Here is a 186977-nt window from a genome sequence, read left to right on the forward strand (position 1 = left end):
GCGAGCGAATAGGCGAGGGCCTTGCCAGGTGAACTACGTTTGGCCAGGGCGTTGCCGTCGATGAGCGTCGCCGCAGCCGCCGGCGTCCCCGGGATTCCCAAGATGATCGATGAGATCGACCCGCCATACTCAGCGCCTTGGTAAGCGGCGACAAGCATCAGGATCGCGGCGAGCGGTTCCATGCTGTATGTGAAGGGAAGCAGAAGAACTATCGCCACCGTCGCGCCAAGGCCAGGCAGCGCGCCGATGAGCAGGCCCACGAAGGTGCCGATCGCGATGCCGCTCAGATTCGAGAGCGAGAAGAGCCCGAGAAAGTCAAATTCGAACAGCGTCACGATCGTGTCCTTCGATAGTCAGAACCGAACCTGCATCACCAAGTCGAAGAGAAGGTAGATGCCGACGGTCAGAGCTGCGGTCGCGCCCACGTTGACAGCATGTCTCTTCCAACCGCCGGCCCGTGAGAACAGCGTCATCAGGATCAGACAAAGGGCAAATACGACAGGGTAGAAGATGGCACTCAAATATTGCCACGCGGCGATGAACAGGCCTGCGAGCACGACGCTCAGGGCGACGAGGCCAGCATTTGGAATTGTGACGACCCTCTCGTCGCTCGACCTCAGCGTCTTCAGGAAGGAGGCGGCACAAAGCACCAAGAGAAGCACGCCGAGGACCGTGGGAAAATAGGCGGGTCCGATGGCGTCCCGGGCCCTGGCATCAGTGAGGCCAATGGCATGCCACAAATAGGCGATGCCGACGACGAACAGGATGCCTAGCGCGATATAGCTAGCCCGCTTGTAGGTCATCGGCGACACGCTCCTGTTTCGGCACGCGAAAGACTTTCGCCGTCCCCGCGGCGCCACGCGACGGGGATGGCGAGAATGGCCTCAGTCGATGAGACCGGCACGGCGCAAAAGCTGACCGTTGTGCTCGAAGTCCTCCTTGAGGGTCTCGGCGAATTCCTCGGGTCCCTCATAGGCGATCTCGAAGGATTGGTTGGCAAGCGCCTCGACCACTTCCGGGTCCTCGAGCGCCTGGGTGAAGGCATCGTGCAGCACCTCCACGATTTCGGCGTCGACCCCCTTGGGCGCCACGATGCCGATGAAGGCGTCCTTGTGCGCCTCGTAGCCCGCGTCCCTAAGAGTCGGTATGTCGGGATGCATGCTGCTGCGCGTGCTGGAGAAATTGATGAGCGGACGGACCAAGCTGGGGTCGGCATTGCCTTGGAACGTCGCCACGCCCCCTACATTGCCGCCGAGCACCGCCGCCATGGCGCGGCCCCCGCTATCATAGGGAATGGCCCTAGTCTCGATCTCGGCCGCTTCGTTAAGCACCGCCATGGCGAGATCGGATATGCTGCCATTGCCAGGAGTGGCATAAGTGAAAGCCCCCGGGTTCTCCTTCACGTGAGTTAGCCATTCGTCGAAATCGGCCCATGGCGCATCGGCCTGGACCAGAAGCACCTGTGGGATGTCTACTAGGCGTACGATCGGCTCAAAGCTATCGTAGGAGTAGCTCGCGCCCTGGAAATGTGGCTGGATGGTCACCGGACTGTTGGACGTGAGGCCGATCGTGTAGCCGTCGGCGGGCGCATTCTGGATCGCAGACATGCCCACCGTCGTGGAGCCGCCCGGGCGGTTGACCACCACGACATCGACCTGATTGGGCAGGTATTTCCCCAGCGCCGAGGCGAAGAGACGTGCCGAGGTATCGGTGCTGCCGCCCGGCGCGAAGGGTGTGATCATCTCAATGGTACCGCTGGGATAGTCCTGGGCGACAGTCGTGGAGACGCCCATACCCAGCACCAGCGGTACAATTAGCGAAAACAGGATCTTTCTCATTGAACTCCTCCAATTCCGGATTATTGCCGAGCCCGGCTCTCCTCCGCGCCCCCCCGTCGCCGGAGAATGGCAAGGATTGATGTACCGATCTATTTGGTCAAATATTAAAATGACATCTAAATATGCGTTTGTTGCATACACTTGATAACCGACCGACTCGACGCTCGCATGTCGGAATAACCGCACGGATGATGAATGAGACTGAATCTGAAACAACTGGACGCTTTCCGCGCTGTGATGGTCACTGGTTCCACGTCCGATGCCGCCCTTATGCTGCACCTGTCCCAGCCGGCGGTCAGCCGATCGCTTCAGAACCTCGAGGAAGCGATCGACTATCAGCTCTTCATCCGCAAGAGCGGGCGGCTCTATCCGACTACTGAGGCCGAAAGGTTGTTCGCCGAACTTGACCAACTCTATTCCAGCTTTGACCACATTGCGCATGTTCTCAAGACAATCAGGCCCAGCGGCGATGGGCATTTGCGGATCGTTGCATCCACGCCCATGGCGCAACGTTTTCTGCCGGCAGTCTTTGCTCGTTTCCAAGCAAGTCGCCCGAACGCCAGCCTATCCCTGCGTGTGATTGTCAAGCGGGAAGCGGCCAAATGGCTGGAATCGCAGCAATTCGATCTCGCGCTCCTGACCATGCCGATCGAATATCCAGCCGCGTGCACCCAGCATGTCGCGACAGTGGATGCTGTTTGCATCCTGCCTCCGGCTCATCCCCTCACGGCCCGCAAGTTCGTCGACGCGACCGATCTTGCCGACGAGCATTTCATCTCGATCGTCCCGGGGACGACGCTTCGGGCCCGAATCGATCAGACGTTCACCAGCCTCGGCATCGACCGCAGTAAGTTGCTGCTGGAAACGCAGTCGGGAGCCTCGATCTGCCAGATGGTCGCCGCCGGACTAGGGGTGTCCGTGATCGACTCGCTGAACGCCGAAGCATTCCAGCATCTGGGTGTTGTGATACGCCCCTTTCGACCGCGGTTACATTTCGACTACGGACTTTTCGTGCCTATCCACCGCCAGCTTTCGAGCGAGGCGCGCGCGTTTCGTGATCTGCTCAGAGAGATGACCGAGCCGCTCGGAGGCCCGCGATCCTTCGGCTGAGTCGCAGGGAACACATCGTGCAACCCGCGGCTGCCGCAGTGTTCCCGTTTGTGAGCCGAACAGTTGGCGACTTCGGTAAGTCAGTTCGAGAGATCGAACGCCTCAGCCAAACACGCGCGCAGCCAGAACCCGGCATCATCTAAGCTTGGCCATCAGACCCGAAGTTAGACACGATGATGCAATTCCTGCGGTCGGTATCGACAAGTGCTGGCGCTGCCCCATTGCGAGACTTGTGATCATCATCGCTGCAATGCTTGTTCTTCGGGTGTAGATGCTACTTTGATTACCTGGCTGCCGCCATGACGCCTGCGCTCGACCGGCTGCGACTACGGCCACCGTCAACGACGATATCCGCCCCGGTGATGTAGGCGCCCGCATCCGAGCAAAGGAAGACAGCAGCGTTTGCGATATCCGAGGTCTTGCCGAACTCTCCGAGCGGGATCGACGAGAGCTCTAGTTCTTTACGCCCAGAATCTTCATAGAGTCGTTTCACGCCTTCAGTATCGCCGATGGGACCAGGCGCGATGGTGTTGCAGCGTATGCCGTCCTTGCCCCACTCGCAGCAGAGTGTCCGCATCAGCGACATGATACCGGCCTTCGCAGCGCCTGCATGGGCGCATCCCGGCCAGCCCTCAAGCGCTCGCGTCGTCGAGATCGCCAGGAACCGCCCGCCGAACTTCGATCCCTTAAGCGCCACATAGGCCGCCTTGGCGCAATGGAAGGTCCCGTTCAGGTCGATGTCGACAACTGTCTTCCATGCGTTGGCTGACATCTCCGCTGTGGGCACCACAAAATTGCCCGCCGCGTTGGCTACCACAATGTCCAGCGTGCCGTAAGTATCGATGGCTGCCTGCACCGCGCCGTCTATAGCCTCTGGGTCGCGCACGTCGGCTGCCACGGCTATTGCCTCGGCGCCCATGCCCTTCAGTTCGTTCACCGCCCCTTCCAACCGTTCCGCGTTCCGGCTCGTAAGTACAAGCCGCGCCCCCGTGCTAGCGAAGGCCTTGGCAATGCCAAATCCAATTCCGCTCCCGCCACCGGTTATAAGCGCCACACGCCCCGCCAGCGCGTCAGTCGTGAAGGTCATGTCGTTACTCCCAATTGCTTATATCCACGCAGAACCGTGCGGTATTCTGCTAGCCTCTACTTACAGTTGTAAGACGAATGCCAATCCACATTGTTGTCCAACCCACTCATGCAACTTGGCATGTAGGTTGGGATCGGGACAAGAATTGTTCTCAGCAACACGCAGCCCTGATCACCAAGGAGAGCAATGCTGGGAACGGCGGCGCAAGATTCCGCTTCGCGCCTTCCTCCGCCGCCCGGGTCAGGATCGCTTCGAACTCGGCGTCGGGCATGCGGACGAAGCCGTCGGATTGGCGTGTTGTCATGGGATCCTCCCTCCACCGCTCAACCAATCTTGCAGCCCCAGAAGGACGTGTGGTCGGCCGCGAAGTAGCCGTCCGCGACTCGGAAATATCCCTGCAGCTCTACGGTATCGCCCGCGGTGAGCGGGACCATGGTCTGCAGCCAGATCGCGGTGGCGAGCGAGACGTGGGTGGCGGAGATTTCGCCGAGGGAGCCACGGATTTCGGTGGTGCCGTTCAGCACCAGCCGTCCCCGCATGCGCGCGGTCGTGCTGGCGTTCACCTTGTAGAGGAGCGTCCCGCCGAAGAGGTAGGTGCCGTCCACCGGCGCCACGAAGTGGTTGTTCGCGGCGTCGAACACCCCCTGATCGTTGTAGTCGGTGTTGTTCAGGCCGATCTTGGTCCAGGTGCCGACGCCGACATAGTTGTCGTAGTTCGTGTACGCCTTGAAGCGCGGCAGCCGGGGCTGATCGACGATGCCGTTCGCGTTGTCGATGCTCAGCCCGTCGAAGAAGGTGCTGCCGTCGGCCGAGACTGCGAGGCGGAAGCGGTCCGAGCCGAACAGCCCCACCAGCGCCTTGGTCACGAAGCCAGTCTGGAGGGTCAGACCGAGATCGTCACCCGCAGCCTCCTTGTTCATGGTGTAGAAGAGATCGCCGGTCCCGCCCTCGGCGACGGTCTTCGCCGTCCAGAGTGCGGCGTTCAGCTTGGCCGAGAACGGGTTCGAGGCATCCGCTGTCGTGCCGACACCCAGTAGCGCCATGTTCTGCAGCGCCGTGGGCGTCGTTCCGATCCAGCCGGCGCCATCATAGACCAGCAGCAGGCCCTCATCCTCGACCCATGCCCGCCAACCAGTCCGTGGCGGCAGGCGCAGCCATGCGCCCTCGGTCCAGAGCGCGACGTTCAGGTCCCAGCCCGCCCAGTCGCCAGTCGCGCCCGAGGCGACAATATAGCGGTCACCGTCGATGTGACTCCCGGGCGGTGCCGTCAGGTCGCGGTCGAGGACGGAGAGCTGGACGAGCCCGTCGAGGAGCCGCAGCGCTTCATTGTGGGTGACGTGCTTCTGTGCCTGCGCCGCCAGGATATAGGGCAGCAACAGATGGGTCGTGGCGTCGGACATGGAATGACCTTCAGAACGTGAGCGTGACTGTTTTCGGCCCGCCCCGCCCGACGAGAGCGGAGAGCTGGAAGATGCGGATGTCGAGTGTGTCGCCGGCGGCGAGCGGCGCACCCCAGTCGACGGTCTGGTCTGCGTCGGTGTAGACGGCGCTGGTGGTGGCGGTGCTCAGCACCCGCTTCACAATGGCGCCGTCGAGGATCTCGACCTCATAGGCTTCGAGCTCTTCCCCAAGCGGTACCTCCAGCCCGCCCCAACTGTCCGCCGCGAGCGCGCGGGACCGGCGGGTCCAGCGGATCGTCAGATCGCCGGGCGTACGTGGCGTGCGCCACGGCTGCTCGACATGGGCGACGGAGAACGGCCGCAGTCCCGCGCCCGAGGGGGAAAAGGTCTGCGCCACATAGGTCTCGTCGCTAACCGGACGGCTCGATGGTCCGATGCGCCAGTTCCACGGGAGCCCAAGATCGGCTTCGGCGATGGGCAGCGACCCCAGCGCGGTGTCCAGAACCACCACCCGCGCGCCTGCGGGCGCGGGATTGCTCACCGCGTCCTCGGTGCCGCGCTGGCCACGGAGGAGACGGGTCAAGCGATACCGGCCGGGCGCAAGCAGCTCGGCTGCACTCGCCTGCACGATCTCCCAGGAACCGTGCGAGGTCTCGATGGCGAGCGCATTGGCCCCGCCGAACAGCTTGAGGTCGGTGACGCTTTCCAGAGTGCCGGTAAGCAGATCGACCACCAGCGCATTGCCGAGATCGAATCGCGATGTGGGGCCTGCGTAGAAATCCGAGACGAGCTTGCCGATGCGAGCGCGGCTGCCGAACGTGGTCAGCAGCTCGAAACCATCAGTCGAGGGGCTGCGAAACACCGCGATCTCACCAGGCCAGGGGACGGCGTGCGCTGCAATGAGGGGCCGGTGCGCGGGCTGGCCCTCGGTCAGCTGCGGCAGCTCCATCAGCACCGCCTCGGGCGCGCCGAAGACGACGGCCTGCGAGACAGCTGAGGAACGCGGCGCGCCGGACGGCAAGTCATAGGCCTCTCGATCCTGGCGAATTGCCTCGATGCCGCGTGCCCCTGCATCGGCAATGGAGACGAGCCGCAGATCGACCAACCGCCCGTCATGATTGAGCATCACCACATCGGCCGGATCGAGTGCCAAGCGCGAGGGCGGCAATCGAAACGCTGCCGTCTCGCGCCCGACCCACGCCTCCATCAGCGCGCGGCGGCAGCGGTGCTCGGCCTCCTCTGGCGGCACCGCCATCGGGAAGGTCTCGGAGGCGATGCGCGTCGTATCGACAGTGATACGCCGGGCCTCGACGAGGGCAGCGTCGTAATCCTCGTCGGCTCGGGCAATCTGCCACTTCAGAGCCTGCGGCAGTTCAGTCTCCTGTCCGCGTGTGAGTTCCAGCACGTCGCCCTCGCGGGCGGCGACCAGATCGTCGGGCTCGAGGGTGGCGACGGATGCCCTGCCGCGCATGACAAAGCGGATGACGCCTTCGGTCTCCACAGCGTCGAAGCTAAAGTGACGCGACAATGTGGTGATCGAGGCGCGCGGGCTTTCGAGTGCCGTGATTGCGTAACCCTCGACCGCACCCCAAAGCCCGGAGACGTCAATCCTCGCCCCGGGCATGCCGGAGCGCAGGCAGAGATGCCGGACCAGCGCCGCGAGCGATACTGCACCGAGCCGTCCGGTCAGCCAGTGCCCGAGCCGCCAGTTCGCACCGTCGGACCACACGTTGGTCAGCGCTGGAAAGAACGGATAGGGCCGCGCATCCCAGGTCCAAGCGGCGCATTCAGGCATATGCACCATCCGGTCGCCATAGACCGCGGATACCGGGTTGTTCGCCGGGTTGCCCCACCAGAGATATGTCGCCTCGAGATAGGCGCGCTGGATGGCGTCATCGCGCCAACCGCGGGAAAAATACGGCAGTGCGTTTTCCGATGATTTCGGGTCGGGAAAGACATTCGGCTGGTTGCTGCCGCGATCGACGGCCGGACAGCCGATCTCGGTAAATCGGATCGGTTTTGATTGCGGCGCCCATGCCGTCGGCGTGCCGCTCTCCACCTCACCCAGGCGCTCGTAGTGGAGGTTCGACCACCAGGCGTGAAGATCCTTGTAGCGGAAAACCCATGGCTTGCCGGCGGCTCCGTCCGTGATCGGGGAGCGGACCTGCGCGGCACGGTCTGCGGCGCTGGCATAGAACCAGTCGAAGCCTTCGCCGCCCGCGATGTTTGCCTGCAAATAGGCCCGATCGTAGATCGCGGGCCAGCCCTCGGCAGCGTCGCGATGCTCGAACCCGTCGCGCCAGTCCGACAGCGGCATGTAGTTGTCGATCCCGACAAAATCGATGTTGCCGTCCGCCCAGAGCGGATCGAGATGAAAGAATACGTCGCCGGAACCATCGCCCGGCTGGTGCCCGAAATATTCCGCCCAGTCGGCAGCGTAGCTGATCTTTGTCGCCCGGCCGAGGATGCTGCGCACGTCGGCGGCAAGATCGCGGAAGGCTTCGACCGCCGGATAGCTGCTGGCATCCGAGCGGACCGTTGTAAGTCCACCCATCTCGGTGCCGATAAGGAAGGCGTCAACGCCGCCTGCGGCCGCGCATAGATGGGCGTAGTGCAACACCATGCGTCGCAGACCCCAATCGCCAGGCCCGCCGGTAAAGGCTACGCTCTCGCCGGAAACCGAGAAGTCGGACGGGCTGACACTGCCAAAGAAGGCCGAGACCTGCTGAGCAGCGGAGATCAACTTGTCGACCGTTCCGGCATAGCCTGCGGCCGGCGAACAGGTGATCCGGCCGCGCCAGGGATAGACGGACTGTCCCACCTCCCCGGCATTATCGGAATATGGGTCCGCCAGCGTATTGCCGGGCGACACATCCATCAGGATGAACGGATAGAAGGTGACGCGAAAGCCGCGCGCCTTCATCTCTCTTATCGCCTGCACGACCGCGAAATCTGACGGCGTACCGCCATAGACGGGTCGATCCTCGCCATCCACGCTGACGACATGCGCGTCTTCGCGCCCGACGCCATTGACGATCCACGGCTTCGGAAGTGTCGTCTTGTCTGCGACTTCGACACCGGGACGCAGAACGCATTCGCCGGCGCGGAGGTCGTTGCCGAACCAGGAGACAACAAGGCTGACGCTCTTGACGTTCGGTGCCATCGCCTGCAGCCGGTCGAGCGCCACCACCATGTCGGGAATGTCGGCGCGCGCATTGACGTTCTCGAAATATTGCCCACCGCCCTCCTCCTTGCGGATGGGTTCGGTGGCGTAGATGAACTCGCCCGATGCAGGGATGATGGTGACCGCTTCGATCAGCCCTTCCAGCGTGTCTGGATCGCTCAGAGGACGGAACACTTCGAACGAGAGCTGCGGCAGGCGGTTGCCGAATTTGCCAAGGCCAAGATCCTCGAAGACGACATAGGCCGTGCCACGATACGCGGGTGTCTTCGCAGTACCCATCTTCGCCGCGATAAATGGATCGGGCGACTGTGTATCATCGCCCCGATACCAGCGCCAGGTGATGCCGGTTGGATCGAGTAGTTTGCCGTCTGCCCAGATGCGGCCGATGCCGGTGATCGGACCCTCGCAAAGTGCCACGGCGAAGCTGGCATAGTAGAGATACTCGGTGGTTTCGATGCCGCCACTGTCCTTTCCACCGCCTTGCGTGGTCGTCTCGGTCTCTTCGCGGAAGTCCGTCGCCCATATGATGTTTCCGCCCAACCGCATCCGACCGTAGAGCCGCGGGATCACCGCGCCTTCTGTGGCAGAGGTGATGCGGAGCGTGTCGAGTCGCGCGCCCTCGATGCGCTGCGTCGGCGTGAGCGACGAGATGAGCCAGCTGTCAACTGCCGATCCGATAGTGGAACCGATGACGCCGCCAATGGTCGCGGCGCCGACGCCAAGGATCGCGCCGCCAATCCCGCCGCCAATGGCGGCGCCGGCTGCGCCGAGAATGAGAGTGGTCATGGTTGGGGCTCAGCGTTGCGGAAACAGGAAGGCAAAGGCGATGCGCCGCCGCCACGCTTCGCTCAAGGGCTGCTCGATCACGCCGAGCCGACCATAGGCGTGGATAAAGGTGACGGTGCTGGTGATGAGCCCGACATGTTTGGCGATGGCGCGTGGCTTCATCCGAAAAAGGACCAAGGCGCCGGGGCTGGCCGCCGCGGGCTCTATCTCGATCATTAGCCGGCGCGCGCCTTCGGCCAGTACCTCGCATGGGCCCGTCTCGCCCCAGTCGCGGCTATAGGGCGGCATCGGAAACGGCTCCGGACCCACCACTTCCCGCCAGATCCCCCGGGCGAGACCGAGGCAGTCGCAGCCGACACCTTTGAGGCTCGCCTGATCGTGGTAGGGCGTGCCCAGCCATGAGCGCGCAACCGCGATGATGCAGTCAGAATTGGCGGTTCTCACAGCAGTTCGGGGTGCGCCAAAATCTTGTAATGATGTTCGATTGTGGAACTCCCTATCCGCCTCCCTGGACGAAAGCTGCCGCTTCACGGCCGAGCTTGCCGGCGGATCGTTTTGTTTCGTAGCGAGAGAAATGTCCTGCACTTACAAATTTCCACGGGCCCTTGAGGACCTCAACGGCAGCAGTCGCAGTCTTTCCGTGTGCAACGACCACCTCCGGCATGATGGTCTCGAGCAGAAAGTGGAACGGCGCGATTTCTCGCCGGGAGGGATGGAGGGTCTGCATGTCTGCACTGTCGGCCGAGAAAATGTTCGTCTCCAGTATGCGAACAGGGCTGGCTCCCTCGACAAAGGATTCGATGCGAAGGCGCGTCGGACTGATCGCAAGCCGCCGTGTTTTTCCCGGCTTTGGCACTGAGCGGGTGGCGGCGTAGGATCGCAACCATTCCTGCTTGTCGAAGCCATATCCGGGTCGCCAGAAGTGCCAAAAATCGTTTGCCAGTTCTGTTGCCGGGTTGAAGCCAACCAGAAATATCTTGCAGTCGAGAGGCGAGCCTTCGCACACAAATGGTCGAAGGTCAGTCGGCCTCCCGATCATGTCGGCAAGCTTATTCTCAAATTGGTCAAGCTTCACATCGATCCTCCAGGCACAGCCGGATGCAGGTTAAAAGCCGACACTTGGACAAGTAAACAGCTGAGCGGAAGCAACTGACCAAACCCATACAAAGCGCTCGCAATCAACAATCGTCACAAAATCGCCCCCTCGTGCCCGCCGTCCTTCGTCGCGTAGCGGAGAACTGCGTCCTGGCCGGGGATATGCGGGAAGCCGCGGAAGTTGGCGGTGTTGGCAAATTTCATTCCGCAGGTCTCGATGCGCTTGTCGCAGCCGGCGCGAATTGTGAAACCGTCACCCTCGCCGACTGCGCGCACCGGCGCCTCGAGCAGCGTCAGCACCGCGATGCCATCCGTGACACCGTGGCCCAGCACTTCGGTGCGCCGCCCTGCGTTCGCGCCGCTCGTCCACTTAAGCGTGCCGAAGGTGAACCAGCCGGAGGCATATCCGTCGAGCCCCGAGGCGGTGAAGGCACGGTCTCGCAGGAGATCGATGACGGCGCCCGTGCCCTTGAAGGCCGGGGCCTCGAGATCGACGCCGCAGCGCCCATCGCCGAGTGCAGCGTCACAGCTTGCCTGGAAGGTTCGGCCGACTGTTTGGCCGAGGACATGCGCAAGCGAGCGTACCTCTGCGACGAAAGCCAGCCGCCCGCGCCGGATCTGTCCGATCGCGCCGCGCCGCATCAGCACGCGTTGCGAGACGTCCGCCCAGTTCACCCGCCAGACCTCTATCTCAGCGTTGTCCCAACGGCCATCAAGGATGTCGGTTTCGGTGATCCGGTCGGAAGTCAGCACGCCCTCGGCGTCCTGCGCATCGACCGACAGGTCCGATCCCGAACGCACTTCAGAGGCTGTCAGCCCGCTCTCGGGCTCGAAGTCCGTGCCATCAAAGCCGAGCGTCCGGTCGTGGTCGGTGAAGCCGAAAGTTATGCCATCGGCACGCATGATCCGCCAGCACCAGGCGAGCGTCGTCGTGCCCTCGTCGAGATGGGCCTGCAAGTGTGGAGAGAGCAATTTCATAAACTATCACCGACGATCATCCTCGCCCCGCAAATTGGTTGAGCGCCTGTTTGACCGTGTGCCCGCCCATATAGAGGCCCATGAACCAGGCGGTCAGCGTCATCATCGTGGAAAGGTCGATGTCTGCCGCAATGTCTGAGCCGATCGCGGCATCTAAGGTCGGCACCAGGACCAGCCGGAAGAGAAAGAGGAAGCCGAGGAACCACATCCAGGCCGGCCGCCAAGCCCATGTCCACCAGCTCTCACTCCTGCCCAATTCGGCCAGCATCAGCCTGTTGGCTTCACGCTGCTGCTCGACCCATGCAGCCACAAGCTGGGGTGTCTCCGCCTCGGCCGCGGCGACGGCAATCTCCAGATCTTCAGCGGGCAGCGATGGAAGATCATCGGGGGCAACACCGGCCTTCTTGGCAATGGTGTCGATGATCATGCCGCCCATCTCACCGGCCATGCCGCCAACACGGGTTTCGAGAAGCTGCCTCACGATCGGCGCGCCGACTTTCGCGGCGACCTCAATCAACATGGATGCAAGGACGGGGCTCACAGCATGATCCTTTCCGCCTCGGCGGCATAGGCTGACGCGCGCTGCTTATGGACGATCGCTCGAACGATGAGAATGAAGACAAGGAACGCGCCGGCGGCGACGATCACGCTGAGGACCCAGCCAGCGATCTGGTCGGCGTGCTGCGGATTGATCAGCACATCACCGCCACCCGCCGTCGTCGTGGCGCCGGATGCACCGGCACCCGCGGCCTGATTGCTTGCCTTGGATTTGGCGGCTTTGGCTTGCTTCACCAGTTCCTCGCGCGCCGTCTGCCGCCCGGTCGACTTCGCCAGCGCCCAGGCAACGCCCTTGGCCTCGATGTTTGCGACCCGGCGTGACCACCCCCTGCCGAAAGTCTTCCAGATGGCGAGCGAGCGCATGAAGCCGAGGCGCTTGGCGCAGAGCTTTTGCACCGTCTCATGATCCGGCCCGCCGATCGCGCTCATCAACCATTTGCGAGCGCGAGAGGGCCCGGAATTCACACCGGCATCAAAGGTGGCAAGATCGACGCCGGCAGCGAGCCGGTCGCCGCCAACCGTATCCCAGTACCCAGTGCGATAGATCCGTGCCACATCCTCCTGCGGAATGTTGCGCAGCTGCGTTCGCGTCGCGTTCGGCCGGTAGCGGCGATAGGTGGCGAGCGTGATGCCTTTCATGGTGGCACCGCCCGGGTCGGAGGGATGGTCCGCCCAGCCGCCTTCGTAGCCCAGCGTCACCGCCAGGCAGTTTTCAAAGTTTCCATGCATGGATCACCTCAAGGAAAGAGCGAGCAGGATGATGAGCGCCGCGACGACGCCGACACGCAGTCGATGAGCGAAGGTCTCAAGCGGATCGGGGCTGTCGCGACGAAGTTGGCGGGCAAGATGCAGAAGCTCACGCATTGCCCCCATCTCCCTCGGCGCCTCCTCTTCCTCCTTTGAGCCGCGCGAGCGCGACTTCGATGAAGGCAGGGCCAAAGACGCCGACGAGATAGGCGGCCGAGCCTGCAGCGCTCCCGGCGGGGATTGTTTCGGGCGGCAAGCCCAACCAAAAGGTGACGAGCGCCATCGAAAGGCTTCCCATGCCGGCGGCGATCAACCCGCCGAGAAGGATGTGACGCAGCGCATCGCGCAGACGCATCCTCGTCGTCAGCGCGTTCGTGGCACCGCCGAGCGCACCCCAGGCCGCGAGGATCACCGCCGTCGATGCGGCAAGCTCGCGCAGCACGGCCGCAACGAAACCTTGGTCATCGTTCATCGTCGGATCTCCACGAGCGGGATGGAGGTGATCGAGCCGAGCCGCTCGAGATCGAGCGTCACGTCGAGCTTGTCAGTGTCGAAGCGGACGGGAACGTCAAACTCGAAGCATGCAGTTATGGCGACGCCAGCACCCGGCGCGGCGGTGAAGGTGACGACGCCGGTCGTGGTGTCGGCGGACCAACCGGAGGGCTGTTCAACTCCCGACAGGGCAATGCGGACCGTCTCAGTCACAGGCTTTGCGATCGTCCGGCTCCACGACTGGCCACCCGAGGTGTAGCGCTTCACCAATTGAAAGGCGGTCGTCGTGCCATCGCCATTGCCAATCCCTTGATCGGTTGGCTCCGGTATCTGCGACGGTGGACAGGATTTGTAGTCGGCCCAGTCCTTGAACCGGAAGCCAAACAATCTGCCGTTGCGCGCCTCAAAGAAGGCGACCACCGCGGCAAGATCGTCGACGCGGCGGATGCCATAGGCGACATCATAGCGACGACGGCTGTTCGCCCAGCTGGCATTGCGTTCTTCATTGCCGCTCGCCAGCTCGACAATCTGGGTGCGCCGTTCCGGCCCGCCGCGCGCGCCGCGGCTGACGTCGTCCGGAAACCGAACCTCGTGGAAGGCCATAGCGTATCTCTTGTGAATTCGTGACTGTGATCGAAGGTGAGCTCAGAGCCCACGCCGGCCGAGCGACACGGCACGGGCGATGTCAGCCGCGACCTGCGTGCGAGACTGGCGGAAGCTTTCCGCGTCACGGGTCATGATGGTGATGTTGACAGCCGGCGTGCTACTCGCCGTGCCATAGTCTCTCGTCTCACGCCGAGAAAGCACACGCTCACCGCGTTGCAGGATCGCCGGCACCTCGTCATGGCGGAGCCCGACCGAGCCGCCAGAATGCATCCGCGGCGCCCCGGCAAAGGCCAATGTCGGCACCATGCGCGCTGTGCCATCGCGGCCGGCAATGCCACCTGAATGCATTGTGACGGCACGCAGGCTCGCCCAAGGATCAGCCATACCGCCGAAAATACCACTGACCGCATTGGAGAGCGGAGCGAGGATGAAACGCCGTGCGGCGAGCTTGGCAAGATCGGCAATCAGCGAGGTGACGAGATCACGGACCTTCAGCTTGCCGGACTTGACGAAGTCGGCGACGGCATTTTCGGCACCTTGGAAAGCACCGACCAGGCTCTTGCCGATATCGTCGCCGACAGCACGTGCCCTGCCAGCATAATTGGAAAGCGCCGCTGTGACCGCCTGCCAGCCGGTAGCAGCAGCCTCGGACGTCGGCTTTGCAGCCTCGGCGGCTGCCTTCGTGGCAGTCCCCGCACCCGTTGCGGCGCTGCCAGCATCTCCAAGGGCCGTTTCGAACCGCTCGGTAGCCCGCGTCGCCTCAGTGAGCGCATCTGCACCGATATCATTGCCGCCACGCATCGCATCGCGCAGCGCCTGCATCGCCGGACCGACACCGTCGAAGGCGGAGGCGCGCGTGGCAATCGCCTGCCGGCGGAATACCTCGGCCGAGGCGCCGGCATTGCTGGCCGCATGACCGAGCCTCGAGGCATAGGATTGTGCCCCGAACCAGTCGACCCGCGCATCCGCGCCGATCGTCTGCGCCACCGCGTTGAAGGTCGGCCCGATCTGCCCGAGGAAGTCTGCCCACTTGCGGGAGAGGAATGACATTAGTCGCAGCCAGATCGATTCCACCTCTGCGCGCAGCGCCCGGAAGTCGTCGGCGAAGGATCCGGCCGAGGCCTTGATGCCGTTCCAGACGGCCTTCGCCACGCCGCCCATCAGTTGGAATGCATTGCCCAACCCACCGGCACCGCGAACCAACTGACCGAATTGGTAGATCAGCTCGCCGACACCAATGATCAGCGCACCGATGCCGGTGCGGATGAGAGCGCCGCGCAGGAGAACGAGTGCCGTGGCAAGACCGCGGACGGAGAACGCTGCCGCTGCGAAGCCTGCCACCCAACGCCCGGTGAGATAAGCGACAAAGGTTGCAGCATAGGTGGCGAGCCGATCGAGATTGTCGATCAGCCCATGAAACGCGCTGTGCAGCATCCCGCCTGAGGAGGAAAGTCGAATGAAGGCATTGGACAGCCTGATCATCGCAGGCGCCAATGCCGCACCGATCTGGTTGCGCATGCCCTCGAACACCTGGCCGACACCGATCAGAGCGATCTGTGCCCGGCGCATCGTCTCGATGGTACTGGCATCCATCACTGCGCCGAGATCGCTGGCACGGGCTCCGAGCCGCTGCATCTCCGCCCCGCCATTACGAAGAAGCGGCAGCAATCGGGTGACGTCGCTGGCCATGGCTTCGAGATAAAAGGTCATCTCCTGCTGGGAGAGACCGGCTCTCTCTAGACTATCCACGAAGAGCTTCAGGGCTTCCGGGCCGGAAAGCCGGGCGAACTGATCGGCGGTGACACCGACCTTCGGCGCAACATTCTCGAAAAAGTCCGCCATCGGACCGCCGCCGGTTTGCAGAAAGTCGCCCACACGGTCATTGACGTCCTTCAAAACGTCAGCAAGCTTTTCCTCCTCGATGCCGACAGAACGGGCAGCCCCAGCCCAGCGTTGGAACGCCTCCGGTGTGGCATTTGCCACCTGCGCGAGCTCACGGGTTTCGGCGGCAGCCTGGATCGTTGCCCTGGCGATTGCCCCCATGGCCGGAATAGCGGCCGCGGCAGCCGCGCTCATCGCGACCGTGATCCCACGTGCAAAACCAGCAAGCCGCTTATTCGCTGCCTCCATCTCGCGGGAGAGCCGTCCGAAGCCCCGTGTTCCGGCTTCACCAACTCCTTCCAGTTCGGCGCGCACCTGCCGTCCGCCGACCGCGGCTAGCCGGACACTAACGCGCTTTTCGGCCATTGGCAGGCTCCTTGCTTTCGCCGCATCCGCGTCTTACGTTTCCGCTATCGATCAAACGAGCGTATGACCATGGCCGAGACCGCAACTCTGTCCTCGAAGTTCCAGATCTCGATTCCCAAGGCGATCCGGGCCGCGCAGCAATGGGAGGCCGGGCTGACCTTCGCCTTCATCCCGAAGGGCACGGGCGTCCTGCTGGTGCCAGTGCCGAAGCGGGAGGCGCTGAAAGGCCTGGCACGAGGGGCATCGCCCAAAGACTATCGCGACCGCTCGGACCGGTTCTGATGATCCTCGTCGACACGTCGGCGTGGATCGAATGGCTCATCGACTCGCCAACAGGCGAGAAGCTGTCCAGGCAGTTGCCAGAACAGGCTGAGTGGCTCGTCCCGACCATGGTCCAGCTGGAGCTGGCGAAATGGCTGACCCGCGAGGTCGGCGAGGACAAGGCGGATCAGGTCATCGCCTTCACGCAGGTCTGCACTGTTGTGCCTCTGGACACCGAGATCGCGGTGGCGGCGGCGGAGGCCTGCCGCGAGCACAAGCTTGCGACCGCCGACGCGATCATATTCGCAACAGCTCGCGCACAAGGCGCGACACTCCTGACCTGCGACGCACATTTCGAAGAACTTCCCGCCGTCACCTATATTGAGAAGATCAAGGCCTGACATCCGAAACGCCTTTCGCCGCCAGTTCCTCGTTCAGCTTCCGGACCATCACCGCCTCGATCTCTGGCAGCAGTTCGGCCATGGCGAGCGGCAGCACACCGAGCGCATCACCGAGTGCCAGCGCCGCCGACATGTCCCAGCCGATCACCGCGCCGGGCAACACGCGCAGCTGGCCGCCGAGACGGCCGACCAGGTCCCAGACCTGCCAGCCTTCATGCGTCAGAGGCCGGTTCAGCCGCGCTGGGCAGTCCGGGCAGGCTTGCTCGCGGCCCTTGTAGGATGGGCAGGCTTGGCAGTACCGCTCGCCCCCGCCGAAGGACCATTCGGCGAGAGCGCAGAGGCGTTTTTTTCCTGTTCGAGCAGCAGACCCTTCGAAACGTAGCTCAGCTGGAAGGCTTCGAAGATCGGCCAGACATCGAGCAACGCGTCGATGGCCTCGGGGCTGGGGTCGATGGAATTGCCGTCGGCATCGCCGATGCCCTCCCAGGCGAGCACCGCCCGACGCGCCAGCGCCTTGGCGAAGACCACCGCGCGCTCCTCGTCGGAGGCCTCCTCGGGCACGGCCTCGACGGCCGGGGCGCTGCGTGTCGCCACCATCAGCGCGGTGGTCAGCGGGCGAAGCTGCACCCGAACGCCGGGGGCGAGGTCATGCCAGCGTGGCGCGTTGGTCAGGTCGAGCGTGAGCATCAGTATTCCTCAATGTCGTTGATCAGGGTTGCGGTGCACATCCGGCCGACCACGCTGTCGCGGGCGGCCTGCCAGTCGAAGGTGGCCTGCACGCCCTGCGGACCGGAGATCTCGATCCGGGGTCGCGGCAGGTAGACGGCGTGCACGGTGAAGGTGAAGCTCTCGCCGGACGGCAGGAGGTAGGCGAAGTCCATCTCGCAGGCCTCGCCGTTGATCGCCTGCGTCACGAGCGTCTGGTCGGCGAAGCGCACCTCGATCCGGCCGGTCAGCGCCGCGATAGACGGGTCGGCCCCGTCGATGCGGCCGTCCGAGCGGATGGTTTCGATCCGGTCGAGGTTGTTGGCATAGGTGATATCTGCCGAGACGACATTGCCGAGCGCCGTCCCGTTCCGGGTGATCGCCCCGTTGAAATGACCAAACCGCTTCAACTCTAGCGTGGCCGGTGTACCCGCGCTCGTCGTGGTTCCGACCGTCTCGCCCTGCGCGACCAGCCGCGCGGTTGCCGTCAGCAGGCCCGAGCGCTGCATCTGCCAGGTCAGCTGGTCGAGCACGCAGCCCGGGTACATCGCATAGCGCGGCACCTCCGGCATACCGGTCTCGATCGACATCGAGGGCAGCGTCCAGGACCCTGAGTGGAACTCGTGGCTGTACGGGGCCTCGACGCCTGTGGTCGTTGGCGCGCCGAAGGCCGCCTTCAGCCAGAAGCCTAAGCCTGAAGCATCGAGCGGCACGACGACATCGCCATCGGCCGTGACCGTGTCCTTGATCGGCGCCAGCGGATCGCGGCCGTAGCCGAGAAGCTCGGAGTTCAAGAGCGGCTGCTCGGCACCGAGCGAGGTGGTGGCGAAGGGCATGCGGGTGAAGCCGCTCGCGGGCGGCGTTCCATAGGTCGTCTCGAACGCAAGTGCCATCAGCGCCCGCGCCCCCTGGGCTCGTGCCATGGTGTTCTCCTCGGCTTGTCGTGGTCAGGCCAATTGGTCGGCCGTGGAATAGTGCAGCACCACCGGGACCACTGCGGCCTTCAGGCTCGCCGCGCCCTCGATCGGCAGATCGACCGCGCGCGGGGCTCCGGCCTCGACCCAGTCGCAGAGGCCGCCCAGCGTCCGGTCGGCGGCAAGCGCCGCGGCGATTCTGGCGGTCAACGTGTCGAAGGCGGCGTCACGATCGGTGCCCTGCACAACTGCCTCGATCTCGGCGCGGTGCTGGTAGTGGTACCGCAAGGGCGACAGCGTAACCTCCGGTTCTCCGGGCTCGCCGTCGCGCAGGATCAGCAGGCCCTCGGCTGGCACGCGCTCGGGCAGCCCCTCGCCGCGGAGCGCGGTGGCGGGCAGCGCCGAGAGCCGCGCGTGCAGCGCGGCGAGGATGGTTTCGCGTGAGGTAGGCATCAGGAGTCAGGCGCAGGTGGGCGAACCGTGCAACTTGCACTTAATCCGGTTGAATGTTGAACATCCGAATGAAATGCAAAAACGAAAGATCGGAGCATATTTTTGACCAAGAAGCCTGAAAGCGTTTCTGCCCTCGATGAGTTCGGCCGTATCCGTCTCTCAAAGTCGTTCTTCATGCGCGAGTTCCTCTATAGCGAGGTTGCAAACCTCCACGGTATCCCGAACCTCCCCGAGGATCCTACCCTTGCCGTGGCCGTCGGCAAGCGCCTCTGCGAAGAGCTTCTCGAACCGCTTCATGCTACTTTTGGAAAGGTCGTGATCCGATCAGCGTTCCGGTCTAGTGAGGTGAACGGTTTCTGCAACCAACAACAGCGCGCAAAAAAGAAAGGCTATAGTTGTGCATCGAACGAAGCTAATTTCGCTGGTCATATCTGGGATCGAAGAGACGCCGATGGCTTCAGTGGTGCAACGGCTTGCATTGTCATCCCTTGGTTCGCCGACCGCTACGATAAGGGCGAGGATTGGCGCGCGCTTGCATGGTGGATACATGACCATTTGCCATACTCGAGCCTGTACTTTTTCCCGCGCATGGCTGCATTCAATATCTCATGGCATGAAAACCCCGAACGACGGATCAATAGTTACGCTGAACCAAGGGGCTGCCTGACCAAACCCGGAATGCCGAACCATGAAGGGAATCACCAGGAGTGGTATCATGGCTTCCCGGAACCCGCAGATTCATCGACTTAAAATTGCCCCTCCACCCAATTCGCCACAACCACTCCCGGCACCCTGTCGAGCGCACGCTCGGCGTCCCATTCGAGATCCAGCCGCTTGGGCAGCTTGACCTGCGGCACCAGCAGGAAGATCGGTGCGGTGACCTTGCCACGCCCGGTCTTCGAGCGCGACACCACCGCCTGACCTTTCCTGTTCAGCCGTCCCTCCGCCACCAGGAGGCTCGGCCCCGTGCGGCGATAGACGAAGCGCAGGCGCAACCCGCGGCGGCGCTCCCACTCACCGGGCGTGATCCTTCTGCCTCGCAGGGATTTGCCTGCGGCGGGCAGCGGAATCGCCAGCCAGAACCCGTCTTTCGAGCGGATCAGCGGGCCGGCATCATGCGCGCCCACGATGACCGGCGCCTTCGACCAGACCAGCGCTGCCGCGTCCAGGCTTTCGCCCGACCTCGGGAAGTTCTGGCTTCGGATCGAATTGGCGAGCCGTGTGCCGAGCCCCGCACCGGTGATCTGCAGCCGCCACGCGGTCTTCAGCCCGGTCCCGGCCTCGCGCATGGCAGCGGTGACGGCGCGTTCGCCCGCAGCGATCTCGGCCTGCATCATCGCGACGATGTCAGGATCGATGTCGAGCTTCAGCTTCATCGCGGTCACGCCGGGCGCAGATCGACGGTCCAGACCAGTCGTTCGCGGTCGCGGACGGGCTCGCCCTGGATGAGGAAGGCATCGCCGTCGATTTCCAAGCGATCGCCGGGACGCGGGTTCGCCACCTCGGCCACACGCAGATCGATCCGGGTGGTCTCGGACCAGAGCCGGGCATCGCCGAAGTCCGATATGACGTCAGCGCGCCGGGCGACGGCACGAACCAGCATGGGCGCGCCGCCATCGGCGATGTAGACCGCGTCCCGGCCGATGTTCGGATCGGCGAAGAGCGCGCCGACGGCGGCCGCGAAGGCAGCCATCAGAAGCTGCCGTTGAGCCGCACCCGGCCGTGGGTATCACCGGCCCCACCCGCGACTGCCTCAATGGCGACGCCGATCAGCGTGTTCGAGGTGGCCACGTTGGTGGTGCGCTTGTTGGTGTCGTCCCAATAGATTTTCGCGCCGGCCGTCCAGGCCTGCGAGCCGATCTTGGTGATGTCGAACACGCCGACGAGTGCTGCCTCGACGGGCTCGCCAAGGGTGGCGCCTCCGGTGGCGATGCCGAAGATGGAGCCGACGAGCAGCCCATCGCCCGAAGCGACGGCGTAGGGGGCGGTCAGGGTGATGGTGTTGCCGGGCTGGACGTGGTTTTTCATGACAAAAAATCTTTCCTCAAAAGAGAAAGGGCGGCCGTTTGGCCGCCCAAGATCTGCATTTTTTATGTTTGGGCTTAGTGTGCCGGCATACGCCTGACCAAGTCTTCGAAAAGATCCAAGAATCCCGGATCGTACGTCTCTTCGACGTGGTTGTTGTTCCATAGGCCAGATCGGCGAACCCTTTCTCGTCCGCTATGGTTTCCAAGCCATCCGGCGCTGGGCCGATCTTGCGTCGAGTCTCTAACGCTACTCAGAAGGGCAATGCTGTTCCGTTCGATGATAGCGCGCGCGCTATCAGGACCTGGTTTGTCCGGAACGTCCAGGAACAGCAGGTTCATTTTACCGAGGTATTCACTCACCCTCACCTCATGCTCTCGCTCGTGATCGCGCAGATCTCGCGTGGCCGATGAACCTCGCCCCCAGCTCTCGACGCTTGGCAATCCGGCTGCGTTTAAAAGAGCCTCCCCGACCAACAACCTGAAGATTGAGCCACGATGATTTCCACCAATGGGATTGCTGGTGCCACGGTGTTGGCCGAGCCTCTTCCAGAGCGTCGTGCGTGATCTGGATATGAGCCCATGCGTGCCAACCCGCACCACACGTTGTTGCGACGAAGAAGTTTCCCGGGGTTCATCGGGCTCGAAGAAGAAATAAACCCCCCGCTGGGGCCAGGGCATCCGCCCGTGACAATCACCTAATCGTAGCCGTCCGCCGATTTTGGCTTCGAGTTCATCGAGCAAGGCATAGAACGCGTTGAGGTCAGAGAGCAGCGGCATGGTGCAGCCAGCTCAGCTGTCGGCCAATTGTCAGTCCATCCATCGGCACGGTCACCTTCGTAAAACGCTCGCGTAGATATGGCATAAGGTTCTCGCGATAGCGGTTGCCAGCCATCACAACGACTTCGCCAACCTCGGGGATGGTCTCCTCCATCTGCTCCTGCACTTGCTGCGCCCATGCGCGCCGGTCAGCAACTGACATGGTGTTCAGGGTGCGCTCGTATGGCTCGATCACGCGGTCGGGGGCGAGCAGTCCGTGCTCCGCCGACAAAATGAACCATGGGTCACCACTGGCTTCTACAAGTACACGGGCCTTCACGAACCACGCCGAAGTGTAGAGGTTTGCCGCCAGTGTTGCTCTCGACCTCTTCCCTGCTACGCAGGACACAAGAATAACGCGACTCATTACGATGCCTCTGAATGATTCCCCTCGGAAGTCTAGGTTATGAGCCCGCAATTGAGAAGAAACCCCTTTGCGCCTTACGCACCGGGGTTCTTGTATAGGCCGCGCCAGTCGATGGCCTTGGCGCCGAAGTCGAGGCGACACTTGATCTCCACACCGTCGACGTCGAAGCCGTTGCGAGTCTCGATATAGGCCCCCTGCTGGCCCTCGAGATAGGCGTACTCGATGGTGTCGATTTGGTTCGGGCTCGCGACCAGATACCAGGCGGTCTCGCTGGCGGCGTCGAGGCGCGGCTCGCTGATCGGCGCCAGCGTCCGGATCGACTGCGGCACGACGCTGGCGGTCGCTGCGGGCACGAGGTTCTGGGCCACCAGTTGCTCGGCCTTTAGTTCCAGCGAGGCTGGTACGATGAGAAAGGCGGGCCGAACGTTCAGCACCGACTTCTTGTCGAGGCCGGTCTGCTTGGCCATCGCCGCCCGCGCCGCGCCCACCGCATCCACCGCAAGCGCCGCGCCGGTGCCCGCGAGGTTTTTATGTGTGGTGTGGAACAGCGCATTGCCGTCGGCCATGGCCGGATTGGCGGTGATGATGCCCCAGACGACGTCTGACTCCAGCTGGGCGATGGAGTTGCCATACATCGCCGGGATCCGGGTGAACGCGTCGAGATCGTCGTTGATCAGCGTCTGGCGGGTGATCGCGACCACGCGGCCATAGGTCTTGACCTTGTAGCTCTCCTTGCTCTCGCCGAGCGTCCCACGCTTGAACTCGCCGCTCTCGCCGACCTCGAGCAGCTGCGGGGCCTCGCCGAGCTGCACCCGGTGCATCGCCTTGAAGTCGGTGGCAAGCACCTGACGGCAAAACAGCATGAACGTGCGGGGATAGGCCTCGTAGGCCTGCCGCAGGGTCCTGTTGGTGACCGCCGAGAGGATCTCGGGGAAGTCCGAGCTCGAATGCAGGGCCCGCGTCGCCACCTCGTCGCGCGACAGGCCGCGTGTGTTCACCCCGGCATTGCCGAGGCTTTCGCGGGCCAGTTCCAGCAGCGTCATGCCGCGATACTGGCGCGCGGCATCCTCCAGCTGGAACAGCGTCGGGCTGTAGCGGTGCAGCAGCGCATTCGCCACGGCGTCGCGGCGGGTGACACGCTCATCCCGGCCGCCGAGCGGGACGGAGACATGGGGGAATGTCCGGGTCTCGTCCGATTTCGCGGCGACCTGGTCGAGGATCAGGCGGCGGGTCTCGTCGACGCCGACGCCGCGCTTGACCAGATCCTCGGCGAAGCCGCGCTCGAGATTCAGCCGCCCGGCCAGATCGTAGATGGTGGAGACGCGATCGCGCTCCGCCTCGCGGGCGAGGGTGGCGACAGCCTCGGTGTCGGGCGCGGGAGTTGCTTGCGTCGTCGGCTGGCTGCGCGTCTCACTTGCGTGGACCGTCGGTTCGCTGGCCGCGACCTTCGGGTCGGGCGCAGCCGCTTTCGGCTCGGTCATAATGGCGTCCTCGGTTTCAACCGGCTCGGTCGGCTGGGTGGTGGCGGGGGTTGCGGCGTTGCGCGCCGGGGTCTGGGTCTTGTCCGTCATCGGGATCGGTCCTTTCGTGCTTGAAGGGGCGTCCCGGCGGTGAAGGACGCAGTCGTGAAGGGGATGCTGGGCGCGGAAACCGGCGGCGGGGTCTGCTCCGACCGCGACGGCGGAGACCTCGAACGGCGTCCAGTCCACCGCCCGCCAGAGCTCCCGCCCGCCGTCTGGCTTCGAGATGTCGAAGCGATGGACCTGGTAGCCGATGGAGACCGCGCGGATGTGCCCGGCCTGGATGTCGCGCCAGATCGACTCGACATCGGCGCGCTCGCTGATGCGGACCTGCGCGAAGCCGCGACCGTTCTCGATCCGGGCCGAGCCGGGCACGACCGAGCCGATCACCGCGTCGAGCGTGTCGAGCTCATGCACCTTCAGAAAGGGTGCGCCCGCGTTCAGACGGTCGAGCCGTACATGGGCCGGGTCGAGGCTCAGTTCCTCTTCATAGGGCTCACCAAAAAAGGTGGCGCGGCGGATGCGGGCCCCGGCTGACCAAATGACCTCGACGGTCCGGCTGTCGGCGTCGGCTGTGTTCGGCGCAAGCTCCGCTGACCGACGCATGGCCGGCAGTTCGATCATCGTGTCCATGAAGGTCAGTCCTGTTGGTCGGGCTGCGCCGGATCAGTTTCATCCGCGTCGGCGGCCGGGTCGTCGGCGGTGGTGTCGTCGGCATCCGGTTCACCGGCCGGATCGCTGGTCTGCGCGCTGCCGGTTTTCGTCACTCGACGCGGATCGCTGTCGAGCACCAGCCCCAGCTCGTCGAGCCTGGCATTGGTCGCGGCGATCTCGGCCAGCACCGCGTCCGGGTTGTGGCCCTGCCGGGCGATGGCCTGCGCCAAGGTCATGGTGCCGGAGCGGATCGCCAGCAAATCGGCCATGGCGTCCTTGTAGGGATCGACGGCGTCGAACTTCGGCGGCGACCATTCCACCGGCACCTCCGGTGTCGGGATCTGGCCCGCTGCCCATGCACTTTCCGTGAACCAGCGCCACACGGGCTGACACAACATCGGGATGAACAGCTGCCACTGCACGGCGTCGATCTGGCGGCGGAATTCGACCAGTCCCGCCCGGATCGAGGAATAGTTGACCTGGCTGAGGTCCCCGGTCAGCAACTCATAGGGCACCCGGAATCCGGCCGAGATGGTGTGCAGGTTTGCCCGCTTGTATTCAGCGTAGCCCCCGGTGGCGGCCGGCTGGTTGAAGCGGATGTCCTTGCCGCCGCGGGCATAGGCGATCAGCCCCGGCTCGAACTGCTCGACGCGGTTGCCATCGGCATCGACCACGGCGGGGGCGATGCCCTGTTGCGCCTCGTCATCGCCGAAGACGATGGCGGTGACACAGGCTTCGGTCTTCTTGCGGACCAGTTCCGCCACCTCGTAATCGTCGAGATCGCGCAGGCTGCGGATCACCGGCGCGCCCCAAGGGACGCCGCGCGCCTGCGTGCGCTGTTTTTCATAGACATGGGCGATGTCGGACGCGGAGACCGGGCGGCTGTCGAAGCCGCCACGCAGCGCCCCATGCGCGTCGCCAGGGTGTTCGGCATGCAGCCAATAGGCGCGGCGCTTGCCCAAGGCATCGAACTCGATCCCCTGCACAATGCGCGTGGCCCCGGTGGTGCTGGTCCTGGTGGCGTCGAGGAAATCGGCCTCCAGCACCTGCACCTGCAACTGCAGCGGCACCGGCAGACCGTCGCTTGCCCGCCGCAATCTCCGGCGCACCAGCACCTCGCCCGCTTCGACCATCTCGCGGCAGATCAGCGTCTGCAGACCATAAAAGTCGAGCTGGCCGTCGGCATCGCACTCCGCTGTCCAGCGTTCAAACAGGGCATCGACGCGGCGATCCAGCGCCTCATCGCCACTCGCGGCGCGCGGCATGATGCCGGCGCCGATGATGTTGTTCACCAGCACCGCGACGGCCTTCGCCGCATGGGGGTTGTTGCGCACCAGATCACGCATCCGGTCGCGCAGCAGCGCCCCGGCCATGCCGATCTCGCTGTCGGCGGAGGATGCCGGCGCGCGCCAGCCTTCCGTCCGTCGCCCGCGCGCAGCGCCGTCGTAGCCCCGCGTCAGCGTCTCGAACGCCTGACGGGCCATCACGCGGCGAGCGGCCATGCGCGGGGCCACCGATGCGATGGCGTGGTCCATCCAGTTCGCGGGCATCAGCGGTCCCCGCGCGAAAAGCCCGCCAGCCCGGCGACCGGCAGCAGTCGACCGACACCCGCGATGGCCCGCTCGATGGTGCGGATGCGGGCGAGTAGATCCTCGGCCGAGCCGTAGTCGACGGATTTTCCGTCATAGCTGACCCGGGTCGTGCCGCTGGCATAGGCCCGGCGCAGCGCCGAGAGCTCGGTTTCCGTCCAGTCCGTCATTGCTGCTTTCCTTGCCGGGCCTCGTGGCCGTCACGCCACCGGCCTAAAACCACCCCTCCCGCCGCCCGAGCCAGTCGGAACGGCGCTTGCCCTGCGGGGCCTGTCCCTGCCGGTTGATCTGCCCGGCGGGATCGCTGTCGGTCAGCACCGCCCCGAGCTGATCCTCGAGGTCGCGCCATTTCTCGTCCGGCCAGCGATCCGCGCCCGCGATCCAGGCGGCGGCGCGGGCATAGACCCGGCAATCCAGCGCCTCGTTGCGCTCGCGGAGCTTCTGCCATTCCAGCCGGGCGAAGCCACGTTTCGTGCGCACCGTCACCAGTTGCTCGGCCACGAACTGCTTCAGCCATTCATTCTCGACCCAATGCGGCAGGTGGATCGAACCGGGCGGGAACGCCGCCCCGTCGGCCATGTCCTCCTCGGTCGGGCGCGCCAGCCGCAGGAAGCGGTAGGTTTCGGCCTTGAAGGTCGAGACCGCCACCGTCCAGAGCCGCGCCCCGCGCCGCAGGCGGCGGCCGCCTTCGGTCGCGTCCACGAAGGTCGGGCCCGACACCGGGCTCGAGCGGTTGAACCCCTCGACACCTTTCACCGGCGCCACCTGCGCGAAGCCCACCTGGCGCGACCAGGCATAGACCGCCGGGGCCTCGTAGCCGGTGTCGATGGCGAGACGCGCGATCCGAAGATGCGCGCCGCCTTCATGCGGCCACGATCGATCCAGCAGCGCGGTTAGGTCGGACCATGCGTCGTGGCGATCCGGCCCGCCTTCGATGACGACGTGATCGACGAGCCAGCTTTCCAGCGAGCGCCCCCAGGCCCAGACATCGACCTCGATCCGGTCCTTCTGCACGTCGGCCCCAGCGGTCAGGAACAACCCGCCCGCGGGCACAGTGCCGGATGTCCAGCGCTCGCGCCGGTCGTAAAGCCGCTGCCAGTCCGGGGCTTCGCCGCTCTCGACCCATGTCTCGCCCAGGATCGTATTGCGGAACGCCTTGATCGCCTCGTCCGACCCTTGGGCCGCCTCCCAGCCGCGGGCGATGCGCGGCCAGCTGAGCCAGCCCACCGGCGAATAGAGCGCCGAGAGGTGGTAGCCGACCGTGGTCGGATCGGCGGCGATGGCCGTCGCCCGCCATTCGCCGCCCTCCAGCATCGCCGTCTTGTGGTGTTCGGCGATGGGCTGCTCGCAGCCTTCGCAGATGTATTCCGCCGTCTCCGGCTTGCCCTTCTGCCAGCGCAGCCGGTCGAACTTCAGCCACTGCATTGCCCCGCAATGCGCGCACGGCACGAAGTACCGCCGCTGGTCGCTCGCCTCGTATTCGCGCTCGATCCGGCTCAGCCCCCGGATCGTCGGGGTCGAGACCAGCAGCACCTTGCGCCGATGCGCGAAGGTCAGCGACCGGGCTTCGGCCAGCGTGACCGGATCGCCTTCCTCGTCAGCGGACGCCGGATAGGCGTCGACCTCGTCGAGAAAGATGTAGCGCGCCGGGGTCGAGCGCAGGCCGACGGCCGAGTTGGCCCCGGTCATGATCAGGATCCCGCCCGCGAATTCCTTGGACAGCATGGTGTTGCCTGCGTCGCGGGACCGCGCGGGCTTCACCCGCTCGCGCAGCTCAGGGCTTTCGTCGATCAGCGGGTAGATGCGCTGGCGCGAGTTGCGTTTCGCCAGTTCCACGGTCGGCTGGACGGCCAGCATTGGCCCCGGCGCCTGGTGGATGGCGAACCCGATCCAGTTGTTCCCCGCCTCGGTCGCGCCGACCTGCGCCGCCTTCATGAACACGATCCGTTGCGCCGGATCGCCGGGCGAGAGCCGATCCATGATCTCGCGCATGTAGGGCGTGCGCATCGTGCGGTATCGCCCCGGCTCGGCCGAGGCGCGGCCCGAGAGCATCCGGTGCCGGTCCGCCCATTCCGAGACGGTCAGGTCCGGGTCGGGCCGCAGCCCGCTGCCCCAGGCGCGCAGGATCTCGCCCGCGCCGTCGAAGTCCGTCAGGCCATCGCCGCTCTCACCGGAAGTCGGGCCGGACCTCGGCGAGTTCGTCGAGGTGGGCGCGTACATGTTTTTCCAGGACCTTCTGCATCGCGGCAGGCTCGACGCCCAGATCGGCCGCCATCAGCGCCGCCGCGCGCGCAGGCCAGTTCACCCATGAATCCCTTTCCTCCCGCGCCAGCCGGAACACCAGCGTGAGCGCGCGGGCCCGCTCGACCAGTTCCCCCTTCAGCCTCTGGAGCCGGATGCGCCGCTCCTGCGCCTTCAGAACCTCGTTGGCGGTCTTGGCCTGCAGGAAGGTCGTGCCACCGCCCACTGGCGGGACGGCCAGTCCCTGTTCGCGGAGCGTGTCGCCAACTGCAGCGACCGCCGCCTCGGGGACCGGCTTCAGCTTTGGCGCGGGCGCCTTCCTCGTCTTGGACGGGTCAGTCGTCTCGGCACGCCGGGCGTCGCTGGCGGCCGCATTGATGCTGCCGTCGGGATTGAGAACCAGCCGCTCGGCGGTCTTTGCCTTCTGGATTGCGCCTCGCGACAGCCCGACGTGCGCGGCGTACTGGCGCTCGCTCATGCCCTGCATTAACGGCCCAGATTATCATTTAGAATCATTTGCTTATCAAATTTGCAGGCGTCGCGACCGGAGCGAACGTCCCCATCTTCAGGTTTTGCGCCAGCATCGTGTGCAGCCCGAAGACTGGGAAGATGAGGATCTGCGTCACGACCGCGACGCCGTAGCCGACAATCACGTTGGCGACGGACTCGACCAGAGACATGAGGCGTGACTGCTTCATGCGGCGGACTTGCGCATTCGCGCGGGTTCGGGGGCTGCGTCCTTTGCCGAGGCATCGGCCGGGGCTTCGGCATCGTCGCCCAGCCGCTCGGTCCTCACCTGCGCGAAGGTCCGACCGTCACCGTCGAGGATCGCGTCGCGGCCGGTCTCGGCCTGCCAGCGCTCCACGGCGACATCGACGTAAGCCGGGCTGATTTCCATCGCGAAGACGCGGCGGCCGTTGGCTTCGCCCGCTATGATTTGCGAGCCGGAGCCAGAGAATGGCTCGTAGCAAAGCCCACCGCGCGCAACATGCTGGCGCATCGGGATGCCGAAGGCGTCGAGCGGTTTCGGCGTCGGGTGGTCGGGCCGGTCATCCTTGGCGAAACTCGGCAGCGCCCATGTCGAGGGCAGCGTTTCCTCGGCCACCTTCGGCGGGCGGTTCGTTCGGCGCCAACCCATGAAGCAGGGTTCGTGCTTCCAGAGGTAGTGCGATCGGGTCAGGACCCCCCGGTCCTTCACCCAGATGATCTGCTGATGGACGAAGGCGCCCGCCTTTTCCCAGCAGGCTTCCAGCATCGCCTGTCGGCGGGAGGCGTGCCAGCAATACCAGGCCGCATCCTCGGTGATCGCCTCGGCGACTGCCGCGGCGATGAAGCTGTCGTAAAGCTCGGCCCCCTGCGAACTGTCGTCCCACGTCGTGCCGTAGGACGCCGACCAGTCCTTATTCCGCGTCGGATGGTTCGAACCATCGTAGTCGACGAGGTATGGCGGGTCGGTCGCGAACAGGATAGCCCGCTCGCTATTCATCAAACGGCGCACATCGGCCGCGCTTGTGCTGTCACCACACAGCAGACGATGGTCGCCGAGGATCCAGAGATCGCCCGTCCGTGAGGCCGGATTGCGCGGCGGCTCCGGGATAGTCACCGGCGGCAGGGAGCCCCCGGCGCCCTCTTCTTCACTTTCGTCTTCCGCAACGTAGGCCAGCAGCTTGTCCAACTCGCCGTCGGAGAACCCGACCAGCGACAGGTCGAAATCCTCTGCCAGCAGGTCGTTCAGTTCCGCCGAAAGCAGGGTCTCGTCCCAGGTGCCAAGCTCCGTCAGCTTGTTATCCGCGATGCGGTACGCCCGGCGCTGCGCGTGGGTAAGGTGCCCGAGCACGATCACCGGCGCCTCGGTCAGCCCGAGCTGCTCAGCCGCCAGCACGCGGCCGTGACCCGCGATCAACTCGCCGTCCTCGCCGACGAGGCAAGGCACAGTCCAGCCGAACTCGGCCATGCTCGCAGCGATCTTCGCGACCTGGTCGGCCCCGTGCACCTTTGCGTTCTTCGCATAGGGCTGCAGGCGCGCAAGCGCCCAGGTCTCGATCCGCTCGGGTGCGAAGGCGAGGGTCATGCTGTTCCTATCGACGATCGGTTTCTTACGGAGGTTGGGGCTCACGACCGGAGTAAAATCCGGCGAGACAACTTGGCTTCATGGTCGATGAGAATTCTCGCCCGTCTTTCCCAAGACAATTGCATGTCACCCGCGCGCCGCAGTAGTCGTATCCGCAAAATGCGAACCACAAGGAAAGCCAGCATGACGTTGAAGGTCTATCTCTCCGGCGAGATTCACACAGATTGGCGCGACCAGATCATCGAAGGCGCAAGCGATCTCGATGTCAGCTTTGAGGGTCCGGTAACCGATCACGCTGCCAGCGATGATTGTGGTGTCCAGATTCTGGGACAGGAAGACAAAAAATTCTGGCATGACCACAAGGGTGCCCAAATCAATGCAATACGCACCCGGCGCGGGATCAGCCAGGCTGACGTGGTGGTGGTCCGTTTCGGCGAGAAATACCGACAATGGAATGCCGCATTCGATGCAGGTATTGCATCCGCATTGGGAAAATCTCTCATTGTGCTGCACGGGCCTGAGCATCAGCATGCTCTGAAGGAGATTGATGCTGCAGCCCTTGCTGTTGCGGAACGTCCCGAACAGGTGGTCCAGGTCCTGCGTTATGTTCTGACCGGCACGCTGCCCTAGTATTTCATTCCCTTGGCTAAGATGGTTTCCAACGGGATTCCGGTCTCCAGGAATCCGCCCCGGCATCCGCCCGGCAAGCCACTGTTACTTAATACGTATTCGCACCACTAAAGTGGATCGGACTCCGGTGGCTTCCCAAAAATCTGGCCCTGTCGCTGGCGATGTTCCGCGCTTCGCCCGCCAGCATACAATTGTCGCCAGGAAGGACCCGCGAAATCCAAAACCTGGCCGTTAACGCAGTCGGTCCGGAGCGGGTATTCGCTTATCAACGACCGGTCGCAAGCCGTCGCCATCGTCCGTGCGCGCTTCTCCTCAGCCTATCGAGTTCATACCGCAATCGATCCGGATTTGTCCGGCCAGGAAATGTCCGGCGGACATTTGGATGCAAGACCGCCATGTCAGGCGAAGTAGACCCATGCCGCCAACGCGTTCATCACGCAGGCGGCCAACATTTGCGGTGTCGTCGGCCGGTAGAACGCCAGTCCGGCCGAGGCGAGGGCAAGTGCCGAGAGCGCGACAGTCATCGTCCGCACCAGACATTCCCCTGATTGGGCCAAGGTTGCGCCAATTGCTCGGAGATCAACACTTCGCCTGCATAGCGCCCATCGGCAAGCTCAATGGTCACGAGCGCGCGTCCGTAGGATCCCTCATCGCCGCTCCAGTTGATCGTGTAGCTGTCGCCCATCAGCTCTCGCAACCGGTCGCGCGACTGGACAGCCATCTGTGCTTCTGCATCGCATTCCGCGTGGCCAGGCATTTCCGGCGTGTCGATGCTGTCATAGCGCCACTTCACGCCGTTCTCCCATCCCGTGTCGCCGTCCACGATGCAGGTGAGCATGCGTGCCGCACGATCGCCTCCTTCACAAACCGGCAGTGGGGCCGCCGACGTGACAGGCGCAAGCATGAGCGTGAATACCAGCGCGCAAGCGAGCCTGATGGATTCCCGTAACATCATCATTCTTGCCCCCTTCTTGCGTTGCAGACCATCGCGAAATCCCGATTGGTCGTCAACGGTATGACTGGCGCCTCAGGCACGTGGGCAACTGGCGATGTCCCGCATGCGATCGATGACATAGCGGCGCGAGCGGTTCGGCGGCACGGGTTGTCGATTGAGCCTCATGGCGATGAGGCAAAGCGCATAGTGCCAGTGTTCATGGGCGGCGGATCGCTGCAACCCGACCGCCCAGCAGATCGTTTTCCACGACGCCCCGTGCACCCGCATCCAGACGATCTTGCCGTCGATCGCTTCGAGACCGACCGTCCAGGTGAGCGTTTCGTCCATACGGGCGATTGCCGCTGGATGGGGCGGCGGCCGCTTCATCGGTTCGGCTTCGCGGCCGACCAGATCGGAGAACTCCACCATGATCTCCGGCCAGGTATTGAAGAAGCCGCGAATGCGTTCGCCTGGCAGCCGCTTCAGCACGTCGGCAGCTTCAATGAGACGTTCCTCGACCAGCTTGGGTGTCCAGTCACTCATTGCGCACCGCCTTTGTCTGAGGACGCGCGCCATAGAGCTTTTCGCCGAGTTGACGGATGAGTTCGCGCTCGGGCCAGTTGAGCCGCTCATCGTCGACTGCGACGGCAAGCAAGCCCTGTTCACGCCAGCCGTCCCGCTTGACTTCCTCTGGCGAGCGTCGCTCCCCGCCATAACCTTTCTGGTGCCACCTCATCGCGTCACCTCCTTCAGGACCGCGACGTACCCGGCGACATCCACGAGTGAGTCATGATGTCCGGGATCATGCGCCAGCCGAGCAAGCTTCAAATCGACGAGGCAGAGCGCCACCTCAGCCGGCGTCACCGGACGACGAAGGGTGATCGACCAACGCTTCGCAACCATGTCCATCGAGACTGACGGATCGCCATATGTGCGTCGGCGCTCGATGACGACGTTCGCGGCTTCTCGCAGCATCGTTTCGCCATTCATCGCACACCTCCATCTGTCTCAATCGCCCAAAGCAGGATGGCGATGGCATCGGCCTCGTTGTCATCGACGGGCGAGAAGCCGCGGGCGCGCATGGAGGCGATCATCGCAGCCTTGTCGGCGTTGCCCTTGCCGGCGGCATGACGTTTGATCGTACCGACCGGTACACCCTCGTATGGAACGCCGTGGAGTTCCGCCCACCCGGTGAGCGTTGCCATCAGTCCGCCATAGACGTGAGCGGCATCGGTGCCAGCATGACGGCGAACTTCCTCGAACCAGACGGCCGCGATCGGTCCGGACAGCCGCTCGATCTCGGCCAGCCAGTTCGTGAAGCGGAGATACCGCATACCGCCGCCATCGAAACGCCTTGGCCGGAACGAAACAGTTCCAGAGGCGATCAGCCCATCTGCGTCACGCAGAGCCCAACCGGTAAGAGTACCGAGGTCGAGAGCGAGGATGGGGCGGTGGCTCCGCGCCACATTGGGCTGCGGGGGGATTGCCCTGTGGCTCGCGATCATCAGAGTAGGATCAGCCATGAGTGGTCTCCTTCTTGGGTTGGCTGCTCGGGTGGAAGACGACGGTGGCCTGGTGCTTGGCGGTACGGGGCTGCCGTCGTCTGATTTTTGGCGGCGTCGATCGAACGCGGGAAACGGTGGTGGTGAGATTAGAACGGCAGTTCATCGCCGTTCTCCCACCACCATGAGTCTGCGGTGATGGTGCGAGTCGGAACGACCTTTGCGCCGGGCCATTCATCCTTGATCGCTATCACGGTTGGCACGGCGTCTATCAGTCTTGCGATCTCCGACAGCAGGTAGACCCGCACGCTGCGATCCTGCGGATCGACGGCGGCAGCCACATCCTCGTCCTTGACGATCGCCGCCACGGTTCCATCGCCGAGCGCCACCTCCCACACGCCGGGATGGATCGGTTCGGCGCCGAGCCGATCGGCTTCACCGTCGAGATAGCGCCATGCATTGACCATGCGGTCGATCTCATGAAGCGCGTCCTGGTCGCGCCCCTCGCGCAGCGCCATGGCGAGTTTGCGGTGCTGCGAATAGAAGCGTTTGGACAGTTCGTCGGGGACGAGCGACGGCAGCCGGCAGGCGCCCCATTTGCGTTCCATCTCGCGGGCCAGAGCGTCGAGCTTGTGCAGCGCGGCCATCATGTCGACGACGATCTGGGATCTGCTTCGGGTCGTCAGCTGAGCGGTGTCGAAGTCAAAGCCCATGTCGAACCCTCACCTCGAGCCGTTTGTCACCATTTGGCCTTGCGTGCGCGAGAGAGATAAACCTGTCGCCAAAGTCCGAAGGACCGGAAGCTTTGTCTGTGTCTCTGTGCGCGAGGCCAAATGGTGACAAAAACCCGTCGCGAATGGTGACAGCTGCCGTTTGTAGCTGTCGCGAATGGTGACATCCGGCCGTTCCGGCAGGGTGTCGCGAATGGTGACGACTGATCATTGGTCTCTCCCAAAAATCTGGTTGGCGACATCCCGCAGCCCCTGCCTGCGCCGCGTCTCGTCGACGGCACGATTTGCAAAGAGATCGTGGACGCGGGGATTAATTGCCCATCTGAGGGTGACGGAGTTCTTCGGTGGGGCGATCGGCTCGACCCAGCCAAGACTTTCCATCTGCTCCATCACGCGCTGAATTTGCTGGCGGGTCATGGCACGCATGACCCGTGAGCCGCGCTGGCAGTCGCGGACGGTCATCACGTCGGGGCGGTTTGTGAGGATGTAGCTGGCTGTGCTTTGAAGCTCGTCCTGGTCGTCCGACATGCCGATAATACCGCTGTAGAACGATGCCGCATGGGGCAGCAGGAATTGATGCAGGAAGGCAGCCACCCGCTCAGCCGTGCCGACTGACACCTCCGGCGGGATCACCCCGCAATTGATGTTGAGAATTGCGTGCCAGATCACTGAGAGCCGGGCGAAGATGCCGTCATACTTGCCGACATGCGAGGCGAGCTTGCGATTGATGCCCTCGATGTCCATCAGGGCAAGATGCCGTTCTTCCAGCTCCTCGCGGATGCGCAGCGCATCGTCGGAGAAGTAAAGCGTGAGGCATTCGGCATCGGCGCGACTGGCACCAAAGGACGCGGTGCCGGAGATGCTGATCGCGTTCAGTTTCTCAACCAGAGTCTCGTAATGATCGGTCACACCGGGAAGAGGTGCATCCTTGCCGACCGATGCGCGCTTAAGGACGACCGGCAGCAAGCGCTGCAGCAGCCCGTCATCGACCGTTTCCCTCGCAACAGTAGCGATCGCTTCCGGCTGGATGCCGCCGAGGATCGAGACCGACAGATTGTCGATCATCGTGACGCCGCGCGTGACGCGGTCGACGACATATTGGCCACCATTGAAGGATTGCAGCCAGAAGGCTCGGTCCTTCGCCGCACCCCGTCCACCGCTGTTGTACTTGTCCATCGCGCCGAACCAGCCGGAGAGCTCGTCCTGGACGAGCAACACGCCGTCCGGGCTGTCGGCCAGCACGATCTGGGCGGCCTCGATGGTGGTGTCCTCGATGCGCAGGCGTTTGTGTTCCGGCGGTTCTTCTTCCTTGCGATCGTCCTTCGTCAGGCTGTCATAGCGGTCTTTATTGGCGAGATAGCTGCGCACCAACCGGCCATCAAGACGGGTGATCGGACGCACAGCCTGGTTGATGATCGGGCTCTTCTTGGTGCTGGGCGTTCCGATCAGCGCGGTCCAGAGCCGGGCGTTTTCGTACCAGTGACCGTGCCGCTTGACCTTGATCCGAACGCGATCGGGGATCGCCGCCGCACAAACGGCAAGTGCGGCCATGGCAAGCCCGGCCGGATCGGCGCCCATCTGCTCGGCCTGACCAAAGGCGAACGCCTCGATCTGGCGCGGCAGTATGCCGGTCGGTAGCGGCGGCGGCGCGAGTTTCGCCCAGAGGTCGACAGGATCATCAATATGGGCTGGCGTCGCGATTACCGCGGTACCGTCGTTGGCGGCGCGTCCCGCACTCTTCGCCTTCGCCGCCGTCGCAACCTTGCTGTCCCATTGCCGCATGGCGTACGCCCATTTGGCCTTGAAGGCGGTAAGCCCGCGCCCTTCGGCTTCCAGCGTGTTTGCACCATCCTGCGGGCGCACTTTGCGCTCATAGACAGCGTAGCTCTCGAGCATCTTCCGCTCGATCTCGCACTCCGAGGGCGGGATCGGGCATTCGCGATACCAGTCGACAATTGCTGCCCAGACGATGTCGCGCATATAGGCATCACGCCCGTCGACGATGTGGCCCCAGGCATCGGTTATCTGTTCCGACGGCGACGATTCCGTGGTTGCGCGCGTCGCAGCCGGCATCGGTTTTTCCGAGGCGCCGACCCTCTCCAACAGCCATTCTGGCGCGTCGGCCAGTTCGGTCTCGAAGGGCGAGAACAGCCATCGGTACGGCTTGCCACTTTGATGAAGCGATGGTGGCGCGACGACGAAGCCGCCCTCGGCCCGCACATCGATGCCGGCGATGGTTTTCTGTGTATTCCTGATGGCGAGATGAGCAGGATAACGGAAGTAGATGTGCTGTCCTCCACCGCCGGTTCTGGCCCGCCAGGTTTCCAGATCGCAGCCGAGCTCGTTGTCGGCAATCCAGCTGTCCCAGGTCAAAGAGCCGGAGGCGCTGCCCTTTTCATCAAGGTCGATGACCAGAAGCTTGCAGCCATTGCCGAGCGAGGCCGCGCCGGTCAAAAATCCCATGCGGTAGTTTCTGAGGTGTTCCCCCTGATTGCCGTACCAGCGGTCATGGACGGCTTGCGGAATGCCGCTCTGGAATTCGCGCCATTTGCCGAGTGGGATCTTCTCCTGGTTTTCGGCAGGTATCACCGCCAGATTAAGCGAGCGATAGCTGTTCGCCCATTTCGCCGCGCTTGCAAAATCATCCGGGGGATCTATCGCCATCGCCCGCGTCCTCACGTCCAAGGCTAAAATCGAATGTTTGGCGCGCAGGGATCGGGAGGTTGTTCCCTCCCGATCCCCTTCGGTGTTCAGCCGAAGTCCGGCACCGAGGTACGGGACGTTTCCGGTTTCGGTGGCGTCATCTGAGTGGAACCGGTCATGGCGGGACGGCTCGAACTGCCAGAAGCCGGCATGGCCGCGCGGGGCCTCGGCGAGGCCCGGTGTTCTTCCAGCTCCGCGGGGCGATCCTTCCAGGCGACAATCTCGAACACTGGAACGGCGCGGTTGCCGTGCTTGGTCTTTTCCCTCACGAACTCGGTGAGGCGGACCACCGGCACCTCGCCGTTCTTCCACTCTTCAGTGGCGATCGCCGTGTCATAGACCGTCTCCAGCGCCGCCACGACGCCGATGGCGGTCGAGCAGAGCTCATGGCAGCCGAGGCCACCGGGGAGCTGCACGACAAGCTGAATACCCTGCTTGTGCTTCTCGGAAGGTCGGTCTGGCAGCGGATCACCAATTGCGACGAGGCGCTTGTCGGGACCTCTGTCGGTAAACTCGATCCAGCCAACCTTCAGGGTGGCGAAGTCGAACAGCGCCACGAAATCGTCGATCACCTCGAGACCGCGTTCGGTGCCATCCCAGGTGGAGCGCTCGACGCCGCCGTCCTTGCCGTTGATGCGGATCGACGGCAGGAAATCGCCGCCTCCACCAATGCTCAGTCCAAAGCCCATATCATCGTTCCTTTGCGTTGCGTGCATTGTGCCGGCATCAGGCCGCCGGCTGGCCGGTCCGGTCCGCCCGGACAGTCAGACGCCGAACACATCGAATGCGTGCTGTCTGGCGCGCGGATCGCTGAGGTAGAAGCTGTCGGTGTCGACGGTGACGAGACTCGCCAGCTCGTGGCTGTCGGCACTGATGGCGAGGAAGTTCTGCAGCGAATGCGCCATGCGCGTCAGTGCGGCGACGTGCGCCGCTGCGTTCTCCAGCCGGTAGAGCGCGTTCTTTTTCGCGGTCACGTAGGCGACGCCGCCACCCATATTGGCGCCGGCACCAAGATAGGAGGCGACCTGCCGGGCATGGCTGGTGCGAATCTGCGAGGCCAGTGCGTGTGCGGTCTTCAGATCGACGATCAGGCCGTGCGCGTCATATTCGAGATCCGAGAAGCCGAGGACAGGAACGACGATGCCGTCCATCCGCCACTCTTTTCGTACCTGTATCCGATCAGGCCTGCCCCAGGGCGAAAGAAGACGAATGCCTTGCTCGACCATGCCTGCGAGGCTGCCCTTTTCCTTGTCGAGGCGCGGGTCGGACGATAGTGCAGTCTTTTCCGTGAAAACGGCGTTGGCGATATCGGTAGCGGCACTGACGGCCTCGCCCATCAAACCGGCGATTACGCCCGCTTCGACGGCCGTGCCCCGATGTGCGGCCGCGCCAACCGGAGCCTTTAGCCCCAGCAGCCGCTCCATCACGTAAACGCCCGGTGCCGCAGCCCAAAGATTGAGCTGGCTGACAGAAATATGTGTGATGCCGTGACGCTCGAACGGATTCATGCCGCACCTTTGAATGCTGCTGGAACCGAGAGCCGCCGCTTACGGCACTTGACGGCGATGTAAGCCCATTCTCCGACGAGGCCGGTCCGCTGCTGGACAAGGTGGACGACACCATCCTCGGCCAGCGAGAGCGCTCGGCCGGCAAGAGTGGAAAGCCGCCTGCGGGCAATGTCGGTATGGACCTTGGCACTCTTCGTCCGGTCGTGGCTCAGATGACCTCGGTAGTAGACGACGAAGTCGCCAGGCGCGGCCGCCGCGACCCAGGCGCAAAATTCCACTTCACTCATCATACCGGATGACGGCCGATCGAAGTCTGGAACGCCGACTGCCATGTCGTTGAATGAGTACCGCTGCGGAATCGGTGTGCTTGTTGTGGGACTGACGGCTGATGCGTGCATGGAGATCGATCCTGGGGTCTGGGGGCTGCAGGTTATCTACCGAGGGGAGAGCTCGTTCTTCTCATCGGGGGCGAGGCCGGCCGCGAGAAACTGCATGCGCAGGTCATGCATCCGGCGATAGAAGGTGGCGGGCGAGAGGGCGCTCTTTCTTTGAGCGGCCGCCACGCTGCCGGTCTCGGCAAGAAGATCAATGAGGTGCGCAAGTGCCGGCGGCAACCGAGCCATGGCATCTCGGATGTCGACGCGAAGGTCCTGATCTGGAGCCGATGGATCGGCAATTGCGTACTCAGCGCCATCGAGCGGTTCGAGGACGGGAGCGCGATGCGTTCGACGCGCCAGATCGGCTGCCGCATGCCGCGCAATCAGTGCGATGAAGGTTGGCCAGGACGATTTGGTGTCGTCGAACCGTCTTGCCTTGCCCATGACGACCAAGACGATGGTCTGTCGCAGATCATCCCTGTCCGCCTCGGGCATGGAAAGTGTTCTGACAAGTCGTTGCGCCTGAAAGGCGGCCGTGCGCAGGGCCGCATCGAGTTGCGGTCCGTTCATCTGTTGGTCAGTTGGCTGTTGACGGATCATGTCGGTGTCCGGCCTCGTCGCGTTGCGTTTCGATGGCCAAAGAAGACCACGAGACGACTGCCAGCGATGAGGACGAATGGGGTGTAAAGGGGCGTTCTTGAATGCCGCCGTTTTATTCTACCAATTCAGATCAATGACTTAACCAGTCATCGCCAACGGCTTCGGAGATCGCTGGCTCTTCACATTAGGATTTATTCCCCAGCGTGTGACAGCGCGACTCGACTCGGGAAAGTTGAGAACATAATGTGAACATAACTGTTAACTGAACGCGCAACAGGAGGCGTCATGACCATCGCCGTTCACTATCCCGAAGACCCCACGACAGGCGCGCCACGGATGACGTCCGCGCCGGCGATCTGGATGGTCGCCGCGCAGGTGCGTCGGCAGCTCGTTGGTGGCACCCCGAACGCGATCAATGCCGAGTTGCTGATGGATGCCATCGACGGCGTGGCGATCAACGGCTACCGGTTTGACGTCGTTTGGGATAGCGATCATCCCGTTCATGACGATGCCGGCCAGCCCGTTTTCGGGGTGTGTGAAACAGATCACGACACTCCGGGCCAAGCCTATGTCTCGGTCAACGGTCCCCTGCTTGCTGGCCGACCCGATCTTCTGGTCAGCACCGCGGCCCACGAACTCGGCCATGTCATTTTCGACGTACCGGCTGGCTATCGACGCTACCGCGCCGTGACGTCCTCGGCGGGTGCATTGCTGGCAAACGAGCGCGTCTCGGAATGGCGCGCCAATGAATTCATGGGGGCGCTGCTTGCGCCCGCGTTTCAGTTGCATCGCGAACTGCTACGGTTGGCGCAGTCGGAGAGATTGCGACTAGTCCGCGCCCCCAATCATGGCCGGCCCGGTTGTCCCGTCGTTTGTGTTGGCGACCGGCCGGATGCCTTTGCGGGGGTGGTTGCAGCGCTCGCCGAGCGCTTCAATGTTTCCGACAGCTTCGTTGATGTGCGGCTGCGGCGCTACGGCCTCGTGGCCGACCAACAGGGAGCCAGGTCATGAGCTTCGGATCCATCGTCAGGAGCCGCCGCAATGATCTGGCGATCGGGCTCAACGACTTCGCTGAGCGGATCGGCGTGTCGCCGGCGTACTGGTCGCGGATTGAACGTGATCGCGAGAAGCCCCCGCGCGACGAACTGATTGAACGCACGGCTGCAATTCTCGGGGTGCGTCTTGACGAGTTGTTCATCGAGGCAGAGCGCCTGCCGCCTGACATGCAACGCGATATTGGCAGCGTCGTCCAGGTCTACAGGCGCATGCGCGCCGTCCATCGCTAACCGGGGAATGCGTCATGGCGATACTCACCAAGCCGTTCTACGATCTCGATGAAGTCTGCACGCAATGGGGTCTTAACGAGCGAGACCTGACGGCGTTCGTGCTTTCCGGGGATCTGACCCTATCAGCCACGGTAGCGGGGCTGCGTGTCGTCTACGGCTATTTTGAGTGTATCGACGTCGATGAGGTGATCCGAATTCCGGAAGGACGCCGGGTCATCATTGGTACGGCCAATCTCGAACGTGATGACGCATGGACTGTGTTGCGCAAGGGGAACCATGGCATTACTCAACTCCAGGCTCCCGACGACAAGTTCATCGAGATCGACAACCATGCCTCGGGAGGCGTGCACGTGGTTGACCGCGACGATCTCGTGGTGCGCCGCGAGGAGATGGAACGGTTCGCAGCCGTTCATCTGGCCGGCGCAGCGGCGCGAGAAGAGTATGCTCCCCGCCGCGGTGCGCCCCAGAAATACGATTGGGACCGGTTCTGGACGGAGGTCTGCCGCCGGGTTCACGAAGAAGGTGTGCCGGCAACGCAAGGCGAGTTTGTTCGCCTGATGCTCGACTGGTTTGGCAAGAATGACATGGCTGAGCCGGATCAAAGCACGGTCAAGAAGAAGCTGAGCCCGCTTTGGCGGCAGATCGCTCCGCGCGAGATCGAGGCGCCGATCGTCCGGAGCAAGCGCGCTTGAGATTCATGCCATGTGAGAGGAGATCAGTTGGCGACCGGTAAATGACAGGCGAACGACACAATGCTGGAGCCTTCATGAACCCACTCCATCCCAACCATATGACGCCTGCCGAACGTCGTGCTCAGATCTGCGCGATTCTCGCCCTTGGGCTGATCCGGCTGCGCCTGCGACAGCGCGATGAATTCTCCAGTGAACGTGGAGACATTTGCCTACACTACCGGCCCGATCCATGCCGTCATGCAACCGCAATGGAGCGGAAAGTTACATGACGAACCATGATCCCATCCCCGCGCGTCTTACGGCGCTGAAGACGACGCCGACGCTCGAACTAAAGGCGCAGTGGCGCGATCTCTTCGACAGCGAGCCGCCGGCGTTCAATCGCCGCTATCTGGAGAGCAGGCTGGCCTACCGGATCCAAGAGCTGGCCTATGGCGGGCTGAAGCCCGAGACAATCCGACGGCTGGAACGGATGGGAGAGGAACTCGATGGCGGCGATCGCAAAAAGAGCCGCATCCGCGCCGACCTGAAGCCCATCACCGGCACGCGACTCATCCGCGAATGGCAGGGCGTCGAGCACGTCGCCACGGTAACGGCCGACGGTTTCGAATGGGAGGGGCGTCCCTACAGATCGCTCTCTGCCATTGCCCGCGCGATTACCGGTACGCGGTGGAACGGGTGGTTGTTCTTCGGTCTCAAAAACCACCGGAGGAGCGTATGACCAAGCCGCCGGAGACATCGAAAATCGTGCGGAAACTCCGCTGTGCGGTCTACACCCGCAAATCCTCCGAGGAAGGTCTGAGCCAGGAGTTCAATTCGCTCCACGCGCAACGCGAAGCCTGCGAGGCGTACATTGCCAGCCAACGTTCCGAGGGCTGGGTGCTCGTTCGCGATCAGTATGATGACGGCGGCATCTCCGGCGGTACGCTGGAACGGCCCGCGCTGCAGCGGCTACTCTGCGACGTAGAGGACGGTCTGGTCGATGTGGTCGTGGTCTACAAGATCGATCGGCTATCGCGCTCGCTGATGGATTTCGCCAAGCTGGTGGACGTCTTCGACAGGAACGGCGTTACCTTCGTGTCGGTGACCCAGTCCTTCAACACTACGACGTCGATGGGGCGACTGACCCTGAACGTCCTCCTGTCCTTCGCGCAGTTCGAACGGGAGGTGACGGCCGAGCGCATTCGCGACAAGGTCCGCGCAAGCCGAATGAAGGGCATGTGGATGGGTGGGTGGACGCCGCTCGGCTATGACGTGACGGACAGGAAGCTGGTCCTCAACGAGTCCGAGGCGGATCATGTCCGCTTCATCTTCAACCGCTTCATCGAGATCGGCTCCGCCACCGCCATGCTGAAGGAGCTGAGCGCTCGTGGCATCACCACCAAGACCGGCAACGTAATCACCAAGGGATATCTTTACCGGATCCTAAATAACCGGGTCTATATCGGCGAGGCGGTGCACAAGGGCGAGAGTTTTGCCGGCGAGCACGCAGCGATCGTTGATCGTGCCACATGGGACAAGGTCCACATCATCCTGTCAGAGAGCCCAAGGAAGCGCGCCGCGCGCACCCGGGCTGGGACGCCGGCGCTGCTCAAAGGGCTGCTTTATGGTCCGGACGGCGCTGTTTTCTCGCCGACCCATACGCGCAAGGGCGGCAAGCTTTATCGGTATTATGTTAGCCAGACCGTGCTTAAGCACGGCGCTGGATCATGTCCGATCGGCCGCGTGCCTGCGGGAGATATCGAAGCGGCAGTCATCGATCAGCTCCGCACCGTGTTACGCCAACCCGAGATCATCGTCGGCACGTCGAAGACGGCACAGGCACGCGATAGCGATGTCACTGAAGCCGATGCGCGGACGGCGCTACAGCAACTCGATCCGCTGTGGGACGAGCTGTTTCCGCCCGAGCAGACGCGTATCGTCACGCTGCTAGTCGAGCGGGTCGACATCGGTAGGGAAGGATTCGATATCCGCCTCAGGATCGATGGCCTCGCCGGGCTAGCACGCGAGATGATGGCCGGTGAGATTGAGCGCGCGGCATGACCTGCGCGACGCCAGTTCCCGAGACGGTAACGGTCCACGTTGCCTTCCGCGTCGTGAAGCGTGGCGGGCGCAAGGAGATGCGACTTCCCGATGGCGCCGCGCAGCCACGACGGACCGACGATGCGCTGGTCAAGGCGCTGGCGCGCGCCTTCCGCTGGAAGCGGATGCTGGAGTCGGGCGAGTTTTCCACCATCAAGGAACTGGCCGAGCACGAACGGCTGGCGTTCTCCTATATGACCCGCGTCCTGCGCCTGACGCTGCTTGCACCCGACATCGTGGAGGCAATCCTGGATGGTCGGCAGGCGCTTGAGATAACGCTGGCGAAAGTGACCAGTCCGTTTCCGGTGGAGTGGAAGAGACAGCATCACTGGCATTCAGAGGCGAAGTAAACACCAGTATCCGAACAACCCGCGTCGGAAGAGCACAGCTCTTTAGCGAATACGTTCACATACCCATAACCATGCATCTTCACCACCTGTTTCAACTGACGCGTGATACTGGTCGAACCTTAACGACGACAAAGGATGATGATGCGACATTCGCTTTGGGGGGCGCCGAAACAATGGGGTCGTTTGAACGACAGTCGCGAGCGGCGCACGCAAGACCTAAAGCGACGGTTCCAAGCTGTCAGCGCGCGGATTGAGCGCCCTGCGCAAATGCGGTGGCTGGCAAAGCAAGTCGGCATTGTCGCTATGATAGCCGTCAGCTCCTTTACCCTGACCTACATCGTTCTGGAGAGGAGCTCGTGGCCGCTTGGCATAACACTAAGGCACATCGCGTCGGCTCCGAACTGTGACGCTGCGCGCAACTTTGGTCTCGCGCCGTCGAGCCGGGGGCAGCCTGGCTACTACGATCGACATGACAGAGACGACGACGGGATCGCATGCGAGCCGTGGCCGCCCCACGATCAGTGACATCTCTTCCTCGGGACGCATCCTCAAGGTCCCGGAACCGCGCCGCCCGCACACGCGCCGACCCGTCCGCGATGCTGAAGGGGCTGCTTTAGGGTCCGAACGGCGCCTTTTTCTCACCGACCCACACCCGCAAGGGGCGGCAAGCTTTATCGGTACGAGGTCAGCCAAACTATTCTCAAACACGGCGCAGGATCATGCCCGGTCGGCCGCATGCCTGCGGGAGATTTCGAAGCGGCGGTCATCGATCAGCTCCGCTTCGTGTTCCGCCAGCCCGAGATTATCGTCGGCACGTGGAAGGCGGCGCGTCTTCATGCCGATGGCATCAGCGAAGCTGACGCTCACGCTGCCTTGCGGACGCTTGATCCACTGTGGGGCCGAATTGCCCCTCCGGAGCAGCAGGCCGCATGACCCGCAGCACGCCGATTCTGTACACTGTGACGTTGCACATCCCGTTTTGCATCATGAGGCACGGCGGACGAAAGGAGATACAGCTTTCCGAGAGTGCCGCGCAATCGCGGCGGACCTAACACGCCTTGGTCACGGCGCTGGCACGCGCGTTCTGCTGAAAGCGGATGCTGGAGTCCAGAGAGTTCGCAACCATCTCAGAACTGGCCGTGCGCGAAGGCATCGCACCCTCCTACACGACGCGCGTTCTACAACTGACCCTCATTGCTCCCGACATCGTCGAGGCGAACTTGGGAGGGGAGCAGGGGCCCGAGCTGACATTGGCGCGGGTGCTCGAGCCGTTCCCGCTGGAGTGGGAACACCAGGCGATGCACTTCGGCTCAGCGCCGTCTTCGCACCAACGCGCGTGACGAAATACTTTCATGCGTTGTCGCTTAGGCCTTGAAAGCTCTTTTCTGAGGAGGTCGTCCATGAAAAGCTGCATAGACGTGGCTGCGTCCCGGTACGGGCGTAGGGCGAGCAAAATTGATTGGCCGGTTGAGTTCATGGAAAGCCTTCTGCAAGGTCGCCTTCGTAATACCTACCTCGGTGCCTCGAAGGGGATAATCCCCTTGTACGAGGCGGTGGTCAACTCGATCCAAGCGATCGAGGACGATGCCGCCGCAGGTGCGGGGTCCGTCCGATCACACAACATCACGGTCAAGGTGATCCGATCACCGCAGAGCTCGCTTCAAATTGAAGGGCGAGGCGGTGCGCGCGAAAAGATTATGGGGTTCGAGGTCACGGACGACGGCATCGGCTTCACGGACGATAACTGGAAGTCCTTTCAAACGCTGGACAGTTTGTGGAAGGTTCAGCGAGGCTGCCGCGGTATCGGGCGCTTGATGTGGCTGAAGGCATTCAAACGCGTGCGGGTCGACTCAGTGTTCACGGAAGACGACGAGCTCAAGTGCCGACGGTTTCGCTTCGATGTCGCGCACGGTGTGAAGCCGGAAGGGGACGTTGGGGCTGCTTCCGGTCCCAAGCGGACCGTACTTTGGCTTGAAGGCTTCGAACCCCGCTTTGCCGAGCAGGCACCGAAAACAGCACGGATGATCGCCGTGGGTCTCCTAGAGCATTGCCTTTGGTACTTCGTCCGAGAGCAGGGCACGCCTGAGATTTTAGTCGAGGACGGGACCGATCGCCTGGTTTTGGATGAACTGTATGATGAGCACATGCACTCCGCCGCTCACGCGGAACCAATCGAAATCAAAGGCGAGCGTTTCGAGATCACGCACGTAAAGTTTCGCGCTGCCGTCAACAAAACTCACGGGTTAAACTACTGCGCAGCAGGGAGACTCGTGAAAGAAGAGGCTATCCAAGGGAAGATCCGCGGGCTGGCCGGGGCCGTGACGGACGATCGAGGACAGTTCACCTATGCCGCGTACCTTACGAGCCCCTTCCTGGACGATCGCGTCGTTGAGCAGCGAATAGGCTTCAACATTGAGGACGAGGTGGACGGAATGTTTGCCGCCACTGACATTTCTTTCGGGGACATCCGAGAAGCGGTCCTACCACGCGTTCAGGAGTTCCTTTCAGATGCGCTCCAGCAGAACATTGCGGCCGGCAAAGAGCGGGTGGCGACGTTCGTCGCTAAGAAGGCGCCCCGATACCGCCCCATCCTTGCGCATATACCCTCCGACGAACTGGTCGTTGACGCTAACATCTCGGACGCCAACCTGGACGCCTTGCTGCACAAGCACCTGTTCCGAGTGGAGCAGAACCTTCTAAGGGAAGGGCACAAGGTGCTGTCGCCTGGCGACGATGAAACTGAGGAGGCATACGAGAAGCGCCTTGACGACTACTTGCAGAAGGTATCGGACCTGAAGCAGTCCGACTTGGCAAACTATGTCACGCACAGGCGCGTGATCATTGACCTCTTAGCGAAGGCCATCGAACGGGACGCATCGGGTCGATACGTCCGCGAGGACGTTATCCATGAACTAATTGTGCCGATGCGCGTCACGTCGGACGACCTTGCGTTTCGCCGCCAGAGCCTTTGGCTTCTCGATGAACGGCTCGCGTTTCACGACTTCCTCGCATCAGACAAGCCCATTGCGACCATGCCGATAACCGAGAGCGCTTGCGGCAAGGAGCCTGACATTGCCTCCCTGCGCACGTTCGACAACCCGCTTCTCGTATCGGACAAGGTGACCGGACCAGCCGCATCGCTCACGGTCGTGGAGATCAAGCGGCCAATGCGCAGCGGCTTCAAGGCGGGAGAGTCCGAAGAGCACGATCCGATCCTGCAGGCGTTGGGCTACCTAAGGCGGTTACGGGAGGGCGCGAAGGCGAAGAACGGCCGACCGATTCCGAATGCCGACAAGATTCCGGGGTTCGTCTACGTGGTTGCGGACCTGTCCGATCATCTCAGGCGTTGCTGTGAACTCCACCATCTCAAGATCACGGCCGACGGTATGGGCTACTTCGGCTACCACCCGAGCTCCTTTTACAATGCCTATATTCAAGTGATCTCATTCGACGGACTGGTGGCGTCAGCTACCGAGCGCAATCGAGCTTTCTTCGACCGCTTGGGACTGCCAAGCGTCTAGCGACTAGCGCTTTCGTTTTGGAGGGTCCATGCGCAGCTATTGCATCGCGCTGGGTTCACGTACCGTCACATTGGCGCGTAACAGTTCGGCTTGTCGTCCGCTTCAGTCTTCGATCGTAGTCATTCTCTCGCGACCACAGTGTCATACAACCCATAATGCGTCAGTCCTTTGTGGCTTTCGATGCCCGTGTACCGCAATGAGGCGTCCTCGTAGCGTCGGAAAGCGAAGACCGCCTGGTTCATCTGCTCGGTATTGAACACCTTGAGGCGCACGAGCAGATGAAAATCCTTTACCGTCAGTCCTGTGACAATCAGAAACAGGTCGGGCTCAAGCTTGGTGATTACGTCCTGTAAAGTATTCTCGCGAAAATCGGTAAGGTACATAAACGCCGGAATCCGGGTCGCGAACTTTATCAGCTTCTCCTGCACAAGCTTCCGCTTAGATCTGTACTCCTTTTCCTCGGCGGTGAGTTCTTTTCTGTCCTTATCGGTGAGACCGCCATTCTTGGCCTTGTTCTTGAGTTTCTTGACCTTCTCGCTCTTGTTGATGATCGTCTCGATGATGTTGTCACCCAACGTCCGCCACCCCTCGATGCGTTCTACCGCTGCCATTGCCTCGGGGTTGTCTAGGACACGACGCAGGGTTTCATTGTCCACGTTCACCAGCATCGCGCTTTCCCATTTGCGCGCGAGCAGCGTCGCCGAGGTTCCGGCCATCGCGATGTCGAGGATGCCACCAGCATCAATCTGCGTCATGTTCGCGCCGTCGTAGGCCAGCACCGGCAGAAACGACACGAGGTCCTTTACGGCATTCTCGGGGTTGGGCTCATTCGGGGCCAGGCCGATCCCGTACTCGGACAGCTGACGCAGCGCCCGCGTCGGCGCGAAGTCGAACACGAAGCAGATCGGCTTTAGGATCTCCTCCTCGTTGGGATTGTCGCCATTCGGGTTTTTGATGGACCACGGAGACTGAACGCGAAACGCCGCTTGGAAGTAAGTCTCCGGCGATTTCAGGTTGCGGAGCATCATGATCGAGGACCATTGCGGCACGGTCACGCCGGTCGTCAGCTTGCCGCAGGATAGGGTGATCGTCTTTGTGTCGAAGCCGCTCCCGATCGCTTTGCGTACTGGCGGCAGCGCATCTAGGCCGATCCCTGCCGAAGCACCGGCAGAAACAATGACGTCGTAGTCGTGCCAGAAGGTGTTGTGCTTCTCAGCCAGCAGGTTCGCCATCGCGTGACACGCCGCCACATTGGGCAGAAACCAGAACGCGTGCTGTAGGTATGGCAGTAACCGCACATCCGAGTACGGGAATGGCGGCCGAGTGCCCGTCTTGAGACTTTCGACAGCTCGCGGTGCGTATTGGCCGCGGATGATGTCGAGCCACTTCTGTACATCGTCCTTGTACTTGAATTGAGCGCCTGTCCCGATGCCGGTCGCGGAGAAGAACTCGTTCAGATCGAATTCGTCGAACTCCCCGGCGCTTGCGATGGCCAGGAGCTCATCGGGCATCTGATATGTCAGGAGCCTCATCTGTGGCAGTGCGCCATAGGGGTTCCATTTGTCCGGATGCTTGGCAGCGAAGTCCGCTTTGGCGCGTTGCTCCTCCGTGTAGGTCCAGTTGAAGATCTGTTCCTCGATGAACTCGCCAGTTGCGAGCGCCTTGAACGGCGTTCCGGACAGATAAAGGTATGCCCGCGTCGCGATCGGCAGGAACTCGGTCTCGTCGTTGGACAAAACATTGAGGTCTTCGTTCACGCCGTCGAGGCCGGGATCATACTCCAGCTTAGCCTCCTTCTTGGCGACCGCCTCTTCCTCGCCCTCGAACAGTTCTTTCGCGGTCTCCCGCCAGGCACCGAAATGGTACTCGTCGAACACGACGAGGTCCCAGTTCACCTGGTGGAGCCACTCGTTCTTCGCCTTGATGTTCCCTGCCGCATCGCGGCCCAGGAGGTCCTGGAACGACCCGAAATAGACGACGGGCTTGGAACGATCGATCTGGGTTGGGTCGCCGCCGGAGCTCTTCGACAAGTATTGCCAGCCATCGAAATCGACGTGGCTCTCGAGGTCGGTCTGCCACGCATCCTCAACTGCGGGCTTGAAGGTGACCACGAGCACCCGCTTGGCGCCGAGCTTCTTCGCGAGTTGGTAGGTCGTGAAGGTTTTGCCGAATCGCATCTTGGCGTTCCAGAGGAACCGCGGCACCGCGTGCATGTCCTCTGCCCAGCGGGTCATGAAATAGCCGTGCGTCATGTCCACGGCCTCGGCCTGCTCCCGGCGCATCGGGAACGTCAGGTGATGGTTGCCGCTGAACTTCTTGCCAGTCCGCAGCTCGGTCAGGACGGTCTTCACGTCGCTCAGCGTGCAGCGCACCCACTCCAATTCGCTGTCCGCAAACCCTTTGCGGGCAAGGGCGGCTCGGACCTCGTGGTCGGTGAAGACTGGGCCGTCGTCCCGCTCGGCGGGTTCGTCCAACTCGATGCGGTAGTTCTTGATGGCTGCCGTCTTGAGCTGCTCGGCTACGCGCCGCTTCACATCGCGCGTCGTCTGCCCGATCTTGAGAAGGCCGGCGTGCGCATCGTCGGCGATGGAATAGGCGTAGATGCGGGGTCGGGCTTCAGGCTTCGGGGCGAGGATTTCATCGATGCTGGGCTTATGCATCGTCGCCGTCGTCCACCGAGACGTCGCCCAACAGATCGCTCGCCACTTCCATGGGGCGGACGATCTTCTCGACGAAGGCGATCTCGTCTTCCGACAGGCCGTAGTGGGCATACAGAGCTTCGTCGGTCCACGTCCGAGTCCAGTCTTGAACTGGCACGAAGGAATAGACGTAACGGGTCACGTGCTGAGAGGACTTGTGTAGCAGGATTAGGAAGCGCGTAAGGCGGCACGAAAGGTAGGAAAGCGCGCTTTCCGCCTGCTCCTTGGTGTCGAACGGGCCAATGCAAAGGTAGGTCTCGGAAGAGATAGAGTCCGGCTTTCCGATAAACGGCGTGCTGATGATCCGGTGTGGATAGGTGTCCCTATTCCCCGTACCGGGTGCTGCATAACCCACGAAGAGCTTCCATGCGCCGATTAGGCCAAGACCTGTAGTGATTGCACTTCGTGGCGTGTAGCCGATGCCACCATTCTGGTGGACCATCAAATCATCAGCAGACTGCTTCTTCTCTTTGCCTTTGAACTTGGTCTCAAGTCCGAACGGCTTTCGGGAGCTAACGAGCCTCCCAAAGCGCTGAGCTTCTGGCAATGACAAGACCTTGTCCTGCCCAGTTTCTCGCGAAACGACTTTGCGAAGAATGGAAACGCCTTCATTGTAACGAATAAAGATCTCGGCGCCTTCTTCGAGCAAGGGCCGCGTGGCCTCTGAAACCGGCCAATCCTTGAAATGCGTGGCGACCCAGCAAGGGCCGCGGTTGTCCTTGTCCCACAGGAAATAGCAGACACCGCCTTTCAGGCCCACGCCCGGGAATACGTCCGCAGCGCTCAGGAAGTCATCAATCGAGCGAAGGCGATCATCCTTCAGCATCGACTCGCGAAAGTCGTCGAGACCTTTGCCTCCGGAAAACCAGCGGGATGGGATAACCATGGTCAGGTAGCGTGGTTCGAGGTTCTTCGCCTGCTCGACGAACTTCTGGTAAATCGGGGCGGCGCTGGTTCCGTGCCCACCATCGTCCAGCTGATACGGTGGATTTCCGATGATCACGTCGAAGTGCATGTCGCCTCCAAAGAGCTCGGCAACCCGAGTCTTGATGTTGTCGGTATGAATGAATGCATAGGCGTGGGTCTCGAGTCCCTCGCCGCGGTCGAGCGATGCCTGGCTGGCGCCGCAGAACTTGCACTTTCCGTCCGTCCAAGTGTGCTCGGAGCGCTCGAACCAGATGTTTCCAGCGTCACTATTGAAGCGCCTAGTCACGGAGTGCGCGCCATTGGCATGCTTCGAGCAATAGACGCTGCGTCGCGCCAGCATGGCGGTCAGTTGGGTAATGCCGATGCCGAACACCTGCTGCGACAGGATATGGTCAACGCGTTCCCGAAGGTCCGGGATTTCGTCAGCCAGCCCCGCGGTGAGGCGGACGGCGATTTCGCGAAGGAACACGCCAGACTTGGCGAAGGGGTCCAGAAACTTCACATTCCGGTCGGCCCAGATGTTCGCGCCGTCGTGCCCTGCCGCCCAAGCCTCCGCAAGTGTATCAAGCATCCGGTTCGCGAACTCGGGTGGCGTGAAGACCTCGTCGTTCGACAGGTTCGCGATGCAGGTCAGCACGTCGGGATTGCGCCCACGCAGGGCAAAGCCAGCCCGCACGCTCATGCAGCCTCCATCGGCGTGCCACCGCAGCCAGCGGCGAGGTCGCGGACCGTCATCGGCGGGTAGGTCCTGATTGGGGTGAAGAGCTCATGCTTGCCGAGATGCGCGAACAACGATCCTTCCGCGCTGAACCTTGATGAGCCAGTAAGGACGTCTAGGCGGAAGTCGCGCCGCTGGAACTTGCCCCTGCCGATATAGCCCCATTCGGCGAATGTGATCGGCTCACTGTCATGCCTTCGCATCGTGACCGCGTCACCATGGAGGAGATTGCACGACAGCACGAAGGATGCGGCGCGATACAAGTCGTCCGATGTATCCAAACCGAGATAGTCCGAAAATATCTCGATCAGGTTTGCCCGGCACTCAGCGAGGTTGTCTTCGAGCAGTTCAATGCCGTAGATGCACATTAAGCCTAGAAGCGCATAATGCCTCTTCTCGAAATCAGATTTCCCGAATTTGATTTCGACGGCGGCAAGCTTTCGCTGCAGAACTCGAACCAGAAAATTGCCACTCCCGCAGGCCGGTTCGAGAAAACGTGAGTCAATTCTGTCCGTCTCTTCCTTGACAAGGTCGAGCATGGCATCGACCAGCCATGGCGGCGTGAACACTTCGCCATGGTCGGCAACTCGTTTCTTTGATCTTATCAGGCTCATGTTCTAATGATGGCAGCTTGGCTCGACCCGGTAAACATGAGATGAGCGCCTCGCGATATGTTTGCGGCCTATGCGGTCGAGAAGCGTGCAGATCGGAGGACCGCGCGGGTAGAGATACTCCCCGTATTGCTATCTCCCAGACCCGGCAGGTTGCCAAGCGTTCCTCATCGCGTCCACTTCGAGCGGGGTTTGCCCTAGTTCACCACGCCGGGCGTCACGGCGAGCGCAGACTGCTTTGCCTGCCTGACGACTTTGGCTTCCTTTGCTCCGACCCAAAGTTCGATTTCTGTTCCATCACGCCGAACGCCACCGGCGTCGAAGTGTTCAGGGCGACCTCGGAAGAACATCGCAATACCAGTGCCTTGAAAGCTATTCACCAAATCGGCGCAGTCATGAGGTCCGGAGAATATCGGCCTTGAGAGAACGCTTCCGGGCCACCGCGCACCGGGGCCAGTGCTCAGCCCCTCCCGCATAACCCTAGAAAACAACGGAAAAATCCGGCCGCAGCTGAATCGGGAGAACGCTTTAGCGAAGGCAAGTGGCGGAGAGAGAGGGATTCGAACCCTCGAGACGGTTTCCCGCCTACACGCGTTCCAGGCGTGCGCCTTCGACCACTCGGCCACCTCTCCGTCGGCACGGGCTGAAGGGCCCGGCGAGTCGGGCGGCACTATAGTCATGGCGGGCGGGCAGGCAAGAGGGGTCATGCGGATTGTCCGGTGCTCGGACGCCTGAACGTTGGGGACGACGCGCCCCGTGACGGGCGCTGAGAGTTTTTTCGGCTTTCTTCGAGCCGTGCGGCGGCGCTAAACCTTTGCTGCGAAGCGCGGCGAGACGCTTCCTGCTTCGGCGTGCCGCCGGGGCCAATTGAAAGACCGTCGGGGGCATGATGCGACTTCTTTTCCGGTTCCTCAGCCTGATCGCGCTCGTCGTCGCGGTGATCGCGGGCGTCATCGACGCGATCCAGTCGGTTGCGGCGGACCGGCTCGTCCTCACCCCGCTCCGGGCTGCCTGGAGCGATGTCAGCCCGGCGACGCTGGCCGCGCTGGAAGACTGGGTGCTCGCGCATTTGCCGGCGGCGTTCTGGGATCCGGGCCTCAGGCTGATTCTGGGGCAACCGGCGACGGCGGTATTGCTGGCGCTCGCCTTCCTGCTCTATCTCCTCGGCCATCGCCGGCGCCAGCGGGCAAGCCGCTTCTCCTGGCGCCGATAGTTCCTATATTCAGGGTCATGTCCATTCGCCGCGCGAGGGAGAACCGACGATGTTCCTGATCGACATGTTCAACAAGAAGACGACGATGCCCGACCGCGCCAGCGCGCTCAAGGGCCGGGAAACGCCGATCGAGACGGCGACGACCCATTTCGTCAACGGCCACGCGCTGCACCCGCCCTACCCTGACGGCCTCAAACAGGCGATGTTCGCCATGGGATGTTTCTGGGGCGTGGAACGGCTCTTCTGGCAATTGCCGGGGGTCCATGTCACGGCGGCCGGCTATGCCGGCGGCTTCACACCGAACCCGACCTACCACGAGACCGTGACGGGCCAGACCGGTCACGCGGAAGTGGTGCTCGTCGTCTACGATCCGAAGGTGATCGGCTACGACCATCTGCTCAAGGTCTTCTGGGAGGAACACGATCCGACCCAGGGCATGCGGCAGGGCAACGACATCGGCACGACCTATCGTTCGGCGATCTACACGTTCGACGATGCCCAGCAGGAAGCGGCGGAGGCGTCCCGGCGCCGCTATCAGGCCGCTCTGGAAGCGGCCGGACGCTCCGGGCGGATCACGACCGAGATCGCGCCGGCCAGCGCTTTCTACTTCGCCGAGGAATACCATCAGCAGTATCTCGCCAAGAATCCAGGTGGCTATTGCGGATTGCGCGGAACCGGCGTCGCCTGCGCGGGTGAGGCGGCGATCTGACCCGCCCGCGCCTGTGGCGCAAAGTTGTCTGACTGGTCAAATTTTCGCGTGATCTTTCAAAATCGGCATGCAAGGATGCCGCACCGGCGGTCGGCAACGGCCTCCGACGCAATTGCCGTGACGGCCGGCCAACGGCCGCGGGGTGGGACCGAAACCAACGCAACAACAACCACAGGGTGAACACATGAAGCGCACGCTCATCAGTCTTTTTGCGCTCGCCGCCATGTCGACGACGGCATTGGCACAGGACGAGATTTCGCCGGCCATCATCTATGACCTCGGCGGCAAGTTCGATAAATCCTTCAACGAGGCCGCCTATACGGGCGCGCAGCGCTTCTCCGAGGAAACCGGAATCGAATATCGCGAATTCGAGATTCAGAACGACGCCCAGCGCGAGCAGGCGCTGCGCCGCTTCATCCGCGACGGCAACAACCCGATCGTCATGGCCGGCTTCAACTGGGCTGCCGCGCTTGAAAAGATCGCCGCGGAAAACCCGGACACCGATTTCGCCATCATCGACGCGGTCGTCGACCTGCCGAATGTGCGTTCGGTGGTCTTCAAGGAAGAGGAAGGCTCCTACCTCGTCGGCATGCTGGCGGCGCTGAAGTCTGAATCGGGCACCGTCGGGTTTGTCGGCGGGATGGATGTCCCGTTGATCCGCAAATTCGCCTGCGGCTATGTCGGCGGCGTCAAGGCGGCCAATGCCGATGCGACGGTCATCGAAGCGATGACGGGCACGACGCCGGAGGCCTGGAACGATCCGGTGCGCGGCGGTGAGATCACCCGCTCGCAGATCAGCCAGGGCGCCGATGTGGTCTATCACGCGGCCGGCGGCACCGGCGTCGGCGTCTTGCAGGCGGCAGCGGACGAAGGCGTCTTCGGGATCGGCGTCGATTCCAACCAGAACGCGCTGCATCCCGGAAGCGTCCTGACTTCGATGGTCAAGCGCGTCGACGTCGCGGTCGAAGAAGCCTTCACCGATGCGATGAACGGCGAATTCGACTATGGCGTCACCTCGCTCGGACTTGCCGAAGACGGTGTCGCCTACGCCGTGGACGAGAACAACGAGGAACTCATCACCGACGAGATGCAGGCAGCCGTGGAAGAAGCCAAGGCAGCGATCATCGCCGGCGAGATCGAAGTGCACGACTACATGTCGGATGACAGCTGCCCCTATTGAGGGCGGCAATCCGCAAGGAATGCGAAAAAGGGGCCCTCGGCCCCTTTTTCTTTTGCGGACCGGTTCAGAGAAGAAGCTCAGTAATGCGGCGGCCGGGTCACAGCGGGCGCCTCGATGCTCGCCTCCTCAAGCGACAGGAAACGCTCGGTCAGCCGGTCGAGCTTGGCCCTCAGTTGCTCGGTCACCTTCCACTGTTCGGCAAGCTGGTCGGACAATTCCTCGATCGTCAGCGCCTGATGCGCCGCGCGCTCTTCCAGCGCTATCAACCGCTCTTCTGTCGTCGTCAAAGCGCGATCTCCTGAAGTTTCGAGCGCCAGATGCCGTCGAGAGGACGCGGGCGGCGGCTGACGCGGTCGACATACACATGCACGAAACGGCCTTGCGCAGCGGCCCGTTCCTCCGTCGCACGGAAAAGCGCGATGCGATAGCTGACGGACGACGTCCCAATCCGCTCGGTGGCAATTCCCGCCGTCACCTGATCAGGAAACGCCATCTCCGCGAAATAGTGGCACCCGGTCTCGACCACCAGTCCCACCGTCTCTCCCGCCTTGACATCCAGAAGGCCGGCCTCGATCAGCCAGCCGTTGATGGCCGTATCGAACAGCTGGTAATGCACGACGTTGTTCATATGGCCATACTGGTCATTGTCGGCCCAGCGGGTCTGCATCGGCCTGAAGCATCTGAACGCATTTCGCTTGTAAGGCTCGGGACGGGGCATCGCTCACCGGATCGTGACTTGAAACTCGGCGGCCGCCGAATGAGAGGCGGCCCGCATGGCTTCGGGAAACTGGACTTTCTGGGAAGAACTGTCGAGAGTGGAAAACCGATTGTTGCGCTGAAGCTTCGGCTGCGCGAGATTGGCGCAATTCCGACGATCAAAGCGGTTTGGCATGAATGAATTAGCTATCGAGTTGCGCGGCATCAACAAGAGCTTCGGCCCGGTGCAGGCAAACCGCGACATCAGTCTCAAGGTGCGCAAAGGCACGATCCACGGGATCATCGGCGAGAACGGCGCCGGCAAGTCGACGCTGATGTCGATCCTCTACGGCTTCTACCAGGCCGACAGCGGTGAGATCGTGGTGGACGGCAAGCCTGTGCACATCGTCGATCCGAACGGCGCGATCGCGGCCGGTATCGGGATGGTCCATCAGCACTTCATGCTGGTCGACAATTTCACGGTTCTTGAGAACGTGATGCTGGGCGCCGAAGACAGCCAGATCCTGAACAAGGGCATCGCCCGTGCGCGCGAAGAACTGAAACGCCTGGAACGCGATTATGCGCTCGAAGTCGACCCGGATGCGGTGATCGAGGAGATCCCCGTCGGGCTGCAGCAGCGCGTGGAAATCCTCAAGGCGCTTTATCGCGGCGCCGACATCCTGATCCTGGACGAGCCGACAGGGGTCCTGACCCCGCCGGAGGCCGACCACCTGTTCCGTATCCTCGAACAGTTGAAGACGCAGGGAAAGACGATCATCTTCATCACGCACAAGCTGCGCGAGATCATGGCGATCACCGACGAGGTCTCGGTGATGCGTCAGGGCGAGATCGTCGGCACACGCCACACCTCGGAGACATCGGTGGAAGAACTGGCGAGCCTCATGGTTGGCCGGCGGGTTCTTCTGCAGGTGGAGAAGGACGCGGCCACACCCGGCGACGTCAAGCTTTCTGTGCGCAACCTGACGGCCAAGGATTCGCGCGGCGTGACAGTGGTCGACGACGTCTCCCTCGATGTGCGGGCAGGAGAAATCGTCGGCATTGCAGGCGTGGCCGGCAACGGTCAGTCGCAGCTCCTCGAAACCATCGCCGGCATTCGCACCGCGGTTTCGGGCGAGGTCATGCTGAACGGCCGGCCGGTGGACATTTCCGGCAAGGCAGATCCCGGCGAGCTTCGCACACGCGGCCTTGCCCACGTCCCCGAGGATCGCCACCACATGGGGCTGATCCTGGAATTCGAGGAATGCGAGAGCGCCATTCTCGGCTATCACGGTCAGAAGCAATACCTGAACGGTTCATTCCTCGATGCCGCGGCGATCCGTGCCGACGCGGAAGAAAAGATCCGCAAATACGATATCCGCCCGGCCAATGCCCGGTTGAAGACCGCCAACTTTTCCGGCGGCAACCAGCAGAAGATCGTGCTCGCCCGCGAGATGGAACAGGACCCGGACGTCCTCATCATCGGCCAGCCGACGCGCGGCGTCGATGTCGGAGCGATCGAATTCATCCACAAGCGCATCATCGAGATGCGCGACGCGGGCAAGGCCGTGCTGCTGGTCTCGGTGGAGCTCGACGAGATCCGTGCGCTTTCCGATCGCATCCTGGTGATGTTCGCGGGGCGCATCGTCGGTGAACGCGATGGCGATGCGGCAGAAGGCGAACTTGGCCTGCTGATGGCCGGCGTTGAAGAGAAGGAGGCGGCGGAGTAAGGCATGGCGACTCCCTACGCGAAACTGCCCGGCTGGGTGGATTACGGACTGATCCCTCTCTTGAATCTCGTCGTTGCCTTCGCCGTTGCGGGGCTCGTCGTCCTGCTGGTCGGCGAAAGCCCGTTTCGCGCGGCCTATCTGCTGCTCGACGGCGCCTTCGGCTATGGCGAGGGCATCGGCTTCACACTCTACTACGCAACGACCTTCATCTTCACCGGCCTTGCCGTCGCCGTCGCGTTCCATTGCCGGCTGTTCAATATCGGCGGCGAGGGCCAGGCCTATGTCGGCGGCATCGGGGTGGCGCTCGTCTGTCTCACCTTCGACAACATCCTGCCCTGGTACCTGACATTCGTTCTGGCCACGATCGGCGCGGCGATCTGCGGCGCCGCCTGGGCGTTCATCCCTGCCTATTTCCGGGCGACGCGCGGCAGCCACATCGTCATCACGACGATCATGTTCAACTTCATCGCCTCCAGCCTGATGATCTACCTTCTGGTCGAGGTGCTGAAGCCGGCCGGGCAGATGTCGCCGCAGACCCGGACGTTTGCAGAGGGCGGGCAGTTGCCGAAGCTCGACTGGCTGCTCGCCATATTCGGACTCGACATCGGCGGCGCTCCGTTCAACTTCTCGTTCCTGCTGGCGATCGCCGCGTCGATCTTCGTGTGGGTGCTGATCTGGCGCACCAAGCTCGGATACGAGATACGCACCATGGGCTTTTCGGAAAAGGCGGCACGCTATGCCGGCATCAATGAGGTCCGGATCATCGTCATTGCGATGCTGATTTCAGGGGCCCTCGCCGGCATGATGGCCCTCAATCCGATCATGGGCGAGCAGGCGCGCATGCAGCTCGACTTCGTAGCTGGCGCCGGCTTCGTCGGCATCGCGGTCGCGCTCATGGGACGCTCACATCCTGCCGGCATCATCCCGGCGGCCATCCTTTTCGGCATGCTCTACCAGGGCGGCGCGGAGATATCCTTCGAGATGCCGCAGATTTCGCGCGACATGATCGTCATCATCCAGGGGCTGGTGATCCTTTTCGCCGGCGCTCTCGAAAACATGTTCCGCCCGGCGCTCTCCCGCTTCTTCGGTGCGCGCGCCATGCGAACCAAACCGGTCCGCGTTGGGAGTGCCGGCTGATGGACATGCTGCTGTTGACGCTGGAATCCACCCTGCGGCTGTCGGTTCCGCTGCTCCTTGCCGCGTTGGCAGGGCTCTTTTCCGAACGCTCGGGCATCTTCGACATCGGCCTTGAAGGCAAGATGCTGGGCGCGGCGTTCGCCGGCGGCGCGGCGGCGGCCACCTTCTCGTCGGCCCTGATGGGCCTGCTCGCCGCACTTGTCGTGTCGGTGGCATTGTCTCTCGTTCACGGCTTCGCCTCGATCACGCAGAGGGGCAATCAGATCGTATCGGGCGTCGCCATCAACTTCATCGCCATGGGAACGACCGTCATCCTCGGCCAGGCATGGTTTCAGCAGGGAGGGCGTACACCGGCACTTTCATCTGCCGGCCGCCTCAACACGGTGGAATTGCCGTTTGCGCAGGCCGTGGCGGACGTCCCGGTTCTGGGCCCGATCTATTCCGACCTGCTCTCCGGCCATCCGCTCTTGATGTATTTCGCCTTCGCGATGGTGCCGATCTCCTGGTGGGTGCTCTACCGTACAAGGTTCGGCCTGCGTCTGAGGGCGGTCGGCGAGAATCCGGGAGCCGTGGATACCGCCGGCATCTCGGTGACCTGGCTGCGCTACCGCGCGGTCATCTGCTGCGGGATCCTTTGCGGCTTCGCCGGCGCCTATCTCTCCATGGCGCTGACGGCGGGCTTCGTGAAAAACATGACGGCCGGCAAGGGCTACATCGCGCTCGCCGCGCTGATCTTCGCCAAGTGGCGGCCAGTGCCGGTGATGTATGCCTGCCTGCTTTTCGGCTTCCTCGATGCTGTCGGGATCCGCATGCAGGGACGGCCGCTGCCGCTCATCGGTGAAGTGCCCGTGCAACTGATCCAGGCCCTGCCCTATATCCTGACAGTGATCCTTCTGGCAGGTTTCATCGGCAAGGCCGTTCCGCCGAAGGCCGGCGGCGTGCCCTATGTGAAAGAGCGTTGATCCATGGCCGATGACCTGTTCAAGACGGCGCGCGAGGCCATGGGCCGCGCGCACGCGCCCTATTCGAAATTTCCCGTCGGGGCCGCCATTCGCGCCGATGACGGAAAGGTCTATGCCGGCGCGAATATCGAGGTGATTTCCTTTCCGGAAGGCTGGTGCGCGGAGACGACCGCCATCGGCCACATGGTCATGGCAGGCGGCAGGCGCATTGAGGAAGTGGCCGTCATTGCCGAGAAGATGGCGCGATGCACCCCTTGCGGCGGGTGCCGCCAGCGGCTCGCCGAGTTCGGCACGCCTGACACCAGGATTCACCTTTGCGACGCGAGCGGGATCGTCGAGACGGTGACGCTGGCCGAACTCCTGCCGCTGGCCTTCGACAGCGAGGCGCTGAAATGAAATACGCGGCCGAGATCCTCAACGAGAAGCTCGATGGGCTGAAACCTGAAACCGCGATCGTGCTCGGCTCGGGGCTCGGCGGTCTGGTGGACAGCCTGGAGGACGCGGTCTCGGTCCCCTATCAGACGATCGCCGGGTTTCCCGGAAGCGGTGTCTCCGGCCATGCCGGCAAGCTTGTCGGGGGTCGGCTGGCCGGCCGCCCCATCGTCATGCTCGCCGGACGGGTCCACTACTATGAAAAGGGCGAGGCGGCGGCGATGCGTCCGGTGCTGGAGACGGTTCAGGCACTGGGGGTTGCCAACCTGATCCTGACCAACGCGGCCGGCTCGGTGCGCGAGGACATGCCGCCCGGCTCGGTGATGCGAATAACCGACCACATCAACTATTCCGGCATGAACCCGCTGATCGGCGAGGAAAGCGACGCCGGTTTCGTCGGCATGACGAGCGCCTATGATGCCGCGCTCGGCAAGAAGATGAACGAAGCGGCCGGACGTGCCGGGGTTGAACTGCACGAGGGCGTCTACATGTGGTTCTCGGGACCGAGTTTCGAGACGCCGGCGGAAATCCGGATGGCCCGCACGCTTGGTGCCGATGCGGTCGGCATGTCGACGGTGCCCGAGGTCATCATGGCGCGGTTTCTCGGCCTGAAGGTGGCCGCGGCCTCGGTCATCACCAATCTCGGCGCCGGCATGACCGGCAGCGAACTCAGCCACCAGGAAACCAAGGACATGGCCCCCATCGGCGGCGAGCGTCTGGCCCGGGTGCTAACGGATATGATGCGAAACGGAGATGCCTGACATGGCCGATGAGTTGAAGGTGACGGCGGCCAAGGCGCTCTCTCTTCTGGACCTGACCGACCTGACCGACACATGCGACTCCGCGGCGATCGCCAAGCTTTGCGCCGATGCGCGCGGGTCGGATGGCGCGGTCGCGGCAATTTGCATATGGCCACGCTTCGTCGCGGAAGCCCGCTCGATCCTCGGATCGGACAGCGAAGTGAAGATCGCCACGGTGGTCAACTTCCCATCGGGCGACATGGCCGTCTCGGATGTGATCGCGCAGACGGTCCAGGCAATCGCCGACGGTGCCGACGAGATCGATCTGGTCATCCCTTATCGCGCCCTGCTCGCCGGCGAGGAAGAGCCGGTGAAGGCTATGGTCGGCGCAATCCGCAGTGTGTGCACCGATCGGATCCTGCTCAAGGCCATTCTGGAAACGGGCGAACTTCGCGACCGGGCCCTCATCCGCAATGCCGCGCATTTGGCGATCTCGGCCGAAGCAGACTTCATCAAGACGTCGACCGGAAAGGTGCCTGTCAACGCGACGCTCGAATCGGCCGACATCATGCTGACCGCGATCCGCGAAAGCGGCCGGGACGTCGGCTTCAAGGCGGCCGGCGGCGTGCGCACAGTCGAGGACGCGGCGGCCTATCTCGATCTTGCCGAAACTGTCATGGGTCGCGGCTGGCCGACGCCGTCGACCTTCCGGTTCGGAGCGTCGGGGCTGCTCGACGATATCCGGGCAAAGCTCCACGACACCTCGCCCGCCACCCCGTCGGAGAGCGCCTATTGAGCATGCTGCCGCAGGAATTGATCCGGAAGAAGCGCGACGGTGGCCGTCTCGACGCAGGCGATATCGCCGATTTCATCAAGGGCATCACGGACGAGACGATCTCGGAGGGCCAGATCGCCGCTTTCGCCATGGCGGTCTTCTTCCAGGGCCTTCAGTCCGAAGAGGCGGTGGCCCTGACGCTCGCCATGCGCGATTCGGGCGATGTGCTCGAGTGGCCGGGCCTTGACCGACCGGTCACCGACAAGCATTCGACGGGCGGTGTGGGCGACAATGTCTCGCTGATGCTGGCGCCGATCGTGGCAGCCTGCGGCGGCGCCGTGCCGATGATCTCGGGCCGGGGCCTCGGCCATACCGGCGGCACGCTCGACAAGATGGAATCGATCCCCGGCTACAGCGTGATGCCGGACAATGCGCTTTTCAGGCGAACGGTCGAAGAGGTGGGCTGCGCCATTATCGGTCAGACCGGGGCCCTCGCACCGGCCGACAAGCGCTTCTACGGCATCCGGGACGTTACGGCCACGGTGGAATCGATCCCGCTGATCACCGCCTCCATTCTTTCCAAGAAGCTCGCCGCCGGGCTCGGCTCGCTGGTGCTGGACGTCAAATGCGGCAACGGGGCATTCATGGACGATCCAGCCAAGGCCGAGGCATTGGCACGATCGCTCGTCACGGTGGCGAACGGTGCCGGGCTGCCGACGCATGCCCTGATAACCGCCATGGACCAGCCGCTCGCATCGGCGGCAGGCAATGCGGTGGAAGTGCGCAACGCTGTAGACTTCCTCAGCGGACGCCACCGCGATGCGCGGCTGGAAGCTGTCACCATGGCGCTTGCCGCCGAGATGCTCCTGCTGTCGGGCTGTGCTGGCGACCGGCAGGACGCGGACCGGCGCGCCCAAGAGGCTCTTACAAGCGGCAGGGCGGCGGAAATCTTCGGCAAGATGGTCGCCGCCCTCGGCGGACCGGGCGACTTCGTCGAGCGCGCCGAAACGCATCTTCCCGCCGCGCCAATCGTCCGGGACGTCGTGGTCAAGACGGCCGGAACGGTTGAGGCAGTCGACACGCGCGGCATCGGGGTCGCGGTGATCGTCCTTGGTGGCGGACGGCGCCGCGCGGCCGACAGGATCGATCCGAGCGTCGGGATCAGCGGCCTTGCCGCGATCGGCTCCTCATTGGAAAGGGGCGACGCCATCGCCCGCATTCATGCGCGCGACGAGAGCGCAGCGGACGCGGCCGAAAAGGCCGTCAGGGACGCCTACCGTTTCGGCGATCGGCCGACGCCCTTCGACGCCGTGATCCGCAGGATCGATGGGATATAGACCATTCCGCTCGAGCGGAAGCGGTCTCATCACTCAGTCCATCATCAAGAGTTCGCCGTTTTCGACGCGATAGGTTTCAAGACGGCTCATGAAGCTCATGCCGACGAGCGTTATGGCGAGGTTGGCGTCCTCGAGCACGAAGGCCTCGACATCCTCCACGCGGATCGGCCCGATCTCCATGCGGTCGAGCGTGACACGGGCGGCCCGCGTCTCGCCATTGGCCGTGCTGACGCCGAAGGTGAAGGCATCGCCGGCCGGCGCCACACCAAGCTTGCGGGCCGTCGACATGTTCATCGCGACATAGGTCGCGCCGGTGTCGACCAGTCCTTCGACGGTGCGCCCGTTGATGCGGAACTGGCCATTGAAATGCCCCTGGGCATCGGGCGCAATGCGCATGGAGCGTCCGCCGGCATAGCTTGCGCGGTATGCCGGCTGTGCATCCGCCTCCAGCCGCGCCTGCGCCTGTTGCGCCGCCGTTGCGGCGTCCGCCGCTTCCGTTTGGCGCCGGGCCTCCAGCGTCTCCTGCATGCGGGACGCATAGTGCGGCAACGCAGCCAGGAGGCTTGCGCCGAGCACCGTGCAAACGACCAGTCGGATCATGTCAGCCACCGCCCTTTCCCAAGACGGCAAGCTCATCATGCGATCGCTAAGAAGCCCCTAATGCGGCCGGTTCGATCGGGCCGGCGGTTAACGCGGCCCTAACGCACGCTCTATTTCGTGCCGTACATCCGGTCGCCGGCATCGCCGAGGCCGGGAACGATATAGCCCTTTTCGTTCAACCGCTCATCGACGGCGGCCGTGTAGATCGGGACATCCGGGTGCGCGTCACGGAAATTGCGGATGCCTTCCGGCGCCGCCAGCAGGCAGAGAAAGCGGATATTGCGCGCGCCCCGCTCCTTCAGCTTCTCGATGGACGCGATGGAGGAGTTTCCGGTCGCCAGCATCGGGTCGACGACGATCACCAACCGGTTGGACACGTCCTCCGGCGCCTTGAAGTAATACTCGATCGCCTCCAGCGTCTCATGGTCCCGGTAGACGCCGATATGGGCGACGCGCGCCGAGGGCACGAGATCGAGCATGCCTTCCAGAAGGCCGTTGCCGGCGCGCAGTATGGAGGCGAAGACGAGTTTCTTGCCCTCCAGCCTGGGCGCCTGCATTTCCATCAACGGCGTCTCGATCGTCTCCATCGTGAGTTCGAGATCGCGCGTCACCTCGTAGCAGAGCAATGTCGAGATTTCGCGGAGCAGGCGTCTGAAGCTGGCTGTCGACGTGTCCTTCTGGCGCATGATCGACAGTTTGTGCTGAACCAGGGGGTGGTCGATGATCGTGACGCCGTCCATGAATGACCTCTGTCTTTGTTGTTGTGCCTGCCTTGCCTCCTTAAGCCACAGAAGGCGGCAGCGCGACAAGGCGCGAGCAAGACGATTTCAGATCCGCGTCACGAGCGTCCTGCGCGTCTCCTCGTCGACGAAGGCGGCCTCGATCGCGGTGCGTGTCACGGCGCGCAGCGCATCGTCGTTCAGGCCGAAGTGCCGCGATGCGGTCTCGTACTCTCGGGCGAGCGAGGTATGGAAGAACGGCGGATCGTCGGAATTGAGCGTCAGCCGCACGCCGGCTTGAGCGAGCGCCGTGAAAGGATGGCTTTCGAAATCGGGAAAGACCTTCAGCGCGATGTTGGAGCCGGGGCAGACCTCAAGCACCGTGCCGGCCTTGGCGAGACGATCGACCAAAGCGCGATCCTCGATGGCGCGCACACCGTGGCCGATGCGCGCGGGGCGTATGTGATTGAGCGCATCGCGCACGCTGTCGGCACCGCAAAGTTCGCCGGCGTGGATGGTGATGGCGAGGCCGCCGTCGCGGGCAATGTCGAAGGCGTCGGCGAAATCGGCAACGCGGCCGGATCGCTCATCGCCCGCCATGCCGAAGCCGGTGACGAGGCGATGCGGCCTTGTGGCGGCAAAGCGTGCCGCGCCTGCGACGGCGTTAGCGCCGAAATGACGGACACCGACGACGATCATGCGGCTTTCGATGCCATATGCTGCCCGCGCCCGTTCCATGCCCGCGCCGAGGCCGTCGAGATAGGCCTCGGGCGCCAGCCCGGCCGAGCGGGCATGGTCGGGCGAAACGAAGATCTCGCTGTAGATCGCGCCGGCCTCGGCCAGTTCGCGCAGATAGGTCTCGGCGAGCAGCGCATAATCCTCCTCGCAGCGAAACAGCCCGGCAGCTGCATCATAGGCGGCGAGGAAGCTGGTGAAATCGTCCCAGACGTATCGATCGTCGCGAATGAAGGGGCTGATGTCGACACCGTACTTATCCGCTTGAGCACGGGCGAGCGACGGTACGATTGCCCCTTCGATGTGGCAATGAAGCTCGGCCTTCGCGATGGCCGCCGTCACAGGAACGACCGCCCGTGCTTGCCGCGCGGCAGCCTGAGGTGGGCGGCGATGCTTTCACCGATGTCAGCGAACGTGTCGCGAACGCCGATGGAACGGGCGAAGACGCCGGGCCCATAGGCCAGCACCGGGACCCGCTCGCGGGTGTGGTCGCTGCCGCGCCACGTCGGGTCGCAGCCATGATCGGCGGTGATCAGCACGACATCGCCGGGCTTCAGCTTCTCGTCGATCTCAGGCAGGCGGGCGTCGAAGGCTTCCAGCGCGGCGGCGTAGCCCGGCACATCGCGGCGATGGCCGTAGAGCATGTCGAAATCGACGAAATTGGTGAAGACGATATCGCCGTCCTGCGCATCGTCGATCGCTTCCAGCGTCTTGTCGAAAAGCGCCATGTTGCCGGACGCCTTGCGCAGGTCGGTGACGCCCTGATGGGCGAAGATGTCACCGATCTTGCCGACCGCCAGGACGCCACGACCCGCCTCCTTTGCCCGGTCGAGCAATGTCGGCTCGGGCGGCAGCACGGAATAATCGCGACGATTGCCGGTGCGCTCGAAATTGTCCGAGCGGGTGCCGACGAACGGTCGGGCGATGACGCGGCCGATATTGAGCGGATCGACGATCGCGCGCACCGTCTCGCAGAGCGCATAGAGCCGGTCGAGCCCGAAATGCGTTTCGTGGGCGGCGATCTGGAAGACGCTGTCGGACGAGGTGTAGCAGATCGGCTTTCCCGTTCGCACGTGCTCCTCACCGAAGGCTTCGATGATCGCGGTGCCCGATGCGTGGCAATTGCCGAGAATGCCCGGAATGTCGCCCTTCTCGCAAATCTCGGCGACGAGCTCGGCGGAGAAGGCCTCGCCTTCCTGCGGGAAATAGCCCCAGTCGAAGTCGACCGGCACACCGGCGATTTCCCAGTGGCCGGAGGGGGTGTCCTTGCCGCGCGAAACCTCGCTGGCCGCGCCATAGATCGCTTTCGGCCGGTCGCGCGTCTTCAGGCTCTCGGGCGTCGACCCGCGGGCAAGGCGCATGGCGTGTCCGAGGCCGAGCGCGGTGAGGTTGGGCAGTTCAAGCGGCCCTTCGCGAAGGCCCGCCCGGTCGCCGGCGCCGAAGGCACAGAACTCGGCGATGTGACCGAGCGTGTCGGCCCCCTCGTCACCGAAGGCCGGCGCGTCGGGCGCACCGCCAATGCCGACGGAATCAAGAACGAACAGGAACGCGCGTGCCATGGTGCAATGCCTCTCAAGCCTCGAAACCGAGGAAGAAAGACTCTTAAGCGAAGGTCAGCACCCATCGCAAGGCAGGTCCGATCCGAGGCGCGGACGCAAGTGGTAAGTCTTGCCCATGTCGATGGCGGTCATCGTCTTGCCGGTGATCGGAAACGAGGTGATCATGTCGTGGCGATAGGCGATCTCGCTGCGCACGTAGAAGGCGCCGGCGATGCGCAGACTGTCCGGTATCTCCACCTCGTCGCCATTCTCATAGGCGCGGCGCCCGCCCTCGTTGTCGGGCATCCACGACCAATCGATGGTCGCTTCGCCGTCCTCGTCGACGGCGATGCCGGTCAGCTTCAACTGGATCGGATCGACGTCATAGGGCGCCATGATGGACTGGGCGACATTGACCATCGGCGGAAGGTCGGACTTTTCCAGCGTGCTGCGCTGGGTGATCAGGTCGCCGACGGTGCTGGTGGCGCGGGCGAGCTTCTTGTTGACCGACATGGCGACCGACATTTCCACCGCGCCGATGTAGAGCACGATCATGACCGGTGCGATGAAGGCGAACTCGATGGCGCCAACGCCGCGCCGGTCGCGCCATAAGCGCGAAAGAATGCCGCCTGGAGTTTTTCGTGTCTCGCGCATCCGCTCAGCTCCCCGCCGCCGCGACCGCATTGCCGTATTCCTCGTTCTGGAAAGCGGCGGTGCCGACGATGAGATAGTCGGTCGGCATCGACCCATCGGCCGGGCGGATGTTGGTGATGTGAGGGCGGATCAGGTCGGTGATGATCTGCCAGCGGTAATAGGCGCGCACCATGTTGATCTTGCCCGAGCCGAGCGGGGCGAAGTCGAACTCGGTGCGGTCGAGATCGCCATAGGGGCGATCGCCGACGCGCGGAATGGCGACCGGGATCTGCGAGAAATTCTGAAAGCCGCGCACGTCGAGATAAAGCCGGTCTTCCGAACAATCCAGCATGATCTCTATCTCGGCGCAGAAAGCATCGCGGAAGGCGGCTTCGTCCATGTAGGACGACCTTGCCGGATCGTCGAAGGTGATCTGCCCGGTGCGCAGCTGGCGGCCGAGCGTGTCGACGGCGTTGTCGAGCACCTGCTCGGCGGCATAGGCGACACAGGATTCGATGATGGCGAAAAGCAGCAGGAAGAACGGGATCGCCAGCATGGCGAACTCGATCGCCGCGACACCGTCCTGCGAGCGGCGAAACCGGGCGACGAGATCGGCCGGCGATCGCGCCCGCGCCGAACGGCCCTTGCCCATGGTGGCGTTCATCTGATCAAACCCCGCAGCCTTGCTTCATGCAGGCCGCAGAATAGGAAAAACGCCTTTACAATCCGTAATGGCAATGGCTCGCATTGCACCGATTGTCATTTTCGAACGGTGCGGCGGCGAGTGCCGGTTCGAAGCGCTAGTTGACCGGCGCGTTGCGCACGGTGGATTCGCAGCCGGGCGAACAGGTCAGCATCGTGGGATCGGTGTTGCGGTAGACGCGCAGCGTATCGGCATTGTCGCGCGAGACGACGACCCGCTCGTCGACCAGCGCGTTGCCGGCGCCGTCGATGATGACGAGATTGGTCGCACCGAATGAACGGCCGGTCAGGACGATGGTCTGCGGATCGCTGACGGTGACGTCGGCAATCTCGGGATTGCCGATGATGACCTTGCTGACCGAGCGGTCGAGTTTCAGGATGCGCGCGTGATCCATCATGACGCGGATGTCGCTGTCGGCCGCAGCGGGCGCGGCGCCGCAAAGCAACGCGGCGAAAGCGAGCGATGCCGCATATCTCAGCGCGCAACTTGCCAGATGGACCATGTCTTCACCCCTTCGCCATTCGCACGGCGCGCGCGAATTGAGGCTGCGTGCCGCTTGAACGACCATCGCGCAGAATGGTGAATGAAGGCTTAAGGCCATCTCCGCCCGGCCGGCTCCGCCATTGCGTCATCGATCTCTCAATCTGTAAGCAATCAATTCCATTTTGTTTAACCACAAAACGGGACAGCCCCGCACAATACTTCGGTAACCCTGTTTATTAAGCTGTTTTCAAGCGCCCTCGCCTAAATATGGCGCCATCCGATCGACGCATGACAAGACGTCGGCGGCAGGTGCTGAACATCAGTGTTGGAGCAAGGAGCTAAGGACATGAAGACTCTTTTTGCACGGTTCATGAAGGACGAATCCGGTGCGACGGCCATTGAATACGGCCTGATCGCCGCGCTTATTTCGGTTGCGATCATTGGTGGCGCGACGACTCTGGGTGGAAGCTTGAATACCCAGTTTGAAAATATCTCGTCGTTCCTCAGTCAGGAGAAGGCGGCTGGCACGGAGCAATGAAGCTATAGGGGTCGCCCATTGTTGGGCGACCCACCCCTTTGGAGAGTGAATGTTTGTTTGCGGCAACTGTACTCACTATCTTCCCCCTTTGCATGGCCTATGCCGCGCTGTCGGACATGTTCACGATGACGATCCCCAACCGGGTGTCGCTCATCCTGATCGCCGCCTTCGCCGGGCTGGCGCTGGCGACCGGGATGGCAGGTTCGGTGATGGCGATGCATGGCGCGGCGGCGGCGCTGGTCTTTCTCGTCTGCTTCGGCCTTTTCGCGGCCGGCGTGATGGGCGGCGGCGATGCGAAGCTCTTGACCGCCGCTTCGCTCTGGTTCGGGCTGAGCGCCGACCTTCTTTCCTTTCTGTTGACGACCAGCGTTCTCGGCGGGCTCTTGACGATTCTCATACTGTCGCTTCGCACCGACCGGGTGCAGTATCTGGCGACCCGCTTCGATTTCACCCACCGCATCGCCACCCAGCAAAAGGGCATCCCCTACGGGATCGCCATCGGCATCGCCGGGCTGCTCTCCTACCCCGAGACCCCGATGATGCAGCAGCTGATCACCGACCTCGCCGCGCGCTGAGACCGGGCGGCTCGCTCTTGAGCCTGGCGGGCGGAATGCTGCCTTTCTCATAGCAATCGTTCTACGCGTGGAGCCTTGGTCTTGCCCTTCGCTATGGCTGCGGGCGTTCGTCACTGAAATCGCGGTGCGATTTTAGATTTGCGGTCATCGCATGTCGGCCCTTCGCTATGGCTCCGGGCGTTCGTCACTGAAATTGGGGTGTGATTTTAGATTTGCAGTCATCGTTCCTCACCCCCTCACCAGCGATTTCCAAGGACTTGGTCTTCGCCCAAGCCCAGGAAATCGCGTCCTCTCCCACAAAGGGGAGAGGTTGGGTGCTGCGCTCTCCTCGTGTTACCTCTCCCCTTGTGGGAGAGGTTGCAAAATCAGCGCTTGGCGCAAGCCAAGTGCTAGATTTTGCTGGTGAGGGGGCCGCGATGCCGCGGCTTCGCCCGTTCGGGTCCCGCACACGCCTTCTGCCCGGCACGGCCTTGGCCGCCCGGTGGGTGCAACAGGCAATCTGGATACGGAGCGCGAAGACCGTGCCGTGATGCAGATTGGATGGAGATGGCGCGGGTTTCGCGCTCCGTTCAGCGTTCTGCGAGGGGTCTCCCCCTCTCCGGGCAGGTCGAAGCTCTCTGCGTCGACCCGGGTTCATGGCGGGTGTCGGCCCGCGAAAACCCGAGCGACTTGCATGAGCACGCAGTCAAAGCCGGTCATAGTGCCGGCGGGAGCCCTTTTTTGCCCGGCTCCGGGCCGCAGCCACGTTAGCTGTAACCGGAAGCGCCGGTCCTTTCCCGCATCCGAACGTCTCGCGAATACTTCCAGCCGGAAAGGACGGGGTGAGTATGCCACGAGTTCGAGGGGCGGGGAAAAGGAGGGATGAATACAGGCGGCGCGTCTTCCCCCATCGGCTCGGGTGGTTCTGCCGAAGAAGCCTTGCTGCGGGGCGCTTGACGGTATGGATTCCTGTGACAAGCACAGGAATGACGGAGATGGTGGGGCGGTGATGGGCTGATCGAGCGCTCAGGTGCGGCCGGGCCGTTGGCCGGGTCCGAGGAGACCGCCAAGGCTGACTAAGATCCAGCCAGCGATCATCCCCATGCCGCCAGCCGGCGCGGCCATTGGGAAGACACCGGTTCCCACGCGGCTTCTGAGAACGAGGTCCGCGGCAAAAAGCAGAGTTCCAGCGGCAAGGAGCAGCCCGGATGGGAAGGCGAGGCGGAGGCGATCGCTAAGCGCACCGAGCGCCAGCAGCGCGGGCGCATGGGCAAGGCACATGGCCGCGGCGGATGCCATGAGACGTGCGTCGCTGCCATGCGAGGCCGCCGCTGCGAGCGCAACGCCCGCCGCGCCAAGGAGACCGGCAAGGACGGCGATGATGCGCAATTGGCTGGATGTCATGAAGCGAGGTCTCCTGAGCGTTGCATGACATGGCGCCCTTGGGGCGTTGCCGGGTACCACGCCATGGCGCAGACATCAGCCGCTGGCCGGCAGGTCAAGCAGTTTCCTCAGCGCGGCCGGACGGTAGGGTTCCCAGGATGGATCGTCGGCCGGCCCCGCGAGCCGCTTCAGCGTCGTGTCGGAAAGGGCCTGTCTGTCCGACGGCCCCTGGCGCGGGGCGCGCCGGTAGACCTGGCCGAGCCAATTCCGCTTCGTGCGGCCCGTCAGCGGGGCGAAGGGATCGGTTGCGGCGCGAAAGCCGCCGAGCCGCTCGGCATCGAAGCGCAGGCCCATCCGCTCGGCGCCGTCGATGACCCACAAGAGGGCCGCATGCGACAACCCGGAGACATCGCTACCGCCACCGACCGCGCCGTGATCGCCGGGGAACCAGAGCTGCTGGTAGTGGCCGTGATGGCCGGAGGCGGCGTTGAGTTCGTCCAGATTGTCCCAAAGCGCCGGCTCGAAGCTGCGCCTGTCCTCGTCGATCGCGACGGCATGACGGGCCGCCTCGACGATCGAGGACAATTGCGTATCGTGAAACTGATAGCGCCGCGCCGTGTTGACGATCATCTCGAAAAGGGTGTGGCGTGGCACGCCGAGCGCCCCGACCGTGTCCCAGACCCCGACATAGCGTATGGAAAAGAGCGGCCGATCGGCCGCATTGCCCGGATCGCCGCGATCCTCGCGAAAGCTGCGCTCGGCGCTCTTCATCACCGTCTCGGGCGAATGGCGCAGCCTGAACTGCTGCGCCTCGGGGTCGTCGGGATGGATCGCATGGTTCTTGTAGAATGCGAAGGCGGCGGCGATCTGGCTGGCGCGCGCCTTGGGAATGATGCCGCATTTGCGGATGAGGCCGGCGAGCGAGCGGGCGGTGAACGCGCCGCGCGAAAACCCGAAGATGAAGATCTCGTCGCCCGGACGCCAGTTGAAGGCAAGAAAACGATAAGCCTCGGCGATCTTGTCGAAAAGGCCCCAGCCGAAGGCGCCGGCCAGTGCCGTCTCTATCGTGCGGTTGACCAGATAGGTGGTGCCGACCCCCTCTGAATAGAACGCGAGCTGCGTCGTGCCCGTCTCGTCGGCTGGAAGCACCGATTGCGCCGCCAGCACCACATTTGTGGGCTGCTCGGCCGAAAGCCGGTTCCAGGTGCCGTCGCAGAAGATGGCGATGCGCTTCATGCCCGTGTCCCGCCAGACATGCCGCCCCCACTGAAGTCGCATTGTGCGCCGAGGGCGGGGCAAGGGCAATGGGGCAGGATCGGGGGGTAAAGCTAAAGGCGACCCGGCGCCAGACTATCGGACGGATTTAAACAGAAACCATCCGGCCGCTTCCAGCAGCCGGATGGTGTTGTGACCCCTATGCCGTGGCGCGTAAAGGCGCCGTCAACGGTTCAGCTGCACCCGCTCGTCGCGCCGCAGGTGTCGCACTTCTCGCAGGTTCCGTTCCGCACCATGGTGAAGTTCTGGCATTCCGGGCAGGAATTACCGGTGTAGCCCTGCATCATGGATTTGGCGCGGCGGTCGGCGGCCAGCTTCTTGGCGTCGGCCTTGGCCCTGGCGGCCTCCTCCTCGGCGCGGTCGGAGAAGAGCTCGGTCGCCGGGTCGTTTGCGATGACGCCGGCGTTGAGATCGTCGGGCTTTTCCTCGTAGTCGCGCTTGAAGGCGGTGGCCGCGCCCGATGCCATGGTGACGCTGGAGCGGACCGTGCCGGCGGGAGCCGGCTGCTTGCTGCCGGAGAACGCCGTGACGTTGGAAAGGGCAGCCGTTGGCGCGGCTGCGGTCCTTGCCGGGGCAGGGGTGGCCGCGCCCTTGGGATCACCGCTGGTGCGCACCGCGTCGGCCGGCACGATGGTCAGCTTGTGGCCGCGTGTCAGGCCGGTCGAGATGGCCTGCGCCTTGCCTTCCTTGACGCCCTTGCCGAGAGCCGTGTTGCCGAAATCGGACGTATCGACATGGGCAAGGTCGTGGCGGGCGAGATAGGAGACGGCCAGTTCACGGAAGACGTAGTCGAGGATCGACGTCGCGTTCTTGATCGCGTCGTTGCCCTGGACCATGCCGGCCGGCTCGAACTTGGTGAAGGTGAACGCCTCGACATACTCCTCCAGCGGGACGCCGTATTGAAGGCCGAGCGAGATGGCGATGGCGAAATTGTTCATCATGGCGCGGAAGGCGGCGCCTTCCTTGTGCATGTCGATGAAGATCTCGCCGAGGCGCCCATCGTCGAATTCGCCGGTCCTCAGATAGACCTTGTGGCCGCCGACGACAGCTTTCTGGGTGTAGCCCTTGCGGCGGTTCGGCAGCTTCTCGCGGTCGCGGTAAAGCCGCTCGATGACCCGCTCGACGACCTTCTCGGTGATAGCCACGGCGCGCTCGGCGGCCGGCGCCTGGATGATCGCCTCGACGGCATCGTCCTCTTCCGCCTCATCGTCCTCGATCAGCGAGGCGTTGAGCGGCTGGGAGAGCTTGGAGCCGTCACGGTAGAGCGCGTTGGCTTTCAGCGCCAGCTTCCACGAGAGCATGTAGGCGCTCTTGCAGTCCTCGACGGTCGCCTCGTTCGGCATGTTGATCGTCTTGGAGATGGCACCGGAGATGAAGGGCTGGGCCGCCGCCATCATCAGGATGTGGCTTTCGACAGAGAGATAGCGCTTGCCGATCTTGCCGCAGGGATTGGCGCAGTCGAAGACCGGCAGGTGCTCGTCCTTCAGGAACGGCGCGCCTTCCAGCGTCATCGCACCGCAGACATGGATGTTGGCGGCTTCGATGTCTTTCCTCGAAAAGCCGAGATGCTCGAGGAGATTGAACGAGAAATCGTTCATCTGCTCATCACTGACACCGAGCGTTTCCTTAAGGAAATCAGCGCCAAGCGTCCATTGGTTGAACGCGAACTTGATGTCGAATGCGCTTTTCAGCGCGCCATTGAGCGCAGCGATCTTGTCGTCGCCGAAGCCCTTGGCCCTGAGGCTGGTCGGGTTGATCGACGGCGCCTGGTTGAGATTGCCGTGGCCGACCGCATAGGCCTCGATCTCGGCGATCTGCGCTTCGGTGTAGCCGAGCGTGCGCAGCGCCTCGGGCACGGCGCGGTTGATGATCTTGAAATAGCCGCCGCCGGCGAGCTTCTTGAACTTCACAAGAGCGAAGTCGGGCTCGATGCCGGTCGTGTCGCAATCCATGACGAGGCCGATCGTGCCGGTCGGCGCGATGACGGTGGCCTGGGCATTGCGATAGCCGTGCTTCTCGCCGAGCGCGACCGCTTTGTCCCAAGCCGCGGTGGCATGGGCGACGAGCGCGGAATCGGGGCATTCGCCATGGGCGAGCGGCACCGGATTGACCGAGAGGGCCTCGTAGCCCTCGCTCTCGCCATGGGCGGCGCGGCGATGGTTGCGCATGACGCGCAGCATGTGGTCGCGATTGGCCTTGTAGCCCGGGAAGGGGCCGAGCTCGCCCGCCATCTCCGCCGAGGTGGCATAGGCGACGCCCGTCATGATCGCCGTCAGCGCGCCGCAGATCGCGCGGCCCTCCTTGGAATCGTAGGGGATGCCCGAGGTCATCAACAGGCCGCCAATATTGGCGTAGCCGAGGCCGAGCGTGCGGTACTTGTAGGAGAGTTCCGCGATCTGGCGCGAGGGGAACTGCGCCATCATGACCGAGATCTCGAGCACCATGGTCCACAGCCGGACCGCATGCTCATAGGCCGCGATGTCGATGTTCTTGGTTGCCGGGTCCTTGAACTGCAGGAGGTTCAGCGAAGCCAGATTGCAGGCCGTGTCGTCGAGGAACATGTACTCCGAGCACGGGTTGGAGGCCCGGATCGCACCGGCGGAAACGCAGGTGTGCCAGTCGTTCATCGTCGTGTTGAAATGCAGGCCCGGGTCGGCCGACGCCCATGCAGCCTCGCCGATCTTTTCCCAAAGGTCGCGTGCCTTGAGCGTCTTGATCGTGCGGCCGTCCTTGCGCGCCGTCAGGTTCCAGTCGCCATCGGCTTCGACGGCACGCAGGAAATCATCCTTGATGGAAACGGAATTGTTGGAGTTCTGGCCGGAAACGGTGAGATAGGCTTCCGAATCCCAGTCCGTGTCATAGGTCTTGAAGTCGAGGTCGGTGTAGCCCTGCCGCGCGAACTGGATGACGCGCTTGACGTAGTTCTCCGGCACGGCGTCGCGCTTGGCATCCTTGATGGCGCGCTTGAGCGCCGGGTTCACCTTGGGATCGAAGCACTCGCCGTTCTCGGCCTCGCAGTTGATGCATGCCTTCATGATCGTCTTGAGATGCTTGGCGACGATCTTGGAGCCAGTGACGAGGGCGGCGACCTTCTGCTCCTCCTTCACCTTCCAGTCGATATAAGCCTCGATGTCCGGATGGTCGATGTCGACGACGACCATCTTGGCCGCACGGCGCGTCGTGCCGCCGGACTTGATCGCGCCTGCCGCGCGGTCGCCGATCTTGAGGAAGCTCATGAGGCCCGACGACTTGCCGCCGCCCGAAAGCCTCTCGCCTTCGCCCCTGAGATGGGAGAAGTTGGACCCCGTGCCCGAGCCGTATTTGAACAGACGCGCCTCGCGGACCCAAAGGTCCATGATGCCGTTCTCGTTGACGAGATCGTCCTCGACCGACTGGATGAAGCAGGCATGCGGCTGGGGATGCTCATAGGCCGACTGGGACTGCACCAGCTTCTTGGTGAAGGGATCGACATAGTAGTGGCCCTGGCCGGGACCATCGATGCCATAAGCCCAGAAAAGCCCGGTGTTGAACCACTGTGGCGAATTCGGCGCGACGCGCTGGGTGGCCAGCATGTAGGCGAGTTCGTCCATGAAGGCGGCCGCGTCTTCCTCGCTGTCGAAATAGCCGCCCTTCCAGCCCCAATAGGTCCACGTGCCGGCAAGACGCGTGAAGACCTGGCGCGCGTCGGTCTCCGAGCCGTAGCGCTCGTCCTCGGGCAGATCGGCCAGCGCCTTCTCGTCGGCGACGGAGCGCCAGAGGAAGGACGGGACGTCGTTTTCCTCGACCTTTTTCAGGCGCGCCGGCACGCCGGCCTTGCGGAAATATTTCTGTGCCAGGATATCGGCCGCGACCTGGGAAAACTGGGCCGGCACGTCGATGTCGTCCAGCCGGAAAACGACGGAGCCGTCCGGGTTCTTGATCTCGCTCACCGCCTTGCGGAACTCGATCGCCGCATAGGCTGATTGTCCCGCTTCGGTGAACCGCCGCTCGATGCGCATTGCCGTCGTCCTTGTGCGTTGTGCCTGCCTAAAAATGGTCCGCCGCAGGCACGAATTGTGCTCTCCCGGCGGCGCATTGTCATGGCGCAGCCGGCCCTCGAATATCGGTCGTGATTGGAATCGTTATCCCGTCAAACCGTATGTTGTGTCGATGGTCGCTGGCAACACTAAATATAGTGTTAAACCCCGCTTTCCACCAGCCCTTGCCGTATGAAACGGCTACCCCCGTCAAGCCATGGGAAAACCACCATCCGAACGCACGACAAGCGCGCCGCCGGAACGGGTTTGAACGCTTTACTGAATTGATTTTTCGCCGGTTTCACATCCCGGCCGACCGCTCGTCGCGGCCTGTCGATCAATAGACGCCGACTCGCCGATCCGGTCAAGGGGTGGTCTCTGTCAGATTTGTGAATACCAGATGTTGTGGGCGGGAAGGGTGGATAATGGGGATAGAGCAATGGCCTGTCGATTAGGGCTTGCCAGTGATTCAACTGCAAGAATTTGCCCGCAGGAATTCACAGCCCGCCCTTATTGCTCGAATACGAGCCCGTCGGCGTCGGCGCCGAGTTCTTCAAGCTGCGCCTTGATGTCGTCCACCATCGCATCGGGACCGCAAACATAGAACCGCTGGTCGAAATCCTTGACGTGCTTGGCGAGAAAGGCACGGTCGACCTTGCCGTGCTCCAGCCCCTCGACGTCTTCCTTCGTGGTGGTGAACACGCAGGCGAGCCCGCGCATCGATTCGAATTCGGACCGCAGGATGATGTCGCGCTCCCGCTGGTTGGAGAAAATCAGCGTGTGGCCGTCGAGCGCGCCCTTCTTCTCAAGGTCGCGCAGGATGGCGATGAACGGCGTGACGCCGGCCCCTCCCGCGATGAAGACGCCGGGCCCCTTGTAGGTGATCGTGCCCCACGCATCGTCGAGGATGAGGCGATCGCCGGCCTGAAGCTTACCTATCTGATCGGTGACGCCGTCATGGCCGGGATAGATCTTGATGGTGAATTCGAGATCGTCCCAATCGGGCAGGGCGGTGAAGGTGAACGGCCGCTTCTCCTCCCGCCAGCCATCCTTGTCCACGCTGACCTCCGTCGCCTGGCCGGGCTGGAACGTGAAGCCGTCCGGCTTTTCGACCCGCAGGCGCTTGACGTTGTGCGTGACGTCCTGGGTTTCCAGGATGCTGACGGTGGTGGGCATGGTCGCTTCCTTCCATAACGTGCAGGCGACAGCGTGACGGCTGCCCTTGGACCAATCACCTGGTTCAACAGTCTGCCAAATCCACCCCCCGCGCGTCGTTTTCGGCCGTTGGCCCGGCATGCGGGCGGCGATGCCCGCTGTCATCGCTCTGTCATGCGAAAGCGCCATCACGATCAGGTAATTCAGACAATGATCCCAATGGAGGGCTCTCGACATGACATCGAAACTGACGGCCGGAATGCTGGCAGCGACCCTGGTCGGCTGCAGCGTCGCGCAGGCGCAATCCAGCCAAACCTTCAATCGCATCGCTTCCTTTCCCGTTGCCGAAAACAAGACGGAGAACGCCGGCGACCCCACCTCCTCGGAGATCATCACTGCCAGCGACGACGGAATGACGATCATCTATTCCGACAGCCCCGGCGGCGGCATCGGCCTGATCGATATTTCCGATCCGCGCATGCCGAAGCCCGCCGGATATGTTGCCATGGAGGCGGGCGAGCCGACGGCGGTGTCATTCGTTGCCGGAAAAGTGTTGGCAGGGGTCAACACGTCCAAAAGCTTTACCGAGCCATCAGGGCATCTTGCCGTGATCGATGTGGAAAGCCGCAGGATCGAGGCGACGTGCGATCTCGGCGGCCAGCCCGACTCGACCGCCGTCTCGCCCGACGGCTCGCTTGTTGCCATCGCCATCGAGAACGAGCGTGACGAAGACCTGAACGACGGCGAAATTCCCCAGGAGCCGGCGGGATACGTCGCGATTCTGCCGCTCCGGCAGGGAATGCCGGATTGCGACGCGCTGATGCGGGTCGACCTGACCGGTCTGTCTGACGTTGCGCCTGAGGATCCCGAGCCTGAATTCGTCGACTTCAATGAAGCGAATGAACTGGCCGTCACCTTGCAGGAGAACAACCATATCGTCGTCATCAACGGCGAGGATGGGGCGATATTGGCAGATTTCTCCGCCGGAACGGTGAGCCTTGACGGCGTCGACACGGCCGAGGACGGCAAGTTGACTTTCGCCGACAGTCAAACCGACATCCCGCGCGAGCCCGACGCCTTGCAGTGGCTCGATACGGATCGTTTCGCCATCGCCAACGAAGGCGACTACAAGGGCGGATCGCGCAGCTTCACGATCATGAGCGATGCCGGTGAGGTGCTATTCGAATCCGGCAACGGCTTCGAGTACGAACTGATCCGCGCCGGCCACTATCCCGAAGGGCGTTCGGACGCCAAGGGCATCGAGCCCGAGGGCATGGAGGTCGCGGCGTTTGGCGACAGCCAGTACATCTTCGTCATGTCGGAACGCGGCTCCGCCGTCGGCGTTTACCGCGTCACCGATGGCGATCCGCAGTTCGTGCAGCTGTTGCCATCGGGCGTTGGACCGGAATCGGCGGTCGCGATCCCCGCTCGCAACCTTCTCGTCACCGCAAACGAGGAAGACTTCGTCGAGGATGGCGGCGCGCGGTCCCACGTCATGATCTTCGAACTGGGTGAGGGTGATGCCGCCTATCCGACGATCACTTCGTCGACAAACGCGGACGGCGCGCCGCTTGGCTGGGGCGCGATGTCCGGCCTGACCGCAGACCCCGCCAACCCCGGTCAGCTCTTCGCCGTCAACGACTCCTTCTACTCCGCACAGCCGACGATCTTCACGATCGACGCGGCAGTCACCCCCGCCGCGATCACCGGCGCGATCCGCGTGACGCGCGACGGGGAGCCGGCGGAGAACATGGACATGGAAGGCATCGTGGCCGATGGCGAGGGTGGTTTCTGGGTCGCCAATGAAGGCGACGCCGAAGCTGGCATTCCGCATGCGCTCTACCATGTCGATGCCAAGGGAGCGATCCAGCGCGAAGTGACGATGCCCGAAGCGCTGCTCAAGGGCGCGACGCGTTCCGGCGCGGAAGGCATCACGATGATTGACGGCGTGCTCTGGGTCGCCATTCAGCGCGAATGGGGCGATGATCCCGACGGGATGGTCAAGCTGCTGTCCTATGATCCGCAGAGCGAGACGTGGGGCGCGGTGCACTACCCGCTCGAGACACCGGGTGAGGCGGGCTGGGTTGGCCTTTCGGAGATCACGCATTCGGGCGATCACATCTATATCGTCGAGCGTGACAACCAGATCGGCGCGGCTGCCAGATTGAAGAAACTGTACCGCGTTGCGGTCAGCGACATGCAGGCAGCCGAGATCGGTGGCGAACTGCCGGTTGTCGAAAAGGAAGAGGTCCACGACTTCCTCCCGGACCTTGCAGGCTTCAACGGCTATGTCGTCGACAAGGTCGAGGGCTTTGCCGTCGATGCCGCAGGGGAAGGCTATGTCATCACCGACAATGACGGTGTCGAAGAGTCCTCCGGTGAGACGTTCTTCTGGTCGATCGGCAAGATGCAGCAAATGTAGGCGAGGTGGAGCAAACCTTGGACAGGAAGGCCGGGCTCATCCCGGCCTTCCCTACGCCTGATATCAAGGTTCAGGCGTGTTCGGCGCGGGCGGCCACGACACGGTCCGCCTCGCGGCCGTAGACTTCTTCGAGATGATCGAATCGGCTCTCGAACCAGCCGACACCCTGGGTCGCCGATCGCAGCGACTGCGCCAGTTCCTCCAGCGTCGCAGCCGGGAGCTGGGCCCGAAATACGTCCCATCCGCGCGATTGTGGGTCGCGGTCAAAGCCGAGCACCCTGCCGCGCAGTGTGCCGGCAAGCGCGACAAGCGCGCCGCTGAAGACGGAGGGCGCATGAATCGTGATCTCGTGGATCGGCTGCAGCAGCGCCGGCGTGCCCTCCGAAAGCGCCTGCGTCACGGCGGCTCGGCCGGCGGCGCGGAAGGCGAAATCGGAACTGTCGACCGCGTGGTGCTGACCGTCGGTCAGCGTGACGGCGACATCGATCACGGGGAAGCCGAGCGGGCCGCGCGACAGGGCATCGCGCGCGCCTGCTTCGACGGACGGGATGTAATTGCGCGGCACGGCGCCGCCCTTGACGGTCTCCTCGAAGGTGAACCCCGCTCCCCGAGCATTTGGCCTGACCGAGATGCGCACGTCGGCGAACTGGCCCGAGCCGCCGGTCTGTTTCTTGTGGCGGTAGTGGACGGTGGCAGGCTGCGTCATCGTCTCGCGCCAGATACCGTCGGGCGGTCCATCGGTGGCGTTGACGCCGAACTCGTCGGCGAGAGCGGCGATGACGCGGCGAAGATGCATCGGTCCTTGAACCCGCAACAAGGCGGCGCCGCTCGCCTCGTCCTGGGAAACGGCACAGCCCGGATCGTCCTCGGCGATGCGTGCCAGCGCAAGAGACAGCTTGGCGTCGTCTCGGGCGTTCTCGCAGGTTATCCGGCGTGCGAACATGGGCATCGGCGAAAGCGCGAAGGCCGGTGCGTAGGTGCTCTGCGTGGCCAAGAGGAGGCGCGGGGCGGCGAGATGATCCGACTTGAGCGCAACCGCGACGCCGCCCACCGGAAGCGGAGGCGTCACCTTCTTGTCCAGGCCGATGTCGACAAGGGCGCCGATCCCGCCGCCGCCGAGTTGGCTGCCTGCCGCGATTCCCTCGCCAAGCGCGCGAATGAACGTCGCCTTGCCGATATGGCGGCGATGCTGGGCGTGAAAGGACACGCCGAGCGGCGCGACCTTGCCGGCCGACGCTGTTTGCGCAAGTCTTGCGCGCAGGACATCCGGTCCCGGCGTTTCGTGCCGCAGTGCCTTGAAAAGCCGGATGACACCCGCGCCACGAAGCGCCGAACCGATCAGGACCGGAGTCGCGCGGTTTTCACCCAGAACTTTCGCGCAGAGGGAATAAAGCCCGCCGATAGCCGGTGTGCGATCCTCGATGATCTCTTCGAGCAGGCCATCATCGAATTCCGACAAATGCTCCAGCATCTCGGTCCGGGCCTCTTGCTCGCGGGCAAGAGCGCTGTCCGGCACCTCCACGAGGGTGGACGGGCCGCCTTCTCGATAACGCCATGCCCGTTCCGAAACGAGGTCGACCGAGCCGACGATCCGCCCGTCCTCGCGCAGCGGCATCTGACGCAGCACGAGCGGGTGGCCAGAATAGGCCTGCAATGCTGCAACGATGTCGCGCAGCCGGCCGCGTGCCTCGTCGATGCGATTGACGAAGACCAGACATGGGGTGCCGGCCACTTCGAACGCCCTGAGAAATGGCGCCGCCAGAACGGCCGCGTCCGGATCGGGCGGTACGACGACAAGGGCCGCGTCGCAGGCAAGGAGCGCCGCGCGTGCATCGGGAAGGGCTTCGATATCGCCGGGGCAGTCAATGGCGCACCAGGCATCGTCCATGAAGCCGAGCGTGGTGAGGGCGAAGCCATTTCGCGTCTCGGCGCGCTGGCCGGCCCCGTCGATCGCGGCGAGCCGCGCGACAAGCGTTGTCTTTCCGGCCCCGACCGGCCCGAGAACTGCGAAGCACCGCATGGCCCGTTCCTTTCCGCCAGCAGAAAGCCGAGCGCAGGTCATCGCGCACCGGCGCACCGCTTGGGTGACAGAATGTCGCAGAACTTGGCCGCCGTCGACTCCGGCTCTTCAGGCAGGGTTCGCGGCGATGCGCCGTCGCAGCCGGCGGATCAGCCCTTGTGGTCCTTCGCGATCGGCTCGACGTAGGAAAAGCCAAGATCCCATGGGAAATAGATCCAGGTGTCCTGGCTCACCTCGGTGACGAAACTGTCGACGAGCGGACGGCCCTTTGGTTTGGCATAGACGGTGGCGAAGTGCGCCTTGGGCAACATGGCCCGCACGATGGCTGCCGTCTTGCCCGTATCGGTCAGGTCGTCGACGATCAGGATGTCCTCGCCGTCATGCTCGAGCAGATCTTCGTTGACCCGCTTGAGCACCTCCATTTCGCCCTGGCTCGTGTAGTCATGATAGGAGGCGACGCAGACGGTCTCGATCAGCCGGATGCCGAGTTCGCGGGCGATGATGGCGGCCGGCACCAGACCGCCGCGGGTGATGCAGACGATCGCCTTCCATTTCGATCCGTTGTCGGACAGGCGCCAGGCAAGGGCGCGCGCATCGCGGTGGAATTGATCCCAGGATACGGGGAAGGCTTTGTCGGGCAGGGACATCGATGGGCTCTCCGGCTTTTCTGGCGTTGCAGGCGCTTAACCGGATAGTCGCCGGCGTGCAAGGCAAAGCGGGTAGCCTCACCGGGCCGCGATCGCCGCGATCATGGCCTCGACATCGCTCTTCGCCGCCGCGATGGCGCCCTCATCGCGGCTGCGCATGACGATCTCGGTGGAGAATTTGCGCCCGTCGAAGCGTGGATACGACCCGATCACGACATCACGGTGGTTCTTCTGGATTTCGCCGAGCGGCCCGCCGATGTCGCCCTCGCCATGCGGGCAGACGACGCTGTCGGAATGAAGCCGTGCGCCCGTTTTCAGGGTGCCGATGACCTGATTGACCATGGCCTGGAAGACCGACGGAACGCCGGCCATGACATGGACATTGCCGATGATGAAGCCGGGCGCCTTGGAGACAGGATTGTCGATGTGAACCGCGCCGACCGGCATACGGGCCATGCGCTTGCGTGCCTCGGTGAACTCCATGTCGCGGCCCGCATAGTGATCCCCAAGCAATTTCATGGCCTTGGCGTCGTGTTCGCAGGCAACGCCGAAAGCGGTAGCCACCGCATCCGCGGTGATGTCGTCATGGGTCGGACCGATGCCGCCGGAGGTGAAGACATAGGTGTAGCGCGCGCGCAGCGCATTCAGCGCCTCGACGATCGCGGTCTCGTCATCCGCGACGATCCGCACCTCCAGAAGGTCGATGCCGGCGGCGGTCAGCATCTCGGCCAGGAAACCGATGTTGCGATCCTTGGTGCGGCCGGACAGCAGCTCGTCGCCGATGGCGAGCATGCCCGCGGTTACCTGTTGCTCCGTCATTGCCGCTTTCCGATCTCATGGCGCCGGGATTGTGAACAATGCGTAGAGCATCCGTTCTCTTTCCCTGAACGCCGAAACGCCTATCTGTGCGGGCATAGATTGCAAAGGTCGGTTGGCAATTCAAGCAACACGGAGAAATCGCTGATGGCAAAGATACTGGTGCTTTACTATTCGAGCTGGGGACACATCGAAACGATGGCGAAAGCCGTCGCCGAGGGTGCGCGGGGCGCCGGCGCCGAGGTGACCATCAAGCGCGTTCCCGAACTCGTGCCCGATGAGGTGGCCAGGAACGCCCACTACAAGCTCGACCAGGACGCGCCGGTCGCCAAACCTGAAGAATTGGCGGACTATGACGCGGTGATCTTCGGCACGCCGACCCGCTACGGCAACATGGCCTCGCAGATGAAGAACTTTCTGGACCAGACCGGCGCCCTGTGGGCGGAAGACAAGCTGGTCGGCAAGGTCGGCTCTGTGTTCACCTCGACGGCGACCCAGCACGGCGGCCAGGAGACGACGATCACCAGCTTCCATTCGGTTCTGCTGCATCTCGGCCTGGTGATCGTCGGTTTGCCCTATGCGTTCAAGGGTCAGATGGGTGTCGACGAGATGAAAGGTGGCTCGCCCTACGGTGCCAGCACCATTGCGGGCGGGGACGGATCGCGCCAGCCTTCGGCCGTCGAACTGGAGGGGGCGCGCTATCAGGGTGACCACGTCGCCAAGGTCGCCGCGAAATTGGCGGCCTGACCTTTTCGCCCGTCAGGCCGACCGAAAGTCCGGTTGGCTTGGCGGCGTGATCGGGGCATCCTTGCGGCGATGGTTGTGTCGCTGCTCCAGTCAAGCCGGCAACGGCCCCGCATTGCGGCGGGGCTTTTTGCTTTGCTGCTCCTGATCGGGGCTGGCCAGAACGCCGTCGCGGCGCCGCGATGCGCGGGAACGTTGACGCTCGACCAGCGCATTGCCGTGATCGAGCAGCAAAGCGCGATCGGCCGCGCCCGCTATCGCTTCACCATCGAGCAAGGCAAGGGATCGTCCTCCCGGCTCTTTCTGATCATCCGCTCGACCGTCGGATACGAGGCGGCGGCCCTTCTTTATCTCAACGGCTGTGAAGCACCGCTCGACCCTGTCGTGCTCGACCCGGAGGAGACGGCGCAGAAACATTTCGGCATGCCGCTGGCCGCGCTTTTCGCCGAGGAAAGCGAGGTCATGCGCGAGGGAGCGCCGCCCGAAAATGCCTGAAGCGTCAGCGCGCAACCTCTATCGAGCGACCCGAACCATGAGGTCCGCTGCCTTCGTGCCGATCTCGTTGAAGGCCGAGATGAGTTCGGACGCGTTGGCGGCTTCAAAATAGTTTTCCGCCTTCCCGGCGCAGGCGCGGAGCAGGGACTGGCCCTTGGGGGGTGCCTCGAAGGCCACGCTGTAGATGACGACGCCATCCTCGCGCGCGCCCTCGCAGGTGCGCAGCGTCGCCTCATCCTCTCCGTCAAGATTGTTCTCGCCATCCGTCATGAAAAGGATCGCGCGGGCCGGTTCCTGTCCGTTGCGTTCGCGGTGGGCGAATATCTCCTGGTCCCGCATCAGGGCATTGTATGCCTTCGCGAAGGCTTCGGACGAGCCGGTATTGCCGCCGGCGTTCAGGCGCGAGACAAACCCGACGGTGCGCTGCGTGCCCCAGTGCATCGGTTCCATGGCCTTGAAGTCTTCCGCATAGGAGATCGCGCCGGTCCGTACGAACATCTGTTCCGGATCGGCTTCGGTCAATTGCACGCCGAGATTGGCGACCGCCTGCTTCAAGGTCACCATGCGTGTCGGAACGCTGCGCGCGGCGCAGAAGCCCGCATTCTGGACGGTGACGAAGTCGCCGTCCCAACTGCTCCCGAAATAGATGACCAGCATTTCAGACAGGTTCAGATGACCCAATTGGTCGCGATGCAGGGTGCACTGAGCCATGGAGCCGGACTGGTCGAGCGCCAGCGCAAGCGACAACGCGCTGCTGGTCTCGCTGGCGCTCACCGATGAGCGGGCGATCGAATAGTCGAGGCCGCCATTGCCGAGATGCCAGAATGTGGTGGCCACACGCCCGGATGCGGTGAGGCGCACCTCCACGTTTTTTGCGCCGCCTTCCTCATCGACCATGATTTCGACCTTTGGCGGCGCCGCATCGATGGTGTCCTGTGCAATGTCGGGGCTCTGCGAGATCTGGGCAAGAAAGTAGGTCTTGGCGAGTTGGCGCGCTTCCTTGCGTTCGATCTCACCGCGCGCGAGCTGCGAGGCGGCGGCCAGCGTTGCCGCGTCGGCCGCATCCGTTGCGTGGCTCTTCGCCGTCAGCGCACGCGAATAGTCGACGGCAAGCGTGGCGCAGGCGAGCAGCAATGGGACCGCAAGAGCGAAGTGGACCGCGAAATTCCCGCCGCGTGCGCCGGCGAATGCCTTGATCATTTGAAAGCAACGATTCATTCGGCTTGCCCGTTGAACGGGCGCACACTTAAAGATTGTGCTTTAAGCAATCGTTTCGTTACTCGGTGATTTTGGACGAAAGCGTCGAAGACTTGCCGCTATCGATCGAATGAAGGTGCGTGGCACGTTGTCGGCATTGCAGCCGCCGAGGGAAGCAGTGCCGGCCGTCGCAGCGCCAGATGCACAGCAGAGAGCGCTGGGCGTTCCAAGGGATGCCCAGCGCAAAATACCCGGTCAGTGACCGGAGTGATCGTCGGACTGAGCGTCGCCGCCGTCCATTTCGCCGTGGTCGTGTTCCATGCCATGCCCACCATCCGGCGCAGGGGCGCCGACCGGGCCTGCGGCGAACTCGACTTCGACCGATCCGCCCTGCTCGAATTCCAGCGTGACGGGGACCATGTCGCCTTCCGCGATCGGCTGCTTGAGCCCGATCAGCATGATGTGCAGGCCACCTGGGGCAAGATCGACGGTTTCGCCAGCCGGAATTTCGACGCCGTCGGCCAGCTTGCGCATCTTCATGACGCCTCCGTCGATCTCCATCGTATGGATTTCGACCCGTTCGGCCACCGGCGATGAACCGCCGACGAGACGGTCGGTCGTTGCGCCGCCATTGTCCAGCGTCAGATAGCCACCCCCGATGGTCGCCGATGGCGGAGTTGCGCGCGTCCATGGGTGGCCGATGGCGATGTCGCCAACGGTGTAGTCATGCGCGTTGGCCGGAAGGGCAACGATAAGGGACGTGGCAGTGATGGCGCAGGCAGCGACGGCCGCGCGGATGAGCGAAAAAACGTGCATGATGAAAATCTCCGTTTGCATGCAGAAAGCTCGCCGGACCTCGGTGTCGTGGTCCGGTGTTCAGGTGTCATGCAACGAAGAAGGGAGGCGCGCGCGCTTCGGCGTGCAGGATGGGCGAAGGGGGTGGATCTCGCGTCGAATGCGTCCAGAAGACCCGTAAGGCCGGGTCCTGATGAACATGCGTGTAGACAAGCGATTGCGGCGCCAGCGCATGGGCAATGCCCCCGGCTGACTGACAGAGGAGGGCGCAGCAATCGTGGGTGAGATCCTTGAGCGGATGATCCTGCTTGCGATCGCTGGTGCCAAACTTCGAGCAGATGATTTCGGCCAGCTCGTCGCCGGAGGCGGCCATGGCCGTGCGGGCGTGCAGGGACACCGCGCCCTGGAACGCCATGAGATAGGCCAGAAGGACGATGAAGATCGCCTGCCGTGCCCGCTTCTCGAGATGGTTCCAGTCGGTCCGCATCGCCTCCTATCCCTCAGCCGCTCTATGATGTCACTGCGGCGAATTGGCTAGTCATCGGCTTTGCCGCTGCCAAAGGCAAGCGGCGAGGGGCGTGCCGCTCCTACCGGTCAGGCAGAACGAGCGTGACCGCAACACCAAGGACTATGGCGATGATGATCCCGAGGCCAATGTCGTTGAAGACGATGAGGCCGAGGGCAAGGCCGATGGCCGATGCGAAGACGGGTTTCGACATCCTTGGTCTGCTCTGACGGTCGAGCTTCATAAGGCTCAGGCCGGCTTTTCGCGGGCGAGCCGCACGATGGTCACGACATTGGTGGCAAGGACAAGGGTCTCCGCCGCCAGCGCACCCATCGAACCGGCAAGGAAATTCGTTATGGCCCAGCAGGTTGCGGCCGCGGCGAGCCCGAGCCGCATCGGAATCCCCCTCAGCATGAACATGGCGTAAGTGCCGATGAGACCGGCCGTCAACGGGAAGATGTCGATCGGGCTGGACCATGTCAGGGCCGCCACGGCGGCGGTCAGGACGAGGATGGCCCCAGTGGCCGTTCTGCTCCCAGGGAACCGACGCGCAAGCACGATCCGCAGAATGATGACGGCCGATATGGCGGAGGCGACGAAGGCTCCGAACGCTGCGAACTGGACCGCAAAGGCGACGTTGGCCGCGATCAGGATGGTCAGCAAGCGGTCATCGTCCTTGCTGGCAAAGGCCGCGATGCAAAGAAGAAGCGCGATGAGGCCGACGAGTTCGCCGATGGTCTGATGCAAGGGCCGGGTCCAGTTCAGGTGATCGGATGGATACCCGCCTAAAGATCGCCGAGGCAGGGGACAAGATGCGATCGCCGCCAGATGCAAGACGTTCGGCATCGGCGGGCGGGGGTTTCCTCGGCGGCAGCGGCGAGATATTGAGTTTGCGGACGGGCGGGCGTGGTGGAATGGTAGACACACAGGACTTAAAATCCTGAGGCCGCAGGCCGTGCGGGTTCGAGTCCCGCCGCCCGTACCATGTCTTGGCGCTGCATCGGACGCTTGCGACCACGCGATTGCCAACCCGGACAAATGATGACACAGAAAAATGGTGGCTGCGGCCGCTTTTCTTCGTTCGCTTCGCGCTGCCACGATGGCGCGGCTCCAGCCCATCTCGACGGATTTCTGCCATGGCCGGACTGATCACGCTCGCTCTGTCTTATGTCCTCTCGCAGTTCTACCGATCGTTCCTGGCTGTGATGACGCCGACGCTGGCCGACGAACTCGGCATGACCAACGCCCAGTTCTCGCTGGCCTCGGGCATCTGGTTCGTTGCCTTCGCAGCCATGCAGTTCATCGTCGGCATGTCGCTCGACCGGTTCGGCCCGCGTCGCACGGCCTCGATCCTCCTGGCATTCGGCGGCGGGGGCGGGGCGCTGCTTTTTGCTGTCGCCTGGAGGCCAGAGATCATTGTCCTCGCCATGGCCCTGATCGGCATTGGCTGCTCTCCGCTGCTGATGGCCTCGCTGTTCATTTTCGCGCGTACCTATTCGCCGCTGAGGTTTGCTGCGCTCGCCTCCTGGTTCATTGCGTTCGGCAACGCCGGCAACGTGCTGGGCGCAGCGCCACTGGCGGCCTCGGTCGATGCATTTGGCTGGCGCGGATCGATGTTCGGACTGGCACTGGCCAGCCTCGTGGTCGCCGCGGGCATCTTCTTTCTCGTTCGTGATCCCGAACAGCTGGAGGACGGGGCAGGCGCGACGGGGCTTGCCGGCTACATCGAGCTTTTGAAGATGCCGGTTCTCTGGGCGATCATCCCGTTGACCGCGGTGAACTACGCTCCGGCGGCGACGATCCGCGGGCTGTGGGCCGGCCCCTATCTCGCCGACGTCTTCGGGGCCAACGCACTGGCGATCGGCAACGTCACCTTCTTCATGGCGATCGCCATGGTTGTCGGCAGCTTCGCCTATGGCCCGCTCGACACATTCTTCAGGACGCGAAAATGGGTGGCTTTCGGCGGCAGCCTCTTCAGCCTGGCAGCCCTCATGATGCTCTGGCTCGTACCGATGCCGCTATTTGCGATGGCGGTGGCGGCGCTCCTGGTCATCGGGCTGTTCGGAATGGGCTACGGGGTCCTGATGGCGCATGCCCGCGCGTTCTTCCCGGCCCACCTGACAGGGCGTGGCGTGACCTTGATGAACTTCTTTTCGATCGGCGGCGCCGGCGTCATCCAGTTCATCACCGGGCCGGTGTTTCTTGCCGGAAGCGTGCCGTCGGACCCGACAGCGGGCTATTCGACGCTGTTCGGATTTTACGCGCTGCTGCTTGCCATCGGCTTGGCCGTCTATCTGTTCTCCAGGGACGCACGACCGGCGCCGCCCGGTGAGGCGACGGCGCGCAGGTAGTCGACGATCGCGCGCGCCAGAGAGTCTGTCGTCTCCGGGGAAAGCGCATCGCCTGCGATGACGTGATTCGACGCATCGCCATTCTCGCCAACGAGCAATGTCTGCGTGGCAGCGCCCCAGCGCGCAGCGACCGCCTCGGTCCTGTCGGGCCGTACGATCCTGTCCTCGGAAGAATAGACGAAAAGGGCGGGGATCTGGATGTTGTGGATCTCGGCGTCGTTGGCCAGTTCGACGAGGGCGGCCATCGGGAGCAATGCGCGCGTGGGATAGTCGCTCGTCCAGAACCGGGCGTGAAGATCGTTGCGCGGGGTGAAACCGCGCCGGGGCCCGGTCAGCCACTCCGCGATATGTCCGCCCCATGGCTGGGTGAGAATGAACGAGCCGGGCGCCTGGACGCCGAAATTCGGCGAGATGAGCACCGCGCCGACGACATCGGCCATCAACGCCGGCTGGGCCGCGCCCCATGTGACGAGCGAGGCGCCGGTCGATGTGCCAACGAGAACCACGCGGTCACCCAATCGGCGTCCGATTTCAACGGCTTCAGCCAGGTCGTTGATCCATTGGTTGACACTTGCTTCGCCCAGCGCATCGCCGGATCGTCCGTGGCCGGCCAGCCGGGTGAAGAAGAGGTTCGCATCCAACCCCGCGGCGACCTGGTCGGGCAGGGGGCGCAGTTCGCCCGGCGATGCGGAAAAGCCGTGAACGTAGACGATGGAAAGTGCCGTGCGCGCTTTCGTGGCCGGGTCGGCCCAGACGATCTGTTTCTGCAAGCCCGCGCGCAGATCTGCAAATTGCCCCTCACGGCGCTGCAGGTAGGTTTCGACATCCGGTCCGATCGTGGCCGGGTCGAAACGGATGGTCGTATCGGTTTCGATGCGCGGACCCATGATGATGATCGCAGCGACTGCGATGGCGGCGATCACAAGCACCCGTCGGGCGATGCGCCAGCGCCGCGCCATCAGCGGATGGAGCCCGGAGCCCGCACCTCGGCCTCAGCCGCCCGTAACGCTCATATGGCGCGATACGGCAGGTCGGTTGTGCCGGCGATCGATGATGAAATCATGGCCCTTCGGCTTGCGCCCGATCGCCTCGTCTATGGCATTGGAGACCAGTTCGTTGCCTTCCGAGGCGCGCAGCGGCGCGCGCAGATCGGCCGCGTCGTCCTGGCCGAGGCACATGTAGAGCGTGCCCGTGCAGGTCAGGCGAACACGATTGCAGCTTTCGCAGAAATTATGGGTCATCGGCGTGATGAAGCCGAGACGTCCGCCCGTTTCGGATATTTCGACATAGCGTGCCGGTCCGCCAGTCTTGTAGGGAATGTCGACGAGCGTGAACTGCTTCGCAAGTTCAGCCCGCAGCAGCGAGAGCGGCATGTATCGGTCGGTTCGGTCTTCCTCGATCTCGCCCATGGGCATCGTCTCGATCACCGTCATGTCCATCCCGCGCCCGTGGGCCCAGCGAATCATCTCGGGGATTTCGTGATCGTTGAAACCCTTGAGCGCGACGGCGTTGATCTTGACGTGAATGCCCGCGGCCTGCGCGGCCTCGATGCCCTGCATGACGCGGGCAAGATCGCCCCAGCGGGTAATCTCGCGAAACTTGGCGGGATCGAGCGTATCCAGTGAAACGTTGATGCGTCTGACGCCGCAGGCGGCGAGTTCCTCGGCAAAGCGCGGCAGCTGCGAGCCATTGGTCGTCAGCGTCAGTTCGTCCAGCGCACCGGTCTCAAGATGTCGGGAGAGATCGCGGATGAGCTGCATGATGTTCTTGCGAACCAGCGGCTCCCCGCCCGTCAGCCGCAGCTTGCGCACGCCTTTTTCGATGAAGGCGGTGCACAGCCGGTCAAGCTCCTCCAGCGTAAGAAGGTCCTTTTTCGGCAGAAACGTCATGTTCTCGGCCATGCAGTAGGTGCAGCGAAAATCGCACCTGTCCGTCACCGAGACGCGCAGATAGGTGATCGCCCGGCCGAATGGGTCGATCATGGGTTGATCGCCAGGGCCGAGCGCCGCAGCGTTGCCCGGATGTGCCGTCATCTGGTTCAATTGCCTACTCCCTTGCCACCTATGTTGCGATGATTGCCGCCAACGTCAAGAGTGCGGCTTTTCAGGCAAATTCCGCTTTGGAGCAGTTCAACGCGAGACCGGCATGCTCTATGAACGCACAGCGATGAAAGGACGGCGACATGACGAGCGCGAATGAGCGGCCCGGCCCTGTTCCGAGCGAACTGCGCGTGGCCGCGGACAAGAAGAGCCTGACCGTGACGTTCTCCGATGACGAGCGCTATCGTCTGGAGGCCGAGTTGCTGCGCGTTTGCTCGCCGTCCGCAGAGGTGCAGGGCCATGGCCCCGGACAGCGGGTGACGGTCTACGGCAAGCGCAATGTCGAGATCATGAAGGTTGAGCCGGTTGGCAACTACGCCGTGCGCATCACCTTCGACGACATGCACAACACCGGCATCTTCTCGTGGTTTTTCCTGCGTGAGATCGGACGCGAACGCGAAGAGCGCTGGGAGGAATACCTCGCCGACATGCAGGCCAAGGGGCTGTCGCGCGATCCGGCCGGGCGCCGCGGCTGACGACGGGTCAGGCCGATTCCTTGCGATACATCGCGCGCGCATCCGAAAGCGCGCCTTCGACGCCCGCGCCATGCATCGTGACACGGTTTCGCCCGCGGTTCTTGGAGCCGTAGAGCGCGGCGTCGGCCTTGCGGTAGAGGTCTTCCGCGTTGTCGGCGTCCGACGCCATGCAAACGCCGAGGGAAAGGGTGATCGGACCGTAGTTTGCGCCGGTGCGCTGGTTGACGAACGGTGTGGCTTCGACAGATGTGCGGATCCGGTCTGCGATGCGCAGCGTTTCCTCCGCCGTCGTTCCGGCGAGAATGAACGCGAATTCCTCGCCGCCGGTTCGGGCGATGAAGACGTCCTTGCGCAACGCGGCACGGAACAGCATTCCGATCAGCTTGATGACCCTGTCGCCGACCGGATGGCCGAAACTGTCGTTGATCCGCTTGAAATGGTCGATATCGGCGATGACCAGTGCGAAATAGAGGGCGTTCTTCGGGTCGTCGTAGACATGTGCCAGCATGTCGTCGAAGGCGCGTCTGTTCGACAGTTGCGTCAGAACGTCAGTATGGGCCATGCGACGATAATCGTCGAGCTCGGTGCGCACGCGCTCGATCTCGCCCGAGCGCGCGACCATGGCTTTGATGGTGCCGCGCGAATCGGACAGCGATGTATCCGTGGCCGTCGTCAGCACCTCGATGAAATTGCGGATGATGTCGACTTTCAACGCGTCGGTGCGGGCGATGTCACCGCTCGCCTTGTCGAGCACACGGCCGTAATCCTCCAGCCTGCTCTGTCCGTTGCGCAGGAGCGCGAGGCATTCTTCGATGTTGGACTGGATTCTTGCCTGTGCATCCGCGACGATTCCCTCGCCATGGTGATGAACGAGAAACCGGCGACCCAGCGCGTCCATCTGCGCCTGGGTGACGGTGTCGCCAAGTGCCTGGAATGCCTGCTGAAGATCGGCATTCGATCCGGAATAGGCTTCGTAGACCAGCTCGTAATTTCGTGGCAGACCAGGCAGGCCGAGGCGCCGCAACGTGACCGATATGCGCGCCGCCACATCGATCGATGCTGACTTGTGCCCCGTGCCACTCATTTACGTTCCGATCATGTCGAAAGTGATCAATTCGCAAAATCTAGGAGCAAAAGGTTCTCATTTCGTTTAACTTTTGCACTTCCTCATGTACGGCCAGGTCGCGGTGCGGTTGCCTTGGCTATCCCAGGTTGAGTTCCTTGAAGAAGTCGTTGCCCTTGTCGTCGATGACGATGAAGGCGGGGAAGTCCTCGACCTCGATCTTCCAGACCGCTTCCATGCCGAGCTCGGGATATTCCACCACCTCGACATGCTTGATGCAGTCCTGTGCGAGCCGTGCGGCGGGACCGCCGATCGAGCCGAGATAGAAGCCGCCGTGGCGACCGCAGGCATCGCGCACCGCCTTGGAGCGGTTGCCCTTGGCGAGCATGACCATCGAGCCCCCGAACGATTGGAACTGGTCGACATATGAATCCATACGTCCGGCGGTGGTCGGTCCGAATGAGCCCGAAGCAAAACCCTCCGGCGTCTTTGCGGGGCCGGCATAGTAGATCGGGTGATTCTTGAAATAGTCGGGCATCGGCTCGCCGGCCTCAAGCCGCTCGCGGATCTTGGCGTGCGCGATGTCGCGCGCCACAATGATCGGACCGCTCAGCGACAGCCGCGTCTTGACCGGATGGCGCGACAGTTCTGTGAGAATTTCCGACATCGGTTGATTGAGGTCGATCTTCACGACATCGCCGGAAAGCGCATCTTCGCCGATCTCCGGCATGAAGCGTGCCGGATTGGTTTCCAGCGCCTCGATGAAGATGCCGTCCCGACTAATGCGTCCCTTCGCCTGACGGTCGGCCGAGCAGGAAACGCCAAGCCCGATCGGAAGCGAGGCGCCATGGCGCGGCAGTCTGATGACGCGCACGTCATGGCAAAAATACTTGCCGCCGAACTGGGCGCCGACACCCATCTGCTGCGTCAGCTTGTGCACCTCCGCCTCCATCTCGAGGTCGCGGAACGCATGGCCGCTCTGCGAACCGGTCGTCGGCAATTCGTCGAGATAGCGCGTGGAGGCGAGTTTGACGGTCTTGAGGTTCATCTCCGCCGAGGTGCCACCGATCACGATGGCAAGGTGATAGGGCGGGCAGGCCGCGGTGCCGAGCGTCAGGATCTTTTCCTTGAGGAATTCGATCAGGCGGTCGTGCGTCAGCAGCGACGGCGTGCCCTGATAGAGAAACGTCTTGTTGGCCGAACCGCCGCCCTTGGCCACAAAAAGGAAATCGTAGCAGTCTTCCCCTTCCTCATAGATATCGATCTGTGCGGGCAGGTTGTTGCGCGTGTTCTTCTCCTCGAACATGGCGAGGGGAGCAAGTTGCGAATAGCGCAGGTTCTTCTTCTCGTAGGCGTCGAGAACGCCGCGCGCCAGAGCCTCGTAATCGCCGCCTTCCGTCCAGACCCGGCGGCCCTTCTTGGCCATGATGATGGCGGTGCCTGTGTCCTGGCACATCGGCAGCACACCGCCTGCGGCGATATTGGCGTTCTTCATGAGATCGTGGGCAACGAACCGGTCGTTCTCGGTCGCCTCCGGATCCTCGAGGATGTTGGCCAGCTGTTGCAGGTGGCCCGGACGCAGCAAGTGATTGATATCCGCAAAGGCTCGTTCGGAAAGAAGGCGCAGCGCTTCCGGTTCGACGGTCAGGACCTCCTGGCCGCGGAAGCGTTCGACGCCGACATGTGCGTCGCTGACCTTGCGGTAAGGGGTCTTGTCTTCGCCAAGCGGAAAGAGATCGTCTGCCATGCGCGCGGTCCTCGCTGCGGTTCCTCGGGAATGGCGATCGTTTAATGCGGTTGCCGAACCTTTGCAATTCGCGTCGAGGAGGGGTCGGGCAGTGCAAAACTGCCACGGCTGCTTCAAAATCCGCGATCCACGGCCCGCTCCGTTGCCTGCGGCCTTTGCCTGAAACTTCAGCTTGGTTACGATTTGTTTGCCATGACGGGTTTAGGGTCAGGAACCATAAATGCGATCGAAATGGCGTTCGACATGGCGAGAGATGCAATGAGAAGCGCGAAGGGCGGGGCCTTTGCCCCGGTCGAGGGCTTCGACGTTGCAGGTCGACGCCAGATCGAACGTCCTTCGGATCGAACCGATCTGCACGGACTGCGTTGTCGCGGGCATTTGAAAGGCCTCCAGCCTTTCTGCAGGCCCGCTCCGCGCATCCGCACCGATCAGGATCGACCATTTCGATCGTATTGATGGTTCCTGACCCCAGGGTCAGGCCAGTTCGTCGGTCGGCCCGTTGCCGACCCATCCGTGTTCGAGCCCAACGGAATTGACATGAATTCGATCAAGCGAGGATCCGTCGCCGCCCTGGCAACCCTTCTGGCTGCCGGCACCTTCGTCGTGCCGCCCGCACCGGCAGAAGCCCAGACGCTGATGGATCTGTTCCGCGGCGGTCCACGCATCGTGCGCGAACGCCAGAGCCCGCTGATCCGAAGCGAACCTGCGCCGGGTTACGAGCAGCACGTCAGCCCGCAGCGCGAGGCGGTTCGTGCCGAGCCGCAGCCCGTGGTCGCCGGACCCAAATACTATACCTACAAGGCCGAGGGCCTGACGACGGTGGATTTCGCTGCGCTGGCCGCGCCGTTGACGACCGGAGCGGTGGACAGTTCAGCTGCCACGCGCAGCGCTGTCGCCCCGTTCGTGCGCGCATTGCCTTATGTTTCGGACCTGCGCGTCGATGCGCTGGACGAGGTCGCGAGCGCTGTAGAGGCCCATTATGCAAAGGCCGCTGCGTTCATCTGGATCGACGAACGCGGGCCGAACGACCGCGCCCGCGCAGCGCTCAGCGTGCTGGAAGCGGCCGACAGCGTCGGTCTTGACGCCAGCGATTATCGTGTCGCGCCGCTGAAGCGCACGGGCGGGCAGGACGCCCGGATGCGCGATCGCATGCGCTTCGAGATGGACCTCTCGGTCAAGGCGCTGACCTACGTGCTCGACGCCACGCGCGGGCGCATCGATCCGAACAAGATTTCCGGCTATCACGACTTCAAGCGCAAGAGCGTCGATCTTGCAGCCGCAATGCGGGTCATCGCGCGGGTCGGCGATGTCGCGCATTATCTGGAGGCGCGCAGCCCGCGCCACGAGACATTCCAGGCGTTGAGCGCCGAATGGACCCGGCTGGCGGCCGAGGACGAGCGTGACGACCTCATCATCGTCGCCGAGGGCACGTTCATGCGCCCGGGCGGCGAGAGCGAAGAACTGCCGAATGTCGTCGCGGCGATTCGTGCGCGCGGTTCGGACAAGCTGAAGACCGACCATGCGCTGACCTTTGCCGACTACAAGGGCAGCCAGCGTTATGAGGGAGCGCTTGTCGAACTGGTCGAGGCGTTTCAGGAAGAGAACGGCTTGATGAGCGACGGCATCGTCGGTCGCAACACCGTGCTTGCGATGTCGCAGATGACCAACGCCGAGAAGCTGGAGAAGCTGGCCTTTTCCATGGAGCGGTTGCGCTGGCTCAACCGCGACCTTGGCGACCGTCACGTCCTGATCAACGCCGCTTCCTATCGCGTCTCCTATGTCGAGGATAACGAGGAAGCGCTGAACATGCGCGTCGTGGTCGGCACCAAGGCGAATCAGACATATTTCTTTCAGGACCAGATCGAGACGGTCGAATACAATCCCTATTGGGGCGTTCCACGCTCGATCATCGTCAACGAGATGCTTCCGAAACTCAGGCGCGATCCATCCTATCTCGATCGGCTGGGCTACGAGGTCACGACCCGTTCGGGCACGCAGGTCGCATCGAGTTCGGTCAACTGGTACGGCGTCGGCGCGAACGTGCCGTACAATGTGCGCCAACCTCCTGGCGCCTCGAACGCGCTTGGGGAGTTGAAGATCCTGTTTCCCAACTCGCACGCGATCTACATGCACGACACACCGGCCAAGGATCTCTTCGGCCGTGACAGTCGCGCGTACAGCCATGGTTGCGTCCGGCTGGAAGATCCCCGGGCGATGGCCGCCGCTATCCTCGGCTCGACCAAGGAGAATGTCGGCACGGAAATCGCGCAGGGCCGCAACAAGGCCGTCAAGGTCGAGGCGGACATCCCGGTCTATGTCGGCTATTTCACGGCTTGGCCGAACGCCGACGGCGGGATCGACTATTTCGGCGACGTCTACGAGCGAGACATGTATCTCAAGCGCGCCGAAGCAGCGACCGACGCGGCAAGGCACGCCGAAAGCTGAATGGGGGGCTGGAAGGGCGCATGGCGTGCCCTTCCATCATTCAACCGATCAGCAGGCCACCTGCCGGTCGAGGAGCTGCAGCACGAGCTCGGGCGTCAACTGGTCGAAGTGGTCGATGACGTGATCGGGCTTCAAGTCGTGGATTGGGACATCGGTGTAGCCGAACGGCACGCCGATGGAACGCACGCCCGCATCGCGCGCCGCCTCGATATCGTTGATCGAATCACCGATCATCACGGATCGCTCGGCAACGCCGCCGGCCTTTTCCACGGTGCCGAGGATGTGGCGGCCGTCGGGCTTGCGATAGGCGAGGCTGTCGCCGCCGACAATGGCGCGAAACCGCGGTGTAAGGCGGAGCGCATCGAGGAGCTGGCGTGACAGCGCCTCGGTCTTGTTGGTGCAGACCGCCATCGTGAAACCGGCCGCGTCGAAAAGGGCCATCGCATCGATGAGGCCGGGGAAGGGCTTGGACTTGCCGGGCATGCCCGCTTCATAGTGGTCGAGGAAGACCGCCAGGAGCCGGTCGTTCTCGGCTTGCGACAGCGGGGCGGCGCGCAGGGCAAAGGCGCGGCCGATCATCGCCCGCGCACCCTGGCCGACGAGATGGTCGAGATCGGAAAGCGCGATAGGCGCCATGCCGATGGTCCCGATGGTGTGATTGAGGCTGTCGAGCAGATCGTGTCCCGTATCGACCAGCGTTCCGTCGAGATCGAATATGACGAGCGGGTGAGGGTGGCGGAGGGTCATGGGCATCCTTCTTCCACAGACAAGGGCCGTCTTATAGATAACGCCGCCCGTCCGGTCCATCGCGCTTGCCCATGCCATGCTGATGGCCACAGCGGTCTTCACGCAGCGGCTCGACCAGCCTTTGAATGTGGGAACAGGCATGGTAACAGCACAGCCCGTCGCCGCGCCCTATCGAGCGTCGGCGGCCAATGCCGCGGAGCGGGGAGTTTGTGTGACGATGGATGCCAGGCAGATGAAGATCGAGGCGGCGCGTGCCGCCCTTGAGCATGTCGAGCATGGTATGCATCTTGGTATCGGCACGGGATCGACCGCCGAAGAATTCGTCAGGCTTCTCGCCGAAAAGGTTGCCGACGGGCTTGCCGTGAAGGGCGTTCCGACATCGGAGCGCACGGCGCGGCTGTGCGTCGAGCTCGGCGTTCCGCTCTTTTCCCTCGACGAACTGCCCGAGCTCGATCTGACCGTGGATGGCGCCGACGAGATCGATCACGAATTGCGGCTGATCAAGGGCGGCGGCGGGGCGCTTCTGCGCGAGAAGATCGTCGCGGCCGCGTCGACGCGAATGGTGGTCATCGCAGACCGGACCAAGCTGGTGGATGTTCTGGGGGCCTTCCCGCTGCCGATCGAAGTCAATCCGTTCGGTCTGACGGCAACGCGCATCGCCGTGGAGAAGGCGGCGGCGCGCCTCGGTCTGGGCGGCGACATCGCGTTGCGCGCGACCGACGGCGAGGCATTCGAAACCGATGGCGGTCACCACATTCTCGACGCATCTTTTGGCCGCATTCCGGATGCAGAAGCGCTTTCGGCGGCCCTTCACGCCATTCCGGGCGTGGTCGAACACGGATTATTCATCACTATGGCCCAGGTCGCGATCATTGCCGGCAACGGTGGGATCGAGGAACTGAGGCGTCAAGGCAACGAATAGGAGCTAGGTCAGAATGACTTTCGCAAGAAGTCTGAATCGCGCGTTCGGCGCCATCCTCATGTCGTCGGCAGTGCTGGTCGCCTCGTCGGCGCTGGCACAGGAGGAATTGAGCGACTCCCACCGCCAGGCTGCCCGCGAAGCGATCCGTGCTCTCGGCGCGACCGATCAGTTCGACATGATCCTGCCGCGCGCGGCCGACCAGTTGAAGAGCACGCTGATCCAGGCGACGCCGAATTTCGAGGAGGCGATCTCCGCAACCGTCGACGAAGTGGCAATCACGCTTGCAGGCCGCCGTTCGGACCTGGAGCGCGAGGCGGGTGCGATCTACGCACGCAACTTCACCGAGGAAGAACTGACGGCCATCACGGATTTCTACAACTCTCCGGCTGGCCAGAAGCTGCTCGAGAACGGATCCGTCGTCACGCGCGAATTGCTGCGCGCCGCGGAAATCTGGGCAAACGGCATCGCGCGCGATCTGGCTGTCGAAGCCGATTCCGCGCTGGAAGCGCGCCTTGGCGCGGAAGCACCGTCGAGCGCCGATGCGGGCATCGATCCGCAGACCGGCACGGCCGAAGGTGAGGCCCCGGCGGTCGAAGAACCCGCGACGCCTGCGCAGTAGTATCCGATCAGTCGGTTCGAGATGGAAAAGGGGCGGGTCATCGACCGGCCCCTTTTGCTGTCCGGCTCAGGTTTCAGCGATCGACCAGCGGCTGAAACCCGCCATAGATCATGCGCCGGCCATCGAACGGCATCGAGAGGGCGCCGGGCTGCATGCCGGGATCGGCCATGACCTTCTTCCATCCCTCGTCACGCGCGGCCTTGGATGGCCACTGCACCCACGAGAAGACGACGGCCTCGTCGGGTTCAGCCTTCACCGCGCCCTTGAAGTCGGTGATCTTGCCGTCCGGCACGTCGTCGGCCCAGCAATCGACGACGCGCGTGGCACCATGCGACTTGAAGATCGCCGCGGTCTTTCGCGCCATCGCCTCGTAGGCATCCTTGTTCTTCGTCGGTACGGCCAGCAGGGAACCGTCGACATAACCCATGTCTTTGCCATCATCTTCGTCGAGGATGGTGGTGAAGCCCCCATAGATCATGCGTTTGCCGTCAAATGGCATCGTCTCGCCCATGCCCTTCATGCGCGGGTCGTTCATCATCCTTTCGACCGCCTTCGTCCGCGCCTCGCGGGATGGATATTCGAACCAGGAAAAGACGACGACCTCATCGTCCTCAGCTTTCACGGCGCGGCGGAAATCGGTCAGCTTGCCCTCCGGCACATCGTCGCCCCAAGTCTCGACCATTCGGGTAACGCCAAATTCCTCGAACAAGGGCGCAGCCTCTTCCGCATGGCTGCGGTAGCGCTCCTTGTTGGCAGCCGGCACTGCGACCACGAACCCATCCACGTAAGCCATCGATCGTCTCCTCTGTGTGTTCCCAGCAAAAGAGTTGATATCAACATAAAGTGCCGTCGTCAAACGGCTCCAATGGCTGAGGGCATGGTACGGCAGGTTTCCTCCTTAGGCCGAAATGGTTTAAGAGGGCGGCAGTTCATCTCCCAGTCGGATCAGCAGTTCATGGCAAATTTTGACTACGATCTCTTCGTCATCGGCGGCGGATCGGGCGGCGTGCGCGCCGGACGTGTTGCAGCCTCGCTCGGCAAGAAGGTCGCGATCGCAGAGGAATACCGCTACGGCGGCACTTGCGTCATCCGAGGCTGCGTCCCGAAGAAACTGTTCGTCTACGCGTCGCATTTCAGCGAGAGCTTCGAGGATGCAGGAGGTTACGGCTGGACAGTCGACGCGCCGCGTTTCGACTGGCCGACGCTGATCGCCAACAAGGACCGCGAGATCGCGCGGCTCGAGGGCCTCTATAGAAAAGGCCTCGACAATGCCGGTGCGACGATCATCGACAGCCGGGCCGAACTCGTCGATGCCCATACGGTGGAGATCAAGCAGACGGGCGAGCGCGTCACCGCGGAAAGAATCCTTATCGCGGTTGGCGGATTTGCCAATCCCCACGCCGCGCTGCCAGGCCACGAACTGTGCATCACGTCCAACGAGGCGTTCCACCTCGAGACTTTGCCAAAATCGATCCTCATAGCCGGTGGCGGCTATATCGCGGTCGAGTTCGCCAATATTTTCCACGGGCTCGGTGTCGAGACGACCATTATCTACCGGGGCAAGGAGATTCTCGGCCGGTTCGACCACGACATGCGCAGTGGTTTGCACGAAGCCATGGAAGCCAAGGGGATCAAGGTGCTTTGCCAGGACGTCTTCTCAAGCATCGAACGCTCCGATGACGGCCGCCTCTCGGCGCACACCTCATCCGGCAAGGTGCTGAAGGCGGATCAGGTCATGCTGGCGCTTGGCCGCGATCCCAACACCAAGGGGTTGGGGCTGGAAGCCGCCGGGGTGGAGACCAATCACAAGGGGGCGATCGTCGTCGACGACTATTCGCGCACAAACGTCGACAACATCTTTGCCGTCGGCGACGTCACCGATCGGGTCCAACTGACGCCGGTCGCGATTCATGAAGCGATGTGCTTCGTCGAGACTGCTTTCAAGAACAATCCCACGAAACCCGACCATGATCTGATCGCGACAGCGGTGTTCTCGCAGCCGGAGATCGGCACTGTCGGCCTGAGCGAGGACGAGGCCGCCCGCTCGCACAAGGAACTTGAGATCTACCGGGCTCAGTTCCGGCCGATGAAACATACGCTTTCCGGCCGCCAGGAGCGCATGATCATGAAGATCGTGGTCGATGCGAAGGACCGAAAGGTGCTCGGCGTTCACATTCTCGGCCCTGAAGCGGGTGAGATGGCGCAGATCGTCGCGATCGCGCTCAAGGCGGGAGCGACGAAGGACGATTTCGACAGGACCATGGCGGTTCATCCGACCGCGTCGGAAGAGCTCGTGACGATGTATCGGCCAAGCTATCGCGTAAGAGACGGCGAACGGGTTGATCCATGAGCGCCCTGGTCGATAAAGCGCTTAAGGATGACTGGCGCCGCGAACGCGAGCGGCTGGCGACGGGCGGCGATCTCATCGCGTATTTCGGATATGGATCGCTCGTCAATCGCGACACGCTGCGCACCAAGATTGTAGGGGCCAGCGCCGCGCGTGTATCGGGCTGGCGCCGCGAATGGCAACCGCGACCCGATCTCACGCTCGATCCCGAGACGGCAATCCACGCATCGCTCCTGACGGCGCGCCGTGATGCGGCGGCGACGATCGATGGTCTTCTCGTCTTCGACCATATCGAGAATCTGCCGGCCGTCGATTTGCGGGAGAGCGATTATCAGCGATGCCTCGTGCCGCTCGACCGGCTCACACTTGTCGACGACACGGTCCCGGCGGGATGTCCCGTCTATATCTACGAAGCCGATCCGCCGGAGGACCAACAGTCGGTCTATCCGATCCTCCACTCTTATCTCGACGCGGTCCTGCAGGGCTTTTACCGCGAGCACGGAGAGGAGGGACTGCGCGCATTCATCGATGGCACGGCGAATTTCCAAACACCGATCCTGCGCGATCGGGACTGGCCGATCTATCCTCGCGCGGTAAGGCTGGCAGACGAGGAGCGCATTCTGATCGACACCTTGCTCGAAGCGCGCGGCGTGCGCTTCGTCGACCGCTGAGCCGCGCGACGAACACAGCGCTTCCGTAGAAGCCTGAAAGGCTCTATAAGCCCCGCTTCAATCGGATTGCAGAGTGGGAAAGCCCCCGGCACGACAGACAGGTGAACGTTATGGCGCAGACATGGAATCCCGGCAGCTGGAGAGACAAGCCTATCCTTCAGGTGCCCGCCTATCCCGACGCAGACGCGCTGCGGACGGCGGAGGCGCGGCTGGCTTCCTTTCCGCCACTGGTTTTTGCGGGTGAGGCGCGCAAGCTGAAGGCCTCTCTTGCCCGGGTCGCAGAGGGCGAGGCTTTCCTGCTTCAAGGCGGTGATTGCGCCGAGAGCTTTGCCGAACACGGCGCCGACAACATCCGCGATTTCTTCCGGGTGTTCCTGCAGATGGCCGTGGTGCTCACATTCGGCGCACAGCAGCCGGTGGTGAAGGTCGGGCGCATCGCCGGCCAGTTCGCAAAGCCGCGCTCGTCCGACAACGAGACGAAGGACGGTGTCACGCTGCCGTCCTATCGCGGCGACATCATCAACGGCATCGAATTCGATGAAGCCTCGCGCATCCCGAACCCGGAGCGCCAGATCATGGCTTACCGGCAATCGGCTGCGACACTGAACCTGCTGCGCGCTTTCGCGCAGGGCGGCTATGCCAATCTCGATAATGTCCACCAGTGGATGCTCGGTTTCGTCAAGGACAGTCCGCAGGCCGAGCGCTATCGCAAACTGGCCGATCGCATCTCCGAGACGATGGATTTCATGAAAGCGATCGGCATCGAATCGGAAAGCCACCCGTCGCTGCGCGAGACCGATTTCTTCACCAGCCACGAGGCGCTGCTTCTGGGTTACGAGGAGGCGATGACGCGGGTCGATTCCACATCCGGCGACTGGTACGCCACGTCCGGCCACATGATCTGGATCGGCGATCGCACCCGCCAGGCCGATCACGCCCACCTCGAATATTGCCGCGGCATCAAGAACCCGATCGGCCTGAAGTGCGGCCCGAGCCTCCAGCCGGACGATCTGCTTGGGTTGATCGATCTCCTGAACCCGGCCAACGAGCCCGGCCGGCTGACGCTGATCGCGCGCTTCGGTCACGACAAGGTCGCCGATCACCTGCCCAAGCTGATCCGCGCCGTGGAGAAGGAAGGGCGCAAGGTGGTCTGGTCCTGCGATCCGATGCATGGCAACACCATCACGCTCAACAACTACAAGACGCGCCCCTTCGAGCGGGTGCTGTCCGAAGTGGAAAGCTTCTTCCAGATCCACCGCGCCGAAGGCACCCATCCGGGCGGCATCCACATCGAGATGACGGGCAAGAACGTGACGGAGTGCACGGGCGGCGCGCGCGCCGTTTCGGCCGAGGACCTTTCGGATCGCTACCACACGCATTGCGACCCGCGCCTCAATGCCGACCAGGCTCTGGAGCTTGCATTCCTCGTTGCTGAACGCATGAAGGGCGGGCGTGACGATCAGACGAAGAAGGCGGTCAACGGCTGAAGGTTACGGCGGACCTGAAGCCGAGGTGCTTCAGGCCGCCTTTTGTCCCGCGACCTGATGGATCGCGTCCGCAAGGACATCGGCCGGCTGCGCGCCGCTCACAGCATATTTGCCGTCCAGAATGAAACAGGGCACGCCCTGAACGCCCATGCGCTGCGCACTGGCGATTTCCGCTTCGACGGATTGGCGGTCAAGGTCGCCCCTCAGTTTGGTCTCGATGACGGTTCGGTCGAGGCCGGCTTCCTCAGCGGCATCGGCGAGCACATCGTCGTCGCCGATTTGCGCTCCTTCAGTGAAATACCTGCGGAAGAGAATCTCTACGAGCCGATCCTGCGCGACACGGCCGACTTCTCCGGCCCATCGGATCATGCGATGAGCGTCGAGCGTATTGGCGGAAACGGTGATGGCGTCGAAATCGAATGGAATGGCTTCCAGGTCCCCGGCGCGGCGCACATTGGCATAGGCCTCGGCCGCTCGTTCGCTGCCGCCGAATTTGTCCTCCAGATAGCGCCGACGGTCCTTGCCTTCCTTGGGCAAGGTCGCATCGAGCTGAAATGGCCGCCAATTGACCTCGACGGCGACGTCCTCGCCGAGCATCTCGATCGCCTTTTCCAGCCGTCTCTTGCCGATATAGCACCAGGGGCACATGACGTCGGAGACGACGTCGATCCGGATTGTCTTCATGGGGCGCTCCCTTTTGGGCGGGACATTGGCGCTATTCGGCCCGCGCGTCCCACCAGGTCGACAATGTGTAACCGTATATAGGCGTTTCCTCCGGTCTTTGAATGTGCTTCCAGCGCGCCACCCACTGCTCTTCGACATGGTAGAGCGGGATCAGGTAATAGCCCGACAGCAGCACGCGATCGAAGGCCCTGACGGCTGCCTGGAAATCGTCTTCGCTGCGCGCATTTAGCATCGCGTCGATCATCGCGTCGATCGCCGGGTCTGCAGCGCCGGCGAAATTGAACGTGCCCTGCGGATCACGGGCGCGTGAATGCCAGCGCCAGATCTGCTCCGCGCCCGGCGACAGCGAGGAGGGATAGGACTTCATGATCACGTCGTAGTCATAGGCCAGACTGCGCTGCTGATACTGAGCATCGTCCACGGTGCGGATGCGCATGACGATGCCGAGGGATGCCAGCGTGCGCTGATAGGCGAGGGCAAGCTTTTCCTGGCCCTCGTTCTGCGTCATGATTTCGAACGTGAGCTGCCGGCCGTTTTCGTCGACCATGCGCCCGCCCTCGATCCGGTAACCCGCTTCGCGCAGGATATCGAACGCTTCACGCTGGATTTTGCGGTCGCGTCCCGCACCGCTGGTGTGGGGCAACCTGTAGGTGCCATCCATGATGTCGGGCAAGACGGCATCGGGATAGGGCGCGAGAAGTGCGTGTTCCTTCTCCCCGGCCGGGCGGTCGAGGCTGGAGAGCACCGAGCCCTGCCAATAGCTCTGCGTGCGGGTGTATGCCTCGTTGAAAAGGGTCCTGTTGGCCCATTCAAAATCGAACAGCATGGTCAGCGCGCGGCGCACCTGGCGGTCTTCGAAAACGTCCCGGCGCGTGTTGAAGACGAAGCCGAGCATGCCGGATGGTAGCTCTGGCCGGAACTCGTCCTTGATGACGTCGCCCTGATGGACGGCGGGAAAATCATAGGACCGGGCCCATGCCGTCGGGCTGCCCTCCGGAAAGACGTCGAACAGCCCCTTCTTGAACGCTTCGAACTGGGAACTGGCCGAAAGGAAATATTCGACCGTGATCTCGTCGAAATTGTCGTGCCCGCGTTTGACGGGCAGGTCTTTTGCCCAATAATCGGGATCGCGCTCGTAGGTGATACGCTCGCCGGGCCGAATCTCGCCGACGACATAGGGACCCGAGCCGATCGGCGGCTTCAGGCTCGACCGATCGAAGGTTTCCGCATCCGTGGCGTGTTCGGGAAGAATGGGGACGCTGGCGATCAGGAGCGGCAACTCGCGATTGGCATCCTCGGTGAAGGTGAAGCGCACGCTGTCGGCATCGACCTTCTCCATCGTCTCGACCAGGTCGAGGCGGTTGCTGTAGGGCGGGCGACCCTTTTCAGCCAGGAGCTCGAAGGTGAAGACGACGTCATCCGCCGTCACCGGCTCTCCGTCCGAGAACCGCGCATTGGGGTTGATGTTGAACTGGATGTAGCTGCGCTGATCGTCCCATTCGACCGTTTCGGCGAGCAGGCCATAAAGCGTGAACGGCTCGTCGCGTGAACGATGCATCAGCGATTCAAAGACGAGGTTGCCGTATTCCTGATCGATCACGCCGCGTGCCGTCGTTCGCATGGACTGCAGGATGAACGGGTTCAGACTGTCGAACGTGCCGACGACGCCATAGGCGATGCTGCCACCCTTCGGCGCATCCGGATTGACATAGGGAAAATGGTCAAAATCCGGCCCGAGAGCCGGCTTCCCATGCATGGCGATGGCATGTACGGGCTCTGAAGCGGCGGCAAGCGTCGGGTCCACGGCAGCAAGGGCGATGGCAAGGCATAGCGGCATTCGGAACTGGGCGACTTGCATCCGGTCTCGTCTATCAGAAAATGCAGGGATCGATTCGCGCAAACCGTATCATGAGCGTCGCTCCTGCGCGCAGACAATGGCATCAGCCGGGCAGTTGCTGTCAAAATGCCGTGTTGGTGGTGGATATCCGGCGCATTTGCGCGTATGCGAGGGCCATGCGACCGGGCGGGGATCGGTGAGGGCGTTGGGTCATCCTAATGCCGCAATTCGCCGACAGGAGACGCCCAACGCACGAGGGTCCGTGCACGGCGGCATTCATCGCCTCAGGGCCATATGAAGTTTGATCAGGAGACGAACAAGCCAATGACTGACCGTAACGCACATCACCGGACCACCCGCGCCAGCCGTGGCCTGTTCCTGGCGGCGCTGGTGGGCGCGAGCGCCATGGGCGGAGCGGCCTTCGCCCAGCAAGCCGGCGGCCAGCCGTCGGGCGCGCCGGAAGGCTGGTTCAAGGCCTGCACCCAGCAAGCCGACAACGACGTCTGCGTGGTCCAGAACATCGTGGCTGCCTCGAACGGCCAGCTGTTGACCGCGGTCGGCCTGATTTCGGTGGAAGGGTCGACCAATCAGCGCGTGCTGCAGGTCTCGGTGCCCTCCGCACGGATGATTCAGCCCGGCATCAACATGCAGGTCGATGGCGGCCAGGCAACGAAGCTCGACTTCGCCGTCTGCATGCCCGACAAGTGCGTGGCCGAGGTTCCGCTGAACGACCAGATGGTCAGTTCCTTCAAGCGTGGCGGCGAGGTCGTCTTCACCTCCGTCAACTATCAGCGTGCGCCGAACCCGATCAGCATCTCGCTGTCCGGTTTCACCGAAGCCTTCGACGGCGAAGCGATGGCCCAGTCCGAGCTCGAAGAGCGCCAGCGCGTGCTGCAGGAGGAGATGCAGCGCAAGGCCTCCGAGGCCCGCCAGCGTCTGGAAGATGCGCAGGAACGCGCCAAGGCGGAATAGTTTATTCCTGATGGATGATGTCGATCGGGCCCGGCAGCAATGCCGGGCCCGATCGCGTTTCAGACCCGGTCAGTGGCCCATCGGCGCGCGCGGGCGGTAAAGGCCATCTTCCGGACCGCTGAAGACCTGCTTGACCTGCGGATGGCGGATCGGCTGATCGCTGTCGTCCGGCACGAGGTTCTGTTCGGAGACGTAGGCGACGTACTCGGTTTCCGCGTTCTCGGCGAAGAGGTGGTAGAACGGCTGGTCCTTGCTGGGACGCACCGCTTCGGGGATGGCGTTCCACCATTCCTCGGTGTTGTCGAACTCCGGATCGACGTCGAAGATGACACCCCGGAACGGATAGATCCGGTGGCGCACGATCTGGCCGATGCTGAATTTCGCGGCTCTGTGCTTCATGGCGTATTCCCTTTCCTTGCCAAGATGGGCCGGCTGGTGGGTCTCGGCAAGGGCCGTGCGTCTTGACGTTGCGCGAGCGGCCTCATAGGGCATACGGGTTGCATCCTCACGGCCCGCCCTGAAAGCTCGATCCGCGCATGGCTGAAGTTTCCGGTCTCGTCCTGCCATTTTTCGGATTGATTCTGCTTGGCTATGTCACGGCCAGGATCACCAGGCAGCCCGAAGAAGCGCTTGGCTGGCTCAACACCTTCATCATCTACCTCGCGCTGCCCGCGCTGTTCTTCAAGCTGCTGGCACAAACGCCGATGGAGGAATTGACCCGCTGGGACTTCGTGGCAACCAATATCGGCGTCACGTTCTCGATCTTCGCCCTGATCTTCGCGGTCGGCATTGCCGTGCGGCGCGCAGCCATTGCCGAAGCAACGATCCAAGGACTTGCCGGAGCCTATGGCAATATCGGCTATATGGGCCCCGGCCTGGCCATCCTCGCGTTCGGAGAGCGGGCCGCCGTTCCCGTTGCCCTGATCTTCTGCTTCGAGAACATCATGCATTTCACGCTGGCGCCGACGCTGATGGCGATTTCCGGCGGCAGCGGCCAGCGCGTGGGCGGCGTGGTCGTCGACATCGTCCGCAAGATCGTCTTTCATCCCTTCATCATCGCCACGGCGATGGGCGTTCTGGCGGCGTGGGCAACCATCGAACTGCCGCAACCGGCCACACGTCTTGTCGATTACCTGGCGCAGGCCGCCGCGCCCTGCGCGCTTTTTGCCATGGGCGTGACGCTCGCCCTTCGGCCCTTGAAACGCGTGCCGGTGGAGTTGAGCTATATCGTCCCGATCAAGCTGCTGGTTCACCCGTTGGCCATGTACCTGGCGCTGAGCTGGGTGGGCGATTTCTCTGCGTCCTGGGCCTTCACCGCAGTCCTGCTCGCCGCGCTGCCGACGGCGACGAACGTCTTCGTGCTCGCCCAGCAATACGGCGTGTGGATCGAACGCGCCTCGGCGACGATCCTCGTCACCACGTTCCTGTCGGTCCTGACCGTCGCCGCGCTGCTCTACGGCATCACAAGCGGCCACATCCCCGCCGATCTCTTTCCGGGCTGACCAGTCTATCGGCTTGAGCGGTGTCGCTCGCCGCTTTTGCCCCGAACGCTGCGCGCCAGATCGCGCAGGCCGCTGCCTGGTCGCATGCCCTCCCGAATGGCAAAGCCGCGCAAGGGGTTGGACGATGACAGCAGCGACAGACCCGTGGCACGGGCAAGGTGTACGGGAAGGAAATGCGTCAGCAGCGACCGGTTGAGGATGTCGACGGCCGTCGTGCGGGTGCGGATATCGCTTCGTCGCGCCCGGTCGTAGCTCTCGACGGTCCGACGCACCCCATCGGGCGAACCAAGGTCGAGACGAATGTCCAGGAGGGCGATCACGTCGCGCATTCCAAGATTGAGGCCCTGGGCCCCGATCGGCGGGAAGACATGACCCGCTTCGCCGACCAGGACGACCGGCCCACGTCCGAACGCGCTTGCCGCCATGCCGGAGAGCGGGAACTGCTGCAAAGGGCTGTCAACTTCTATGGCGCCGAGCATGGAGTGCATCTGCGCCTCGATCGCGCGGTTGAGTGCCGGGCGATCCAGCATCTCCATGCGATTGGCGGCGTCCGGCGCGAGCACCCAGACGAGGCTTGAGCGGTCGCCGGGAAGGGGAACCTGGGTGAACGGCCCGCTCTCCAGATGAAACTCGTTCGACGTCGCCTCGTGTGGGACGCTGTGCGCAAAGGTCAGGACGATCGCCGACTGCGGATAGGACCAGGTGCGTGCCTTGATGCCGACGGCTTCGCGTGCAAGGGAGCGCCGGCCGTCTGCCGCGACGATCATCGAAGCGGTGATGCTCTGGCCATCTGCAAGGTCGAGCCTGGTGGGGCTCGCCTGCACATCGATGGTGTCGGCGCTCTGCTCGAACAGCGTGATCGCACCATTGGCAGCGACGGCCGAATGAAGGGCCCGCGTCAGTGCGGCGTTGGGAATGTTGTAGCCGAACGCAGCCTCGCCGATCTCGCTGGCGTGGAAAGACACCGTTGGCGAACGGATGAGACGATCGCTGCCGTCGATCAGCCGCATCGTGCGCAAAGGGGCCGATTGCTCGGCGACGGCCTGCCAGACGCCAAGACGGGTCAGCAGTTCGATCGCCGGCAGCATCAGCGCCGTCGTGCGGCCATCTGCCTTGCCCGCCGGTGGCGCGAGAAGGGCAACGGCATGCCCCGAACGGGAAAGCGCGAGCGCCGCCGTGAGACCGGCCAAACCGCCACCGATGACGGCGATATCGAATGTCCGCGATGTCATCGATGCGCGCTCCCGCAATGACGGAACTGCCAAAGCTTGTGTGGTGCATCATCGTGAGCGGGCGATGAAGAGCCGGTGTACCAACAAATCTGTGAAGCCATGTGTCTTTTTCGTCGGTTGTTCTAGGAAAGCAGCGAAAGGTCGGGCAATCGTGGTCCCGCCGCGGGCGCATTGCCTGCATCTTTTCCCTTCGATACCGTCACTTTCATGAACATTCTAAGACCGCTTGGCACCAAACTCTACAGCTATCGCCGGCTTCCCTATGCGGAAATTCGGGCGTTCTCGGTGCACATCCTGACGGCATCGGGTGCCTACCTTGCCTTTCTCGCTGTCGTCGCGGCGGCCGAAGAGCGCTTCGTGGCCATGTTCTGGTGGCTCGGTTTTGCGCTTCTCGTCGATGGCATAGATGGCCCGATCGCTCGGAAGCTCAAGGTCAAGGAAGTCCTGCCGACCTGGTCCGGCGAGCAACTGGACAATGTGATCGACTATGTGACCTACGTCCTGATCCCGGCGTTTGCGCTCTATCAGAGCGGCATGATCGGAGAAATCATGTCATTCGTCTGCGCCGCGCTCATCGTCATATCGAGTGCGATCTACTACGCGAACATGGGGATGAAGACGGCGGAGAACTTCTTCTCCGGCTTTCCGGTGTGTTGGAACATGCTGGTTTTCACGCTCTTTGCCATCAACGCATCCGAGTGGACGGCGATGATCGTCGTATTCCTCGCCGTGTTCTTCACCTTCCTGCCGATATATTTCCTGCACCCGGTGCGCGTCGTGAGGCTGCGGACACTGAACCTGACGGTCTTTTTCGCCTGGTGCATCTTCTCCGGAATCTCGCTGCTGATGAACTTCGATAGCCCCGCATGGCTTGCGGTTCTGATCAGCGTCACCGGCCTGTACCTCGCGGTGATCGGCGGCGTGCTTCAACTGTTTCCAAAGCTTGGCGCAAGAAGAGCTTGAAATCATAGAATAGAAGGAAGGCGGGTTGTATGGCCAAGGCAATCGTTGTTCGCGAGCACGGCGGACCGGAAGTTCTGAAACTTGAAGACGTACAATGCGCCGAACCGGGTCCCGGCGAAGCAAAGGTACGGCAGGCTGCCATTGGCCTTAACTTCATCGACATCTATTTCCGAACCGGCTTCTATCCCGCACCGAACGGGTTGCCGTTGACGCCGGGCGGCGAGGGTGCCGGGGAAATCGTGTCGGTTGGTGAGGGCGTGAAACACCTCAGACCCGGCGATCGCGTCGCTTACGCAATCAATGTCGGCGCCTATGCCGAGGAGAGACTGATCCCGGCCGACAGGCTCGTGAAGGTGCCCGACGAAGTGTCGCTGGAAACCGCCGCGGCGATGATGCTGAAGGGCATGACGGTGGAATATCTTCTGAACCGGACCTTCCCGGTGAAGAAGGGCGATACCGTTCTCTTCCATGCCGCCGCCGGCGGCGTCGGGCTGATCGCCGGGCAGTGGGCCAAGTCGATCGGCGCGACGATCATCGGCACGGTCGGCTCGAAGGAGAAGGCGGGTCTGGCGATAAAGGCCGGCTATGATCACATCATCAACTACCGGGAAAGCGACTTCGTCGACGAGGTGAGGGCGATCACCGGTGGGCGCGGCGTCGACGTCGTTTACGACTCGGTCGGCAAGGACACCTTTCCCGCATCGCTCGATTGCATCCGCCCGCGCGGCATGTGGGTGAGCTTCGGGCAATCCTCCGGACCGGCCGTACCGCTCGACATCAACCTATTGTCGAAGAAGGGCTCGCTCTACGCGACGCGGCCAACGCTTTTTGCCTACGTCGCCGCGCGCGAGGAACTGGAGGCTTCGGCAGCGGCTCTGTTTGACAAAGTGCGCGCCGGCGAAGTGACCATCGCCATCAACCAGCGCTATCGCCTTGCGGATGCTGCGCAGGCCCACCGTGACCTGGAAGCGAGGAAAACAACGGGGACGACGCTGTTGATCCCTTGAATTCAGCGCGCGATTGGTGAACTGATGAGCATGCGCGAAATATGCCTAATGCTTGGTCGCTCTCGCGCCAGTTCGGGTATTCCATTGCGTCATGCCATTTCAGGATAGAGTTCACGTGCAGGCGAGTGCGACGAGTGAAGGCGATCGCCTGCTTGCATTGCAGGAACTGACGAAGACGTTCGGTTCGCTGCGAGCATGCGATGGCGTCGACCTCGATATCCGCCCGGGCGAAATCCATGCGCTGCTTGGCGAGAACGGCGCCGGGAAGTCGACTCTGGTCAAGATGCTGTTCGGCGTTCTGGCCCCGGATGGCGGTGAGATTCGGTGGAAGGGTAGCCCGGTCGCCATAACCAGCCCGTTCGAAGCCAGACAACTCGGCATCGGCATGGTCTTCCAGCATTTTTCGCTGTTCGAGGCGCTGACGGTCGCCGAGAACATCGCGTTATCGCTCGACGAGACGGTGTCGATCGCCCGGATCGCTGACGAGGCCCGGTCCCTGTCGCAGGCCTACGGCCTGCCGCTCGACCCTTTCGCTCATGTCGCGGACCTCTCCGTTGGCGAGCGCCAGCGCATCGAGATCGTGCGCACGCTGCTGCAGAAGCCGGAACTCATCATCCTCGACGAGCCGACCTCGGTGCTGACGCCGCAGGAAGCCGATCGTCTGTTCGAGACGCTGGAGACCCTGCGGGGCGAAGGCAAATCAATCCTCTATATCAGCCACCGGCTCGACGAGGTGCGCCGCATCTGCGACCGCGCGACGGTGCTTCGACATGGCAAGGTCGTCGCTGCCTGCGACCCGCGCGCCGAAACCGTCGCCTCGCTCGCCGGCCTCATGGTGGGTGGGGAGGTCGCGACGGTGACGAATTCTCCCAATGCGGGCACGGACCAGGCTCTGCTTGAGGTGGCGCATTTGTCCCTGCCGTCACGCTCACCCTTCGCTGTCACGCTGCGCGATATCGACCTGACGGTTCGTCGCGGCGAGGTGCTGGCGATCGCGGGTGTCGCGGGGAACGGCCAGAGCGAACTGTTCGACGCTCTGTCGGGCGAGGTACTGGCCGGAACGCCCGATGTCATCCGGATTGGCGGCGCGGCGGTCGGTCAGAAGGGTATCACGCAGCGCCGGCTGCTCGGCGCCGGCTTCGTGCCGGAAGAACGACACGGCCACGGTGCCGTTTCGCAGATGCGGCTTTCCGACAATATGGTTCTCGCCCGGCACCGTTCCGATGCGGGGACGTTCCTTGCCGGTGGGATTCTGAAGGTGCTCAAGCGCGGGGCGATCGCCAAGGCCGCGGCGCGGGTGGTGGACGCCATGGATGTGCGCAAGTCCGGCGACGATCCCCACGCCTCGGCGCTCTCAGGCGGCAATCTGCAGAAATTCATCGTCGGCCGAGAACTCGACAGGAAGCCTGTGCTCCTCGTGGTCAACCAGCCGACCTGGGGTGTCGATGCCGGCGCGGCGAGCCGGATACGTCAGGCGCTCGTTGATCTCGCCCGTTCCGGTTCGGCGGTGCTCGTCATCAGCCAGGATCTCGACGAAATCTTCGAGGTCGCGCATCGAATCGCCGTCATCCATCACGGCCGATTGAGCGCGCCAGAACCGGCCGCATCCATGTCGCGCGAGCGCATCGGACTTTTGATGGGCGGAGCTGCGCCGGATGGCGCGTCGCCGGGGCCAGGGGAGGCTGCGGATGCGCATTGAACTGGAAAAGCGTCCGGAACGCTCCAAGCTGTTTTCGATCCTGTCGCCCTTCATTGCGCTTGGCCTGACATTGATCGCCGGCGCGATCCTGTTTCTTTCGCTCGGCAAGAATCCGGTCGAGGCGCTGTTCTTCTTCTTCATCGATCCGCTGCTCTACGGCTGGTCGTTGCACGAGCTCGCCGTCAAGGCTGCACCGCTCATCCTGATCGCCGTCGGCCTTTCGGTCTGCTTTCGCTCCAACAACTGGAATATCGGAGCGGAGGGCCAGTTCGTCATGGGCGCCGTCGCTGGCTCCGTGATCCCGGTCGTCTTCCACGAGTGGCAGTCGCTACTGGTGCTGCCGCTGATGATGATCTCGGCCATGCTGGGCGGTGCGGCCTATGCCGCCATTCCGGCGCTTCTCAAGGCGCGGCTGAACACCAACGAGATCCTCTCCAGCTTGATGCTGGTCTATGTTGCGCAGCTATTTCTCGACTGGCTGGTGCGTGGACCGTGGCGCAATCCGGAAGGCTTCAACTTCCCCGAGACGCGAAACTTCAACGCCTCGGCCATCCTGCCGGAGATCGTCGACGGCGGGCGTGCCCATTTTGGGCTCGTTTTCGCGATCATCGCCGCGCTGCTTACCTGGTTTATGATGCGTCACACGCTCAAGGGTTTCGAGATCGCGGTGCTTGGACAATCCCAGCGGGCAGGGCGTTTCGCCGGATTTTCGGCCGCGCGCATGGTCATTTTCGCCTTTCTCTTCTCTGGCGCGCTGGCGGGGCTGGCGGGGATATCGGAGGTGTCCGGCGCGATCGGGCAACTTCGTCCCGTCATATCACCCGGCTACGGATTTACGGCCATCATTGTCGCCTTTCTCGGCCGCCTCAATCCGCTCGGCATCGTCGCCGCGGGGCTGGTCCTGGCACTGACATATCTCGGCGGTGAGGCCGCGCAGATTTCCATCGGCGTGTCGGACAAGGTGGCGCGTCTGTTCCAGGGCGCGCTCCTTTTCTTCGTGCTGGCCTGCGACACGCTCATTCACTACCGCATTCGCATTCGAAGACCGGCCGCTGCCGGCTCTGCGATCGCTGATGCGCGGCCCCAGGCGGAGACGAACTGATGGGTCTTTTCGAGGCGATCCTCTTCTCGGTGATGACCGCAGCGACGCCGCTGGTGCTGGCTGCGATAGGCGAACTGGTCGTCGAGCGATCCGGGGTCCTCAATCTCGGCGTCGAGGGCATGATGATCATGGGCGCCGTCGTTGCCTTTGCCGGCGCACAGCTCTCCGGATCGGCCTTCGTCGGCGTCCTTTGCGGTCTCCTCGCCGGTGCGGCGTTCTCGCTGCTCTTCGGTTTCCTGACGCTGACGCTGGTGGCCAATCAGGTTGCCACCGGACTGGCATTGACCATTCTCGGACTCGGGCTTTCTGGGATGATCGGCGAACGGTTCATCGGCCTGCCGGGCGTGCGTCTTCCGGTGCTGAATGTTCCGGGCCTCAGCGATGTCCCGATCGTCGGCCGGGTGCTCTTCGGCCAGGACCTTCTGTTCTATCTGTCCATCGCGCTGGTCGTCGGGGTCGCGTGGTTCCTTTTCCGCACGCGGGCGGGCCTGAAGCTGCGCGCCATCGGCGACAATCACGGCTCGGCCCATGCGCTTGGCGTGCCGGTCATTCGCACCCGCTACCTCGCCGTTCTCTTCGGCGGGGCATGCGCCGGGCTCGCGGGCGCGCATCTGTCTCTCGTCTATACGCCGCAATGGGTGGAGAACATGTCGGCCGGCCGCGGCTGGATCGCGTTGGCGCTCGTGGTCTTTGCATCCTGGCGGCCATGGCGTCTATTGGCCGGCGCCTATCTCTTCGGCGCGGTGTCGATCGGACAGCTCCACGCACAGGCCCTCGGTATCGGCATTCCATCGCAGTTCATGTCGATGCTGCCCTATCTTGCGACGATCCTCGTTCTCGTGCTGATCTCGATGGATCGCCGCCTGACACTCATCAACCGGCCCGCCTCGCTCGCACAGCCATTCGTGCCGGAACGGTGACAATGAAGAACCATGCCCGGATTTCGCTTCAACACATCAAAACGCAAGGGGAAACCATGAAGAAGACCATTCTCGCTCTGGCCGCGACGGCCAGCATGTTCGCCATGGCCGCGCCCGCGCAGGCACAGATGGGTCAGGTGAAGGCCTGCTTCATCTATGTCGGCCCGATCGGGGATTTCGGCTGGTCCTACCAGCACGACCAGGGCCGTCTTTATGTCGAGGAACAGCTCGGCGACAAGGTTGAGACCGCTTACCTGGAAAGCGTGCCGGAAGGTGCTGATGCGGAACGCGCGATCGAGCGCTTCGCCCGCTCAGGCTGCAACATCATCTTCACCACGTCGTTCGGCTACATGGACGCGACCAACGCCGTGGCCGAACGCTATCCGGACATCAAGTTCGAGCATGCAACCGGCTACAAGCGCGAGCATCCGAACGTCGCGACCTACGATTCCCGGTTCTATCAGGGCCGCTACATCATCGGGCAGATCGCCGCGGAGATGTCGGAGACCGGCTCGGCCGGCTACATCGGCTCGTTCCCGATCCCCGAGGTCGTGCAGGGCATCAATGCCTTCCTGCTCGGCGCGCAGTCGATCAACCCCGATTTCGAACTCAAGATCGTCTGGGTCAATTCATGGTTCGATCCTGGCCGGGAAGCAGATGCGGCCCGGGCGCTGATCGACCAGGGCGTCGACATCCTGACACAGCACACCGACTCAACCGGGCCGATGCAGGTGGCTGCCGAGCGCGGCATCTACGCTTTCGGCCAGGCTTCCGACATGGCCGAGTTTGGCCCGGAAACCCAATTGACCTCGATCGTCGATGACTGGGGCCCGTATTATCTGGAGCGCATCCAGGCCGTTCTGGACGGCACCTGGGAACAGACCGAGACCTGGGCCGGACTTGCCGAAGGACATGTCGTGATGGCGGAATACGCCAACATGCCCGACGAGGTGAAGGCCCAGGCCGAAGCGACCGAGGCCAGCATCGAATCCGGCGAGTTCCATCCCTTCACCGGCCCGATCAACAAGCAGGACGGCAGTGAATGGCTGGCCGACGGCGCCGTGGCCGAAGACAGCGAATTGCGCAGTCTCAATTTCTACGTCGAGGGCGTTGACGACGAACTGCCGCAATAAGCGGAGCGCCTGGAAGACAGACATTTCCCATGACTCAAAGAACCCGCCGGATCGCTCCGGCGGGTTCTTTGATTGGGGGGCTGCCGTCCGGCTATTCCGCGGGGGCAGGGGATGTCGCGTCGCCGCCCGGCCGCCCCTTGGCGTGCGCCATGTCCTCCTCGGGCTTGGCGATGAGTGTGTAGAACATCGGCACGACGAAAAGCGTGAACAGCGTACCGATGCAAAGGCCCGAGAAGATGACGAGGCCCATGGCCTGGCGGGCGGCAGCGCCGGCGCCAGACGCGATGATCAGCGGCACCACCGCCAGCGCCATCGCCGCCGTCGTCATCAGGATCGGGCGAAGGCGAACCTTGGCCGAGGCAACGATCGCTTCGCGGATCGTATAGCCTTCCTCGCGCCGCTGGTTGGCGAACTCCACCAGGAGAATACCGTGCTTGGTGATGATCCCGATCAGGGTGATGAGACCCACCTGGGTGTAGATATTCAGCGTCCCCAGCCCGAGATTAAGCGGCAGGATCGCGCCGAAGATCGACAGCGGCACCGACATCATGATGATGAACGGGTCGCGGAAGCTTTCGAACTGGGCGGCGAGCACCAGATAGATCACCAGGATCGCCAATGCGAAGGCGATCAGGATCGTGTTGCCCTGTTCGATTTCCAGTCGCGATTGCCCGGAATATTCGATGAAGAAGCTTTCAGGCAGCAGCGGACGGGCGATGTCAACGATGGTCTGCAGGCCGTCGCCGGTGGTCACGCCGGGCACCGGCAATGCCGAGATGGTCGCCGCGTTCAACTGGTTGAACTGCTCGATCGAGGCAGGCGCCGCGCCCGACGTCACGCTGACGACTGAGGAAAGCGGGATCATTTCGCCTGTGGTCGAGCGAATGAAGAAGTCGGTCAGCGCCTGCGGATTGTTGCGATAGCGCTGCGGCACCTGGGTGATGATGTCGTAGCTGTTGGAATCGCGGTCGAACTGGGCGACGGCGCCACCGCCGACCAGAACGTTCAGCGTGTTGCCGATATCGCTGATCGGCACGTTGAGCGCGGCCGCGCGGTCGCGATCGATGGTCATCGTCACCTGTGGCGAATCATAGGACAGGGAATTCTGAACAACGATGAACTGCCCCGATTCCTGGGCTTTCTGGCGAATTTCCTCCGCCACCTCATAGACCTGGCTCGATTCCCCGGTCGACTGGATGACGATGGAGATCGGCAGGCCGCCGCCGGCGCCGGGGAGGGACGGCGGGGCGAAAACGAGGGCCTGCACGCCGTTGACGCCACTGATGCGCCCCTGGATATCCTGCTGGATCTCGGCCTGCGTGCGCTCTCGGTCGCCCCAATCGTCGAGTGCCCAGACGGCGAAGCCGGTGTTGGTCTCGCCGCCCATGCCAACGATCGAGAACTGGGCTTTCACCTCGTCGATGTCGCGCGTGGCTTGCCCGATCTGCTCGATATAGCTGTTGGTGTAGTCACTGGTCGCGTAGCGCGGCGCCGTGACGAGCGAGAACAGGCCGCCTTCGTCCTCTTCCGGTGCGAGTTCACTCGATGTCTGGAAGAACAGATAGCCGGTCAGCGCGCCGAGCGCGATGACGACCATCATGGTCACGGCCCGATAGTTCAGCGACCCGTCGACCCGGCGCTCATAGAAATTCGCCAGGCGATCGAACGTCCGGTCGACGAAGTTCTGGAACCGGCTGTGGCCGCCGGCCTTGAGCACGCGAGCGCTCATCATGGGCGTGATGGTCAGCGCGACCACACCGGAAATGATGACGGCGCCGGCAAGGGTGAACGCGAATTCGCGGAACAGCGAACCCGTCAGCCCGCCGGTGAAGCCGATCGGTGCGAACACGGCCGCGAGCGTCAGCGTCATGGCGATGACGGCGACGGAGATTTCCTCCATGCTCCTGACCGCGGCATCCTTCGGCGACATGCCTTCCTCAATGTGCCGGTGGATGTTTTCCACCACGATGATGGCGTCGTCGACCACGAGGCCGATCGCCAGGACCATCGCGAGCAGCGAAAGAAGGTTGATCGAGTAGCCAAGCGCCAGAAGGAAGAAGCACACGCCGATCAGCGACAGCGGGATCGTGACGATCGGCATCAGCGTCGAACGGAATGACCCGAGGAAGAGGAGAATGACGACCACGACGATGGCGACGGCCTCGGCGATGGTCTTGAAGACCTCTTCGATCGACGCGCTGATCGTCTCCGTCGCGTTGTAGACCATTTCGATGGTCATGCCGTCGGGCAGCGTCTCGCCGATCGCTGGCAACTCGTCGATCACGGCGCTCGCCGTATCCAGAGGGTTGGCCGATGGCGTCGGGAAGATGCCGATGAAGGTTCCCGGCTCGCCGTTGAAATTCACGATCGTGTCGTCGGATTCGGCAGCCAGTTCGATATTGGCGACATCGCGCAGCCGCACGACGTCGTCGCCATCCGACTTGATCGGAAGCGCTCCGAAGGCCTCCGGCGTCTGCAAGGTGGATTCCAGCGTGATCGCCTGGGCGACGTATTCGTTCTCGGTCTTGCCGGGTGCCGACAGGAAGTTCGAGGCATTGATCGCCTGCGTCACTTCCGAAGCGGTGACACCGCGACCGGCAAGGCGTACAGGGTCGATCCACACGCGCATCGCGTAGTTCGCGGCGCCGAGGATCTGGATTTCGGCGACCCCTTCAATGGTCGACATGCGCGGCCGCACGACGCGCTCGAGATACTCCGTCAACTGTTCGGGAGTCATCTCCGGGTTCTGTACCGCCAGATACATGATCGCGAATTGCTGACCCGTCCCCTTGGTAATGACGGGATCCTCGGACTGCGAGGGCAATTGTCCGCGAACCTGCTGAACCTTCGACATCACCTCGGTAAGCGCGATGTCGGGGTCAGCGCCGAGTTCCATCTGGACGGTGACGGTACTGCTGGACGGACGGCTCTGGGACGTGACGTAGTCGATGTTTTCGGTGGTCGAGACCGCCGAGGCGATCGGCGCGGTAATGAAACCCTGGATCAGTTCCGCGCTCGCGCCGGGATAGACCGTGTTGATGGTGACGACCGTCTCTTCAACCTCTGGATACTGGCGCACCGAGAGATTGAAGAGGCCCTGGAAACCCAGAAGCAGGATCATTGCGCCGAGAACCGTCGAAAGGACCGGCCGCTGGATGAAGGTGCGGGAGATGTTCATCGCGAAACCTGTTCGACCGAGTTGCCTTCAAGGGGGCTTTCGCTGTCATCGAGGGTGACCGGCATCCCATTGGACAACCGGTTCTGACCGGCGGTGACGACCATGTCGCCCTCGCTCAAGCCTTCCGTCACCTCGATCAGCTGGCCGTTGCGCCGTCCCGTCTGAACGAAGACCTGGCGCACCTCGAGCGCTTCGCCCTGCTCATCGTCGGCCGTGGCCGCCTCGTCTGTCTCAGCAGGCGCGGCGGTGTCTGTTTCCGTGTCCTGCGAACCGGTGTCGCTGTCCGCCTGCTCGGCGTCGCTTGCCTGCTCCGCTTCGGACGCATCTTCCGCTTCGGCAGGGCCGACCACATAGACGTAGTCGCCATAAAGACTGGTGACGATCGAGGTCTGGGGGAGGGCGATGATTTCGGGCTCTTCCGGCAATTCAACGCGCACACGCACGAACTGACCAGGGAACAGAGCCTCCTCCTCATTGCCGACTTCCGCACGGATGGCGACGAGGCGCGTCTGCGGATCGATGCGCGGCTCGATGCCGATGATCGTGCCGTTGTAGTCGAGGGCGTCCTGCTCGGCCCCGAGGCTGATGGGCTGGCCGATCTCGACAAGGTTGCGCTGCTGCTCGGGCACCGTGAAATCGACGCGCATGGTGTCAAGATCCTGAAGCGTGGCGACGACGGTCCCGGTGGTGACGTACTGTCCGCTTTCCACTTGCGGGATGCCGATGGTCCCGGAGAAGGGGGCCTTGATCGACTTCTGGCTGAGTACCGCCTCGAGCCGCTCGACCTGTGAGCGGGCCGACTCGGCGCTGGCCTGCGCTTCCTCCAGACTGGACTCGGCACTGACGCCACGCGTGCGCAGTGCCTCGGCGCGATCGAGCGTCTGTTCGGCAAGCTGCACGGACGAGCGCGCCGCGATCAGATCGGCCTGCTCGATCGTATCGTCGATCTGGACTAGTAACTCGCCTTCCTCGACCTCATCGTTCGAGGTGAATGTGACGTCACGGACGACGCCGCCCGCTTCGACGGAAAGATCGACACCGCGTACGGCACGCAGCGTGCCGATGGCCTCGATCCCCGGCTGCCAGGAAAGGGCTTCCACCGTTTCCGTCGCGACCGGCACGGCTGGCTGCTGCTGGTTTGCGAAGAAGTCCTGGATTGCCTGGTTCCGGAACATGTTGAAATAGACCAGGCCGCCGCACACGACCGCAAGCAAGACGAAGGCGATCAGAAATCTTTTTATCATGGCGCAGAAGCTCCGGCGGCTCGCTGAGATGGATGGTCGGAAGAATTCGTGATGCGCGCAATGCTGCGCCGCACTATCTTTGTCACGCGCCTTACTGTACCGGCTGGACGGTATTGTCAACCCATGATAAGCACGTGCTTATAGTCGTAAGGTCCCGGATTAAATGCCACCAGTCGCCCGAAATTCAAGAACGCGCATCCTCGAAGCAGCAGAGGCGCTGGCACGCGAAGTGGGGCCGGGCAATCTTTCGCTCGACGCCGTGGCCCAGCGGGCGGGGCTGTCCAAAGGCGGATTGCTCTACAATTTCCCGACGAAAGCGAAGTTGATGGAAGCGCTGGTCGAGCACCACGTCACGCGCAGCCGCAAGGCTTTGCTGGTTTCCAGGGACGCGCATGCCGGCAAGCCGAATGCCCTGGCGCGCGCCCTGATCGATGTTTTCAAGATCGAATGCGCGGAGAAGGGGCCGAGACCCTCCGGCGTGCTTGCCGCGATTGCGGAAAATCCGGGCTTTCTGGAGCCGGTGCGACGCCACCAGCAACAGATGGCCGCCGAGCTAAAGGCGCTTTCGGACGACCCGGATCTTGCCTGTATCGTGTTTCTCGCCGTCGAAGGGCTGCGCAGTCAGCGCCTGTTCGAGATCGACCTCTTCTCGGAAGCAGAAAGCGAGCGGCTGATGGACCGGCTGGCGCGGCTTGTCGAAGAGCAGCGACCTGCAGGACCTGGCGTTACCGCACCATGACGCGCTGGAGGCGCTCCAACTCCCCGATCTTCGCCCGCGTCTCCTCATAGCCGCGATCGATCGCCTCGCCGGCACGGTGGAATTCCGACAGGCCGATATCGCCGAGTTTCGGCATCAAGGACAGGTCCGGGGGATCCCCGGCAAGGCGGGCCCGTGCGATGCGATCCTGGATGATGTTGTAGGCCTGCACCATTACGCCGGTCATGCCGAACCGGCGGCTCGCCTGCTCCATAGGGGTTTCGCTCATGCGTCGGGCGATCGGCGTCACGTCGGGCGAATGGTCCGTGGCGTTGTGCTTGACGACGGCGGACCGGCCGTAGAGGTCGTAGTGAAGATTGACCGCGACGACCAGCGGCTCTTCATGCGCACGGCAAACGGAAACCGGAACCGGATTGACGAGTGCGCCGTCGACCAGCGTGCGGTTGTTGCAGGTGACCGGCTCGAAAATGCCGGGCAGGGCGTAGGAAGCGCGGATGGCAGTAATCAGCGCGCCATGCGTGACCCACACCTCGTGACCGGTCGCTACCTCCGTGGCAACCGCGACGAACGGCCGGTCGAGTCCCTCGATCGTCAAGCCGTCGAGATGATCGCGCATACGATTGTTGAGCCGCATGCCGCCGAAGAGGCCACCGCCTCGAATGGTGAAATCCAGAAGGCCGGCGATGCGCCGCATGGTGAGGCTGCGCGCGAAGGCTTCCAATTCGTCCAGCTTGCCGGCAAGATAACAGCCGCCGACAAGCGCGCCGATCGATGTGCCGGCGATCATGCCGATATCGATGCCGCCCTCGTCCAGCGCCCTGAGCACGCCGATATGGGCCCAGCCGCGCGCCGCCCCGCCGCCGAGCGCAAGGGCGATGCGGGCCTTGGCAGGAGGCTCGTCGGTCGCTTGCGGAAGGGTTGGATTGGTCGAAGTCACATCACTGCCCGCCGATGAAAAATCAATTCCGGGCAGCATGTCGGAAAGCGCACGCGCCTCGATGCCGGTCTCGCGGCCCATCCACCGTATCGGCCAGTTCAGCATGGGCACGCTCCACGCGATATTTGCACAACTGGCCAATCATCCACGAAACATGGTTTCAGTTTCGTGAAAAAATCAATGCGACCTCACGCCCCGTATACTTTTTCGGGATCGAAGGACCGTTCGCTGTCGGTCACGAGACGTGCCGCTGAAACAGAGCCTTCGACACGCCGATAGAAGCAGGTGCGCCGGCCCGTGTGGCAGCTTGCCCCGTGGCCGGCCACCCTGACCTTCAGCCAGACGGCATCCTGGTCGCAATCGACACGCATCTCCGCGACCTGCTGCTCGTTGCCGGAGCTTTCGCCCTTCTTCCAGATCCGCTGGCGCGAGCGACTGAAAAAATGCGCGACACCGGTATCGATGGTCAGGCGAAGGGCTTCATCGTTCATGTGGGCAAGCATCAGCACCTCGCCCCCGTCGGCATCGGTGACGACAGCGGTAATGAGGCCGTGCGCGTCAAAGCGGGGGGTAAGGCCCGAACCTTCCTCCAGGACTGACTTGTCTTCCGATGGTCGGTCGAAAACGGACGGCATGGGGGCTCCTTTGCGGGGCCCTACCGTGCGGCGAAGCCCTTCAGCATGGTCATGAAGCGCACCTGTTGCTGCGCGTCGGACTTGAACTGTCCGGTAAAGGTGGTCGTCATCGTTGTCGACCCCTGCTTGCGGATGCCGCGCATCGCCATGCACATATGCTCGCCCTCGACCATCACCGCAACGCCGAGCGGACGAAGCGTTTCATCGATCGAATGCGCGATCTGCGCCGTCATGGCCTCCTGCGTCTGCAGGCGGCGCGCGAAGATGTCGATCACACGAGCGATCTTCGAAAGACCGACGACCTTACCGTCGGGCAGATAGGCCACATGGGCCCGTCCGATGATCGGCACCATGTGGTGTTCGCAATGGGAGAAGAACGGAATGTCGCGCATGAGCACGATGTCGTCATAGCCGGAAACTTCTTCGAAGGTGCGGCCGAGGACATCTTCGGGGTCTTCATCGTAGCCGCCGAAAAGGTCCCTGTAGGCCTTGGCGACCCGCTTGGGCGTATCGATGAGGCCTTCCCGATCCGGATCGTCGCCAACCCAGCGCAGCAGCGTGCGCACCGCGGCCTCTGCTTCGGCCTGGCTCGGGCGGTCTGATTCCGATTCCTTGTTGGGAAAGGTCTTGACGATTGCGTCCATGTCGAACTCCCGCTTTTTCACCCTTTACGGCGCCTTTCCTATCTCGGACCATCGCTGCTGCCAAAATGTCCGAACGATCGGATTTCGGGGTCTCGCCAGCCGGCTCCGGGCTTCTCCGCAATACAAGCCTTGAGCACGGTTTCCCTCGGTCACCAAGTGCCTTACGCTTGAAAGCATCAGCCGAAGCCACGAAATAGAATATAGTTCCGTGGTTGACCAAATGAAGTGGCCGGCGACAAAAATGCGCCTGACAGCGCCGGCGCCAAGCCGCTCAGTGTGATGAAGGCCAGCAATGATCGACGACGTCTACAACAGCCGCATCCTCGAGTTTGCCGGCAACATTCCACGCATCGGCCGGCTCGACGACGCCGACGCGAGCGCGATGGCGCACTCCAAGCTTTGCGGGTCGAAGGTGACCATCTGGCTCAAGATGGACGGCGACGAGGTCTCCGATTTTGCCCATGACGTGAAGGCTTGCGCGCTCGGCCAGGCATCCTCATCCATCATGGCGCGCAACATTATCGGATCGACCGCCGGCGAGCTGCGCGCGGTGCGCGAGGCGATGCGCGCAATGCTGAAGGAGGGCGGGCCACCGCCAGCAGGACGCTTCTGCGACCTTCGGTTCCTTGAACCTGTGCGAGACTACAAGGCGCGTCATGCCTCGACCCTCTTGACCTTCGACGCGGTTGTCGACGCGATCGACCAGATCGAGGCCAAGCGCGCAGCGGAGGCGGCGGCCTGACCGCCAGTTGGCCATGGGCTGCAACGACGATCATGCACACGGTCAGGCAGCGCCCAAGCGCTGGACCCGCAATTATGACGGGCCCTGGCGCCGGACGCCGGGCAGGATCCTCGGGACATCTGTGGTGCGGCTTTATCAGCTGACGCTGTCCGGGTTTGTCGGAAACAGCTGCCGCCACCTGCCGACATGCTCGGAGTATGCCTATGAGGCGATCGCCCGTCATGGTTTGCCGCGCGGTGCCGCAATGGCGTTCTGGCGGGTAATTCGCTGCGGCCCTTTCGGCTCGTCCGGCCTCGACCCGGTCCCGCCCGCGGCCAACGATCCCGACCGACCTGCCGCATGAGCGCGCTGGATTGCAATCATTTTCGAACTGTCTGATATTATGCACGTGTAGCTTGCACGGAGGCTGACATGGCGCACAAGTTCGAGATCTATCGCGATAAGGCGGGAGAGTTCCGCGTGCGGTTCAAATACAACAGCGAAACGATCTTCGCCACGGAGGGTTATGCCTCCAAATCGAGCGCAAAGAATGCGATCGAGTCGATCAAGAAGAACGGTCCCGAGGCTGCGGTCGAAGACAACAGCTGACGATCCGCCGGACTGCGCAGGCAAAGCCACGATGGGGTCAAACTGGCCCCAGCGCCGTACTTCTTCGTCTTTACCTCTCTGTCCCAACCGTCTAGACAGGCCCGCGTCGCCCAGATGCGGCCCATGACGCAAACCACCCGCATCCGTTGGCGGGACTGGATAGAAAGGATCTGAGACGATGGCCGATGCCATTACCCTGATATTCCCCGACAATTCAAGGCGCAGCGTAGAGCCCGGAACCACCGGCCGCGACGTCGCCGAATCGATCTCCAAGTCGCTGGCGAAGAAGGCCGTCGCGATTTCGCTCGACGGCGAACTGCGCGATCTGGCCGATCCGGTCAGCGATGGCGCGATCGAAATTGTCACCCGCGATGATCCGCGCGCGCTGGAACTCATTCGCCACGACGCAGCCCATGTGATGGCCGAAGCGGTCCAGGAGCTCTGGCCCGGGACCCAAGTGACCATAGGCCCGGTGATCGAGAACGGCTTCTATTACGATTTCGCGCGCGATCGTCCCTTCACGCCGGACGATCTGCCGGTCATCGAGAAGAAGATGCGCGAGATCATCGCGCGCAACGCCCCCTTTACCAAGGACGTGTGGAGCCGCGACAAGGCCCGGCAGGTCTTCGCCGACAAGGGCGAGGCCTACAAGGTCGAGCTCGTCGATGCGATCCCTGAAGGTCAGGATCTGAAGATCTACGCGCAAGGCGACTGGTTCGATCTCTGCCGTGGGCCGCACATGGTTTCGACCGGTCAGATCGGCGGCGCCTTCAAGCTGATGAAGGTGGCCGGCGCCTACTGGCGCGGCGACAGCAACAACCCGATGCTGACACGCATCTACGGCACGGCCTGGGCCGATCAGAAGCAACTCGACGCCTACCTCCACATGCTGGAGGAGGCGGAAAAGCGCGACCATCGCAAACTCGGCAGGGAAATGGACCTGTTCCATTTCCAGGAAGAAGGGCCGGGCGTCGTCTTCTGGCACGCCAAGGGATGGCGGATGTTCCAGACCCTCGTGTCCTACATGCGCCGGCGGCTCGATCTGGAAGGTTACGACGAGGTCAACGCCCCGCAGGTGCTCGACAAGTCGCTATGGGAGACCTCAGGCCACTGGGGCTGGTACCGCGACAACATGTTCAAGGTGACTGTCGCTGGCGACGAGACCGACGACGACCGCGTCTTTGCCCTCAAACCGATGAACTGCCCAGGGCATGTCCAGATTTTCAAGCATGGTCTGAAATCTTATCGTGAGCTGCCTGTAAAACTTGCCGAATTCGGCAACGTTCACCGTTACGAACCTTCTGGCGCACTGCACGGATTGATGCGCGTTCGCGGCTTCACGCAGGACGATGCGCATGTCTTCTGCACCGACGAGCAGCTTGCCGCCGAGTGCCTGCGCATCAACGCGCTGATCCTGTCGACCTATGCCGATTTCGGCTTTGACGAGATCACGGTGAAACTCTCCACGCGGCCGGAAAAGCGCGTCGGCGACGATGCGCTGTGGGACCGCGCGGAGAAGGTGATGGGCGATGTCCTGAAGACGATCGAAGCGCAATCGGCCGGACGCATCAAGACCGATATCCTGCCGGGCGAGGGTGCCTTCTACGGTCCGAAGTTCGAATACACCCTCAAGGACGCGATCGGCCGCGAGTGGCAGTGCGGCACGACACAGGTTGATTTCAACCTGCCGGAACGCTTCGGGGCGTTTTACATCGACAAGGATTCCGAAAAGCGCCAGCCCGTGATGATCCACCGGGCGATCTGCGGATCGATGGAGCGGTTCCTCGGGATCCTGATCGAGAACTTCGCCGGTCACATGCCGCTTTGGTTCGCGCCGTTGCAGGTCGTCGTGGCCACCATCACGTCGGATGCCAACGACTATGCCGAAGACGTGGCCGCCGAGTTGCGCGAAGCCGGTCTCGTGGTCGAGACCGACACGCGTAACGAGAAGATCAACTACAAGGTGCGCGAGCACTCGCTGAGCAAGGTGCCGGTAATCCTGGTATGCGGCAACCGAGAGGCGGAAGAGCGCTCGGTCAACATGCGCCGTCTTGGCAGCCGCGACCAGTCTTCGCTGTCGCTGGCCGATGCCATCGCGATGCTCAAGGGCGAGGCGACTCCACCGGATCTGAAGCGCAAAGCCGAGCGTCGGCGTCTGGCCGCCGAATAGGTCGATAACGAAAAAGGGCCGCCGGGATATATCCGGCGGCCCTTCTTTTCGACGAGACGTCCTCGCTTACTGCTGCGCCTGCGCGCTCTGTACCAGCGGCGTGATGCGGCGGACGGTCACGCGGCGGTTGAGACGCTCCTGCTCTTCGGTATTCACCTTGAGATAGCGCTCGCCGTAGCCCTGCGTCTGCAGGTTTTCCGCCGGAATGCCGAACACGTTCGTCAACGCGATGGCGATCGATTCGGCTCGCTGATCCGACAGAACCAGATTGGCTTCGTCGGTACCCACGGCGTCGGTGTGCCCTTCAAGCAGGAAGATCTCGCTTTCGTCCTCTTCCAGGATCGCAAGAATGCCGTTGGCGATCTCTTCCAGGGCACGGACCTGGTCCTCGGCGATCGATGCGCTGCCGAACTCGAAGGTGATGTTATCGAGATCGACTCGCGGCATGATGTCCCTGACGCGGGCCGAACGCTTCACCTCCTCGACCGAATAGATTTCGGTTACCGGTTCGACCGGCGGCTGCTCGAGGAAGGTCACGTAGTCGGTGTAGTCGTCCGCACGGGTCGAGTCGTAGATATACTCCTCGACAGGAACGTTGAGTTCCAGCGGCGGCAGATAGACCGCAGGGTCCTGATAGACGTAGACCTCTTCCGTGTCGTATTCCGGCGCATAGACGAGGACGACCTCTTCACCCGACGGACGGATGCGCGAGCGCTGGATGATGTCGCCGTAGCGGTTGCGAATGGTGACGATCTGCGCACCGTTTTCGCGCACGACAACTTCGCGCGTGCGACCACGCGGCAGTTCCTCGTAATAGACGTCCTGCGCGTTTCGGGCGAGACGATCACGGTCGTTGTTTTCGACGATGATCTGATTGTTCACCTCGTAGACGTACCGGTTCTCCGTCTGGTTGATGATCGTGATGTTGTCGGGACGGTTGAACTCCGGCGCAGCTTGCAGACGCTGGCCTTCTTCAACGGTCACGGACTGGAATTCGACCGGTTGGCTGAATTCACGCACGATCGCCTGTGCTTCGGCGTCGGATGTCGGACGCTGCCCGCGCTCGGCCTCAAGGCGCTCGATGCGTTGGCGAAGGCGCTCGACCTCTTCCGGGTCCTGCTGCGGCGCTGCCTGTTGCTGTTGCGCTTCACCCTGCTGACCCTCAGGCGCGGCAGGGGCTGCCTGGACCGGCTGCTCCTTGGCGCTGTCGAGGATCGGTGCGCCACCTTCAACCGGAAGCATTTCGGGCTCTGGCGCCGGCTGCTGACCATCGGCGGCCTGGCCGCCGGAGGCGTCAGGAGCCTGGCCTTCGGGCAGCGGCTGACCTTCGGCAGGGGCCTGTCCGTCAACCGGGGCTTCGCCTTCCGCCGGAGCTTGATCGACTGGCGCTTCTTCAGCCGCAGGGGCTTCGGTGGGCGCCTCCTCCATTGCCGGTTCTTCTGAAGGCGCTTCTTCGGCCGCCGGCTGTTCTGCAGGGGCTTCTTCCGGCACAGGAACCGGATCGGTCGGGGCTTCCTCGCCGGCTGGCGCAGGTGCCTCCTCGGCAGGGGGAGCGTCCGGCTCTGCAGGTGCCTCCTCGGCTGCCGGCGCATCTTGCGGTTCGGCATCGGCCGGGGCTTCAGGGGCCGGGGCTGCGGGTGCTTCCATCGCCGGCTCTTCCGCAGGTGCCTCCTCGGCTGCCGGTTCTTCGGCAGGCGCTTCCTCGGTCACGGGCTCTTCTGCTGGAGCTTCCTCGACCGGAGGTGCTTCCGCCGGGGCTTCCTCGGCGGCGGGAGCGGTTTCTTGAGGGGCAGGCTCCGCTGGTGCTTCCTCTGCCTGGGGGGCGGCCTCAGGTGCCGGGGCAGGCTCGGGAGCTTCCTCGGCAGCGGGCGGTGGCGCCGGCTGAGGTTCGGCGGCCGGAGGCGCCTCTTGAGCAGGCGCTTCTTCTACCGGCGGCTCCGCAGGTGCAGGCTCCGGCGCAGGTTCTGGTGCCGCCTCCGGCGCGGGCTGAGGCTCCGGCGCAGGCTCTTCGGCTGGCGCTGGAGCTGGTTCTTCAGCAGGCGCCTCGCCGAGGCAGCCGCCTTCGCTGGGCACAGTCCCCGGCGGGCACTCGGCCGGGGCCGGGGCCTCGCCCTGTGCGAGCAACATCGTGCCAGAAGCCTGACCAGCCGGTGTGCGGTCCGCGCTCGTCGGCGCGGCAAACGCAGCGCCGGACGCGAGGCCCGCCGCCAGCAACGGCATGGCTGCGGTGGCGAGCAGCCGCTTTCTCATGACTGACATATTGATTTCCCTTTTGAACGATCCGTCCCTGATGTCACAAACGCGTGAAAAGTGGCGAGGTTCCGGACGGTGATGCGTGAAACATGGGATGGTGGCCGATTGCCGCATGCTGCGGCGACCGTTCATCGGGCGTTCATTAAACGTTATATTTCAGAACGTTATATTGGGATACTGAATTGCTTCGGAAAGCAGCTCATCGTATTCCGCCCGTGAAACGTCGACGGCACCAAACCGCTTGAGGTGATCGGTGGTGAACTGCGTGTCGAGCAGAACGAACCCTCGGGCGCGAAGCCGTTCGACCAGGTGCACAAGGCACACCTTGGATGCGTCGGTCTTGCGCGCAAACATGCTTTCACCAAAGAAAGCGGCGCCGAGCTTGACCCCGTAGAGGCCGCCGACCAGATCGCCGTCTTGCCATGCCTCCACGCTATGGGCGTGGTTCATGTGATGGAGCTCGCAGTAGAGTTGGCGAATGGTGCTGTTGATCCAGGTCGACTTTCGTCCAGGCGCCGGTTCGGCACAGCCGTCGATGACAGCTGAAAAGGCAGTGTCGACGCGAATCTCGAACGGTGCGTTGCGCACGGTGCGCGCAAGACGCCGGGGCAGATGAAAATCGTCGAGCGGGATGATCCCGCGCACTTCCGGCTCGACCCAGAAGATCGTCGGGTCGTCCGCCGACTCGGCCATCGGAAAAAGGCCGCAGCTATAGGCCTTCAGCAGGAGCTGCGGGGTAAGGTCGATGCGCTTGTCCTGTCCCCGCGCCATCACGCTCCCACGATCAACTGTTCTCGCGCAAGAAACTCTCCAGCCAATGGATATCATATTCCCCATTGGCAATGTCAGGATTGTCGAGCAGTTCGCGGAACAATGGAATCGTCGTCTTGATGCCGTCGACCACGAATTCGTCAAGGGCACGCTTGAGCCGCATCATGCATTCGACCCGCGTGCGACCATGCACGATCAGCTTTCCGATAAGGCTGTCGTAGTAGGGCGGGATCGAATACCCCTGATATACGGCCGAATCGACGCGCACGCCGAGGCCGCCGGGCGTATGATAGTGGGTGACCTGACCTGGAGAGGGCACGAAGGTGCGCGGATCTTCCGCGTTGATCCGGCATTCTATGGCATGCCCGCTGAAGCGGACATCCTCCTGGCGCACCGAGAGCCCGCCGCCCGAAGCGACGCGGATCTGCTCGTGCACGAGGTCGATGCCGGTGATCGCCTCGGTGATCGGATGCTCCACCTGAAGGCGGGTGTTCATCTCGATGAAATAGAACTCGCCATTCTCGTAGAGAAACTCGACCGTTCCCGCACCGCGATATTTCAGTTTCGCCATCGCTTCGGCGCAGATCGAACCGATGCGGGCACGGGCATCGGCGTTGAGCGCAGGCGAGTTCGCCTCTTCCCAGACCTTCTGGTGGCGCCGCTGGAGCGAGCAGTCGCGCTCGCCAAGGTGGATCGCATTGCCCTCGCCATCGCCGAGCACCTGGATCTCGATGTGCCGTGGCTTTCCGAGATATTTCTCCAGATAGACCGAATCGTTGCCAAATGCGGCGCCGGCTTCCGTTCGGGCCGTCGACATGGCTTCGGACAGTTCGGCAGCGGTGCGCGCGACCTTCATGCCACGACCGCCGCCTCCGGCCGTCGCCTTGATGAGCACCGGATAGCCGATCTCGGCGGCGATCCGCGCGGCATCAACCTCGTCGGTAACCTCGCCATCGGAGCCCGGGACGACCGGTATTCCGAGCGCTTCGGCGGTCTTCTTGGCCGTGATCTTGTCGCCCATGATGCGGATATGTTCGGACGTCGGGCCGATGAAGGTCAGCCCGTGGGCTTCCAGGATCTCGGCGAATTTGGCGTTCTCGGACAAGAACCCGTAACCGGGATGGACGGCGTCTGCGCCGGTAATCTCGCAGGCAGCGACAATCTGGTGGATGTTGAGATAGCTGTCGCGCGAGGGCGGCGGCCCGACGCAGACGCTCTCGTCGGCCAGGCGCACATGCATCGCGTTCTGGTCGGCCGTCGAATGGACGGCAACCGTCTGGATGCCGAGCTCCTTGCAGGCGCGGAGCACGCGAAGCGCGATCTCGCCCCGGTTGGCGATAAGGATCTTGGAGAACATGCGCGATGACCTAGCTGATGGTGATGAGCGGTTCGCCAAACTCGACGGGCTGTCCGTCTTCGATCAGGATGGCGCCGACCGTGCCGGACTTTGGAGCCGGGATCTGGTTCATCGTCTTCATGGCCTCGATGATCATCACGGTCTGGCCTTCCTTGACCTGCTGGCCAACCTCGACAAAAGCGCGCGCGCCGGGCGAGGGGGCGAGATAGGCGGTGCCGACCATCGGAGAGGAAACGATATCCTTGGGATTGACGGAGGGGCTTTCCGGCGCATCCGAAGATGATGGCGCACTCGACGCGGCTGCGGCGGGTTGGGCCGCTGGCGCAGGCGCCGCTGCCTGCACGTACTGAGGTGTGCCCGAACGCGAAACTCTGATCCGAAGATCGTCCTGTTCGACCTCGATCTCGGTCAGGTCCGTTTCGTTCAGAATGTTCGCGAGATCGCGGATCAGGGTCTGATCGATCTCCGCCTTCTTGTGTGTCATCGGCTCATCGCCCTTTTTGATTGTTTTCTTCTCGAATGGTTCAGGAGGCCAGCTCGGCGAGCGCGGTGATCGCCAGAGTGTAGCTGGATGGTCCGAATCCGCAGATCACGCCTGTCGCCACCGGCGCGATCCTGGTCGTGTGACGAAAGCTTTCGCGCGCATGGATGTTGGACAGGTGCAACTCGACCACGGGCACGCCGATCGCCCGGATCGCGTCGTGCAGGGCGATCGATGTATGGCCGTAAGCGCCGGGATTGAGCGCGACGCCCACAGCCTTGTCGCCCGCTTCGTGCAGCCAGTCGACCAGATCACCTTCATGGTTGGATTGCCGGAACTCGATCTCATAGCCGAGGCGCCGGGCTGCCTCGCGGCAATCAGTCTCGATATCGGCCAGCGTCTTGGCGCCATAGATGCCGGGTTCGCGCTTGCCGAGCGCATTGAGATTGGGTCCGTTTATGACGAAGATCGTCTTGGTCACGAGATGCCTTTCCGTCATGCCCATGGGTGGCCGAAGACAGCCACGCATGAAGTCCAAATAGCCAGAGTGCCGGTGGTATAGACGTCCCCGATGTCAAGGGAAAGGCATCTGCTTTTAACGCGGCGCGGAAATTCGGGCCACAAGCGTCAAAAATCGCCGCCCGCCGGCGCAATCGCTCAGCAAGTGGCGCTGTCGCAGCGCCGCATGTTTGCGATCTTTTCCATCAGAACGTCGGCCCCCATGGCGCCGAAGACGGCCTCGTCGCCCACCACATAGGATGGCGTGCCGGAAATCCCGAGCACGTCTGCCAGTTGATAGGCCTGGCGAATCTCGCCTTCGATCTCAGGGTCCTGCATCGCAGCATCGAGGGCAGCGGCCTCGGCGCCGAGCTCAAGGGCAAGGGCCCGTGCAACGTCGCCGTCGGCGTGGTCACTGGTGATCAACGCATCCTGAAACTCGGCATAACGCTCTGGCGCAAGTTTGCGGAAAGCCATGCTCACCCGGTGCGCCTCAAGCGAATCGGGGCCGAGAATCGGGAATTCCTTGAGAACGAAGCGGACGTCCTCGTCCGCCGCCACGACCGCCTGCATGTCGGCATGGGCGCGTTTGCAGTAGCCGCAATTGTAGTCGAAGAATTCGACGATGGTGACGTCACCCTCAGGGTTGCCGACGGCGATGTCGGCCGGGGCGTTGAAGATGGCCTCGGCATGGGCCGTGATTGCTTCGCCGGCCTGCGCCTGCTGGGCTGCTTGCTGACGCGCTTCCAGCGCCTGCTGCGCCTCGACCAGGACTTCCGGATTTTCGATCAGGTATTCGCGGATGAAGGCGCCGAGTTCTTCCTTCTCCGTCGCGTCGAGGGCGCTCGCGGGCAGGGCGCTAGCCAGCATCGCGCCACAGAGAAGGCCCGCCTGCATCAGGCGGCGCAGGATTGTCGTCATGGTCGTCGCTTCCTTGTCGTTGCGCCGCGGTTCATTGCCCGAGCGATAAAATATCGTTGGCACGCACCCAACCGGGCGTGCCGGGTTGTAGCTTCTGCTGGGCACGCACGGCAAACACCTTGGCGTCTCGCACGTTTCCGGCCCTGAAGTGGCCTTCCGCCATCGCCAGTTCCGCATTGCCGATGTCGCCGGCCTGGCCGTAGGCCTGGGAAAGGTGCCGATACGCATTGAGGTTCGTCGGATCACTGCTTATCGCGGCGCGAAGATCGGCGATCGACTGATCGAGCAGGGACGGATCGCCCGACCGCAATAGCGCAAAACCACGCTGAGCCCGAATGAGGCTTGCATCACCGGGGGCGAGCGCGGCGGCTCGATCGAAAGCCTGGGCGGCCTCACGGGGCTGACGACCTTCCAGGAGAATCTCGCCACGAATTTCGTGGAAATAGGGATTGGACGGCTGCTCGGCGACGAGCGCGTTGATCTTGCGCAGCGCATCGGCCGGATTGCCCCTGATGTGTGTGGCGATCGCATCGCCATAGCGCGCGCCTAGGCTGCCGGGATTGCCTGCGAAGGCGCGCTGTACGGCCTGTCCGCCGCCAGTGTTGGCTGCGATCTTGCCCCGCATGAGATCATGCCGCATCTGAAGCGTCGCGGAGGTGGGCGCATTGAAATGCGGGCTCTGGCGGGCGAGTTCCTCCAGCATGGCGATTCGCTCGCGCGGCATCGGGTGGCTTTGCTCATAGGGATTGACCTGAACGCCGGTCAGCGCGAGCCCCTGAGAGAAACGCTGGAACGTGCGCAGCATGCCGGCGGCGGACTGGCTCGTCGCGTTGAGGTATCGAATCGCGGCCTGGTCGGCGTTCATCTCCTCGGAGCGGCGATAGCTCAAAAGCGTGCGCTGGGCGATGCCACCCGAAGCGGCGGCAACACCCATGCCCGCCGAAGCCGCGCCGTCGCTCTGCGTGAGCGTTCCAGCCGCAATGGCACCGACGCCGAGGAGGCTGCCGACGACACCGAAGATCTGTGCGCGGGCGATCTGTTCGCGCAGGCGCTGCTGGTGGCCACCGGCGATGTGGCCGGCCTCATGCGCGATGACGCCGATGATCTCGCCCGGCGTCTCGGCCTGTTCCAGTGCACCTGTATTGATGAAGATGCGTCGACCGTCGACAAACGCGTTGAAACTGCGATTGTTGACGAGAACGATCTCGATGTTCTGTCGCGTAAGGCCGGCGGCCGCAAAGATTGGCTCGGCATAGTCGCGCAGCAGTGCCTCGATCTCCGCGTCGCGCACGATGGCGATCGTGCCTTGCGCGAGGGCCGGCGGCTGAGCGGCAAAAAAGGACGAAATCGCAATGGCGACGGCCGCGATCAGCCGCATGGAGCGTATCGTCAAAGTGGTCATGATGGCTGGCCCTCAAACTCCCCTTGCGCCGAGGCTAAACAGTTCGTCGCGGAAAATGAACCCGCGGGCGTGCGGCGCGCCCGTCAAATCGCACCATTGTGATCGCACCAGCAATCCGGCAAATGTGAGGCTCGAATCCTGCCGCCACCATCCCATGAGAGGCACCATTGACCGCAGTTTCCCGACGCAGTGCCGTCGAACCGTTCCACGCCATGGACATCCTCGCCGCGGCAAACCGCAAACGCCTGGCAGGCGGCGCGGTCATATCGCTGGCAGTGGGGCAACCATCGCATCCCGCGCCGCAGACAGCGCTGGCCGCCGCGCGGACCGCGCTCGAACACGGTCGTCTCGGCTATACCGATGCGCTCGGTACGGCCGATCTGCGTGCCGCCATCGCCGGCCATTATCGTGACCATCATGGCGTGGAGGTGGAGGGCGGGCGCATTGCGGTGACCACCGGATCATCGGCGGCGTTCAACATCGCGTTCCTGACGCTCTTCGATGCGGGGGATCGGGTCGCGATCACGCGGCCGGGCTATCCTGCCTATCGCAACATTCTCGCGGCGCTGGGGCTGGAGGCGGTCGAGATTCCCGTCGGAGCGGAGACGGGGTTCACGCTCACGCCGCAGGCGCTGGCGGAAGCCGAGCGGAAGGCCGGCGGGAAGATCGCCGGCGTGCTTTTGGCAAGTCCTGCAAACCCCACCGGAACCGTCACGTCGAAGGCTGCGCTAAAGGCACTGGCCGATTACTGCGCAGAGCGCGACATGGCCTTCATTTCCGACGAAATCTATCACGGGCTGACTTTTGCCGGTGAGGAGACGAGTGCGCTGCAGATCTCAAGCAAGGCGATCGTCATCAACTCGTTCTCCAAATACTACTGCATGACCGGCTGGCGAATCGGTTGGATGGTACTGCCGGATGATCTGGTGCGTCCGGTCGAGCGGGTCACTCAGAGCCTCTATATCTCCGCGCCCGAGCTTTCCCAGATTGCTGCCGCCGCCGCATTCGCGGGCCGCGCCGAGCTCGACACGGTGCGCGAGACGTACCGGATCAACCGCCAGATCCTGCTGGATCGCTTGCCGGGACTCGGATTTCAGATCGCCTCGCCGATGGATGGCGCTTTCTACGCCTATGCCGACGTGACGCGCCTGACCAACGATTCGATGGCCTTTGCCCGAAGGATGCTCGACGAGATCGGCGTTGCGGCCACGCCGGGGCATGATTTCGATCCCGAGAACGGCCATCGCACGATGCGGCTGTCCTATGCCGGATCGACCGAGGAGATCACAGAGGCGCTTGATCGGATGCAGGGCTGGCTCTGAAACGGTTTCGCCGCAACAAGCAGCCCGCTTGAGGAAAAGAAAGGCCCGCCGGCAAGAGAGCCGACGGGCCTTTTATGTCATCCGGTGGAATGGTCAGCCGATCAGAAGAAGCCGCGGCGCTGCCACCAGCCCGCCTTCTTCTTCTTGGGTGCGGCGGCTTCCTCGTCGTCGCTGGCCTCGGTGCCGTTTGAGACGACCACTGGATCGGGCTGCGCGCTCTCGGCTTCCTGCGGCGCATCGGCCGGCTCGGCAGCGACGACCGGCGCTTCGGCCTGCTCCTCGCTGGCACTGGCTTGCGGCGCCTTGGCAGCCTCTTCGACGGGTTCGCTCTTCTTGCGACGCGGTGCCCGTTTCCTCTTCGGCTTTTCCTCTACGCCGTCCGTGTCTGCCGGCGTGGCGCTGACGCTCTCGGATGGCTGCGATGCAGCGGCCGCGCTTTCGGGCGCATCCGCATTCGAATCGGCTGCCGGTGCCTGCTCTACCGCTGGCTCGGCTCGCGCCGTCGCATCGTCTGCCGCCTCGGTTGCGGATGCCGCGACAGGCTGGTCGTCGGCTGTCGTGTCGTTTGACTCTTCCGACGCGGCGCCCTCGTCGCCGTTGCGGTTGCGGCGGCCGCCCCGCTTGCCACGGCGGCGACGCTTCCTGGGCTTGTCACCGTCATCCTCGCCGCCATCCATTTGCGTGCGATCGCCGTTCTCCCCGTCGTCGGAGTCATCGTCCGAATCGCCTTTGGCCGACTGGGGCGCGTCACCGTCGCGGTTGCGGTCACGGCCGCCACGGCGCCGGCGGCGCCTTTTGCGGCGGCGCGGGTCGCCGTCGTTATCTTCCTCGCTCTCGCCGTCTCCGTCGCTGACGCGAGCGCGGGCAGGTGCGGTGCCTTCGGCCTCGTCGTCCTCGTCCCAGCTCGGCTCCGGCCCGGCATCGTCTTCCGGCTCGATATCGACGTTGACGATGTCGGCGATCTTGACCGGCGTTTCGACTGCCGTGCCCCGATCGATGGCCAGATGGGCCGAGCCGATCGTGTTGTCGGCCTCAATGACCACCGACACACCGAAGCGCCGTTCCATTTCGACAATGGTCTCGCGCTTGTGGTTGAGAACATAGAGCGCGGTGTCCGGCGTCGTGCGGACCGTGATGTTGTGCGTCGTCGACTTGAGCAGGTATTCCTCGATCGAGCGGATGACGTGCAGTGCGACAGACGATTGCGAGCGTACATGGCCGGTTCCACCGCAATGCTCGCAGACCTGTGTGGTCGATTCGAGCACCGATGCACGGATGCGCTGGCGCGACATCTCCAGAAGGCCGAAATGCGAGATGCGGCCGACCTGGATGCGCGCACGGTCGTTCTTCAGCGCGTCCTTCAGCCGCTTTTCCACCGAGCGGTTGTTGCGCTTTTCCTCCATGTCGATGAAGTCGACGACGATGAGGCCGGCAAGGTCGCGCAGACGAAGCTGGCGGGCGACCTCGTCGGCCGCTTCAAGGTTGGTCTGAAGCGCCGTGTCCTCGATCGAATGCTCCTTGGTGGAGCGGCCGGAGTTCACGTCGATGGCGACCAGCGCCTCGGTCTGGTTGATGATGATGTAGCCGCCCGATTTCAGCGTCACCTGCGGCTGCAGCATCCGGTCGAGCTGGGCCTCGATGCCCGAGCGCGAGAAGATCGGATGCACCTCGCGATAGGGCTGAACCACTTTGGCGTGGCTCGGCATCAGCATCTTCATGAAGTCCTTGGCTTCGCGGTAGCCTTCCTCGCCGGAGACGATGACTTCGGAAATGTCCTTGTTGTAGAGGTCGCGGATCGACCGCTTGATCAGCGAGCCTTCCTCGTAGACCAGGCATGGAGCCGTCGAGGCGAGCGTCAGATTGCGCACGTTTTCCCAAAGCCGCATCAGATATTCGAAGTCGCGCTTGACCTCTGCCTTGGTGCGGTTGGCACCGGCTGTGCGCAGGATGACGCCCATGCCTTGCGGTACTTCAAGGCCCTTGGCGATCTCCTTGAGGCGCTTGCGGTCCGCGACATTGGTGATCTTGCGCGAAATGCCGCCGCCACGGGCCGTGTTCGGCATGAGCACCGAATAACGTCCGGCCAGCGACAGATAGGTCGTCAGCGCCGCGCCCTTGTTGCCGCGCTCTTCCTTGACGACCTGCACAAGCAGAATCTGACGCCGCTTGATGACTTCCTGGATCCGGTATTGCTTGCGCGGCTTGCGGGCTACCGAGCGATCGGGAACCTCCTCCAGCGCGTCTTCGGCGCCGACCGATTCGACCTTGCCGTTCTGTTCGTCGTCCTGGTCCTCATTGCGACCGCGACGCCTTGATTTGCGCCGATTGCCAGAGCGTTCCTCGGCCGAATCATCGTCGTCCGCATCGCTTGCGTCGTCGTCTTCGTCCGACTGGCGCGTGACCGCGACCGTTTGCTGGCTGGCCTTGCCCTCGACATGCTTGGCAGCTTCCAGGTCGACCTCGCCGGGGTCGCGCTCCTCGTCGTCGCCATCAATTCCGGGCGCCGGTTCGGAAACCGATTCGGTCTCCACCATGGCCGCCATTTCGCCGCGGCCGCCGGTGCCGCCGCTCTCGTCGTCGCTGCCGCTGTTGCCACCGTCGGCGCCATCGGCGTCATCATCGGACGATGCCTCGAGATCCTTGACAGCGCCTTCCAGTTCTTCGTTGTCGCTCTTCTTGCGCGGCTTGCGGCTGCGCTTCGGCTTTGATTTGCCGCGCGCTGCGCGAGCTGGCGTCTCTTCATCAGGCTCCTCGGCGCTCTCTCCTGCCGCTGCCGGCGCCTCGACGTCGTCATCCTCGTCATTTTCCGAACGCGCCCGCTCAGCCTCTGCTTCGGCTTCCGCCGCGAGCAATGCTTGCCGGTCGGCGAGGGGGATCTGGTAATAGTCGGGGTGGATTTCGGAGAAGGCCAGGAAGCCGTGCCGGTTGCCGCCGTAGTCGACAAAAGCGGCCTGGAGGGAAGGTTCGACCCGTGTCACCTTGGCCAGGTAGATATTGCCGCGCAGCTGCTTCTTGTGCTGCGATTCGAAGTCGAACTCTTCTATGCGGTTTCCGCGAACGACGACGACGCGTGTCTCTTCCTCGTGGGACGCGTCGATAAGCATCTTGTCTGCCATTGCAAATGCGCTCCTCGGCCAGCGTCGTTCGGCCGCGGACCAAGGCCGGGCGGTCCCGTCAGGGAGCCTCCCGAACCTGAGGGAACGTCGAACGTGCTGCCGGAATAAGTGCTTTCCGCCGGTCGCGTTGCCGCCTGCAGCGGTGCGAGGAAGGCGACCGCGGCATCGGGCCGCGTGCTCTTGCCTGTCACCGATTTGTTCTGCAGCACCATGGATGGACCGAACGTGAAAGCGCGTTTTCAGATGATCCCTGGCGGGATCGATGAAATGCCCGATCACGGGCGTTGTTTCGGCCGGTTGGCCAATATCGATGCCCGTCTCTGTCCGGGCGAATTCGAAATCGTCTTCTGAGAAAGCGGGGCGGACGGACGTCGGATGCCAGCGTTTCGGGGCGCTACGATCCCAATAAAAACGATGGGATGGCTGCCTTCCGGGGCCGCTCGCTATCCCGTCATCGTCCCATTTCCTCATCCTGCTTTTATGTATTCGCTGCTTATGAAGCAAGGAAATAAATCAGCGGCTTGCGAAGGACGGATGGCCGAAGGGGCGTCAGTTTGCGGCATGACATTTACTTGATCGCCGCGCGGTGCTTTCCCCGTCAGGAATGATTAACCATACTCTGCAACCCTGCTATGCGCGAGTCGCGACATGCGCCGAGCTAACGGCGCCGGCAGGACGAGGGCAGGTAAATAGGGTGATCGGCGTGGGTGCGCGCAAGACGCATGGATTTGGGTCAGGATGGGGTGCTGCGTTGCTGGTCGCGGCGCTGGCTGTGGTCATTGCATTGTCGCCGCCCGCGCAGGCAGCCGATGGAGTGGCCAAGGGCGATAGCCACCTTGCCTTCGCGGCACGCATCGCCGGCGATCAGATGCGCACGCGCGTGGTGATCGATTTTGAGAGCGAGCCGAGCTATTCGGTCCACTATCTCGACGATCCGGCGCGCGTCATCATTGATCTTCCCGAAACGATCTTCGGTTTCGATGACGATGCACTGGAGCCGCGCGGCTTGTTCAGGGCGATTCGCTACGGTGCGATGGGGCCCGGACGGTCGCGAATGGTCCTGTCCGCTGTTGGCCCGGTCGAACTCGAAATGATGACGGTCGAGCCGCGCGAGGACGGACGCGGTCACCGGCTGGTGTTCGACGCGGTGGCAACCAGCGATAGGCGCTTTGCCGAACTCGTGTCGCAACAGGACTGGCAGCCGACGGGATCGACCGCGCAGGGCGACGAAGTGGTGGACACGAACGGACCGACCGGACGCAAGCCCTTCACCATCGTGCTCGATCCCGGTCACGGCGGTATCGACACCGGTGCGCGCGGCCAGGCCGGCACGGAAGAAAAGGACGTGACGCTCGCCTTCGCCAAGGCGATCGCGGCGGAGCTGGCCACATTCGAGAATATTCGCGTGGTGCTGACGCGCGAGGACGACCGCTTCATTCCGCTTGCCGGCCGTGTCCGCATTGCCCGACAGCACGAGGCCGACCTGATGATGTCGGTGCATGCCGATTCGATCCGCCTGCCGGATATCCGTGGCGCGACCGTCTATACGCTTTCCGACAAGGCGTCGGACCGCATGGCCGCCGAACTGGCGCGTCAGGAAAACAGCGTCGATGAACTGGCGGGCGTGGCCGCGACGGAGGAAACGGCGGATGTCGCCGATATTCTGATGGACCTGACCCGCCGTGAAACGCAGGTCTTCTCCATCGGTCTGGCGCGATCTGTCCTCGATTCGCTCCGCGGTGAGATCCGGCTGATCAACAACGCCCACCGTTTCGCCGGTTTCAGCGTTCTGAGGGCACACGACGTGCCGTCCCTGCTGGTCGAGCTCGGCTATCTTTCCAATCGACAGGACGAGCGGCTCTTGAATGATCCGGCCTGGCGCCAGCAGACGGCGCGCCTTCTCGCAAAGGCGATTCAGCACTTTCGCGAGCAGATTTACACGGCGGCAAAGGATTTGTGAAACGCGACCCGGCACGGTATGCTGTGACCGCCGGGTAACACCGATGCAAGAAGGTGGCGCGTGCCGGCGCGATCGGGCTTCCAAGCCCTATTTTGTGCACATTCGCCTGACTAGAGGACAGGGATGACTCCCTTGCCGATCCGGGCCGAAGCAGCGATAGGAAGAGCGGACCGGACGTGGAGTCCCGTGCGCGCTCGGACACGGACGGAATCACAAACTCGCGCGAACGCCGGTCCGGCGTTGGCTCCGACCCCGCGATGGTCGACGGCAATAGAACAGGAACGGGTCCGGTAGACGCGACATGATCAGACTGATTGGATATTTCTTCGGCATCGGGACCGTTTTCGCGCTGATGGCTGCCGCCGGCCTTGCTTGGTATCTCGCGGACGTCACCGAGGATCTGCCCGACTACGAAGTGCTTGCCAGCTACGAGCCGCCGGTGACGACACGCTTCCATGCGGCCAACGGCGAGCTGATGGGCGAGTACGCGCGCGAACGGCGCCTTTTCCTGCCGATCCAGGCCGTGCCTGACCGCGTCAAGGCGGCCTTCCTTTCGGCCGAGGACAAGAACTTCTACTCGCACCCTGGCATCGACCCGATCGGGCTCGTGCGCGCCGTTGTCACCAACGTCCAGAATCTCGGCACGGGGCGGCGCCCGGTCGGCGCATCGACGATCACGCAGCAGGTCGCCAAGAACTTCCTGCTCACTGCCGACCAGACCATCGACCGCAAGGTCAAGGAAGCGATCCTTTCCTTCCGTATCGAGCAGGCCTACTCGAAGGACAAGATTCTCGAGCTCTACCTGAACGAGATCTTCTTCGGCTATGGCGCCTACGGTATCGCCGGCGCCGCGCTCTCCTATTTCGACAAGTCGGTCAACGAACTGACGATCGCCGAGGCAGCCTATCTCGCCGCGCTCCCGAAGGCGCCCGCGAACTATCACCCTTACCGCGAGACCGAGCGCGCGACGGAGCGACGGAACTGGGTGATCGATCGGATGCAGGAAAACGGCTACATCAGCGCCGACGAGGCGCTTGAGGCAAAGAACACGCCGCTTGAAGTCGTGCCGCGCTCCTCCGGATCGATGGTTGCCGCCTCGGAGTATTTCGCCGAGGAGGTACGCCGCCAGATCGTCGATCGGTACGGTACCGATGCGCTCTATGAAGGCGGGTTGTCGGTCCGTACGACGCTCAACCCGGATATGCAGCTCGCCGCGCGGGCAGCGTTGCGCCGCGGCCTCATTTCCTACGACGAAAGCCGCGGTTACCGTGGGCCGATCGAGACCGTCGACATTTCGGATGACTGGGGTGTCGCGGTCAGCGAGATCGAGCCGCTGGAAGACGTCGCTGCCTGGAACGTTGCCGTGGTGCTGGAAGTCAGCGAAACCGGCGCGACAATTGGATTGCGTCCCGACGCGACCGGCGCCGGCGGGATTTCCGAGGAGCGCGAGACGGCCACCTTGCCGGCATCGGGGATGGAGTGGGCTTATCGCCAGAATATCGACGGCGAGACCTCGACCGCAAGCAGCCCCGCGGGTGTGCTGGAAGCGGGCGACGTCGTCTATGTCGAGGAGCAGGACTCGGGCTACCGCCTTCGTCAGCCGCCGCAGGTGCAGGGTGCGCTTGTCGCCATGGACCCGCATACGGGCCGGGTGCTGGCGCTGACCGGTGGCTTTTCCTACGCGCAGTCGGAGTTCAACCGGGCGACGCAGGCCATGCGCCAGCCAGGCTCGGCCTTCAAGCCGTTCGTTTACGCGGCTGCGCTCGACAACGGCTATACGCCCGCCTCGGTGATTCTGGACGCGCCGATCGAGATCGTATCGGGCAACGAGATATGGCGGCCTAAGAACTATGGCGGCGAATCGGCCGGCCCATCGACGCTGCGCCTCGGCATCGAGCGCTCGCGCAACCTGATGACCGTGCGCCTGGCCCAGGACATGGGCATGGATCTGGTCGCTGAATACTCCGAGCGGTTCGGCATCTATGACGACCTGATGCCGTTCCTGCCGATGTCGCTCGGCGCCGGCGAAACGACCGTCCTCAAGCTCGTCAGTGCGTATTCGGTGATCGCCAACGGCGGCAAGCAGATACAGCCTTCGTTGATCGACCGCATCCAGGACCGCTACGGGCGCACCGTATTCCGTCATGAGGAGCGTGTGTGCGAGACGTGTGAAGCGCGCGAGTGGCAAGGTCAGGAAGAGCCGGTGATCGCGGACAACCGCGAGCAGGTTCTGGACCCGATGACGGCCTATCAGATGACGTCGATGCTGGAGGGTGTCGTCACGCGCGGCACCGCAGCGAGCGCCGTCAACCTGAACCGTCCGACCGCCGGCAAGACCGGCACCACCAACGAAGAAAAGGACGCCTGGTTCGTCGGCTATACGCCCGACCTCGTCACCGGCGTCTTCATCGGTTACGACAACCCGCGCCCGATGGGCCGCGGCTCGACCGGCGGTGGCCTCGCCGCACCCGTGTTCAACGAGTTCATGAACGAAGTACTGGAAGACGTGCCGCCTGCCGACTTCCGGGTGCCGGAGGGTCTCAACCTTATCGCAATCCACCGTTCAAATGGCATGGCCGCGAATGGCGCCACCGGCGGGGACGTGATCATGGAGGCCTTCAAGCCTGGAACCGGTCCGGCCGAGAACTTTTACGTCATCGGTGAACTCGACACGTACCAGACGAGCGAGGAGATCATTCAGACGTCGCCCCAGGCCAACCGCGCCGTGACCTCCGGTTCCGGGGGGCTCTACTGATCCGTCCGCTTTTGTGGCGAGGCCGGCCCGTGAGCCCGCAAGGGCTTTACATCGGCAGGGGGCGCAACTAGGTTCCGCCGCACTCGCCAAGTACCAAATTCTCGACAAGGTGACCTTCAAGTCCCATGCGCTCAGAAACCGCATCAATCGTCGACGACATCAGGCAGGGGTTGGCCCTGCTGAGGAGGCATCTTTGACTGGGATGCAGCTGTCAAACGTCTCGACTATCTGAATCACAAATCCGAAGACGCCTCGCTTTGGAATGATCCGCAGGAAGCCCAGAAACTGATGCGTGAGCGTCAGTCGCTGGAGGATTCCATAACCGGCATCCGCGCGCTGGAAGCCTCGCTCGACGACAACCTCGCCTTGATTGAACTCGGTGAGGAAGAGGAGGACGAGGACCTCGTCCGCGAAGCCGAAGAGCAGATGAAGGCAATGCGCGAGGAGCTCGATCGCCGGCAGATCGAGGCGCTGCTCGCGGGCGAGGCCGATTCCAACGACACCTATCTTGAAATCCACTCCGGCGCCGGCGGTACCGAGAGCCAGGACTGGGCGAACATGCTGCTGCGCATGTATACGCGCTGGGCAGAGCGGCGGAAATTCAAGGTGGAGGTGATGGAAGTGCATGACGGCGAGGAAGCCGGCATCAAATCCGCCACGCTGCTGATCAAGGGCCACAATGCCTATGGATGGCTGAAGACCGAATCGGGTGTTCACCGCCTCGTTCGCATTTCGCCCTTCGACAGTCAGGCACGGCGCCACACGTCTTTCTCGAGCGCCTGGGTCTATCCCGTCATCGACGATTCCATCGAGATCGACGTCAACGAATCCGATTGCCGGATCGATACCTACCGTTCGTCGGGTGCTGGCGGCCAGCACGTCAACACGACCGATTCGGCGGTGCGCATCACGCACATTCCGACGGGGATCGTTGTTCAGTGCCAGCAGGAGCGCTCGCAGCACAAGAACCGCGAAAAGGCCTGGGCGATGCTGCGCGCGCGGCTGTATGAGGCCGAATTGCAAAAGCGCGAGGAAGCGGCCAGCGCGACCGAAGCCTCGAAGACCGACATCGGCTGGGGCCACCAGATCCGTTCCTATATCCTGCAGCCCTATCAGCTCGTCAAGGACTTGCGGACCGGCGTGGAAAGCACCAGCCCTCAGGACGTGCTCGACGGCAAGCTGGACGACTTCATGGAGGCGGCGCTGGCGCATCGGGTGGAAGGCGGCGAGGGGGCCGTGCAGGATATCGACTGAACGGGCCTTCCTGCGCGGCGGCAATGATGGCCGCAGCTGATCACGTTCCGGCGGTCAGTTGCTCGCGGCGTTCACGCTGACTTCGCCGAACTCATCGATGAAAAGTTCCCACATGTCCGGCTCGGCTGCCTCCCGGTCCGACTTCATGTAGATGAAGGCGGTGAAACCGGGCGTCGCGGCGGCGCCGGTCGCGTTCTCCGGCCGCATGTCGGTGATATACCCCGCCGCTTCGCCGATTGCCTCGATTTCCCGGGTTTCCAGCACCGCTGGTCCGTCCGCGCCAAGCGCGATTTGCTGCAGATAGAGGCGCGAGGTGTCATCCTCGGCGCGATAGGCGATGGTCCGATAATAGCCACGTTGCGCCGCGCCCTCGTCCGCCTGCGCGTCGTCACCGCCGGTCTCTTGCGGGGCTTCCCAGTATCCACCGCTGATGGTGAAGAGAATGCGCGGACTGAGCTTGTTGATGAGATCCTCATCGGCGAAGGCGCTGCCCGAAGCTGCGAGGATCAGGATGAGCGCGCCTGCACCGCGCCGCATCATCGGAAGAACAGCCGTCGAATGGACTTTGCCGAGTGCACTGTATCGCGCAAGAATCATCCTCCAGTCCTCCGCATCGATCATCCATGCGAAGTAAAGGTAATACAATCGCCCGCGGGATCAACGATATCGCTCCGCGCCGGAGGCTCCGTCAGTAGAGAAACTGCTCGGCAAGAATCCGATCGTCCCAGGAATGATCGGGATCGGACAACAATTTCACCGTCGTTCCGGCCGATTCGAAAATGCGGACCTTGCGAACCGATTTTACCTCGGTGTTGTCGGCGACCGCATTGACGGGGCGCTTGTCGCGTTCGAGGACCTCGATTTCCACGCTCGCCCGGTTCGACAGGAGCGCGCCGCGCCAGCGCCGCGGCCGAAACGCGCTGACCGGCGTCAGGGCAAGCAGCGGCGCCTGCAGCGGCAGGATCGGCCCATGGGCCGAAAGGTTGTAGGCCGTCGATCCTGCGGGCGTCGCCACCATGAGGCCATCGCATACGAGTTCCTCGAGCCGCGTACGCCCGTCGATGCTCACCTTGAGCTTGGCGGCCTGATAGGATTGCCTCAGCACCGAGACCTCGTTGATCGCAAAGGCGTGAGTCTCGCGTCCGTCTTCGCCGGTCGCGACCATTTCGAGAGGGTGGATCGCGCTCTCCACCGCAGCCTCGATACGCTCGCGAAGCCCCTCGATCCGGTACTCGTTCATGAGGAAGCCGGTAGACCCCCGGTTCATGCCGTACAGCACCTTGTCGGAATTCATCATCCGGTGCAGCGTCTGGAGCATGAAGCCGTCGCCGCCGAGCGCGACGATAACGTCGGCCGTTTCTGGTTCCACCTGTCCGTAGGCCGCCGAAAGCTCCCGTTCCGCCGCGCGAGCTTCCGGCGCCGAACTTGAAATGAAGGCCAGCCTGGCCGTCCGTCGCGTCATTGATCGATATTCCTCCGCACGCCGCGCGCACATTGGCCGGGTGAAGCGCGCGCGGCAAGAAGCGGCGGCAAAGAAAGGATGCATTTTCGCGATGGTGGAATGCCCATTTGTATTTTACACGCGCGACAGGTGTGATAATGAGCCGGCCGTGCCCTTGTAGCTCAGTTGGTAGAGCAACTGATTTGTAATCAGTGGGTCGGGAGTTCGAGTCTCTCCGGGGGCACCATTTTCCACGTCGCCGCCATGTCTGGATCGTCAGCGCGCATCACTTGCGGGCTCGCCGGGCAATGGCGCCGTCATTCACCGTGGCTGCGGCGGTAGCTGTGCCAACTGACCGGTATTGAAGCAAAGTACCCAAGGGTCGCCGCCAGCAACGCCGAGCGGGGAGCGATCGCAGCGAAAACGATCAGCCCGGCCATCGCAGCGATCACCAGTCGGCGCTGTGCACGCGCGGCTGGCAGCTTCCAGCACTTTCCCGAATAGGTCGGAACGGTGGAGACCATGAGCAGCGCGATCGCGCCGATATAGGCCGCAATCAGCGTCGAGGCGTCTGCTGTCGACTGAGCGTCGATGAGATAGGTCGGGGCCAGGACTGCGATCGCAGCGCAGGGTGTCGGCATGCCGATGAAATAATTTCGCTGCCAGGCCTCTTTGTCTTCGCCGGCCGAGGTGTTGAAGCGGGCAAGTCGCATCGCTGAGGCGAGGGCAAACGTCATCAGGCAGAGATGCAGGAAATGCGGAGCGCTCTCACCGGCCCAGACGAAGATGAGGGCGACTGGCGCAACGCCGAAACTCAGGAAATCGGCCAGACTGTCGAACTCCTCACCGAAGCGAGACGCGACGCCGAAGCGGCGCGCCAGGCGGCCGTCGCAACCATCGAGAATGGCGGCGATGCATATCGCGATCACCGCCGAAACGAATGCCCCTTCAAGTGAGAACCTGATGGACAAAAGGCCGAAGCATAACGCGGCGGCCGTCACGACATTGGGCAGCCACCGGAGCCAGCGCGCCGGCATAGTGGTTCCGCTATCTGGAAGGGGGGCGAGCATCCAAAGCTCCTTCTTGCTCCAGGCGCCTGCATCGGCTGCGCCAAGGCGGAAAGAAGAAAGTGTTGTTCTGCTGGGTGAATGCCGCAAGCCATCCGATCGGAGAGGGCCTTAAGCCTTGGGAATCATCCCTGGATGCCGCCGGTCGATGTCATCTGCGCAAGCTATCGATGCTTTCCATGGGGCGCGTGCCGAAAGTGGAAGCAATTTTACCCTAGAAAGAGAGGGGTATTGTCAATTAGAGAAGTTGCATATTTCAGCGTATCGACCAAGAAAGTGCCATAACGGCAACAGTCGCCAGGCGTTTCATCTTGGGCGACGCTGTGTGATTGCTCGATTAAGATCTTTCGCGGATAGTCTTGCCAGGCCGGACAGCCCAAATGGTCTGAGGAGATTTACAGGCGATGAAACGATTGGTTCTTTCCCTTGCGGCTGTTGCTTTTGCCGCGCCTGCCGTGGCTGCTGACGCCGTGGTGTATAACGAACCGGCCCCGCCGGCAGCGCCGATGGAGATGGCCCGCGACTGGAGCGGCTTCTTCGTGGGTGTGCATGCGGGTGGCGCATTCAATCCCGACACCGGTGTGCTCACCTTCGATCGTGATGGCGATGGCATCTTCGGCGATACGATCCCGACGGCGACCGGCAGCTCGGCATTCGGCAACAATTTCGATGGCGCGTTCGACTCCGGTTTCGTCGGTGGCGCGCATGTCGGTTACGATCAGCAGTTCGGCAGCATCATCGTCGGTGGTGTCCTCGACATCACGGCGACAGATATCGGCGACACGCAGAGCGGCTTCTCCACAACGCCGGCGTTCTACACGGTTCAGCGTGAACTCGACTATTACGCAACGGCAAGGCTGCGGCTGGGCTATGCGGTCAATGACCGCTTCATGGTCTACGGCACGGGCGGTGTCGCTTATGGCGATATCGACTACAGCTACCTGTCCGACACGCCGGCAACGGTCGAGCCTTATGGCGGTGACGACGACGACTTCGGGTATGTCGTCGGCGCGGGTGCCGAAACCATGGTCACCGACATGATATCGCTCGGCGTCGAGTATCAGTACGTCAATCTCGGTGACAGCGATTTCGGTGCAAACCTCAGCGGCGTCGCGCCGTTCTCGGGCGCTGGCTCCGCCGGCTTCACCAATTCGGTTGGCACCAAGGACGATTTCGACTTCCACACCATCCAGGTGAAGATGTCGCTTCGCTTCTGAGGACCGGACAATTATGCCAGACGCCGCCGGATCAGCCGATCCGGCGGCGTCTTCCATTATCGGGCAACACGTTCGTGTGATGGCGGATCGGATGGCCGTCTGGTCCATTGATGTCGCATCTCAAATGCAAAGCAAGGAGTGCGACATGAGCAGCACCGGTGACAAGATTTCCGGCCTGGCAAATCAGGCCGCCGGCAAGGTGAAGCAGGCAGCCGGCAAGGCCACTGGCTCGGAAAAGCTTCGGGCCGAAGGCGTCGCGCAGGAGGTCAAGGGCCACGCCCAGGAGACCAAGGGTGACGCGAAGGGCGCTGTGAAAAAGGCGATCGACCGCGCCTGAGTTTGAGGCCGATGATCGGCGGGCGGAGACGAAGGCTCTCGCCCGCTTTTCGCGTCAGCTTCCCAGATGGCGGCGCGCTGCATAAAGGGCAATCGCGGTCGCGTTCGACACGTTGAGCGACTTGATCGGTCCGGGCATGTCGAGGCGCGCAAGCGCTGTGGCGGTGTCGCGTGTCTTCTGGCGCAGACCCTTACCTTCCGCGCCAAAGACCAGCGCGATCCGGTCACCCTGAAAAACGTCTTCCAGGGGAGCGTCCGCTTCCGAATCCAGTCCGATCGTCACGAAACCCAGATCGGCCAATTCCTTGAGCGCATCGGCAAGGTTGGTGATCTGGATATAGGGCATGTGCTCGAGCGCGCCGGATGCAGATTTCGCCAGAACGCCGGACTCCTGCGGGCTGTGGCGCATCGTCGTGATGACGGCCCCGGCCTCGAAAGCAACGGCCGAGCGCATGATGGCACCGACATTGTGCGGATCGGTCACCTGGTCGAGCACGACGATGAGCGGCCGGTTCTTCAGATCCGAAAGCCTGCGCACGGGAAGTGGCTTTGCCTCGATCATCACGCCCTGATGCGTCGCATCGCCGCCGAGTGCACGGTCGATGACGCTCGGATGGACGACTTCGACGGGAAAGGGCAGGGACGCCGGATCGTCGACATCAAGGCGCATCAGTGCGTTCTTCGTCACGAGCATGCGTTCGATGGTCCGCGCCGGATTGCTCATCGCTGCGCGGACCGTATGCAGGCCATAGAGATGAACACGCTCGGGCGGCTGCGGCGGCCCGCCGGGGGAAGGCTTGCTGGCCGTTGCCTTCTGGTCCCGGTGCGTGCGGCGCAGATTGGCGTAATGCGTGTCACGCGGCGTATGGCTGGCGGGTGATCGTGGCGGCTTGCTGGCGGTCATGGCGCGCTTATAGACCCACCGGACCGCTTGGCAAACCATTCCGTGAAGGTGCAAGGCCGACGATGGAGGGAACCACGCAACCACCGCGGAATAATTTGAACGCTCATGTTGACAGGCTCCGACCGTCCCGGCATAACGCGGCCCGGTTCCGCGCCGCTTCCTTCAAGGATGAAACGCGGCACCGGAAAGTGCCTATACGCTTGTGACCTCAGCGGAATTTCGGAGAGGTGCCTGAGTGGTTAAAAGGGGCGGACTGTAAATCCGTTGGCTTAGCCTACGCTGGTTCGAATCCAGCCCTCTCCACCATTCTGCCGGTCGTAAAGCGTGCGGGTATAGCTCAATGGTAGAGCAGCAGCCTTCCAAGCTGAATATGCGGGTTCGATTCCCGCTACCCGCTCCAAATTAACTGCCTGAAATCATTGCTGTTCTACAATTGGGCGCGTGCCGCCGTGTCAAAGGCGTGTCACTGCCGTGTCACTTCCTCAATTGCGACCGTGCCGCCGCGACTTTCCGGTTGTGCTCGAGATCGTCGTTCCGGACATAGCCGAGCGTCGTTCGGGCGTTGGTATGGCCGGCCAGCTTGCGGGCCGAATCAAGGTCCATGGCCTCTTCGGTTTCCGAGATCGCGCCGGCGCGGCTGTCCATCGACCAGACATCGTTGGGGATCTCCGCTGCCGTCGCGATCTCGCGCCAGTCCGACGCATAATAGTTCTCGCGATAGGGAAGGCCGGTTTTTTCCGAGACGATGAGCGGGCCCATCTTCGGCAGATCGATTCGATCGAGCACCCACATGACCAGCGGGCAGGCTTTGAGGTCGTGCCGCGTCGCCACCTTGTTTCGGCTGGTGTGCGGCACGGTCAGCACCAGGTCGGCCGAGAGATCGGCCACCGTCACGCCGCGCCATTTCGTGCGGCCGCGCACGATCCCGCCCTCGTCGCCGCCAGCGACCGGCAACCACTCTCCGATGACATGGATGCGGCGAAGGGCCGTATCCCACTGGATGGCCTGCGTGAGGGCGATTGACGGCCGTTTGAGTTCGATCGCCTTCTCGCAGATAGCGCGGGCGTGGGCATACTCCATCTTCGATGCCCGGGCGCCGGGCGGGCAGAAGCGTATAAGCGACAGGATCTCGCGCGCCTGTCCGCAGCCGGCGAGCCGCTGCTCCGCGCCGTAGGACATGACCGACCGCAGCTTGCGGATCGCGCCATGGGCCCGCCGGATCTTGCCGTCCTTCGCCCATTCGCGATACCAGCGCCGAAAGTCGGCTCCGGTCAGCTTCACGATCAGACGCTTGCCAACCGTCCGGCTGATCAGGCGCAGCGATGGCTGGTAGTCGCGGATCTTGGTCGGGTGCTTCAGCGCCTGGTAGGGCGATTCCGCATCGGTCATGTAGAGTGTGATCAGCGAGCCGATCGTGCCGTCGTAGGCTGGTGTCGCCTCAAGCATCTCGAGGTCGGCGAGCAACTCGTCGGTCCATGCCTGGCAGATCCGGGCGATATCTTCATCCGTGCTGCCATCAGGGATGGCGCGTGCGGGCAGGGTCGAGGGCGCCTTGCGGCAGGCGCGTTTCGGATCCCAGTAATGGGCAAGGCTACCGTTCGTCCGTTTTCGGTATTTGTAGCCGGGCCGATCTTTCCTATGGCTGGCTTTTCTATGACTGGTCATCGAAGTTCTCATCTCCATCAAGTGCGGTGGCGACAGTGCCAACGCCCATAGAAGATGCGATCCCGGCGCGGCGGTCAAAGAAAAGCTCGACGGCCCGGCGATCGGTCTTGTTGATCAGATTGTCGCGCTGGGGGAACGCCCTGGTCGCCCGCAGGCGCTGCAGGGCGCGGTCTGACAGACCGAAATAGGCGCGAAGCTGATCGTCCGTCATGAACCGTGGAAACGCATGCTGCGCCTCGACTGCCTGCATAGCGTGCGCCATCAGCCCTTGCTCCTGCGCTGGCGATCGCGCACGGCCTCGGCCATCATGAGGATGGCGCTGTCGCTGAGACCGTCGAGCGTCTGCGTCTCGTCGCGCTGGTTGGCGGCGTGCTTGATGATGCGCCAGGCGCCGTCGTTCCAAGTCAGTTCGACCTGTTGGCCGTGCCTGGTCTCGCCGCAGCGATAGCTGAGGGTCCAAGGCGTCATAGCAGCGATCCTTTCCGCCGATCGGCGCAGTCCGGGCAGGTGTGGGTGTAGCTCTCATGCCGGCGGGCGCCAGCGATCTTCGGCGGCGCGCCGAACAAGTCGGCCGTTCCGTCGCCGCGCCTGGCGGCAGCGGCCGCCTCGACCTTGCGGATCTTCCAGCCGGCCGTCATCGCGTCGGCAACCATCACCGGGAAATCCTCTTCGGCGTAAGTCGCGGGATAGCTGGCGGGGCAGTGGTCGCAGCTGACCTGCAGGCGGCCTTCGTGGCGCTCGATCGTCATGAGCGATCTCCGAATGCGTGAAGGAAGGCGATGGCGATCATGGCGCCCATTCCCATGGCGAGGAGGAGCATCACGGGCATCATGAGCTGGGCTCCGTGATTTCCTCGGCGTTCATGCGCGCATATGGGAGGTAGTCGGCGATCGCCTCGATCATGGCGTCGCGTCCGGCCGGTTCGATATAGGCGAAACAGGTGCCGACAAGGCCGGTCATGATGCCGGCCATCAGGCACTGCACCTGCTGCACTTGCGTGAGGCCACGGAAAACCGCCGATGACCGAGCGCGGATCGCCATATTGGCGATCTCCAGCCGGAACCGCTCGGCCATTGCGTCGAAATCGTCACCGGGATCGAAGGGGGCGAGGTCAGTCATGCATCCTCCAGGCGTCGAAGTCGGCTTTGAGGTCGCGCCAGCGGGTGGCGGCGGCGGGGTCGGTGTTGAGTTCCTTGCGGGAGGCGATGCCGAGGGCGTTGCGCAGCGCGCCGGCCACAAATTCGGGCGGCGCATCCTGTTCCAGGCTGTGCTTGGCAACGAGGTAGGCGACAAAGGCCGCGTCGGAGCATTTCATCGCGGCTTCGGCGGAATAGTCTGGTTGGCGCTCACGGCCGCACGCGGCTTCGTCGCTGGCCTGCGCGGGCGCGGCCGAATGGTCGGGCGGTCGCCGGTTGGCTCCTGCTGCTGCCAAGCGAGCGATCTCGGTCTGCAGATCACGGATCTTGCCGAAGGCCTCGGCGAGCAGCTGGCGCAGGAAGGTAAGATCCTCATGCGCGCTGGCGTGCATGTCGACGAGGCCGACATCGGCATGCGCCTCATAGCGCGCCAGGCATCCGTCCTCACGGCTGATGGGGTCGCGGCCGTGGAGTTCGTATCGATCGCTGGTGAACGCCAGCGTCAGGCCTCCATGGCCGCCGGCAATGCGCCGGTCGATCTGCTGCAGGCGGCGCTCCCGCGCGCCTTTCTCGACGCGCGGGCGCAGCTGCTCGCATTGAGCCGCAGTGAGGGAATGTACAGCATCATGTTGCTGCACGATCATACCCTCGCAGCGGCCGCGTAAGCGTGGGCGTCCGTGACGAGCTGCTGCAGCAGCTGACCGCCGACGATGCCGAGAGCGAGGACGGCGATCGTATAGACGAGGATGACAGCGCCGCGCGTCCAGGCCGAGGCATGCTCGCGCGCCAGGTGCACGCCGGCCTCGGTCGGCAAGACGATGGGCTCGGCGTAGTCCCGGGGCGGGCGGTGTGAAACCGTCTCGATGGCCAGGTGCATGTTCGGAACGCGAGCTCTCATGCCTGCACCTGTCGGATCGAGGCGCGGCGGGCGCGTGCGGCGGCCCCCGGAGCGAGGCGAGCGATGAGGGCATCTGACATGCCGGTTTCGCGCGAGAGAGTTTCGACCGTGACCAGCACGCCGGATCCGGCGAGCAGGCGCATATGGTCGGCAAGCTTTGCCTCCAGCTTGGCGCGGATGTTGCCGGCGCAGGATGTGCGGGGCGTCGTGCCATTGGGCGAGGCGGCGGGGCGGTAGCGTCGTTGAATCATGCCGGGCGGCTCCTGTTCGAAGAAGGAGGCCGCGCGGCGGGCTTCAGGTCATGGGAGGATCCGCGCGGCCGTTCCGGTCGGGAACAGGGCGGATATTATGCGCAAACGGATAATATGCAACACAAAAATGCGCAAACGGATTATTGCCCTCGTTTTTGACGCGCTCTTTATCCGGGTGAGGGACGATCTTATCCGGTCGATCGCAATGCAAACTGACCTTGCAAACCGCCTTGGCGTTGTATCTGACGCACCATCCGGCCAAGTTGTTTCGCCCGGATTGTGACGTAGATTTCACCTACCCAGGCTATTTCTTGATTCTCGATGGGATGATCATTCCAAGACTCGAGGGTGTAGCCGCGTTCTGAGCGGCGGATGGTTTTCAGGTACCGACGGCCATCCAGCGTACGTACGGCGGCTTCTTCGCCGAGGAAGCTGTCAGTTCCGCGCTTCTGTTCTCGCCAGACAATGATCACATCGCCTTCGTCATAGCGCGGCAGCATGGAGACACCGCGGACCTGAAATGCCATCATGTCATCGGGGATAGGGATCATGAGCCGAATCTGCTCTAATCCCTCGGGCGGCGTTTGCTCGAATTCTGGCTCGATAACAGCTCCAGCACCGATGAAGCCCATTAGCGGAATGTCGGTTCCGTCATCGTCCGGAGACTCGAAGCGTTCTGCGTAAAGTTCGCGGATTGCGTCGCGATGATGGCCTTCAGGCTGAGCTCCGCTCTTCCAGCGAAAAACAGTAGATTGGGATACACCGAGCCGCTCGGCCAGCTTTTGCTGGTTCCAGTGCGGCTCGCCTAGCAGTGCCTTGACTTGGTCTGCGATCTCCATGTGTTTGTTGCTACATCCGTTTCCGGATACGGTAAAATCCGTCCGCGCATAAAATGCTTGTTGCAAATTATCTGTTTGCGCATAATATGCGCCACAATGAACACCATCCGTCATATCAGGAAGCACCTCTTCCAAAAGCGGCAATCCGAGTTTGCCGAGATGATTGGAGTCGCGCAGTCAACCGTTTCGCGTTGGGAGCGCGGTGATAGCGCGCCAACGCTCGACGAAATGCGCGCGATACGCGCTGCGGCGGTATCCTTGCGGCTCGATTGGCGGGACTGTCTGTTTTTTGACGAACCGATGGAGAGCGTCTCTTGATCGGCTCGACATCCAGCTGCGTGGGGAAGTGGTTATCCCGCCTGGCTCAAAACCAGGAGAGCGCCGGTTGTGGTCCAGCCGCTGCATCCGAGGATGGCTGCTTAAATATATCCTTTCGATGCCAGATAGCGCCGTTTCACCTCGTGACCGCACGCATCGCACCGCATGGCGTGTTCCATCATTCCCTGCCGACCGAACTGTCGGTCTGGTCGCTCGTCTGTCACAGCCATCTGAGCGCCGCACTTCGCGCACTCGCGTGGACCAGGCGCTGTATTCAGCGCTTTTGTCGCCTCCAGAGCCGCTATCCGCTGTTCGAGCTCGGCGACACGCTTCGGCAGACTCGTCAGGCTTTTCCAAATCGGCACCTGATCGAGGAGCTTCAAGATGTCTGATACGGATACCATGCCTTTGCCTCCCGAGACCTTTTTCGCCGATGCTTCCGGGGTGATGCAATGGCGGGCGGAAATCGACGGTATCACCGTAAGGCGGGCTTTCAAGACAGTTGTCGTGACGGCGATGCGCGGCGAAACCCAACTCAGCTACACGCTCACACCGCACCATGCCCGTCATCTTGCGGCTCTTCTCACCGCTGCCGCCAATGGCGAGGTCGCATGATGCGTTTCGCCGTATCCCGAATTTTGCGGCCACCTTGCGGCCCTCCATCCTTGCGCGGGCCGTGATGGCTTCCGCGTGAGATGACCTGACCATTTTCGAACCGATCCCACCACGGGATTTGCGCTGGAAAATCCCGGCGCGGGATTTCTGTTGTCTGAACGAGGCCGATGCCATGTCCGAACTGATGCGCGCACCGTTTTCCGATGCCTGGTTTCACCGACTGAAAACAGCGCAGAAAGACCTGATCAAACGCTGCGGCGGCATCGACCGCGCAGCCGAACTGACCTCCGTTTCGCGCAGCCAGGTCGGCCGCTGGAACAACCCGGGCGACCCGGATCTGATCAGCCTGCCGGCCGTGCTGATGCTGGAAGCGGACTGCGATGCACCGCTCGTCTCTGCCGTTATGGCGGGCATCAACGGCCGGCGGATCGCCGATCCCGACGAGGTCACAATTACCGGCGCGTCGGCCTGCGTGCTGTCCGCCCATGCCGCGACGATCACAAAGGCCAGCGAGCTGATGAGCGTCGGGGCGCGAGCGCTGTCCGATGGCAAGGTGACGCCGGCCGAGGCGGCGGAGATGGACCGCGCCTGCTCGATGCTCGATCGCAGCCTCGACGATCTGCGCATGGTGCTGGCGAACGCCAAGGTGCTGCGCGTCGTCAACGGGGACGCGTGATGCGCGGGCCGTTCAAGGGCAGGGGCCTGGTGCTGGTGGCGACGTCGCCGGCGCAGCGCGATCGTCCGCGCCCGAACCTCTATCTCGGCCCGCGCATCGCGCTCGGGCCATGCGCCGATGCCGTCGCGCGGGCTCAAGTCGAGCATCACGCGCAGGACATGGCCGCTCGCGGACGGGTCAAGAATCGGTTGCCCGATGTGATCAGTAACAAGTTGCTGCATGCCGGCCTTGCCGCCGAGATCGCCCGTGCGTTCAGCCTGACGGGGGCGGGGCGATGAAGGCGGCACAGGATCACATGCCGACGCCTTATGTGCCGATTGCCTCGGCCAGGCATTTCACCTTTGCGCGGCCGATCGAGGCGGCGATCAACCGCGCGGCCGAGACCCATGGCGTGACGCCGACCTGTCTTGTCTCGGCCATTGTCCAGACTGCACTGGCCGACGACCTGCTACCGGCGATCTTCGATGGTCGGCCTGCGGATGAGCTTGCCACGCCGACATGCCGCGATGCGGCCGGGCTGACGCGGATGCAGGCCGGGTTCATCTACATCGCCTCACTCCATGCCGGCCGCGAGGGCCTCGTCGAGATGTCGGGCGAGGCGCTCGCCGCGCTGCTCGGGCTTTCCAAGCCGAGTTCGGCGTTCTCGCTGCGCAACAAGCTCATTTCGCTCGGCCTCATCGAACTGGCGCGCCCGGCCGAGGGCAGCCGCATCCGCCGCTTCGGCCTGACGCCGGATGGCTGGCGCGTCGCGCGTGAGCTCGCCGGCGCGGATTTTTCCTTCAGTGGAGACGCATGAGCCATGAAAGCCGATCCAATCAGCATGCATCCCGGCGACAAGCCGGCGCTTGAATGGGTTGCCGTCGACAAGATTCATGTCGACCACAACTACCAGCGCGAGCTCCGACCGGCGCGGGTCAAGCAGATCCTGCGCGAATTTCACTGGTCGCGTTTCACGCCGGTGCAACTTGCCGAACGCGGCGATGGCACCTTCAATGTCTTTGACGGGCAGCACCGGGTCGAGGCGGCTCGCCTTCATCCACTCGTCGATGCCGTGCCGGCGTCGATCGTGCGGCTCGGCGGCATGCGGGAGGAGGCGGGCGCCTTCCTTGGCGTCAACGTCAACCGCTCGGCCGTCTCGACGATAGAGAAATACCATGCGGGCCTGGAGGCCGGCGACCCCGAGATGATGCGGATCTGCAGCGTGCTGGAAGAGGCGGGCTGCGAGGCTGTGCCGGCGCAGGGCATCGGGCTGAAAGCCAACCGGACGCAAGCCGTCACCGCTGTCGGCCGGGCGATCAAATACTACGGCGAGGGCGCGACGGCCTCATCCTGCGAATTGCTGCGCACGTCCTGGCCGGATGATGTCCACGCGCAAAAGGGCATTCTGATCCAGGCGCTGGCGCGGGTCCTTCGCGGCAATGCGAGCGTCTCGAAAGCGCGGCTGCAGCAGGTGCTTTCGGCAACGACGCGGCAGGCGCTCTCCTCGGATGCCGAAACGATCCGCAAAATCTCCGGCGGCGACGCGGCGCACGCAATCGCGCGGACGATCTGTGATCTCTACAACAAGGGTCTCTCGAAGAACCAGATCCTCATTGGCGCGAGGGCGCGCTGATGGGCGATTACGATCCATACGAGCCACGCAGCCCGAAGCGCGGCAAGGCGGCAGCGGCCGCCGACGATTCCGAGGCGACTGTGACGATCCGCCTGCCGGACGGGACAGAGACGCCGCCGGCGACGATGTCAGAAATGAAGGAAGCCGTCGACGCCGTGAGGCGCAGTCAGCGGGACGAGTCATCGCCCTACACGAACGGGGTCGCCCGCGACCAGCTGCGCGCCTTCGTCGAGCGGATCGAGCGGCTCGATGAAGAGCGGAAGACGATCGTTGATGACATCAAGGATGTCTATGCCGAGGCCAAGGGCACCGGCTTCGACACCAAAGCCCTCCGCAAGGTGATCGCACTTCGCAAGCTCGATCCGGTCGAGCGGGCCGAACAGGAGGCGATTCTCGACACCTATCTGCACGCGCTCGGCATGGGGCCGGAGCCGAGCGAATGAAGTATCAGCTTCTCCCGCCGCTTTCCGTTGACGATCGGGCCGCCCTTGAAGCCTCGATCGTCCAGCATGGCGTGCTTGTCCCGGTCGAGTATGACGAGCAGGGCGAGATCCTCGACGGGCATCATCGCGTCGAGATTTGCGAGAGCCTTGGCCTCGTCGACTGGCCGCGCTTCGTGCGCAAGGGGCTGGCGGAAGAAGAAAAGCGGACGCTAGCGCGCGAACTCAATGTTTCGCGGCGCCATCTCAATGCGGAACAGAAGCGGGCGCTGATCGCCGACCAGCTGCGCGACACGCCGTCGATCTCGTCGCGGGCGATCGCGGCGATGCTCGGCGCGCATCATTCGACCGTCGAGAAGGTTCGTCAGCAACTCGTCGATGGTGGCGAAATTAGCCACCATGAAGAAATCGAAGGGCGGGACGGGATCGTCCAGCCAGCGCGCAAGGCGATCCGCACGGCGTTCCTGCCCGAGCCGGACAATGCGCGCGAGCTGATGGCGACGGCAAAAGCGATCCGGACGCGCCAGCGCGAGCATGGCCGCAAGGTGCGCACCGATCTGATCAACGAGATCGCGGCGCGGGGCGAGGCTTCGGCCGGCACGATGCCGCGCGCGGCCTATCCGATCCTCTATGCCGATCCGCCCTGGGAGCAGGAAGCCTGGTCGGACGAGACCGGGCAGGATCGCGGGCTGATGTATCCGCCGATGCCGCTCGACGCCATCAAGGCGCTCTGTGCGGGCGATGCGTCGCCGGCGACGCGCGACGCGCTGCTCTTTCTCTGGGTGACGGCCAACCGGCTCGATGACGGCATCGAGGTCCTGCGCACCTGGGGCTTCGACTACGTCACCTGCCTTGTCTGGGACAAGGAAACGATTGGCATGGGGCGCTGGGTGCGCGACCGCCACGAGATCCTGCTCCTTGGCAAGCGCGGCAATTTCCCCGCGCCGCTGCCCGGCACGCAGGCGGCCAGCGTGCATGCTGAGCGCAAGGGCCGGCATTCGGCCAAGCCCGTGCATTTTGCCGCGATGATCGAACGGCTCTATCCGGAGATGCGCAAGCTGGAGCTCTTCCAGCGCGCCGAGAGCCTTGCCGAGGATGACCCGCGGCGGTCCGGGCAATGGGATTTCTGGGGGTTCGAATCCGATTTCGCGACGCTGATGTCCTCTAGCGGCGGCGCGGATACACCGGCGGCGGCGCCTCCCTGTGCCGCCGCCGGCAGCGGGGCCCAGTCATGAGCGGCGGGCTCTACAGCGCCGAGATGCTGCGGCTCTTCCTCGAGGCGCGCATCGTCTTCCGCATGCAAATGCATGGCGAGAGCCGCAAGCAGGCCATGGGCCGGCTCTTCCGCACGCTTGCCAAAGCGTCCCGCCTGTCGGTCACGCGCGTTGCGATCGCGCATCGCGGATCCATGAACCACCCCGAGCACCGTGCCGCCTTGTGGCTGGCGCTCGGCTACCCGGCGGCGCCTGCCGCGATCGAAGAGGAAAGGGCAGCGCCATGCGAAGCAAAATGATCGCATCCATACTGGCGAAGGCGGTGCGGCGTCTGACGCGCCGTGAGCCGGACTTCATCATCGGCGGGGCCGGACGGCCCTACATGCTGCGCTGGTACGTCATCCCGCGCAATCGCTGGTTCAACATCTATCGCCACATCGTGCTGCGCTCCGATGACGATCGCGCGCTGCATGATCATCCGTGGTGGAGCTTTTCGGTCTGCCTGAATGGCTGGATGGGCGAAGTGCTGCCGGGCGGCAAGCTGCGGCTGATCGAAAAGGGCGAATTCAGGCTGCGGCGGGCTTCGACGGCGCACCGGCTAACACTGCCGCCCGATCAGACCTGCGAAACGCTGTTCATCACCGGGCCGAAGATCCGTGAATGGGGCTTCCATTGCCCGCAAGGCTGGCGGCGCTGGCAGGACTTCGTTGCGAAAGGCGACAGCGGCGCTGTCGGGCCGGGGTGCGACTGATGGCCGACCTCCTGCCGATCATCGAGCAATTGTCGGATGCCGACAGCGACCAGGCGCGGGCCGACTGGCTGCGCCGCTGCCCGCTCTCGATCCTGATGACCTATGATTTCACGATCCGCAACCGGCTCCAGGTGGCGGGCTTCCTCGCTGGCGTCGACTATCTCGACGGCGTTTTGACCGTCATGCGGAGCGTGCGCAACGCGCACGGCCTGTTCGACGGTGAGTTCTACGACAAGATCCATGTCGATCTCGCGATCGCGGTCGGGGAGTTGGAGTCCTACCTCAAGCCAGCTGGCGAGGGCGAGGATGGCTGAGATCGACCGCCACCGGCTGGCGCGCGACGTTGCCGAATTTCTGAAGCTGCGCGGCTACTCCTACCGCGAGGCCTGTTTCGTCTGGCCTGCGCTGAACGTTGCCATGCTTTCGCGCGCCTGCAGCGGGCAGGTGCTCTCGGCGGGCAATCTGCTGGCGCTCTGCCGCGCCTTCGCTCTCAATCCATTCGACTATCTGGCGGCTGAAAAAGCGCCGTCCAATCCGGCTGTTACAGAAATTGGTTCCCGTGAAACGCGGAGCCGTGACCATGGGGGCAGGGGGTAAATGCGGCCATTGATTGTCGACAGTTTCGCCGGCGGGGGCGGTGCCTCGACCGGGATCGAGATGGCGCTCGGGCGCTCGCCGGACATCGCCATCAACCATGATGCCGATGCGCTGGCGATGCATGAGGTCAACCATCCCGAGACGCTGCACCTTTCGAAAAACATCTGGAAGGTCGATCCGCTCGAAGCGGTCGGCTACCGGCCGGTCGGGTTGGCGTGGTTCTCGCCAGACTGCAAGCATTTCTCGAAAGCCAAGGGCGGCAGGCCGGTCAAGCGCAACATCCGCGATCTTGCCTGGGTGGTTGTGCTGTGGGCGAAACGCGTGCGGCCCGCCGTCATCATGCTGGAGAACGTCGAGGAATTTCGCGACTGGGGCCCGCTGATCGAGCGCGAGCCGGGAACCTGGGTGCCGTGCCCGGAGCGCAAGGGCGCGATCTTCAAGAAATGGACCAGCGAGCTGCGGCGGCTCGGCTACAAGCTCGAATTCCGCGAACTGCGCGCCTGCGACTATGGCGCGCCGACGATCCGCAAGCGGTTCTTCATGATCGCGCGGCGCGACGGCCTACCGATCGTCTGGCCGGATCCGACGCATGGGCCGCCTGACGATCCGGATGTGATCGCCGGCAAGAAAAAGCCATGGCGCACGGCGGCCGAGATCATCGACTGGTCGATTCCATGCCCGTCGATCTTCGACAGCAGCGAGACGATCAAGCAGCTCTTCGGCGTTCGCGCCATCCGGCCTCTGGCGGACGCGACGATGCGGCGGATCGCGCGGGGCGTGGTGCGCTACGTGCTGGAAGCGAAAAGGCCGTTCATCGTGCGGACCGATATGGCGAGCGCTGCGTCGCGGAACGGCGTCAATCCGATAGACGATCCGCTGCGCACCCAGACGACGGCCGGCAGCCATGCCGTGGTCGTTCCATCCTTCGTCGGATGTGGCGGCCGGGCAGGGCAGAGCGCGCCGCGGTGCGGCGACGAGCCGCTTGGCACCATGACGGCCAAGCCGGATGGATGCGTGGTGACGGCGCATCTGACCTATGGGCAGCAAGGAGGCGGCAATCGGCCTGTCGATGCACCGCATCACACGATCACCGCCAGCTCGAAAGATCAGAATGCCGTCGTCGCCGCGACCATGGTCCAGACCGGCTATGGCGAGCGCGAGGGACAGGTGCCGCGCGCGCTCGATATCGGCAAGCCGCTCGGCACACAGGTTGCCGGCGGAGCCAAGCATGGCGTCGTCGCGGCGTTTCTTGCGCAGCACAACAACGACAGCCGACGCATCGGCGGCGTCAATCCGGGTCGCCCGGCCGGTGAGCCGCTGGCCACGCTCACGGCGAGCGGTGCGCAGCAGCAGGTTGTCAGTGCGTTCATGTCCCGCCAGTTTTCCGCTTCGATCGGTCATGCTCTTCGCGAGCCGGCCGCGACCGATACCGCTGGCGTCAACAAGTCGGCACTGATCGCGCCTTTCCTGACGAAATACTACGGCACGGGCGACGGTGCGCGGGTCGACGGCCCGATGCACACGGACACCGTGAAGGATCGCATGGGGCTCGTCACCGTCGAGATCGACGGCGCGACCTACGCGATAGCCGATATCGGCATGCGCATGCTGACACCGCGTGAGCGTTTCCGCGCGCAGGGCTTTCCCGATGACTACGTGATCGACCGGCGCATCGACGGCTCGCCGATCACGGGGACGGCGCAGGGCTCATGCTGTGGCAATTCGGTCTGCCCGCCATTGGCGGCGGCGCTGGTCGGCGCGAACTGCGCGCACTTGGCGGAAGCACGGGAGGCAGCAGAGTGAAGAGCGCGCGAAAATCACTCGCCTTCTGGAGGTGGATCCTGTTCGGGGCCGCCATCGTCGCGAGCCTTGCAGGCCATGATGGCAAGTTCTTCCTAACTCTCGGCTGGGTGTGTTGCGTCGGCGAGATCGTTCTGCGCGGCGTTGACGACAAGGCGGGCACCCAATGAGCAAAACCAAATTCTCGATCATTCCCGGCTGGATCGTCACAGATGCGCGTCTCAAGGGGCGCGACCTGCAGGTGATCTGCCTGCTTGGCCGCTATACGAACCGCGACGGCTGGTGCTTTCGCAGCCAGGTGAAGATGGCCGGGCAGCTCGGCTGCGCGCGTTCTACGGTGCAGCTGTCGCTCGATCGGCTCGTTTCGATCGGTGCTGTCGAAAGGCGCGCGGGCGAGAGCCGGGACGGCCGCGACTGCTCCTACCATTACCGCGTCATCTATGACCGCGACACGCCGGCTGCAGAGCTGGCGACATGGGAAGGCGACGAGGCGGGCGACGAGGCCGAATCGGTAGAAAATCATTCCCCGGCCGGCGGGAATGCGGGCACCCCCCCTGCCGATATATCGGCACCCCCTGCCGACCCTGGATCGGCACCCCCTGCCGACCCTGGATCGGCACCCTATAAGAACGACCCCTGTTTAACGGCCCAAGCAGAACGAAGAGAGAGAGAGGCGCGCGAGCGCGCTGGCGATGCCAAAAATGGGGAAGGGGAAAACCCGAAAGCGGTCGAGCGGGAATTCCGCCGGGCGTTCCCACAGTGGCCGACCTATGTGGGCGACAGCGAGCCAGCGGCGCGGGCGGCGTGGTTTGCGCTGACGGCCGGCGAGCGGGCAGAGGCTGTCGCCCGGATTGGCGATTACGTCAACGCTGCCAAGGCCGGCGGGCGCAAGGCGGTCTGTTCGTTCGGGGTCTATCTCGGCGAAAGGCGCTGGGAGAAGCTGCCGGCCCGCGAGGCAGAGGCACCGGCAACCCATGCCAGCGAAGCGCCATTTGGCAAGGGATGGGGCGCGATGCGGTTTGCCGAGCTGCTGCGCGAGCCGGGGCCGATGCCAGCGCCGACACGGTTCATCCAGCAGATCATCGATGCAGGCGGAGAGCAGGGCGAGCGCGAGAAGCTGGCGCACCTTGCCCGCCATGGCTGGCCGACCGTGAACCGGATGCATGCCAACGCGGCAGAGCGGCGCGGCTATTCCGTGCCGGTGCACCTGCTGCCGCTGGGCGCGCCTTTCCGTCAGGTGAAGGTGGGCGGCGAGCTTTGGGAAGCCTGGCGGCGGGCGCATGAGCGGCGCGGTTGGCCTTTCCTGCCGGATCCGGGCCAGCAGGAATTCGTCTGGATGCCTGAGGGTGAGGATCCCGAAGCGGCGATCAAACGGTTCATGGATGCGCTGGGCGCATTGGGCGGGGGCGAGGCCGAGGCGGCGGAATGACGATGATGCATCAGCGGGCGGAGTTGAGCGAGCGCGAGCTGCAGGCGCTGGAACGGGGCAGGCGGAAGGCCGAGCTGATCGCCTGGCTGCAGGCCGAGGCGGCGGCACGGGATGGCGACATGGCGTGGTATGTCGCGCGCACGACGTACCGGGCGGACACGGTGGCCGGTGATCTGCGCGATCGCGGCATTGAGGCCGTGTGCCCGACAGAGCGGCGCTGGAAGCGCTATCCACGGTCTCGCGCGAAGTATTCTGTGGAATACCCGCTGTTCGGCCACTACCTCTTCGTGCGGCTTCTCATGGCCGAATCTGCATGGGTTGGGTTGATGACCTTCGACGGCATCCACTGCCTGCAGGGCAACGGCGAAAGGCCGGTGCCGGTGCGCACGAAGGAAATCGAGCAAATCCTTGAATTGGCTTCGATTGGCGCGGCTGAGCCGGTGAGCGAAATCGCGCCGATCATGGTCGGCGACCAGGTCGTTCATCCGGTCGGAACGTTCGCCGAACTGGTCAGCCATGTGGTGGAGATCGATGCCCGCAAGCGCGAGGCTCTCGTCTCCACGCTGCTCTTCGGACGCGAGATCGAGACGCGATGCGCTCTTGATGATCTGGCACGACTCACATAGCGATTCCTGCCCATAGGCCACTGCCGTTAGGACGCAGGCCGGCGATGCCGGTTCGACGCCCGGCAACCCTGCTTGATGAGACGGCGATCTGCCGGAAAGCATCTTGCGCCCGCATCCGGGAATCTGTCTGAAAATCGGAACATCGATGGGACGTTTGAAGAGCGTCAAGCCGCGCATCGGCGCGGTCGCACCACGGCTCGGCCGTGCGCCATCCGACGAGCGGGCGCGGCACCGCGAGCGTGACCGCACGCAGCCATGGCGCGCCTGGTACAAGACGGCACGCTGGCAGAAGCTCAGATGGGCTGTGCTGGTGCGCGATCTCTTCACCTGCCAGATGGCAGGATGCGGACGGATCGAGGCGGCCACGTCGCAACTCGTAGCCGACCACAGGACGCCGCATCGTGGTGACGAGCGGCTGTTCTGGGATGAAGGCAACCTGCAGTGCCTCTGCAAGCCGTGCCACGACAAGGTCAAGCAGGCCGAAGAGCGGCGAGGCTTAGCAGCGATCTAGCTGAAACGCGATCATATCGAGATCCTTTTGGAGTTCGTAGAACTCGCATGCGAGTGCGGCGATCTTGTCGGGCGTCACCGCGTTGAAGCGTTGCTGGGGCGGTTCTTTGCGGGGCTGCGCGTATTCGATGGCGAGAGGCTTTGCGTAGTAGCCAGCGCGCTCATTGCCAAACAGGCCGACGTCTATCGCATCGTGAATGGCGCGATGACGCTGCATACGAAGGTTGCTGAACCTATCCACTAGAGCGTTGGCGGATTGCCGAAGATCTGGCTGCGAGATCAGAGCAATGCGATCGCGGACAAATTGCCGACTCTCCCGGTTCCAATTTCGGAGTTCAGCCGCTGATACCTCGATGGCGAGGTTGTTGGGTGAGCCTTCAAACGGAATCACGGCGCAAAGGTTGATGAGGTTATTGTCTGCATAGGCTGCCTGCATCGCGAGGTGCCCGAGTGGTTCGATAAATGGAGCGCGGTACTCGTCAACGGGCGGTAGGTGCATCGGCTTTCCATCGTGGTTCTCGAGACTAGGACGAGTCTCGCCGAAATCAGGGGGGCGGGTCAAAAGTTCCCGAGGTCATCGCCGCTAGACCCCCGCCCCTCTCATTCAGGGGTTTTTTTTCGTCGCTCGGAATTTGACGATGACGGTTTGAGGCTCAGCGCTGGAGGCGGTGATCGGGACGCCTTTGTTCGCAGCGGTTGCCGATCGGGCAGTCGCCAAGACGGCCGGTGATCGGCCCATTATTTTTCGTTTCGAGGTTTACCCATGGATCCGGCTTTCGATCTCCTGGGCGACCCGATCCCTGAGAACTTCGGGGGGCGGGGGCGCCCGCCACACATGCCGACGACGCAGAACCGCAACAAGGTCGTACTGCTGCTCGCGCAGGGCTGGCCGAACGGCCGGATCGCCGACGCGCTCGGCATCACGGAGCCGACGCTGCGCAAGCACTATCGCCGAGAGCTGGCGGTGCGTGATGCGGCGCGTGACAAGGTCGAGGCGATCGGCCTGCTCACGCTCTGGGAACAGGGCCGGGCCGGTAACATGGCGGCGATGAAAGAATATTTCCGCCGCCATGACGCGATCATGGCCGAGGCCTTCGACCGCAGCGTGGCGCGCGAGACCGAAAAGGTTGGCAAGAAGGAGCGCCTCCGTCGTGAAGCGGAGAACCCGCCGGACGATTGGGAATCGGTAACGCCACGGATGGCACACTGACATGGGCGATTTCGCCTGCCTTGACTGGTTTGAGAAGCTGAAATCCGGCCGGCCGCCGCTGCCGGACAATCTGCCGCTCGACCAGGAAGAGGCGCGGCTGGCGATCGAGGCGTTCAACAAGCTGCGCCTGCCGGACGTGCCCGGCAAGCCGCTCCTGCGGGACGTCGCTGGCGACTGGGCAAAGGATTTCGTCGGGGCGATCTTCGGCCTGGTCGATATGAGCGAGGATCGGTCCGTCATCGTCGACCGTAAGGCGCGCAAGTTCTTCCAGCTCGTCCCGAAGAAAAATTCGAAGACGACGAACGGCGCGGCGATCATGATGACGGCGATGATCCGCAATCGCCGGCCGAACGGCGAATTCCTCCTTGTTGGTCCGACGCAGGCGACGGCCGAGCGGGCGTATGAGCAGGCCGAGGGTATGGTGAAGGCCGATCCGTATCTCACGAAACGGTTTCACCTGCGCGAGCACCTGAAGACAATTGAGGACCGGAACAACGGCGCGAAACTGCGCATCAGGTCTTTCGACAACAAGGTGATGACGGGGGCAAAGCCGGTCGGCGTCCTGGTCGACGAGCTGCACGAACTCGGCAAGATCGCCTACGCCTCCAAGGTGATGACGCAGATCGAGGGCGGCATCATCGCCAACACCGAAGGGTTCGTCATCATCATCACGACGCAATCCGACGAGCCGCCATGCGGCGTTTTCGAAGACGAATTGAAGCTGGCGCGCGCGGTGCGCGACGGCGAGTTCCTCGACAGCGAGACGCTGCCGATGATCTACGAGTTTCCGCGCGAGATGCAGGCCGACGAGGCGCAGCCCTGGGCGAACCCGGACAACTGGCCGATGGTGCTGCCGAATGTCGGCAAGTCTATCACGGTCGAGCGCCTCCTGCCGAAATACCGTGAGGCGCGTGAAGCCGGAATCGAAAAGCTCTCGATCTGGGCGTCGCAGCATCTCAATGTCGAGATCGGCATTGCGCTGAACAAGGATCGCTGGGCCGGCACGATGTATTGGCCGGGCGCGACCGACGAGAAGCTGTCGCTCGACGCGATCATCGCGCGATCGGAAGTTGCGACGATCGGTATCGACGGCGGCGGCCTCGACGATCTCATGGCGCTGTCCGTCATTGGGCGTGAGAAGGGCAGCCGCCGATGGCTCCATTGGGCGCGTGCCTGGGCGCAGCCCGATGTCTTCGACCGGCGCAAGGAGATCGCCAGCAAGCTGCGTGATTTCGAGAAGGGTGGGGATCTGATCGTCTGCAAGGACACCGAACAGGACGTGATCGAGATCGCCGATATTTGCGAGCGACTGTTTCTCTGCGGATTGCTGCCGGAGAAAGCCGGGATCGGTCTCGATGCCTACGGCGTCGCCAGCATCCTGGACGCGCTCGACGAGCGTGAGATGGCGGGCGATCTCACTATGGCGGTGGCGCAGGGCTACAAACTGCAGACGGCCGTCAACACGCTGCCGCGCAAGCTGAAGGATCGCACCATGGTGCATTGCGGCCAGCCGCTCATGACCTGGGTGGTCGGCAACGCGAAAACCGAGCTGCGCGGATCCAACTACCTGGTGACGAAGCAGGCCGCCGGCGCATCGAAGATCGACCCGCTCATGGCGACGTTCAACGCCGCCATGCTGATGTTTCTCAATCCTGTCGCTGCCGGTGGACCTTCGGTCTACGAGGAGCGCGGCATACTCATGGTGTAGCGGATGGGTTTTCTCGACATCTTGAGCCGATCGACGGCGCCGCAGCCGCGTGCGAGCCTGGTGCCGCAGGTGTCGCGAAACGATGCCGGTCCAGTTCGTGCCATGGTGGGCGACAGCCACGGCTTTCAGGGTCTCGACGATCCGCAGTTGCTCGAGTTCATCCGATCCGGCCACGGCGCAGCGACGGAAGCGGGGGTATCGGTCTCGGCTCGCACGGCCATGAAGAACACCACGGTGCTGCGGTGCGTGTCGCTGATCTCCTTCGCGATCGGCATGCTGCCGCTGCATCTCTATGACAAGGCAACCAAGCAAAAGGCTGATGATCACCCGCTCTTTCCGGTGCTGCACCGTCGACCGAATGCATGGCAGACCGCCTACGAGTTCCGCAGCCTGATGCAGCAGCGCGCCCTCGGCGCAAGCGGCGACGGAAATCGCGGAGACGCCTTCGCTCTGATCGTGCGCAGTGGGACGCGGATCACGCAGCTTGTGCCGCTTAAAACCGAGCATGTCACGCCGCGTCAGCGCGCCGACTGGTCGCTCGAATATGAATATCGTCGGCCGGATGGTGGGCGGACCGTTTTTGCGCAGCGCGACATCTTTCACCTGCGTTATGGCCTTTCGGAAGACGGCTTTTCGGGGCTGTCTCTGGTGCGCCAGGCGGCCGAGGCGATTGCGCTCGCCGTCCAGACCGAGAAAGCGGCCGCGCGCCTCTTCCGCAACGGCATGGTGGTTGGCGGCGCACTGAAGCATAAGGGCAAGCTCTCACAGGAAGCCTATGAGCGCCTGAAATCCAGCATGGATGAGCGCGAAGGCGCTGCCAACGCGCACCGATGGCTCATCCTCGAGGAAGGCATGGAGATGGGCGATGGCGGCCAGTCCGGCCGCGACAGCCAGGCGATCGAGCAGCGAAAACACCAGATCGAAGATATCGCCCGCCCGTTCGGAGTACCGCGTCCGTTGCTCGGCGTCGATGACACGTCATGGGGATCGGGCATTGATGTCCTCGGCCAGTTCTTCGTCCGCTACGGCCTCAATCCATGGTTCGAGGCATGGCAGCAGGCGATCGAGCGCTCTTTGCTGACGCCGGCCGAGGCGGATCGTTACGAGGCCAAGTTCAACGCCGGCGCGCTCCTGCGTGGCTCAATGACCGAACAGGCCAATTTCTTCGCCAAGGCACTCGGCGCCGGCGGGCATCAGCCATGGATGCATTACGAAGAGGTCCGCGACCTCGCCGAGCTGCCCAACCGCAGCGACATTCCCGGTCCGATGGGCCAGCAGCAGAACGGAGACGGCAATGAGCCTTCGTAATCTCCCATCACTGAAGGCCGAGCGCCTGCCGGCCGTTTGCGCATTCGAGCCGGATATCGAGGCGATCGAGCGCTGGGATCTTGGGCTGAAGGCGGAGCGCTCGCCGGAAAACACCATCACGATCCTCGATATGATCGGTGAAGATTTCTGGACGGGCGAGGGCGTGACCGCAAAACGGGTCTCCGCAGCGCTCCGCGCCATCGGCGATCAGGAAGTCTTCGTCGACATCAACTCGCCAGGTGGCGATTATTTCGAGGGCGTCGCGATCTACAACGCGCTGCGCGAGCACCCGAAAAAGGTCACTGTGCGCATTCTCGGCCTCGCCGCATCGGCCGCGTCGGTCATCGCCATGGCGGGCGACGAGATCCAGATCGGCAAGGCCGGCTTCATCATGGTGCACAACGCCTGGGTCGTTGCGATCGGCAACCGCCATGATCTCAATGAAGCGGCAAAAACGATGGAGCCCTTCGACGACGCGATGGCAACCGTTTACGCCGAGCGCGCGGGCGTCAAGAAATCGAAGGCCGCCGAGTGGATGGACAACGAGACCTGGTTCAACGGCGAGCAGGCCGTTGCCGAAGGTCTGGCCGACGCCTTCCTGCCGGCCGACATGATCGGCCAGGACACGGCGAAGGCCACGGAAGGCCGCCGCGTAAACGCGACGAGGCGCGTCGACGCGCTGCTGGCCAAGCAAGGAATCCCTCGGACAGAACGCCGTGCGCTTCTGTCCGAGGCGAAAGGGGGCACGCCTTGCGCTACCCCCACCGTCACGCACGACGCTGACGATCTCAGGGCTGCGATTACGCAGCTTCGATCAACGCTCCAAAACTAGGAGATATCCATGAAAATGAACTGTATCGCGATCGCCTGTCTGGCGATTGCGGGCGCTGCCGCGTGCGTGACACTCTTCGGCGCCGAACCCGTATTTTCTGCAGAGTTCCTAGCGAATGAACTTCTGCAGACCTCCGCCGCCATGGGCGCCATGCTTCCCGGCCTGCCGCGTCCACGTGGCATCGTCGCCGTTCGCGCGGATGCGTCCGGCGACATCAAGGCGCTGCTCGGCGACCTCAACAAGGATTTCGAGACCTTCAAGGCCACCATGTCCGAAAAGGACAGGGAGATGGCGAAGAAGTTCGACGACGTCGTCACCACTGAAAAGCTGGAACGCGTCAACTCGAGCGTTTCGGAACTCCAGGCGGCGGTCGACCAGGCCAATGCGCAGCTGGCGGCCATGTCTGTCGGCGCCGGCGGTGAGCATGCCGTGAAGGACAAGGAATATACCGAGGCCTTCCGTGCCCATTTCAGCAAGGGCGAAGTGCAGGCGGCTCTCAACAAGGGCGCGGACGACGAGGGCGGTTATCTTGCCCCTGTCGAGTGGGATCGCACGATCACCGACGCGCTGGTCGAAGTCTCGCCCATGCGCCAGATTGCCCAGATCCAGAACATCTCCACGGCCGGCTTCAAGAAGCTCTTCAACAACCGTGGGATGGGTTCCGGATGGGTCGGTGAAACGGCAGCTCGGCCGCAGACCAATACGCCGGACTTCAGCTCTCTGACCTTCACGCCGGGTGAGATCTACGCCAACCCGGCGGCAACACAGCAGATGCTGGATGATGCCGAGGTCAACCTTGAGGCCTGGATGGCGGGCGAGGTCGAGACCGAATTCTCCTATCAGGAGGGTTTGGCTTTCGTTGCCGGCGATGGCGTCAACAAGCCACGCGGTTTCCTCACCTATGTAGATGCCGGCGCCAGCGACGGTCATCACCCGTGGGGCAATATCCCGACGATCGATGCTGCAGCTGCGGCGGCGATCGACCCCGACGAGCTGTTCGACATGATCTATTCGCTGCCTGGCGAATACACGTCGGCAGCACGGTTCGTCATGAACCGTACCTCACAGGGCACCGTCCGTAAGCTGAAGGACGGGCAGGGCAACTATCTGTGGCAGCCATCTTTTGCGGCTGGCCAGCCGGCGACGCTCGCGGCCTATCCGATCACGGAAATGCCCGCGATGCCTGACGTTGCCGCCGGTGCGATCCCGATCGCTTTCGGTGATTTTCGCCGCGGCTATCTGATCGTCGATCGCGTTGGCGTTCGCGTTCTCCGCGATCCTTACACGAACAAGCCATACGTCCACTTCTACACCACGAAGCGGGTCGGCGGCGGCGTCCAGGATCCGACCGTGATGCGCCTCCTTAAGATGGCCGCCGTCTAAAACCGGCGCACGACCATGATGATGGCGATCCTCGCCATCATCCTCATTTCAATCTGGAGACAAGACAATGTCTGCGAAGAAAACGAGTGATACCGCAGCTGCCGCCGGTGCCGATCAGTCGCCAGCTCCGGCCACGGAAACCAATGAGGCAAGCGGCGCAATCATAGAGCCGCAGATCACGGAAGGTATCGACCTCGAGCATCCCGCGATCGACAACAATCCGCGTGCTCGCACATCGGCGGAACAGAACCGCCGCGACATGAACGACCCGCGCCGCCGCAAGCCGAACGCGCAGGACTTTGCCGGCAAGGGGCTCGACCCGACCCCCTACGGCCAGCCGAGCAAGTCGTCGAAGAAGCGTAAGAAGTAGCCGCTGCACGCAGCTATGGGCGCGTGGCGCAGGTCGCGCGCCCTTGTCGAAAGGTCTTTACATGCTTCGTCCTGTCCTCGTCACCCCGCCGGCGGTTCGGATCGTCTCTGTTGCCGACGTCAAGCTTCTGCCTGGCGTTGACGCTGATGACGTCCTGATCGAGGGATTGATTGATGCGGCCATTGCCAAACTGGACGGCTGGACAGGTGTGCTCGGCCGGGCTTTGGCAGAGCAGACGTGGCGGCAGGATATTGAGCGGTTCGATCGGTGCATGGAACTGAAGCTCGGGCCGGTGCTGTCGATCGAAAAGGTCGCCTGGGTTGATCTGGTTGGCGACGAGACGGTCATCGATTCGTCGGCGTATCGCCATGTCATCGATGCGGGTGGCCGGGATTTTTTCCGCTTCGTTGACGCCTACGGTCCGCCTTCGGGCATCGACCGGAACAGTGTGCTCTCGGTGACCTATAAGGCCGGATATCCGACCGTCGAGGGTGTCTCGACCGTTCCGGCCCCGATCAAGACGGCGCTCCTTTTCACCGTAAAGGATATGCTCGCAGCGACGGCCGAGAATGGCGGCCTTCGGTCATTCGAGGTGCAGGACGCCTGGCGCGAGGACTACAGCAGCCCGCAGATCGTCAGCGAGAACACGCGGCGGATCGTTGATAGCCTGCTCGCGCCGTACCGCAGGTACAGCCTATGAGCGCGGGAAAGTATCGCAGTCTCTTTCGTCGGCGTGGCGAAGTGGTCGTTCTGCGACGCATCGTTGCCAATCAGCCAGATCAGGATCTCGGGGCCGTGCATGCGCGGATCTCGGGCTACAAGGCCGAGGAAATCGCCGCTGGTATCGATGCCGGCGAACGGCAGGTGATCCTGCTCGCCGAAGACGTCGCTTCGTTCGATCCGCCCGTTCGCAAGAATGATCGGCTGGCGCGTGCTGATGGGGCGGTCCTGACTATCGAATCCGTTGACGGCAGCACGCACATGGATGGGGATACGATCCTCGCCTATGTCTGCCGGGCGTCTGGGGCATCCTGATGAGCTGGGACCGCGACCCTGTCCTGACGTTCAACGATCTCGCGGAAGATCTGACCTCGCCGGAAGCGCGATCGGCGCGGCTTGCCAGGTTCGCCCGCGAAGCGATCGATGAGGCGCAGACATTCAATCGCAGCGCGACCGGCCGCGACGTGCCGTATGAGGTTACCGTCGACCGCCAGAAGGGCAAGCCGATCGACCAAGTCGCGCCGGATGGTGTCGTCATCGCCGAATTCGAGCTGATCGGCGCGGTCATCGAATGGATCGGCGACGAGCTGCTCAAGGCTTCGCCGATCCTGACCGGGCGGTTCATGCGCAGCCATCTGCTCTTTGTCGATGGGGTCGAGCATACGCCCGGCGCTGCGCTGCCGAACGGCGCGGCGGAATTCGTCTTTGTCAACAGCCAGCCTTACGCCCGGAAGATCGAGCGCGGCCAGTCAGCGCAGGCGCCGGACGGCGTCTATGAGGTTATCGCCGCCATCGCGAAAAAGCGCTTCGGCAACCAGGCGCAGATCCGTTTCTCCTTCCGCTCTATCAGCGGGTCGAAAGCCTCGGCCGACCGGCAGCCGGCGATCATCGTGAGGGCGCGATAGATGGCGCATTTTAATGTCGTGCAGGCTGTCGAGGCACGGTTGGAGGCGGGCTTCAATCAATGTCCGATCGCGATCGAGAACGACGGCGATCAGACGGTTCCGGATACCGATACCGCATTCGTGATGGTGCAGTTTCCCTGGTCGACCTCCGAATGGGAGACGATCGAAGGTGCTGGCGGTTGCGACTTCCTCGAGGAAGGCGGCATTCGTTTCGTGCTCGCCGTTCCGGCTGGACGCGGCACGCATCGCTATCGGCCCTGGCTCGACGACATCGCCACGCTTTTCCGGGGCCAAGCTTTTGGCGGCGTGCAGACATTCGCGCCGACTTCGCCGACGAGCGACGATCGCAATGACGGGGCTGGCTATTACCGGCTCTCGATCGTCGTTCCCTATCAGTATCTGATCCAAGGATGACGATCATGCCGATGATTGAGAATGTGTCGTTTCACCCGCAGCGCTTCACGCAGAAGGGCGGCAAGCGGATCGAGATTGCGCCCGGCGACAGTGCGCCGGTCGATATCGACAAAGACAATATTCATGTGCGCGCCAAGATCCGCGCCGGCCTGATCGTCTTCGGTGGCGGCAAACGCCAGGGAAAGACGGCAGCCCAGTCAACAGGCTCGGCCGCACCAGCTCGGACCCGCAAGCGGAAAACGACGAAGACGACGCCCGCGGCGAAACCCGTCACCGGTACAGACCCCGCAGAATAGGCGCCGTTTCCAGCGCTACCCGACCTCGCATCCGCGAGCCCATGGCTGCCGTCAATCCGGCGGCCTTTTTCCCGTGCCTTGAAGCCAAAGGAGATCAAAGGCCATGGCAAACAAAGTGAACCCCGTCGCCCGTTCGAAAGTATCGATCGGCGCGGCAACCACCACGTGGGACGAGGCGACCGCTGCCGCCGATCTCACCTATGAGCTCATCGGCCGAATCCGCAACATCGGGAACTTCGGCGACACCTTCCAGGACATCTCGGTTGACGAAGTCAATGATGGCCGCACCCGCCACGGCAAAGGCACCGCCAATGCCGGCACGATGGATCTCGTCTGTAGCCTCGACGACAGCGATGCGGGTCAGGTGGCCGCTAAGGCTGCCGCAGATTCCTACGACGCGTTCAACTTCAAGATCGAGCTGGCCAAGCCCGATGGAACGTTCAAGACCGTCTACATCTCCGCTCTGGTGATGTCCAAGACGTTTGGTCTCGGCGGCCCGAACGACACGCAGACGATCACCTTCTCGCTTACCCTCAACGAAGCGCCGATCGAAGTCGACCCGGCCTGATCCCTCACTCTCGCGAGAGCGGGGCGGCGGCTTGATCGGAGGCCGTCGCCCCATCCGATCCCGATCCGATCATCCGACATCTGCAAAACAGGATATCCGACATGAAAACTCTCGTTTCCGACGTCACGATCACGCTCGACGGCAACGATTACCCGCTGCGCCCCTCGCTCAAGGCCGCCTCGGCCATCTCCAATCAGTATGGCGGCTTCATGGGGGCCTATCAGGCGCTTGCCAACGGCAACCTCCAGGCCATCCAGTTCATTGTCCGGCAGGCCATTCCCACTCCCGATCAGCGCGGCATCAGCACACAGGAGCTCAATGAAATGGTCTGGCGCACCGGCACGACGACGCTGACCGCTCCGATCTCGAAATACCTGTCGCGCCTGCAGAATGGCGGCCGTGATCCGAGCGGCGAGGATGATGACGATGCCATCGCTGACGAAGGCAATGAGGGAAACGGCGAGATCTGATCACGGTCGACGAGTATTTCGTCCAGCTCTACGAGGTGGCGGTGCGCGTGCTCCGTGGATGGTCGGATAGCGACATCATGGAGTGCGACATCCTCCGCCTCGACAGGGCAGTGACCGTGGTCTCCGACGCGACCGACAGCGAATGGCGTGCCCGCTACAAGATCGGCGGGTTCAACATCAAGGAACCCGGCTGGGATCGCGAGATGGGCGACGATGAATTCAACAGCAGCCTCGGCGAGGCCCTGGTGATGTTTTCACGTCAGGGGCAGCGATAAGCCGTACCAGCCATATTGGCGCCAGACCATCCGCTGGATGATCGCGTCATCAGGATGGTGTTGCCGCCCATGGCGGCGGCGTCGTTCTTCATCTGATTCTCGGCTGCTTCTATGGCGATCGCAACCATGGCCCCGCCGAACAAGTTGTGGTTGCCCTCGACTGTCCCCAATCGTTCGCACCCTTCAACCTCAAAGGGTGCAGACGTGATCTCAACGTTAGCTGTCGTCTGCGTTTCAGTCGTCGCGCAGCCCGCCAAGATTACCAGTCCTGCAAGTCCAAAATACTTCATCACTCTGCCCTCCATGCGGGCAAGAGCATAGTCAATGCACGGCAAAGTCCACAAGGGCACCTGAATGGCAAAAGACACCATCAGAACAGTGACGGTGCGCGGCAGAGAGGAAAATCTCGATGCCGTTGCGGACAAGCTGCGCAAGGTCGGCCAGGCGGGCCAGCAGGCGGGTGCCGGCGTCCAGAAGTTCGGCAATGACAGCGTTGCGGGTGCAGCCAAGATCGGTGACATCGATCGCGAGCTTGATCGTCTGCAAAACGGCCTCGTCGGGTCGGGGCGTGCCTTCGCGCAGTTTGAAAGCGGGATGAAGGCGAGCCAGAGGGCTCTGGACGCCGGCAAGATCGACATTCAGGAATATTCCCGCCTCGTCAGTGACCTGCAGCAGCGGCTGCAGCGGTCGATCGCGCCGAATCTCGGAACCGACGTCAACGCCAGTGGCATCAATCGCCTGCTCGACGGGCAGACAAAGCTCGATGCGGCCACGCGCCGGACGATCAAAGGCATGCTTGACCAGCAGCAGGCGGCTCAGCGTGCGTATTCCGAGCAGGCCGACGCGGTTGCGCGGCAGAGTGAAGATGTCGCGCGCCTGCGTGCGCAGATCGATCCGTATGGCGCGGCGCAGGCGCGGCTCAATCAGGAACTTGCCGAGTACAATGCACTTGCTGCCAGCGGCGCGATCTCGTCTTCGGAACTGGCGCAGGCGACGGCGATGGCCAATCAGCGTTTCAGCGATACGGCGCAGCGGCTCGGGGTTGCCAACGACAACATCCGCCTCAGCGGCATGCAGATGCAGAACCTCGGCTATCAGGTCAACGACGTCGCAACGATGTTGCTGATGGGTGCGTCGCCGTTCCAGATCATCGCATCGCAGGGCGGCCAGGTCGTGCAGGCGTTGTCCATGTCGCCGGGCGGTGTCGGCGGATCGCTGCGGGCGATCGGAACGCAGATCGCCTCGCTCGCGACGCGCACCAATCTGATCGTCGGCGGGCTGACGGCGGCGGCCGGTGCCGCGATTTATTTTGCGACCCGTACCGACGATTCCGCGAAGACTGCGACCGAGGCGCTGGAGGGTTACAGTGATCTGATCACGCAGCTCGAGACGGGCTATGAGCGTGCGGCCGATGCGGCTACCGAGTTCTTCGAGCGCGCCCAGCAGGAAGGGCCGAACGTCGCGCTTGCCCGCATCCAGAGGACGGAAACCGAGCTGCTGGCCTCGCTGGCGCGCGAGATCGACGGGCTTCGGAATCGCACCCGGTCTTTCATCACAGAATGGGAGGACATCAGTCCTGCCGTGCTGGAAGGGCAGCAGGAAATCCGCGACCTCGTCGACAATGGCGTTGAGGGCGGGATGTCCGTTGCCGAGCTGCAGAATGAGCTGGCTAAGATCCGGATCGACCCCGCCACGCCGCGGTCGATCGTCGAGATCGTCGACGGTCTCAGTGACGCGGCCGACAATGGCCGATCGCTCGAAGCGGCGCTCGACGCTATCGGGGAGGCCGCAGCCGATGCGAACCAGAAGATGGGGCGGCTGCGCATCCCGTCGATCGGTGACGAAATGGAGCGATGGGGTGGATCGGTCGATTATCTGCGGCGGATGAACCCTGAAGGCTACAATGAACTGCGCACGGGTCTGGAGGACCAGGCGGACGCCGCAGAGGAGGCGGGCAAAGCTGCGCGGGAATATTCGGATGCCATCGCCGATCAGGAACGGTCGATGGATGAGACCGTCGATGCGCTGCGCCGCCAGATCGACATGTTCGGTGCGTCGGAAGGCGCGATCGCCGCCAACGAGTTTCGCATTGAAGCCTTGTCCGAGGCGCGGCGCGCCGCACGTGAAGCCGGCGAGATCGTCACGCCAGAGCAGGAGGCCGCGATCGAGCGGCAGGCTGAGCTTGTCGGCGTGCTGACTGATCAGATCGACGCCATGACGGAAGCGCAGCGGCAGGCTGAGCGCGTCGGCGACCTGATTGCAGATCTCGAATTCGAGACGTCGATCGCCAACATGAGCGATCTCGATCAGGATATCGCGCGCACGCTCGACCGCTATGAAGTCGCCTTCGACAGTTTCGACGGACAGCGGATCGCCGGTGCGATGCGTTACAACGACGCCGTCGAGCGGACAAACGATGCGATGCGTGAAAGCCATGATCTGGCGCGCGATTTTGCCGGCGATCTCCTCGACGGGTTGATGTCGGGTGAGAACGCGCTCGACAGCCTGATCGAGACGTTCGCCCGCCTCGGGCAGCAGTTCGCAGAGATCGGACTCGACAAGCTTATGGATGGCTGGTTCGGCGGTGAAGCCGTCACGCCTTCTTTCAGCTTCACGCCGCCGACGCCCGTGCCGAGCTACACGCCGCAGGCTGCGCCGGTAATTGACGATCGCCAGTTTCGCGAGGTCAATGAGGCACTGACGCGCACCAGCCAGAGCGCGATGGACGTGGCGCTGCAGTTCGAAGGGCTGAATGAGCGGGCCGACACGGGCACGCTCGACAGCTTCCTCATGGCATCGGGCAACTGGAACAACCTTTCGGCCTCCGACACGGCCTGGTGCGCCGCCTTTGCCAATGCTGCGATCTCTCGCGCCGGCGGGCAGGGCACCGGATCGAACCTCGCATCGTCGTTCCTTGACTGGGGCATGGGGACACATAACCCGCAGGTCGGCGATATAGTGGTGCTGAAGCCGCAGTCGTCAGGTGCGTCCGGCCATGTCGGCTTTCTCGCCGGCTTCAAAGACGGGACGGTGCAGCTCTTTGGCGGCAACCAGGGCAACGCGGCGAAGTTCAGCAATTTCGATATCGACGACGTCGTCGGCTACCGCACCGATCCGTCGCTGCGCGGCATTCCGACGACGCAGCTGCCCGAGATCATGGCGCGCGCGACGGAAAATGGCGTTGTCGGCGGGTTCGATCGCGTCGGACGTGAATGGGGTATGGACTACGATACATCCGGCCCCAGCGGCTCGGGGCTGTTCTCGCGTTCCGGCATGGGTGTCCTGGGTGCGGGCATAGGCGCATTTGCCGGCGGCGCGCAATCCGGCAATCCGCTGATGGGTGGCATCTCCGGAGCGATGAGCGGATTCGGCGCGTCTTCTGCGATCGGCACAGCTATCCCCGCACTTGCTGGTATCGCTGGGCCCGTCGGCATGATCGGCGGCGCCATCCTCGGCATCTTCGGCGGCATTTTCGGCAAATCGAAACAGAAGAAACAGGAGCGTCAGAAGGCCCGGCAGGAACTTGAGAGCCAGATGGGCCAGATCACCACGTTCCTCGACGAGATCTCGGGGATCTTTTCCGGCCCTTATCTCTCGCGCTTCCGCGAGACCTCGGACGAGCTGAAGAAGATCCGCGATCTCGCCGCCAAGGCCGGCGATCAGGATCTCGTCAAGCGCGTGACGGAAGCCTCGGAATCGTTTTTCGAAGAGATCGTCGCGGACTACGAGCGCTCGATCGGCGGCATCCTTGAAAGCTTCCGGGCCGGCACCGGCTACAGTGGCGCGTTCGTCGAGGCCAACGAGGCGGTCAAGGAATTGGAAAAGAGCCTCCTCGGCCTCGTCGAGGATGCCAAGTTCATGGCGAATGCCGGTGGCTCCTATGACAGCGCGCTGGAAGCGGCCGGCGGCAAGCCGCTCAATCCCGGCTTCGAAGGCCGCAGCTTCTATCGCGCGTACAATCCTGACGCGGGCATCGACGGCGCCTATATCGACGCGGTCAATCGCTGGACCGAGACACTCAACGATATCGGCTTCAACCCCTATACCGAGATGAAGGGGACGATTGGCAACGATCCGGTCGGCGGCATTGCCAAGTTCAATTCGGTCGACGGGCTACGCGTCAAGCTGGAAGAGCTGGGCGTCGTCTTTGACGAGCTGGGCGAGCCGATCGATAAGGCGACGCTAGCGGCCGAGAAGGCCGCGAATGGTCCATCTGTTCAGGAGGCACGCGAGGCCGCGCAGATGATGGCTCGGCGCTCGCTGATCGGCGCCGAGGAATTCACCGAGATCGAGGAGCGGATCCAGAGTTTCGAAGGGACGGCGGCCGGGCTCCAGCAAGTGCTGGAAAAGCTCGACATGAGCGCCGACGAGGCGGCCACGACAATTGCCGAAGATCTGCAGACGGCACTCGACGATCTGCGCGATGAGTATGTCGAAGGCCTGCAAGCCGGCATCAACGATCTCAACGATCGCGGCTATCTCAACGAGTTCGACGATTTCGCCGATCGGTTCGAAGACCGTCAGACCGATCTTTCCGAGCTGGAAATGGACGGCGCACTGGCGATCGAAGAGCTCTCGGCCTCGCTCGTCGATGTTATCTCCAATTCGGAAGTGACGGTCGGCGCGATGCGCGACCTGGCAGCCCGTTTCCCTGAGATCGCAACCGAACTTGGCGCGGTCTGGGAAGCTTTCCGCGACCAGCGCCGGGATTTCACGAACGACCTCACAGCATCGATCAATGATCTTTCCGGCGTTGCCTATCTCAACCAGATCACGGATGCGCAGACGCGCTACAATGAGCGCCTGGAAGAGGCCGAGCGACTTGGTCTATCCGGCGGCTTGGCGCTGACCGAACTGAACCTTGCCGTCGCCCAGATCGCCCAGAGCGCGGATCTCTCGCAAGACGAGCTGGACCGGCTTGCCAAGATCTTCCCGGAGATTGCATCGAGCCTCACCGGCGCGCTCGGCGTCTCGACGGTGGCCGAGGCGCAGGAAGCGGTCGACGAGGCCCGCGAAAAGCTGCGCCGGGCCTACGAGGAAGAAAAGTCGGCCATCGAGCAGGTCATCGACCGGACAGAAGCGTTCATCGACACGCTGAAGGATCTGCGGCTCGACATGCGGCTCGACGAGAACCTGTCGACGCTCGATCCGCGCGAACGGATGCTCGAGGCACAGCGCGAATTTCGCGAGGTCGCCGCCGCCGCGATGTCAGGCGACGAGGATGCGCAGGCGGAGCTTGCCGGCATCACGCAGGAATATCTCAGTGAGGCGCGGGACTATTACGCCTCGTCCGAGGACTATTTCCAGATCTGGGAGGAAGTCGACCGCACGCTTGCCCGCACCGAACGGCTCGCCGGCCAGCAGCTGACGGACGCTCAGAAACAGCTGAAGGCGCTCGATCGGCAGGTGGAAGCGCTCATCGATATCGACGAGAGCGTGATGTCTGTCGTCGATGCGATCGCCGAGCTGACCAAGGCAATCGCCGAGCTGGAATTCGCGCAGCAGCAGGCAACCGGCGGCAGCTCATCCTGGCAGGATGCGCGGGCGAAGGACCGCGCCGACAACGGTGTCCAGATCGACCCGATTACCAAGGCCTATCGCGATATCCTCGGCCGCGACCCGAGCAAGGCCGATGTCGACTACTGGAGCGGCGGCGGCTTTACGAACGACCAGATCCGCGACCGAATTGAAGACATTGCCAATGCCGGCGGCATGCGCCTCGGCGGGATCGTCGGTGCTTATGCCGGCGGGGGTATCGTTGGCAACGGGATCTGGGATCGCGACAGTGTTCTGGCGCGATATGCCGGCGGCGGTCAGATCGCGCTGGCCGGCGGTGAGGGTGTCCTCAAGGCACCGTCGATGCGCAAGCTCGGCCCGGATGTGTTTCACCACATCAACCATACCGGCACGCTGCCGCAGAACGATAATCGCGCAGAGATTGCCGGTCTACGAGCAGAAGTTCGTCGTCTGGGCGACGTCATCGCGCAAAAGTCCGACGAAGAGCAGGACGTCGCGCGCGGTGGCTTTGGCGCCATGGAAAAAGAGTTTCGTCGGGCGCAGAGTACGCAACGGTTGAACGAGAAGCTTGATAAGCTTCAAGCCTCAGGGGGCCGATGACCATTTATCCGCGGCTTTGGCTCCATCCACGAACAGTCCCCACGCTATATGTTTTGCGTGATTGACCCACTGATCCTCAGGCACATCCGCCCGTTTGAACCAAGTTCTCACTTTGCTGATCTGCTGGTCGATCCGTAACTCCAGAAGAACAACGACGCACTCGCGATCAAATGTCCCTGGGCTATCGTACCCGAACGACTTCAAATCGTGCTGGGTGAAATAATCACCAGCATCCTCGCCTTCAATTCTCAGAACCCGCAAACCATCAGCCATCTCTGCCTCCTGAATTCGATGAGGGGTAATGCTGGCTGTTTATCACAACAGATACAACCTTGGAGCGTGCGCATGGCGAACATGACGAACTATCTCGAAAAGAAGCTGCTCGATCACACGCTGGGCAAGGCGGCATTCGCCATGCCGGCGACCGTCTATTTGGCTCTCTTCACCAGCGATCCCGGCGAAGTGGGCAGTGCGGCGGGCGAGGTAACCGAGGGCGGATATGCCCGCCAGGCCATCACGGGCGCAATGAGCGCCGCCGATGCGACATCCGGCACATCGACGAATACCGCCGCAATTTCGTTCGGGCCAGCTACCGAGGACTGGGGCATGATCAGCCATGTGGGTGTCTTCGATGCGGAGACCGGCGGGAACATGCTTCTTTATGGCGAAATGCCGGCAGCAAAGCTGATCAATTCCGGGGATAGCGGCCAGTTTGGCGCATCACAATTCTCGACGTCCTTCGGCTGAGATAGCACGCGATGCTCGGCTTCAATGCGGTATCCGGCCAGCCCATCGCATCGGTGGGTGGATCTTTCGTTGAGCTGTCCGCCGCGCTCACGGGGACAGCATCGCTCGATGCCTCCATGGCGGGCACCTTCGCTCTTGCTGCTGCCCTTGATGGAGAGTCAGCGATCAGCGGTATCTTCGGCATCATCAATGCGTTCTCTATCCATCTCGAGGGCAGTGCGACGATTGTCGCCGACTACAATCTCCAGGCGTTCTTCGTCTCGCTCGTTCTGACCGGGTCGAGCATCGAAGCGGCCCTGACGCCAATCCGCGGTTTCTCAATCGAGATGGAGGGCGATGCGACGGTTTCGCCCTTCATGGTGTCGGCGTTCGAAGCTCTGATCACGGATCCGACCCGGCGCCTGACGTATGCCGTCGAACTCGATCCATGGCCTGTCCAACCCTATTCGGATGCCGCCTAATGCTTGGACATGAGCCGATTGCCGGTGTTCCGAACGCAGCTGTCAGCGAATGGCGCGCGCATCTCGTCGGCCGCGCCACGGTCGATGCCTTCCGCGTCCGCTTCGAGCCGCTAGAGCTGATGGGATCGGCTACGCTGTCTAGCGGCATGGACAATAAACTCTATGCCGCCACGACGGATTACATATCGCGGCCGACGGACAGGATCGCCAACCGGCTGTTCATCGGCACGGTGCGCAAGGCCATCCGGTTCCAGCGTTCGATTGTTGGGGCAGGCGACTTCCTGTCCTACACCTTCGGCCTCGGCGAGATGGAGCTGATCAACGCCGAGCAGGACTATGACTACCTGATCCGCGAATACGCCATAGACGGCCGGCGCGTGACGGTGAAACTCGGCGATGCCAACGGACCATATGACGCCTTCGGGACCATCTTCGACGGGACCGCCACCGGCTGGCACGTCGACGAGGACAGCCTGTTCGTTGATCTGCGCGACTTCGGCTATCAGCTGGAAGTGCCGGCCCAGCCGAACACCTATGGCGGGGAAGGGGATACGGACGGTGGCGAGAACATCAAGGGCAAGCGCAAGCCGCGCGCCTTCGGCTACTGCCGCAATGTGACGCCTGCGTTCCTGGAGCCGCAGAAGCTGCTCTATCAAGTCAATGACGGGCCGGTGGAAGAGATCGTCGCGGTCTATGCCCGTGGCGTTTCCCTGACCAAGGGCGTGGATCATGCAACCGTTGCCCAGCTGCTGTCCGCTGACGTGGTGGAGGGCCGGTTCGATACCTGTGAGGCGGTCGACGGACTCTTTCGTATCTCATTCGCCAATGACGCGGAGAAGGGCGCGATCACCTGCGACGTGCGCGGCGACAAGTCTGGCGGGGTTTATGTCGAAACGGCGGACCAGATCGTTCGCAGGCTCGCGACAGAGACGGCCGAGGTGGAGCGGCTGCAGGAAAATGCATTCACACGGGTCGCGGCGATGCAGCCGGCGCCTGTCAATCTCTATATCGGGCCTGATGACGACATCGATGTTGCCGACGCCTGCCGGGCCGTCATGTCGTCGATCGGCGGATGGGTCGGGTTCCGGCGCAATGGCTATCTTGAAATAGGGGTGCTGCAAGCGCCGGAGGATGGATCGCCGATCGCCTCCTATGACCGCATCGAGATCATCGAGATTATTCGCCAGCGTCTGCCGGACAATATCGATCCGCCGCCATGGCGCCGCCGTGTCGGCTATGCGCGCAACTGGACGCTTCAGGATGGCGACCTTGCCGGTTCGGTCACAGACGAACGCCGGGCCTTCCTGAAAGAGGAGTACCGGGTCGCCGAGGCCAAGGATGATCGGATCAAGACCAATCACCCGCAGGCGCAGGATCCGGACTTGCTGGAGGCGGCATTCGATGAGGAAGCCGACGCGCTGGATGAAGCGCAGCGCCTCCTTGTTCTCTGGCGCCGCACCCGCTCGCTCTATTCGATCCGGCTGAAGACGCAGCCGTTCCTGCTCAATCTCGGCGACGTGATCCGCATCACCTATCCCCGCTGGGACTTAGGCGCCGGCAAGTTGCTGCGCGTCGTGTCGCTCGACGAGGACAGCGAAGACAATATCGTGGAAGTGGAGGCCTTCGGCTGATGGCAAATGCATGCATGGCCTTCCGCAATCTGGCGGACGGTGCGTTTCTTCGCGCCTCCAGTGCAGCGCCGTTCCTGCCGGTCCAGCTGCTGACCGATCGGCATGTCGGCCGCAAGTGGCGCTCGACGGGTAACGCGGCAGCACTTTTCATCGACCTCGGCGAGGCAACTGCCGTCGACACCGTCGCCCTGATCGGCTGCAGCATGGATGCGACGGGATCGATGCGGGTACGAGCGTCCAACAGCAATTCCGAGGTCACGTCTGGCGTCGTGGTCGATGAAACCTTCGACGGCCTGTGCGATCCTGAATATGGCTACCAGCTGGGACTTCTCGGAGATGCTACGGCTGCCCGATACTGGCGCATCGATCTCGACCAGCCGGGCGCGGACTACATCGAGGCGGGGCGGCTCTATATCGGTGACCGCTACCAGTTCGGCATCAACTTCCAGTATGGCTGGGAGATCAGGTGGATCGACCGTTCCCGCAAAACGAAAAGCCGGGGCGGGCAGACCTTCATCGACCGCGACAACCAGCATCGGATGTTCAATCTCGGCTTCGGCTTCCTCCGCCCCGATGAGCGCTATGGCTTCGTTGAGGAACTGGACCGCATCAACGGCGCCCATGAGGACGTGCTCTTCATCGGCGATCCGGCCGCCGACCATCTCGGCAAGGTCTCGGTCTGGGGCCTGATCGAAGAGGTCTCGCCGGTCTCGCAGCCGTTCTTCCGGCACTTCGCAAAACCCTACACAATCGAGGAGCGGCTTTAATGGCCCTGACGATAGCTGATCGTGTCCGCGAGGTCTCGACCTCATCGGGCACTGGAAACATTACGCTTGCCGGCGCTGTGGCCGGCTATCAGTCATTTTCTGATGCCCTGACCGTGGGCGACACGACCTGGTACTGCATCGTCGGTGGTGGGGAGTGGGAGACGGGCATTGGCACGCTCTCGGCATCCGACACGTTGCAGCGGACCACTGTGCTGGAAAGCTCCAACGGCGGCGCTCTGGTGAACTTCCCTGCCGGGTCCAAGGACGTGTTCGTCACGGTGCCGGCTGCCAGGATGCCAGAGGCTCTGAAAGGAGAGCCCGACGGGTTTGCTGGGTTGGACGAGACAGGCAAGGTGCCGACGGCGCAATTGCCAGCCGCAACCCCCATCGCCTCACAAGCCGAAGCAGAAGCCGGCACGAACAACACAAACGTAATGACCCCGCTTCGGACAGCGCAGGCGATTGCGGCTCTTGCTGGCGATGTAGTGAAAGAGGTGTTCACGTCTTCCGGTACGTTCACGAAGGAAGACGATGATTTTGCCTATTTTGTAGAACTGTGGGGCGGTGGTGGTGGCGGCTATGGATA

202 protein-coding genes, 5 tRNA genes and 1 pseudogene (1 of these 208 cut by a window edge) are annotated in these 186977 nt (G+C 63.1%); 100 read left to right on the top strand and 108 right to left on the bottom strand.

The window, feature by feature from the left end; all coding sequences use genetic code 11:
• The 3 genes from CN673_RS08950 to CN673_RS08960 form a co-directional block, all read right to left on the bottom strand.
• Window positions 1-335, bottom strand: partial view of a tripartite tricarboxylate transporter permease gene (locus CN673_RS08950; RefSeq protein WP_157928840.1) — the start only. The gene continues 1171 nt to the left of window position 1, outside the view; 335 of the gene's 1506 nt are visible here — the first part of the coding sequence; the start codon lies at window positions 333-335; the stop codon falls past the left edge of the window.
• Window positions 336-353: 18 nt separating this feature from the next.
• Window positions 354-803, bottom strand: coding sequence for a tripartite tricarboxylate transporter TctB family protein (locus CN673_RS08955; RefSeq protein WP_099865906.1), 450 nt, complete (start codon window positions 801-803; stop codon window positions 354-356).
• 81 nt (window positions 804-884) lie between these two features.
• Window positions 885-1838: a Bug family tripartite tricarboxylate transporter substrate binding protein gene (locus CN673_RS08960; RefSeq protein WP_099865907.1), complete on the bottom strand. Its 954-nt coding sequence runs from the start codon at window positions 1836-1838 to the stop codon at window positions 885-887.
• 195 nt (window positions 1839-2033) lie between these two features.
• Between CN673_RS08960 and CN673_RS08965 the strand changes: the two genes are divergently transcribed.
• On the top strand, window positions 2034-2948 hold the full coding sequence (locus tag CN673_RS08965; protein ID WP_099865908.1) for a LysR substrate-binding domain-containing protein: 915 nt from the start codon (window positions 2034-2036) through the stop codon (window positions 2946-2948).
• Between the two features lie 283 nt (window positions 2949-3231).
• Here the strand turns inward: CN673_RS08965 and CN673_RS08970 are convergent, their stop codons facing one another.
• The 13 genes from CN673_RS08970 to CN673_RS09020 form a co-directional block, all read right to left on the bottom strand.
• A complete protein-coding gene (locus CN673_RS08970) occupies window positions 3232-4035 on the bottom strand; it encodes an SDR family oxidoreductase (RefSeq protein ID WP_099865909.1) in 804 nt (267 codons plus the stop codon).
• A 151-nt stretch (window positions 4036-4186) separates the two neighbouring features.
• On the bottom strand, window positions 4187-4339 hold the full coding sequence (locus CN673_RS20870; protein WP_157928841.1) for a hypothetical protein: 153 nt from the start codon (window positions 4337-4339) through the stop codon (window positions 4187-4189).
• Window positions 4340-4358: 19 nt separating this feature from the next.
• A complete protein-coding gene (locus tag CN673_RS08975; RefSeq protein WP_099865910.1) occupies window positions 4359-5435 on the bottom strand; it encodes a DUF2793 domain-containing protein in 1077 nt (358 codons plus the stop codon).
• Between the two features lie 10 nt (window positions 5436-5445).
• A complete protein-coding gene (locus CN673_RS08980) occupies window positions 5446-9405 on the bottom strand; it encodes a baseplate multidomain protein megatron (RefSeq protein WP_099865911.1) in 3960 nt (1319 codons plus the stop codon).
• A gap of 9 nt (window positions 9406-9414) precedes the next feature.
• Window positions 9415-9849: a C40 family peptidase gene (locus tag CN673_RS08985; RefSeq protein WP_099865912.1), complete on the bottom strand. Its 435-nt coding sequence runs from the start codon at window positions 9847-9849 to the stop codon at window positions 9415-9417.
• 52 nt (window positions 9850-9901) lie between these two features.
• Window positions 9902-10480 carry a hypothetical protein gene (locus CN673_RS08990; protein WP_099865913.1) on the bottom strand — a complete coding sequence of 193 codons (579 nt, stop codon included), beginning with the start codon at window positions 10478-10480 and terminating at the stop codon, window positions 9902-9904.
• 113 nt (window positions 10481-10593) lie between these two features.
• Window positions 10594-11478: a phage/gene transfer agent baseplate hub protein gene (locus CN673_RS08995; RefSeq protein WP_099865914.1), complete on the bottom strand. Its 885-nt coding sequence runs from the start codon at window positions 11476-11478 to the stop codon at window positions 10594-10596.
• A gap of 16 nt (window positions 11479-11494) precedes the next feature.
• The gene (locus CN673_RS09000; RefSeq protein ID WP_157928842.1) at window positions 11495-12019 is read right to left on the bottom strand and encodes a 3TM-type holin; all 525 of its coding nucleotides are present in this window, start codon (window positions 12017-12019) and stop codon (window positions 11495-11497) included.
• On the bottom strand, window positions 12016-12765 hold the full coding sequence (locus CN673_RS09005) for a glycoside hydrolase family 108 protein (RefSeq protein WP_099865916.1): 750 nt from the start codon (window positions 12763-12765) through the stop codon (window positions 12016-12018). The genes CN673_RS09000 and CN673_RS09005 overlap by 4 nt, the downstream gene beginning before the upstream one ends.
• Before the next feature lie 3 nt (window positions 12766-12768).
• A complete protein-coding gene (locus CN673_RS21445) occupies window positions 12769-12900 on the bottom strand; it encodes a hypothetical protein (protein WP_280951169.1) in 132 nt (43 codons plus the stop codon).
• Window positions 12893-13255 carry a hypothetical protein gene (locus tag CN673_RS09010; protein WP_099865917.1) on the bottom strand — a complete coding sequence of 121 codons (363 nt, stop codon included), beginning with the start codon at window positions 13253-13255 and terminating at the stop codon, window positions 12893-12895. The genes CN673_RS21445 and CN673_RS09010 overlap by 8 nt, the downstream gene beginning before the upstream one ends.
• Entirely contained in the window at window positions 13252-13878 is a 627-nt protein-coding gene (locus CN673_RS09015) for a DUF2460 domain-containing protein (RefSeq protein WP_099865918.1), read from the bottom strand. Before CN673_RS09015 ends, CN673_RS09010 begins: the two co-directional genes overlap by 4 nt.
• A 42-nt stretch (window positions 13879-13920) precedes the next feature.
• Window positions 13921-16128 (bottom strand): phage tail tape measure C-terminal domain-containing protein, encoded by a 2208-nt coding sequence (locus CN673_RS09020; protein ID WP_099865919.1) that lies wholly within the window; start codon window positions 16126-16128, stop codon window positions 13921-13923.
• A 63-nt stretch (window positions 16129-16191) separates the two neighbouring features.
• Here CN673_RS09020 and CN673_RS09025 point away from each other — a divergent pair, with 63 nt between their 5' ends.
• Both CN673_RS09025 and CN673_RS09030 read left to right on the top strand, forming a co-directional pair.
• Window positions 16192-16410, top strand: coding sequence for an AbrB/MazE/SpoVT family DNA-binding domain-containing protein (locus CN673_RS09025; protein WP_280951170.1), 219 nt, complete (start codon window positions 16192-16194; stop codon window positions 16408-16410).
• The gene (locus CN673_RS09030; RefSeq protein WP_099865920.1) at window positions 16410-16790 is read left to right on the top strand and encodes a type II toxin-antitoxin system VapC family toxin; all 381 of its coding nucleotides are present in this window, start codon (window positions 16410-16412) and stop codon (window positions 16788-16790) included. The genes CN673_RS09025 and CN673_RS09030 overlap by 1 nt, the downstream gene beginning before the upstream one ends.
• Here the strand turns inward: CN673_RS09030 and CN673_RS09035 are convergent.
• From CN673_RS09035 to CN673_RS09050, 4 genes are all read right to left on the bottom strand, one after another.
• Complete coding sequence (locus CN673_RS09035; RefSeq protein ID WP_210200116.1) at window positions 16780-16953, bottom strand: DUF7697 family protein; 174 nt, start codon at window positions 16951-16953, stop codon at window positions 16780-16782. The genes CN673_RS09030 and CN673_RS09035 overlap by 11 nt on opposite strands.
• A gap of 68 nt (window positions 16954-17021) precedes the next feature.
• Window positions 17022-17477, bottom strand: coding sequence for a phage-derived protein YdaY family protein (locus CN673_RS09040; RefSeq protein WP_099865922.1), 456 nt, complete (start codon window positions 17475-17477; stop codon window positions 17022-17024).
• The gene (locus CN673_RS09045; RefSeq protein ID WP_099865923.1) at window positions 17477-18418 is read right to left on the bottom strand and encodes a phage tail tube protein; all 942 of its coding nucleotides are present in this window, start codon (window positions 18416-18418) and stop codon (window positions 17477-17479) included. Before CN673_RS09045 ends, CN673_RS09040 begins: the two co-directional genes overlap by 1 nt.
• A 24-nt stretch (window positions 18419-18442) precedes the next feature.
• Complete coding sequence (locus CN673_RS09050) at window positions 18443-18862, bottom strand: acyl-CoA transferase (protein WP_099865924.1); 420 nt, start codon at window positions 18860-18862, stop codon at window positions 18443-18445.
• A 102-nt stretch (window positions 18863-18964) separates the two neighbouring features.
• Here CN673_RS09050 and CN673_RS09055 point away from each other — a divergent pair, with 102 nt between their 5' ends.
• Window positions 18965-19612 carry a hypothetical protein gene (locus tag CN673_RS09055; RefSeq protein WP_099865925.1) on the top strand — a complete coding sequence of 216 codons (648 nt, stop codon included), beginning with the start codon at window positions 18965-18967 and terminating at the stop codon, window positions 19610-19612.
• Here the strand turns inward: CN673_RS09055 and CN673_RS09060 are convergent.
• The 12 genes from CN673_RS09060 to CN673_RS09115 all read right to left on the bottom strand — a co-directional run bounded on the left by CN673_RS09060 (window position 19609) and on the right by CN673_RS09115 (window position 30147).
• A complete protein-coding gene (locus CN673_RS09060; protein ID WP_099865926.1) occupies window positions 19609-20238 on the bottom strand; it encodes a DUF6441 family protein in 630 nt (209 codons plus the stop codon). The genes CN673_RS09055 and CN673_RS09060 overlap by 4 nt on opposite strands.
• A 5-nt stretch (window positions 20239-20243) precedes the next feature.
• Complete coding sequence (locus tag CN673_RS09065) at window positions 20244-20555, bottom strand: head-tail joining protein (RefSeq protein ID WP_099865927.1); 312 nt, start codon at window positions 20553-20555, stop codon at window positions 20244-20246.
• Window positions 20555-20890: a DUF2190 family protein gene (locus CN673_RS09070; RefSeq protein ID WP_099865928.1), complete on the bottom strand. Its 336-nt coding sequence runs from the start codon at window positions 20888-20890 to the stop codon at window positions 20555-20557. Before CN673_RS09070 ends, CN673_RS09065 begins: the two co-directional genes overlap by 1 nt.
• Before the next feature lie 74 nt (window positions 20891-20964).
• On the bottom strand, window positions 20965-21666 hold the full coding sequence (locus tag CN673_RS09075; protein ID WP_099865929.1) for a GIY-YIG domain-containing protein: 702 nt from the start codon (window positions 21664-21666) through the stop codon (window positions 20965-20967).
• The gene (locus CN673_RS09080) at window positions 21650-22072 is read right to left on the bottom strand and encodes a DUF6884 domain-containing protein (protein WP_099865930.1); all 423 of its coding nucleotides are present in this window, start codon (window positions 22070-22072) and stop codon (window positions 21650-21652) included. Before CN673_RS09080 ends, CN673_RS09075 begins: the two co-directional genes overlap by 17 nt.
• 74 nt (window positions 22073-22146) lie before the next feature.
• On the bottom strand, window positions 22147-24225 hold the full coding sequence (locus CN673_RS09085; protein WP_099865931.1) for a prohead protease/major capsid protein fusion protein: 2079 nt from the start codon (window positions 24223-24225) through the stop codon (window positions 22147-22149).
• Between the two features lie 5 nt (window positions 24226-24230).
• On the bottom strand, window positions 24231-25796 hold the full coding sequence (locus CN673_RS09090; protein WP_099865932.1) for a phage portal protein: 1566 nt from the start codon (window positions 25794-25796) through the stop codon (window positions 24231-24233).
• Window positions 25796-26005 carry a phage head-tail joining protein gene (locus tag CN673_RS09095; protein WP_099865933.1) on the bottom strand — a complete coding sequence of 70 codons (210 nt, stop codon included), beginning with the start codon at window positions 26003-26005 and terminating at the stop codon, window positions 25796-25798. Before CN673_RS09095 ends, CN673_RS09090 begins: the two co-directional genes overlap by 1 nt.
• A 43-nt stretch (window positions 26006-26048) precedes the next feature.
• A complete protein-coding gene (locus CN673_RS09100) occupies window positions 26049-28055 on the bottom strand; it encodes a phage terminase large subunit family protein (protein ID WP_198585956.1) in 2007 nt (668 codons plus the stop codon).
• A complete protein-coding gene (locus CN673_RS09105; RefSeq protein WP_245409838.1) occupies window positions 28003-28554 on the bottom strand; it encodes a hypothetical protein in 552 nt (183 codons plus the stop codon). Before CN673_RS09105 ends, CN673_RS09100 begins: the two co-directional genes overlap by 53 nt.
• Before the next feature lie 34 nt (window positions 28555-28588).
• Window positions 28589-28774, bottom strand: a complete 186-nt coding sequence (locus CN673_RS09110) for a DUF7220 family protein (RefSeq protein WP_099865935.1) — start codon at window positions 28772-28774, stop codon at window positions 28589-28591.
• Window positions 28771-30147: a site-specific DNA-methyltransferase gene (locus tag CN673_RS09115; protein WP_099865936.1), complete on the bottom strand. Its 1377-nt coding sequence runs from the start codon at window positions 30145-30147 to the stop codon at window positions 28771-28773. The genes CN673_RS09110 and CN673_RS09115 overlap by 4 nt, the downstream gene beginning before the upstream one ends.
• A gap of 183 nt (window positions 30148-30330) precedes the next feature.
• Here CN673_RS09115 and CN673_RS09120 point away from each other — a divergent pair, with 183 nt between their 5' ends.
• A complete protein-coding gene (locus CN673_RS09120) occupies window positions 30331-30777 on the top strand; it encodes a YtoQ family protein (RefSeq protein WP_099865937.1) in 447 nt (148 codons plus the stop codon).
• A 398-nt stretch (window positions 30778-31175) separates the two neighbouring features.
• On the opposite strand, the gene CN673_RS21450 is transcribed toward CN673_RS09120, so the two are convergent.
• The 12 genes from CN673_RS21450 to CN673_RS09175 form a co-directional block, all read right to left on the bottom strand.
• Window positions 31176-31301 carry a hypothetical protein gene (locus CN673_RS21450; protein WP_280951171.1) on the bottom strand — a complete coding sequence of 42 codons (126 nt, stop codon included), beginning with the start codon at window positions 31299-31301 and terminating at the stop codon, window positions 31176-31178.
• Window positions 31298-31735, bottom strand: a complete 438-nt coding sequence (locus CN673_RS09125) for a thermonuclease family protein (protein WP_099865938.1) — start codon at window positions 31733-31735, stop codon at window positions 31298-31300. The genes CN673_RS21450 and CN673_RS09125 overlap by 4 nt, the downstream gene beginning before the upstream one ends.
• 69 nt (window positions 31736-31804) lie before the next feature.
• Entirely contained in the window at window positions 31805-32254 is a 450-nt protein-coding gene (locus CN673_RS09130) for a DUF6362 family protein (RefSeq protein WP_099865939.1), read from the bottom strand.
• Window positions 32247-32447, bottom strand: coding sequence for a hypothetical protein (locus CN673_RS09135; protein ID WP_099865940.1), 201 nt, complete (start codon window positions 32445-32447; stop codon window positions 32247-32249). Before CN673_RS09135 ends, CN673_RS09130 begins: the two co-directional genes overlap by 8 nt.
• A complete protein-coding gene (locus CN673_RS09140) occupies window positions 32444-32701 on the bottom strand; it encodes a DUF6378 domain-containing protein (RefSeq protein WP_099865941.1) in 258 nt (85 codons plus the stop codon). Before CN673_RS09140 ends, CN673_RS09135 begins: the two co-directional genes overlap by 4 nt.
• Complete coding sequence (locus CN673_RS09145) at window positions 32698-33216, bottom strand: crossover junction endodeoxyribonuclease RuvC (RefSeq protein ID WP_099865942.1); 519 nt, start codon at window positions 33214-33216, stop codon at window positions 32698-32700. The genes CN673_RS09140 and CN673_RS09145 overlap by 4 nt, the downstream gene beginning before the upstream one ends.
• Before the next feature lie 146 nt (window positions 33217-33362).
• Window positions 33363-33926 carry a hypothetical protein gene (locus CN673_RS09150; RefSeq protein WP_099865943.1) on the bottom strand — a complete coding sequence of 188 codons (564 nt, stop codon included), beginning with the start codon at window positions 33924-33926 and terminating at the stop codon, window positions 33363-33365.
• A gap of 225 nt (window positions 33927-34151) precedes the next feature.
• Window positions 34152-36608 carry a DUF3987 domain-containing protein gene (locus tag CN673_RS09155; RefSeq protein ID WP_099865944.1) on the bottom strand — a complete coding sequence of 819 codons (2457 nt, stop codon included), beginning with the start codon at window positions 36606-36608 and terminating at the stop codon, window positions 34152-34154.
• Window positions 36609-36694: 86 nt separating this feature from the next.
• Window positions 36695-37336, bottom strand: a complete 642-nt coding sequence (locus CN673_RS21300) for a hypothetical protein (RefSeq protein WP_099865945.1) — start codon at window positions 37334-37336, stop codon at window positions 36695-36697.
• A 75-nt stretch (window positions 37337-37411) separates the two neighbouring features.
• Window positions 37412-38155, bottom strand: a complete 744-nt coding sequence (locus CN673_RS09165) for a PD-(D/E)XK nuclease family protein (RefSeq protein ID WP_099865946.1) — start codon at window positions 38153-38155, stop codon at window positions 37412-37414.
• Window positions 38152-38553, bottom strand: a complete 402-nt coding sequence (locus tag CN673_RS09170) for a hypothetical protein (protein WP_157928843.1) — start codon at window positions 38551-38553, stop codon at window positions 38152-38154. Before CN673_RS09170 ends, CN673_RS09165 begins: the two co-directional genes overlap by 4 nt.
• A 36-nt stretch (window positions 38554-38589) precedes the next feature.
• Window positions 38590-39102, bottom strand: a complete 513-nt coding sequence (locus CN673_RS09175; protein ID WP_157928844.1) for a sigma factor — start codon at window positions 39100-39102, stop codon at window positions 38590-38592.
• 315 nt (window positions 39103-39417) lie between these two features.
• On the opposite strand from CN673_RS09175, the gene CN673_RS09180 reads away from it, so the two are divergent.
• The 10 genes from CN673_RS09180 (at window position 39418) to CN673_RS09230 (ending at window position 47060) form a co-directional block, all read left to right on the top strand.
• The gene (locus CN673_RS09180; protein ID WP_099865949.1) at window positions 39418-40143 is read left to right on the top strand and encodes an ImmA/IrrE family metallo-endopeptidase; all 726 of its coding nucleotides are present in this window, start codon (window positions 39418-39420) and stop codon (window positions 40141-40143) included.
• Complete coding sequence (locus CN673_RS09185) at window positions 40140-40418, top strand: helix-turn-helix domain-containing protein (protein WP_099865950.1); 279 nt, start codon at window positions 40140-40142, stop codon at window positions 40416-40418. The genes CN673_RS09180 and CN673_RS09185 overlap by 4 nt, the downstream gene beginning before the upstream one ends.
• 14 nt (window positions 40419-40432) lie before the next feature.
• Complete coding sequence (locus CN673_RS09190) at window positions 40433-41110, top strand: hypothetical protein (RefSeq protein WP_099865951.1); 678 nt, start codon at window positions 40433-40435, stop codon at window positions 41108-41110.
• A gap of 265 nt (window positions 41111-41375) precedes the next feature.
• Window positions 41376-41828: a DUF2924 domain-containing protein gene (locus CN673_RS09200; RefSeq protein WP_099865952.1), complete on the top strand. Its 453-nt coding sequence runs from the start codon at window positions 41376-41378 to the stop codon at window positions 41826-41828.
• A complete protein-coding gene (locus CN673_RS09205; RefSeq protein WP_099865953.1) occupies window positions 41825-43150 on the top strand; it encodes a recombinase family protein in 1326 nt (441 codons plus the stop codon). The genes CN673_RS09200 and CN673_RS09205 overlap by 4 nt, the downstream gene beginning before the upstream one ends.
• Complete coding sequence (locus tag CN673_RS09210) at window positions 43147-43539, top strand: hypothetical protein (protein ID WP_099865954.1); 393 nt, start codon at window positions 43147-43149, stop codon at window positions 43537-43539. The genes CN673_RS09205 and CN673_RS09210 overlap by 4 nt, the downstream gene beginning before the upstream one ends.
• 303 nt (window positions 43540-43842) lie before the next feature.
• Window positions 43843-44064, top strand: a complete 222-nt coding sequence (locus CN673_RS21100) for an excalibur calcium-binding domain-containing protein (protein ID WP_198585968.1) — start codon at window positions 43843-43845, stop codon at window positions 44062-44064.
• Window positions 44065-44274: 210 nt separating this feature from the next.
• Window positions 44275-44472: a hypothetical protein gene (locus CN673_RS21105; RefSeq protein ID WP_198585959.1), complete on the top strand. Its 198-nt coding sequence runs from the start codon at window positions 44275-44277 to the stop codon at window positions 44470-44472.
• 164 nt (window positions 44473-44636) lie between these two features.
• Window positions 44637-44879, top strand: a complete 243-nt coding sequence (locus CN673_RS09225) for a hypothetical protein (RefSeq protein WP_210200117.1) — start codon at window positions 44637-44639, stop codon at window positions 44877-44879.
• A gap of 201 nt (window positions 44880-45080) precedes the next feature.
• On the top strand, window positions 45081-47060 hold the full coding sequence (locus CN673_RS09230; protein WP_198585960.1) for a hypothetical protein: 1980 nt from the start codon (window positions 45081-45083) through the stop codon (window positions 47058-47060).
• Between the two features lie 119 nt (window positions 47061-47179).
• On the opposite strand, the gene CN673_RS09235 is transcribed toward CN673_RS09230, so the two are convergent.
• The 4 genes from CN673_RS09235 to CN673_RS09250 form a co-directional block, all read right to left on the bottom strand.
• A complete protein-coding gene (locus tag CN673_RS09235) occupies window positions 47180-49720 on the bottom strand; it encodes a DEAD/DEAH box helicase family protein (protein ID WP_099865956.1) in 2541 nt (846 codons plus the stop codon).
• Window positions 49713-51368 (bottom strand): Eco57I restriction-modification methylase domain-containing protein, encoded by a 1656-nt coding sequence (locus CN673_RS09240; protein ID WP_099865957.1) that lies wholly within the window; start codon window positions 51366-51368, stop codon window positions 49713-49715. The genes CN673_RS09235 and CN673_RS09240 overlap by 8 nt, the downstream gene beginning before the upstream one ends.
• Window positions 51365-52018 (bottom strand): N-6 DNA methylase, encoded by a 654-nt coding sequence (locus tag CN673_RS09245; protein WP_099865958.1) that lies wholly within the window; start codon window positions 52016-52018, stop codon window positions 51365-51367. The genes CN673_RS09240 and CN673_RS09245 overlap by 4 nt, the downstream gene beginning before the upstream one ends.
• A gap of 539 nt (window positions 52019-52557) precedes the next feature.
• Window positions 52558-52647: transfer RNA gene (locus CN673_RS09250), tRNA-Ser, on the bottom strand.
• 254 nt (window positions 52648-52901) lie between these two features.
• On the opposite strand from CN673_RS09250, the gene CN673_RS09255 reads away from it, so the two are divergent.
• From CN673_RS09255 to CN673_RS09265, 3 genes are all read left to right on the top strand, one after another.
• Complete coding sequence (locus CN673_RS09255; RefSeq protein WP_099865959.1) at window positions 52902-53228, top strand: hypothetical protein; 327 nt, start codon at window positions 52902-52904, stop codon at window positions 53226-53228.
• Window positions 53229-53277: 49 nt separating this feature from the next.
• Complete coding sequence (msrA, locus tag CN673_RS09260; RefSeq protein WP_099865960.1) at window positions 53278-53937, top strand: peptide-methionine (S)-S-oxide reductase MsrA; 660 nt, start codon at window positions 53278-53280, stop codon at window positions 53935-53937.
• A gap of 184 nt (window positions 53938-54121) precedes the next feature.
• Window positions 54122-55117 carry a BMP family lipoprotein gene (locus tag CN673_RS09265; RefSeq protein ID WP_099865961.1) on the top strand — a complete coding sequence of 332 codons (996 nt, stop codon included), beginning with the start codon at window positions 54122-54124 and terminating at the stop codon, window positions 55115-55117.
• Between the two features lie 77 nt (window positions 55118-55194).
• Here CN673_RS09265 and CN673_RS09270 read toward each other — a convergent pair whose 3' ends face one another.
• Complete coding sequence (locus CN673_RS09270) at window positions 55195-55404, bottom strand: SlyX family protein (protein ID WP_099865962.1); 210 nt, start codon at window positions 55402-55404, stop codon at window positions 55195-55197.
• A complete protein-coding gene (locus tag CN673_RS09275) occupies window positions 55401-55784 on the bottom strand; it encodes an acyl-CoA thioesterase (RefSeq protein WP_245409840.1) in 384 nt (127 codons plus the stop codon). The genes CN673_RS09270 and CN673_RS09275 overlap by 4 nt, the downstream gene beginning before the upstream one ends.
• Window positions 55785-56007: 223 nt before the next feature.
• Here CN673_RS09275 and CN673_RS09280 point away from each other — a divergent pair, with 223 nt between their 5' ends.
• From CN673_RS09280 to deoA, 7 genes are read left to right on the top strand one after another with little or no spacing between them, the layout of a single operon-like run.
• Window positions 56008-57540, top strand: coding sequence for an ABC transporter ATP-binding protein (locus CN673_RS09280; protein WP_099865964.1), 1533 nt, complete (start codon window positions 56008-56010; stop codon window positions 57538-57540).
• Between the two features lie 3 nt (window positions 57541-57543).
• The gene (locus CN673_RS09285; protein ID WP_099865965.1) at window positions 57544-58677 is read left to right on the top strand and encodes an ABC transporter permease; all 1134 of its coding nucleotides are present in this window, start codon (window positions 57544-57546) and stop codon (window positions 58675-58677) included.
• Window positions 58677-59639: an ABC transporter permease gene (locus CN673_RS09290; RefSeq protein WP_099865966.1), complete on the top strand. Its 963-nt coding sequence runs from the start codon at window positions 58677-58679 to the stop codon at window positions 59637-59639. Before CN673_RS09285 ends, CN673_RS09290 begins: the two co-directional genes overlap by 1 nt.
• A gap of 3 nt (window positions 59640-59642) precedes the next feature.
• A complete protein-coding gene (locus CN673_RS09295; protein WP_099865967.1) occupies window positions 59643-60035 on the top strand; it encodes a cytidine deaminase in 393 nt (130 codons plus the stop codon).
• Window positions 60032-60832: a purine-nucleoside phosphorylase gene (locus CN673_RS09300; protein WP_099865968.1), complete on the top strand. Its 801-nt coding sequence runs from the start codon at window positions 60032-60034 to the stop codon at window positions 60830-60832. Before CN673_RS09295 ends, CN673_RS09300 begins: the two co-directional genes overlap by 4 nt.
• A 1-nt stretch (window position 60833) precedes the next feature.
• Window positions 60834-61607 (top strand): deoxyribose-phosphate aldolase, encoded by a 774-nt coding sequence (gene deoC / locus CN673_RS09305; protein ID WP_099865969.1) that lies wholly within the window; start codon window positions 60834-60836, stop codon window positions 61605-61607.
• Window positions 61608-61609: 2 nt separating this feature from the next.
• Entirely contained in the window at window positions 61610-62923 is a 1314-nt protein-coding gene (gene deoA, locus CN673_RS09310; protein WP_099865970.1) for a thymidine phosphorylase, read from the top strand.
• Between the two features lie 33 nt (window positions 62924-62956).
• Here the strand turns inward: deoA and CN673_RS09315 are convergent, their stop codons facing one another.
• The 7 genes from CN673_RS09315 to CN673_RS09345 form a co-directional block, all read right to left on the bottom strand.
• A complete protein-coding gene (locus CN673_RS09315; protein WP_099866128.1) occupies window positions 62957-63523 on the bottom strand; it encodes a TIGR02281 family clan AA aspartic protease in 567 nt (188 codons plus the stop codon).
• 110 nt (window positions 63524-63633) lie between these two features.
• Entirely contained in the window at window positions 63634-64263 is a 630-nt protein-coding gene (upp, locus tag CN673_RS09320) for a uracil phosphoribosyltransferase (protein ID WP_099865971.1), read from the bottom strand.
• Between the two features lie 87 nt (window positions 64264-64350).
• Window positions 64351-65319 carry an adenosine deaminase gene (locus CN673_RS09325; protein WP_099865972.1) on the bottom strand — a complete coding sequence of 323 codons (969 nt, stop codon included), beginning with the start codon at window positions 65317-65319 and terminating at the stop codon, window positions 64351-64353.
• A complete protein-coding gene (locus tag CN673_RS09330) occupies window positions 65316-66536 on the bottom strand; it encodes a phosphopentomutase (RefSeq protein WP_099865973.1) in 1221 nt (406 codons plus the stop codon). The genes CN673_RS09325 and CN673_RS09330 overlap by 4 nt, the downstream gene beginning before the upstream one ends.
• Before the next feature lie 54 nt (window positions 66537-66590).
• On the bottom strand, window positions 66591-67169 hold the full coding sequence (locus tag CN673_RS09335; protein WP_157928845.1) for a TadE/TadG family type IV pilus assembly protein: 579 nt from the start codon (window positions 67167-67169) through the stop codon (window positions 66591-66593).
• Window positions 67170-67173: 4 nt separating this feature from the next.
• Window positions 67174-67812, bottom strand: a complete 639-nt coding sequence (locus CN673_RS09340) for a TadE/TadG family type IV pilus assembly protein (protein WP_099865975.1) — start codon at window positions 67810-67812, stop codon at window positions 67174-67176.
• Between the two features lie 136 nt (window positions 67813-67948).
• Window positions 67949-68353 (bottom strand): pilus assembly protein N-terminal domain-containing protein, encoded by a 405-nt coding sequence (locus tag CN673_RS09345; RefSeq protein WP_099866129.1) that lies wholly within the window; start codon window positions 68351-68353, stop codon window positions 67949-67951.
• 327 nt (window positions 68354-68680) lie between these two features.
• Here CN673_RS09345 and CN673_RS09350 point away from each other — a divergent pair, with 327 nt between their 5' ends.
• Both CN673_RS09350 and CN673_RS09355 read left to right on the top strand, forming a co-directional pair.
• Window positions 68681-68872 carry a Flp family type IVb pilin gene (locus CN673_RS09350; protein ID WP_099865976.1) on the top strand — a complete coding sequence of 64 codons (192 nt, stop codon included), beginning with the start codon at window positions 68681-68683 and terminating at the stop codon, window positions 68870-68872.
• 53 nt (window positions 68873-68925) lie between these two features.
• Window positions 68926-69447 (top strand): A24 family peptidase, encoded by a 522-nt coding sequence (locus tag CN673_RS09355; RefSeq protein ID WP_099865977.1) that lies wholly within the window; start codon window positions 68926-68928, stop codon window positions 69445-69447.
• Between the two features lie 1005 nt (window positions 69448-70452).
• Here the strand turns inward: CN673_RS09355 and CN673_RS09360 are convergent.
• From CN673_RS09360 to CN673_RS09375, 4 genes are all read right to left on the bottom strand, one after another.
• Complete coding sequence (locus CN673_RS09360; protein WP_099865978.1) at window positions 70453-70830, bottom strand: DUF423 domain-containing protein; 378 nt, start codon at window positions 70828-70830, stop codon at window positions 70453-70455.
• Window positions 70831-70905: 75 nt separating this feature from the next.
• A complete protein-coding gene (locus CN673_RS09365; RefSeq protein WP_157928846.1) occupies window positions 70906-72045 on the bottom strand; it encodes a T6SS phospholipase effector Tle1-like catalytic domain-containing protein in 1140 nt (379 codons plus the stop codon).
• Window positions 72046-72257: 212 nt separating this feature from the next.
• The gene (locus tag CN673_RS09370; RefSeq protein ID WP_099865980.1) at window positions 72258-76082 is read right to left on the bottom strand and encodes a vitamin B12-dependent ribonucleotide reductase; all 3825 of its coding nucleotides are present in this window, start codon (window positions 76080-76082) and stop codon (window positions 72258-72260) included.
• A 528-nt stretch (window positions 76083-76610) separates the two neighbouring features.
• Window positions 76611-77276, bottom strand: a complete 666-nt coding sequence (locus tag CN673_RS09375; RefSeq protein WP_099866130.1) for a ferredoxin reductase domain-containing protein — start codon at window positions 77274-77276, stop codon at window positions 76611-76613.
• A 214-nt stretch (window positions 77277-77490) separates the two neighbouring features.
• On the opposite strand from CN673_RS09375, the gene CN673_RS09380 reads away from it, so the two are divergent.
• Entirely contained in the window at window positions 77491-79677 is a 2187-nt protein-coding gene (locus tag CN673_RS09380) for an esterase-like activity of phytase family protein (protein WP_099865981.1), read from the top strand.
• A 70-nt stretch (window positions 79678-79747) separates the two neighbouring features.
• Here CN673_RS09380 and CN673_RS09385 read toward each other — a convergent pair whose 3' ends face one another.
• The 3 genes from CN673_RS09385 to CN673_RS09395 all read right to left on the bottom strand — a co-directional run bounded on the left by CN673_RS09385 (window position 79748) and on the right by CN673_RS09395 (window position 83163).
• Entirely contained in the window at window positions 79748-81697 is a 1950-nt protein-coding gene (locus CN673_RS09385) for an elongation factor G (RefSeq protein ID WP_099866131.1), read from the bottom strand.
• 149 nt (window positions 81698-81846) lie between these two features.
• Window positions 81847-82344 carry a xanthine phosphoribosyltransferase gene (gene gpt / locus CN673_RS09390; protein WP_099865982.1) on the bottom strand — a complete coding sequence of 166 codons (498 nt, stop codon included), beginning with the start codon at window positions 82342-82344 and terminating at the stop codon, window positions 81847-81849.
• Between the two features lie 78 nt (window positions 82345-82422).
• On the bottom strand, window positions 82423-83163 hold the full coding sequence (locus tag CN673_RS09395) for a competence/damage-inducible protein A (RefSeq protein WP_099865983.1): 741 nt from the start codon (window positions 83161-83163) through the stop codon (window positions 82423-82425).
• A gap of 144 nt (window positions 83164-83307) precedes the next feature.
• On the opposite strand from CN673_RS09395, the gene wrbA reads away from it, so the two are divergent.
• Together wrbA and CN673_RS09405 are read left to right on the top strand one after the other, a co-directional pair.
• Window positions 83308-83907: an NAD(P)H:quinone oxidoreductase gene (gene wrbA / locus CN673_RS09400; protein WP_099865984.1), complete on the top strand. Its 600-nt coding sequence runs from the start codon at window positions 83308-83310 to the stop codon at window positions 83905-83907.
• Between the two features lie 33 nt (window positions 83908-83940).
• Complete coding sequence (locus CN673_RS09405; protein WP_157928847.1) at window positions 83941-84399, top strand: hypothetical protein; 459 nt, start codon at window positions 83941-83943, stop codon at window positions 84397-84399.
• An 18-nt stretch (window positions 84400-84417) separates the two neighbouring features.
• Here the strand turns inward: CN673_RS09405 and CN673_RS09410 are convergent, their stop codons facing one another.
• The 5 genes from CN673_RS09410 to CN673_RS09425 form a co-directional block, all read right to left on the bottom strand.
• Window positions 84418-85599 carry a vWA domain-containing protein gene (locus CN673_RS09410; RefSeq protein ID WP_198585961.1) on the bottom strand — a complete coding sequence of 394 codons (1182 nt, stop codon included), beginning with the start codon at window positions 85597-85599 and terminating at the stop codon, window positions 84418-84420.
• Between the two features lie 252 nt (window positions 85600-85851).
• Entirely contained in the window at window positions 85852-86412 is a 561-nt protein-coding gene (locus CN673_RS09415; protein ID WP_099866132.1) for a copper chaperone PCu(A)C, read from the bottom strand.
• Window positions 86413-86479: 67 nt separating this feature from the next.
• A complete protein-coding gene (locus CN673_RS09420) occupies window positions 86480-86878 on the bottom strand; it encodes a DUF2946 family protein (protein WP_099865987.1) in 399 nt (132 codons plus the stop codon).
• A gap of 100 nt (window positions 86879-86978) precedes the next feature.
• On the bottom strand, window positions 86979-87110 hold the full coding sequence (locus tag CN673_RS21455) for a hypothetical protein (RefSeq protein WP_280951172.1): 132 nt from the start codon (window positions 87108-87110) through the stop codon (window positions 86979-86981).
• 35 nt (window positions 87111-87145) lie between these two features.
• Window positions 87146-87643, bottom strand: coding sequence for a YgjV family protein (locus CN673_RS09425; protein ID WP_245409841.1), 498 nt, complete (start codon window positions 87641-87643; stop codon window positions 87146-87148).
• Between the two features lie 153 nt (window positions 87644-87796).
• Here CN673_RS09425 and CN673_RS09430 point away from each other — a divergent pair.
• Window positions 87797-87881, top strand: a tRNA-Leu gene (locus CN673_RS09430).
• A gap of 151 nt (window positions 87882-88032) precedes the next feature.
• Complete coding sequence (locus CN673_RS09435; protein WP_099865989.1) at window positions 88033-89247, top strand: MFS transporter; 1215 nt, start codon at window positions 88033-88035, stop codon at window positions 89245-89247.
• On the opposite strand, the gene CN673_RS09440 is transcribed toward CN673_RS09435, so the two are convergent.
• The gene (locus CN673_RS09440; protein WP_245409842.1) at window positions 89187-90206 is read right to left on the bottom strand and encodes an alpha/beta hydrolase; all 1020 of its coding nucleotides are present in this window, start codon (window positions 90204-90206) and stop codon (window positions 89187-89189) included. The two genes, CN673_RS09435 and CN673_RS09440, sit on opposite strands and share 61 nt — an antisense overlap.
• 33 nt (window positions 90207-90239) lie before the next feature.
• Complete coding sequence (moaA, locus tag CN673_RS09445) at window positions 90240-91280, bottom strand: GTP 3',8-cyclase MoaA (protein ID WP_099865990.1); 1041 nt, start codon at window positions 91278-91280, stop codon at window positions 90240-90242.
• Window positions 91281-91429: 149 nt separating this feature from the next.
• On the opposite strand from moaA, the gene CN673_RS09450 reads away from it, so the two are divergent.
• Entirely contained in the window at window positions 91430-91822 is a 393-nt protein-coding gene (locus tag CN673_RS09450) for a gamma-butyrobetaine hydroxylase family protein (protein WP_099865991.1), read from the top strand.
• Between the two features lie 7 nt (window positions 91823-91829).
• On the opposite strand, the gene CN673_RS09455 is transcribed toward CN673_RS09450, so the two are convergent.
• Window positions 91830-92906, bottom strand: coding sequence for a GGDEF domain-containing protein (locus CN673_RS09455; protein WP_099865992.1), 1077 nt, complete (start codon window positions 92904-92906; stop codon window positions 91830-91832).
• Window positions 92907-93024: 118 nt separating this feature from the next.
• Window positions 93025-94632, bottom strand: coding sequence for a fumarate hydratase (locus CN673_RS09460; RefSeq protein WP_099865993.1), 1608 nt, complete (start codon window positions 94630-94632; stop codon window positions 93025-93027).
• 537 nt (window positions 94633-95169) lie between these two features.
• On the opposite strand from CN673_RS09460, the gene CN673_RS09465 reads away from it, so the two are divergent.
• Entirely contained in the window at window positions 95170-97077 is a 1908-nt protein-coding gene (locus CN673_RS09465) for a L,D-transpeptidase family protein (RefSeq protein WP_099865994.1), read from the top strand.
• Window positions 97078-97125: 48 nt separating this feature from the next.
• Here CN673_RS09465 and CN673_RS09470 read toward each other — a convergent pair whose 3' ends face one another.
• On the bottom strand, window positions 97126-97824 hold the full coding sequence (locus CN673_RS09470) for an HAD family hydrolase (protein ID WP_099866134.1): 699 nt from the start codon (window positions 97822-97824) through the stop codon (window positions 97126-97128).
• A gap of 217 nt (window positions 97825-98041) precedes the next feature.
• Here CN673_RS09470 and rpiA point away from each other — a divergent pair, with 217 nt between their 5' ends.
• The gene (rpiA, locus tag CN673_RS09475) at window positions 98042-98746 is read left to right on the top strand and encodes a ribose-5-phosphate isomerase RpiA (RefSeq protein ID WP_099866135.1); all 705 of its coding nucleotides are present in this window, start codon (window positions 98042-98044) and stop codon (window positions 98744-98746) included.
• A 13-nt stretch (window positions 98747-98759) separates the two neighbouring features.
• Complete coding sequence (locus CN673_RS09480; RefSeq protein WP_099865995.1) at window positions 98760-99365, top strand: DUF2059 domain-containing protein; 606 nt, start codon at window positions 98760-98762, stop codon at window positions 99363-99365.
• A 73-nt stretch (window positions 99366-99438) separates the two neighbouring features.
• On the opposite strand, the gene CN673_RS09485 is transcribed toward CN673_RS09480, so the two are convergent.
• Complete coding sequence (locus CN673_RS09485; RefSeq protein WP_099865996.1) at window positions 99439-100158, bottom strand: DUF1428 domain-containing protein; 720 nt, start codon at window positions 100156-100158, stop codon at window positions 99439-99441.
• 162 nt (window positions 100159-100320) lie between these two features.
• Here CN673_RS09485 and gor point away from each other — a divergent pair, with 162 nt between their 5' ends.
• From gor to CN673_RS09500, 3 genes are all read left to right on the top strand, one after another.
• A complete protein-coding gene (gene gor / locus CN673_RS09490; RefSeq protein WP_099865997.1) occupies window positions 100321-101715 on the top strand; it encodes a glutathione-disulfide reductase in 1395 nt (464 codons plus the stop codon).
• A complete protein-coding gene (locus CN673_RS09495) occupies window positions 101712-102383 on the top strand; it encodes a gamma-glutamylcyclotransferase (protein ID WP_099865998.1) in 672 nt (223 codons plus the stop codon). Before gor ends, CN673_RS09495 begins: the two co-directional genes overlap by 4 nt.
• A gap of 110 nt (window positions 102384-102493) precedes the next feature.
• Window positions 102494-103870, top strand: coding sequence for a class II 3-deoxy-7-phosphoheptulonate synthase (locus tag CN673_RS09500; protein WP_099866136.1), 1377 nt, complete (start codon window positions 102494-102496; stop codon window positions 103868-103870).
• A 30-nt stretch (window positions 103871-103900) separates the two neighbouring features.
• Here CN673_RS09500 and CN673_RS09505 read toward each other — a convergent pair whose 3' ends face one another.
• The gene (locus CN673_RS09505) at window positions 103901-104554 is read right to left on the bottom strand and encodes a DsbA family oxidoreductase (RefSeq protein ID WP_099865999.1); all 654 of its coding nucleotides are present in this window, start codon (window positions 104552-104554) and stop codon (window positions 103901-103903) included.
• A gap of 31 nt (window positions 104555-104585) precedes the next feature.
• Complete coding sequence (locus CN673_RS09510) at window positions 104586-106412, bottom strand: extracellular solute-binding protein (protein WP_370853019.1); 1827 nt, start codon at window positions 106410-106412, stop codon at window positions 104586-104588.
• Window positions 106413-106715: 303 nt separating this feature from the next.
• Between CN673_RS09510 and CN673_RS09515 the strand changes: the two genes are divergently transcribed.
• Entirely contained in the window at window positions 106716-107363 is a 648-nt protein-coding gene (locus CN673_RS09515) for an invasion associated locus B family protein (RefSeq protein WP_099866138.1), read from the top strand.
• A 69-nt stretch (window positions 107364-107432) separates the two neighbouring features.
• Here CN673_RS09515 and hspQ read toward each other — a convergent pair whose 3' ends face one another.
• Complete coding sequence (gene hspQ, locus CN673_RS09520) at window positions 107433-107762, bottom strand: heat shock protein HspQ (protein WP_099866139.1); 330 nt, start codon at window positions 107760-107762, stop codon at window positions 107433-107435.
• Between the two features lie 137 nt (window positions 107763-107899).
• Between hspQ and CN673_RS09525 the strand changes: the two genes are divergently transcribed.
• A complete protein-coding gene (locus CN673_RS09525) occupies window positions 107900-108865 on the top strand; it encodes an AEC family transporter (RefSeq protein ID WP_099866000.1) in 966 nt (321 codons plus the stop codon).
• Window positions 108866-108870: 5 nt separating this feature from the next.
• Here the strand turns inward: CN673_RS09525 and CN673_RS09530 are convergent, their stop codons facing one another.
• Window positions 108871-110097 (bottom strand): UbiH/UbiF family hydroxylase, encoded by a 1227-nt coding sequence (locus CN673_RS09530; protein ID WP_099866001.1) that lies wholly within the window; start codon window positions 110095-110097, stop codon window positions 108871-108873.
• Between the two features lie 207 nt (window positions 110098-110304).
• On the opposite strand from CN673_RS09530, the gene pcsA reads away from it, so the two are divergent.
• The 6 genes from pcsA to CN673_RS09560 all read left to right on the top strand — a co-directional run bounded on the left by pcsA (window position 110305) and on the right by CN673_RS09560 (window position 116921).
• Window positions 110305-111060, top strand: a complete 756-nt coding sequence (gene pcsA / locus CN673_RS09535; RefSeq protein WP_099866002.1) for a phosphatidylcholine synthase — start codon at window positions 110305-110307, stop codon at window positions 111058-111060.
• A 29-nt stretch (window positions 111061-111089) separates the two neighbouring features.
• Complete coding sequence (locus CN673_RS09540; protein WP_099866003.1) at window positions 111090-112067, top strand: quinone oxidoreductase family protein; 978 nt, start codon at window positions 111090-111092, stop codon at window positions 112065-112067.
• A 91-nt stretch (window positions 112068-112158) separates the two neighbouring features.
• Window positions 112159-113766 carry an ABC transporter ATP-binding protein gene (locus tag CN673_RS09545; RefSeq protein WP_099866004.1) on the top strand — a complete coding sequence of 536 codons (1608 nt, stop codon included), beginning with the start codon at window positions 112159-112161 and terminating at the stop codon, window positions 113764-113766.
• On the top strand, window positions 113756-114868 hold the full coding sequence (locus tag CN673_RS09550; protein WP_099866140.1) for an ABC transporter permease: 1113 nt from the start codon (window positions 113756-113758) through the stop codon (window positions 114866-114868). Before CN673_RS09545 ends, CN673_RS09550 begins: the two co-directional genes overlap by 11 nt.
• On the top strand, window positions 114868-115788 hold the full coding sequence (locus CN673_RS09555) for an ABC transporter permease (RefSeq protein ID WP_099866005.1): 921 nt from the start codon (window positions 114868-114870) through the stop codon (window positions 115786-115788). Before CN673_RS09550 ends, CN673_RS09555 begins: the two co-directional genes overlap by 1 nt.
• A 56-nt stretch (window positions 115789-115844) precedes the next feature.
• On the top strand, window positions 115845-116921 hold the full coding sequence (locus tag CN673_RS09560; RefSeq protein ID WP_099866141.1) for a BMP family ABC transporter substrate-binding protein: 1077 nt from the start codon (window positions 115845-115847) through the stop codon (window positions 116919-116921).
• Window positions 116922-117012: 91 nt separating this feature from the next.
• Here CN673_RS09560 and CN673_RS09565 read toward each other — a convergent pair whose 3' ends face one another.
• Window positions 117013-120099, bottom strand: coding sequence for an efflux RND transporter permease subunit (locus tag CN673_RS09565; RefSeq protein WP_099866006.1), 3087 nt, complete (start codon window positions 120097-120099; stop codon window positions 117013-117015).
• Window positions 120096-121343, bottom strand: coding sequence for an efflux RND transporter periplasmic adaptor subunit (locus tag CN673_RS09570; protein ID WP_099866007.1), 1248 nt, complete (start codon window positions 121341-121343; stop codon window positions 120096-120098). The genes CN673_RS09565 and CN673_RS09570 overlap by 4 nt, the downstream gene beginning before the upstream one ends.
• Before the next feature lie 163 nt (window positions 121344-121506).
• On the opposite strand from CN673_RS09570, the gene CN673_RS09575 reads away from it, so the two are divergent.
• Complete coding sequence (locus CN673_RS09575) at window positions 121507-122082, top strand: TetR/AcrR family transcriptional regulator (RefSeq protein ID WP_099866008.1); 576 nt, start codon at window positions 121507-121509, stop codon at window positions 122080-122082.
• On the opposite strand, the gene CN673_RS09580 is transcribed toward CN673_RS09575, so the two are convergent.
• The 3 genes from CN673_RS09580 to folE all read right to left on the bottom strand — a co-directional run bounded on the left by CN673_RS09580 (window position 122069) and on the right by folE (window position 124277).
• Window positions 122069-123079: a patatin-like phospholipase family protein gene (locus CN673_RS09580; protein ID WP_370853023.1), complete on the bottom strand. Its 1011-nt coding sequence runs from the start codon at window positions 123077-123079 to the stop codon at window positions 122069-122071. The two genes, CN673_RS09575 and CN673_RS09580, sit on opposite strands and share 14 nt — an antisense overlap.
• Window positions 123080-123186: 107 nt before the next feature.
• Complete coding sequence (hisI, locus tag CN673_RS09585) at window positions 123187-123633, bottom strand: phosphoribosyl-AMP cyclohydrolase (protein ID WP_099866010.1); 447 nt, start codon at window positions 123631-123633, stop codon at window positions 123187-123189.
• A 20-nt stretch (window positions 123634-123653) separates the two neighbouring features.
• A complete protein-coding gene (gene folE / locus CN673_RS09590) occupies window positions 123654-124277 on the bottom strand; it encodes a GTP cyclohydrolase I FolE (protein ID WP_099866011.1) in 624 nt (207 codons plus the stop codon).
• A gap of 292 nt (window positions 124278-124569) precedes the next feature.
• On the opposite strand from folE, the gene CN673_RS09595 reads away from it, so the two are divergent.
• From CN673_RS09595 to thrS, 4 genes are all read left to right on the top strand, one after another.
• Window positions 124570-125019 (top strand): iron-sulfur cluster assembly scaffold protein, encoded by a 450-nt coding sequence (locus CN673_RS09595; protein ID WP_099866012.1) that lies wholly within the window; start codon window positions 124570-124572, stop codon window positions 125017-125019.
• A gap of 13 nt (window positions 125020-125032) precedes the next feature.
• Entirely contained in the window at window positions 125033-125362 is a 330-nt protein-coding gene (gene yidD / locus CN673_RS09600) for a membrane protein insertion efficiency factor YidD (protein WP_099866013.1), read from the top strand.
• A gap of 68 nt (window positions 125363-125430) precedes the next feature.
• The gene (locus CN673_RS09605) at window positions 125431-125607 is read left to right on the top strand and encodes a YegP family protein (protein WP_099866014.1); all 177 of its coding nucleotides are present in this window, start codon (window positions 125431-125433) and stop codon (window positions 125605-125607) included.
• Window positions 125608-125785: 178 nt separating this feature from the next.
• Window positions 125786-127777 (top strand): threonine--tRNA ligase, encoded by a 1992-nt coding sequence (gene thrS, locus CN673_RS09610; RefSeq protein ID WP_099866015.1) that lies wholly within the window; start codon window positions 125786-125788, stop codon window positions 127775-127777.
• 66 nt (window positions 127778-127843) lie between these two features.
• Here thrS and CN673_RS09615 read toward each other — a convergent pair whose 3' ends face one another.
• The 7 genes from CN673_RS09615 to CN673_RS09645 form a co-directional block, all read right to left on the bottom strand.
• Window positions 127844-130036, bottom strand: coding sequence for an OmpA family protein (locus tag CN673_RS09615; protein WP_157928848.1), 2193 nt, complete (start codon window positions 130034-130036; stop codon window positions 127844-127846).
• Between the two features lie 150 nt (window positions 130037-130186).
• Window positions 130187-130801: a leucyl/phenylalanyl-tRNA--protein transferase gene (gene aat, locus CN673_RS09620; protein WP_099866017.1), complete on the bottom strand. Its 615-nt coding sequence runs from the start codon at window positions 130799-130801 to the stop codon at window positions 130187-130189.
• Window positions 130802-130814: 13 nt separating this feature from the next.
• On the bottom strand, window positions 130815-132158 hold the full coding sequence (gene accC, locus CN673_RS09625) for an acetyl-CoA carboxylase biotin carboxylase subunit (RefSeq protein WP_099866018.1): 1344 nt from the start codon (window positions 132156-132158) through the stop codon (window positions 130815-130817).
• A 10-nt stretch (window positions 132159-132168) separates the two neighbouring features.
• On the bottom strand, window positions 132169-132642 hold the full coding sequence (accB, locus tag CN673_RS09630; RefSeq protein WP_099866019.1) for an acetyl-CoA carboxylase biotin carboxyl carrier protein: 474 nt from the start codon (window positions 132640-132642) through the stop codon (window positions 132169-132171).
• A 40-nt stretch (window positions 132643-132682) separates the two neighbouring features.
• Window positions 132683-133120: a type II 3-dehydroquinate dehydratase gene (aroQ, locus tag CN673_RS09635; RefSeq protein WP_099866142.1), complete on the bottom strand. Its 438-nt coding sequence runs from the start codon at window positions 133118-133120 to the stop codon at window positions 132683-132685.
• A gap of 176 nt (window positions 133121-133296) precedes the next feature.
• Window positions 133297-134058 (bottom strand): DsbA family protein, encoded by a 762-nt coding sequence (locus tag CN673_RS09640; RefSeq protein ID WP_099866143.1) that lies wholly within the window; start codon window positions 134056-134058, stop codon window positions 133297-133299.
• A 31-nt stretch (window positions 134059-134089) separates the two neighbouring features.
• On the bottom strand, window positions 134090-135460 hold the full coding sequence (locus CN673_RS09645; RefSeq protein ID WP_099866020.1) for a M48 family metalloprotease: 1371 nt from the start codon (window positions 135458-135460) through the stop codon (window positions 134090-134092).
• A 212-nt stretch (window positions 135461-135672) separates the two neighbouring features.
• Between CN673_RS09645 and CN673_RS09650 the strand changes: the two genes are divergently transcribed.
• Window positions 135673-136782, top strand: coding sequence for a pyridoxal phosphate-dependent aminotransferase (locus tag CN673_RS09650; RefSeq protein WP_099866021.1), 1110 nt, complete (start codon window positions 135673-135675; stop codon window positions 136780-136782).
• A gap of 101 nt (window positions 136783-136883) precedes the next feature.
• On the opposite strand, the gene CN673_RS09655 is transcribed toward CN673_RS09650, so the two are convergent.
• The gene (locus tag CN673_RS09655; RefSeq protein WP_099866022.1) at window positions 136884-139898 is read right to left on the bottom strand and encodes a ribonuclease E/G; all 3015 of its coding nucleotides are present in this window, start codon (window positions 139896-139898) and stop codon (window positions 136884-136886) included.
• 225 nt (window positions 139899-140123) lie between these two features.
• Between CN673_RS09655 and CN673_RS21460 the strand changes: the two genes are divergently transcribed.
• The 4 genes from CN673_RS21460 (at window position 140124) to prfB (ending at window position 145867) form a co-directional block, all read left to right on the top strand.
• On the top strand, window positions 140124-140249 hold the full coding sequence (locus CN673_RS21460; protein WP_280951173.1) for a hypothetical protein: 126 nt from the start codon (window positions 140124-140126) through the stop codon (window positions 140247-140249).
• Between the two features lie 352 nt (window positions 140250-140601).
• Window positions 140602-141858, top strand: a complete 1257-nt coding sequence (locus tag CN673_RS09665) for an N-acetylmuramoyl-L-alanine amidase (RefSeq protein ID WP_245409844.1) — start codon at window positions 140602-140604, stop codon at window positions 141856-141858.
• Window positions 141859-142159: 301 nt separating this feature from the next.
• A complete protein-coding gene (locus CN673_RS09670) occupies window positions 142160-144613 on the top strand; it encodes a penicillin-binding protein 1A (protein ID WP_099866025.1) in 2454 nt (817 codons plus the stop codon).
• A gap of 125 nt (window positions 144614-144738) precedes the next feature.
• A protein-coding gene (prfB, locus tag CN673_RS09675) for a peptide chain release factor 2 (protein WP_198585963.1) occupies window positions 144739-145867 on the top strand; the annotation gives its coding sequence in 2 pieces (ribosomal slippage) (window positions 144739-144807 and window positions 144809-145867; 1128 coding nt in all).
• A 54-nt stretch (window positions 145868-145921) separates the two neighbouring features.
• Here prfB and CN673_RS09680 read toward each other — a convergent pair.
• Complete coding sequence (locus CN673_RS09680) at window positions 145922-146464, bottom strand: hypothetical protein (protein WP_157928849.1); 543 nt, start codon at window positions 146462-146464, stop codon at window positions 145922-145924.
• 91 nt (window positions 146465-146555) lie between these two features.
• Window positions 146556-147329 (bottom strand): NAD kinase, encoded by a 774-nt coding sequence (locus tag CN673_RS09685; RefSeq protein ID WP_099866028.1) that lies wholly within the window; start codon window positions 147327-147329, stop codon window positions 146556-146558.
• A 150-nt stretch (window positions 147330-147479) separates the two neighbouring features.
• Here CN673_RS09685 and CN673_RS09690 point away from each other — a divergent pair.
• A tRNA-Thr gene (locus CN673_RS09690) sits at window positions 147480-147555 on the top strand.
• A 70-nt stretch (window positions 147556-147625) separates the two neighbouring features.
• On the opposite strand, the gene pssA is transcribed toward CN673_RS09690, so the two are convergent.
• A complete protein-coding gene (gene pssA, locus CN673_RS09695) occupies window positions 147626-148378 on the bottom strand; it encodes a CDP-diacylglycerol--serine O-phosphatidyltransferase (RefSeq protein WP_099866029.1) in 753 nt (250 codons plus the stop codon).
• Between the two features lie 401 nt (window positions 148379-148779).
• On the opposite strand from pssA, the gene CN673_RS09700 reads away from it, so the two are divergent.
• Window positions 148780-149592, top strand: coding sequence for an outer membrane protein (locus CN673_RS09700; RefSeq protein WP_099866030.1), 813 nt, complete (start codon window positions 148780-148782; stop codon window positions 149590-149592).
• A 91-nt stretch (window positions 149593-149683) separates the two neighbouring features.
• A complete protein-coding gene (locus tag CN673_RS09705) occupies window positions 149684-149929 on the top strand; it encodes a CsbD family protein (RefSeq protein ID WP_370853020.1) in 246 nt (81 codons plus the stop codon).
• Window positions 149930-149983: 54 nt separating this feature from the next.
• Here CN673_RS09705 and CN673_RS09710 read toward each other — a convergent pair whose 3' ends face one another.
• The gene (locus CN673_RS09710; RefSeq protein ID WP_099866145.1) at window positions 149984-150832 is read right to left on the bottom strand and encodes a TrmH family RNA methyltransferase; all 849 of its coding nucleotides are present in this window, start codon (window positions 150830-150832) and stop codon (window positions 149984-149986) included.
• A gap of 221 nt (window positions 150833-151053) precedes the next feature.
• Between CN673_RS09710 and CN673_RS09715 the strand changes: the two genes are divergently transcribed.
• Window positions 151054-151138 (top strand) — tRNA-Tyr (locus CN673_RS09715).
• Between the two features lie 20 nt (window positions 151139-151158).
• Window positions 151159-151232, top strand: a tRNA-Gly gene (locus tag CN673_RS09720).
• A 74-nt stretch (window positions 151233-151306) separates the two neighbouring features.
• Here the strand turns inward: CN673_RS09720 and CN673_RS09725 are convergent.
• From CN673_RS09725 to CN673_RS09765, 9 genes are all read right to left on the bottom strand, one after another.
• Window positions 151307-152497 (bottom strand): site-specific integrase, encoded by a 1191-nt coding sequence (locus CN673_RS09725; protein WP_157928850.1) that lies wholly within the window; start codon window positions 152495-152497, stop codon window positions 151307-151309.
• Entirely contained in the window at window positions 152484-152759 is a 276-nt protein-coding gene (locus CN673_RS09730) for a hypothetical protein (RefSeq protein WP_157928851.1), read from the bottom strand. The genes CN673_RS09725 and CN673_RS09730 overlap by 14 nt, the downstream gene beginning before the upstream one ends.
• Window positions 152759-152965, bottom strand: coding sequence for a hypothetical protein (locus CN673_RS09735; protein WP_099866033.1), 207 nt, complete (start codon window positions 152963-152965; stop codon window positions 152759-152761). The genes CN673_RS09730 and CN673_RS09735 overlap by 1 nt, the downstream gene beginning before the upstream one ends.
• Complete coding sequence (locus tag CN673_RS09740; RefSeq protein WP_099866034.1) at window positions 152962-153246, bottom strand: hypothetical protein; 285 nt, start codon at window positions 153244-153246, stop codon at window positions 152962-152964. The genes CN673_RS09735 and CN673_RS09740 overlap by 4 nt, the downstream gene beginning before the upstream one ends.
• Before the next feature lie 79 nt (window positions 153247-153325).
• Window positions 153326-153616, bottom strand: a complete 291-nt coding sequence (locus CN673_RS09745) for a hypothetical protein (protein WP_099866035.1) — start codon at window positions 153614-153616, stop codon at window positions 153326-153328.
• Window positions 153609-154277, bottom strand: a complete 669-nt coding sequence (locus tag CN673_RS20875) for a hypothetical protein (protein ID WP_157928852.1) — start codon at window positions 154275-154277, stop codon at window positions 153609-153611. Before CN673_RS20875 ends, CN673_RS09745 begins: the two co-directional genes overlap by 8 nt.
• Window positions 154274-154531 carry a hypothetical protein gene (locus tag CN673_RS09755; protein ID WP_157928853.1) on the bottom strand — a complete coding sequence of 86 codons (258 nt, stop codon included), beginning with the start codon at window positions 154529-154531 and terminating at the stop codon, window positions 154274-154276. Before CN673_RS09755 ends, CN673_RS20875 begins: the two co-directional genes overlap by 4 nt.
• Window positions 154528-154782 carry a hypothetical protein gene (locus CN673_RS09760; RefSeq protein WP_099866038.1) on the bottom strand — a complete coding sequence of 85 codons (255 nt, stop codon included), beginning with the start codon at window positions 154780-154782 and terminating at the stop codon, window positions 154528-154530. The genes CN673_RS09755 and CN673_RS09760 overlap by 4 nt, the downstream gene beginning before the upstream one ends.
• Window positions 154783-154970: 188 nt before the next feature.
• Window positions 154971-155735, bottom strand: a complete 765-nt coding sequence (locus CN673_RS09765) for an XRE family transcriptional regulator (protein WP_157928854.1) — start codon at window positions 155733-155735, stop codon at window positions 154971-154973.
• A 45-nt stretch (window positions 155736-155780) separates the two neighbouring features.
• On the opposite strand from CN673_RS09765, the gene CN673_RS21560 reads away from it, so the two are divergent.
• The 18 genes from CN673_RS21560 to CN673_RS09850 all read left to right on the top strand — a co-directional run bounded on the left by CN673_RS21560 (window position 155781) and on the right by CN673_RS09850 (window position 166210).
• Complete coding sequence (locus CN673_RS21560) at window positions 155781-155939, top strand: helix-turn-helix transcriptional regulator (protein ID WP_370853024.1); 159 nt, start codon at window positions 155781-155783, stop codon at window positions 155937-155939.
• Between the two features lie 143 nt (window positions 155940-156082).
• A complete protein-coding gene (locus tag CN673_RS20880) occupies window positions 156083-156331 on the top strand; it encodes a hypothetical protein (RefSeq protein ID WP_157928855.1) in 249 nt (82 codons plus the stop codon).
• Window positions 156324-156554 carry a hypothetical protein gene (locus CN673_RS09780; protein WP_157928856.1) on the top strand — a complete coding sequence of 77 codons (231 nt, stop codon included), beginning with the start codon at window positions 156324-156326 and terminating at the stop codon, window positions 156552-156554. Before CN673_RS20880 ends, CN673_RS09780 begins: the two co-directional genes overlap by 8 nt.
• A 172-nt stretch (window positions 156555-156726) precedes the next feature.
• Window positions 156727-157230, top strand: a complete 504-nt coding sequence (locus CN673_RS09785) for a hypothetical protein (RefSeq protein ID WP_245409845.1) — start codon at window positions 156727-156729, stop codon at window positions 157228-157230.
• A complete protein-coding gene (locus CN673_RS09790; RefSeq protein ID WP_099866043.1) occupies window positions 157230-157508 on the top strand; it encodes a hypothetical protein in 279 nt (92 codons plus the stop codon). The genes CN673_RS09785 and CN673_RS09790 overlap by 1 nt, the downstream gene beginning before the upstream one ends.
• On the top strand, window positions 157505-158026 hold the full coding sequence (locus tag CN673_RS09795) for a hypothetical protein (protein WP_099866044.1): 522 nt from the start codon (window positions 157505-157507) through the stop codon (window positions 158024-158026). The genes CN673_RS09790 and CN673_RS09795 overlap by 4 nt, the downstream gene beginning before the upstream one ends.
• A 3-nt stretch (window positions 158027-158029) precedes the next feature.
• Entirely contained in the window at window positions 158030-158842 is an 813-nt protein-coding gene (locus CN673_RS09800; RefSeq protein ID WP_099866045.1) for a DUF6551 family protein, read from the top strand.
• Between the two features lie 134 nt (window positions 158843-158976).
• Window positions 158977-159285 (top strand): DUF2312 domain-containing protein, encoded by a 309-nt coding sequence (locus CN673_RS09805; protein ID WP_099866147.1) that lies wholly within the window; start codon window positions 158977-158979, stop codon window positions 159283-159285.
• Window positions 159282-160517, top strand: a complete 1236-nt coding sequence (locus CN673_RS09810; protein WP_099866046.1) for an MT-A70 family methyltransferase — start codon at window positions 159282-159284, stop codon at window positions 160515-160517. Before CN673_RS09805 ends, CN673_RS09810 begins: the two co-directional genes overlap by 4 nt.
• The gene (locus tag CN673_RS09815) at window positions 160514-160795 is read left to right on the top strand and encodes a hypothetical protein (protein WP_099866047.1); all 282 of its coding nucleotides are present in this window, start codon (window positions 160514-160516) and stop codon (window positions 160793-160795) included. The genes CN673_RS09810 and CN673_RS09815 overlap by 4 nt, the downstream gene beginning before the upstream one ends.
• Complete coding sequence (locus CN673_RS09820) at window positions 160780-161247, top strand: hypothetical protein (protein WP_099866048.1); 468 nt, start codon at window positions 160780-160782, stop codon at window positions 161245-161247. Before CN673_RS09815 ends, CN673_RS09820 begins: the two co-directional genes overlap by 16 nt.
• The gene (locus tag CN673_RS09825) at window positions 161247-161561 is read left to right on the top strand and encodes a hypothetical protein (protein ID WP_157928857.1); all 315 of its coding nucleotides are present in this window, start codon (window positions 161247-161249) and stop codon (window positions 161559-161561) included. The genes CN673_RS09820 and CN673_RS09825 overlap by 1 nt, the downstream gene beginning before the upstream one ends.
• Window positions 161554-161844, top strand: coding sequence for a hypothetical protein (locus tag CN673_RS09830; protein WP_099866050.1), 291 nt, complete (start codon window positions 161554-161556; stop codon window positions 161842-161844). Before CN673_RS09825 ends, CN673_RS09830 begins: the two co-directional genes overlap by 8 nt.
• Window positions 161845-163647 (top strand): DNA cytosine methyltransferase, encoded by a 1803-nt coding sequence (locus tag CN673_RS09835; protein WP_099866051.1) that lies wholly within the window; start codon window positions 161845-161847, stop codon window positions 163645-163647.
• Window positions 163644-163814, top strand: a complete 171-nt coding sequence (locus CN673_RS20885) for a hypothetical protein (protein WP_157928858.1) — start codon at window positions 163644-163646, stop codon at window positions 163812-163814. Before CN673_RS09835 ends, CN673_RS20885 begins: the two co-directional genes overlap by 4 nt.
• Entirely contained in the window at window positions 163811-165073 is a 1263-nt protein-coding gene (locus CN673_RS09840) for a helix-turn-helix domain-containing protein (protein WP_099866052.1), read from the top strand. The genes CN673_RS20885 and CN673_RS09840 overlap by 4 nt, the downstream gene beginning before the upstream one ends.
• Window positions 165070-165699, top strand: coding sequence for a transcription termination/antitermination protein NusG (gene nusG, locus CN673_RS09845; RefSeq protein ID WP_099866053.1), 630 nt, complete (start codon window positions 165070-165072; stop codon window positions 165697-165699). Before CN673_RS09840 ends, nusG begins: the two co-directional genes overlap by 4 nt.
• Before the next feature lie 145 nt (window positions 165700-165844).
• Window positions 165845-166210, top strand: a complete 366-nt coding sequence (locus CN673_RS09850) for an HNH endonuclease (RefSeq protein ID WP_099866054.1) — start codon at window positions 165845-165847, stop codon at window positions 166208-166210.
• Here CN673_RS09850 and CN673_RS09855 read toward each other — a convergent pair.
• Complete coding sequence (locus CN673_RS09855; RefSeq protein WP_157928859.1) at window positions 166196-166708, bottom strand: hypothetical protein; 513 nt, start codon at window positions 166706-166708, stop codon at window positions 166196-166198. The genes CN673_RS09850 and CN673_RS09855 overlap by 15 nt on opposite strands.
• 336 nt (window positions 166709-167044) lie before the next feature.
• Between CN673_RS09855 and CN673_RS09860 the strand changes: the two genes are divergently transcribed.
• The 14 genes from CN673_RS09860 (at window position 167045) to CN673_RS09925 (ending at window position 176668) form a co-directional block, all read left to right on the top strand.
• Window positions 167045-167419 (top strand): helix-turn-helix domain-containing protein, encoded by a 375-nt coding sequence (locus tag CN673_RS09860; RefSeq protein ID WP_157928860.1) that lies wholly within the window; start codon window positions 167045-167047, stop codon window positions 167417-167419.
• 1 nt (window position 167420) lies between these two features.
• A complete protein-coding gene (locus CN673_RS09865) occupies window positions 167421-169127 on the top strand; it encodes a terminase large subunit (RefSeq protein WP_099866057.1) in 1707 nt (568 codons plus the stop codon).
• Window positions 169128-169130: 3 nt separating this feature from the next.
• Window positions 169131-170435, top strand: coding sequence for a phage portal protein (locus CN673_RS09870; RefSeq protein ID WP_099866058.1), 1305 nt, complete (start codon window positions 169131-169133; stop codon window positions 170433-170435).
• Window positions 170422-171267: a head maturation protease, ClpP-related gene (locus tag CN673_RS09875; protein WP_099866059.1), complete on the top strand. Its 846-nt coding sequence runs from the start codon at window positions 170422-170424 to the stop codon at window positions 171265-171267. Before CN673_RS09870 ends, CN673_RS09875 begins: the two co-directional genes overlap by 14 nt.
• A gap of 9 nt (window positions 171268-171276) precedes the next feature.
• Window positions 171277-172650 carry a phage major capsid protein gene (locus CN673_RS09880; RefSeq protein ID WP_099866060.1) on the top strand — a complete coding sequence of 458 codons (1374 nt, stop codon included), beginning with the start codon at window positions 171277-171279 and terminating at the stop codon, window positions 172648-172650.
• 67 nt (window positions 172651-172717) lie between these two features.
• The gene (locus tag CN673_RS09885) at window positions 172718-173020 is read left to right on the top strand and encodes a hypothetical protein (RefSeq protein WP_099866061.1); all 303 of its coding nucleotides are present in this window, start codon (window positions 172718-172720) and stop codon (window positions 173018-173020) included.
• Window positions 173021-173081: 61 nt separating this feature from the next.
• Complete coding sequence (locus CN673_RS09890; protein ID WP_157928861.1) at window positions 173082-173720, top strand: head-tail connector protein; 639 nt, start codon at window positions 173082-173084, stop codon at window positions 173718-173720.
• Window positions 173717-174055, top strand: coding sequence for a hypothetical protein (locus tag CN673_RS09895; protein ID WP_099866063.1), 339 nt, complete (start codon window positions 173717-173719; stop codon window positions 174053-174055). Before CN673_RS09890 ends, CN673_RS09895 begins: the two co-directional genes overlap by 4 nt.
• Complete coding sequence (locus CN673_RS09900; RefSeq protein ID WP_099866064.1) at window positions 174055-174645, top strand: hypothetical protein; 591 nt, start codon at window positions 174055-174057, stop codon at window positions 174643-174645. Before CN673_RS09895 ends, CN673_RS09900 begins: the two co-directional genes overlap by 1 nt.
• Window positions 174646-175059 (top strand): phage tail terminator-like protein, encoded by a 414-nt coding sequence (locus CN673_RS09905; RefSeq protein WP_099866065.1) that lies wholly within the window; start codon window positions 174646-174648, stop codon window positions 175057-175059. It begins immediately after the preceding gene.
• On the top strand, window positions 175056-175355 hold the full coding sequence (locus tag CN673_RS09910; protein ID WP_099866066.1) for a hypothetical protein: 300 nt from the start codon (window positions 175056-175058) through the stop codon (window positions 175353-175355). The genes CN673_RS09905 and CN673_RS09910 overlap by 4 nt, the downstream gene beginning before the upstream one ends.
• 103 nt (window positions 175356-175458) lie before the next feature.
• Entirely contained in the window at window positions 175459-175923 is a 465-nt protein-coding gene (locus tag CN673_RS09915) for a hypothetical protein (protein ID WP_099866067.1), read from the top strand.
• 101 nt (window positions 175924-176024) lie between these two features.
• Window positions 176025-176393: a hypothetical protein gene (locus CN673_RS09920; protein ID WP_099866068.1), complete on the top strand. Its 369-nt coding sequence runs from the start codon at window positions 176025-176027 to the stop codon at window positions 176391-176393.
• Between the two features lie 41 nt (window positions 176394-176434).
• Window positions 176435-176668: a hypothetical protein gene (locus CN673_RS09925; protein ID WP_157928862.1), complete on the top strand. Its 234-nt coding sequence runs from the start codon at window positions 176435-176437 to the stop codon at window positions 176666-176668.
• On the opposite strand, the gene CN673_RS20890 is transcribed toward CN673_RS09925, so the two are convergent.
• Window positions 176653-176958: a DUF4156 domain-containing protein gene (locus CN673_RS20890; RefSeq protein ID WP_157928863.1), complete on the bottom strand. Its 306-nt coding sequence runs from the start codon at window positions 176956-176958 to the stop codon at window positions 176653-176655. The two genes, CN673_RS09925 and CN673_RS20890, sit on opposite strands and share 16 nt — an antisense overlap.
• A gap of 64 nt (window positions 176959-177022) precedes the next feature.
• On the opposite strand from CN673_RS20890, the gene CN673_RS09935 reads away from it, so the two are divergent.
• Window positions 177023-182785, top strand: coding sequence for a TIGR02594 family protein (locus CN673_RS09935; RefSeq protein ID WP_099866070.1), 5763 nt, complete (start codon window positions 177023-177025; stop codon window positions 182783-182785).
• Here CN673_RS09935 and CN673_RS09940 read toward each other — a convergent pair.
• Window positions 182771-183058 (bottom strand): hypothetical protein, encoded by a 288-nt coding sequence (locus tag CN673_RS09940; protein WP_099866071.1) that lies wholly within the window; start codon window positions 183056-183058, stop codon window positions 182771-182773. The genes CN673_RS09935 and CN673_RS09940 overlap by 15 nt on opposite strands.
• 72 nt (window positions 183059-183130) lie before the next feature.
• Between CN673_RS09940 and CN673_RS09945 the strand changes: the two genes are divergently transcribed.
• The 5 genes and pseudogenes from CN673_RS09945 to CN673_RS09965 form a co-directional block, all read left to right on the top strand.
• Complete coding sequence (locus CN673_RS09945; protein WP_099866072.1) at window positions 183131-183532, top strand: phage tail fiber protein; 402 nt, start codon at window positions 183131-183133, stop codon at window positions 183530-183532.
• A gap of 11 nt (window positions 183533-183543) precedes the next feature.
• Window positions 183544-183993, top strand: a complete 450-nt coding sequence (locus CN673_RS09950) for a hypothetical protein (RefSeq protein WP_099866073.1) — start codon at window positions 183544-183546, stop codon at window positions 183991-183993.
• Window positions 183993-185624: a hypothetical protein gene (locus tag CN673_RS09955; RefSeq protein ID WP_099866074.1), complete on the top strand. Its 1632-nt coding sequence runs from the start codon at window positions 183993-183995 to the stop codon at window positions 185622-185624. The genes CN673_RS09950 and CN673_RS09955 overlap by 1 nt, the downstream gene beginning before the upstream one ends.
• Window positions 185624-186391, top strand: a complete 768-nt coding sequence (locus CN673_RS09960) for a hypothetical protein (protein WP_099866075.1) — start codon at window positions 185624-185626, stop codon at window positions 186389-186391. Before CN673_RS09955 ends, CN673_RS09960 begins: the two co-directional genes overlap by 1 nt.
• A pseudogene (locus tag CN673_RS09965) lies at window positions 186391-186977 on the top strand (hypothetical protein); the annotation flags it as partial. The gene CN673_RS09960 and the pseudogene CN673_RS09965, both read left to right, overlap by 1 nt.

This window comes from Neopararhizobium haloflavum, from assembly GCF_002750855.1.
Taxonomy (GTDB): Bacteria; Pseudomonadota; Alphaproteobacteria; order Rhizobiales; family Rhizobiaceae; genus Georhizobium; species Georhizobium haloflavum.

Bases quoted from the DNA above. Each gene is read 5' to 3' on its own strand.
- CN673_RS08955 (WP_099865906.1), bottom strand. From the start codon at position 803: ATGACCTACAAGCGGGCTAGCTATATCGCGCTAGGCATCCTGTTCGTC.
- CN673_RS08960 (WP_099865907.1), bottom strand. From the start codon at position 1,838: ATGAGAAAGATCCTGTTTTCGCTAATTGTACCGCTGGTGCTGGGTATG.
- CN673_RS08965 (WP_099865908.1), top strand. From the start codon at position 2,034: ATGAGACTGAATCTGAAACAACTGGACGCTTTCCGCGCTGTGATGGTC.
- CN673_RS08970 (WP_099865909.1), bottom strand. From the start codon at position 4,035: ATGACCTTCACGACTGACGCGCTGGCGGGGCGTGTGGCGCTTATAACC.
- CN673_RS20870 (WP_157928841.1), bottom strand. From the start codon at position 4,339: ATGACAACACGCCAATCCGACGGCTTCGTCCGCATGCCCGACGCCGAG.
- CN673_RS08975 (WP_099865910.1), bottom strand. From the start codon at position 5,435: ATGTCCGACGCCACGACCCATCTGTTGCTGCCCTATATCCTGGCGGCG.
- CN673_RS08980 (WP_099865911.1), bottom strand. From the start codon at position 9,405: ATGACCACTCTCATTCTCGGCGCAGCCGGCGCCGCCATTGGCGGCGGG.
- CN673_RS08995 (WP_099865914.1), bottom strand. From the start codon at position 11,478: ATGAAATTGCTCTCTCCACACTTGCAGGCCCATCTCGACGAGGGCACG.
- CN673_RS09005 (WP_099865916.1), bottom strand. From the start codon at position 12,765: ATGCATGGAAACTTTGAAAACTGCCTGGCGGTGACGCTGGGCTACGAA.
- CN673_RS21445 (WP_280951169.1), bottom strand. From the start codon at position 12,900: ATGCGTGAGCTTCTGCATCTTGCCCGCCAACTTCGTCGCGACAGCCCC.
- CN673_RS09010 (WP_099865917.1), bottom strand. From the start codon at position 13,255: ATGAACGATGACCAAGGTTTCGTTGCGGCCGTGCTGCGCGAGCTTGCC.
- CN673_RS09015 (WP_099865918.1), bottom strand. From the start codon at position 13,878: ATGGCCTTCCACGAGGTTCGGTTTCCGGACGACGTCAGCCGCGGCGCG.
- CN673_RS09020 (WP_099865919.1), bottom strand. From the start codon at position 16,128: ATGGCCGAAAAGCGCGTTAGTGTCCGGCTAGCCGCGGTCGGCGGACGG.
- CN673_RS09025 (WP_280951170.1), top strand. From the start codon at position 16,192: ATGACCATGGCCGAGACCGCAACTCTGTCCTCGAAGTTCCAGATCTCG.
- CN673_RS09030 (WP_099865920.1), top strand. From the start codon at position 16,410: ATGATCCTCGTCGACACGTCGGCGTGGATCGAATGGCTCATCGACTCG.
- CN673_RS09040 (WP_099865922.1), bottom strand. From the start codon at position 17,477: ATGCTCACGCTCGACCTGACCAACGCGCCACGCTGGCATGACCTCGCC.
- CN673_RS09045 (WP_099865923.1), bottom strand. From the start codon at position 18,418: ATGGCACGAGCCCAGGGGGCGCGGGCGCTGATGGCACTTGCGTTCGAG.
- CN673_RS09050 (WP_099865924.1), bottom strand. From the start codon at position 18,862: ATGCCTACCTCACGCGAAACCATCCTCGCCGCGCTGCACGCGCGGCTC.
- CN673_RS09060 (WP_099865926.1), bottom strand. From the start codon at position 20,238: ATGAAGCTGAAGCTCGACATCGATCCTGACATCGTCGCGATGATGCAG.
- CN673_RS09065 (WP_099865927.1), bottom strand. From the start codon at position 20,555: ATGGCTGCCTTCGCGGCCGCCGTCGGCGCGCTCTTCGCCGATCCGAAC.
- CN673_RS09070 (WP_099865928.1), bottom strand. From the start codon at position 20,890: ATGAAAAACCACGTCCAGCCCGGCAACACCATCACCCTGACCGCCCCC.
- CN673_RS09075 (WP_099865929.1), bottom strand. From the start codon at position 21,666: ATGCCGCTGCTCTCTGACCTCAACGCGTTCTATGCCTTGCTCGATGAA.
- CN673_RS09080 (WP_099865930.1), bottom strand. From the start codon at position 22,072: ATGAGTCGCGTTATTCTTGTGTCCTGCGTAGCAGGGAAGAGGTCGAGA.
- CN673_RS09085 (WP_099865931.1), bottom strand. From the start codon at position 24,225: ATGGACACGATGATCGAACTGCCGGCCATGCGTCGGTCAGCGGAGCTT.
- CN673_RS09090 (WP_099865932.1), bottom strand. From the start codon at position 25,796: ATGCCCGCGAACTGGATGGACCACGCCATCGCATCGGTGGCCCCGCGC.
- CN673_RS09095 (WP_099865933.1), bottom strand. From the start codon at position 26,005: ATGACGGACTGGACGGAAACCGAGCTCTCGGCGCTGCGCCGGGCCTAT.
- CN673_RS09100 (WP_198585956.1), bottom strand. From the start codon at position 28,055: ATGTACGCGCCCACCTCGACGAACTCGCCGAGGTCCGGCCCGACTTCC.
- CN673_RS09105 (WP_245409838.1), bottom strand. From the start codon at position 28,554: ATGAGCGAGCGCCAGTACGCCGCGCACGTCGGGCTGTCGCGAGGCGCA.
- CN673_RS09110 (WP_099865935.1), bottom strand. From the start codon at position 28,774: ATGAAGCAGTCACGCCTCATGTCTCTGGTCGAGTCCGTCGCCAACGTG.
- CN673_RS09115 (WP_099865936.1), bottom strand. From the start codon at position 30,147: ATGACCCTCGCCTTCGCACCCGAGCGGATCGAGACCTGGGCGCTTGCG.
- CN673_RS09120 (WP_099865937.1), top strand. From the start codon at position 30,331: ATGACGTTGAAGGTCTATCTCTCCGGCGAGATTCACACAGATTGGCGC.
- CN673_RS21450 (WP_280951171.1), bottom strand. From the start codon at position 31,301: ATGACTGTCGCGCTCTCGGCACTTGCCCTCGCCTCGGCCGGACTGGCG.
- CN673_RS09125 (WP_099865938.1), bottom strand. From the start codon at position 31,735: ATGATGATGTTACGGGAATCCATCAGGCTCGCTTGCGCGCTGGTATTC.
- CN673_RS09130 (WP_099865939.1), bottom strand. From the start codon at position 32,254: ATGAGTGACTGGACACCCAAGCTGGTCGAGGAACGTCTCATTGAAGCT.
- CN673_RS09135 (WP_099865940.1), bottom strand. From the start codon at position 32,447: ATGAGGTGGCACCAGAAAGGTTATGGCGGGGAGCGACGCTCGCCAGAG.
- CN673_RS09140 (WP_099865941.1), bottom strand. From the start codon at position 32,701: ATGAATGGCGAAACGATGCTGCGAGAAGCCGCGAACGTCGTCATCGAG.
- CN673_RS09145 (WP_099865942.1), bottom strand. From the start codon at position 33,216: ATGATCGCGAGCCACAGGGCAATCCCCCCGCAGCCCAATGTGGCGCGG.
- CN673_RS09150 (WP_099865943.1), bottom strand. From the start codon at position 33,926: ATGGGCTTTGACTTCGACACCGCTCAGCTGACGACCCGAAGCAGATCC.
- CN673_RS09155 (WP_099865944.1), bottom strand. From the start codon at position 36,608: ATGGCGATAGATCCCCCGGATGATTTTGCAAGCGCGGCGAAATGGGCG.
- CN673_RS21300 (WP_099865945.1), bottom strand. From the start codon at position 37,336: ATGGGCTTTGGACTGAGCATTGGTGGAGGCGGCGATTTCCTGCCGTCG.
- CN673_RS09165 (WP_099865946.1), bottom strand. From the start codon at position 38,155: ATGAATCCGTTCGAGCGTCACGGCATCACACATATTTCTGTCAGCCAG.
- CN673_RS09170 (WP_157928843.1), bottom strand. From the start codon at position 38,553: ATGCACGCATCAGCCGTCAGTCCCACAACAAGCACACCGATTCCGCAG.
- CN673_RS09175 (WP_157928844.1), bottom strand. From the start codon at position 39,102: ATGAACGGACCGCAACTCGATGCGGCCCTGCGCACGGCCGCCTTTCAG.
- CN673_RS09180 (WP_099865949.1), top strand. From the start codon at position 39,418: ATGACCATCGCCGTTCACTATCCCGAAGACCCCACGACAGGCGCGCCA.
- CN673_RS09185 (WP_099865950.1), top strand. From the start codon at position 40,140: ATGAGCTTCGGATCCATCGTCAGGAGCCGCCGCAATGATCTGGCGATC.
- CN673_RS09190 (WP_099865951.1), top strand. From the start codon at position 40,433: ATGGCGATACTCACCAAGCCGTTCTACGATCTCGATGAAGTCTGCACG.
- CN673_RS09200 (WP_099865952.1), top strand. From the start codon at position 41,376: ATGACGAACCATGATCCCATCCCCGCGCGTCTTACGGCGCTGAAGACG.
- CN673_RS09205 (WP_099865953.1), top strand. From the start codon at position 41,825: ATGACCAAGCCGCCGGAGACATCGAAAATCGTGCGGAAACTCCGCTGT.
- CN673_RS09210 (WP_099865954.1), top strand. From the start codon at position 43,147: ATGACCTGCGCGACGCCAGTTCCCGAGACGGTAACGGTCCACGTTGCC.
- CN673_RS21100 (WP_198585968.1), top strand. From the start codon at position 43,843: ATGATAGCCGTCAGCTCCTTTACCCTGACCTACATCGTTCTGGAGAGG.
- CN673_RS21105 (WP_198585959.1), top strand. From the start codon at position 44,275: ATGCCTGCGGGAGATTTCGAAGCGGCGGTCATCGATCAGCTCCGCTTC.
- CN673_RS09225 (WP_210200117.1), top strand. From the start codon at position 44,637: ATGCTGGAGTCCAGAGAGTTCGCAACCATCTCAGAACTGGCCGTGCGC.
- CN673_RS09235 (WP_099865956.1), bottom strand. From the start codon at position 49,720: ATGCATAAGCCCAGCATCGATGAAATCCTCGCCCCGAAGCCTGAAGCC.
- CN673_RS09240 (WP_099865957.1), bottom strand. From the start codon at position 51,368: ATGAGCGTGCGGGCTGGCTTTGCCCTGCGTGGGCGCAATCCCGACGTG.
- CN673_RS09245 (WP_099865958.1), bottom strand. From the start codon at position 52,018: ATGAGCCTGATAAGATCAAAGAAACGAGTTGCCGACCATGGCGAAGTG.
- CN673_RS09255 (WP_099865959.1), top strand. From the start codon at position 52,902: ATGATGCGACTTCTTTTCCGGTTCCTCAGCCTGATCGCGCTCGTCGTC.
- msrA (WP_099865960.1), top strand. From the start codon at position 53,278: ATGTTCCTGATCGACATGTTCAACAAGAAGACGACGATGCCCGACCGC.
- CN673_RS09265 (WP_099865961.1), top strand. From the start codon at position 54,122: ATGAAGCGCACGCTCATCAGTCTTTTTGCGCTCGCCGCCATGTCGACG.
- CN673_RS09275 (WP_245409840.1), bottom strand. From the start codon at position 55,784: ATGCAGACCCGCTGGGCCGACAATGACCAGTATGGCCATATGAACAAC.
- CN673_RS09280 (WP_099865964.1), top strand. From the start codon at position 56,008: ATGAATGAATTAGCTATCGAGTTGCGCGGCATCAACAAGAGCTTCGGC.
- CN673_RS09285 (WP_099865965.1), top strand. From the start codon at position 57,544: ATGGCGACTCCCTACGCGAAACTGCCCGGCTGGGTGGATTACGGACTG.
- CN673_RS09290 (WP_099865966.1), top strand. From the start codon at position 58,677: ATGGACATGCTGCTGTTGACGCTGGAATCCACCCTGCGGCTGTCGGTT.
- CN673_RS09295 (WP_099865967.1), top strand. From the start codon at position 59,643: ATGGCCGATGACCTGTTCAAGACGGCGCGCGAGGCCATGGGCCGCGCG.
- CN673_RS09300 (WP_099865968.1), top strand. From the start codon at position 60,032: ATGAAATACGCGGCCGAGATCCTCAACGAGAAGCTCGATGGGCTGAAA.
- deoC (WP_099865969.1), top strand. From the start codon at position 60,834: ATGGCCGATGAGTTGAAGGTGACGGCGGCCAAGGCGCTCTCTCTTCTG.
- deoA (WP_099865970.1), top strand. From the start codon at position 61,610: ATGCTGCCGCAGGAATTGATCCGGAAGAAGCGCGACGGTGGCCGTCTC.
- CN673_RS09315 (WP_099866128.1), bottom strand. From the start codon at position 63,523: ATGATCCGACTGGTCGTTTGCACGGTGCTCGGCGCAAGCCTCCTGGCT.
- upp (WP_099865971.1), bottom strand. From the start codon at position 64,263: ATGGACGGCGTCACGATCATCGACCACCCCCTGGTTCAGCACAAACTG.
- CN673_RS09330 (WP_099865973.1), bottom strand. From the start codon at position 66,536: ATGGCACGCGCGTTCCTGTTCGTTCTTGATTCCGTCGGCATTGGCGGT.
- CN673_RS09335 (WP_157928845.1), bottom strand. From the start codon at position 67,169: ATGCGCGAGACACGAAAAACTCCAGGCGGCATTCTTTCGCGCTTATGG.
- CN673_RS09340 (WP_099865975.1), bottom strand. From the start codon at position 67,812: ATGAACGCCACCATGGGCAAGGGCCGTTCGGCGCGGGCGCGATCGCCG.
- CN673_RS09345 (WP_099866129.1), bottom strand. From the start codon at position 68,353: ATGGTCCATCTGGCAAGTTGCGCGCTGAGATATGCGGCATCGCTCGCT.
- CN673_RS09350 (WP_099865976.1), top strand. From the start codon at position 68,681: ATGAAGACTCTTTTTGCACGGTTCATGAAGGACGAATCCGGTGCGACG.
- CN673_RS09360 (WP_099865978.1), bottom strand. From the start codon at position 70,830: ATGACATCCAGCCAATTGCGCATCATCGCCGTCCTTGCCGGTCTCCTT.
- CN673_RS09365 (WP_157928846.1), bottom strand. From the start codon at position 72,045: ATGAAGCGCATCGCCATCTTCTGCGACGGCACCTGGAACCGGCTTTCG.
- CN673_RS09370 (WP_099865980.1), bottom strand. From the start codon at position 76,082: ATGCGCATCGAGCGGCGGTTCACCGAAGCGGGACAATCAGCCTATGCG.
- CN673_RS09375 (WP_099866130.1), bottom strand. From the start codon at position 77,276: ATGCCCACCACCGTCAGCATCCTGGAAACCCAGGACGTCACGCACAAC.
- CN673_RS09380 (WP_099865981.1), top strand. From the start codon at position 77,491: ATGACATCGAAACTGACGGCCGGAATGCTGGCAGCGACCCTGGTCGGC.
- CN673_RS09385 (WP_099866131.1), bottom strand. From the start codon at position 81,697: ATGCGGTGCTTCGCAGTTCTCGGGCCGGTCGGGGCCGGAAAGACAACG.
- gpt (WP_099865982.1), bottom strand. From the start codon at position 82,344: ATGTCCCTGCCCGACAAAGCCTTCCCCGTATCCTGGGATCAATTCCAC.
- CN673_RS09395 (WP_099865983.1), bottom strand. From the start codon at position 83,163: ATGACGGAGCAACAGGTAACCGCGGGCATGCTCGCCATCGGCGACGAG.
- wrbA (WP_099865984.1), top strand. From the start codon at position 83,308: ATGGCAAAGATACTGGTGCTTTACTATTCGAGCTGGGGACACATCGAA.
- CN673_RS09410 (WP_198585961.1), bottom strand. From the start codon at position 85,599: ATGATCAAGGCATTCGCCGGCGCACGCGGCGGGAATTTCGCGGTCCAC.
- CN673_RS09415 (WP_099866132.1), bottom strand. From the start codon at position 86,412: ATGCACGTTTTTTCGCTCATCCGCGCGGCCGTCGCTGCCTGCGCCATC.
- CN673_RS09420 (WP_099865987.1), bottom strand. From the start codon at position 86,878: ATGCGGACCGACTGGAACCATCTCGAGAAGCGGGCACGGCAGGCGATC.
- CN673_RS21455 (WP_280951172.1), bottom strand. From the start codon at position 87,110: ATGTCGAAACCCGTCTTCGCATCGGCCATCGGCCTTGCCCTCGGCCTC.
- CN673_RS09435 (WP_099865989.1), top strand. From the start codon at position 88,033: ATGGCCGGACTGATCACGCTCGCTCTGTCTTATGTCCTCTCGCAGTTC.
- CN673_RS09440 (WP_245409842.1), bottom strand. From the start codon at position 90,206: ATGGCGCGGCGCTGGCGCATCGCCCGACGGGTGCTTGTGATCGCCGCC.
- moaA (WP_099865990.1), bottom strand. From the start codon at position 91,280: ATGACGGCACATCCGGGCAACGCTGCGGCGCTCGGCCCTGGCGATCAA.
- CN673_RS09450 (WP_099865991.1), top strand. From the start codon at position 91,430: ATGACGAGCGCGAATGAGCGGCCCGGCCCTGTTCCGAGCGAACTGCGC.
- CN673_RS09455 (WP_099865992.1), bottom strand. From the start codon at position 92,906: ATGAGTGGCACGGGGCACAAGTCAGCATCGATCGATGTGGCGGCGCGC.
- CN673_RS09460 (WP_099865993.1), bottom strand. From the start codon at position 94,632: ATGGCAGACGATCTCTTTCCGCTTGGCGAAGACAAGACCCCTTACCGC.
- CN673_RS09465 (WP_099865994.1), top strand. From the start codon at position 95,170: ATGAATTCGATCAAGCGAGGATCCGTCGCCGCCCTGGCAACCCTTCTG.
- CN673_RS09470 (WP_099866134.1), bottom strand. From the start codon at position 97,824: ATGACCCTCCGCCACCCTCACCCGCTCGTCATATTCGATCTCGACGGA.
- rpiA (WP_099866135.1), top strand. From the start codon at position 98,042: ATGGATGCCAGGCAGATGAAGATCGAGGCGGCGCGTGCCGCCCTTGAG.
- CN673_RS09480 (WP_099865995.1), top strand. From the start codon at position 98,760: ATGACTTTCGCAAGAAGTCTGAATCGCGCGTTCGGCGCCATCCTCATG.
- CN673_RS09485 (WP_099865996.1), bottom strand. From the start codon at position 100,158: ATGGCTTACGTGGATGGGTTCGTGGTCGCAGTGCCGGCTGCCAACAAG.
- gor (WP_099865997.1), top strand. From the start codon at position 100,321: ATGGCAAATTTTGACTACGATCTCTTCGTCATCGGCGGCGGATCGGGC.
- CN673_RS09495 (WP_099865998.1), top strand. From the start codon at position 101,712: ATGAGCGCCCTGGTCGATAAAGCGCTTAAGGATGACTGGCGCCGCGAA.
- CN673_RS09500 (WP_099866136.1), top strand. From the start codon at position 102,494: ATGGCGCAGACATGGAATCCCGGCAGCTGGAGAGACAAGCCTATCCTT.
- CN673_RS09505 (WP_099865999.1), bottom strand. From the start codon at position 104,554: ATGAAGACAATCCGGATCGACGTCGTCTCCGACGTCATGTGCCCCTGG.
- CN673_RS09510 (WP_370853019.1), bottom strand. From the start codon at position 106,412: ATGCAAGTCGCCCAGTTCCGAATGCCGCTATGCCTTGCCATCGCCCTT.
- CN673_RS09515 (WP_099866138.1), top strand. From the start codon at position 106,716: ATGACTGACCGTAACGCACATCACCGGACCACCCGCGCCAGCCGTGGC.
- hspQ (WP_099866139.1), bottom strand. From the start codon at position 107,762: ATGAAGCACAGAGCCGCGAAATTCAGCATCGGCCAGATCGTGCGCCAC.
- CN673_RS09525 (WP_099866000.1), top strand. From the start codon at position 107,900: ATGGCTGAAGTTTCCGGTCTCGTCCTGCCATTTTTCGGATTGATTCTG.
- CN673_RS09530 (WP_099866001.1), bottom strand. From the start codon at position 110,097: ATGACATCGCGGACATTCGATATCGCCGTCATCGGTGGCGGTTTGGCC.
- pcsA (WP_099866002.1), top strand. From the start codon at position 110,305: ATGAACATTCTAAGACCGCTTGGCACCAAACTCTACAGCTATCGCCGG.
- CN673_RS09540 (WP_099866003.1), top strand. From the start codon at position 111,090: ATGGCCAAGGCAATCGTTGTTCGCGAGCACGGCGGACCGGAAGTTCTG.
- CN673_RS09545 (WP_099866004.1), top strand. From the start codon at position 112,159: ATGCCATTTCAGGATAGAGTTCACGTGCAGGCGAGTGCGACGAGTGAA.
- CN673_RS09550 (WP_099866140.1), top strand. From the start codon at position 113,756: ATGCGCATTGAACTGGAAAAGCGTCCGGAACGCTCCAAGCTGTTTTCG.
- CN673_RS09555 (WP_099866005.1), top strand. From the start codon at position 114,868: ATGGGTCTTTTCGAGGCGATCCTCTTCTCGGTGATGACCGCAGCGACG.
- CN673_RS09560 (WP_099866141.1), top strand. From the start codon at position 115,845: ATGAAGAAGACCATTCTCGCTCTGGCCGCGACGGCCAGCATGTTCGCC.
- CN673_RS09565 (WP_099866006.1), bottom strand. From the start codon at position 120,099: ATGAACATCTCCCGCACCTTCATCCAGCGGCCGGTCCTTTCGACGGTT.
- CN673_RS09570 (WP_099866007.1), bottom strand. From the start codon at position 121,343: ATGATAAAAAGATTTCTGATCGCCTTCGTCTTGCTTGCGGTCGTGTGC.
- CN673_RS09575 (WP_099866008.1), top strand. From the start codon at position 121,507: ATGCCACCAGTCGCCCGAAATTCAAGAACGCGCATCCTCGAAGCAGCA.
- CN673_RS09580 (WP_370853023.1), bottom strand. From the start codon at position 123,079: ATGGGCCGCGAGACCGGCATCGAGGCGCGTGCGCTTTCCGACATGCTG.
- hisI (WP_099866010.1), bottom strand. From the start codon at position 123,633: ATGCCGTCCGTTTTCGACCGACCATCGGAAGACAAGTCAGTCCTGGAG.
- folE (WP_099866011.1), bottom strand. From the start codon at position 124,277: ATGGACGCAATCGTCAAGACCTTTCCCAACAAGGAATCGGAATCAGAC.
- CN673_RS09595 (WP_099866012.1), top strand. From the start codon at position 124,570: ATGATCGACGACGTCTACAACAGCCGCATCCTCGAGTTTGCCGGCAAC.
- yidD (WP_099866013.1), top strand. From the start codon at position 125,033: ATGGGCTGCAACGACGATCATGCACACGGTCAGGCAGCGCCCAAGCGC.
- CN673_RS09605 (WP_099866014.1), top strand. From the start codon at position 125,431: ATGGCGCACAAGTTCGAGATCTATCGCGATAAGGCGGGAGAGTTCCGC.
- thrS (WP_099866015.1), top strand. From the start codon at position 125,786: ATGGCCGATGCCATTACCCTGATATTCCCCGACAATTCAAGGCGCAGC.
- CN673_RS09615 (WP_157928848.1), bottom strand. From the start codon at position 130,036: ATGTCAGTCATGAGAAAGCGGCTGCTCGCCACCGCAGCCATGCCGTTG.
- aat (WP_099866017.1), bottom strand. From the start codon at position 130,801: ATGGCGCGGGGACAGGACAAGCGCATCGACCTTACCCCGCAGCTCCTG.
- accC (WP_099866018.1), bottom strand. From the start codon at position 132,158: ATGTTCTCCAAGATCCTTATCGCCAACCGGGGCGAGATCGCGCTTCGC.
- accB (WP_099866019.1), bottom strand. From the start codon at position 132,642: ATGACACACAAGAAGGCGGAGATCGATCAGACCCTGATCCGCGATCTC.
- CN673_RS09640 (WP_099866143.1), bottom strand. From the start codon at position 134,058: ATGACGACAATCCTGCGCCGCCTGATGCAGGCGGGCCTTCTCTGTGGC.
- CN673_RS09645 (WP_099866020.1), bottom strand. From the start codon at position 135,460: ATGACCACTTTGACGATACGCTCCATGCGGCTGATCGCGGCCGTCGCC.
- CN673_RS09650 (WP_099866021.1), top strand. From the start codon at position 135,673: ATGGACATCCTCGCCGCGGCAAACCGCAAACGCCTGGCAGGCGGCGCG.
- CN673_RS09655 (WP_099866022.1), bottom strand. From the start codon at position 139,898: ATGGCAGACAAGATGCTTATCGACGCGTCCCACGAGGAAGAGACACGC.
- CN673_RS09670 (WP_099866025.1), top strand. From the start codon at position 142,160: ATGATCAGACTGATTGGATATTTCTTCGGCATCGGGACCGTTTTCGCG.
- CN673_RS09680 (WP_157928849.1), bottom strand. From the start codon at position 146,464: ATGATTCTTGCGCGATACAGTGCACTCGGCAAAGTCCATTCGACGGCT.
- CN673_RS09685 (WP_099866028.1), bottom strand. From the start codon at position 147,329: ATGACGCGACGGACGGCCAGGCTGGCCTTCATTTCAAGTTCGGCGCCG.
- pssA (WP_099866029.1), bottom strand. From the start codon at position 148,378: ATGCTCGCCCCCCTTCCAGATAGCGGAACCACTATGCCGGCGCGCTGG.
- CN673_RS09700 (WP_099866030.1), top strand. From the start codon at position 148,780: ATGAAACGATTGGTTCTTTCCCTTGCGGCTGTTGCTTTTGCCGCGCCT.
- CN673_RS09705 (WP_370853020.1), top strand. From the start codon at position 149,684: ATGGCCGTCTGGTCCATTGATGTCGCATCTCAAATGCAAAGCAAGGAG.
- CN673_RS09710 (WP_099866145.1), bottom strand. From the start codon at position 150,832: ATGACCGCCAGCAAGCCGCCACGATCACCCGCCAGCCATACGCCGCGT.
- CN673_RS09725 (WP_157928850.1), bottom strand. From the start codon at position 152,497: ATGACCAGTCATAGAAAAGCCAGCCATAGGAAAGATCGGCCCGGCTAC.
- CN673_RS09730 (WP_157928851.1), bottom strand. From the start codon at position 152,759: ATGGCGCACGCTATGCAGGCAGTCGAGGCGCAGCATGCGTTTCCACGG.
- CN673_RS09735 (WP_099866033.1), bottom strand. From the start codon at position 152,965: ATGACGCCTTGGACCCTCAGCTATCGCTGCGGCGAGACCAGGCACGGC.
- CN673_RS09740 (WP_099866034.1), bottom strand. From the start codon at position 153,246: ATGACGATCGAGCGCCACGAAGGCCGCCTGCAGGTCAGCTGCGACCAC.
- CN673_RS09745 (WP_099866035.1), bottom strand. From the start codon at position 153,616: ATGACTGACCTCGCCCCCTTCGATCCCGGTGACGATTTCGACGCAATG.
- CN673_RS20875 (WP_157928852.1), bottom strand. From the start codon at position 154,277: ATGATCGTGCAGCAACATGATGCTGTACATTCCCTCACTGCGGCTCAA.
- CN673_RS09755 (WP_157928853.1), bottom strand. From the start codon at position 154,531: ATGAGAGCTCGCGTTCCGAACATGCACCTGGCCATCGAGACGGTTTCA.
- CN673_RS09760 (WP_099866038.1), bottom strand. From the start codon at position 154,782: ATGATTCAACGACGCTACCGCCCCGCCGCCTCGCCCAATGGCACGACG.
- CN673_RS09765 (WP_157928854.1), bottom strand. From the start codon at position 155,735: ATGACGGATGGTGTTCATTGTGGCGCATATTATGCGCAAACAGATAAT.
- CN673_RS21560 (WP_370853024.1), top strand. From the start codon at position 155,781: ATGATTGGAGTCGCGCAGTCAACCGTTTCGCGTTGGGAGCGCGGTGAT.
- CN673_RS09780 (WP_157928856.1), top strand. From the start codon at position 156,324: ATGTCTGATACGGATACCATGCCTTTGCCTCCCGAGACCTTTTTCGCC.
- CN673_RS09785 (WP_245409845.1), top strand. From the start codon at position 156,727: ATGTCCGAACTGATGCGCGCACCGTTTTCCGATGCCTGGTTTCACCGA.
- CN673_RS09790 (WP_099866043.1), top strand. From the start codon at position 157,230: ATGCGCGGGCCGTTCAAGGGCAGGGGCCTGGTGCTGGTGGCGACGTCG.
- CN673_RS09795 (WP_099866044.1), top strand. From the start codon at position 157,505: ATGAAGGCGGCACAGGATCACATGCCGACGCCTTATGTGCCGATTGCC.
- CN673_RS09800 (WP_099866045.1), top strand. From the start codon at position 158,030: ATGAAAGCCGATCCAATCAGCATGCATCCCGGCGACAAGCCGGCGCTT.
- CN673_RS09805 (WP_099866147.1), top strand. From the start codon at position 158,977: ATGAAGGAAGCCGTCGACGCCGTGAGGCGCAGTCAGCGGGACGAGTCA.
- CN673_RS09810 (WP_099866046.1), top strand. From the start codon at position 159,282: ATGAAGTATCAGCTTCTCCCGCCGCTTTCCGTTGACGATCGGGCCGCC.
- CN673_RS09815 (WP_099866047.1), top strand. From the start codon at position 160,514: ATGAGCGGCGGGCTCTACAGCGCCGAGATGCTGCGGCTCTTCCTCGAG.
- CN673_RS09820 (WP_099866048.1), top strand. From the start codon at position 160,780: ATGCGAAGCAAAATGATCGCATCCATACTGGCGAAGGCGGTGCGGCGT.
- CN673_RS09825 (WP_157928857.1), top strand. From the start codon at position 161,247: ATGGCCGACCTCCTGCCGATCATCGAGCAATTGTCGGATGCCGACAGC.
- CN673_RS09830 (WP_099866050.1), top strand. From the start codon at position 161,554: ATGGCTGAGATCGACCGCCACCGGCTGGCGCGCGACGTTGCCGAATTT.
- CN673_RS09835 (WP_099866051.1), top strand. From the start codon at position 161,845: ATGCGGCCATTGATTGTCGACAGTTTCGCCGGCGGGGGCGGTGCCTCG.
- CN673_RS09840 (WP_099866052.1), top strand. From the start codon at position 163,811: ATGAGCAAAACCAAATTCTCGATCATTCCCGGCTGGATCGTCACAGAT.
- nusG (WP_099866053.1), top strand. From the start codon at position 165,070: ATGACGATGATGCATCAGCGGGCGGAGTTGAGCGAGCGCGAGCTGCAG.
- CN673_RS09850 (WP_099866054.1), top strand. From the start codon at position 165,845: ATGGGACGTTTGAAGAGCGTCAAGCCGCGCATCGGCGCGGTCGCACCA.
- CN673_RS09855 (WP_157928859.1), bottom strand. From the start codon at position 166,708: ATGCACCTACCGCCCGTTGACGAGTACCGCGCTCCATTTATCGAACCA.
- CN673_RS09860 (WP_157928860.1), top strand. From the start codon at position 167,045: ATGCCGACGACGCAGAACCGCAACAAGGTCGTACTGCTGCTCGCGCAG.
- CN673_RS09865 (WP_099866057.1), top strand. From the start codon at position 167,421: ATGGGCGATTTCGCCTGCCTTGACTGGTTTGAGAAGCTGAAATCCGGC.
- CN673_RS09870 (WP_099866058.1), top strand. From the start codon at position 169,131: ATGGGTTTTCTCGACATCTTGAGCCGATCGACGGCGCCGCAGCCGCGT.
- CN673_RS09875 (WP_099866059.1), top strand. From the start codon at position 170,422: ATGAGCCTTCGTAATCTCCCATCACTGAAGGCCGAGCGCCTGCCGGCC.
- CN673_RS09880 (WP_099866060.1), top strand. From the start codon at position 171,277: ATGAAAATGAACTGTATCGCGATCGCCTGTCTGGCGATTGCGGGCGCT.
- CN673_RS09885 (WP_099866061.1), top strand. From the start codon at position 172,718: ATGTCTGCGAAGAAAACGAGTGATACCGCAGCTGCCGCCGGTGCCGAT.
- CN673_RS09890 (WP_157928861.1), top strand. From the start codon at position 173,082: ATGCTTCGTCCTGTCCTCGTCACCCCGCCGGCGGTTCGGATCGTCTCT.
- CN673_RS09895 (WP_099866063.1), top strand. From the start codon at position 173,717: ATGAGCGCGGGAAAGTATCGCAGTCTCTTTCGTCGGCGTGGCGAAGTG.
- CN673_RS09900 (WP_099866064.1), top strand. From the start codon at position 174,055: ATGAGCTGGGACCGCGACCCTGTCCTGACGTTCAACGATCTCGCGGAA.
- CN673_RS09905 (WP_099866065.1), top strand. From the start codon at position 174,646: ATGGCGCATTTTAATGTCGTGCAGGCTGTCGAGGCACGGTTGGAGGCG.
- CN673_RS09910 (WP_099866066.1), top strand. From the start codon at position 175,056: ATGACGATCATGCCGATGATTGAGAATGTGTCGTTTCACCCGCAGCGC.
- CN673_RS09915 (WP_099866067.1), top strand. From the start codon at position 175,459: ATGGCAAACAAAGTGAACCCCGTCGCCCGTTCGAAAGTATCGATCGGC.
- CN673_RS09920 (WP_099866068.1), top strand. From the start codon at position 176,025: ATGAAAACTCTCGTTTCCGACGTCACGATCACGCTCGACGGCAACGAT.
- CN673_RS20890 (WP_157928863.1), bottom strand. From the start codon at position 176,958: ATGAAGTATTTTGGACTTGCAGGACTGGTAATCTTGGCGGGCTGCGCG.
- CN673_RS09935 (WP_099866070.1), top strand. From the start codon at position 177,023: ATGGCAAAAGACACCATCAGAACAGTGACGGTGCGCGGCAGAGAGGAA.
- CN673_RS09940 (WP_099866071.1), bottom strand. From the start codon at position 183,058: ATGGCTGATGGTTTGCGGGTTCTGAGAATTGAAGGCGAGGATGCTGGT.
- CN673_RS09945 (WP_099866072.1), top strand. From the start codon at position 183,131: ATGGCGAACATGACGAACTATCTCGAAAAGAAGCTGCTCGATCACACG.
- CN673_RS09950 (WP_099866073.1), top strand. From the start codon at position 183,544: ATGCTCGGCTTCAATGCGGTATCCGGCCAGCCCATCGCATCGGTGGGT.
- CN673_RS09955 (WP_099866074.1), top strand. From the start codon at position 183,993: ATGCTTGGACATGAGCCGATTGCCGGTGTTCCGAACGCAGCTGTCAGC.
- CN673_RS09960 (WP_099866075.1), top strand. From the start codon at position 185,624: ATGGCAAATGCATGCATGGCCTTCCGCAATCTGGCGGACGGTGCGTTT.